Source organism: Micromonospora sp. NPDC049102, from assembly GCF_043197485.1.
GTDB lineage: Bacteria > Actinomycetota > Actinomycetes > Mycobacteriales > Micromonosporaceae > Micromonospora.
In genome coordinates this window covers 1-193,829 of record NZ_JBICTE010000008.1, presented here as the reverse complement: position 1 = coordinate 193,829, position 193,829 = coordinate 1, and the positions used below count along the sequence as shown (strand labels likewise).

The following is a 193,829-nucleotide window of genomic DNA, read 5'->3' as shown; positions in this document are numbered from 1 at the left end:
GCACTCGATCCATGCCTGTCCATCGAATGAGCCAGGCTCATCGATCGGACCCACTGTGCGACACGCCCGACCCACCCACAAAACAAACGCGCTCTCAGTGCGGTCGCCCGGTCCCGGGCGACCAGCGCGGCGCAGGCGATCGCCACCACCGACACCAGGGTGAGCGGTCCGGCCCACGACGCCGGCGTCGTCACGGCCAGCGCCACCCCGGCGACCGCCAGGTAGAGCAGGATCCGGGGCAGTGCCTCGGCCAGTGGGGCCCGCTCGTCGAGCGCCACCGCGGGGGCCCGGCCTCCGTCGGGGCGGCTTGCGAGTCCTGCGCGGATGCCATGTCGCCAGCCTCGCAACCGGCCGCCAGTTCGGGCGAGCGCCCGCCGCCGGTCGAGGTGCGACCGGCGGCGAGCGCGTCCGGGTGGATCAGGAGTACGGGAGGCGCAGCACCGACTGGTTGCCGATGCCCAGGGTGGTGGGGTTGTTGCCGATGGCCGACCAGACCTCCACCCGGACCGTGCCGTTGCTCAACGTGCCCAACGTGCCGGTGGCCGAGGCCAGGCCGGCGCTCTGGGTGTAGTGCTCGTAGCCGGCGACCGGGTCGGTGGCGAAGTAGCGCCAGGTCTCCGTCCGGTCCCAACTGCCGTTGCCGGTCAGGTCGTAGGAGACCCGTACCTGCGTGCCGTTGCCGACCGCCGTGCCGGCGTCCAGGAACAGGTCGAACGCGGTCTGCGCCCCGGAGTACGTGAGGTTCAGGCCGCTCGCGGTGAAGACCTGGGCGTTCGTCGGCGTACCGTCGTGGTTTCCGTTGGCGGCCGCGACCGTGGTCGTGGTCGCGCTGCCGGCGTTGCCCAACCCTCCACCGGCGAGCAGGTACCGGGTCGGCGAGCCCGAGCTGGGCGGCGGCGTGGTCGGCGGTGCCGTGGTCGGCGGTGCCGTCGTGGGCGGTGCGGTGGTCGGCGTGCTCGTCGGCGGTACGCCGCCGGAGGCGTTGCCGCCGCTCCAGGTGTACGCCCCGGTGGTGGCCGTCCGCCCGGCCCCCACGGTGAGCCGCGTGCCGTTGGAGAACGTGACGGTGATCGGGCTCGCGGTCGGGTTCGACGCCACGTAGGTGCGCGCGCCGTTGCGGGAGAAGACCGCGCTGAGCGGGTGGTTGGCGCTGACCGACGTGTCGACGGTGCCCAGCGCCGCGAGGTTACGGATCCAGTGGAAGGTGTGCGCCCTGCTCTCGCCCTCCTCCGGGGTGTAGCCGGGGTTGGCGCGCAGGTTGGCCAGGGCCGCGTCGGGGTCGCCGAGGGCCTGGAACTGCCACAGGATGTCCTGCCACACCGTCGGTGGTCCACCGTTGTTACGGACCAGCTCGGCGTAGTTGGTGCGCACGTACGCCGGGTTGGCGCCCAGGTAGAGGTGCCCGCCGGTGACCGGCAGCAGGTTGATGCCCTGGATCATTTCCGGCTCGCCGCTGAACCAGGTGGCGTACGCCCCACCGTCGCCCCAGACCATGCCGACCGTGGAGTGCCCGAAGGCGGCGGGGAAGTTCTGGTCGCTGACGTCGAACCAGTACTCCTGGATGGCTGCGGCCTGCGTGGTGTAGAGGAAGATGCCGGCGTCGCGGACGGCGCTGTCGCCGGTGACCTGCCCCCACTGGATCAGGGCGTTGGCGAAGTTCATCCCCTCGGAGGACGACTCCTGGTTGTTGCCGGAGCCGAACGACCCGTGCCCGGACGCCCAGTCGTGCCCGGCGTAGATGTCGAAGTCGCGCAGGTACGGGAAACGGGTGTCGTCGCGGCGGTAGTTGTTGGCGTCGCGGATCAGCAGGTCCACCATGCCGCCGTAGCGGCTGCTGGCGGCCCACGACGGGTCGAACTTGGCCAGCGTCGCCGCGGCGGCGATGTAGTAGCCGTAGTGGAAGTGGTGGTCGTTGAGTTCCTGGTCGGAGCCGTACGACGCCGGATAGCCGATCAGGGTGCCCCAGTTGGCGTCGTAGTAGAAGACCTTGCTGGTCTTGCCGCTGGAGGCGGTGAACCAGTCGGTGAGGGTGCTGCGGATCGCGTTCAGCGCGCTGTCGCGGGTGGTGGTGTCGTTGACCAGGTCGGCGATCTCGGCGATCCGGGCGGCCCGGCCGAGCCCCTTGCCGGTCCAGTACGTGTCGTTGCCGCGCTGGTCCATCGGGTTGCCCCGGGCGGCGGTCAGCTGACCGGTCAGCGTGGTCAGGTCCGCGCCACTGCCGTCACCGACGGCCGGCAGTTCCGGCAGGACGCCCTGGAACGTCATGGCGGTCCGGAACTGACTGATCCCGGTGAGGACCTTCATCCTGCCCCGCGCCGACGGGTAGGTCGGCGTGATCGGGGTCGAGCCGGACAGCGACTTCCACTGGTGCGGGTAGAGGCTGACCACGGTCTGCGTGGCGCTGCCCTCGCGGGCGGTGGTGGTGAAGGCGTACGTCGTGCTCAGGCCGTTGGTCGACGGGTCGTAGGCGTAGGAGACGCGGGTGCCGGTGACGTGGGCGTGCGCGTACCGGCCGTAGGTCGTGGCCAGGTCGACGCGCTCGCTGGCGCTCGCCGTCGGCGGCAGCAGTGCCACCGAGAAGTAGCCGCGACCGGCCACGGTGGAGGAGATGCGGCCACCGCTGACGGTCCAGCTCGCGCCGCTCGGGGCGTACGCCACGTAGTCGTGGCCGTTGACCCGGAAGCCGATGGTGGCGCCGCTGGTGGACCACACCTCGGGGGTGCCGGACGTGCCGATCACCGCGTCGCCGCCGCTGGCCTGGAAGTACGCGAACGGCAGGCCGTGGCCGATGGTGGCGCGCAGGGTGCGGGCGCCGTCGCTCCAGTACGGGCTGACCGTCCAGTCGGTCCAGCCGTCCACCTTGACCTGGGAGGCGGCGAGCCCGGCCACGCCGACGCGGATGTCCTGCACGTACGGGTAGTGGTACTCGCCGACGCCGGTCGCGGTGCCGCTGATGGCCGGCGTGGAGTTGGCGGAGAAGCCGAGACCGTCGGTGAACGTGTCGTAGGAGGTCGGGTGGGCGTGCAGCGGCTCACTGAAGGAGCAGTCCGTACGCTTCCACAGCAGCGAGGACCACCAGTCGTTGGTGGGCACCGCGCCGGCGGGCGCGTTGGCGGTGGCGAACTGCCGGGGGTTGCTGGACATCTGGCCGCAGCCGGTGGGAAGCCCGCCGACCGGGGTGGTGGTGTAGCTGCCGGCGCCGACGGGCGCGGCCTCGGCGGCGCGGGTGACGGGAATCGTGAGGCCGCCGACGACCAGGGCCAGGACGGTGGCGGCTGCCAGCGCCCATCGGCGGTGGGGGACGGGAGGTTTCATGGTGCCTCCATCGCGGGTCCGGGCGCGGATCGTGCCGCCCCGGCGCCGTGCGTCTGAATTGTGGAAAAGGTCGATCGAGAGAGCGCTCTCTCACGCGGCACGGTAATCGACTGTCCAGATCCCCGTCAATGTGTCCGTCCGGTTGCGTGCTGATGTCGCGAACTGATCGCGGTGACTAGCCCTCCGTCACGGCGACGCCGTCCAGGTCGGCGTGCAGCGCCTGCGGCGCGCGCATCCGCCAGGCGTCGGTCACGAGCTCGGCGAGCCGGTCGACGTCGACCGCCGCCAGACGCAGCAGCACCAGCGGCAGGCCGTCGTACCCGGGCGTGGTGAAGAAGACGTCGGGTTCGCCGAGAAGCAGGGCCTGCTTCTCGGCCTCGTCCCCGACGAACAGCACCGCGATGTCGCGGCGGATCACGCGGGGCCTGCCCGGCCTGCGCTCCGGATAGGACCAGACGAAACCCTTGTCGGCCACCCGGAAGTCGAAGCCCTCGCTGTCGATCTCGACCGTGTGGGGCAGGGCCAGAGCCAGGCGGCGGACGTCGTCGGCGTCAGCCACCGGGACCCCGCACCGCGCGTGCCATCCGCATGCGCCGAGACTACGCACCGGGACCGACAGGCGTCAGCCGGCCGCCGTTGCCAGGTCGACGCCCGTGGCCCCGACGATGGCCCGGTCGCCCTCGCGCTGCACGTAGCCGATCACCGTCGCCCGAGCGGAGTCGAGATCCGGCGGCGGTACCACCTCCACCCGCCCGCGTTCATGACCGCCCCCGCGCAGATCACGATCGACCCGGAGCGTGAGTTCGTGCTGGTGTCGACGAAGGCGGCGAACGTCATGTTCAGCTACGAGATCGGCCGCCACGGCGAACTCGCCCGCCACCCGGTCGTCAGCGACGCCGGTTCCGTGCCGTTCGGCTTCACCTTCGACACCGAGGACTCGGTGCTGGTCACCGAATCCGGCAGCAACGAGGTCAGCCGCTTCGACCTCGACGACGACGGCGCCCTCGACCAGGTCGGGCCGTCCGTGGGGAACGGACAGCAGACGCCCTGCTGGATCCAGCGGGTCGGTGACTACTAGTACGTCGCGAACGCCGGCAGCTCGACGATCAGCGCCTACCGGGTGGACGACGACGGCAAGCTGCAACTCGTCCACGCCGTCGCCGCCGACACCGGCGGCGGGTCGATCGACATGACCACCAGCGACGGCTTCCTGTACGTCCAGAACGCCGCCGCCGGCAACGTGCAGGGCTACGAGGTGAACGACGACGACTCCCTGCGCCTCGTCACCACCGTCGAGGGCCTGCCGAAGTTCACCGACGGTATCGGCATGGAGGGCATCGCCGCCTCCTGACGGGCCGTCCTGCCGCTGGTCCCGGTCGCCTGTGACCGGGACCAGCGTCTGTCCGCCGGTGGCCCGATCATGACAACTGCATGACAGATAGGCCGGGACGCCGACCGGTGGTTTCGGCGGTGCCCGGCTCGGGGCACGAGAACGTCGCTGACGACAACACCTTCGGAAGGGACGGCCCCCGTGGAAATCCAGGGCTTCTTCACCGCGATCATCATCGGCCTGGTCATTGGCGCTCTCGGCCGGCTCGTGGTGCCCGGCAAGCAGAACATCTCGATCGTGCTCACCCTCGCGATCGGCGTGCTCGCCGCGATCCTCGGCACGCTCGTCGCCGGTGGACTCGGCGTCGACGAGACCACCGGCATCGACTGGATCGAGCTGCTCCTGCAGGTCGTGTTCGCCGCGATCGGTGTGGCCGGCACCGCCGCCGTGTTGGGCCGTCGGCCCTCCTGACATCCCGCGCTCCCGGGGGCCCGCCGGCCCCCACGCGCCCGTGGCGACGACTGGTCGCCACGGGCGCTGTGCTTGGATGATCCGGTGCAGTTCACCGTGACAGACGCGCCGACGCGGGAGCGGTTCGAGGCGCGCGACGAGACGGGCGTGGTCGCCGGGATCGTGACCTACCAGCTGACCGGCGCCATCATCGCCTACACCCACACCGAGGTCGATCCGGCGTACGAGGGCCGGGGTGTCGGGTCGACCCTGGCCCGCGCGGTCATGGACGACGCGCGGGCCAAGAGGCGCACCGTGGTGCCGATCTGCCCCTTCCTCGCCGAGTGGCTGGTCAAGCACCCGGAGTACGAGGACATCGTGGTGCGGTCCACCCGGAAGGTGAAGTAGCGACGGCTCAGTGTCAGTCGCTGATCCGGACGTCGTCCGGCGCCGGCCTGCCGCGCCCGGTCTCCACCAGTTCCTTGAGACTCAGCAGGAACGTCGCCCACTTGGTGCCGCAGTGGTGCATGAACTCGACCGGCTCGCGCCAGCCCGCGTGGCTGAACAGGACGACGGTGTAGTCGCCCCGCTGGTGAAACCGCCAGTCGCCAGCTTCCCGCCGACCTCGCTCGTGCCGACCGTGTCGGTCGTCCACCACCCGGCGAGGCCCTGCGGGGTGGCCACCGCGTGGTAGACGTCGTCGAGCGGGGCCACGCCGCCGACCCGGTGCAGGATGTCGACCATCTCACTCTCCCTGGTTGTCGGTGCGGTGACGTCCGATCGTCTCGGCGATCCGCTTGATCCGGCGGAGTCGCGCGTCCCAGGTGGCACCGACGGCGGTCAGCTGGGCGACCGCGCGCGCGAGCTGCGCCTCGTCGACCTGGTAGTGGCGCTCGCGGCCAGCCGGCGCGGAGGTGATCAGGCCGACCCGGTCCAGGACTGCCAGGTGCTTCGACACGGCCTGGCGGGTGACGGGTAGTCGCTCGCTCAGCGACGTGGCGGTCCCGGGCCCGCCGGCGAGCAGCAGGTCGATCATGCTGCGCCGGATGGGGTCGCCGATCGCCGACCACAGGGCGTCGTCGACGGCAGTGGTCATGACGTGGCGACCAGCCGGGTGACGTACGCGCCGAGGTTCGGGACGTAGTGGTTCCATCCGCTGACGTGGTCCTGGTACTGCTTCTCCAGCAGGGCCACCCCCCAGCCCATCTCGCGGAACCCGGTCTCCGTCATGCGGACGCGGGTCCCCGTCGCGATCGGAACGAGGTCGAAGGTGACCAGCAGCGACTGTCCCGTGCGGTCGGGCTCGGTGAAGCACCACACCAGCTCGCCGGGCCGCGCCCGCCTCAGGCGTCGGCGCGGGCGGCCAGGGCGTCCACGAGGCGGCGGGCCGAGCCAGCCAGGTTCCACCGGCCGGCCAGGTCGAGCAGCCGCTCCGGGTCGGCGGGGGCCGTGGGTAGCGCGGTGGGCAGCTCCGGCAGCGCCACGTCCAGGGCGACCCGGACCACCGTCGGCGCGACGGCCAGGTAGTCACGGGCGGCGGCCAGCTTGGTGCGCAGGCCCGGCGCGAAGGACGAGTCGGAGTCGCCAAGCGCCGCCAGGATGCCGTCGATGCTGCCGTACCGCTCGATGAGCCGCGCGGCGGTCTTCTCGCCGACGCCCGGCACACCGGGCAGCCCGTCGCTGGGGTCGCCGCGCAGGGCGGCGAAGTCGGCGTACCGGTCGGCGGGCACCCCGTAGCGGGCGCGGACCGCCGCGTCGTCGCAGTCGTCGAGCTTGGCCACGCCGCGTCCGACGTAGAGCAGCCGTACGTCCCGGGAGTCGTCGATGAGCTGGAACAGGTCCCGGTCGCCGGAGACCACCTCGACCGGACCCGGCTGGGTCACCGACAGCGTGCCGAGCACGTCGTCGGCCTCGTAGCCGTTGGCGCCGACGGCGGTGATGCCGACCGCGTCGAGGACCTCCAGGATCATCGGCACCTGCGGGGAGAGCGTGTCGGGGACGACCTCGCCGCCCTGCGGGGCAACCCGGTGCGCCTTGTACGACGGCAGCAGCTCGACCCGCCACGCCGGCCGCCAGTCGTAGTCCAGAGCGCACACCATCCGGTCGGCGCCCCGGCCGCGGATGAGCGTGGCGAGCATGTCGAGGAAGCCGCGCACCGCGTTGACGGGCTGGCCGTCGTCGGTGCGCGCGGCGGACTCCGGGATGCCGAAGTAGGCCCGGAAGTAGAGGCTGGGTGCGTCGATCAGCAGGATGGGGGATCGGTGTGCCACGCCCGACAGCCTGGCACAGCCCTGCGACGGTCAGCGGTACGCCCGGCCGGCCGGCCGCGTCAGCGCCGCTCGTCGTGCCGGTAGACGGTGTCGCGGCGGGCGAGGTGCTGCACGACGTAGCTGGTCACCAGCAGCAGGATCGCGACGACCACCTCGACCCAGGCGGCGACGCCGTCGGCCACGGTCAGCCCGATCACCAGCAGGACCAGGCCGACGAGCGCGAGAACCCCGGCCCACAGTTGGCGGCGACGGCGGGTCGCCGCCCGGTTCGCGTCGTTCGATGTCACGTCGGCCCTCCCGGTCGGGCCACCCGTGCGGGCGTCCCGATCCCAGGCTATGGTCCCCGCCCCGACGCCACCGGGAAACCACCGAGTGGGCCGGCGACGCGACCCGGGTGCTCGCCGGGGACCCGACGGCCCGCGGTCAGGCCTCGACGGGACACCGGCTCTCGTCCCGGTCGTGGTCGAGGTCGCGGAGGTGCCGGATGGGCGAGAGCAGCAGCACCAGGGGCGCGCAGACCAGGGTCGCGGCGAAGACGACCAGGGTTGCGCGGGCACCGAACGGGCCGGCCAGCACGCCGGCGACCAGCCCGCCGACCGGGATGGCGCCCCAGGAGACGAACCGCACGGTCGCCATCACCCGGGAGAGCAGATCGGGTGGGCTGGCGATCTGCCGGTACGTCCGGCGCCAGCCAGCCGCTGCCTGAGGGGATCAGGAACGCGCCGGCGACAGTGGTGAACCCGGCGGCGACCAGCGCGCGGGCGCTGCCGAGCCGCGTGGTGATCCGGGTGGTGAGGGCCGCCCCGACGAGCGCGCCGACACCCTCGACGGCGAGCAGGACAGCGACCAGGCCGGCTGGCGCGTGCCGGTCGCGGACCAGGTAGAGCGGGTGCAGCGCGAACTGCGCGCCGCGGACGAAGTTCATGGCCGTCGCGGCCCACATGCTCGGGCCCATGACCGGGTGGTACGCGACGTAGCGCCAGCCTTCGCGGATCAGCTCACCGACCGGCGGCCAGTGCGCGGGCGGGATCGACGCGACGGCGACGGCGCGGGCCAGGTCCGCGCCCACCTGCGCGCCGCGCAGCGGCAGGCGCTGCACGATGACGCCGGCGGGCGGGCCGATCACGAGCCAGGCAACGTAGCTGGCGGCGGCGATCATTCCCATCTGGAACGCGGAGGCGTCCAGGACGGTGAGCGCGGTCAGCGGCAGAGCCACCGCGCCGACCGCCGACCCGACCATGCTGGTCGTGCCGGCGGTCCACCAGCGCCAGAACACCCCGGCCCGTTCGTCGACGTGCATGTCGTCGGCCCCCGTTCGTCGTGCCGGCGTGTCCGCGGCTCCGGCGCGTTCCCGGGGCCAGTCCGTTCCATTCTGGAACGGACTATAGTCGGGTCAGGACGGATGGAGGAAGCGGGTGCGACGAGAAGATCTCGCCGACGTGGACTGCGGCATCGCGCAGGCGCTCGGCGTGCTGGGCGACTGGTGGACGTTCCTGATCGTGCGCGACGTCGCCAGCGGCACGACCCGCTTCGACGCGCTCCAGCGCGGACTGGGCGTCAGTCGGCGGGCGCTGACCGAACGCCTCGCCGCCCTGGTCGAGCAGGGCGTGCTGGAACGCCGCCCGTACTCGGCGCACCCGCCCCGGCACGACTATCTGCTCACCGCGAGGGGTGAGGGCCTGCTGCCGGTCCTGATCGCCCTGCAGGACTGGGGAACGAGGCATCTGATGGGTGACGGAGAGCTGACCGCGACCGCCGATGACGCATCGGCCGAGACGCGGCGGGTGCACCACCTCGTCGGGCGGCGGCTGCCCGAGGTCGCCCTGCCCGGGCCGGACGGTGAGCCGGTCGCCCTGGCCACGCCGGACGCGTGGAGCGTGCTCTACCTCTTCCCGGGCGCGTACGCCCCGGGAGTCAACGCCTATCCGCCGGGGTGGTCCGACATTCCCGGCGCGCGGGGCTGCACCCTGGAGTCGACCACCTACGCCGACCGGTATGCGAGGTTCCGGGAGGCGGGGGCACGGGTGTACGGCATCAGCACCCAGCGGCCGGACCAGCTCGCCGACTTCAGCGCGTACGCCCGGCTGCCGTTCCCGCTGCTGTCCGACCAGGATGGTCGACTCGCCGCGGGGCTGCTGTTGCCCACCTTCCGGGCCGGCGGGGTGAACCGGTTCAAGAGACTGACGATGCTGGTCGACCCGACGTCGGTGGTGCGGGCGGTGCAGTTCCCCGTCACCGATCCCGCCGGATCGGTCGACGAGATGCTGGCTCTGGCCAGCGACCACGCGACGATCCCCGGCTGACGCGGGGGCGTCGACCGGGGATCGCGGCGTACGGGTCGGGTCAGGCCGGGAGGGTCCAGCGCTGGTTGGCGTTGGCGGAGCACTCCCAGATCTGCAGGCGGGTGCCGTCGGCCGAGGTGTTGTCGGTGACGTCGAGGCACTTGTTGGACTGCGGGTTGCGCAGCGTGCCGTTGGACTGCGCCTGCCACACCTGGGCGCCGCCACCGTTGCACGTCCAGAGCTGGATTCTGGCCCCGTTGGTCGTGGAGTGGTCGGTGACGTCGGCGCACTTGCCGAGGGAGCGCAGCGTGCCGTCGGTGGCCACGGTCCAGGTCTGCGCGGCGGTGCCGTTGCAGGCGTAGATCTGGACGGCGGCGCCGTTGGTGGCGCTCGCGCCCGCCACGTCGACGCACTTGCCGCCGAGGCCGGTGATCCGGCCGGTACGACCCGACGGCGGCGGGGTGGTGCCGCCCATGATGGTGTCGTACATGGCGCTCACCAGCGAGGTGGAGCCGGTGGTATCCTGCGACAGCTCCCAGTTCATCACGCCGCCGGCGTTGGCCAGGGCCCACTGCGTCTTGCGCTTGACGGTCGGGATGCCGTTGTAGCACTGCTGCGCGCCGCCGGCCGTGGTGCAGTCCCGGTTGGCGTTGGCCGGGTCCAGGGCGACGAGCGCCGAGTACGTGTAGTAGCCGGGGCGGCTGTAGAAGGGAATACCGAGGACGGCCTTGCTGGCCGGCAGTCCGCGGTTCTTCCACCCGATGACGCTGTTGATCGACCAGTCGTAGTTGGAGTGCGGGCTGCCGCCGTCGTACGCCATGATGTTGAGCCAGTCGACCTGGCTGAACACGGCCGTCGGCACGCCGTCGAGGTAGTAGCCCTCGGAGACGACGGCCGCGGTGAGCAGCTTGCCCCGGCTGTGCATGGCGCTGCCGAGCTGGGTCATGACCTGGGTGTAGTTGTTGGCCGAGGTGCCCGGGTCCGGGTACTCCCAGTCCATGTCGACACCGTCGAGGTTGTACTGGTTGACGAGGTTGACCAGGTTGTTGACGAACGCCGTCCGGCTGCTGGAGTTGGCCGCGAGGGCCTCGAACGCCGAGTCGTTGCCGTCGTTCCAGCCGCCGACGGCGATGGAGACCTTGACGTTGTTGGCGTGCGCCTGCGAGACCAGCGAGGAGAGCTTGCTCGGGTTGTCCAGGGCGCGCAGGCTGCCGTCGTTGTTGGGCAGCACGAAGGCGTAGTTGATGTGGGTGAGCTTGTTGTACTGGATCGTGTTGACGTTCCCAGCCCACGAGGGCATGTAGCCGACGCTCTTGAAGCCGTTCGGCAGCACCACGGCCTGCGCGGCGGTGGGGACCAGGGCGGCGGTGGTGGCGGCGGTGGCCAGGGCTAGCAGGCCGGCGCTGAGGACGCGGCGCAGTGGTGAGGACATGGGGGCCTTCCCGTGGGCGGGGGACTACGACCGCCCACGCAGGGTTTCGCGGGCGGGACATGGGGGGAGCAGGAACGGGTGGGCCTCGAGGCAGCCAAATCTTAAAGAGTGTTAACTGTCGGCGTCAATTAACACCGGTGGATTTTCGTCGCACGACCTACATGGCTTCTGGAGATGCCCAAACGACCGTTAAGCTGACGGGGTGGCACCCGACGAGCTGTACCCGCCGGACCGGCTGATCGCCGCGCAGCGCGCCACCGCCGATGCCGGCCTGGACGCGCTGCTGCTCACCCCCGGCTCCGACCTGCGCTACCTGACCGGCTACGACGCCCACGCGGGGGAGCGGCTCACCTGCCTGGTGCTGCCCGCCGAGGGCGCGCCGACTCTGATCGTGCCCCGGCTGGAGCGTCCGGCCGCCGAGGCGGCGACCACCACGGGTCTGCGCATCGTCGACCATCCCGACGGCGTCGACCCGTACCCCCTGGTCGTCGCCGCCCTCGACGGCCCGGCGGCGGCCGTCGGGCTCGCCGACCGGATGTGGGCCGAGCAGGTCCTCGCCCTGCGCGCGGCCCTGCCCGAGGCCGCGCAGCGGCTCGCCGGCGAGGTGCTGCGCGGGCTGCGAATCCGCAAGTCCCCGGCCGAGGTGGCGGCACTCGCCGAGGCCGGCGCGGCGATCGACGAGGTGCACCTGCGCATGGGTGAGTGGCTGCGTCCCGGCCGCACCGAGGTCGAGGTGGCCGCCGACATCGCGACCGCGATCCGGGCCGCCGGCCACGTCAGCGTCGATTTCGTCATCGTGGCCGCCGGCCCGAACGGGGCGAGCCCGCACCACGGCACCTCGGACCGGCCGATCGGCGTCGGCGAGCCGGTGGTGGTCGACATCGGCGGCGCCATGCCGTCGGGCTACCGCTCGGACTGCACCCGCACCTATGTCGCGGGCGGACCGGCGCCGGCCGAGTTCGTGGAGTACTACGCGGTGCTGCACGCCGCCCAGAGCGCGGCGGTGGCGGCGGTACGCCCCGGCATCAGCGCGGAGGCGGCCGACGCGGCGGCCCGGACGCCGATCGCCGCCGCCGGCTACGGCGACGCGTTCCTGCACCGCACCGGGCACGGCATCGGCCTGGACGGTCACGAGGAGCCCTACCTGGTGGCCGGCAACGGCCGACCGCTGGAGGCCGGGATGGCGTTCTCCATCGAGCCGGGCATCTACCTGGCGGGCCGGCACGGCGCCCGCATCGAGGACATCGTCGTCTGCACGACGGACGGCGTGCAGCGGCTCAACACCACCCCGACGGAGCTCATCGCGCTATGACTGTCGACCGGATCCTCCCCACCGACGAGGCCCACGACCTGCTGGACCTCGCCACCGAGCTTGCCGACCGTGAGCTCGCGCCCAAGGCCGCCGGCTTCGAGGAACGCGCCGAGTTCCCCCGCGAGGTGCTGCGCACGATCGGCCGGGCCGGCCTGCTCGGCCTGCCGTACGCCGAGGAGTACGGCGGCGCCGCGCAGCCGTACGAGGTGTACCTGCAGGTGCTGGAGATCCTGGCCAGCCGGTGGCTCGCGGTCGCCGAGGCCGTCAGCGTGCACACCCTGAGCTGCTACCCGGTGGCGGCGTTCGGCACCGACGAGCAGCGCAAGCTGCTGCCGGACATGCTCGGCGGCGACCTGCTCGGCGCGTACTGCCTCTCCGAGCCGCAGGGTGGCTCGGACGCGGCGGCGCTGAGCACCCGGGCGGTCCGCGACGGCGACGCGTACGTCGTCTCCGGCACGAAGGCGTGGATCACCCACGCGCACAGCGCCGACTTCTACGACATCTTCTGCCGCACCGGCGTTGCCGGCCCGAAGGGCATTTCCTGCCTGGTCGCCGACGCGGGCACCGCCGGCATCGCGCCGCAGTCCGCCGAGCGGACGATGGGGCTGCGCGCCTCACCGGTGGCGCAGATCGCCTTCGACGAGGCGCGGGTGCCGGCCGACCGGCTGGTCGGTGGCGAGGGCGCGGGCTTCACCATCGCGATGTCCGCGCTGGACTCGGGCCGGCTCGGCATCGCCGCCTGCGCGGTCGGGCTGGCCCAGGGGGCGCTGGACTACGCGGTCGGGTACGCCCGGGAGCGGCAGCAGTTCGGCCGGTCCATCATCGACTTCCAGGGGCTCGGCTTTCTGCTCGCCGACGCGGCCACCCAGATCTCCGCCGCCCGCGCGTTGACGCTGGCGGCGGCGCGGCTGCGCGACGCCGGGCGGGCGTACTCGATCGAGGCGGCGAAGGCGAAGCTGTTCGCCACCGACATGGCCATGCGGGTGACCACCGACGCGGTGCAGGTGCTCGGCGGTGCCGGTTACGTGGCCGACCACCCGGTCGAGCGGTACATGCGCGAGGCCAAGGTGCTGCAGATCGTGGAGGGCACCAACCAGATCCAGCGGCTGGTGATCTCCCGGGCGCTCGCCAAGGGCTGAGCAGGCGCGGGGCGGGTGCGGCGCGCCTGTCGCCGTACCCGCCGTCGCGCTTCCTCGTCGCCGTCGCGCCGATTTCCCGGTAGGTTGCTCGCCGTGGAGGAGATCGACCGCGCCATCGTCGCCGCGCTGACCGCTGACGGCCGTCTGTCGTACACCGACCTGGCCGAGAAGGTGGGGCTGTCGGTGTCCGCTGTGCACCAGCGGGTGCGCCGGCTGGAGCAGCGCGGGGTGCTCAAGGGGTACGCGGCCCGGGTGTCGTTCGAGGCGCTGGACCTGCCGCTGACCGCGTTCGTGGCGATCCGGCCGTTCGACCCGTCGCAGCCGGACGACGCGCCGGAGCGGCTGGCGCACCTACCGGAGATCGACTCGTGCTACTCGGTGGCGGGGGAGGACTTCTACCTGCTGCTGGTGCGGGTGGCCAGTCCGGCCGACCTGGAGCGGGTTCTTCAGGAGATCCGCACGTCGGCGAACGTGACGACGCGGACGACCGTGGTGTTGTCCACGCCGTACGAGAACCGCCCTCCGAAGGTCAGTGGCGGGGTGCCTGGTCGGTCGCGGTCCCGGGCGCCGGAGGAGCCGGCTGGTTCCACCGCAGGATGACCTGCCGACCGTGTTCGTGACCGAGCGCGCTGACCGTGGCGGTCTCCAGGCGCAGCCGTCCGCCGGCGGACGGGGGAAGACCGATCCAGCGGGCGCCGAGCACCCGCAGGCTGTGCGCGTGGCCGACCAGTGCCACGGTGCCGCGGTCGAGCATCGGGGTGACCCGGGCCAGCACCCGGTCGAGCCGTTCGCCCACCTGGGCGGGTGACTCCCCGCCGGGGCAGCCGTCGGTCCAGATGTTCCAGTGCGGGTCGTCCTCGTGGATGTCGACGGTGGTGCGGCCCTCGTACTCGCCGTAGTTCCACTCGCTGAGGTCCTCGTCGACCGCGTCGACGGTGAGCCCGGCCAGCTGCGCGGTGCGCAGCGCACGGGAGCGGGGGCTGGACAGCACGGTGGCGAACCGCCGGCCGGCGAGGAACGCTGCGAGGGTGCGGGCCTGTCGCTCCCCGTCGGGGGTCAGCTCCAGATCGGTGTACGAGGTGTGCCGCAGGCTGGCGCTCCAGGTGGTCTCGCCGTGCCGGATCAGCAGGAGCTCTCCCATGCGGCCAGTTAACCATCGTGCGGGCGCTGCCCGGGCCGCCCTCCCTCAACCTATCTTCCTAGGATGCCTTACAGGGTGTGCCAATCAGCACCGCCGGTTTCGGCACCCGAAGACCGGGCAACCGAAGGGCGACAACCGCCAGACCGAGGAGGCGCGATGAGCTTCACCGAGAAGGCAAAGAACAAGGTCGAGCAGATGGCCGGCGCCGCGCGGGAGCGCATCGGCGACATGACCGACAACGAGTCGATGCGTGGTGGGGGCGCGAGCCAGCAGGGTGACGCGCGCGCCAAGCAGGCCGGTCAGAACATGAAGGATGCCGGCAGCAAGATCAAGGACGCTTTCAACAAGTGACCTGAGCGGTCCACGGGTCCCCGGGCGACGACGCACCCGGGGACCCGTCGCGTACGGCGGCTATCGTCGCCCGGTGACCGTGCTTCGTTCCCTGGTGTTGTTCGCGCTGGCCGCCCTGGCCGAGATCGGGGGCGCCTGGCTGGTCTGGCAGGGGTGGCGTGAGCAGCGCGGCCTGTGGTGGATCGCCGCCGGGGTGGTCGCGTTGGGCTGTTACGGCTTCGTGGCCACGTTCCAGCCGGACGCGAACTTCGGCCGCATCCTGGCCGCGTACGGCGGGGTGTTCGTGGCCGGTTCGCTGGGCTGGGCGATGGTGGTCGACGGGTTCCGCCCGGACCGCTGGGACCTAACCGGCGCGACGCTGTGCCTGCTGGGCGTGGCGGTCATCATGTACGCCCCGCGCGGAGGTTCCGCCTGAGCCCCCCGCTCCCTGTGCCGTCGATCATCGAGCGGTGCGCCGATCTTGCACTTTCTGTTGTGGCATAAGGGGTATCTCGCTCATTCCGGCGACCGAAAGTGCAAGATCGGCGCGAGGTGGATGGGGCGGTGAGAGGTACTCGCTTCTGCGATGATGCGGCTCGTGATCGGATCCCGGCTTCGCCTCTTCTGGTGTGGCGTACTGGTTGTGGTGGCCTCGCCTGGCGTTGGCGGCTGTGCGGCGTCTCGGGTGCCGTCACCGGAGCGGCCGGTGTTCGTCGCTTCGCCGGCCACGCCCTCGGCCCCGCCTGTGGCCCCTTCCGCCGCACCGACAGATCTTCCGACGGCCGCGGCTCCCCGGTCCACGGTTCCGCCGGCGGCCGAGCCGGCACCGGGGACTCCGACACTGGGGGTTCCGAATGTCCCCGGGGCGTCGACTGTGGGGGTCCGCGCGCCGGTGGTGAACCACGGCCCGCGGACCGGTGACCGGGTCGCGTTGACGTTCGACGCGGACATGACCGACGGCATGCTGGCCAATCTGCGCAGTGGGAGGGTGCGGTCGTACGCCAACCTGCGCATTCTCGACCTGCTGGAGCGGGAGCAGGTGCCGGCGACGTTCTTCCTGACCGGCAAGTGGGTGCAGCGGTACCCGGAGATGACCCGGCGGATCGCCGGCAATCCGCGCTTCGAGTTGGCGAACCACACCTACGGGCACGCGGCGTTCACCGCGCACTGCTACGACCTGCCCCGGCTGCCGGTCGGCGAGCTGGCCGACGACGTGGCGAAGACGTTCGAGGTGATCGCGCCGTACGGGGGTCGGCAGACCCGGTACTTCCGCTTCCCGGGCCTGTGCCACGACGCGGCGGCGTTGGACGCCCTCGCGCCGTTGGGTGTGACGGTGGTGGACGGGGACGTGATCAGCGGTGATCCGTTCGCGAAGACGTGGAAGCCGCTGGTGCGGGCCGTGCTGGACCACGTCCGTCCCGGCTCGGTGGTGATCATGCATGTGACCGAGGCGAACGCGGCGATGACCGACGAGGCGTTGCCGCACATCCTCGCCGGGTTACGCGAGCGCGGATTGACGCCGGCGCCGTTGTCGGAGGTGCTGGCCGCCGGTTGAGTGGGCGGCCAACACCTTCGGTGCGTCAGTCGTCGCGGTGGTCGGTCCACCACTGCTGGCCGCCGGCGGGCAGGGTGTCGATCGGGTCGTAGTAGGCGTAGCGCTTGTTGAGGGCCTCAAGGTCGGCGGACTCGATGGAGGTGCGGTAGTTCTTGGTCCAGTAGGAGATGCCGCGCTCACGGTCGTAGTCGGTGAGCATGTGGACCCAGCGTTTGCCGACGAAGGGGACGTCGCAGACGATCCGCGGGGTGGCGTAGCCGGGCAGGTAGCCCATGATGTCGTGCTGGAGTTGCTGGGCGTGCCAGACGGGGACGCGCCAGTGTTCGGCGTTGGGGATCATGTCGCACATGTAGAAGTAGTACGGCAGGATCCCGGCCTCGCCTTGGAGGGCGAAGCAGAGGTCGAGCAGTTCCGGGGTGGTGGCGTTGACGCCGCGCATGAGCACGCCCTGGTTGCGGACGTCGCGGACGCCGACGTCGAGGGCGGTCTGGGTGGCCTTGGCGACCAGTGGGGTCAGTGACTGGGCGTGGTTGACGTGGGTGTGGATGGCGAGGTTGACGCCGCGGCGGGCGGCGGTGCGGGCGACGCGTTCCAGGCCTTCGACGACGTCGGGTTGCAGCCAGTGCTGGGGGAGGCCCATGAGGGCCTTGGTGGCGAGCCGGATGTCGCGGACCGTCTCCAGTTCCAGCAACCGCATGAGGTACGACTCGAGGTTGCGCCAGGGGACGTTGGCGACGTCGCCGCCGGAGACGACGACGTCGCGGACGCCGGGGTGGGCCTTGAGGTAGGCGATGTGGGCGTCGTAGCGGTCGACGGGCTTGAGGGTGAGTTTGAGCTTGTCGACGGCGGGGGTGGAGTTGCCGACGAGGTCCATGCGGGTGCAGTGCCCGCAGTACTGGGGGCAGGTGGAGAGCAGTTCGGCGAGGACCTTGGTGGGGTAGCGGTGGGTGAGGCCTTCGGCGACCCACATGTCGTGCTCGTGGAGGCTGTCGCGGCTGGCGTAGGGGTGTGAGGGCCAGTCGGTGCGTCGGTCGGAGGCGACCGGGATCATGTATCGGCGGATGGGGTCGGCGAGCAGCGCTTCGGTGGTCAGCGGCGCGAACGGCACCATCGTGTTGATCATTTGTGGCGGCACCAGCATGGACATGGTGGCCTGGGTCTTCTGGTCGGCTTCGAGGTCGGTGTGGAAGCTGTCGTCGATGAGGTCGCCGAAGACGGCGCGGAGCTGTTTGACGTTCTTGACGCAGTTGACGCGCTGCCACTGGGCGGATTCCCACTGGTCGCGGGTGACGGTGCGCCAGCCGGGGAAGCGGGTCCAGTCGGGTTCGACCAGGGGGCGGCGGTGGTATTCGTACGGCTGCCCGGCGGTCGGTGTGGCGACCGGGGCGTGACGGGGTTGCGGGATGGTCTGGGTCACGGCCCCTCCTCGGTGGTGCGGTGGATCATCGAAGCTCGAAGGCTAGTGGAAAATATCCGGCGAAGAAATTAGTCTGCCGTAAGTTTTCCCGTTACGCGAGCCCTGGCCGGGGCTTCGAGCGGCTGGGCAGGGGAGGTCGGCGTGACGTCACCGGTGGGTCTGCACCGCGTCGTGCAACCGGCGGGGGTGCTGCCGCAGGCGGCGTGGCGCCTGGACGCGTCGGCGGCGATCGCGCCGAACGAGGTGCGTATCCGGGTGCAGCGGTTGAACCTGGACGCGGCGAGTTTCCGGCAGTTGTCGGAGAAGCACGGCGGTGACGGTGACGCGGTCCGCGCCGAGGTGTTGGAGATCATCTCGACGCGGGGCAAGATGCAGAACCCGGTGACCGGCTCCGGGGGGATGCTGATCGGCACCGTCGAGGAGGCGGGTCGGCGTTCCCCGTTGGGGTTGAAGGCGGGGGAGCGGGTCGCCACGCTGGTGTCGTTGACGCTGACGCCGTTGGTGATCACCGACGGGTTGGCGCGCTGGGACGGGCGCAGCGAGCAGGTGCCGTGTGACGGTTGGGCGATCCTGTTCGCGCGGTCGATCGCCGCGGTGCTGCCCGAGGACGAGGATCCGCAGCTGTCTCTCGCGGTCCTGGACGTGTGTGGGGCGCCGGCGCTGACCGCGCGGGTGGTGTCGCGTTACGTCGAGGAGCGCCGGCGTGCGGGCGATCCGACGCCGGTGAGCGTGGCCGTGGTCGGTGGTGCGGGCAAGAGCGGGTCGCTGTCGCTCGCGGCGGCGCGGCGGGCGGGGGCGGCGCGTACCGTCGGGGTGGTTCCGGTGGCGGCGGAGCGCGACGCGCTGACGGCGGCCGGGCTGGCGTCGGTGGTGGCGTTGGCCGACGCGCGTGATCCGGTGGGGTTGTCCACGGCGGTGACCACGGCGTTGGGTACGCCGGCGGATGTGACGGTGGTCTGCGTGGACGTGCCGGGCTGTGAGCACGGGGCGGTCCTGGCGACGGCGGACGGCGGCACGGTGATCTTCTTCTCGATGGCGACGAGCTTCTCGGCGGCGGCGTTGGGTGCGGAGGGGCTGGCGGCGGACGTGACGATGCTGGTGGGCAACGGGTACGTGCCGGGGCACGCCGAGTTGGCGTTGGGGTTGCTGCGCGGCGAGCCGGGGGTGCGTCGGCTGTTCGCGGCGCGGGTGGCGGCAGACTGAGGTCATGACGAACCCCTCGACGTTGTATCGCGGCGGCGTGCTGCACTGTCCGGCCGACCCGAGCGCGACCGCGCTGCTGGTGTCCGGTGGGCGGATCACCTGGTTGGGCACCGACGGTGACGCGCCGTCGGCCGACCGGGTGGTGGACCTGGCCGGGGCGCTGGTGACGCCGGCGTTCGTGGACGCGCACGTGCACGCGACGGACACCGGGTTGGCGTTGTCCGGGCTGGAGTTGTCCGGGGTGCGTTCGGCGGGGGAGTTGCTGGACGCGGTGGCGGGGTTCGCGGCGGGTCTGCCGGCGGACGCGGTGGTGCTGGGGCACGGCTGGGACGAGTCGGGTTGGTCGGACAAGGCGTTGCCGGACGCGGCGGCGTTGGACCGGGCGGCCGGTGGCCGGCGGGTGTACCTGTCGCAGGCGTCCATCCATTCGGCGTTGGTGTCGTCGGCGTTGCTGGCGGCGTGCCCGCAGGTGGTGGACGCGGCCGGTTACGACCCTTCGGGTTGGCTGCGCCGCGATGCCCACCACGTGGTGCGGGCGGCGGCGCAGGGGTCGGTGACGCGGGCGCAGCGGGTGGCGGCGCAGCGGGTGGCGTTGGCGCACGCGGCGTCGCTGGGCATCGCGGCGGTGCACGAGTGTGGCGGTCCGGAGATCTCCGACGAGGAGGACTTCACCGGTCTGCTGGGCATCTCGGGGGCGGGGGTGCCCGAGGTGTACGGGTACTGGGGTGAGTTGGGTGGTGCGGCGCGGGCCCGGGAGTTGGGCGCGGTGGGCGCCGGCGGGGATCTGTTCGCCGACGGGGCGTTGGGTTCGCGCACGGCGCACGTGTCGCAGCCGTACGGCGACGGTGACGGCTGCGGGCACGGGTACCTGTCGGTCGAGCAGGTGCGTGATCACCTGGTGGACTGCGCGGCGCACGGGATGCAGGGCGGGTTCCACGCGATCGGTGACGCGGCGATCGGCACGGTCCTGGACGGTTTCGCGGCGGCGGCGGCGACGCTGGGTGTGGAGCGGCTGCGGGCGGCCCGGCACCGCATCGAGCATGCGGAGATCATGAACAAGCGGATGATCGCCCGGTTCGTGGAGTACGGGATCGTGGCGAGCATGCAGCCGGCGTTCGACAGGTTGTGGGGCGGCGCGGGTCGGATGTACGAGGCGCGGCTGGGTCTCGACCGGTCGTTGGAGTCGAATCCGATGGGCGCGATGCACGGTGTGGGGGTGGCGTTGGCGTTCGGGTCGGATTCGCCGGTGACGCCGCTGGACCCGTGGGGGTCGGTGCGGGCGGCGGCGGCGCATCACAACCCGGTGCAGCGGATGAGTGTGCGGGCGGCGTTCGCGGCGCACACCCGGGGTGGGTGGCGGGCGGTGCACCTGGACGTCGAGGGTGTCCTCGCGTTGGGTGCGCCGGCGACGTTCGCGGTGTGGTCGACGCCGGCGGGCGTGGAGCGGGGCCTGCCGGTGCTGCTGGCGGAGGATCCGGAGTTGCGGGGGCCGGACGATCCGACGCCGCTGCCGGTGTGTCGGCGGCTGGTGCTGCGCGGCGAGGTCATTTACGAGGAAGGGTCTTCGTGAGCGAGCAGATGAGCGGTGTGGCGTGACCGGCAAGCTTGATCTTGATCCGGTGTTGGTGGCGCGGGCGCGGGAGTTGGCGCGTCGGGCCGGTCAGCCGGTGGTCGACCTGGCGCGTAGTCACACGACGGTGTCGGTGGAGCGGGCGGTGTTGCGGCTGGCCGGGGTGACCGGCGCCGACCCGGAGGGTATCCCGTGGGTGAACCGGCTGGTCGACGCGGTCGTCGCGGACGTGGGCCTGGGTCACGGGGTGGCGGCGCCGGTGTTCGACGCGCTGGTCCGCGAGGGCAGCACCGACGTGACGTTGCTGGCGCAGAAGGCCGCTGCCGGGTCGGTGCGGTTCGGTGTGCCGTCGGGGCGGGCGGCGACGACGGCACGGTCGGCGGCGCGCAGGGCCGTCGGTGCGGGTATCCGCCGTATCGACCGGCGACGCGCCGAGCGCGACCGGCTCGTCAAGCGGCACGGTGATCCGAAGCAGCGGCCGTGGATCTACCTGATCGTGGCGACCGGGGACATCTACGAGGACATCCCGCAGGCGCAGGCGGCGGCGCGCGCGGGAGCGGACGTGATCGCGGTGATCCGCTCGACGGGGCAGTCGCTGCTGGACTACGTGCCCGAGGGCGCGACGCGCGAGGGGTTCGCCGGCACGTACGCCACGCAGGAGAACTTCCGCCTGATGCGGGCGGCGTTGGACGACTCGTCGAAGGAGTTGGGCCGGTACGTGCGGTTGACCAACTACGCGTCGGGGTTGTGCATGCCGGAGATGGCGACCCTGGCCGGGCTGGAACGGCTCGACATGATGCTCAACGACTCGATGTACGGGATCCTGTTCCGCGACATCAACCCGGTGCGCACGTTCGTGGACCAGCGGTTCTCCCGGCAGGTCCACGCCCGGGCGGGGATCATCATCAACACCGGTGAGGACAACTACCTGACCACCGCGGACGCCGTGGACGAGGCGCACACGGTGACGGTGTCGCAGTTGCTCAACGAGTTCTTCGCGCACGAGGCGGGCCTGGCGGACTGGCAGTTGGGTCTGGGGCACGCGTTCGAGATCAACCCGGAGGTGCCCGAGTCGTTCCGCCTGGAGTTGGCGCACGCCCTGCTGGCGCGGGAGTTGTTTCCGGACGCGCCGTTGAAGTGGATGCCGCCGACGAAGCACATGACCGGTGACGTGTTCCGGGGCAATCTGCTCGACGGGTTCTTCAACCTGGCGGGCACGCTGACCGGTCAGGGCATCCTGCTGGTGGGGATGATGACCGAGGCGGTGGTGACGCCGTGGCTGGCCGACCGGGACATCGCCCTGCAGAACGTGCGGTACGTGCTGGGCGCGGCCGGTGGGTTGCACGAGGACTTCGTGCCGGCGGCGGGCGGGTTCATCCGTCGCCGCGCCAACCAGGTGCTCGGTGAGGCCCTGGATCTGCTGGAGCGCATCGGGGAGCAGACGCTGCTGACGGCGATCGCCGAGGGCACGTTCGGGATCATGAAGCGGCCGGCGGACCGGGGCAAGGGCCGCGACGGGGTCGCCGCGCACGAGGCCGACTACTACAACCCGGCCACGGACATCCTGGAGGCGGCGGCGTGAGCGAGCGTAGCGAGCGAACCGGCCAGCACAGCAGCCCGACGCTCACACCACCGCTTCGCGGCGGCGTGAGCAAGCAGATCGTGCGTCCGTACGGGGACACCACCGGTGACGGGATGGTGCAGGTGTCGTTCACCCTGCCGGTGTCGCACGACAAGCGGGCCGAGGGCGCGGCGGTGCAGTTGGCGAACAAGATGGGCATCGACCCGGCGATGGTGGTGCACGCCAAACCGATGGGCGACGGGTTCACGTTCTTCGTCGTGTACGGGCGGGTCAACCACCTGGTCGACCTGGACGTGGTGCAGGTGGTGGAGCGGGACTTCGCGTTGCTGTCGGCCAAGGACGTCAACACGGTGATCAAGCAGCGGCTGCGGCGCAAGCTGTCCGTGGTAGGTGCGTGCATCGGCACGGACGCGCACACCGTGGGCATCGACGCGATCCTCAACGTCAAGGGCATCGCGGGGGAGAAGGGCCTGGAGTACTACCGGGAGCTGAAGGTGACCAACATGGGCGCGCAGGTCAGCGTGCCGGAGTTGGTGGAGGCGGCCCGGGCGGAGAAGGCCGACGCGGTGCTGGTGTCGCAGGTCGTCACGCAACGCGACGCGCACCTGCACAACACGCGGGAGATGTCGGCGGCGTTCCGGGAGGCCATGCCGGCGGGCAGGCGGCCGCTGCTGATCGTCGGCGGTCCCCGCTTCGACGAGACGATGACCGACGAGTTGGGCGTCGACCGGATCTTCGGTCGGGGCACCACCCCCGGCGAGGTGGCCAGCTACCTGGTGCACGCCCTGATCACGCGACGGAAGGCGAACGCATGACCGACGCACGGCTCGGGTTGACGGTGACGCACCGACGGTACGTGCCCTACGCGCACGCCCACTACGCGGGCAACCTCGTCGACGGCGCGTACGCCCTGGGACTGTTCGGTGACGTCGCCACGGAGGTGTGCATCCGCACCGACGGCGACGAGGGCCTGTTCGCCGGGTACTCCGACGTGCGGTTCACCGCGCCCATCCGCGCCGGTGACGTGGTCGAGGTGACGGCGCAGGTGTCGCGGGTGGGCGGTCGCAGCCGGACCCTGGAGTTGAGCTGCGCGGTGGTGTGCCGGGGCCGCCCGGACCGCTCCGAGTCCGCCGCCGAGGTCCTCGACCCGCCGATCGTGGCGGTCACCGCGACCGGCACCGTGGTCGTACCCGCCGGGTCAGTGAGTCGCGAGGAGTGAGCCGGGGTTGCGAGCCCCGCAGTCGCGAACAGGGCAGACACAGTGAGTCGCGAGGAGTGAGCCGGGGTTGCGAGCCCCGCAGCCGCGAACAGGGCAACCCATGACCCTCGCGGTCTGCGCGGACGTCGGCTCGACGTACACCAAGGCGGCCGTGGTGGACCTGGCCGCCGGCGTCCTGGTGGGTGCGGCGGCCGCGCCCACCACGGTGGGCAGCGACGTGCTGCGCGGCCTGGACGCCGCGGTCACGGCGGCCACCGCCGGGCTCGGGGCGCGTGACGTGCCGTGGTACGTCTGCTCGTCGGCCGGCGGTGGGTTGCGGCTCGCCGTGATCGGCTACGAGGCCCTCGTGACGGCGCAGGCGGGCCGGCGGGTCGGGTTGTCGGCCGGCGCGCACGTGGTGCACACGGCCGCCGGGCGGCTCGACGCGGCGGCCCTGACCGTACTGCGGGCGGCCCGCCCGGACGTGGTGCTGCTGGTGGGTGGGACCGACGGCGGCGACGCCGACACGATCTGTCACAACGCGGCCCGTCTGGCCCGCGCCCGCTGGCGCACACCCGTCGTCCTGGCCGGCAACGCCGACGTGCGTGCGGAGCTGATCGGGCTGTTGGAGGCCGCCGGGGTGCCGGTGAGCGGCGCGGACAACGTGCTGCCGCGTATCGGGGTCCTCGCGCCGGCGTCGGCGCGCGCGGCGATCCGCGCGGTGTTCCTGCGGCACGTCATCGGCGGCAAACGGCTGTCCCGGGGTACCCGTTTCACCCGCCTGGTCCGGGCGGCCACGCCCGACGCGGTCCTGACCGGGGTGGAGGTGCTCGCCGACACCATCGGCGGTGACCTGGCCGTCGTCGACGTGGGTGGGGCCACCACCGACGTGTACTCGGTCCTCACGCCCGACGAGCGGGTCACCGGGCCGGGCCGGGAGGTCGCCGGCAGCCTGTGGCGGGCCCGCACCGTCGAGGGCGATCTGGGCATGCGGTGGAGCGCCCCTGGTGTCGTCCGCGCCGCCGTCGAGGAGCGCCTGCTCACCGACGCCGACGACCTCGGTGAGGCCGTTGCCCGGCGTGCGGCCGACCCGGCCTTCCTGGCCGTCGACGACGTCGAACGGGCCGTGGACGCGCGGATCGCCACCCTGGCGGCGACGGTGGCGCTGCGCCGGCACGCCCGTGGTGTAGCCACCGGCGAGCGGGCCGGGCGGGACCTGCGCGACGTGCGTCTGCTGGTGGGCTCCGGTGGGGTGCTGCGGCACGCGCCCGTCGACGCGTCCGGGCAGGTGTTGGCGGCGGTGCTGGGCGACCACGCGGGCGGGTGGGCGTTGCCCCGTGCGGCAAGGGCGGCCGTGGACGTCGACTACGTGCTGGCCGCCGGCGGGTTGCTCGCCGAGGAGCACCGGGCGGCGGCGCAGGCGTTGCTGCGTCACCATCTGGGCACCCAGTGAGACACGCCGACCCGACACGCCGTGGCGCAACACACGACAGGCCGGGGGTGGGTTGACAGGAGGCGGGGTGCAGCACGTACCGTCTTTGAGTCCTACCACGGGAAGCGGCTGTTGTTCGCTTCGTCCCTTCGTCCGCTGGCCGAGCGACTTGTTTCAGCGTCATCGTCGCGGCGGCCAGGTCCAGCGGGCGGGGGTCGGCGGGGCGGCGCGAACCGGCCGCGGTTACCGGTGTACGGGCAGGGTGAGGTGCACGGCCAGTAGACAACGGCCCGGCGGGGGCAGCCAGTCAACCGCCTGGTCGGTCCGAAGGTCGGCGTGCCCCATTCTCGCCCCACCGGCCGGGAAGGGCCTGGGAGCATCGGGGCGCGGCGCAAGCCGCGCCCCGATTTCACCCCCACCCCCCTACTCCCACCCCCACACCCGACACCCCACCCCCTCGCCGATCTTGCAGTTTCGATTGGTGAGATGGGCGGGAATGCCCCTTGTGTCGGCGCAGAAAGTGCAAGATCGGCGAGGTGGGGTGGGGCCCCGATGGCGGCCGGGTAGCCTTCGGCGGGTGATCGAGGTGAAGCTGCGGTGACGACCCTGGACCGGGACGAGAGCCACGCCCCCACGGTGCTGCGCGAGCCGGTCGCCGCAGGTCGGCCGCTGCCGCTGCGCGTGGCCGCGTCCATGGCCGTCGTCGCCGGGCTGGCCCTGCTGCTGGCGTTCCGTCCCTACGGGGTGTGGCCGCTCGCGCCCGTCGGCGTCGCGTTGCTGGCCGCCGCCGCGCACCGGCGACGGATGCGCGCCGGCGCGGGCCTGGGTTTCCTCACCGGGGTGGCGCTGTTCGCGCCGATGCTCGCCTGGACGAACCTGCACACCGGCTACCTGCCATGGGTGCTGCTGTCCCTGCTGCAGGCCGGCTACGTGGCGCTGCTCGGCGCTGCCACCGCCTGGGTGTCCCCGCTGGCCGACCGTGGCCGCTGGGAGTGGCCGGCGCTGACCGGGCTGCTGTGGGTGGGGCAGGAGGCGCTGCGCGACCGCACCCCGTTCGGCGGGTTCCCGTGGGGGCGTCTCGCGTTCAGCCAGGACGACTCGCCGCTGCTGCGCCTGGCCGCCCTCGGCGGCGCGCCGCTGGTCACCTTCGCGGTGGCCGTCACCGGTGGTCTGCTCGTCGCCGCCGTCTGGCGGGGCTGGGCGGCCCGCCACGGGGCCCGGACCGACTGGTGGCTGCCGGCTGCCGTACCGGCCGCTGTCGTCGTGGCGGTGGGCACGGTGAGCCTGCTGGTGCCCGTCGCCGCGCAGGGCGGCGGCAACGCCGTCACCGTGGCGATCGTGCAGGGCAACGTGCCGCGCCTCGGCCTGGACTTCAACGCCCAACGGCAGGCTGTGCTGAACAATCACGTGGACGCCACCCTGGAGCTGGCCGCGCGGGTCGCCGCCGGCGCCGAACGGCAACCCGACCTGGTGGTGTGGCCGGAGAACTCCAGCGACATCGACCCGCTGCGTAACCCCACCGCCGGGGCCCGCATCTCCCAGGCCGCCGACGCGATCCGCGCGCCCATCCTGGTCGGCGCGGTGCTGCTCGGGCCCGGCCCCGGACAGGTCCGCAACGCGGGCATGCTGTGGCAGCCCGGCACCGGCGCCGACATGGCGCAGCTCTACGCGAAACGCCACCCGGTGCCGTTCGCCGAGTACGTGCCGCTGCGGGACATCGCGCGCCGGGTCAGCGACAAGGTCGACCTGATCCGCAGCGACTTCGTGGCCGGCAGCACCCCGGGCGTGGTACGCGCCGGCCCGGCGGTCCTCGGCGACGTGATCTGTTTCGAGGTCGCCTACGACGAGGTGGTCCGCGACACCGTCACCGGCGGCGCGCAGCTGCTGGTGGTGCAGACCAACAACGCCACCTTCAACGAGGCGGAGGCCCGCCAGCAGTTGGCCATGGTGCGACTGCGGGCCGTCGAGCACGGTCGGCCGGCGCTGATGGCCTCCACGGTCGGGGTGTCCGGGTTCGTCGCCCCCGACGGGCGGGTAAGCGATGCCACCGGGTTCAACACCCGGGAGGTCGTGGTGCGGCAGCTACGGCTCGACAGCGGGCGTACGCTCGCCACCCGCCTCGGCTGGTGGCCGGAGGTGGCCCTCGCCGGGCTGGCGGTGGCCGCCCTGGCCGGCGCGGGCGTGCTGCGCCGCCGCCAGCGGGTCGTGCCCGCATAGCAGCAGCCGGTACGCCGGCGGGAGCGGAGGAACCGTGATCCAGGCGACCGACACCATCCGGCGTCCGGACGAGGTGCCCGGCGTGGGCCGCGTCCTCGTGGTGATCCCCACCTACAACGAGGCCGACAACATCGCGGCGATCGTGGGTCGGGTCCGTCGGGCCGCCCCCGCCGTGCGGATCCTCATCGCCGACGACAACAGCCCCGACGGCACCGGCGCGATCGCCGACGCGCTCGCCGACGGCGACCCGCAGGTGCAGGTGCTGCACCGCCGGGGCAAGGAGGGCCTCGGCGCGGCGTACCTCGCGGGGTTCGGGTGGGCGCGTGATCGCGGCTACCACGCGGTGGTGGAGATGGACGCGGACGGCTCGCACGCCCCGGAGGACCTGCCGGCGTTGCTGGACGCCGCCCGCGACGCCGACGTGGTGATCGGGTCGCGGTGGACCAGCGGCGCGCAGGTGGTGAACTGGCCGCTGCGGCGGCTGCTGCTGTCGCGCTGCGGCAACCTGTACGCGCGTCTCGCGCTGGGCATGCCCGTCTCCGACGCCACCGGCGGCTACCGGGTGTACCGGACCAGCGCCCTGGACGCCATCGACCTGGGGTCGGTGACCTCGCAGGGCTACTCGTTCCAGGTGGAGCTGTCGCGGCTGGCGCACCAGGCGGGGGTGCGGATCGTGGAGGTGCCGATCACGTTCGCCGAGCGGGAACGCGGCGACAGCAAGATGAGCCCGCGCATCGTCGCCGAGGCGCTGTGGCGGATCACCACGTGGGGTGTGCGGGACCGGCGGCAGGCGGTACGTCGCAGCCTGAACGGCACCCCCACCGGTCAGGTGCGGTGGCCGTGAGCGCGGCCGTGTCATGCTGGTTGTGCGGTTCGTGTCGTGCCGCGGGATGGCGATGAGGTGAGATGCGCCGAGGACTGAGGTTCGTGCCGCTGGCCCTGCTGCTGACGGTGGTGCTGGAGCTTGCGGTGTTCGTCGTCGTGGGCCGGGCGGTGGGGTTCGGCGCCGCGGTGCTGCTGGTGTTCGCCGCGTCCCTGCTCGGGCTGGTGCTGCTGCGCCGCGAGGGAATGCGCGCCTGGCGCGGGTTCCGCGCGGCCGCGCAGGCGGGGCAGCCACCGGGACGGCAGGTGACCGACGGGCTCGTCGGGCTGGCGGGTGCGCTGCTGCTGGCGACACCCGGCCTGGTCAGCGGCCTGGTGGGGTTGTTGCTGATGGTGCCCCCGGTGCGCCGTCTGGCCCGCGCCGGGGTGCAACGCATCGCCGAGCGGCGGGTGTCGTCGATGGTCGCCGGTGACCTGTTCGGGCCGCGTACGGTCCGGGTGCGTCAGGGTGCCCCGCAGCCGACACCGCGTCCGCAACCGGAGCAGCCGGTCGTCGTCGACGGAGGCCGGGCGATCGAGGGTGAGATCGTCGAGCCCGGTCGCAACTGATCCACACACACGACGGCGCCCCCGGGGTTTCCCGGGGGCGCCGTGTCGTGCGGGTGCGGCTCAGGCGCGGCCGCGGCGGGTACGGACCTCCTGGAGCCGCTCGGCGAGGATGTCCTCGAGCTCGGCGATCGAGCGCCGCTCCAGCAGCATGTCCCAGTGGGTACGCGGCGGCTTGGCCTTCTTCTGCTCCGGCTCACTGCCGTCGACGAGTCGGGCGACGCTGCCGTCGAACTTGCACTCCCAGGTCGTCGGGACCTCGGCGTCGACGGCGAACGGCACCTCGAACTGGTGGCCCTTGGCGCACAGGTACTCGCGGGTCTGACGCGGCGCGAGCTCCGTGTTGCGGTCGGATTCGTAGCTGACCGCGCCCAGCCGGCTTCCGCGCAGCATACGCTCGCCCATGATCGACTCCCTCGTTCGTGGTGCTGGTCTTCTGGGTGTAACGGCGCGTTCCCGTCGCCCCATTCCCGCCCGAGGGCGTGAGGCGTCCACGGGCGGGCCGGAACCAAGGGTAGCCGGCCGGGACCGGGACGCCACGGCGGTGGCGTGTCGTGACTGCCACCGGGGATGTTAACGGCCCGGATGTGGTCAAGGTTGCGGCGGTGTCGCACCCGGGTCGGAAGCGCCCGCCCCGGCGGGGGCGGCGGCGCCGAGGCGGGCCAGCGCCAGCGCCAGATCGCTGACCTGATCACCGAGCTGCGCCACCCGCCGCTGGGCGACGTCCCGGTCGGCCTCGGCGGCGTCGAGTCGTACCGTCAGGGCGGCGAGCCGGCCCTCGGCGGTGGCCGCGGCCTGCCGGGCGGCGGTGAGGTCGGCGGCGAGAGCGTCGCGTTGCGTGGTCGCGGCGGTCAGCTCCGCGCGCAGCCGGGCGGCCAGCTCGGCGGCCTCCTGCCGGGCGTCGTCGGCCTCGGCGGCGGCGACCTGGGCCCGGTCCCGGGCGCGCTCGGCCTGCTCCCGGGCCCGGGCGGAGTCCGCCGCCTCGGCGCGGGTACGCGCGGCGTCGGCGCGGGCCTGGTCGATCTGACGCCGCACGTCCTGCGCCTCGGCCTGCCACCGCGCGGCCCGCTCGCCCGCCTCGGCGGCATCCCGGCTGGCCCGCTCGGCGTCGGCGCGCGCCGCGTCCCGCTCGACGGTCAGGTCGGCCGCGCGCTGGCGTTCGGTGTCGCGTTCCGCCCGCAGGTCACGCACCTCGGCGCGGGCCTGGTCACGGTCGTGTTCGGCCTGCGTGCGCAGCGCCTCGGCGGCGCTGACGTCGTGGCGGGCCTGGTCGCGGGCGGCCTCGGCCCGCTGGGCGCGTTCGCCGGCCGCGTCGGCGCGGTCCGCGGCAGCCCCGGCGTGCCGCGCGGCGTCGTCGGCCTCGGCGCGGGCGGCGCGGGCCTGCTCGCGGGCGCGTGCCGCGTCGGCCGACGCGGTCTCGGCGTCGTCGCGGGCCTCGTCGCGTTCGGTCTGCGCGGCCGCGATCTCGGTGGCGGCCTCCGCGCGGACCTGCGCGAGCTGCCGTTGCACACCCACCGGGGAAAGTTCGGCGTGCAACGCCTCGGTCAACGTCTCGACGACCTGGTCGAGTCGGTCCACCGCCTCCCACGTGCGGGCCACCTGCCCGGGCAGGCCGGGGGCGTTGCGGTGGCGCATCCGGCTGTTGCGCGAGGCGCGCTGGCAGGCGCCGTCGTTGTCGCGGCAGTAGCGAAAGGGCCGGCCCGCGCCGGCCCGCTGCGGCACCGGCCGTCCACAGTGGGCGCACGGGCGGGTCTCGGTGGGGGTGAGCGGGGCGTCCATCGAGGGCGAAGTCTAGTGCCGGCCGCTCAGGTCGCCGCCCGGGCCGTCTCGTCCAGGGTGTAGCGGCGCTGCAGCAGCAGCGCGGCGAGCATCGCCACCGCCGGCAGCAGCCCGAATCCGTAGCGGACCGCCGCGAGCGCCGCGTCCGGCTGCGTCGGTGACTCACCGGCGCTCGACGCCACGAAACCGCCCACGGCCAGGCAGAGGGCGTACGCGTAGGGGCCCAGAGCCGCGCCGGTGGCCTCGGTGGCCGTCCACACGCCGGTGTAGGTGCCCGCCCCGGTGGTGTCCCCGGCTGCGCGGATCACGTCGGGCAGCATCGAGAACGGCAGCAGTTGCATGCCGGCGAACGCGACCCCGAGCACCGCCACCGCGCCGACGAGCACCGGCAGGCCGGCGGGGCGGCCCACCGCCAGCACGAGCGACCCGACCGCGAACGCGCCCTGCGCGCCGAGCAGGGCCCGCTGCTTGCCGACGCGGCGGGCCAGCACCAGCCAGGCGGGCGTGACCAGCAGCGCCGGTGCGACGAACGCGGCCACCAGCACCGTGGTCATGCCGGGGGCGCGCAGCGCGTACTCCGCGTAGTAGGGCACCCCGGCCAGGACGAGGTGGGTGGTGGTGGACATGGCCAGGTAGGCGGCGACCAGCGGACGGAACTGCTTGTCGCGCAGGGCGGTGCGCAGGGCACGCCACCCGCCGTGTCCCGGCGCGGTGGTGCTCGGCGCGGCGCCGCGCAGCCGGGCGATGCCGGCCACGCCGACGAGCATGGCGGCCAGCATCCCGATGGCCAGGACCACGCCCATGCGCTGGTAGCCGCCTCGGGTCGCGGCGTCGCCGCCGGTCAGCAGCGGGGCCAGCAGCCCGGAGGCCAGGATGCCGAGGGTCAGCACGACCATTCGGAACGCCATCAGCCGGGTGCGTTCGTCGTAGCCGATGCGCAGGTCGGCAGGGGTGGCCAGGTAGGGCACCTGGTAGGCGGCGAAGAGCAGGTTGCCGGCGACGAAGGCCACCGCCACCCACGCCGCGGCGGGCCCGCCGGTCAGGCCGCCGGGCACCGCGAACAGCGCCGCGAACGCGACCGGCAGGGCGCAGCCGAGCAGCAGCAGCCGTCGCCGGTCGCCCCGGCGGGCCCGCTCGACGTCGGCGCGATGCCCGACCCACGGGTGCAGCAGCACGTCGGCGATCTTCGGCAGCAGGAGCGCCAGACCGGCCAACCACGGCCCGACGGCCAGCACGTCGGTGAGGAAGTAGAGCAGCAGCAGGCCGGGCACGGTCACCCAGACACCCATGCCGAGCGACCCGGCGGCGAACCCGGCCAGGGGACCACGGGGCAACGCCGCGTCGGTGGCGGCCGTGGGCCGCCGGTCGAGCCCGGTCATCGCCGCATCCTCTCGAAAATCCAACAGTTGCTGGATTCTAGGGGCACAATGGCGGCCATGACCATGCCCCGACGCGGCCCGGGCCGGCCCCGGCGCGACGAGACCCGGCCGACCCGCGAGGTGGTGCTCACCGCCGCGACCGCGCTGTTCGCCGAGCGTGGCTTCGACGCCGTCGGGCTGCGGGAGGTCGCCGCCGCCGCCGGGGTCGACGTCGCCACGGTCGCCCACCACACGGGTACGAAGGCAGCGCTCTACGAGGCGTGTTTCGCGCGCGTGTTCGCCGTCGAGCGGCAGGTCCTCACCGAGGCCGCCGAGCGGGCCCGCGCAGCTCTCGACGCGGGCCCGGACACGGCCCGACGGGCGTTGCACGACCTGGTCGACGTGTTCGTGGACTTCCTCCAGGACCACCCGGAGACCACCGCGCTGTGGCTGCGACGCTGGTTGGAGCCGCAGCGGCACGCCGAGTTGGACCAGCGCTACGCCGAGCCGCTCTACCGGCTGGTGGCGGAGCTGTTGACCGCCGCCGCGGCGGCCGGCGCGCTGGCCGAGCCGACCCCGCACATCACCGTGCGCAGCCTGGTCTGGGCCACCCACGGACACGTCGTGGCGTTGGCCGGGGGCGCGCCGGCCGCCCGGGAGCGCCGCGAGTTCCGGGCCTTCGTGCACCGCTTCCTGACCGCCCTGTACGGGCCGACCGGCTCTTGACGAGCCGCCGCCGCCCGACGATTATCCATCGGACGTTGGATTACGTGGGGGCGACGATGCGGGCAGGACCCAGGGTTGCGGTGATCGGCGCCGGCGCGGCTGGCCTCGCCGCCGTCAAGGCACTGCGCGACGCCGACGTCGCCGTGGTCTGCTTCGAGGCCACCGACCAGGTCGGCGGCCTCTGGGTGTACGGGGCTCCGGACTCGCCCGCGTACCGGACGCTGCACCTGAACACCAGCCGTGGCCGTACCGAGTTCGCCGACCATCCGATGCCCGCGGACTGGCCCGACTACCCGGACCACACGCGGGTCGCCGGCTACCTGGGCGACTACGCCGACCGGTTCGGGCTGCGCGACGCGATCCGCCTGCGGCACACCGTCGAGCGGGTCACCCGGCGATCCGACGGCGGGTGGACTGTCGTCGCCGCCGGGCCGGAGGGACCGGTCGAGGTCACCGTCGAGGCCGTCGTCGTCGCCAACGGTCACAACCGGGTGCCCCGGCTGCCCGACCCGCCGTACCCCGGCACCAGCACCGCCGAGCAGATCCACAGCCACGACTACCGTGGCCCCGAGCAGTTGGCCGGCCGACGCGTCCTGGTCGTCGGCGGCGGCAACTCGGCGATGGACATCGCGGTCGACGCCTCGTACGTCGCCGAGCGGACCCTGCTGTCGTTGCGCCGGGGCGTCTGGGTGGTGCCCAAGTACCTGCTGGGTCGCCCCTCGGACACCCTCAACGGCGCGCTGGCCTGCCGGCTTCCGTGGCGGCTGCGCCAACGCATCAGCCAGACGATGCTCGCCACCGCCGTCGGCAACCCCGCCCGCTACGGGCTGCCCGCGCCGACGCACGGCTTCCTGCAGGACCATCCGACGCTCTCGGACGGCCTGCTGTCCCGGCTGACCCACGGCGACGTCGAGGCCCGCCCCGGCGTCGCGGCCCTGGACGGCGACCGGGTCGAGTTCACCGACGGTCGCGCCGACCAGGTCGAAATCATCGTCTGGTGCACCGGCTACCGGGTGGAGATCGGGTTCCTGCCGCCCGAGCTGCTGGGCGGCGGGGCCGACACCCTCGCGCTGTACCGGCACGTGTTCCACCCCGAGGCCCCCGGGCTGACGTTCGTGGGGCTGATGCAGTCCACCGGCTCGGCGTTCCCGCTGGTCGAGGCACAGGCCAAGCTGATCGCCGCGCAGCTCGCCGGCCGGTACGCCCTGCCCGACCCGGCGCGGCAGCGGGCCGCCTGCCGGGCCGAGCTGCGGGCGGCGACGGCCCGCTGGGGTCACCGACGCCCGGCGATGCGGGTGGACTTCGACGCGTACCTGGCCGAGCTGACCCGGGAGCTGAACGCCGGAGCCCGGCGGTGACGAGCCTGACCGGTCGGCGGGTCCTCGTCACCGGGGCGAGCGGCACCTTCGGTCGGCACCTCGGTGTGGCGCTGCGCGCCGATGGCGCCCGGGTGGTGGGGCTCGACCTGCACGCCCGCGCCGACGACGATCCGCCGGTGCTCGGCTGTGACCTGACCGACCCGGCGGCAGTCGCCGCCGCCGTGCGAGAGGCCGTCGCACGGCTTGGAGGGCTCGACCTGCTGATCAACAACGCCGGGGTGGGTGGTCCCGCCCCGGCCGAACTGCCGCCCGACGAGGTGGTCCGCCAGCAGTTGGAGGTGAACCTGCTGGCCGCCTGGCGGACCACCGCCGCCGCGCTGCCGGCACTGGTCGCCGCACGGGGGCGGGTGATCTTCGTGGCGAGCCGGATGGCGGTGCTGCCACTGCCCCTCGCCGCCGCGTACGGGGTCAGCAAGCGGGCCCTCGTCGCGTACGCCGACGCGCTGCGCCACGAGGTGGGCACCCACGTCGGGGTGAGTGTCGTCTACCCCAGCATGGTCGCCTCACCGATCCACGACAGCACCGCCGAGGCGGGGCTGTCCCTGCGGGGAGTGTCCCGCCCCGAGCCCGTCGAGGGTGTCGTCGCGGCGATCCTGCGTGCAGCCACCGCCCGGCGGGCGCCCCGGGACGTGGCGACCACCCGACGCGGCCGGCTGGAGCTGGCCGTCGGCCGGCACGCGCCCGCGCTGGCCGACCGGTTGGTACGCCGTACCCTCGCCGCGCGCCTCGCCGCCGGTGACCTGGACGCCGCGCCGCTGGCCGCCGGGATGCTGCGCCGGCACCGTGACCTCGGCTGAGCGGGAATTGTCGACGGCCCGGCCGCGCTGATCCGTTACAGCACGCGTCGCCCGCCGGTGGCGGCGTTACCGTTGCCAGGGGAGGTGCCGCAGGGTGACCGAGGCGTGGGACGCAGCCGTGGAGGCGCAGATCCGGGGGGCCGTGCAACGCGGCGAGTTCGACAACCTGGCCGGCATGGGCAAGCCGATCCCCGGGCGCGGCATGCCGTACGACGAGTCGTGGTGGATCAAGAGTTTCCTGGAGCGCGAGAAGCTGCCCAGTCACCTGCTGCTGCCCACCCCCCTGCAACTGCGTCGCCACATCGAGCAGGTCCCCGACGAGGTCCGCGACCTGCCCACCGAACAGGCCGTGCGGGCCTTCGTGGCGCAGCTCAACGCGCGGATCGTCGCCTGGCTGCGCAACCCCGACGGTCCCCGGGTGGCGATCCGGCCGGTGAACGCCGACGAGGTGGTACATCGCTGGCGCGCCGAACGGACGCGTCCCGAGGCCAGCACCACCACCGAGCCGGGTGCCGCCGTCGCCCCGGCGCGTCGAGCCCGCCGGAGTTGGTGGCTGCGCTGGGGTCGCCGGCGCTGACCTCGGCCCCACCGAACAGATCCGTACGGTCCCGAACACCTCGTTCCGGTTCCGTGCCCGGCGTGCTGTTGACGCTGGCCGGGGCCGCGAGCGCCTTCGCCGTGCCGCTGAACGCCCTGTTCGGCCGGGCGGTGCCGGTGGTGTACCGGGGACGCGCGTTCGGGGTCGCCATCACCGGCCTCAGTGGCCTGCAGGGGACGGCGATGGTCCTCGCGGGTCTGGCCGCCGACCGTTGGCCGGCCACCACGGTGATCGGGTTCAGCGGAGTGTCCGGGGGCGGTGGCGGTCCTCGCTCTCGGTCCACTGTGGCGGCGTGCCGTCGCATCGGCGCCGTTCGGGCACACCGCCGAACAAGGCCGAACGACTCCGAACGTCGAAAGCCCTACCGCCGAGGTGGGCGGTCGTCGACGCTGAGGTCGTCGGGCGAGTACGGGGTCGCCCTGAGGGGAGAGGAGAAGCGCATGCGCAGCGTTCGCAAGCGTGGCATCAGCTGGACCTGACCGAGACGGTGCACGCCGTCGGCAATCCTTTCGGGCACCGACGGCGTTTCCCACGACAGGCGCGGGCGACGCGAAGGGCGACGGTCCCTCGGCCACCGCGTCGCCCGCCCGCCTTCGCGGTGGGTCAGTCCAGCGCGGCGCGCCAACTCCAGGACGTACGCCGTTCCCGCCCCGGCAGCTCGCCCCGACCCGTCATCCACAGCAGCACGTCGGGCGCGTCACCGGGCGGGGCGTCCGGGAAGAGCCGCCGCAGCACCAGCGTGCTCAGCCGTTGCGGCGGCTGCCACGGCACACCGAGGCCGGTGGTGATGTCGTAGGTGTGCAGGACCGTCTCGGCAACCCCCATGGCCGCGAAGCCAGCCGGGTCGCAGGGACCGAAGTGCCAGGCCCGCGCCGTCGGTGCGGCGGCGTCGACGGCGACCGCGAGCAGCCCCGCGCAGGCACGTACCACGTCGAGCACCCGCGCAGGGCTCGCCGTGGGACGGACCCGCAGGTCGTACGGAAGGTAGGCGTCCGTCGCGAGGCCGGTGACCTGGCCGGCGTACGCGAGCAGGTCGTGCGCGACGTGCGCCGTGGTGGTCCAGCAGCTCCACGTCAACGTGCCGGCGGGTACCGACCAGTCGCGGTCGCGGTGCGGGATGAGCACCCCGATCATCTCGTCGGCCGCGTCCCGCACGTCGGCGCTGGTCACCGGGGACAATCGCCGCTCCTTCGCTCAGCACCACGAAAAGTCGATGCGTGCAAGAATCCATCCTCGCGCACGGGGAGGCGAACGGGATGTTGCCAAACCTGGTGGTGGACACGACGGTACTGCCGCCGCCAGAACGGTTCGAGTACTGGTACGCCCTGGTCGCCCAGGAGACGGCGCCCGTGCACATCACCAGCGCACGGCTGGACGACTTCGTCGCGTACGCCCAGGCCATCGACCTCGGCCGGATCCGGTTGGCCTCGCTGCGGTACCCGTCGCTGCACGCCGCCCGGCCCGCCGGACTGGTCCGCCGAACCGAGACGGACATCTACCAGCTCACGCTGCCACTGACGGGTCGCAGCGTCCTGGTCCAGGACCGCACCGAGACCACGCTCGTCGCCGCCAGGCACTTCACCCTGCTGGACACCGCGCGTCCGCACATCGCCCAGCACCTGGCGGACAGCCCAAGCCTGGCCACCACGATCACCGTACAGATCCCCTACGCGGCGCTGCCGTTGCCGCCGGACCGACTCCATCGTCTGCTGGCCACGCCAATGCCGGCCCACCTCGGCGTCGGCGGACTGCTGGTCCAGCATCTACGCGGCATCGCGGCGCACCCCGAGCAGTACGAGCCCAACCAGGCCGAAATGCTGGGCGGCGTGGCGCTGGACCTGCTCACCGCCACGCTCGCCCAACGCCTCGACATCGAGGGCGTCCTGTCGCCGGAGGCACGGCACACCGCCCTACGTGCCCGCATCGTCGACTTCGTCGACCGTCACCTCGACAACGCCGAACTCAGCCCCCGTACCGTCGCCGCCGCCCACCACATCTCGCTGCGGTCGCTGCACCGCCTGTTCGAAGGCGAGGCGACGACGCCCGCCGAACTCATCCGGGCCAAGCGTCTGGAGCGGTGCCGACGGGATCTGTGCAACCCGCTGTACGCGCGGCAGCCGGTCCACCTCATCGCCGCCCGGTGGGGTTTCACGGACAAGGCGCACTTCAGCCGCCTCTTTCGTGCTCGCTACGGTCGTTCACCGCAGGCGTACCGGGCGGCCGTCGCAGCGGGGGAGTGACGACCCACCCGCCGCGCGCGGGAGCGGACCGCTACCGCCGCCGGTGGTCGGTCGGGTCGTCCGCGACGAACTCGCAGACGGCGGCGCGGATCATCTCTCCGTACGGGTCGTCCGGTAGCTGTGCCAGGTGCGCGCGGGCCCGTGCGAGGTACTCCCGGGCCGGATCGGGGTTGCCGAGTCGCCGGTGGCAGTCGGCGAGGTTGAGATACAGCGATGGCAGGAACACCCGTACCTCCAGCGAGGGCAGGTGCCGCTGGGTACGGTCGTCGGTCAGCTCGGACACGGCGGCCAGGGCGCGTTCGTCCCAGCGCAGTTCCGCGTCGAGGGTGTCCTGGAGGTCGGCGAGGTGGTGGGCCAGGGTGCAGCGGTGCAGGGCGTCATCGCCGGGGCCGATCTCGTCCCACAGTGCGGTGAGCAGCTGACGAGCCTCGGCGGCTGCCCCGGTCTGGCCGAGCTGCACCGCCTCGACGATCCGGGTCATGGTCGGGTCGGGTGCGGACGCGGTCGACGGCATCGATTTCGCACTTCAGCGGGGAGAGTCGTTCGGGCTTCTCGGTCCCAACGGCGCCGGCAAGTCCACCACCATGCGGATGATCGCCGCGACGTCGCCGATCAGCGGCGGCAGCCTGCGCGTCCTCGGCATGGACCCGATGACGCAGGGGCCACAGATCCGTGCCCGCCTGGGCGTCGTAACCCAGGATGACCACCTCGACAACGAGCTCACCGTCCGGGAGAACCTGCACATCTACGGGCGGTACTTCGGGCTCGCGCGGGCCGTCATCCGCGAGCGGGCGACCCGGCTGCTGGACTTCGCCCAGCTCCGGGAGAAGGGGGTCGAGGAAGATCGGTACGGGATTTGGCGTTAAGCCTTGTACGTGATCTTCAAGTAACGATCGTTTCTTGAAGATCGATAGCGGCGGGCCGCTGACGGGACTTCTCGTCGTCAAAAACCCCTTCAAAAGCCAGGGTGTTCAACAACGCCCTTCTCGCCGTTTCTTGAGAAGATCAGCCGCGTGACGGGCATCGTGGAACCCTCCGAGTTGTTGGCCGCGGAGCCGGCGACGCAGACCGGCATCCGCATCGGATACGCCCGGGTCTCGACCGGCGGGCAAAAGTTGGAGCGTCAGCTCGACGCGCTGAAGGCTGCTGGCTGCCGGCGGGTCTTCGCGGAGAAGCAGTCCGGCCGGGACACCGACCGACCCGAGTTGGCCGTCTGTCTGGAGTTCATGCAGCCCGGCGACACCCTGGTGGTGCTGGCTCTGGACCGGCTGTCCCGCTCGTTGCAGGATCTGATCACCACGGTCGGCGAGCTGCGCGGCCGCGGGGTCGGATTCACCTCGCTGCACGAGAACCTGGACACCACCACCCCGGGTGGGCGCCTCGTCTTTCACGTCTTCGCTGCCCTCGCGGAGTTCATTCGCGAGCTGATTGTCTCCGGTACCCGCGAGGGCTTGGCCGCCGCGCGGGCCCGGGGTCGGGTCGGCGGCCGGCCCACGGTGATGAACGCCGACCTGATCCGGGCGGCGCGGGACTTGCTGCCCAATCCCGATGCCAGCGTGACCTCGATCGCGAAGCTGCTCGGGGTCAGTCCGGGCACGCTGTACAACCACATCCCGGACCTACGGGAGCTGCGCGCCGCCGGCCGGGCACGCGCGGCGCTGCCCACGGCCCGGACCGGCCGGTGAGCGAGGGTGGCTTTCCAACGTGGGGCTGGATGTGAGTGAAGGTGGAGTCCGGCCGGGGATCTCGGTACGGTCCGGCTTCAGGCATTCGCGCAGGGGGTCGACCTGACCAGCGCTGGAGTTGTTTTCGCTGAGAACTACGGCGAGGCATAGGGGCCGACCCTCCTCAAGGTTGAACCTGCGAGCCCAATTGTCCGTTGATTAATTCAGGCGGTGGTCGACGCTCTGGCGAAGGCCACCGCTTCGGAAGTCCATCCAGCACTCTGGCGGGGAGGCAAGCGGGAAGGATCGCGGAGCGGCGTCCGCGTTGTTCCCGTCGGGGCACACCCCCTCGGATCAGGGTAAGAATCAAGAATGAGGAGAATCAGGTATGCGTCTGAAGTCAGTCGGCCGGCGGTCGCTGGTCGGTGGTCTAGCGGTGGCCGCTACGGCCACTGCGGCGCTCGCGATGACCGCAACGCCTGCGTCCGCTGCGATCGGCAATCACCGAGTCCAACTTTGCGCGCAGGGTAACTACACCGCTGACATCACCTGGTCTACCGGTCTGCACAGCTTCATCGTGCCCCAGGGGCAGTGTCAGACCTTCGACATCGTCGGCACCGGGGCCTACACCATCGGTGGCTTCTACAACGTCAGCGGCGCCCATTTCGGCATTACTACGGTCCTGCCGGGGCCCGAAGGCTTCAACTCGAGCACTCCGGGTAGCGCGTGGGGTGCCAGGGGCACGACTACGGCCCCATACACGGTGCGCTGGCAGTAAGGCTCTCAACGGAAACTTCCGGGCCAAGATCAACTGACGCCGCGTGAGTGCCTGGGTCGATGATGGTCGACCCAGGCACTGCCGTATGCGCAGCCGGCAGTCCTCACATGCCTCGCCGTAGTTCTCAGCGAGAAACAACTCCAGCGCTGGTCCTTCTTGCGGGCCTTGTTCTGGGTCATGGTCGGTATCCCTCCAGCAGGGTCCCCACGCGATCCCGCGGTGGCGTCGACCAAGAGCGGGCAGAAGATCCGAACACGCGAGTCGGTGACCCTTGTCCTCACGCCGGTCCTGGTGTTCGACGCCTGGGAGCATGCCTACTACCTCCAGTACCGCAACGTGCGCCCGGACTACGTCGACCGGGATGTGGAACCTGGTCAACTGGGCCGACGTCACCAGGCCGCCGGGGTGATCGCCGCCAAGCACCGCGGTGACCTCGCCGGCGCCGAGGCGCTGCTCGCGGCGTTTCCCGACGACGCGGCCCGGGTCCGCAGGTTCTGCCTGCTGGCCGAGCCGGCCCTGGCGCTGGTCCGGGCGCAGACGCAGCAGACCATGGACGACCTCGTCCGAGAGCTGAGCCTGCACATGGCCGCGGCAAGCCTTGAGTCGCCGCCGGGCGCGGCGGCCTGACTGCAGATGTGTGTCCGGCTCGACTACCCCGATGCGGGCCGCCAAGCCGGACAGCCCCGCTCAGGGTGAGGCCAGGTCGTCGGCGGACGGGTCGCGCAGTGCCCGCAGCACCGGCTGCGCAACCGGCCGGGGGAAGGCGTAGCGGCCGAGCAGGTTGATGTGCTCGTGGCCGAGAGGGGACAGTCGGGCGACGTCGTTGTCAGTGACCGGCTGCCCGGCGGCGCGCAGCGCCCGCACGGCGGCGTCGATGTAGCGGGTGTTCCACAGCACCACGGCGTTGAGGACCAGGCCGAGCGCGCCGAGTTGGTCTTCCTGGCCTTCCCGGTACGCCTGGCGCAGCTCGCCGCGCTGCCCGTGGAAGATCTTGCGGGCGAGCCGGTGTCGGGACTCCTGGACGTTGAGCTGGCGGGTGACCCGGCGCCGGTAGGTCTCGTCGACCGGGTCGACCATCGCCAGTAGGTGCAGGGTCTTGTCGACGCGGCCGTACTCGGTGAACGCCTGCCCGAGCGGGGTCGGGTTGCCGTCCCGGCTGATCATGCGGATCAGGTCGTAGGCGCGGACCTTGCTGGTCACGAGTGGGCCGGCCACCCGCAGCATGTCCGGCCAGTGGGTGCGGACCCGGTCGAGGTTGACCCGGCCGCGGGCGACCGCGCCCAGCGGCCCGTAGTCGGCGAGCAGCCCAGGCGAGGGGTCAGCCCGCCAGAACTGGGTGCCGCCCATGTCCGCGATGCGGGGCGAGAACCGGTAGCCGAGCAGCCGGAACAGGCCGCGGGTCCGACCAGCGCAGCGACGGATGGGCGAACACGTCCCGGCGGCGCAGCGCGGTACGCAACTGCTCCAGCAGGCACAGCACGTAAGCGTCCCGATCCACCGACCCGGCCGGCAGGCGCCGGTTGGCGAACACCGCCGGCCGCCACAACGCCGGCACCAGCGTCGCCTCCACCTCGCCCGGTAGCAACGGCTTGCGCGACACCCGCCGCCGCAGCAACTCCGGCAGCCGGCGCAACGCGTGCAGCAGCCCGGTCGCGGCCGGCGTCGCGTCCAACGGCAACACCTCGGCCAGCAACTCGACGAACGGGCGGACCACCCCGTAGCGGGCGGCGATGTTCGCCCGCAGCGCCGTCTCGTCACCGTCGTCGTCAGGCAGCATCTCCTCCACCACCGCCGCCGCGGCGGTGACCTGCTCGCGAGGGGCGACCCGCTCGACCGCCGCCCACGCCGCCGCGACCTCAACCTGCCCGTCTGGAGCGCTCGCGAGCAGGTCCAGCAGGGCGGTGTTGACCGCCAGCAGCAGCGCCGAAGCCCGCTCCAGCCTCGGCAGCGTCGCCAGGCGCTGCTCCCGGCTGGCCCGCCGCGCCGGGTTGATCACCCGCGTGGCCATCAACAGGTCGAACAAGCCCAGGGCGTCGTCGACGGCAGCGGCCTCCAGGTTCCGGGCGGTGGCCAGCAACGTGGCAGTCTTGCGCGGCTCGGCCAACTCGGCCAACTGCGGTGCCTTCCCGGCCAGGCCGTAGCGGGCCAGCGCCGCCAGCCGGTTCGTCGGAATCGCCTGCACCTGCGCGGCCCGGGCGCCGATCGCCAGGACGGTCGACGCCCGGTCCAGGGCCTTACTCATCGCGACACCGGACGTGCGGGTCGGGGCACGGCGCAGCAGTTCCAGCCCGGACAGCCGTTGCCCGTCCGGCACCGCGAGCAGGTCCCGCAGCCGGTACGGCAACTCCGCGTCCGCCGACGCCGCCGCCTCCGCCAGGGTGCGGTACATCCGCTCGGCGGCCTGGTCACGCACCTGCGACACCAGCCGGGCCAGGGTGCTCACCCCGGGCAGCAGCACCCGGTGCCGACGCAGCCACGCCGTGGCCTGGGTGAACAGCGCGAGCGCCCCCTCGGCGTGGGTCCACGCCCGGCCATCCATGAAGTCCCGCAATTGCTCCTGCGCCGCCGGGTCGGAGAAGTCCCGGTACCCGTACGCGTCACGGATCTCCCACGCATGCTCGTACGCCGTCTTCTCCCGCTCGGTGTACCGCTTGACCACCGACGGATCCAGCACCCCGAGCTGCACCGCGACGTAATCCACCACCGACCACGGCACATCGACCGGATCGGTCAGGAACGTACCCAGATGGCGCACCGTCCCAAGCTGCACCGCGAACCCGATCCGGTTGTGCTCACCCCGACGCTTCCCGACCAACCCCCGATCGGCGTCATCCAGGAAGAAGAACCGCTCCAGCTCCGCCCGCGACGGCTCACCCGCGAACCGCCCATACCCCGCACCTTGGTCATCAGTCAGGAACTCCACCGGCACGGCCGCACAACCTACTACGGCCCAGAACCGGGTTCCGCACCCCGCCGCTCCCGCTTACCGCCAGATTCCGTTCCGTTCTTCCTTCTGACGCGTATTGCATCCGATGCGAACTGGCGACACTTTGCATGTCGCATTCCCGGTGGGACGGCGGTGCTCTGAGCTGCGAATACGCGGTCAGCGGCGATCCTGGAGTGACTGTATCGGGCGCGCGTCTCGTCGATTTCCGCTGTCCCGCTCCCGATAACTTGACCAGCCCAAACGCGGTGTCGGCCGCATCTGATGCGAGATCCACGCGTTGGATGCGAGTGACGGAGGGTGGTCACGGTGGGGTCAAACGGATCGGCGCCGGGCGCAGCCCGGCTGCAGTTAGTCGATGGGGTGCCGCTGCTGCGCCCGGCCGAGCAGGTGTTCGACGCGATGCTCGACGGGTGGCGCAACCAGCAGTTGGCGCGCAACCTCGCGGCGAGCACGGTCGAGGGCCGGCGGGCCACGGTCCGCGCGTTCGCGACGGCGGCCAACGCGTTCCCGTGGCAGTGGGCGCCGCAGATGCTCGACGAGTGGCTCGGGGATCTGCGCTCGATCCGGCATGTCAAGCGGACCACGATCCGTTCCTATCAGGACGCGGTGCGCTCATTCTGCCAGTACGTCACCGATCCGGCCTATGACTGGGCGACGCAGTGTGAGGCCCGGTTCGGGTCGCATCCGATCCAGGTGGTCCACGAGTGGAACACCGCGGTGCACGTCCAGGAGAACGAGGCCGACGCCGCGAAGCGGGCGTTCACCCTCCGCGAACTGCACACCTTCTTCGCCTACTGCGATGAGCAGGTGGACCGCATCCGCAGCTTCGGCCGCAAGGGCTGGCTGCCGGCGTTCCGCGACGCGACCCTGTTCAAGACTGCGTACGCCTACGGGCTGCGCCGCAACGAGACCCGGATGCTGGATGCGACCGACTTCGGCCGCAACCCGCGCGGGACGGAGTTCGGCGAGTACGGCGTCTGCTACGTCCGGCACGGCAAGGCCAAGAAGGGCTCACCACCGAAACGGCGCAGCGTGCTGACGGTCTTCGGCTGGACGACCGACGTGCTCGACGAGTGGTTCACCGAGGGCAGACCGCTGTTCGGCGTTGACGGCAACCCGGCGGCCTGGCCGTCCGAACGCGGCCACCGGGTCGGCAACCAGCGCCTGAACTCCCGGTTCGTCGCCTACCGCGATGCCCTCGGCCTCGACGCCGGCCTGGACTTCCACTCGTTCCGCCGTTCCTACGTCACCCACCTCATTGAGGCTGGCCACGACGCCCGGTTCGTCCAGGAGCAAGTCGGCCACGAACACGCCTCCACTACCTCGATCTACACCAACTCTCGGCAATTGCATCAGACGGGCGAGTTTTCGCAGGTCGCCTGATCAGTGGCGTGCGGCAATAGGCTCGGCACTCCTGCGAAAATGCCCTGCTGACCTGCTCTGCTCGCGCGATGATCCCGTCTGATGCATGATCCTGCCGTCGAACGGTCGCCGTTTGTGGGCTTGGAGGACGGCTTGGGGCGCGGTGATTTGGCGGGTGCGGCACGCCTGCAGCTCGTCTCCGGGGTGGTGCAGTTGCGTCCCGAGGACGCGATGGTCGAGGCGATGTTCAAGGGCTGGCGGGCTCAGCAGACAGCTCGCGGGTTGCTTGAAGACACGATCGCGCCGCGGGAGCGGCTGGTACGCCGGTTTCTGGAGTTCACCAACGAGTACCCGTGGAACTGGGGGCCGGGCGATGTGGACGAGTGGACGCAGTCGCTGACCAGCGAGCGGCAGTTGGCGCCGTCGACGATCCGCGGCTACCAGACTGACCTGCGGTTGTTCAGCGAGTACCTGACCGACGGCCGGTACGGCTGGGCGGTGGAGTGCGAGAAGGCGTTCGGCACGTTCCCGGTGCCGATCTGCCACGAGTGGAACACGATCGCCCACCTCAACGACTACGAAGGCCGCCCGGAGGCCCGCCCGTTCACACGGCAGAAACTGCAGCGGTTCCTGGACTACGCCGACGAGCAGGTCGACCGGGCGGTCCGGGCGAAACGCAAGGGTGCGCTGGCAGCCTACCGGGACGCGACGTTGTTCAAGGTCGTCTACGCGTGGGGTTTGCGCCGCACTGAGACCTCGAAGCTGGATCTGGCCGACTGGGGCCGCAATCCAGCGGCGCCGGAGTTCGGCCGGTACGGCATGTTGCACGTTCGGTACGGCAAAGCGGTGCGCGGTCAGCCACCGCGGCGGCGCAACGTGCCCTCGGTGATGGGCTGGGCGGTCGACGCGGTCGCCGACTACGTGGACAACATCCGGCCGAGGTTCGGCTGCGCCGAGCATCCGGCGTTGTGGGTGACCGAACGCGGCGGGCGGGTGAACCCGGCGGAGATCAACGCGAGGTTCGTCGCCTACCGCGACGCGCTCGGCCTGCCGAAGATCCTCAGCCCGCACAGTCTGCGGCACTCGTGGGTGACCCATCTGACCGAGGACGGGGTGGACCGCCGGTTCATCCAGGAGGCGGTCGGGCATCGCTGCGACACTTCGACGGCGATCTACACCCACGTGTCCGGAGACTTCATGAACACGGCCCTGCGCAAGGCCCTCACACCGGCGTTCGACTCCCCGAGCGGGCAAGAGAAGGAGCGATAGATGGCGGCCAAGCTCGACTATCGGTGGAATCTGCGGCAGGTGATGGCCAGCCGGGAGATGTTCCAGACGACCGATCTGCTCGAACCGTTGGCCCAGCGCGAGATCCGGCTGTCGTCCAGCCAGGTCTACCGGCTGGTGGTCGATCGACCGGAACGGCTGAGCCTGAAGATCCTGATGGCGCTGTTGGACATCCTCGACTGCTCGATGGAGGACCTGATCGAGCCGGTCGCCGCAGCCCAGTCCGCCCGCCAGCGCAAGGTGGTCGGCGGCAGCGACGGCGGAGTCGGCGAGCTGCGACCGAAACGGGCCCGCATCACCGGCGCTGACCGGTAACCGCAGTGCCCGTCACGACGCCGACGGCGCAGGACCCGCCTGCGGTGCCGCCGGTCCTGGCCGACCCGATCGGCGTCACTGTGGCCCTGGTCGCCGCGACCGAGCCGGGCTTGAACCCGGCGATGATCGCGGACATCGTGGCCAGCGTCGCCGGTGGCCGGGTCAAGCAACGCCGCCTCGCTAAGGCCCTGACGGACCGGCCCGCCATGCTGCGCGATGGCCGCTCGCCCGCCCCGCGGGTCGTGGCGGACCTGCTGATCGCGCTGCGCCGCGCCGGCGCGGCCGCGATCTCGGACCCGGTCTGCGCGGGCTGCGGCAAGCCGCTGCGCAGCCTGCAACGCCGCGGCGAGGACTGGTACTGCGCGCCCTGCGACCGCCGACCGCAACCGTGTGGCGTGTGTGGCCAGTCCCGGCCGGTGGCCTTCCGCGACCGCCACGGCCGTCCGCAGTGTGTTCAGTGCCCGGTCGACGAACGCGATCCGGTCGACACCATCATCACCATCGTGACCGGTCTCGAACCGGGCCTGACCGCGGAATCGGTGGCCAGCGTGGTGCACGCGGCGGCAACCCGACGAGGCCAGCGCCACCAACTGGCCTGGGAGTTACAGGACCGGCCCGATCTCCTCACCGGGGCCGGCGCCGACGCAACCGCCCCCTGCGTGTTGCGGCTGATCGACCTACTCGTCGCCGCGGGCACCCAGACGATCACCGCACCGGCCTGCCCACACTGCCAGCGCCACATCCATCTACACCGACGGATCGACGGGCAGTGGCTCTGCCGCAACTGCGTGGCCAAGACCCGTGCCCGGCCTTGCGCCGAGTGCGGAGCGGTCCGCGAACCCGGCAGCCGCGACGAACACGGCCGGCCGCTGTGTCCGACCTGCCTGCTGCGGCAACCCGCGAACCAGGAAACCTGCACGACCTGCCGACGGCGCCGCCCGGTCAGCGTCCGCACCCCGGACGGACCGCTCTGCCAAGCCTGCCGTCCTTGGCCGACCGGGACCTGCGCGATCTGCGGCCAGACCGGCCCGTGTCTGATCTCCAAGACCACCGGGCAGCCGTGGTGTCGCGCGTGTAAGCAACGGTGGGCCCGCTGCAGCGGCTGCGGACAGGACCGGCCCATCCGGGGCGGCACCATTGACGCGCCGCTCTGCGCGACCTGCACCCGACCCGACCCCGGCTTCTGGCGGTCCTGCCCCGGCTGCGGCGAACCAGGCCGGATCCACGTCGGCGGCAACGCCCGCTGCTCACGATGCACCATCCACCGACGGCTACGTCAGGTACTCGGCGACGACAGCGACACGATCCGGCCCGATTTGCAAGCCCTGCACGACGCGCTCGCGACGACGAACCGGACGGCCACCGTCGAAGGCTGGCTCAACCGCAGCGCCGCCCCCGCCATCCTGCAAGCCCTCGCCGGTCAGCCACTGACCCACGACACGCTCGACGCTCTGCCGCCGGGCAAACCCGTCGAGCACCTGCGCAGCGTACTGGTCGCGATTGGCACCCTGCCCGCCCGCGACGAACTACTGACCCGACTGCACCGGTGGATCACCGACACCATCGCCGCACGGGCCAACCCCGACGAACAGCACCTGCTGCGCCGCTACGCGATCTGGCACGTGCTGCGCCGCCTCCGCGGCAGGCTCAACGGCGCCGACACCACCCATCACCAGTTACTCGCGGCCAAACGCAACATCAACGCCGCCGTCGCCCTGCTCGACCGGCTCGCCAGCTGCGGTCACACCCTCGCCACCGCCCGGCAGGCTGACCTCGACCAATGGCTCGCCGACGACAACGCCCGCCGGGAGGCCGGCAACTTCGTCCGCTGGGCCCGGCGCAACAAACTCACCACGCTCGAGCTCCCCGCCACCCGCTGGGCCGGACCCGCCGCGCCGATCGACACCGAAGCCCGCTGGGAACGCGCCCGCCGACTGCTGCACGACCGCACCATCGACACCGAAATACGCGTCGCCGGCCTACTCGTCCTGCTCTACGCCCAGCAACCCGCCACAATCAGCCGGCTCACCCTCGACCACCTCCAAACCAACCCGGACACCATCCACCTGCGCCTGGGTCGGGAACCGATCGTCCTGCCCGAACCGCTCGCCAGCCTCATCCGCGACCTGGCCAGCACCCGCCGCGGACACGCCGTCATCGGCGCCCCAGGCACCAGCCCATGGCTGTTCCCCGGCGGCCAGCCCGGCCGGCCCATCAGCGCCTTCCAACTCACCAAACGGCTGCGCGACCTCGGCCTCAACCCCGCACAGTCCCGCTCCACCGCACTGTTCGACCTCGCCACCGAACTGCCCGCCGCGATCCTCGCCCGGATGCTCGGCATCCACATCAGCGTCGCCGCCGCCTGGCAACGCGCCAGCGCCGGCGACTGGACCAACTACGCCGCCGACGTCAGCCGCCGGATCAACCAGAAAGGGAGTCCGATGCACAACGAGCAACCCGCGACCCGTCAACCGACCACCCTGACGCCTGAGCGTCTCGCCGAAGTCGACGAGATCATCGACCGCGTCACACGATGGGCCGCACACCGCTCGGACATCATCGGCCTGCTCCTGGCCGGCTCCTACGCACGAAACGCCGCCCGACCCGACTCGGACATCGACCTCGTCCTGCTCACCACCGACCAGGCCAGCTACGCCGACAACACCTGGATACACGACCTCACCATCGGCGGCCTGATCCGAATCCAGTCCTGGGGCGCAGTCACCGAACGACGCTTCCGCACCCCCTCCGGCCTCGAAGTGGAGATCAACATCGGCTCGCCCGACTGGGCCAGCACCGACCCGCTCGATTCCGGCACCCGCCGAGTCGTCACCGATGGCGCGCGCGCACTACACGACCCAACCGGCGCGCTCGGCAACCTGATCCACGCCTGCCAACCCTGACAGCACGGCAACCAGCAGCCATGGCGGGACACCCATTCAGACAGTTCGAATATCCGACGTCGCCAAAGTGCGTCTCCTCGGACTACCGCACCAGCGCCCTGCGCCGGCACCTCGACGCGACGACCGCGGCCGCGCTCGCCACCCAGACCGGGAGGAAGGCATGAAACGCAAGGTCAGCTACGAGTGGCGGCTGCGTGGGGTGATGGCTCAGCACAAGATCTTCACCGCGACCGACATGATGCCGCTGCTGCGCGACCGTGGCATCGACCTGTCCGCATCGCAGATCCACCGGCTCGTCTCCGGCACCCCCGAGCGGCTGTCACTGCAGGTCCTATCCGCGTTCTGCGACATCCTCGGCTGCACCCCCGCCGAGCTGATCACCACCAGCGCGCAGAACGCCGGTGTCCGCAAGACCGCCACCGGCGACCTGCCCGCCCCGCCCACCGGCGGAAGGTTCCGGCCTCGGCCAGCCCTGATCCTGCCCGACGAATGAGCCCCGCCTACACCACCAGAGAGCAGTACGAACGCTGGCACAAGCGCGATTGCGTCCGATGCGGCCGACACGGCAGCTTCGCCGCCCGTTGGCCGGACGGGCACGTCTGCCGGACCTGCCACGACCGGGCTCTGCAGCAGCACGGCCGCTGTCCCGGTTGCGGCGCCGACCGAGTTCGGCCCGGCCTGCGTCCGGACGACGGCGCCGCGATCTGCCCGGACTGCGCTGGGTTCACCATGTCCTACGCGTGCTCGCGCTGCGGTCACGAGGGAAAACTGCACGGCGGCCGCCGCTGCACCCGCTGCACCCTCGCCGACCGGCTCACCGAACTGCTCGACGACGGCACCGGCCGCGTCCATCCACGCCTGGTGCCGCTGGCCGAGCACCTGCTCAGCATGGACAACCCACTGTCCGGCCTGGCCTGGCTGTCCTACGGCCGTCACCCGTCCGCCGCTCTGCTGCGCGGCCTCGCCTCCGGCGAGATCCCGCTGACCCACGACGCGTTCCGCACTCTCCAGCCCTGGCGCGCGGCCGCCCACCTACGCGAGTTGCTCATGGCCTGCGGGCTGCTGCCCGTCGTCGACAAGCAGATCCTGTTGTTCGAGCGCTGGCTGCATGAGCATCTCGCTGGCCTCACCGATGCCGAGCACGCCCAGATCCTGCGCCGCTTCGCGACCTGGAACGTCCTGCCCCGGCTCCGATCCCGCGCCGAGGCCCGACCACTCACCCCGGCCGGGCGCCGTTACGTCGGCGAGCAGATCATCCAGGCCACCGCACTGCTCGACTGGTTCGCCGACCACGGCCGGACCATCGCCGACTGCACCCAAGCCGACATCGACGCCTGGCATGTCCGACACACCACCAGCGCCAACGCCAACCTCCGGCAGTTCCTGCTCTGGGCAGCCAAAACCCGGCTCATCCGCCGGTTCGACCTTCCGTCCACTGCCAGCCCCGGCGGCCCGCCCCTACCGGAACGCGACCGCACGGCGTTGCTCGGCCACGTGCTCACCGACCGCACCGGCTCGCTGCGCAGCCGGGCGGCCGCCGCGATCCTGCTGCTCTACGCCCAACCCGTCAGCCGGATCACCCGGCTCACCATCGACGACATCATTCGCGAAGGCGACCAGATCCTGCTGCGGCTCGGCGACCCGCCATCCCCGATGCCCGAACCGGTCGCCGCCCTGTTGCTCGAGTACCTCGGCCAGCGCACCAACATGCGCACCGCCACCAACCGCGACTCACGGTGGCTCTTCCCCGGCCGCCGCGCCGGCGAACCACTACAGCCCAGCACCCTCTCGACACAGGTCCAGGCCCTCGGCGTCCCGTCGATCGCCGCCCGCGCCGCCGCGATCCGCCAGCACGTCCTCGACCTGCCCGCCCCGATCGTCGCCACCGCACTCGGCTACCACCAGGTCACCACCGCGCGCCTCGCCGCCGAAGCGGGGACAACCTGGTCCACCTACGCGCCCGGCGACCACCGCGGGGAGGAAGGGTCGGTCAGTAACCGGCCGTCACCGGAATGAGCAGCCAACGCGCGAAGCGGCTCTTCTCGTCGAGTTCCGTGAACCAGCGGACCTTCAACCGGAACGCCGTCACACCATCCGTGCTGATCAGTAGCCCCGGATCGACGCCACGCGACGGCGGCCCATGCTCCGCTGGCACCAGACCCGGCCGCGCCTGCTCGAACGGATTCGCGAACTCACCGTCACCATCGGCCGCCGCAGTGAAGACCGCCAGTTCCCCACTGCGAACCTCGATCATCACGCCGTCAAGGTCCTGATCGTCCGGGTACTCCAACGCCGCCGCCAGCACACTCCGGTAGTCCAGTCCTCCAGCCTGCACCAACGCCAGGGCACCGGACCCGCCCCGGAAGACCTCGACCCAGCTGTCATCCCGGACGACGCCGTCCCCGCCGACGAGAGCCGCCATCCGCGAGCCGACTGCAAGCCCGGTCTCCTGCCACGTCAAGTGCACGGTCCGATCAAACTCGTCGTCGGTGTGCCCACGCCAATCACTGCGCCCGGCGCTGTCTATGGCGAGGAACTGCTCACCGTTGGTCCACAACCGCCCGACATGAATCCACTCGTCCCGCATCAAGCCAGTATCTCGACCGACCTGCAGGGCTCCGCTGTCGGGCCGAACCTTCCTTACCGGCCTTCTCAACCACGCAGCGTAGTTGGCTGCCTGGATACCGGCCGGATACGCGACAGTTGAATAGGCGGTCTCACCAGTATCGACCCCCGAGAAGGCCGGCGACCAGGTGGAGACGCTGTCGGGTGGCATGCGGCGGCGGTTGACGATCGCCCGCGCACTGATCAACGAACCCGACATCCTGCTGCTCGACGAACCGACCACCGGCCTCGACCCGCAGGCCCGACACATCCTGTGGGACCGCCTCTTCCAGCTCAAGCAGGAGGGCGTCACGCTCATCCTCACCACCCACTACATGGACGAGGCCGAGCAGCTCTGCGACCGCCTCATCGTCGTCGACCACGGTCGGATCGTCGCGCAGGGCTCCCCACGGGACCTGATCACCAGATACGCCACCCGGGAGGTCCTCGAACTCCGCTTCCGCCTCGACGAACGGGAAACCGCAGCGGAGAAACTCCGGGCATCGGTGTTGGCCACCGGCGGCACCGCCTCCGACGGGCGCGTCGAACTGCTCGCGGACCGGGCGCTCGTCTACTGCGCCGACGGCGAGGCCGCCCTCGCCACCGTGCACGCCCTGTCGCTCACCCCGCTCACCGCCCTGGTCCGCCGCGCGACGTTGGAGGACGTGTTCCTCACGCTCACCGGCCGATCGCTCATCGAGTAGCTGAAGGAACCACTGGTGCTGCACGCATTCGGATACTGGCTCATTCGCTACCGGCGCACCTGGCGCGGCACGATCGTGATCAACGTGCTGAACCCGATGCTGTTCCTCCGGCATCGGCGCCGGCCTGGGCGCCCTCGTCGACGACAACGCGCCAGCCCAGATCGCCGGCGTCTCCTACGCAGCGTTCTTCGCACCGGGCATGCTGGCCGCCGCGGCGATGCAGAACGCGTTCCTCGAGGCGTCCTGGGGAGTCACCCGCGCCGCCGGCTTCGGGGCCTACCGGGGCGCCACGCCGACACCGATCGAGCCGGAGCAGCTCGCCGCCGGGCACCTGCTCTTCATCGCCGTGCGGCTGCTCATCACCAACGGCGCCTTCATCGCGATGATGGCCGCGTTCGGGTTGGTCGAGGGCCGGTGGGCCCTCGGAGCCCTGCTCGGCGCGACGCTGACCGGGCTCGCGTTCGGGGCGCCGGCTGCGGCGTACGCACGCTGCGCCACATCGACACGGTGTTCCGGTTCGTCATCATGCCGCTCTACATGTTCTCCGGCACCTTCTTCGCCGTCTCGCAGCTGCCCGAGTGGATCCGGCCGGTGTCCTACCTGCTGCCGCTGTGGCCCGGGGTGGAGCTGTGCCGCACGGTGAGCCTCGGCACGGCCACGATCGCCGGCAGCTCTGTCCACATCGTCTATCTGCTGGCGCTCACGATCGGCGGCTTCCTGGCCGCCCACGTCACCTACCGCCGCCGGCTGCACCCGTGACGGCCGCCGTCCAGAGCTTCGTGGAGACACCATGACCAGCGTCGTCGTACCCGCCTGGACCCGCCGTCGCGCGCTCGCGCTGATCGAACGCAACTTCATGATCTACCGGCGGTCGAGCACCCCGCTGCTCAACGCGCTCGTCGAACCGCTCCTGTACCTGCTGTCGATCGGGGTCGGCGTCGGGCTGCTCGTCGGCACGGTCCCCGGGGTCGAGGTGCCGTACGCCGCCTACGTGGCTCCCGCGATCCTGGCCACCACCGCGATGAACACGGCGTTCAACCTGACCAGCATCGGGGTCTTCACTCGGGTGAGGGTCGAGAGGACCTACGAGGCGATCCTGCCGACGCCGCTCTCGGTCACCGACATCGCCGTCGGCGAGGTCACCAGCGCGATGATCAACGCGTTGCTGACGTCGATCGGCTTCCTGGCCGTCATGGCGATCGGAGGGCTGGTCACCTCGGCCTGGGTGCTGCTGGCCCTGCCGGCCTCGCTGCTGATCGCGTACGCGTTCGCGGCGGGTGGGTTGGCCGTCACGACGTACCTGCGGGATTTCCCCGACTTCCAGTACATCCAGCTGTTCATGCTGCCGATGTACCTGTTCGCGACGACGTTCTATCCCCTGTCGGTCTATCCGGAGGCGGTCCGGCCCCTCATCCAGGCCCTGCCGCTCACCACAGCATCGAGCTCGTCCGGGAGCCGGCGCTGGGCCACCTCAGCTGGCACCTGCTGATCGCGGCGCTCTACCTCATCGCGTTCGGCTCGATCGCGATGTGGGTGGCCACGCGCCGGATGACCCACGTCATGCTGCGGTGAACGGCATAAAGGCTGGACCTGCGGCCGCTGGGCTTGTACCTTGCAGTCGACCGAGACACCGCCCGAGGAGGTGAGACCCATGAACGCTGGTTCGTTGTGGGTGCTCCCCCTACCGTCACGGTCGGGCGACTGACGCAGGTGTCGCCGGGAGCGCCTTCTCACCACGGCACTCTCGAAAGGCCCATCCTGTGTCCTCCGCACACCTCGATCCTCCCCGGCATCCCGTCGACGTGATCATCGTCGGCTGCGGGCCGACCGGCGCGATGCTCGCCGCCGAACTCCGCCTGCACGACGTGCGGGTCCTCGTCGTCGAGAAGGAGACCGAGCCACCGTCCGCCGTCCGCATCGTCGGCCTGCACATCCGTAGCCTCGAGGTGCTGGCGATGCGCGGCCTGTTGGACCGCATGCTCGCGCACGGCAGGCGACGTCCGGCTGCCGGCTTCTTCGCCGCCATCGACAAACCCGCGCCCTCAGGGCTCGACTCCCCGTACGCCTACCTGCTGGGCATTCGGCAGCCGGTCATCGAACGTCTGCTCGCGGAACACGCGACCGATCTGGGCGCGCAGGTCCGGCGCGGCCGGGCGGTCACCGGTCTCGCGCAGGACGACGGGGGTGTGACCGTCGAACTGTCCGACGGGGAACAGTTGCGCGCCCGATACCTCGTCGGCTGCGACGGTGCCCGCAGCGCGGTGCGCAAGCTCCTCGGCGTCGGCTTCCCCGGCGAGCCGTCGCGGAGCGAGACGCTGATGGGCGAGATGGAGGCCGGCGTCTCACCGGAGGAAATCGCCGCCACTGTCGCCGCGGTCGGCGGAACGCAGCACCGATTCTGGGTCCGACCCGTCGGTGTCGGCCTCTACAGCATCGTCGTTCCCGCCGCGGGCCTCAGCGACCGCGCGGTACCACCCACCATCGAGGACTTCCGGCGACAGCTGCGAGCCGTCGTCGGAACCGACTTCGGCGTGCACTCCCCGCGCTGGGTGTCCCGCTTCGGCGACGCCACCCGGCTGGCCGAACGGTATCGGGTCGGGCGGGTCCTGCTGGCCGGCGACGCGGCACACATCCACCCACCCATCGGTGGGCAGGGCCTCAACCTGGGACTGCAGGACGCGGTCAACCTCGGCTGGAAACTTGCCGCACAGATCCGCGCGTGGGCACCGGACACCCTGCTGGACACCTACCAGGCCGAACGCCGTCCGGTCGCCGCCGACGTGCTGGACAACACCCGCGCCCAGACGCAGCTGCTGTCGGACGAACCGGGCGCGCGGGCCGTACGCCGGCTGCTCACCGAGCTGATGGACTTCGACGAGGTGAACCGCCATCTCCTGGAGAAGATCACCGGCACCGCCATCCGCTACGACGTGGGCGAGGGCCCCGATCTGCTCGGCCGCCGGTTGCCCGACGTCGACCTGCGACAGGGCAACCTCTACGGTCTGCTGCACCGCGGGCGTGGCCTGCTGCTGGACCGCACCGGTCGACTGACCGTCGACGGCTGGTCGCATCGGGTCGACCAGCTCGCGGACGCCAGCGCGGACCTGGACGTTCCGGGTGTGCTGGTGCGGCCCGACGGTCACGTCGCCTGGATCGGCGACGACCAGCGGGCCTTGGACGACCATCTGGCGCGGTGGTTCGGCAGGGCCACCCACTGATGTCGCCGCTCGGTGCCGGTGTTCAGTGGAGTACCGGCACCGAGCGGCCCTCGTCCACCGTGTACGCGCCCGTCGAGAGGTCACCGAGGGCGGGTCAGGGTCAGCGACACGACGCCGCCGGGCAGCACGCGCACGCTGTCCTCGGACGCCGCGAACGTGGCGGGCGTCGTACCGTCCGGGAACAGTCGCTTCCCGCTTCCGACGACGACCGGGTACTGCAGCAGCCGGTAGAGGTCGACGAGTCCGGCCTCGTGCAGCGTCTGCACGAGCTGCCAACTCCCGTGCACGACGCCGTCGAGGCTCACGAAGATGTTGACGCTGAGCAGCACGGTTTCCTCCGTTCTGGTGAATCGGGCTCGGCCGCCATCCGGTGCCCGGCCGACGGAGGTTAGCTGCCGGGATGCGGGTCGGGCTTGCACAGGAACGACATCGCCGGGTTGTTGCCCGTTCCCAGCCCTCGCGCTGTGTGTCCGACGAAGCGGCGCAACGCGTGCGCCAGGTGAGCCTGGTCGAAGTAGCCCAGCGTGTCGACGACCGCCCGCCAGTCGAGGCCGTCGCGCAGCATGGCGGCTGCGGCGTTAGCGCGGTCGATCTGGGTCACGGCGGTCTGCGACAGTCCGGTGATTGCACGGTGGTGCCGCTGGAGGGTGCGCGTGGACCGGTGACGGTCGACCTCCGCGCCCGCCGGGTGTGACGGCACCAACAGTCCCGCGTCGCGCAGGCGTCGGACGACCTGCTCGACGTTCTCGTACGTCGGCGTCTCCCAGTCCGCACCGCCGATGACCACCCGACCCGAGGGTGTCACCGGGAAGGACACGTGGCTGTCGACGATCGAGGTCGCGGGGTGCGGCCGGAGGACGGCGCCGAGCGTGAGCCGGAACGTGTCGCGCCCCCCATGGTGCCCCGTGCAGCGTCTCCTCCTGCTCGTTGACCGCGTTCGCGCCGGGGCCGCTCATGCCGGACATCCGCGACTTGCGGCGGATTAACGGATTGCCGATAACGATAATCCGTTAATCCATGCCCACAAACAGGGCATACCGGATACGCATCATAATGACAGTTAAGATGCGTAAGTGCTCAGGCTGTTGTTTCCCACCGTTGCGGCATGCGTGACCGGTCGCCGGTAGCCACCTGCGGTCAGGTCGCCGACGACCCGAACCGGCGCCGCGATCCTCATGTTCGAGCCCACCGGGACACCGACCGTGGGTGATCGCCACGACAAGATCCCCGGGCACGCCCTCACCGTCGAGGCGAAGCGGGAAGCTGGTCGACGGCAGCGTCCACGACGTGCGGGCAGATCCCTAGCTGTGCCCGTACGTCTGGCGGGCCTCGGCGACCTCGGCGGCCTGGCGCTGTCGCCACCGACGCTGCGCGTCCCGATTGCAGGCGCGGCAGACCCGGCGGTACGTGCCGGTACCGGGGTCGATCTCCCGGTCATGGCCGTTGCGGCAGCGCGGGTTGCGCTCGCGGGTTCGGCAGTTCTCGGCGTGCGTGACCTGGCGCAGGTGGGTCGGTTCGATGCAGTCGGGGACACCGCAGCTGTGGTCGACTTCGAGGTCGGGGTCGTAGTCGCCGACGAAGACGGCGTAGGCGGCGATGTGCGCCCAGGCGCGTCCGGCGACCTTCTGGTGGACACCGCGCTGGGAGCCGTAGCCGGTGATGATGAGGCAGCCCGTCTCGGCTCGTGTGGAGTGGGCGAGCAGGTGCTCCCGCAGGCTGTCGGGGGTGAAGTGGCGGGACAACCCATGAACGCCGGAGAGCATGTGGCGCAGCGTACGAGGTTCCGACGCCGCGGCTACCGGGGGAGGGCGGCGGCCGCGTCGGGCAGGTCCACGTCGGTGTCGTCGGCGACGTCGGCGCAGTCCACCAGTCGTACGGCTGCGGCGTGGGCGCGGAGGTAGTCGCGCGCGCCCCGGTCGCCGGTCGCCGCCTCGGCGACTCCGGGCCAGTGGTCGCGCCCGAGCAGCACCGGGTGTCCGCGCCGCCCGTCGCGGTAGGTGGCCATGGCGAGGGATTCGGCGCTGACGTCGCGGGCGACGCGGCGTACCGCCTCGGGGGTGAGGTCGGGCTGGTCGACGAGGGTGACCACGACGGCGGCGGCAGGGCTGGACGCCAACGCGGCCAGCCCTGCCCGCAGCGACGAGCCCATGCCCGTCGCCCAGTCGTCGTTGACCACCACGTCGGGCAGCCGCGTTCGGGCACGGATCTGGTCGGCCTGCGCGCCCAGCACCACGAGCACCGGCTGGCAACCGGCGGCGGTGAGGATCTCGGCGGCGTGGTCCACGAGGAGGCGGCCACGATACGGCAGAAGGGCCTTGGGTTGGCCGAGCCGACGGCCGGCGCCGGCCGCCAGGAGCAGACCCGCCGTGACCATGAACCGAGCGTAGTCCGGACGACCGGTGGGCGCCCCGCATCCCGGGACGCCCCAACCACGGGTCAGCGCGCCAGCCACTCCCGGTAGGAGGTGGGCGCGAGTACGCGACGCTGGGCAGCAGGAACAGCGCCGCGCCCGCCGCGAGCGCCCCTCGGCGCAGCCACGTCGAGCCGCGCGACGCCCAAGCGGCGGTCACCACCGCGCCACCGGCGGCGAGGACCAGCAGCAGGGGAGCGTCGTAGTAGCCCTTGCCGCCGGCCACCAGGACCACGCTGATGATGACGAACTGGAGGGTGAACGCGTCGAGGCGGCCGCTGTAGGAGCTGTCGCCGTCCGGGATCGACGCGGCCACGCCGAGCTGCGGGAAACCGTGCGCGGCCTGCCAGAGCAGGTTCGGCGCGGTCAGTACCAGGGCGATCCCGGCGGCGGCGAGCACCCATCTGTCCCGCGGCAGCCGACGCGGTCCCGCGATCACCACACCGGCGATCAGGCCCACGGCCAGCATCGCGGGCAGCAGGACCGCGCCCCCGGCCAGCAGCGCCGACGGCGTCCGCAGGACCACCAGGTTGCCCGGCGCGATCTCGTCGAGCAGTCGGGCCAGCGCCGGGACCAACGGCCCCTGGTCGACGTAACCCCAGTCGAGGTGCCGGCCGCAGAGCAGGAAGTACGGCTCGTCGCGGTGATAGCCGTACCGCCCGGCGAGCAGGAGCAGCGTCACGCTGGTCGCGGCTGCCACCAACCACGGCCCCCGCGTACGTGGACCGGGCTGCGGCAGCTCGACCGATGTGGACGACCGGGCCGGCGCGCGCGGTCGGTCGGTGTCGATGGCGGGCTCGCTCACCGAGCCGTCATCGCCCGCGACGCCGCCGCGTGGGGGCCCCGAACGCCTCCGGGTGCACACGCTCTGACCAGGTGCGAAGATCAGTTTTGCGACTCGACCGAGAGGACGACATGCGATACCGCACTCTGGGCGCCACCGGCACGGTGGTGTCGACCCTGTGTCTCGGCACGATGACCTTCGGGGCGGAGACCGACGAGGAGGGCAGCTTCGCCCAGCTCGACCGGTTCGTCGAGGCCGGCGGCACCTTCCTCGACACCGCGGACGTCTACTCCACAGGCGTCTCCGAGGAGATCGTCGGTCGCTGGTTGCGGGCACGGCCCGACATGCGCGACCGCCTCGTCATCGCCACCAAGGGCAGGTTCCCGATGGGCCCCGGGGCGAACGACGCCGGCCTGTCGCGGGTGCACCTCACCCGTGCCCTGGACGCGAGCCTGCGACGTCTCGGCGTCGAGGCCGTCGACCTGTACCAGGCGCACGCGTGGGACCCGCTGACCCCACTGCCCGAGACGCTGCGGTTCTTCGACGACGCCGTACGCGCCGGCAAGATCCGCTACGCGGGGGTCAGCAACTTCACCGGCTGGCAGTTGCAGAAGGCCGCCCTGCTCACCCAGCACCTCAACCTCACCCCGATCGTCTCGCTGCAACCGCAGTACAACCTGCTGGCCCGGGAGATCGAGTTCGAGCTGGTGCCGGTCTGCGAGAACGAGGGCATCGGGATCCTGCCGTGGTCGCCGCTGGGTGGAGGCTGGCTGAGCGGCAAGTACCGGCGCGACTCCACGCCCACCGGCGCCACCCGGCTCGGCGAGAACCCGCAGCGCGGGGTCGAGGCGTACGCGGGTCGCAACGCGCAGGAACGCACCTGGCGGGTGCTCGACGCGGTCGGCCAGATCGCGCGAGACCGGGACGTGTCCATGTCGGCGGTGTCGCTGGCCTGGCTGGCGGCCCGACCGGCGGTCACCTCGGTGATCCTCGGCGCGCGGACCACCGAACAGCTCGACGACAACCTGACCGCAGCCGACCTCGTCCTCGACGCGGAGCAGATGCGGCTGCTGGACGAGGCGAGCGCGCCGCCGATCGGTGACTACCCGTACGGCGGCGCGGGCGTGCGCCAGCGCGGTCGTGACCTGCCGAGCGGCTCATGACTGCCTTCCCCGAGCCGACCGCACCGGCTGGCAGCCGCACCGAGGTCTTCCTGCGCTACCTGGACTACTTCCGGGAGTCGACGGTGGCCAAGGTGTCGGCGCTGGACGAGTCGGAGCTGCGCAGCAGCCGGCTGCCGTCCGGGTGGACCCCTCTGGAGCTGCTCACACACCTGCGCCACGTCGAGTTGCGCTGGATCGAGTGGGGCTTCGAGGGCCGGAACGTCGCCGAGCCGTGGGGTGATCGTCGGGACGACCGCTGGTACGTCGCCCCGGACGAGACCCGCGACGATCTGGTCGCGGCGCTGCGGGCGCAGGGCGCGCACACCACTGCCGTCGTGACGGCGCACGACCTGACCGAGGTCGGTGCGCCGGGCCCGCGCTGGAACGGCGCGGACCCGGCGCAGCTGGAACGGGTGCTGTTCCACCTCGTGCAGGAGTACGCCCGCCACCTGGGCCACCTCGACGTGGTCGCCGAGCTGGCCGGCGGCCCGACCGGCGAGTGAGACCGACTGCTCGATAATGGGCCGATGCCGCTGCTCGTCACCCCAGCCCTGCCCGCTGGGCGTCTCGCCGCCCAGGAGCAACCCCACCTTCCGGTACGCCCCGGGCTGGCGCTGCGGCCGTGGCGTGACGACGACGCCCCGGTCGTACGCGCCGCCTTCGACTGTCCGGCGATCCGGCGGTGGCACGTGCTCCGGCTCGACGACGACGACGCCGAGGCCAGGGCGTGGACGGCACAGTGGACCGGCCGGTGGCTTGCCGAGACGGCCGTGAGCTGGGCGATCGTCGAGGACGACGACCGGCCGGTCGGCCAGACGGGGTTGCGGGACGTGCTGCTGACCGAGGGGTCGGCCTGGTCAGCGGGCCTGCGCCCAGCCGACGAAACGCGGGGTCAGGTCGGGTAGCGCCACGTCGGGGTTGAGCCTGGCGAGATCGGCCTCGGCCTCCTTCTGGACCGCCGCCAGGTGCGTCACCAGACCCGGGCGGTCCTCGCGGTACTCGCCGAGCAGGCGCAGCTTCGCGGTCGAGCACGGCCAGAGGATGCCGCAGGCCGGGCAGCGCCACGACGGGCGCAACGGTGAGTGTGTCGGCCTCCTGGCCGTTCCTTCGGTGTGGGCCACGCGTACCTCCTGGGTCGGCTGCTGGAGGCGGGGGCCGCTTCCGGTCGCGGCAGCGGCCCCCGCTGCGAACGCGTCCGCCGGGTTCGGGTCCCTGCCGGCCGCGCCGTCGATACCCCACTTTCCCGGGAGTCGCTGGACAAGCACACAGCGTTACGTGTTCTCTTTGGCGCAGCCCCTTTGCTCCGAGGAAGGAACGGTATGAATCACGCCTTTGTCGCAGCGCTCGCCGAGGCGGGCCACACGGCCGAGAGTCTCGCCGACCGGATCGGCGTGCACCCGAAGACCGTTGCCCGGTGGGCGAACCCGGGTCACGTCCCCCAGAGTCGACACCGCTCGACAGTCGCCGAGCTGCTGGCGCGCGACGCCGAGGCACTGTGGCCGGACGCTCTTCGTCGTCGCGAACCGGTGTGGTTCCGACCCTGGGTCGACATCGAACGCGAGGCGGTGACGCTGCGGTCGTTCGAGTTGGCGTGGGTGCCGGGGCTGCTCCAGACCGAGGCGTACGCGCGGGCCACCCTGGGCGGCGGGGTGCTGACCGCGGCTGCGATCGACGAGTTCACCGAGGCGCGGCTGAACCGGCAGTCGATTATCGACCGCGAGACCGAGGGACCACTGCTCATCGCCCTGCTCGACGAGGGCGTGCTGCGCCGCCGTGTCGGCGACGACCGGGCGCTGATGGCGGCGCAGCTCACGCGTCTGCTCGGCTACGTCGAGACGGACACCGTCCAGCTTCAGATCGTCCCGGCGGACGCGCCCAGCTACCCCGGGCTCGACGGGCCGTTCACCATCGCCGACCTGCCGGACGGCTCGCGCCTCGCGCACGTCGACAGTGCCGCGCAGGCGCAGATCCTCGACGCGCCATCGGAGCTTGTTAGCCTGGAACGGCGGTGGGAGCGGATTCGCGGCGAGGCGCTGCCCCGGGGACGTTCCCTGGACCTTCTCAGAGAAGCGGCGGGATCATGGACATGACCGGGGCGCGGTGGCGCACGAGCACGAGAAGCGGCGGCAACGGCGGCAACTGCGTCGAGGTCGCCGACAACCTGCCGGGCGTGGTGCTCGTGCGTGACTCGAAGGACCGCGACGGCGCGACGCTCACCTTCCGCCCGGACGCCTGGCGTAGCTTCGTCGCCATGGCCCGCGAGGCCGGCTGACCGTCCACAGCGGGCCGGCCGGCGCAGGCCTGCGGTCCCCTCCGACCTCGCCGCAGCCCTGGCTGTCGTCCCGGCGTCGATTCCCTGCCGCCGAGAAGTTCGTGCGCCGACGGTGACGTTCGGTCACCCCGAGGGGACCGCCGGCGCCCTTCGCCACCTCGCCGTGCAACCGGCGACGTGGTGGGGCGTACCCCGGAAGTTACCTCGTGGACGAGCGCCTGCTCACCCGTGAGGAGGGCGTCTACCGGCGGGCCGCCGCCGAAAATCCGTTGACCGGGCACTGACGATCGACGGGTGACCACGACCGTTCGACCCGCCTGGGTGACCGCCGCCGTCCGTCCCGACCATCCGGACGCGACACTCCTGCTCCGCGAGTACATGACCGAGATGGTGGTGCGGTATTACCGTCGACCGGCCCGACCGGGCGAGGTCGACGCCGCTCTGGCGGAGATGCCCAGCGACGACCTGGCGTACCCCGGTGGTGTGCTCCTGCTCGCCCACCGCGGCGCGGACCTGGCCGGCTGTGCCGGACTGCGGTGGCACGCCGACTGGGCCGAGCTGACCCGCGTCTTCGTCCGCCCCGCGCACCGGGGCACCGGTGGAGGTGCCGCGCTGCTGGCCGCCGTCGAGCGACGGGCGCGGGCGGCCGGCGTGGACCGCATCCGTCTGGACACCCGCTCCGACCTGGTCGAGGCCCGCGCGCTGTACGCCCGGCACGGGTACGCGGAGATCCCCGCCTACTCGCACGGCCCGTACGCCGAGCACTGGTTCGAGAAGAAGTTGACGCCCGGCTCGGAAGGCGCTGGATAAGAAGAGGAAGTTGAGTCAGTCGGGCTCAACTCATCACCTTCGGCCAGGAGATCCGAGGAGGCACAGCGATGTTGATGCGTACCGACCCGTTCCGCGAGGTGGACCGGCTCGCCGAGCAGTTCTTCGGTACGGCGGCCCGTCCCGCGATGATGCACCTGGACGCCTACCGCGACGGGGACAACCTCTACGCGGCGTTCGACCTGCCCGGCGTCGACCCCGACACCATCGACTGCACGGTCGAGCTCACCGTGCGGGCCGAGCGGGCCAAGCCCCGGCGGGTGACCATCAGCGCCAACGGCGACGCACGCCGGCAGATCAACGCCTGAGCCACCGCCCCGACGGCCGGCGCCCACACCGGGGTGCCGGCCGTCGGCGCGCCTGCGTGGCAATCCCATCCGCTGCTGAGAACCTTTTTCACATGGTGTTCTCCGACGCGCCCGTGCTCGCCCGCCCCACCGCCCGCCCGGCCCTGCCGAGCGCGCCGATGGACGTCACCGAGGCGTGGCTTCGCAACCGCCGGTTGTCCGAGCACACCCGCGACGCCTACCGGCGCGACGTCGCCGCCTTCCTCGGCTGGTGCGCCGGCCACGACCTGGACCCGCTGCGGGCCACGTTCCTGCACGTCAACGAGTACGCCCGCACGCTGGAGTCCACACTCGTCGCCCGCAGCGGCCGGCCGTTGACCCCGGCGACCGTCGCACGCCGGCTCTCCGCCCTGTCGAGCTGGTACGACTTCCTCGTCAAGCTCGGCGGCGTGCCGGCCAACCCGGTCTCCGGCGCGGACCGACCCCGCGTCGACCGGGACCACTCCGCCACCATCGGGCTGACCCCCGAGGAGGTGGACGCGCTGCTCACCGCGGCCGATGCCGAGACCGGCCCGACGGCGGCCCGCAACCGCGCGGCGATCGCGCTGCTGGCCGACCTGGGCCTGCGGGTCGGGGAGCTGGTCTCGTTGGACCTGACCGATCTCGGCACCGAACGCGGGCACCGCAGCGTGCGCTTCGTCGGCAAGGGCGGCAAGCAGCGTCGCCGCGCGCTGACCCCGGGCACCGCGTACGCCGTGGACGCGTACCTGGCCCAGCGGGCCGCCACCACCGGCGTACCGGTGACACACCTGACCGGGCCGCTGTTGGTCACCGCCAGCGGCGCCCGGCTCGACAGGCACTCGGTGTTCCGGATGGTCCGCCGACTCGCCCGGGCCGCCGGTATCCCGGCCTGGGCGCGACTGTCCCCGCACTCGTTGCGGCACGCGTTCGCCACCACCGCCCGCTCCGAGGGTGTTCCCCTCGAGGACGTGCAGGACGCCATGGGCCACGCCGACCCACGCACCACCCGCCGCTACGACCGCGACCGGCACAACCTCGACCGAGACCCGGCGTACGCGGTGTGGGCCGCGCGGTCGCGCCGACGCGGCTGAACCCGTGGTGTGGTCGGCCGATGACGGACGCCGACCTCGCGGGTTTCCAGGCGGCGAAGTCGACACCATCATCACGAACACCTGTAGAGCCACCCGCCAATGCGGTCGTGTGGTCGTTTCAAGCAGGGCCATCAAGAGGCTGTCACCTCTGGTCAAGGGGCGATTCGCGTCCTGGTGAGTCCTGACCGAAGCGGAGAATAAAGTATCTAGCAACTATCGCTATATTGGTGAGCCGTAACGTTCCTGACGTCGCTCGGCGGAATGCCACGGTAATCGCAAACGTAAAGCCGCAGCGCATCAATCACGCCCATGTCGCTCACCGGTTGCACGAAGCTGGCGAGCAATAAGGAGGGGTATCAGTGAGTAATCGAAGGTTCCGCAACGTCGCGGTCGGGGTCGTCTCCGCCGCAGTTGGAGCGTTGACGCTTGCGCCCGGCGTCGCGCACGCGGACCCGTACCCGTGCAAGGGCAACCAAGTGTGCATCTACGAGAACCCGAACTTCAGCGGGAGCGTCGCCAACCTCCCTGAGTTGCAGGCCGGCGGCTCGGGGCAGGTCGACTTCGGGAACCGCTTCTTCCAGAATGGCAATCCCCTGGACGACCGGGCGTCGTCGGTCAAGAATTTCAGTGGCCGCACGCTTGTCCTCTCTGTGGATCACTTCGGCAGCGGAGCGACGGACACCGTCGAGATTGCACCCGGCGCCAAGGTGAATCTGAGGGACCGGCAGCGGCCATTCGGCAACTTTGACAACGTGGCGTCGTCGGCCTGGCTGCAGTAGGCATCTCCCGGCCTGGCAGAAACCATTACTGTGGGGCAAGGGGACTCAATTCCCTCTGGTGGATTGCGGCGGAAGCTCGGGTCGATGACCCGGGCTTCCGCCGTTTTCCGACGTCAATGACCTCGCCGCCTCTCCTGCCTGTCATTCAGCAGAGCAGGTCCAGGTGGTGGTGGGCGTCCTCGGCGATGTCCTCGTGCCGCAGCCACCGTCGCGCCCACAGCCGGGCGGCCAGTTCCGCCTGCTCGTCGCCCCACGCGGCGTGCTCGACGAGCAGGGCGGCGGTCAGCGCGTACGCCAGGCGCAGCGCCAGGCCCCGTGCGCCCGCGAGCACGCCAGCCGCGCCCGGGTCGGCCGTCACCGCCGCGATGGTGTCGCCCAACTGCGCGGCGGCGGCGGCCAGGGTGTCGGCCAGCGCCGGCGACAGCGGCCGGGCCAGGTCGACGGCGGCGGCCAGTCGGCTCAGCAGTGGCGTCCCGGCGTCCTCCCGGCTCAGCGCCCGCAGCACGTCCAGGGCCAGCACGTTTGTGGTGCCCTCCCAGATCGGCAGCACCTGCGCGTCGCGCAGCAGCCGGGGCACGCCGGTGTCCTCCACGTAGCCGGCGCCGCCGAAGCTCTCCACGTACTCGCTCGCGGAGCTGACGGCGAGCCGCCCGGTGGCCAGCTTCGCCAGCGGCGCCACGATGCGCAGTTCCGCCACGGCCTGTGGGTCGGCGCCGACCTCGACTCGCCCGAGCAGCGCGAATGCGTGCCCCGCGAGTGCGAACGCGCCCGCCGCGTCGACCGCGAGGGTGCCCAGCGTGGCCCGGTGCAACGGCGAGGACGCCAACGCGCCACCGGCCACGTGCCGCGCGTCGGCGTACGCGCGGGCGTAGGCGAGTCCCCGCCGCATTCCGCCGGCCGCGGCGGCGGCGTTGTGCACCCGGGTCACCACGACCAGGGTCATCGCCCGGACCAGGCCGGGCACGGTCGGGTCGCCCAGCGGCACCGCGTACGCGTCGCGCAACCCGATCTCGGCGGTCGGCAGCGCGCGGGTGCCGAGCTTGTCCTTGAGCCGGTGCACGACGACGCCGGGGGCCGGCGCGTCCGGCGTCGCGCCGGTGGCCAGCGGCGAGTCTGCCGCGTAGCGGGGAACGAGGAACGGCGCGAGCAGCCGGCTGCCCCGTCCGGCGCCCTCGGGGCGGGCCAGAGCCACCGCCATCGCCGCGTCGGCGGCGGAGCAGAACCACTTCTCGCCGGTGAGCCGCCACGAACCGTCCGCCGCCGGTCGACCGATCGTGCTGGACCGGCTCAGGTCGGAGCCGCCCTGCGACTCGGTCATCCACTGCCCGCTGGTGATGGCCGTGTCCGGGTCCGTGGAGACCAGCCGGGGCAGCCACGCGTCGCGGACACCAGCGTCCACGTCGGGCAGGCTGAGCAGCGCCGCAGCCCCGTCGGTCATCGCCACCGGGCAGGAGAACGTCGCCGACTCCGGTCCGTACAGGTGCAGCAGCGCGTGCTGTACGACCCGCGCGGCCGCGCCCCAGGTGCCCCGCGCGTCGGGCAGGTAGGGCAGCGCCACCACGGCGTGTCGGGCGGCGGCGGCCCGCTGCGCCTGCCAGCCGGAGGACACCTCGATCCGGTCGACGCGAGCGCCCCACGGGTCGTAGCGCACCAGCGTCGGCGGGTGCGCTTCGGCGTCGGCGTGCGCCGCGCGCAGCGGCCCGGTCACGTCGGCGGCCAGTTCGGCCAGGCGCCCTTTCGCGGCGGCGTGTCCGTCCGCGCCGAGGTGACGCTCCAGCCAGGACCGCAGCAGGGTGTCCCCGGCGTACGGGTCGGCGGGGGGTGGTACCGGCTGTACGAAGCGGCTCATCGATCGGCTCCCTGGCACTACGGGGGTGTGCGCCGACCGTAGACGATGTGTCACCGCCTGGAACAGGGTGCCGGGCGCGCCCAGTTTCCGGCTTGTCCTGCCTCACCGCGACGGCGTTCTCTACGGTCGGTAGTCGTGGGTGCCGGCCAGTCGTGGAACCGACCGGCCCGGCGGGGCCGCCCGATGCGTGCCGGGCTGGCCTTCGCCGGGTTCGGTATGGCGCTGTGCTGCGTCGGGGTGGCCGGGCTGGGAGCGTGGAACCTGCAGACGGTACGGCAGGCGGCCGGTCCGATCCGGGAGACCGCCGACGGGTTCCTCAACGAGGTGGCCCTCGGTGACAGCGATCAGGCGTACGAGCGGCTGTGCGCCGACGCGCGTACGCGGTGGAGCGCGATCGGTTTCACCAGTTGGGTGCGTACCCCGCCGATGGTGACCGACTACGAGATCACCGACGTGTCGGTGTCCACCAAGGGTGGGCGTCCGCGCGGCACGGTGACCGTGAAGGTGACCCGCGCCGGCGGCATCAGCGAGGAACGCCGCCTGCCGGTGGTCCGCGAGGGCGGGGACTGGCGGGTGTGCGGTGACCCCTTCTGAGCCGCCGGCCGGCCACCGCGTTGAGGGCGGTTGACCTGCTCTTCAGCAACAGCGACCACGCACTGGACGACGCTCTGACGTACGTGCGCGACAACTCCGCCGGCCTACCCGCCGATACCAGAGGACGCTGGGTGGACTCCATCGCCCAACTCGCCCAGGAACCCACGCACTCCGACAAACGAGACGCCCTGGAACAACTAGCACACCAGGTCCTCAACTGCTGACCGATCGGGCCGGGGAACTACGGGCCGACCGGCTGTCGGATCGGCGGGCGTCTCAGTCGCGGGGGCCGAGGTCACCGCTGCGGTAGTGCCGCCGGCAGAGCACCTGGTAGCGCACGTCGGCGGTCTCGACGGTGTCGCCGATGACGACCTGCGCGCCCTCGCGGACCACCCGACCGTCGACGACCCGCGCGTTGAGCAGCCCTTCCCGGCCGCACCAGCACAGCACCTCGACCTGGATGCGGGCCACCTCGTCGGCCAGCTCGAACAGTCGTTGCGCGGCCGGGAACAGGCAGGACCGGAAGTCGGTGGCGAGGCCGAACGCGAACACGTCCACGTCGTAGGTGTCCACCAGCTCGGCCATCTGCTCGACGTGCTCCACCGTGTAGAAGCACGCCTCGTCGCAGATCAGGTAGTCGACGCGTACCCCGTCGGCCCAGCGGCCGCGCACGAGCGCCCGCAGGTCCAGGTCGTCGGTGACCTCGATGGCCTCGTGGGCCAGGCCGATGCGCGTGGTGACCTGCGGGCCCAGCGACCGGTCGATGCGGGTGGTGACCAGCCCTCGGCGGCCCTGGCGGGCGTGGTTGTAGTTCATCTGCAACGCCATCGTGGACTTGCCGCAGTCCATCGGCCCCCAGAAGAACTTGAGCGCCGCGGCGTGCACCGGCCGCCCGTCGAGCCCACGCGCGGCCGCGCAGCCGGCGGGAGCGTGCGGCTGGCCGGGAAACGGGTGGGCCAGACAGGTCGGGGTGGCAGCGGCGTCGTCGGTCACGGTCTGGCAGCCTAGCCGATCGACTGGCCCGGATCTGTCAGGTGCGTCGCACGTGCTCAGAGCACCCGTGGTGGCGTGTTGCCGGCCGCGATGATGGCCCGGCGCATCGGCACCGCCAACAGCAGCAGGAAACCGACCACGAAGAAGCCCACCAGGGAGACCAGGCCCACGCGGTAGGAGGCGGTGAGTTGGAACACGATGCCGAACGCGAGCGGGCCGAGCCAGCTCGTGCCCCTGTCGCTGATCTCGTAGAAGCCGTAGTACTCGCCCTCCTTGCCGGCGGGGATGAGCTGGCTGAACAGGGACCGGCTCAGCGCCTGGCTGCCACCCAGGACCAGGCCGATGCAGGCGCCGAGCGCCATGAACGGCAGCGGCGCCTCGGCGGGCAGCCAGAACACGCCGAGGATCACACCGGCCCAGAGCACCAGGCTGATCAGCACGGTCTTGCGCGCCCCGATGCGCCGGGCCAGCGCGCCGAGCAGCAACGCGCCTCCGAAGGCGAGGAACTGCACCAGCAGGATCGTGACGATCAGGGTGCTCTGCTCCAGCCGCAACTCCTCGGTGCCGTACTGGCTGGCCATCGTGATGACGGTCTGGATGCCGTCGTTGAAGACGAGGAACGCGAGCAGGAAGAACAACGTCAGCGGGTACGCCCTGATCCCGCGCACGGTGCGGCCGAGCTGCCGGAACCCGTCGGTGAGCACGTTGCCCCGCGCGGCCACGGCCTCCGCGCTGGGACGGTCGCGCAGCCAGCGCAGCGGCACCAGGGTGAACACCGCCCACCACACACCGGCGGACACGATCGACCAGCGGGCCAGGTCCAGGGTGCGCTGCGGGTTGCCGTCCTCGCTGAGCAGGGAGACCGTGGCCAGGTTCACCGCCAGCAGCAGGCCACCGCCGAGGTAGCCCAGCGCCCAGCCACGACTGGAGATGCCGTCCCGTTCGTCGGGGCCGCCGAGCTGCGGCAGGAACGAGTTGTAGACCACGATCGCGGCGCCGAAGGAGATGTTGGCGACCAGGAACAACGCGCCGCCGAGCAGGTACCGGTCGCCGGTGACGAAGGCCATCGCGATGGTCGCGCCCGCGCCGGTGAACGCGGCCCCGCCGAGCAGGCGCTTCTTGTTCGCGGACCGGTCGGCGATCGCCCCGATGACCGGCAACGCGAACACGGTCAGGAACACCGACAGCGAGATCAGGTACGGGTAGTAGGACCCGGCCGCGACCCGGATGCCCAGCGGGTGCACGTACCCGTCGCAGGTGTCCGCGCCCAGTTCGCAGCCGGCGGCCGTCTCCGCGACGGTGGTCAGGAACGGGCCGAGGAAAACGGTGATCACCGTGGACTGGAAGGCGGAGTTCGCCCAGTCGTAGATGTACCAGCCGCGGCGCTCGCGGCGGGTGCTCGCCGGAGGCGGAGGGGTGTCGTCCACCGTGGGGGTCACGGTCTCGGCCATCGGGGGTTCCTTCGGTGCTGGTCAGGCGGCCCAGTGGCCGCGGCTGCGGTAGACGTCGCGCAGCACGCCGACGTGATCGGTCATGATGCCATCCACACCACGATCCAGTAAGTCGTGCATCTGGCCCGGTTCGTCGATCGTCCAGACGTGCACCTGAAGGCCGAGCCGGTGGCAGTAGTCGACGAACCGGCGGTCCACCACCGGCACCCGCCCGTAACGCGGGGGGACCTGCGCGGCGACCACCGACGGGGGCAGCCGCAACGGCCGGCCGTGCAGGGAAGCCAGCCGCAGACGGGCGACGGCGCGCATGCCGAGGCTGGTGGCGACACGTCCCCCGGTGAGGGCCCGTAGTCGGGCCAGTCGGGCGTCGCTGAACGAGGCGAGCAGCACCCGGTCGGCCGCGCCGACCCGGGTCAGGGTGGCGACCGTCGGCGCGACGCCGCCGTCGGCCTTCACGTCGATGTTGAAGCGGACCTGCGGCCAGGCGTCCAGGACCTCGTCGAGCCGGGGTACGACGGCAGCGCCGCCGACGCGTACCGACGCGAGGTCGGCCCAGCTCAGGTCGGCGATGCGCCCCGCCGCACCGGTGACCCGCGCGAGCGTCGGGTCATGGAAGATCACCGGGACGCCGTCGGCGGTGGCGTGCACATCGGTCTCCACGTACCGGTAACCGAGCCCGATGGCCCGGGCGAACGCCGCGGTGGTGTTCTCGTCGCCCTCGGCGGCGCCGCCGCGGTGGGCGAACGCCAGCGGCGCGGGCGCGTCGAGGTAGGCGGATCGGTTGAGCACGCGACGCAGTATGCACGCGGCCGGTGGAGCGCAGGTGGCCTACGGGCGACATCCGTCGCCGCTGGCGTCGGTCAGGCCAGCCAGCCGCCGGTCAAGCGGGCCACCGCGGCACCGTCGAGGTCGGTGAGTTTGACGCCGACGAACTGCCGGGCCCCGTCGGAGGTCTGCACCCGCACCGGCGGTGTCGGGTCCAGCAGCGTGGCCACCACGACCGCCGCGGCGTCGGCCGAGGACTGCGCGGCGGCGAATGCCTGGCCGGTGCGGGCCAGGTACGCGCGCAGAGCCGGCCCGTACACCCCGGCGGCGGCGCTGGCGGCGTCGGAATCGATGCCGATGGTGGCGACGAACTCGCTGGCCACCGCGCCCGGCTCGACGAGGGTGACCCGCACCCCGGTGGTCGCGGCGAGCGGGGCGAGCGATTCCAGGTATCCCTCGACGGCGAACTTCGCCGCGCAGTACGCCTCGTTGAACGGCTGCCCGACGATTCCGCCGACGCTGGATACGGCGATCAGGCGGCCCCGGCTGGCCCGCAGGTGAGGCAGGGCGGCGCGGCTGACGTGCAGCACACCGAAGAAATTGACTTCCATGACGGCCCGGGCATCGTCGACGCTGTCGATTTCCAGGGTGCCGACATGCCCGGCGCCGGCGTTGTTGACGAGCGCGTCGAGCCGACCGTACGTGTCGACCACCTCATCCACGCAGGCGCTCACTGATTCGGGGTCGGTGACGTCGAGACGGCGTACGTCGATCAGGTCGGCGACCTTGGCGGCGTCGGCGGCGGCGCGCAGCCGCTCGGCGCGGCCGACGTCGCGCATGGTGGCGACCGTCCGCCAGCCGGCGCGGGCGCAGCCGAGCGCGGTCTCCAGACCGATGCCGGTGGACGTCCCGGTGATCAGCACCGTCTGCTCGCTCATGATCTCCTGCCTTCGTGAACCCGTCCCCGCCGGCCGCCCGGTCCGCACCAACCCCGCGGTGAACGTCTTCGAATGGTACGGCCGGTACTGGTGCTCGGCGTCGGAAGGCCCGCCGACCACCCGGCCGCCGAGGCGGTGCTCGTTCGCTAGCTGGACCGGCGGTGGGCGCGGCTGGTGTCGACGGGGCGGCCCGGGTCGACGTGGCGGGGGCGGTCGGGTTCGTCGGGGCGTAGGGGGGCGAGGGTGTCGGTGAGGGCGTCGACGACCCGGTTGGTGGCCCGGCGGGCCGCTCCGGGGGTGTTGGCGTTCGACTCGCCCAGGTCGACGGGCTCGCCGAAGTGCACCCGGATCACCGGGCGACGCCACAGCGCGCGGGCGATGCCGCGCAGCATTCCCTTCGGCGCCCGGTAGGGCAGCACCTCGTGCGCGCCCCACTGGGCGACCGGGACGACGGGAGCGCCGCAGGCCAGCGCGAGCCGGGCGACACCGGTCTTGCCGCGTTCGGGCCACATGCCGGGGTCCAGGCCGATGCGCCCCTCGGGGTAGATGAGGATCACCGAGCCCGCCGCGACGGCGTCGGCCGCGTCGTCGAGGGCCTGGTGTACGCCGCTGGTGCCCCGGTCGACCCGGATGTGCCCGACGTGTCGCATGGCGGCCCCGAGCACGGGAGCGCGGAACAGTCCGGCGGTCGCCATGATCCGCGGGACGATGCCACGGGTCCGGCAGGCGGCGATCATGACGACGGGGTCGAACGGGCTGATGTGGTTGGCGGCCAGTACGAGCGGGCCTCGGCGCAGGTGCGCGGGGACGTCGCCGCTGACCTCGAGGCGGGCGAGCAGGCCGACCAGGGCGCGGGCCACAGCGAGGGCGGCGCGCCAGAGCAGTGGTGGCTGCCAGGGGGAGTACGCGGTGTTCATCAGCGCGCCATCGTCGCACGGCGCAACGGACCGGCGGGGGCGGGTCGGCCGGATGCCCGGGGGTGATCAGGGTCATTGGTCCCGGGCCGGTTCGGGCCGCCCGGCCCTGCCCAATCTTTTACGACGAGCAGTAGTATTTACTACGTCTCGTAGTACGCATAGCTGGGGGGTAACAGGTGGACGCGTTGGACGTCGCCCGGTGGCAGTTCGGTGTCACGACCGTCTACCACTTTCTCTTCGTACCGCTCACCATCGGCCTGTCCGTGCTGGTGGCGATCCTGCAGACGATGTGGCACCGCACCGGCAACGAGCGCTACCTCAAGCTCACCAAGTTCTACGGCAAGCTGTTCCTGATCAACTTCGCCATGGGCGTGGTCACCGGCATCGTGCAGGAGTTCCAGTTCGGCATGAACTGGAGCGACTACTCACGCTTCGTCGGCGACATCTTCGGCGCGCCCCTGGCCATCGAGGCACTCGTCGCGTTCTTCCTCGAATCCACCTTCATCGGCCTGTGGATCTTCGGCTGGGACCGGCTGCCCAAGCGCGCACACCTGGCCAGCATCTGGGCCGCCGCGATCGGCACCAACCTGTCCGCGTACTTCATCCTCGCGGCGAACTCCTTCATGCAGAACCCCGTCGGCTACCGGATCAACCCGGACAGCGGACGCGCCGAACTGACCGACTTCCCGGCCGTGCTGACCAACAAGGTCGCCCTGATCACCTTCCCGCACACCCTGGCCGGCTCGTTCCTGGTCGCCGGCTCGCTGATCGTCGCGGTCGGTCTGTGGCACGTCATCCGCAACCGCGACTCGGCCGACACCGGCGCGTACCGCTTCGCCACGAAGTTCGGCTCCTGGGTCGTCCTGGTCGCCTCCGCAGCCGTGCTGTTCACCGGCGACATCCAGGGCAAGATCATGACGGACGTGCAGCCGATGAAGATGGCCGCCGCCGAGGGGCTCTACACCACCGAGAGCCCCGCCTCGTTCTCCGTACTCACCATCGGCAGCCTCGACGGCAGCCGCGAGGTGTTCGCCCTCAAGATCCCGTACCTGCTGTCGTACCTGGGCACCGGCGACCCGCACGGCACCGTGCACGGCATCAACGACCTGCAGGCCCAGTACGCCACCCAGTACGGCGCGGGCAGCTACACCCCGATCATCCCGGTCACCTACTGGAGCTTCCGCTTCATGGTCGGCTTCGGGTTGGCGGCGGGCGCGATCGCGCTGCTGGTGCTCTGGACCCAGCGCAGGGGCCGTACCCCGAGCAGCAGGTGGCTGCTGCGCGCCGGGCTGGCCATGCCGGTGCTGCCGCTGCTGGCGAACTCCTTCGGCTGGATCTTCACCGAGATGGGCCGCCAGCCGTGGATCGTCTTCGGCGAGATGCTCACCCGCAACGGGGTGTCCCGCAGTGTCTCGCTGACCGAGGTGCTCACCTCGTTCACCGCGTTCACGCTGATCTACGCCACCCTCGCCGTGATCGAGGTGAAGCTGCTGCTGCGCTACGCCAGGGCCGGCGTACCCGACGTCAGCGAACAACCCCCCGCCGACGACACCGACGACGCCGAGCGCCCGCTCGCCTTCGCCTACTGATCCCGGAGCCCATCGTGGACCTGACCACCATCTGGTTTCTCCTCGTCGCCGTGCTGTTCACCGGCTACTTCATCCTGGAGGGCTTCGACTTCGGCGTCGGCATGCTGCTGCCCGTGCTCGGCCGCGACGACCGGGAACGCCGCGTCCTGATCAACACGATCGGCCCGGTCTGGGACGGCAACGAGGTGTGGCTGATCACCGCTGGCGGCGCGATGTTCGCCGCGTTTCCCGAGTGGTACGCCACCCTGTTCTCCGGCTTCTACCTGCCGTTGCTGCTGATCCTGCTGGCCCTGATCGCCCGCGGGGTGGCCTTCGAGTACCGGCACAAGCGCCCCGAGGAGTCCTGGAAGCGCCGCTGGGACGCCGCCATCGTGGTCGGCTCGCTGCTGCCGGCGATCCTGTGGGGCGTCGCCTTCGCCAACATCCTGCGCGGTGTGCCGCTGGACGCCGACCACGAGTACGTCGGCGGCCTCGTCGACCTGCTCAACCCGTACGCCCTGCTCGGTGGCGCGACCACCCTGGCGCTGTTCCTCACCCACGGCGCGGTGTTCCTGGCCCTGAAGACCACCGGCGACATCCGCGAGCGCGCCGGTGCCCTGGCGGTGCGCCTGGGCGTCGGGGCCGCCGTCCTCACGGTGGGCTTCCTGACCTGGACGTTGAGCATCCGCTCCAGCGCGGCCGCCGTCGTGCTCGCCGTCGGCGCGGCCCTCGCGCTGCTCGGCGCGCTGGCCGCCGCCCGGGTACGACGAGAGGGCTGGGCGTTCGCCGGTACGGCCGCGGCGATCGGACTGGCCGTGGCGACCCTGTTCGCGGCGCTGTTCCCGAACGTGCTGCCGTCCACCCTCGACGCGGCGGGCACGCTCACGGCCACCAACGCCGCCTCCACCCCGTACACCCTGAAGATCATGACGTGGGTGGCGGTGATCTTCACTCCGGTGGTGCTGGCGTACCAGGGCTGGACGTACTGGGTGTTCCGCAAGCGCATCGGCGTGGCCAACATCCCGCAACACTGACCCCCACCGATTTTTGTCACCCACCACAACTCCGTGATCGGCGGGGTTCGTCCGGCGGATATATCTGCTGTCGGGTGTGGGGGCGCCCCGCTACGGTGTGCCGATGCGCGTTCGTGAACTCACCGTCGACGACCTCGACGCCTCCTGGGAGCTGGGCCGGCTCGCGTTCGGCTCCACCTCGGAGCGCCCCGCCAGCACGAGCGTCGAGGTGCCCGGCATGACGCGCTACGGCGCGTTCGACGACGGCGGCCGGCTCGTCGGCAAGGCCGTCGACCTGCACCACGACCAGTGGTGGTCCGGGCGGGCTGTCGCGGCGGCCGACGTCGCCGGGGTGGCGGTCGCCCCCGAGGCGCGGGGCCGGGGCGTGGCCCGAGCCCTGCTCACCGCCCTGCTGGCCGGCGCCCACGAGCGCGGCGCGGCGGTCAGCGCCCTGTATCCGACCGTCGCCGCCCCCTACCGCGCCTGCGGCTGGGAGACCGGCGGCGTGCTGCGCACCGTCAACCTCGCCACCGCCGCGCTTCCCCGGCACCGGCCCGCGTCGCACCTGACCGTCCGGGCCGGCACGCCCGCCGACCTGGACGCCGTCGCCGACCTGTACGAGCGGGTCGCCCGGCACCGCAACGGCATGCTCACGCGTCGGGGTGAGCTGTTCGACTTCTTCGCCGCCGACGCGAAGCTCCCCGGCGACGGGCTCACCCTCGTCGAGGCCGACGGCGATCTGGTCGGCTACGCCACCTGGCAGCGTGGTCGGGGTTACGGGGCCGACTCGGTCCTCACCGTCGACGAGGCCCTGGCCACCACCGCCGAGGCGGCCCGGGAACTCGCCGGGGTGCTCGGTAGTTGGGCCAGCGTCGCCCCGACGGTGCGGCTGTGCCCACTCGACGGTGACGCCGTCAGCACCGTCCTGCCGCTGGAGGCGGCCCGCGACCACGAGCGGGACCTGTGGATGCACCGGCCGGTGGACGTCGTCCGGGCGGTAAGCGCACGCGGATGGCCCGTGCACACCCGGGGCGTCGTCGACTTCCATCTCACCGACCCGCTCGCCGACTGGAACACCGGCACCTGGCGGTTGGCCGTGGCCGACGGGACCGCCGAGCTGACCCGCGTCGACGGCGAGGCCGACCTGCGGCTGGACGTCCGCGGCTTCGCTCTGCTCTATGCCGGGGCCGCGCCGGCCCACGCGGTCGCGCAGGCCGGGCTGCTGCACCACGCTCCGGCCGTCGACCCGGCCGTGCTCGACCTGCTGGCCGCTGGAAGACCGGCGCAGCTGCTCGACTACTTCTGACCGGCACTCTCCGGTGCCGGTCGGATTCGCGCCCCGCACGTGGGAACCCGCCGGCGGCAGCGGACAGATACAGGTGTGACAGCCGAAATGCGGGCCCGGATCCGGACCGGGGACTCCGAGGCGTTGGGTGAGCTCTTCGACGAGCACGCCGACGCGGTTCATCGACATGCGCTCTGGAGCGGAGGCGACCCGGCGCACGCCGAGGATGTGGTGTCGCTGACGTTCCTCGAGGCGTGGCGGGTCCGTGAGTCCCTGCGCCCGGACGGCGACAGCCTGCGCCCGTGGCTGCTCGGTATCGCGACAAATGTGCTGCGCAATCGCCGCCGGGCGGCGCGCCGGCACCGGGAGGCGTTACGGCGGCTGCCGGTACGTGACACCGTGCCGGACTTCGCCGACGAGGTGGTCGACCGGATGCACGACGCCGATCAGGTGACCGCGGCGATGGCCGCCCTTCGGGAGTTGCGCCGCGCGGAGCGGGAGGTGTTCCTGCTGTGCGTGTGGTCGCAGCTGGACTACGCGGCCGCGGCCGAGGCGCTGGGGCGTACCCGTCGGGACCGTGCGCTCCCGGTTGTCGCGGGCCCGGGGCCGGCTGCGGACGCTGGCGCAGCAGGAGTTGACCGGCACCCGGATGATCCCCGTCGAGCAGGGAGAGTATCGATGAGAGAGCCCCTCGCCCCGTCCGTACCGGCTCTGCCGTCGGCGCGCCGACAGGCACTGCGGCGCCATCTGCTGACCGAGGCGCGGCGACCGGCGCGGTCGCCCCGACGGGTGCTGGTGCTCGTGCCGGCCGCGGGTGTGCTGGCCGTCGCGGGGGTGATCGCGCAGCCGTGGACGCCGGATGCTGCGCCACTGGTCGTCCCCGTCGAGCAGGGGGAACGTGCCGGGGCGACGCTGCTGCTGAACCGGATGGCCGTGGCCGCCGCCGACAGGCCCGTGCCGCCGCCCGGCGAGGGCAGCTACGTCTACATCAGAAGCGAGGGCGCCTTCGCCGAGTTCGGTGACGGTCCGGCGCGGCTGCAACCGGTGCACGAGCGGGAGATCTGGATCCCCCGGGACGAGCGGGGGGACGGCCTGCTGCGGCAGCCGTTCTTCGACGCGCCGATCATCGGTGTGATCCCGCGACGCGAGACCCTCCCGGACGTGACGCCGAACGCGGTCCTCGTCGACCTGCCCGACGACCCGGACGCCCTGCTGGCGAAGCTGTATCGGGAGCGGGCGCAGCGGGGCCGGGGCAACAGCCGCGACGGCGCGGCGTTCACCGCGATCGGCGACATCCTGCGCGAGTCGTTGGTGTCACCGCGCACGAGCGCCGCGCTCTACCGGGCCGCGGCGAAGATCCCCGGTGTCGAGGTGGTGCACGGGGTCACCGACGCGGCCGGGCGGCGGGGGATAGCCGTCGCGCACACCGAGCGGAACCGCCGCGACGAGTGGATCTTCGATGAGCGGACGTTCGACTATCTGGGTGAGCGCAGTTACCTCGTGGCGGACACCGCCGACGGGCCGGCCGGGACGGTGCTGGGCACGACAGCGGTGCTGCAGCGGGCCGTGGTGGCGCAGCTCGGGCAGCGCCCGTAACGGCAGGCTGCCGGCACCCACAGAGGCGGAGCCGGCCGCCCGGTGACGGCGTCGTGCTCAGACCGGGATCGCCGCCAGTTGGGCGTTCGCGCGTTCGGTGACGAGGGTGAGGACCTGCGCCGCGGTGCGGGACTCCTCGGCGGGGATGTCCGCGTACAGCCGGGCCGTGATACCCCCGACGGCCTCGGTGACGTGGACCTGGGCGGCGTGGCCGGCGTCGGTGAGCCGCACCTGCGGCTCGGCGCTGTCGTCGAGCCGCGCCAGGTCGGCGTCGACGAGGCCGACGATCGCCTCGTGCACGACCGATTCGGCGATCCTGCGGGCGGCCGCGATGCGTCGCACGAGCTGCGTGCGCGCGACGGGGCCGGCGGCGAGGGCGTTGAGCGCGAGGACCTGGTCGAAGTCGACGCCCAGGGGCGCGACGGCACCCGCGAAGCCCACCGGATGGCCGACACCGTCGCCCGCGTGCAGGACGACCTGCTCGCACCCCTGACGAGCGCCGAACGCGACCAGTTGACCCGCCTGCTCACCCGCCTGGTGGAACACCACGCCGGCCGGTGAGCACCGTCAGCTCGCCTCGCGCAGCTCCGCCAACCGGGCCTCGATCTCGGCCAGCTCCGCGCGCAGCTTCTCCGCCTGCTGCTCGGCCTCGGCCCGCTCGGCGCCCAGGATCTGCTCCACCGCCTCCTGCACACCGGGCACGTCCACCAGCGCCACCATCTTCAACGCCTCGGCCGGCTTCACCACGTACGGCTTCGCCAGGGCCTTGCTGCCCTGCTGCGCGGCGACGGTCCACTCGCCGTCGGCGTACGCCAGCGTCACCGTGAGTCCCGCGGGGCTCTTGGGCTTCGCGGCCTTGACCGCCCGCCGCGCCGGCGGCTTCTCAATCGGCTCCACCTTCGGCTCCTCCTGTCGCGGCGCGGGCACCCGCGGCGTGTCCAACACGAACTCCGGCGCGGCCGGCACGGGCGTCGCCTCCGGCTCCGGCTCCGGTTTCGGCTCCGCCACCCGACGACCGGCGCCCTTGGGCGCCACCGCCAGATCGGCGGGGGAGAACGGCAACTCGTCGCGGCCGAACCGCACCACCACGAACTCGTCGGACACCTCCGGATCGGTCAACTCGACGACCTGACCGACCTGACCGGCGATCTGCCCCGCCGCCGCGGTGAACACCACCCTCGGCTTACGGCCAGCGGCCAACGCCTCCCGGATGCTCTGCACCTCGTCAGTGGACAAACCCTGGCCGGCATCCATCACAACCCTCTTCCGTACACCTGTTTGATTACTGTCTTGATACCAGCTCGCTGCGACACCCACCGCACGGGGCTCAGCCACCCAGCGCCCGCAACGCCCGATCCGCGTGGTCGTTCATGCTGACCTCGCTGTGGATCACCTCGATGACCCGCCGGTCGGTCCCGATGACGAACGTCATCCGCTTCGTGCTCAACGCCCCCAACGGCACCCGCCGCCGGACCCCGAACGCCTTCGCGACGGTGCCGTCCAGATCCGACAGCAGCGGATAGTCGAAGCCGTGCAGCTTCGAGAACTCCGCCTGCTTGGCCACGTCGTCGCGGCTGATACCCACCCGCGACGCGCCCAGCGCCGTGAACTCCGCCGCCAGGTCCCGGAAGTGGCAGCTCTCCGCCGTACACCCGCGGGTCATCGCCCCGGGATAGAAGAACAGCACCACCGGCCCCGACGCCAGGAACTCCGACAGCCGCCGCGGCGTGCCCGTCTCATCCGGCAGCTCGAAGTCGTCCACGACATCGCCCACACCCACACCCGCCACCGCGCACCTCCGTTGTCCGATCGAACGCGCGGTGAGCGTAAGCGATCACACCCGCAGCGCCGACACTCGTCGACCACCCCCGGCGGGCGCGCCGCCGGGGGTGACCCTCCACTCGACGACCACCCGCGTCGGTCGCGGTAGCGTCCTCCCAACCCACCCGACAGCACCGGAGACACCGTGGCACCCGTCACCGTCATCACCGGCGGCGGCCGCGGGATCGGCGCGGCCACCGCCCGCCGTCTCGCCGCCACCGGCCACCACATCGCCCTGTGCTACCGCCGCGACGACACCGCCGCAGCAGCGGTCCTGGCCGACCTGCACGCCACCGGCGTCCAGGCCATCGCCGTACGCGCCGACACCACCGACCCCGACCAGGTCACCGCCCTGTTCGACGCCGCCGCGCAGCTCGGCCCCCTCACCGGCCTGGTCAACAACGCCGGCGTCACCAGCCTCATCGGCCCGTTCACCGACCTGCGCGTCGAGGACCTGCGCCGCGTCGTCGACGTCAACCTCATCGGGTACGTCCTCTGCGCCCAACAGGCCGCCCGCCGTCTCACCGACGGCGGCGCCATCGTCAACGTCTCCTCGGCCGCCGCGACCCTCGGCAGCCCGGGGGAGTACGTCCACTACGCCGCCGTGAAGGCCGCCACCGACACCCTCACCGTGGGCCTGTCCAAGGAACTCGCCCCGCGCGGCATCCGCGTCAACGGCGTCGCCCCCGGCCTCGTACGCACCGACATCCACACCGACTCCGGCGTACCCGACCGCGCCGACCGCGCCGCCGGCCGTATCCCCATGGGCCGCGCCGGCGAACCCGACGAGATCGCCGCCGCCATCGCCTGGCTCCTCAGCCCGGACGCCTCCTACGCCACCGGCACCGTGCTGCGGGTCTCCGGCGGCCTGTGAGCCGAGGCGCGCGACACGCGCCCCGGCTCACCGCTCTCAGTGCGTGAACAGCTTCGCCGCCGTGATCACCGTCTGCACGACCCCGTAGCCGAGCAGCACCGCCACCACCAGCCAGGAAATCCACAACCGGGCCTGCTGCCCGTCACGGCTGTCGTCACTCATCGCGTCCCACTTCCCGCCGTCGCCTCGTTCTCGTCCACGTCCGGCTCCGCCGGCTCGTGGTAGCGCTGCGGCACGGGCCGCACCAGCAGGTTCGCCACGAAGCCCACCGCCAGGACACCCACCATCGTGAACAGCGCCGGCCGGTACGCCGCCGCCGTCAACGTGCCCGGCTTGCCCTGCGCGTCGAGGAACCCGTTCACGATCAGCGGCCCCGCGACACCCGCCGCCGACCAGGCCGTCAACAACCGGCCGTGGATCGCACCCACCTGGTACGTGCCGAACAGGTCCCGCAGGTACGCCGGCACCGTCGCGAACCCGCCACCGTAGAACGACAGGATCACGCAGGCGAACAGCACGAACAACGCCGTCGCCGTGTGCCCGAACAGGGCCAGCAGCGCGTACATCGCCATGCCCACGCCGAGATACACCAGGTAGATCGGCTTACGCCCGATGACGTCCGACGTCGACGACCACACGAACCGGCCCGCCATGTTGAACAACGACAGCAGACCGACGAACCCGCCGGCCGCCGCCACCGACACCGCCGACGTCCCGTTGTCCCGGAAGAAGTCCTGGATCATCGGGCTGGCCTGCTCCAGGATGCCGATGCCTGCCGTCACGTTGCAGAACAGCACCACCCACAACAGCCAGAACGACCGGGTCTTCACCGCGTTCGCCGCCGACACGTTCGCCGTGGTGACCAGCGGCTTCGCCGCCACCGACGCCGGATCGAAGCCCGCCGGACGCCAATCCTCGGCCGGCACCCGCACGTTCGCCACACCGAACATCATGATCACGAAGTAGCCCAAGCCCAGCGTCACGAACAACCACACCAGCGCGCTACCCGACGCCGTCGAACCCGCGTTCGACGGGTCGTAGCCCGGGTCGTAGAACGACAGCAACTGCCGCGACAGGGGAGAGGCCACCATCGCCCCACCGCCGAACCCCATGATCGCCAACCCCGTCGCCAGACCCGGCCGGTCCGGGAACCACTTGATCAGCGTGGAGACGGGGGAGATGTACCCGATACCCAGACCGATGCCGCCCAGCAGGCCGTAGCCCACGTACAGCAGCCACAACTGCTTCGTGGCGATGCCCAGCGACCCCACCAGGAAACCCGCCGCCCAGAAGCAGGCCGACACGAACATCGCCTTACGCGGCCCGTTCGCCTCCACCCACGTCCCGGCCACCGCGGCCGACAACCCCAGCATCACGATCGCGATGCTGAAGATCACCCCGATCGCGGTCTGACCCGTGTCGAAGTGGGCGATCAACGAATTCTTGTAGACGCTCGTGGCGTAGACCTGGCCGATACAGAGGTGGATGGCCAACGCCGCCGGGGGGATGAGCCACCGGCTGTAGCCGGGCGGCGCGACGGTGTGCCGACGATCGAGTGCGGAAAGCATGCGCTGCTTCCTCTCCGAGGCGGACGAAACGTGGTCACAACGTGCCCACCCCGCACCCAAGGAGCAAACCTCACCGTCGCCGGACGGTCCCTCCCATGAGCTGAGCGGTCACTCAGCCCATGCCGCGACTACCTCAGGTCCGGCGTGTGCCAGCCACCCGCCAAAGCATCCGCCTCCGCCGGACCCCAACTACCCCTGTCGTACGACCGCACCGGCGCCGCCAGATCCAGGATCGGCTCCACGATCCGCCACTCCTGCCGAATCGTCTCCGCACGCGCGAACCGCAGATGCTGACCGTCCATCGCATCGTCCAACAACCGCTCGTACGCCTCCTGCCGACGACCCAACGCCGCACCGAAATCCACCGACAGGTCCACCGGACGACTCGCCACCTGCGCGCCCGGGCTCTTCGCCTGGATCGACATCGTGATGCCGTCACCACGACCCAACCGGAACCGCAACAGGTTCGCCGGCGCCACCGCCCCACCCTCGGCAGGAATCAACGACCGCTGCGGCCGCTTGAACTCGACCACCACCTCCGTCGCCGTCCCCGGCAACGACTTACCCGTGCGCAGATAGAACGGCACACCCGCCCACCGGGCAGAATCCACCGTCAACCGCGTCGCCACGAACGTCTCCGTGTTCGAATCCGCCGCGACACCCGGCTCGTCCCGATAACCCGCGTACTGCCCGCGCACCGTGGACTCCGGCGACAACGGCACGACCTGCCGCAGCACCGCCGCCTCCGCCTCACGGAACGCGTCCACGTTGTCACCCGACGGCGCGTCCATCGCGATCAACGCCACGACCTGCAAGATGTGGTTCTGCAACACGTCCCGCGTCGCACCCACCGTGTCGTAGAAACCCGCCCGACCCTGCGTACCGAAACCCTCGGCGAGCGTCACCTGCACGTTGTCGACGTGCTCACGGTTCCACAACGGCTCGAACAGCCGGTTGGCGAACCGGAACACGTACAACCCCTCCACCGCCTCCTTGCCCAGGTAGTGGTCGATCCGGAACACCCGACTCGCCTCGAAGGCCGCCCCCAACGTCCGATCCAACTCCTGCGACGACGCCAGGTCACGCCCGAACGGCTTCTCCACGATCACCCGACCACGATCGGCCAACCCGACCGCCGCCAAACCCCGCACCACCGAACCGAACACCATCGGCGGAATCGCCAGATAGAAGATCGGCCGCTGCGCGTCGCGCAGACGCTCCGCCAGCCGCTCGTACGTGACCGGATCCGCGTAGTCCCCGGAGATCATCGACAGGTTGGCCGCCAACGCGTCGAACGCCTCGTCGTCCACCTCGTCGGAAGCCTCCGCCACCGACTTACGGGCGGTCGCCATCAACTGCTGGTCATCCCAGGGGGAGCGGGCCACCCCGATCACCGGAACGTCGAGACGCCCCCGCCGCGTCAACTCGTACAGCGCCGGAAACAGCTTCTTCGAGACGAGATCACCTGTCACGCCGAACAGCACTACCGCGTCTGAGCGCACGCGCATGACACTTCCATCCGATCATGTCGACCTGATCTTCCGAACGGACAACGGCGCACCCCGCCAGCGGAATTCCCAGCGAGCGGCCCACGTGAGGTCGGCGACAACGGAAGATGACCCCACAGCGCACCGCGAACCCACAACCAGCCCTGCTGCGCGCCCACACCCAGGCCTGGCTCCGCCGAACCCCACAACCCGAGGCCGGTACGCGACAATGACCGCCATGGCTGACCTGGACGACACCAAGGCCGCAATGCACCACTACCTGCGCAGGAACCGCGACGACCTCATCTGGAAACTCGACGGCATCAGCGAACGCGCGGCCAGAACGCCCCGCACCGCGACCGGCAACAACATGCTCGGCGTCGTCAAACACTGCCTCAACGTCGAGGCCGCCTACTTCGGACCCACCTTCGGCCGCGAGTTCCCCACACCGCAGGAACTGGTCCCGCTCACCGCGTTCGACGACGACCCGCAGGCGGACTGGTACGCGTACGAGAACGAGACCAAGGACGGCCTCATCGACCTGTACCGCCGCGTCGGCGCGTTCGCGGACGAGACGATCGACCAACTACCCCTCGACGCGCCGGGACAGGTGTCCTGGTGGCAACCCGGCCGCCAGGACGTGACACTGGCCCGGATCGTCATGCACGTCACCGGCGACGTCGCCCGGCACGCCGGTCACCTGGACATCATGCGCGAGCAGCACGACGGGGCCGTCGGGTGGCGACAGGACGGCATCAGCATCCCCGACGAGTACGACTGGCCGGCATACATCGACAAGCTTCGCAAACTGGCCGACCAGTTCGACTGACCGAGCCGGGGGAGAAGGCGGCGAAAACGACGTTGCCCTGCCGCCGCGTCTCCGCGCCGGCAGGGCAGCCACACCACCGGAATCAGTTCTCGGCGCCCAGGCCCTTCAACATCTCGGCGAAGTCAGTGGTCTGCGCGGGCGGAGGGGTCTCGATGGTGACCGCCTTGCCGTAGTCGGTGTAGTCGACCACGATGTCGCCCATCGCGCCCATGACCGTGGCCGCCCGACGCGGCCGGTACTGCTCGTCGACCCAGAGGTCGACCTTGATCTCCTTGACGCCCGCAGCCGTGAACTGCTTCTCGACACCGGCCCGCAGCTTGGCGTCGACCTGACCCAGCTGCGTCGCCACCGGAGTGGTGACGGTGTAGTGGACCGTACGAGCCCCGTTCACCGTCTCCTCATCGACGACCGTCACGCCCTCGGACGCGAGCAGGGTCTTGACCTGCCTGGTCGGGTCGATGTCGTCGAACTGCTTGCTGAAGTCCATCCCGGCCTGCTGGCCGACGCTGGCGATGTCCATCTTCAACCAGCGCTTACCGCCGATGCTCGAGCGGTCCTTCGCCGGCACCTCGACGTAGAACGCGGTCCCGATCAACCGGACGGTGGTCGGGCCGTCCGTCGGGTCCGCCATCGTCATCTCGGCCTTGACCGGGTCACCCAGGTCCAGGACGCCCTGCATGGAGATCTTCTGGCCGCCGGTCGTGCCCGTCATTGTCAGCGTCACCGAGTCGCTCTTGTCGGTCGCCTCAATGGTCTTCTGCAACGACCCCTTGAGGTCGCTGGCCAGCAGTTCGAGGACGCTGGTCCGCTTCGGCGCGTCGGACGAGCCCGACGATCCGGTCGCCACGCCGCAGGCGGATGCGGCGAGCGCCGTCAGCGCCGAGACCGCGACGACGGCCGTCTTCTTCCACAGAGACACGTGATTGCTTCTTTCCTGCAAAGGCTGCGGGGAATCTCCCCAGTAGATCGACGACACGCTAGCCCACCGGGGCGATCCCCGAGTGCCACTCAAACTTCGATAATGCACATTATGTAAAGTAGAGCGAGAGGATACCCCCGATCGGGGCCGTACCCGGAGGCCCGAGCAGGGACCAGCGCGAGATCTTGGACAGTTTCCGTCAGCTGCTGACGGAAACTGTCCAAGATCTCGCCGGTGCGGCACCTGACGGCGTCTGGGCGCGGCGTTGGTGGGCGACCCGGCGACCCGGCCGCCGCCGCAGACGCTTCGCGCGCCGCCGTCTCGCGCCCGCACCGGCACCGTCGCCTCGACGACCCGGCATCGTTGCACTGTGGGCATCCGGTCGCCGGCGTCGCGTCCGGCCGGTCGGCGACGCCCCGCTGTGGTGCGCCCTCCCCTCGCCGACCTCTTCCGGGCAACGCGAAAATGCTGCATAATATCCCTTATGCATGATAAACAGGACGAATCGCTCAAGGCGCTGATCGAGGAGTTCCTGAACGCTCGAGCCACCCGTAAGCCCTCCCCCCACACCCTGGCGGCCTACCGACGTGATCTGCACGCCGTGGCCGCCCTGGTTGCCGACGGTGACGCCACTCCCCTCCCCCTCGACGAGCTGACGATCACCGACCTGTCCCCCCGTGTGCTGCGGGCGGCGTTCGCGCGGTTCGCCGCTCCCCGGGCTCCCGCGTCGGTGCACCGCGCCTGGTCGACCTGGAACAGCTTCTTCACGTTCCTGGTCACCGACGGAGTGGTGGCGGGCAACCCGATGCCGGCGGTCGACCGGCCCCGGGCCGTCCTGCCCGAGCCGAAGCCGCTGCGCGGCGCGGACACTCCCGAGGTGCTGCTGGCGTCGGTGGCGCGTGACGACGGCCGGCAGCGGGACCCGTGGCCGGAGCGGGACGTGGCGGTGCTGGCGGTGGCGCTGTGCGCCGGGTTGCGCCTGTCGGAGCTGCTCGCGTTGCGGGTCGGGTCGCTGGGTGGGCGTCCGGGTGAGCGGCGTGTGGAGGTGTCCGGCAAGGGTGGGCGGCCTCGGGTGGTGCCGATCGAGGCGGATCTGGACCGGGTGTTGACGGACTATCTGGCCAGTCGGGCGCGGCGTTTCGGTTCGCGGTCGGTACGCCCCGACTCGGCGTTGCTGGTGGACCGGCGGGGCGAGCCGCTGCGCCGTGGTGGTCTGCAGTATCTGGTCGAGTCGTGTTACCGGCGGGCGGGCATCGGTGACCGGGTGCCGAAGGGGGCGCGGTTGCACGCGTTGCGGCACACGTTCGCGACGCGGTTGGCGGAGGACGGTGCGGGGGCCGCGGAGATCATGCGGTTGTTGGGGCACGCGTCGTTGGCGTCGTCGCAGACGTACATCGAGGTGACGGCCGGGCAGCAGCGTGCGGCGATCCGCGCGAGTCGTACCCATCGGGTGTTGGCGGCTCTGGTGCCGGCGGACGGTGACGCGGCGCGCTGATGCTGGCCTCAGCCGAGGTCGACGAGCAGGGGGCGGTGGTCGGAGATGGTGGAGGCCGGTGCGGTGACGGCGCGTACGGGTGGGAGCTGGTCGAGGTCGTGTCGGTCGGCGAGGATGTGGTCGAGCTGGACGCGGGGTTGCCCGGACGGGTAGGTGGGGCGTCGGCCCAGGGGTTGCCAGCGGGACACGAGGCGGGCTGGGCCGGCGGGGAGGTTGAGGTCGCCGAGCAGGATGCGGGGGGCGGGTAGCGCGCGGAGGGCGCGCACGGTCTGGCGGAGTTGGCGGGCGTTCCATCCGGGCACGAAGGACAGGTGGGTCGCGGCGACGGTGAGGGGGCCGTGGGGGGTGTCCAGGATGGCGGCGAGGACGACGCGGGGTTCGTCGTCGAGGAGGATGAGGCCGCCGCCGGGGCCGGGGACGTAGACGGGTGCGCGTACGGGTGCGGGTTTGAGTCGGGTGATGTGCCAGCTGCGGACGGGGTGGCGGCTGATGAGGCCGATGCCGTAGCAGGGTTCGCCGTGGCCGTCGTCGTCGTGTCGCAGGGGGCGGAACCGTTCGCCGGGGGTGCCGACGACGGCGGCGGCGAAGCGGTGGTGTGGGGCGTCGAGGGCGTGGGCGGCGATGGCGGTGAGGTCGAGGTTGCCGCTGCGGTTCTGGTCGCGGTCGACCTCTTGGAGGGCGAGGACGTCGGCGTCGAGGGCGCGTACGGCGGCGGCGATTCGGTCGGGGTCGACGAGGCCGTCGGTGAGGGATCGTCCGTGCAGCAGGTTGAAGGTGGCCAGGCGCACTCCTGCACCTTACGTGTCCGTGGCAGGGTTGCCGTGTGGTCAAGGTGTTGCTGTGTTCGATGGTCGTGTTCGTTGCGGTTGGCGCGTTGGGGGTGTGGTTGCGGCGTGCGCGGGGGCGGTGATCGGTGAGTCGTGCCACTTGGGGAGCCGGTCGGGTGGTTCGGGTGGGGAGAATTGCCGGCCGTGGACGCTGTGTCGTTGAGTACCCTGCTGGCCGCCGCGGCGATGGCCGGTTGGGTGGATGCCGTGGTCGGTGGTGGTGGGTTGTTGCTGTTGCCGGCGTTGTTGGTGGCCGCTCCGGGGCTGCCGGTGGCTACCGCGTTGGGGACGAACAAGGTGGCGGCGATCTTCGGTACGGCGACGGCGGCGGCGACGTACGCGCGGCGCACGACTGTGGACTGGCGGGTGGCGGGGCCGGCGGCGGGTGTCGCGGTGGTGAGCGCGGGGGTGGGCGCGGCGTTGGCCGGGGCGGTGCCGGCGTCGGCGTACCGGCCGGTGGTGTTGGTGGTCCTGGTGGCGGTGGCGGTGTTCGTGTTGGTGCGGCCGCGGTTGGGGGTGGTGGCCGTGCCGGCGCGGCGGACGCCGGTGCGGGTCGCGGCGGCGATCGGTGTGGCCGGTGTCGGTATCGCCCTGTACGACGGGTTGATCGGTCCGGGTACGGGGACGTTCCTGGTGGTGGCGTTCACGACGTTGGTGGGTGCGGATTTCGTGCACGGGTCGGCGATGGCGAAGGTGGTCAACGCGGGTACGAATCTGGGCGCGTTGGTGGTGTTCGGGGTGACCGGGCACGTGTGGTGGTTGCTGGGCGCGGGGATGGCGGTGTGCAACATCGCTGGCGCGGTGGTGGGTGCGCGGATGGCGTTGCGGCGGGGGTCGGGGTTCGTGCGGGTGGTGCTGTTGGTGGTGGTGCTGGCGTTGGTCGCGAAGCTGGGCCACGACCAGTGGGTGGCTCGGTAGGGGCGCGGGGTTCAGCTGCGGCGGCTGGGTGAGTCGAAGCGGCCGGCGCGGATCTCGCGCAGGGCTCGGCGGCGGGTGTCGCCGCGCAGGGTGTCGACGTAGAGGGTGCCGTGCAGGTGGTCGGTCTCGTGTTGCAGGGCGCGGGCGAGGAAGCCGGTGCCGGTGATGGTCAGCGGTTCGCCGTGTTGGTCGACGCCGTGGGCGGTGGCGTGCAGGGCCCGGACGGTCGGGAAGTAGAGCCCGGGGATGGACAGGCAGCCCTCTTCGTCGTCCTGGAGTTCGTCGGACAGTTCGAGGGTGGGGTTGATGAGGTGGCCGCGGTGCCCGTCGGCGTCGTAGACGAAGACCTGGGCGCTGACGCCGATCTGTGGTGCGGCGACGCCGGCGCGGCCGGGTGCGCCCAGCAGGGTGTCCATGAGGTCGGTGACCAGGGCGCGTAGCTCGGCGTCGAAGGTGGTGACCGGCTCGCATTCGGTGCGCAGGACGGGGTCGCCGATGATCCGGATGGGCCGCATGGTCATGGGGGTCAGCGTATCGCCGCCGGTGGTGGTGTCAGCGGCCGGTCAGGGTGGCGCGGACGGGGGTGGTCTTGGCGGCGGCTTCGGCGACCTCGGCGGTGGGGTCGCTGTCCCAGGTGATGCCGCCTCCGGCCCAGGTGTGCAGGGCGTCGCCGTCGGCGGCGGCGGTGCGGATGGTGAGGCCGAGGTCGACGTGGCCGGGGGTGACCCAGCCGAGGGCGCCCATGCTGGCGCCGCGGCCGACGGGTTCTGCGGCGGCGATGTGGGTGAGGGCGGCGAGTTTCGGTGCGCCGGTGACGGAGCCGCCGGGGCAGGTGGCGCGGAGCAGGTCGGCGAGGCCGAGGCCGTCGGCGGCGTGCGCGCGGATGGTGGATTCGGCCTGCCAGAGGTCGCACCAGCGGCGGACGGCGAACAGTTCGTCGACGGTGACGGTGCCGGTGCGGGCGATGCGGGCGAGGTCGTTGCGTTCCAGGTCGACGATCATGATGTGTTCGGCGCGTTCCTTGGCGCTGGCGAGGAGTTCGGCGTGGCCGGTGGCGGTGGCGGGGCGGGTGCCCTTGATGGGTCGGGTGGTCAGTTGCCCGTGGTGGGCCTCGATGAGGGTTTCCGGGGAGGCGCAGCCGATGGCCCAGCCCTCGCCGGTGAGGACGCCGCCGTAGCGGGCGCCGGGTAGGGCGCCGAGGCGGCGGAGGGCGGGTAGGGGGTCGCCGGTGTAGGGGGCGGCGGCGTGTCCGACGAGGTTGGTCTGGTAGATGTCGCCGCGGCCGATGGCGGCGCGGACGGCGTCGACGGCGGCGGCGTGCTGTTCGGGGGTCCAGCTTTCGGTCCACGGGCCGAGCCACCAGGGTGCGTCGTGGGGGGCGGCGGGTGCTCGGGTGGGTCCGTGGTCGTAGATGACGACGGCGAGGTCGGGCAGGGTGGGCGCGGGTTCGGGTGCGGTGGTGGGTACGCCGGCCAGGTGCGCGCCGGCGGCGGCGGACAGGTACAGGGCGGCGCCGCAGGCGCGTGGGGTGTGCGCTGCGGGTCGGTTCAGGTCGCGCAGGTCCAGGCCGTGGGCGGCGAGGAACTCTTCGGCGAGGAGGGCGGGGTCGCCGCCGTCGGCGCGGCGCCAGTGCAGGCGGGTGCGTTCGACGAGGGTGTCGCGGCATGCGGGCGGTGCCGCGGGCACATCAACCAGCACCTGTGGGAGCGTTTCCACGCCGTATGGTCCGATCTTCCTCATCCGTTCAGTGGATTTCCCGTACGACAGGCCGGCACCTGCTCGATGCTGGACACTTTCGCTTGGTACTGTGCGTCACTGGTCATGTGAAACATGACACAGTGCCCCCACAGTCCGGAGAACCCGATGTGCCAGCACCAACCGACCTGCCCCTTAGCTGAAGCCACCGACCGGGAAGCCGCCCGGGTCCTCGCCTGCTTCCCTGAGCAGGGCTGGAGCCTGCTCTGCAACGGCGTCATCGTCTTCGAGGACACCGGCGAGCTGTTGCCCGACGGCAGCAGCATCGCACCGCACCGCGGTCCCGCCCGCCACGCCCTCGTAGCCTGAACGATCACCCAGCGTCACCAACCAGCCGCCGTCGACCAGGCTAGTGCAGGTCGCAGCGGTGGCCGGGGCGGCCCGTACCGCCCGCCCCGGCACGCCCGTCGTCAGTCTTCGAACGCCTCCGGCGACGGGCACGAGCAGACCAGGTTCCGGTCGCCGTACGCGCCGTCGATACGCCGCACCGGCGGCCAGTACTTTCCGGCCCGGTCGGCTCCGGCCGGGTACGCGCCCACCGACCGCGGGTACGGGTGCGGCCACTCGTCGCCGCTGACCATCGCCGCGGTGTGTGGCGCGTTCGCCAGGGGGTTGTCCCCCGCCGGCCACTGCCCCGAGGCGACCTGCTCGATCTCCGCCCGGATGGCGATCATCGCGTCGCAGAACCGGTCCAGCTCGGCCAGGTCCTCGCTCTCGGTCGGCTCGACCATCAGCGTCCCGGCGACGGGGAACGACATCGTCGGCGCGTGGAAGCCGTAGTCGATGAGTCGCTTCGCGACGTCGTCGACGCTCACGCCGGTCGCCTTCGTCAACTGCCGCAGGTCGAGGATGCACTCGTGCGCCACCAGGCCCTTGTTGCCGGCGTACAGGACCGGGAAGTGTCCCCGCAGCCGGGCCGCCACGTAGTTCGCGGCGAGGACGGCCACGCCCGTGGCCCGGGTCAGGCCCTCGGCGCCCATCATCCGCAGGTACGCCCACGGGATCGGCAGGATGCCCGCCGACCCGTACTTGGCCGCCGAGATCGCCGGGGTGGCGTCGACGTGCGCGCCGAGCGGGTCGCCGGGCAGGAACGGCGCCAGGTGCGCGCGTACCGCCACCGGGCCGACGCCGGGGCCGCCGCCGCCGTGCGGGATGCAGAACGTCTTGTGCAGGTTCAGGTGCGACACGTCCGCGCCGAACCGGCCGGGCTTGGCGAACCCGACCAGGGCGTTGAGGTTCGCCCCGTCGACGTACACCTGGCCGCCGGCGTCGTGGACCTTCGCGCACAGCGACGCGATGCCCGTCTCGTACACGCCGTGCGTCGACGGGTACGTCACCATGATCGCGGCGAGCGCGTCGCGGTGCTTGTCGATCTTCGCGTCGAGGTCGACGAGGTCGACGTTGCCGTCGTCGTCGCAGGCCACCACGACGACCCGCATGCCGGCCATCACCGCGCTGGCCGCGTTCGTGCCGTGCGCGGACGACGGGATCAGGCACACGTCGCGGTGGGTCTCACCGCGCGACGCGTGGTATGAGCGGATGGCCAGCAACCCGGCCAGCTCACCCTGGGAACCGGCGTTGGGCTGCACGCTGACCGCGTCGTAGCCGGTCACCTCGGCCAGCCACGACTCCAACTGGCCGATCATCTCCCGGTAGCCGACGGTCTGGTCGTCCGGCGCGAACGGGTGGATGTTCGCGAAATCCGCCCAGCTCACCGGCTCCATCTCGGTGGTCGCGTTCAGCTTCATCGTGCACGAGCCGAGGGGGATCATGCCCCGGTCCAGGGCGTAGTCGAAGTCCGACAGGCGCCGCAGGTAGCGCAGCATCGCCGTCTCGGAGTGGTGGCTGCGGAACACCGGGTGGGTCAGGAAGTCGGTGCCGCGCGTCAGGTCGGCCGGCAGGGCCGCGTCGGCGTCGCCGTCGAACCTGGGCACCCCGAACGCCGCCCACACCTCGCGCAGGTGCGCGTCGGTGGTCGTCTCGTCGCAGGACATCCCCACCCGGTCGGCGTCGACCAGGCGCAGGTTCACCCCCCGCTCGGCCGCCGCCGCGACGACCCGCGCCGCGCCGCCGGGCACGCGCGCGGTGACGGTGTCGAAGAACGCGACGTCCGCGACGTCCACGCCGCCGGCGCGCAACCCGGCCGCGAGCCGCGCCGCCATGGCATGGGTACGCGTCGCGATGTCCCGCAGCCCGTCCGGGCCGTGGTAGACGGCGTACATGCCGGCCATCACCGCGAGGAGCACCTGGGCGGTGCAGATGTTGCTGGTGGCCTTCTCCCGCCGGATGTGCTGCTCACGGGTCTGCAACGCCAGCCGGTACGCCGGGTTGCCGTCCGCGTCGCGGGACACCCCGACGAGGCGTCCGGGCAGCATCCGCTCCAGGCCCGCGCGGACCGCCAGGTAGCCGGCGTGCGGTCCACCGAAGCCCATGGGTACGCCGAACCGCTGGGTGGTGCCGGCGGCGATGTCGGCGCCGATCTCCCCCGGCGCCCGCAGCAGCGTCAACGCCAGCAGGTCCGCCGCGACGGTGACCAGGGCGCCGACGGCGTGCGCCGCCTCCACCAGACCGGCGTGGTCACGGACCGCCCCGGACGCCCCCGGGTACTGCAGGTGCAGACCGAAGAACTCCGCCGGCAACTCGTCGCGCTCGACGTCCAGGACCCGCACGTCGATGCCGAGCGGCACCGCCCGACTGGTGATCACCGCGATGGTCTGCGGCAGGGCGTCGGCGTCGACGACGTACACGCCGCTCCTGCTCCTGGACGCCCGCCGGGCGAGGGTCATGGCCTCCGCCGCGGCGGTGCCCTCGTCGAGCATCGAGGCGTTCGCGGTCGCCAGGCCGGTCAGGTCGGTGACCATCGTCTGGAAGTTCAGCAGCGCCTCCAGGCGGCCCTGGCTGATCTCCGGCTGGTACGGCGTGTACGCCGTGTACCAGGCCGGGTCCTCCAGGACGTTGCGGCGGATCACCGCCGGGGTGTGCGTACCGTGGTAGCCCAGGCCGATCATGGACACCGCGACGGTGTTGCGGGCCGCCAGGGCGCGCAGCTCGGCGATGGCCTCGGCCTCGGTGGCCGCCTCCGGCAGGTCGAGGGTGCCGTGCCAGCGGATCACCTCGGGGATCGCGGCGTCCATCAGCTCGTCGATCGAGTCGTGCCCGACGACTTCCAGCATGCGGCGCTCGTCGTCCGGTCCGGGACCGATGTGACGGGTGGCGAACTGCTCTACGGACATCAGGGGCGCTCCCGGGCGAGGTCGACGTGTCGGCCTCCCCCTCTGTCACACCCCGCAGGGGCGCTCCACAGTGCCTGCCCACGAGGTCCTTTTGCCTGAGAGGTTCCGGGGAGGATTTGCCCCTTCGGCGCCGCCTGAACTGTCGGGCGGTCTCTCCCACGTGGGTGCTACCGGCATGGTCAACGCTACCAGCGCCGGTGTTTCCGGCAGATGCCCTACCCCGCGTCGGCTGTCACACCGGCACCGCCGAGGCGCCGGTGACCCGCTCGACGAGCGCCGGCAGCACCTGCCCCAGCGGCGCGTCGACGCGCACCGTGGCGTACCCGTCACCCCGGGTCGGGCCCTGGTTGACGATCGCTACCGGAATGCCCTGCTTCGCGGCCCGGATCACGAACCGCCGGCCCGACATGACCGTCAACGACGACCCGAGCACCACGACCGCCCGGGCCTGCTCCACCAGCGCGAAACACCGCGCCACCCGTTGCCGCGGCACCGTCTCGCCGAAGAACACCACGTCCGGTTTCAGCATCCCCGTCCCGCAGATCCCGCAGTCCACCGGCCGGAACCCCGCCGCCTGCTCGTCAGGGAGATCAACATCACCGTCCGGGTTGACGGCGGCGACCCGGGCCACGAAGTCCGGGTTGGCCTCACGCAGCCGCCGGTCCACCTCCTCGCGGGAGGTCAGGTTGCCGCAGTCCAGGCAGATCACCTCGTCGAGGCGCCCGTGCAACTCGACCACCCGGTCGCTGCCCGCCGCCCCGTGCAGCCCGTCGACGTTCTGCGTGATCACCGCCTCGACCAGGCCGGCGTCCTGCAACCGCGCCACCGCCCGGTGCCCGTCGTTCGGCGTCGCCCGCGCGATCAACCGCCACCCCAGGTGGCTACGCGCCCAGTACCGCCGCCGCGCCACCGCGTCCCGGGTGAACGCCTGGAAGGTCATCGGGGTGTGCCGACGGGCCACCCCGGAAGGCCCCCGATAGTCCGGGATACCCGACTCGGTGGACAGGCCCGCCCCGCTGAGCACCACCACCTGACCGCCGGACACCAGCGAGGCCAGCTCCTGCACACTCTTCGTCACTCCTCCATGCTGCCTCAACGCACCCCCCGACGCCCCCCGTGGTCACCTGACCGGCGGTGAGCTGACCGGGCGGGTGTGCAGCGCGGGGCGACGGCCGATGCGTCTTTCTGGTGAGAAGCACTGACGGGAGCGGGCGTGTCGTTCGAGGATTTCGTGGCGGGGTACGGCCGGTCGCTGGTGCGCCTGGCGTTCGTCCTGAGCGGCGACCGGCACATGGCGGAGGATCTTGCACAGACCGTGCTGGCCGACGCGTACCGGCACTGGAAGCGGGTGCGCGCGGCGGTCCGCCGGGTCCACCGCAGGCGCTGGACCCTGACGGCGGCCGCGACCACGACCGCGGTGATCGTCGCGGCGGGCCGGTGGACGCCGTACAGGCCCGCCGCGACGCCGCAGGCACAGCCGCCGGACACCACCTCGGTCGCACCGGCCGCCTCGGCGTCGACGGCCGACCTGCCGGCCGGGGTCAAGCCGGGTGATCCGCTCGCCTTCGGCGCGGCGCAGTGCGTCAAGGCGTACTCACCGCGGACGCTCGCCGAGCAGGCCTTCGCCTTCGACGGCACCGTGACCGGCATCGGGCCGGCCCGAACCGGGCGCAGCAACCATCCGCCCCTGGACCTGCGCTCGGTGACCTTCCAGGTGCACACCTGGTTCACAGGTGGCTCCGGGGGCACCGCCGCAGTGGACATGTCGCCGCCCACCGCGGGGGCCGGCACCGGCGATGCCACGTCCGAGCACGTGCCCGCCTATCAGATCGGCACCCGGTTGCTCGTGTCCGGCACGTCCCGCTGGGGTGGCGTGCCGCTCGCCGACCCGATGGCGTGGGGCTGCGGTTTCACCCGGTACCACAGCCCCACGACGGCGGCCGAATGGGCCACCGCGACGAAATGAACGCGACGACGACGGACGGCCGCCCGTTCGGTAGGGGTGAGCGCCCGGCGACCACGACGGGCCCGCCGGTAGGTTGACCACATGCGTGTTGTCATCGCCGGAGGCCACGGCAAGATCGCCCTGCTGCTCGAGCGGCACCTCAGCGAGCGCGGCGACATCGCCGTCGGCCTGATCCGCAACCCCGACCACGTCGACGACCTGCGCGCCGCCGGCGCCACCGCGGTCGTCTGCGACCTGGAACACGCCGACGTCGACGAGGTCGCCGCGCACCTGCACGACACCGACGCGGTCATCTTCGCCGCCGGCGCCGGACCCGGCAGCGGCGCCGCCCGCAAGGACACCGTCGACCGGGCCGCCGCCGCGCTGCTCGCCGACGCCGCCACCCGCGCCGGTGTCCACCGCTACCTGCTGGTCTCCTCGATGGGCGTGGACGCGCCCCCCTCGGCCGGCACCGACGACGTGTGGGCCGCGTACCTGCGCGCCAAACGCGCCGCCGAGGACGACCTGCGCGCCCGCGACCTGGCCTGGACGGTGCTACGCCCCGGCCGCCTCACCGACCACGAAGCCACCGGACACGTCACCCTCACCCGACACGCCGGTCGAGGCGCCATCAGCCGCGCCGACGTCGCCCTGGTCCTCGCCGCGCTCCTGCACGAACCCCGCACCGCCGGCGCGACCCTGGAACTCGTCGAGGGCCCCACACCCATCGCCGACGCGGTCCGCGCCCACACCACCTGAGCCGCCGGCCGGGTGGGGCCCCACCCGAACGCGGGGCCGCACCCGAGGCCGGTCACCGCTGGTGGTGACGCGGCAACGCCGACTGTCCCGCCACACCACCGACGAAAGGCGCCCCCGGCGTCTCCTTCGCGATCCGGTCCATGGTGCGCGCCAACTGCTCACTGCCGTCGTCGAGATGCCGCGCCGCCGCCTGCATGTGCGACACCATCATCTCGCCGAAGATCCGCAACGCCTCCCGGGTCGCCACCGTCTCGTCGAAGCTCGACCCGGCCGAACTGCGGTACTCCGCCACCGCCCGCTCGGCCTCCTGCTTCGCCTCCTCCGCCGCCGCCCGCATGTAACTCTCGTACTGCACCCGGGCGTACTCCGCGACCCGCCGCGCGTAGTCGTGCGCCTGCGCGATGATCTGCTCGGCCTCCCGCTGCGCCGCCGAGAGCAGATTCACCTCCTTGGCCGCCGGCACCTTCGCCGCCGCCGGAGTGCTCGGGATCACCCCGTGGCGGTGCAACTCCACCCGGTCGGTCAGCCGCTCGTTCTCCGCCCGCAGATGCGCGATCTGCGTCGCCAACAGATCCAACTCGTCGGCGATCTGCACCCGGAACCGATCCACGTCCGCGTGGTCGTAGCCGCGCCGCGTGAACGGCGCCGTACCGAACTCCCACCGCCGAACCCGGTCGGACGTCATCCGTACCTGCACACCGCCGGACACCTGAATCCCGTCGTACCGGCTGATCGGGGTCGCGCTCACCGCTCACGCCTCTCGTTCGCGACTGCGGGGCTCGCAAGCTCACTCCTCGCGCTCACCGGTCACCCCCCTCACTCGACTGCTGGACAGCAGTACGCCACGCCGGGCCGTACCACTGCTTGCCCAGACCCTCGTGATGCACCTGACCCTCGTGGTAACCCGCCCGCGCCAACGTCTGCGCCGCGTGCGACACCATCTCGTCCGACCCGCACACGTACACGTGCCGCGAACGCCAGTCAGCATCGGCCAACGCCCGGTCCACCGCGTGCACGAACTCACCCGGCCGGTTCACGTCCGCGCCCACCACGTACGTCACCGTCAACCACGGAAACGACGACGCCATCTTGTCGATCGCGTCGCTGTCGTAGAACTCGCTGCGCGAGCGCGCACCCACATACAGGTCCACCCGACGACGGGAACCCTCCGCGGCGACCTGCTCCACCAACGCCTTCATCGGCGCCCAGCCCGTACCCGACGTCAACAGCAACAGGTCACTGGAACCCGCCGACCACAACGCCAGCCGCTCCCCCACCGGCGCGGCCAGATTCACGCGGTCACCGACCGCCGAGCCGTACACCAGCCGCGACGACACCGCGCCACCCGGCGCGGCCCGCACATGCAACTCCAACGTGCCGTCCGCGCGCGGCGCGTTCGCCGGCGAGTAGTACCGCCACGACCGCACCGACGGATGCGACACTCCCACCGACTGCCCCGGAGTGAACGACAACAGGTACTGCGGACGCACCGTCAACACCGCCACGTCGAACGCCCGCCGCTCATGGGCCACGATCTCCGCCACCCACCACGGCGGGTTCACCGCCTCGGCGGCCTGCGCGGCCTCCGTCATCACCTGCGCGACCAACCCGTACGCGCCCGCCCAGTCCTGGGCCAGCTCGTCGGTCCACTGCTCGGCCAGGAAATGCTGCAACGTCGCCAACAGCGCCTCACCGACCGCCGGGTAATGCTCCGCGCGTACCGCGAACTTACGGTGATCCGCGCCGAGGTCCTGCAGGAACCCCACCAGCCGGTCGACCTGGTCCACATGCGACACGATGTGCCCCAACGCGGTGACGAGACGATCCCGCTGCCCCGCCATGTTCGTCGGGAACATCTGCCGCGTCTCGGGATGCCCCAGGAACAACGTCGAATAGAAGTAGAGCGGCACCTCGTCGCCGTGCGCGGCGACGAGGGACCAACTCTGCTTGAGTCGGGCCGCTTCCACGCTCAGACGCCCGGACGCTCTCCGGTGGACACCACCTGGTCCTGCACCTGCCCCAGCACTGTCCGCACGTCGTCCAGGACGTCGGCGGGCACACCCAACTCGGTCAGCGTCGCGACCAGGTGCGCACCCACCATCGCGTAGTGCTCCGCCGGGATGCCCAGCGGCTGGTGCGCCTCGGCCAATCCGCGACCCGCGTACTCGTTCGGGCCACCCAGCACCACCGTCAACATCAGCGCCAGGTGCCGCCGCTGGGTCGGCATGTCCACAGTGGCGAAATAGCCAGCCAACTCGGGATCGGCGAGAACCTTGTCGTAGAACAGCTCGACGGCCGCCTTCACCGAACTCGCACCGCCGATGCGGTCGTAGTGCGAGGCGGGAGCGGTCTCTTCCGTAACCGTCACGGTCGTTCCTTCCGGGGTGAAAGGTCGCGCGCGGTGACGCGCAGGGGCTACGGCCACCGACGCGACACCCTCATGCCACGGACACCACGGCGGGGACCGTGACGGACCATAGCGTGCCCGCGACCTCCGGTCAGGGCCCCCCTATCCGGTTCCCGACAACTGGTGGACACGCACCGTCATCACCGTCAACCCGAAAGATCCACCCACGGCAACCGGAGCGACACGCACCGTATCCACTGTGGATTCACCAGCCGGGGAACAGCCACCCGACGTCAAACACCCTGACCCACAGTCACCGAACGGCCGCGTCCAAAAAAATCACCCGCGCCAACGGACCGCGCACCGACAGACGCGCAGCGCTACTCAGCCCGCGCGCCGCCGCGCCCGCCGCGCCGCCAACTCGTCGCCCATCGGATCCAACGCGGACCCCACCACCGGCTCCGCCGGGACGCTCGCCGCCGGCTCCGCCGGCAGATGCGACAACGACCCCTGGATCTCCTTGAAAGCCCCACCGATAGCGATCCCGAACACGCCCTGCCCACCCTGCAACAGGTCGACCACCTCCTCCGGGGACCGGCACTCGTACACCGTCGTCCCGTCAGAGATCAGCGTGATCCCCGCCAGATCCTCCACACCACGCGACCGCAACGCCTCGATCGCCTTACGGATGTTCTGCAGGGACACCCCCGCATCCAACAACCGCTTCACGACCTTCAACACCACCAGATCGCGGAACGAGTACAACCGCTGCGTCCCCGAACCCGACGCGTCCCGGACGCTCGGCACGACCAACGTCGTCCGCGCCCAGTAATCCAACTGCCGATAGCTGATGCCCACCGCGTGGCACGCCGTCACACCTCGGTAGCCCACCGAGCCATCACCCTCAGGCGTCACACCCGGCTCGTTCACCTGCGTACCCGGATCGGGATCCTGCGGCTCGTGCATGCGGACAACCTCCCCGTCAGTGCGGCGCCGCATCGTTTCTCCGACGCGCACCCCTCGACACGGCAACCCTAACGCCACCTTCAGGGGTTACCGCGGAGGAACCGACGCGACACGCCGCGCAGCCACCGAGAAAGATCACCACCACGCGCCGGCGTCACCCACCGTGACGCCAACGGGCAACCGGAACGGCTCAGCCCGCGAAGTCCTCCGGACGGACCTGCTCCAGGAACTCGCGGAACTTCTCCACCTCGTCCTCCTGCTCGTCGGGGATAACGATCCCCGCCTCGCTGAGGACCTGCTCCGCACAACGAATGGGCGCACCAACACGCAACGCCAACGCGATCGAATCGCTCGGCCGCGCCGACACCCGCACCCCGTCACCGATCAACAAGTCGGCGTAGAACACGTTCTCCTTGAGCTCGGTGATCTCCACCGCCTGCAACGGCGCCTGCAACGCCGCCAACACATCCCGCAAAAGATCATGCGTCAACGGACGGGCCGGCTTGACCCCCTGCTGCTCATAAGCGATGGCCGTGGCCTCGACCGCACCGATCCAGATCGGCAGATAGCGGTCGCCCTCGACCTCCCTGAGCAGGACGATCGGCTGGTTGCTGGGCAGCTCCACCCGAACTCCGACCACGCTCAGCTCGCGCACCGCCGCCTCCGTGTCGTCGTCAACCTACGCACCGCGCCCTTCCCTGCACGGTACACGGACCGCAACACGGCCGTCCCATGCGCTACAGCACCACGCCCGCGCCAGAAAGGGGTTACCCCGGCAAGCCTACGGCACGCTTCCCCGAAGAGATCTTTCCGCTCCGCCGCCGCCTGCCGGGCACTCTCACCGACCCAACGTCGACCGCAGTCCCACCCGCACCAACGCCGCGTGCAACTGCTCCGACAACGCCACCAACTCCCGCGCCGTCTCCGCCGCCCGAGCCCGCGCCGCCGGATCACTCTGCCGCGCCAACGGCGCCACCAACTGCGCGAACAACCCGACCTCACGATCGGCCGCAGTCCGATAACCCCGCAGATGCCGCGGCTCCAACCCGTACGCCGCCAGACCCGCCACCGCAGACGCGATGATCAACGCATCCGCGTCATACCACCCCGGCGGATCCGACACCAGCACACCGAGCCGCTCCAACTCCACGAGCGTCGACTCGTCGATCCCACTACGGGCCACCAAATCAGTCCGGCCGAGCCGCACCTGCGACGACTCGGCCGGCTCCGCCGACTCCCGACCCGGCACCGCACCATCGGGCCCCACCGCCACCAACGCCGGCCGCGACCGCTCCGGCTGCTCACCGGACGAATCCCACTCGGCCAACTGCTCACGGATAACCCGCAACGGCAGGTACCTGTCCCGCTGCGCGGTCAACACAAACCGCAACCGCGCCACATCGTCCCAGCTGTACTTCCGGTAACCCGCCGCCGTCCGCTGCGGCTCAACCAGCCCCTCGGCCTCGAGGAACCGCAGCTTCGAAATCGTCGTGTCCGGGAAATCCACCCGCAACTGACCCAGCACCTCACCGATGCTCATCAGCGGCTGGGACCGCGCCGCCCCGGGTGGCATGGAGGCCGCAGGCTCGTTCACCCCCGGCCGGCCTCCTCCTCCGGGCGCGGACCGGCGATGAACACCACCCGGAACTTACCGATCTGAACCTCGTCACCATTGCTCAACGTGGCCGCCTCGACGCGCTCACGATTCACATACGTGCCATTCAGGCTGCCCACATCCCGCACCGTGAACGTCCCACCATCACGATGGAACTCCGCGTGCCGACGCGACACCGTCACGTCGTCAAGGAAGATGTCACTGTCCGGATGCCGGCCACTGGTCGTCACATCGTGGTCCAACAGGAACCGGGCACCCGCATTCGGACCGCGACGAACCACCAGCAGCGCCATACCCGGCGGCAACGAACCGGACATCCGGCTCGGCACCACATCGGTGTCCGGCCCCTCCAGCACTTCGTCGAGCGAACCGAGATTGAGCGTCGAAGTGACGTCGAGCGGGGGGAACTCGTCGTCTGGCCGCGTCATGGGACCACCTCACGGATCTGTTCGGTCGGCGTCGGGTAATGGCGGGTCTGGCCGCCGGGCACTCCAACACCCGGCGGCTGGCTCCCCGTGCCCGGGAAGGCAATTCCGCAACGCACAACTAATGGGTTCTTCTCGGTCGACTGGGCGAGCCTAGCCAGCGCCGAAATGCAGGGCAACCGGACGCGCGCAGACATCCCGCACGCCGGATCAAGCACACTCAGCCTTCGGTGATCTTCTGATACGCGCCGGCCGTGAGCAACCCGTCCGTCGCCGTCGGATCATTCGGCGTGATCTCCACCAACCAACCCGCACCATACGGATCCGTGTTGATCAGCTCGGGAGTGTCAACCAGCGCCTCGTTCCGCGCCGCCACCGTACCCGCGACCGGCGCGTAGATCTCCGACACACTCTTGGTCGACTCGATCTCACCCAACGAGTCACCGGCCGCCACGACCGCACCCGCCTCCGGCAACTGCACGTACACGATGTCACCCAACGCGTCCTGCGCGAAGTGCGTGATGCCGACCCGGATCGAACCGGTGCCGTCACCCGCCACCCACTCATGCTCGGCGGTGTATCGCAGATCCTCGGGAATCACCAGACGCGTCCTCATCCATCGTGCCCCGGACCACCCGGGCCCGGCGCGGCCGCGCCGGCCAGGAGACCGGACGGGCGTGTTTCCTACTTGGTCGGCGCGTGCAGCGCCGAAACCTCGGCAACCTCACGCTCCCCAAACGTCACGTTACCGCCGTCACCCCGGACCGACGCCACCACCCCACCAGGAATGTTCAACGCCGTACGCATCGTCGCCGGATCACCGATCACCGTGATCGTGTAGGGCCCCGTCAACCGACGCCCCTCCACTATCAACGCCCCGTTCTCCCCATCCAGGAAGTACGTCGACGCGATCACCCGCACCGTCGCCCGGTCCGCACCGGAGATCTGCATCGCCTCCGCGCCCGCGCCCCGCAACTCCTGCACCGCGTCCAACACCCGGTTCGCCGTGATCGGCTTGGCCCCACTGGAGAACTGCACCGTCAACCCCGGCCCCACCGCCGGCAACGTCCCCGCCAGAATCCCCAGCTCGTCGGCCCGACGCGTCGCCTCGTCCAACGCCGCCTGCCGACCCTGCTCACCCGAGGCCAACTGCCGCTGACTGTCCTCCAACGCCCGGATGTCCTGCTGAAGCCGACTCTCGCGCGCATCCAGATCCGACAGGATCCGCACCAGGTCCTCCTGACGCGTCGCACCCAACGTCGGATCCGTCGACGTCGTCTTCAACTGCACGACCAGCGTGAAACCCAGCAACGCCAACAACACCGCGATCATCAGCCCGGCCGCGCTCCACCGCGAACGACCCGCCGGCGCGGGCGACGTCACCGTCGCCTCGTCCGACGGCGCCACCGGCTCACCCACACGCGACACCGCCCGCAGGTCCACCGTCGCCCCGTCATCGACCGGCGGCACGTCCCGCTCCGCACCGTCCGGGTCCGGCTCCGCGCCCCCGGGCTCCGGCTCCCGCGCCGGACCGTGCGGCGCCAACGGACTCAACTCGTCCGGATCGGGCGCGTCCGGCCGCGGATCCGGCTCACCCGCCGGCCCACCAGGCCGCCCCGGTGTCCCCGGCCAACCCGTACCCGTCTCCGCCTGCTCGTCGCTCATCGCTGTCAAACCTACGCCCGGAACAGGTGCCGACGGATCGCCGCCACATTTCCGAAGATGCGCACACCCAGAACGACCACCACACCGGTGGACAACTGCCCACCCACACCCAACTGGTCACCCAGATACACGATCAGACCAGCCACCAGCACGTTCGAGATGAACGACACCACGAACTGCTTGTCGTCGAAGATGCGGTCCAACTTCGCCCGCACCCCACCGAACACCGCGTCCAACGCGGCGACCACCGCGATCGGCAGGTACGGCTGCAACGCCGCCGGCACCGTGGGATCGAGCCACACCCCGAGCACCACACCGGCGAGCAACGCCAGCACCGCGATCATCCGCCACCTCCGGAAGGACTAGCGGTCCCCGGCGAACCCGACGACCCAGGACTGCCAGACCGGCCAACCGCCCCCGAAGGGCTCGAACTGACCGACGGCTTGGCGTAGCGTAGCTGCGGCTCCGGAGCCGCCGGCAGGGTGAGGTCCTCCGCCTCCCGCACACCGAACGACAAACCGGTCTTCTGCGCGACCTCCCGCATCAGCGCCGCGTTCCGGCTGTCCTCGAACTTGCGCCGCATCGACCCCGGACCCGTCGCCGACACCTCGTACGGACCCGTCACCGGCCGGAAATCCACCAGGATCGCCTCGCCCGCCGAACGGATCGTCGACGTCGACGTCAACCGCTGACCGTTGATCGCGATCGCCTCCGCGCCAGCGCTCCACAACGCGTTCGCCACACCCTGCAGGTCGCTGTACAGCACCCGCGGCGGCCCCGCTCCCGCACCGGTCACCGCGTCCGCGTTCCCCGGAGCGTCCGCCAGGCGCACCACCACACCGTCGCCCCGCACCCGACCCAGCCCGGTGCTCGCCTCCAGGTCCCGAAGGCGCGCCGCGGCCGACCCACTCAGCGCGGCGTCCCGCTGCCGGCTGACGTCCTCGCGCAGCTGATCCGCCCGCGCCGACAACCGGTCCGTCTGGCTCTCCCGGTCCTTGATCTGCGCCACCAACCCCGAGCGGGCCTGAGCGCGCCCCGGCTCGTCCGCCATCGTCTGGCGATACGCCACCGCGAACAGGAAACCCAGCACCACCACCACGACCAGGCCGACGGACCGCGCCGCCCAGCCCCGGGGCGCGTCCGTCGACGTCGTCCGCTGCCGCGCGGCGGCCGCGTCCGCGTACACCGGGTCCAGGGGGTTGCGGAACAACTCGGTGAGAAAGTCCGGGGCGTACACCCGATCCGGGCGGGGCCGTCGCGGCGGGGTCGCGCTCACGCCGGCGCTCCCCGACCGCGCGCCGCGCGCACCAACCGCGACGCCTGCACCACGTACATCGCGCCGGCCACCCAGTAGAGCACCAACCCCCACCAGGCCAGCCCCCAGCCGATCGCGGCCGTCGCCGTCGCCGCCGCGCTCCACTCGGTAGCCAACAGCAGCACCGGGAACGCCGCGAGCAGCAGGAACGTGGCGGTCTTGCCCACGTAGTGCACCGGCGGCGGCCCATACCCGAAGCGGCGCAACACCGCCAGCGAACCGAGCAGCAGCGCCTCCCGGGCCAGCAGGGCCGCCGTGAACTGCCACGGCACGACCTCCCGGGCGGTGAAGGCGAGCAGTGTGGCGAGGATGTAGAGCCGGTCGGCCAGGGGGTCGAGCAGCTCACCGAGGCGGCTCACCTGACGCAGTCGGCGGGCGATCCAACCGTCGACCCAGTCGGTGGTGCCGCCGATGGCCAGCACCACCACCGCCGCCACGTCCGCGCGGGCCACCAGGAACAGATAGAGGAACAGGGGTACGCCCAGCAGCCGCCCGAAGCTGATCAGGTTGGGCAGGGTGAGCACCTGGTCACCGATGTCCCGCGGGTGCTCTGCCTGAGCCGGCCGAGGCGACACCGAACCTCCTCCACGGCACGCCCCGACGCCTGGCCGAGATCGGGCGCGGCGGAGGTCGTACGCACTGTCGGGCCGGCAACCACCGGCTCCCCTGCGGCCCCGGGACGGGACCTCTGCCCTGATACGGCCCGCGATCTCGAAGATCGCGGGCCGGGTAAGTGCGCTGCCACTATATCGGGCTCTCGTTCGTGTACCGGTCGCCGTGCGGCCTCGGCGCGGTCGTGCCGCTCTGTGGTGTGGATCACCACCGCTAGAGCGTCCTAGGATATTAGTGGACAGTCAGGCCGTCTGGACCGCTGGTTGGTCGGTCTGCTGCTCCGGCACCGTCTGCGTAGCCGCACGCCCGAACGCCAGCAACGCCGCCAGCAACTCGTGCTGTGCCCGGGGCGCCATCCTGTCCAGCACGGCCTGCACCGCACGCTCTCGCCGCTCCGCCAACTCCCGTAGCAGGGTCAGCGCCGCGGGGGTGGGCACCAGCCGCACCTCCCGCCGGTCGCGCGGATCGGCGACCCGGCGCAACAGACCTGTCGCTTCCAGCCGGTCGCACAGCCGGCTGGCCGAGGAGGGCACCACGTCGAGCAACTCCGCCAACCCGTTGACGTTGGTCTCCGGCCGACCACTGATCAGCATCAGCACCCGCAACTGGGTCGGTGGAACCTGATGCCGCTCCGCCGCCGAGTCGAGCACGGCGATCAGCGTCTCTGCGGCCACGTTGATCGCCGCGGCGAGATCCGCCGGTCGCTCCACCCGATGTCCCCTACCGTCGTCGCGCTGGTGCCCGCCCGGGACGGTGGCGGCGACCCTCATCCGCCATCCCGCCCACGCGGACCATGCCAGTCGAGGCACACGACGACGGCGTCGTCGCGCAAATCGGAATCCGCGTGGTAGGCGTGTAGTTCGCGCATCACCGTACCAACCGCCTCGGTCGCCGGCTGCAACCGCGTGGCCCGCATGGACCGGGCCATCATCCGCTGCCCGTACGGCTCCCGCCCCGCCGGCTCGGCCGCCCACACCCCGTCGCTGACCACGAAGACCCGATCCCCTGGCGCGAGCTGGAACTCCTGAAGCTCGTAGCGGGTCTCGGCGAACATGCCCAGCGGCAACTGCTGGTCCAACGTCATCGGCTCGACCGTCGCGCCGCGCATGCGCAGCAGATGCGGCGAACCGGCGTCGACCGCCCGTACCCGCCCGGTGGCGATGTCCAGCTCCAGCAGCAGCGTGGCCACGTACCGACGACCGCGATGCTGGTAGTAGACCGTGTCCGAGGCCAGTTCCGCCTGCTCCGTGAGCCCGCCGTCCGAGCGGCGTGCGTTGCGCATCGCGTTGACCGTGACCGCCGTCAGCAGCGACGCGGCCAGACCGTTGCCCTCGCCGTTGAGCACCGTCAGCGTGAGCCGGTCACCGTCCAACGACCAGTCGAAGTGGTCGCCGCCGACGGTGTACGCCGGCTCCAACTGCCCGGCCAGGTTGAAGGAACGGTGCGCGACGCTGCGCCCGGGCAGCAGGTCCCACTGCATCTCGGCGGCCATGCTGAGTCGCTCGCGGCGTCGGGCGCGCCGGTAGCGGTCGGTCTCCCGGTCCGCGGCGCGCATCGCCACCGCCAGGTCACCGGCGATGTCGGTGGCGCGGCCGGTGACCGCCGGGCCGGGCACGGTCGGCAACTCGATGAGCAGCACTCCGAGTCGCTCCCCCCACACCGTCAGGGGCAGGTAGAGCCGGCAGGCCCCGCCGTCGAGAGCGTCGCGCACCGGCTGCTGGCTGGAGAAGCAGCGCTGCGCCACGGTGTGCCGGTCCAGGGCCCCGGCCGCCGGCAGGTCCGGATCCCGCACGGGCCAGAGCCCGCTGATCCGGTAGTCGGCGACGAACACGTCGGTGCGCAACGCGCCCAACGCCGCCCGGATAGCCCGGTCCGCCGCCTCCGCCAACTGGTCGGGCGCGGCTTCGCGCAGCGCGCGCGACACCCCGTCCGGCGCGTCCACCATGCTTGGTCGTCCCTCCAAAAACTTGCTACAGGGCAAGCATCATACGGACGCGCCCGGACAACCTGTCGTCGCGGGTCAATCGGCGTCCCGGGTCGCAGGGTGCCGTGGAACGCGTCCGGCACGCCGGCGCTTCGTCCGGTTCGCCCATCGACGACGCTCCTTGCGCTCGGGTCGTCGCCAGCGTACCGACCGGGGCCCGCGAGTCGGTATCGCTCCGCCGCGCCGCCACGCCCGCGATACTGGCCCGGCGGGAGGTGCGGCGGTGAACTCGGCGGACAGCGCGGCGGTGGTGGTCGGCGTGGACGGCTCGGAGCCGTCCCTGCGCGCCGTGCGCCTGGCCGCCGTCGAGGCGGTTCGCCGGCACCGGCCGCTGCGGGTGGTACACGGTTTCATCTGGCCGCTGCTGCACGTGCCCGTCGCCCCAGGACCTGACGCACCGCCGGGCGCCGGCCTGCGCCAGCGGGCCACCGAGCTGGTCGCGCGAGCGGTGGCCGAGGCCGAGGCGACCACGCCCGGGTTGCCGACCTCCGGGGAGATCATCGACGGCGAGGCCGCAGCGGTGCTGGTGGGTGAGTCCCCCACCGCCGCGCTCGTCGTGCTCGGCGACCGTGGGCTGGGCGGCTTCTCGGCGCTCGTCGTCGGCTCGGTGGCGGTGCAGGTCAGCGCGTACGCCGATTGCCCGGTGCTGGTGGCCCGCGGCACGCAACGGCCCGACGGGCCGGTCGTGGTCGGGATCGACGGCTCGCCGGCGTCGCTGCTCGCCGCCGACTTCGCGGCCGAGACCGCGGTGACGCGCGGCGTGCCGCTGCGCGCGGTGCACGCCTACCGGCACCCCGGCAGCAGCGGTCCGGGCGACATGCAACCCCTGGTGTACGACGAGGCGCAGCTGCACGGGGAGCAGGAGAAGCTGCTCACCGGCTGGCTGGACGAGCTGCCCGCACGCCATCCGGGATTGCGCCTGACGTGCCGGGCGACGCGCGAGCGTGCCGGCGCGGCGCTGGCCGAGGCGTCCCGTGACGCCCAACTGCTGGTCGTCGGCGGGCAGGGGCGCGGCGAGGTGACCGGGTTGCTGCTGGGGTCGGTGAGCCAGTCGGTGCTGCACCACGCACGGTGCCCGGTCGCCGTGGTCCGCGGCCCCCGCTGACGGCCCCGGGGTTGGGCTGCCCCCCAACGGGTAGACGGCCGCGGTACGCCAACGGCGACGAAGGAGGCAGCAGATGCCAGGACCACGGCCGGGCAGCAACGCGTACGACAAGCAGCGGGCGCGGTTGCGCAACGCGATCGACGACTCCGGACGCCGGGTACCCGACGGCAAGGCCAACCAGGTCGCCAACCGGATCCTCCAGGAGGATCGCGGCCAACGGGGCGTCGTCCGCGGTGAGCGCACCTACGGGCCCAAGAGCGAACGCGAACCAGGCGACCCGAAGTGAGGAGCGTCGACCTGGCCGACGGTGCCATCGCGGGCGCTGTTGGCAGCACCGCGCTGAACGTGGTCGGCTACCTGGACATCGCCCTTCGGGCGCGACCGGCGAGCAGCACGCCGGAGGAGACCGTCGACCGGCTGGCCCACATCGCGCACGTGAATCTGGGGTCGGGGCCCCGGGCGGCCACCCGCCGCTCGGGGCTCGGGCCCCTGATCGGGTACGGGCTGGGCATCGCCGCCGGCATGGCGTTCGCGGCCTACGCGGGCGGGCGGCGGCAGCCGATTCCGCTGGCGACCGGCGTGCTCGGGGCCGGCGTCATGGCGATGACCGACGGGTCCATCACGGCGCTCGGCATCAGCGATCCCCGTACCTGGCGACGCTCGGACTGGATCTCCGACATCATCCCCCACCTGGCGTACGGACTCACGGCCGCCGCGACCTGGAACAGGTTGCGGCGGCCGTGAGCACGATCGTCAGGCGCGGGTGTCGCTGTCGTCCTCGGCGACCGGCTCACCCGCCGGGCCGTACGGCGACACCTGCCCCTTGGGCACCGGCCGACCGACGTCCCCGCGCGACGAGCCACTGTTGAGCGGGTGCCCGGTCGGTCCGGGCCCCTTGCTGTCCTGGCTGGTCGCTCCCTTGGCGTTACGCCGGAACTCCTCCTGCTGCGGGTTGACCACGAGCGTCTCCCTCCCGGTACGGCAGGCGGCATCGACCGCCTCCACCGGCCGCATACCCGCCGCGCCCGAGCGCATTCTCCGTCGCGGCAGGCGTCGGGAGGGCTAGCCGGACGCCGAGCGGGTACCCCTTGCGGTGTGGGTGACGATCGAGCCGTCGTGCGGGTCCTGCTGGACCGGCGCGGCCACACGTACGCCGAGGAGGCCGGCATCAGCCTGGCCGACCGCCCCGGTCCGCTGTACCAACTGCTGGTGCTGGCCACCCTGCTGAGCACCCGCATCCGCGCGTGCGTGGCGGTCGACGCCGCGCGCGAGCTGTTCACCGCCGGCTACCGCACACCGCAGGCGATGGAGGCGGCGAGCTGGCAGCAGCGCGTCGACGCGCTGGGCCGTGGTCACTACCGCCGCTACGACGAGCGCACCGCCACCATGCTCGGCACCGGCGCCCGGCTGTGTCTGGACCGCTGGCACGGCGACCTGCGGCGGCTGCACCGCGACGCCCAAGGCGACCCGGCCGGGCTACGCCGACGGCTCACCGAGTTTCCCGGCATCGGGCCCACCGGCGCGGACATCTACCTGCGCGAGGCACAGACCGTCTGGTCGGATCTGCGCCCGTACGCGGACCGACGGGCCCTCGCCGGCGCGAAGCGGCTGGGTCTGCCGGGCTCACCGGACCGGCTGGCCTCGCTGGTCGACGAGCCGGACTTCGGCCGGCTCGCCTCGGCGCTGGTCCGGGTGGCGCTCGGCGAGGAGTCAGCCGGTGAGGTCACCCGCGTCGCCGCCGGGTGAGCCCAGTCACTTGACGGTCTTGTCGCCCGGTCGGGTCAGGTGCCACACCAGCAGCGCGGCGAGCAACGCCAGGACGATGACCCCGCCGGAGATGCCACGGCCCTCCTCGGGGCTGCGGCCGGTGCTGCCGAAATAGATCACCGCGAGGCCGGCGAGGACGGTGACGAACGTACGCAACCCTCGGTCCTTCACGTACCGCACGGTAGGTGCGCGGCAGCCGCCCGGGGCCGTTTCGCGCGTTCTGTCCCTCGTTCAGGCGATACGCTCATCGCTCGGTGACGAAGCCGCGCAGCCGCACACGCCGCACGGCGCGGTCGGCGACCTGCACCACCTCCATGGTCAACCCGGGCAACCGCACCGTCTCGCCCGGCGCCCCCGGCAGGTGCCCCAACCGGGCCAGCACCAGCCCGGCCACCGTCGTGTACTCCCGGGACAGGGGGAAACTCAGCCGCACGCCCACATCGGGCAGGTCGTGCAGCGGGAAGTCGCCCGGCACCAGCAGCGACCCGTCCGGCTCCCGGACCACACCGCGCACGTCACGGTCGGTCTCGTCATACAACTCCCCCACCACCTCAGCCAACAGATCCTCCAACGTGACGATGCCGTCGATGCCGCCGTGCTCGTCGACGACGAGGGCCAACTGCTGGTGCTCCTGCCGCAACTGCCGCAACGCGTCGGCGACCGGCAGGGTGACCGGCAGCAGCAGCGGTGGCCGGGCCTGCTCCCCCACCGTGCCGCCCTCGGCCCGCACCAGGTCACGGATGTGCACCACGCCGATCACCTCGTCCAGCCCACCCGGGCCGACAACCGGCGCGCGCGACCGGCCGGCTACACCGAGCAGGCGTACGCCCTGGTCGGCAGGCAGACCGGTCGGCAGCGTCGTCACCTCCCGGCGGGCCACCAGGATCTCCCGCAGCGTCCGACCGGCGATGTCGAACGCGCCGGTCAGGATCTCCCGCTGCTGCGTCGACAGACCCCGCTGACTGGCCAGCATCTCCCGCAGCTCCTCCTTTGTCGTCTCCTCACGGCTGGCCCTCGGGTTCCCGCCGGCCAGGCGGACCACCACGTCGGTCGCCCAGCTGAGCAGCCACACCGCCGGGCGGGACACCCGGGCGAGCAGGTCCAGCGGCCCGGCGCTCAGCAGCGCCCACCGCTCGGCCCGCTGCATGGCCAGCCGCTTCGGCGCCAACTCGCCGATCACCAGCGTGACGAAGGTCAGTGCCACCGTCACCAGCAGCACCGAGGCCGGGCGGGCCGCCCCGCCGAGGAAACCCAGCGGACCGACCAGCGGCTGGGCGAGCGACACGGCCGCCGCCGCCGAGGCGAGGAACCCGGCCAGGGTGATGCCGAGCTGGATGGTGCCCAGATAGCGGTTCGGGTCCCGGGAGAGCCGGACCAGCCGCTCGCCGGCCCGGCCCCGCCGACCCAACCGCCGCAACTGCCCCTCGCGCAGTGTCACCAGCGCCATCTCGCTGCCCGAGAGCGCGGCGTTGACCAGCACCAGGACGGCCACCAGCGCCAACTGCCCCAGCTGACCACCCACCACACACCCCCGTCGACCACCTCAGGCCACTCAACCGCAGCGCGCCCCGCTCCCGGGTGCGTTTGGTCGACAGGCGTTCAGTCGACCTCCAGGTCGTCCAGCGAGATGGAGTGCGTCATCAACCACCGGGCCAACGCCGTCATGCCGAACAGCCACAGCGGCACCGACTCGGTGGGCCCGTTCGTCGCGTAGATGGCGAACCGCAGGTCCGGGGCGCGGTACGCCTCGATCCGCCACTGGTGCTGCCGGTCCCGCCAGACCGCCGAAGGGTCCATGGCGTCACCGTAGGTGACCGGGACCGGTCCGGGGGCCGAGACCGCGCCACTCCAGGCGACCGTTGCGCCCTGCTGGCCCTACCGCGGCTGCTCCAACACGGGATGCGCATCATGAACCTCACCCATGGTCATCTGCCACGTCGACCGTCGCTCGGCTACGCAGCGTCTGGCTAGGGCCCGGCCCGCAACACCCCTCACGGACCTTTGCTCATATGACCCTACGTAACTGTTTCCTCTGTTGAAGCAGAGCAAAGGAGGCGCAGGTCGTCGGGTTGGGACCCACCGCCAGCACGCAGGGTAACGGTGGCACGGGCCGTGCGGCGTCACGAACAGTGGCAGCGCAGGTGAGCCCGAAGCCCGATCGGCACCACGATGAGCGCGGCGACCAGGGCCGCACCCGCAGCACGCGCGCGTCCGGCCCGGCTCAGGTGACGACGACCCGGGCGTCGTCGGGCAGCCGGCGGGTGACACCGCGCCGGTCGAGCAACTCCAGCAGCGGCACCGCCACCCGACGCGTCGTGTCCAGCGCCTGCCGGGCCGCCGACAGGGTGAACGGCTGGGGAAGCCCGGCCAGCACGGTGACCGCCGCGTCGAGCGCGTCGGGCAGCAGCACCACGCTGTCGGCCAGCCGCAGCAGAGCGCCGGCGCGCACCGCCGCCCCGATCTCCCGGGGGCCCAGGCCCAGATCGACGAGGTGGTGCGCCTCCGGGGCCCGAAACGGGCTGTCGGCGTACTCGGCGCGGACCCGCTGCACGGCGCGCGCCACCGGCTCCGGCAGGGCGTCGACGGCGGCCGTGCCGATCCGGCCGGCATGCACCCGCAGCGGCGGACGTACCAGCGCCTCGACCAGCGCCCGGTCGGGCAGGGCGAGACGTTGGCGCAGCGCGTCCACCGGCATGCCCGCCTCCAACGGGTGCTCCCGCGCGTAGCGGGTGACCTCCTCGGTCACCTGGTCGCCGAGCCGCCGCCAGTGCCCCGGGTCGGCCAGCCAGTCGCCGGCCACCGGAGTGGCCTGCACCGGCACGCCCATGCGCCGCAGCGCGCCGACCCGGACCAGCCGACGGCGGCGCAGCTCACCGGCCAGGTCGGGACGACCGTCCAACTCGGCGAGAACCGCCGCGCGGGCGGCCGCCGCGCCTCGACGGGACAACGGCGGCGGCGCGACGTCGAGGACCCGTACGCCGCCGGCCACGTGGTGACGGCCGGGATCGCGCAGCAGCGCCCGGTCGCCGACCAGCAACGGCAGCGGGCGGGCCAGTCGGAGACGGACGGTGTCCACGCCGAGCGGCCGGACCCGCACCGGCACGGCCGCCGATCCGACGTGCAGGGTGAGGGTGGCCGGCAGGTCCGCCGCGGGGTCACCGGCGAGCCGTACGTCGACGAGGTCGGTGCGGTGGAACCGCCCCGGCGTGAGCAGCGCGTCACCACGGCCGAGCCGGTCCCGGGGCGTACCCCGGAGGTTGACCGCCACCCGGGCCACGGCCGACGCCTCCGGTCGGGCCTCGCCCAGACAGTGCAGGCCGCGGACCCGGACCGGCTCGTCGGCCCCGGCCAGCTCCAGGACGTCGCCGACACGCAACCGGCCGGCGCCCAGGGTTCCGGTGACGACGGTGCCGCTGCCGCGCACGGTGAAGCTGCGGTCCACCCAGAGGCGCACCGGGGCGTCCACGACGGGGTCGGGCAGCCGCGCGACGAGCCGGTCCAGCGCGGCCCGCAACTGGGGCAGCCCGGCGCCGGTCAACCCGCTGACCGCCACGGTCTCCACCGCGCCGAGGCTGCTCGCCGCGATCTCGGCCCGGGCACGCTCCGCCGCGGGCGTCGGGTCGGCCAGGTCCGCGCGGGTCACCACCAGCAGGCCGTACCCGACGCCGAGCGCGTCGAGCGCGGCCAGGTGCTCGGCGGACTGCGGCATCCATCCCTCGTCGGCGGCGACCACGATCAGCGCGGCCGGCACCGGGCCGACCCCCGCGAGCATGTTCGGCACGAACTTCTCGTGCCCGGGTACGTCGACGAACGCGATCGTCGCCCCGGACGGCAGCGTCGTCCAGGCGAACCCCAGGTCGATGGTCATGCCCCGGCGGCGTTCCTCGGCCCACCGGTCGGGTTCCATCCCGGTCAACGCCCGGACCAGCGTCGACTTGCCGTGGTCGACGTGCCCGGCGGTGGCGACGACGAACACCTCAGTCGTCCCCGGGTACGCGCAGCACGGCCGCCAGGACCGCGTCGTCGGCGTCGACGGGCACGCAGCGCAGGTCGAGCAGCAGCCGCCCCCGCACGACCCGGCCGAGCACCGGCTGCTCGCCCGTGCGCAGCGGCTCGGCGTACCGCTCGGGCAGGCTCAGCGCCCACGAGTCCAGCTCGACGCCGGGGGCGCCGCCGCCGCCGACCACGGCGACCGCCGGGACGACGTCCGCCTTGCGTCCGTCCGCGCCGAGCCGGTCACGCAGCAGCTCCACCCGGCGGCGCAGGACGGCCGGGTCGGCGTGCAGCGCGGCCCGCGTCGGTGTGTCCGGGCGGTGCAAGGTGGCGGCCAGCGCGGCGAGGGTGAGCTTGTCCACGCGCAGCGCCCGGGCCAGCGGGTGGCGGCGCAGCCGTTCGACGAGCGCGGCGTCGCCGAGCAGCAACCCGGCCTGGGGGCCCCCGAGCAGCTTGTCGCCGCTCGCGGTGACCAGGGCCGCGCCGGCGCGCAGGGTGCTGGCGGCGTCCGGCTCGTCGGGCAGCAACGGCTCTGACGCGAGCAGCCCGGAGCCGATGTCGGCGACCACCGGGACGGCGAGCGTGGCCAGGTGACGCACCGGTGTGCCCGAGGTGAAGCCGGTGATCTGGAAGTTCGACGGGTGCACCTTCAGCACGAAGCCGGTCTGCGGGCCGACGGCCGCGGCGTAGTCGTCGAGGGTGGTGCGGTTGGTGGTGCCGACCTCGCGCAGGCGTGCGCCGGTGCTCTCCAACAGATCGGGCAGGCGGAATCCGTCGCCGATCTCGACCAGTTCGCCCCGGCTGACCACGATCTCCCGGCCGGCGGCCAGCGCCGTGGCCGCGAGCACCAGCGCGGCGGCGCCGTTGTTGACCACGTGCACGGCGGCGGCGTCCGGCACGGCGGCGGCGAGCGCGTCGAGCGCGTCCCGGCCCCGGCGCGCGCGTCGCCCCGTGTGCAGGTCCAGCTCGACGTCGGTGTGCCCGGCGGCGGCGACGACCGCGTCCACGGCGGCGGGTGACAGCGCCGCCCGACCCAGATTGGTGTGCAGCACGACGCCGGTGGCGTTGAGCACCGTCCGGGGACCGGACGCGGGCAACCCGGCGACGGCGGCGTCGAGGACCTCGTCGGGCGCGATCTCACCGCGGCGGGCCCGCTCCTGCGCCCGCGCCACGGCGGCCTTGACCCGGTCCCGGCCGAGGGTGGCGATGGCCGCCGCCAGCCGCGGATCGGCGAGCAGCGCGTCGGTGCGGGGCACCCGACGCCTCGGGTCCTCGCCGCCGTCACGCATCACGTCACTCCTGCCGCCGTTGGCGGAGACGGACGGGAATCGAACCCGCCTGGCCCGGGTCCCGGACCACACCGGTTTTGAAGACCGGGAGGGGCACCAGCCGCCTGAACGCCTCCGTCGCACATTCGATCACAACGCCGGTGCGACCGCTCAGTCAGTGGCCGGATCCACCACGCTCCGCCGGCCGTTCACCCGCTCGCGCTGTGGCACGACCGTGTAGCGGGGATCGCGCGCCGATGCGACGCCCCCGTAGAAGATGCCGAACCGTGTGGCGACCGACGCGCCCAGCAGCGCAGCCCCGGACACCGCCCCGACCGCGCGACTGCGCCGGCCGAGCAGCGCACCGGCCACTCCGGCGACGGTCAGCAGCCGGCCGACACGCAGCAGCCGACCCGGCCGACCCGACCGGTAGGGCTCGCTGAGCAACCCGAGGCGGGTCTCCACCCGGTGCGCGCCGTACAACTCCAGGGCCGCACCGGCCACCGCCATCCGCCGGGCCGGGCCGGCCTGCGCCGGCGGCGCGGCGAGCAGACCCACGCCGGCGCCGCTGGCCAGCGCACTGCCCGCGAAGATGACCGGCAGTTCGGGGTACGCCTCGTGCCACGACGGCACCGCCGTGTCGGCGAGCAGGACCCCGGTGTACGTCGCCAGGGCCGGCGCGGTGGCGGCGGCGACCAGCCCGGCGGCGTGCCCGGCCGGCGGCAGTGCCCGGCCGACCACCCCGAGCAGCCCGTGCCGGGGCAGCCAGCCGGCGGTCTCGGCCATCGCTGCCAGGCCGGCGGCCGGTCCGAACGCGGTGAGGATCCAGGTGCCCACCGACATCGGTGAGGTCAGCTTGGCGACCCGGAACATGTGGTGGAACCGCTCCGGCCGGCCCAGGTCCCTGATCAGGAAGACCGCGCTGGCGCTGACGGCGCCCAACGCGGTGACCCGGCCGGCGCGGCGCAGCACCGGCCGACGGGTGAGCTGGCCTCCCGCGGCCAGCAACGACGAGCCGGCGGCCAGCCCACCGGTGAACAGGTACGCGGCGATGTCCCACTTCCACACGGGTGCCTTGAGGATGGGCCGGCCGTAGTACGAGGTGAACTCGGCCTCGGGGACCCGCAACTCCTCGCCGCCACCGCGACGGCCGCGGCGGGTGCGGCGAGCGGCGTTCTCCGGGGGCTGCGACGTCCGGTCCCCGTGGGCGCGGCGGTTCGGTGGCACGTCCACGTCGGCGCGCTCGTCCGCCTGCCGCTGGGTCGGCAGGTCCGGCCGTGGGGTGGCGAGGCGCTCGCGGAACCGACGGAAGCGGTCCCCCACCACAGGGCGCTCCGGATTCACGAGGATCTCCCGACGAAGGCGGCGACGGTGGCCGCCGCCATCGTCAGCGCGGCGATGCCGGCGCGTTTCCACATCTTCGGCAGGTCGCGGGTGGTCACGACCGGGTCCGGTGGCAGCCCGTACACCTCGGGTTCGTCCAGCAGCAGGAAGAACGCCCCGTCACCGCCCACGCCGTCGTTCGGGTCGTGGCCGTACAACCGCGCCTCGGGGACCCCCCGCTCGTGCAACGTCGCCACCCGTTCGGCGGCCCGCTCCCGCAGCTCCTCCACAGGCCCGTACTGGATCGACTCCGTCGGACACGCCTGCGCACACGCCGGCGTCATCCCCGCACCCAACCGGTCATAACAGAGCGTGCACTTCCACGCCCGACCATCACCTTTACGCTGATCGATCACCCCGTACGGACACGCCGAAATGCAGTACCCACACCCGTTACAGATGTCCTCCTGCACCACCACCGTCCCGAACTCCGTCCGGAACAACGAACCCGTCGGACACACATCCAGACAAGCCGCATGCGTGCAGTGCTTACACACATCCGACATCATCAACCACCGAAAATCCGTACGCTCCCCGACACCCGTACCCCGCCCCGGCGGCTGCGCCCCCGGCATCCCCAGGAACTGCGGCCCCGCGCCCGGCTCGGCCGGACTGTCACGGTCGGCGTCGACCGGCGCGCCGAGGACGTCCGCCGGCGCGGGGCCATGCCCGGCCGCGCGGGGCTGCTCGACGAACGCCACGTGCCGCCACGAGTTCGCGGTCAACGCGCCCGTGTTGTCGTACGACATGCCCAGCAGGTCCAGCCCGCTCTCCGGAACGTCGTTCCACTCCTTGCACGCCACCTCACACGCCTTGCACCCGATACACACGCTCGTGTCGGTGAAGAACCCCATCCGGGGTGGCGCGTTCTCATACCCGGCCTCGGGTGCCGGGTCCAACGGTCCGTAGAGGCTGTTCGGGTCAGGAATCACCGCTGCCCTCCCCGTCCTGCTCGGTGGTGACGGCCGGCGCGTGTCCACCCGGGACGATCCCGGCACGTCGTTGGTAGTCGGCCACCAGGTCGAGCAGCGCCGGCCCGGTGGGACGACGGCCGGGCCGCACGTCGCAGGTGCCGACCTTGCTCTCCTGGATCAGGACGTTGGGGTCCAGGGTGATGCCGAACAGGTCGTTGGCCGAGTCGCCGGTGACCAGACCCTCGAAACCGAAGTGGTACGGCAGCCACACCTGGTGGATGACCCGTCCCTCCACCCGCAGCGGCCGGAGCCGGTCGGTCACCAGCACCTTCGCCTCGATCACCGCCCGACCGCTGACCAGGTGCGCCCACCCGAGGTGCGCCAACCCGGCCTCGGCGGCCAACTCGGGTGACACCTCGACGAACATCTCCGGCTGCAACTCCGCCAGCGTGCGGACCGTCCGGCTCATCCCACCCGCGGTGTGGTGCTCGGTGAGCCGACTGACCGTGAACACGTACGGGAAGACCTGGCTGTGCTCCTGCGGCGGACTCGGGTTGACCGAGTTCACCGGGTGCGCGTACGACTTGCGCGTCGGGTTGGCCTGCTGGCGATAGAGCGGGTTGCGCACCGGCGACTCGACCGGTTCGTAGTGGGTGGGCAGCGGCCCGTCCAGGACGCCGCTGGGCGCGTACAGCCAGCCCTTGCCGTCACCCTGCATGACGAACGGGTCGTCACCGGCGATCCCCTCCGGACCGGACGCGCCGACGGGCGGCCGGTACGACGGCGGTTTGGTCTTCTCGAAGTCCGGCACGTCGTAGCCGGTCCACTCGGCCCTGTCCGGGTCCCACCAGACGTACCTCTTGCGTTCGCTCCACGGGTTGCCGTCCGGGTCGGCCGAGGCACGGTTGTAGAGGATGCGGCGGTTCGCCGGCCACGCCCAACCCCACTCGGCGGCCACCCAGTCCTGCTCGTGTCGGGACTTGCGCCGGGCCGCCTGGTTGACGCCGTCGGCGTACACCCCGGTGTAGATCCAGCAGCCGACGGCGGTGGAGCCGTCGTCGCGGGCCTCGGCGAAGCTGGCCAGCGGCCGGCCGGTCGTCACGTCGTACCCGTTGATCTCACGCAGCACCGACTCGGCGCTCGGCTCCGCGTTCGGACCGTGGGTGGGGTAGTCCCAGGTGAGGTCGAGCAGCGCCCGGTCGCGCGGCAACGGCGAACCGGCCAGCTTCTCGCGCAGCTTACGGCCGAGGTGGTAGAAGAACCACAGCTCGGAGCGGGCGTCGCCCGGCGGCTCGACGGCCTTCTCCCGCCACTGCAACAACCGCTGCGTCTGCGTGAACGTGCCCTCCTTCTCGACGTGCGACGCCGCCGGCAGGAAGAACACCTCGGTCCGGCACTCCTCGGGCACGATCTCGCCGGTGGCCACCTCGGGGCCGTTCTTCCAGAACGTCGCACTCTCAATCATGAACAGGTCCCGGACCACGAGCCAGTCGAGGTTCGCCATGCCGAGACGTTGGGCACGGCCGTGCGCCGAACCCACCGCAGGGTTCTGCCCGAGCAGGAAGTAGCCCTTCGTCTTCCCGTCGATCATGTTGAGGACCTGCTGGTAGGTGCCGTGGTCACCGGTCATCCGAGGCAGGTAGCCGTAGCCGAAGTCGTTCTCCGGCGTCGCGGCATCACCCCAGTACGCCTTGAGCAGGCTGGCCGCGAACGACCGCGCGTTGCCCCAGAAGCCCTTCTGCCCCGGGTGCCGGATGCTGTCCACCCACTCGTCGAAGGTGGCGTGGTCGGCGTGGTGGGGCATCGGCAGGTAGCCGGGCAGCAGGTTGAACAGGGTCGGGATGTCGGTCGACCCCTGAATGCTCGCGTGTCCGCGCAGCGCCATGACCCCGCCCCCGGGACGGCCCATGTTGCCCAGGAGCAGCTGGATGATGGCCCCGGCGCGGATGTACTGCACGCCGACGCTGTGCTGCGTCCAGCCCACCGAGTAGACCAGCATGCCGGTGCGTTCCCGGCCGGAGTTCGCGGTCCAGGCCCGGGCCAACTCCAGGAACTTGTCCTGCGGGATGCCGCAGACCCGCTCGACCATCTCGGGGGTGTAGCGGGCGTAGTGCCGCTTGAGGATCTGGTAGACGCAGCGCGGATGCCGCAACGTCTCATCGCGCTGCGTCTGCCCGCCCACACCCGCGCCGTGCGACTCGTGCTCCAGGCCGGCGGCGGTGTCCCGCTCCTTCGCGGTGTGTCCGCTGCCCGAGGAGTCCTCGTGCCCCTCGTACTGCCAGCTGTCCTGCACGTAGCTGCCGGTCTCGGGATCGAAGCCGGAGAAGAATCCGTCGCCGTCCTCGGTGTCCTCGAACTGGTCGCTGACGATGGTGGCGGCGTTGGTGTACGCGAGGACGTACTCCCGGAAGTCCAACTCGTTGTCGAGGATGTACCGGATCACCCCACCCAGCAGCGCGATGTCCGTCCCCGCCCGGATCGGCAGGTACACGTCGGCCACCGCACTGGTCCGCGTGAACCGCGGGTCCACATGGAACACCTTCGCCCCACGGCGCTTGGCCTCCATCACCCACTGGAACCCGACCGGATGCGCCTCGGCCATGTTCGAACCCTCGATCACGATGACGTCGGAGTTCGACAGGTCCTGCTGGAACTGGGTGGCGCCGCCGCGACCAAAGCTGGCCCCCAGACCGGGGACGGTGGCGGAGTGTCAAATACGCGCCTGGTTCTCGATCTGCAACGCCCCCATCGCGGTGAACAACTTCTTGATGAGGTAGTTCTCCTCGTTGTCCAGCGTCGCCCCACCAAGACTGGAGATACCCAGCGTGCGGTTCAGCGGCCGGCCCCGCTCGTCCACGTCCTCCCAGGTCTCCTCGCGTGCCGCGAGGATCCGGTCGGCGATCATGTCGAGTGCCGTGTCGAGGTCGAGGTCCTCCCAGTCGGTCCCGTACGGCCGGCGGTAGCGGACGGTGGTCTGCCGCAACGGACTCGTCACCAGGCTCTTACTCGCCGCACCCTTCGGACACAACCGACCCCGCGAAATCGGCGAGTCCGGATCACCCTCGATCTGCGTGACCCGCCCGTCCGCGACGAACACCCGCTGACCACAACCCACCGCACAGTACGGACACACCGACCGCGCCACAGAGTCAGCGGTCTCCGTACGAGCCGTCAGCGACAGGGATCGGGCCGACTTGGCCGCGGCGCCCCGCCCCAACGGGTCGGTGCCGGTGAGCTGGCGGTACACCGGCCAACCCTCGATGAACGTCCGCAGACCCATCCCCGACACCCCCTTCCACGCGAGCGACCCCACGAACATAGGTCAGATGAGGAGTCTTCGCTAATCGAGGGTCCGCCGCCCCTCGTGGGGTCGGTCTCGGCGGCCCAGGCGCCACGTCAGGGCCGGGACCACCACCGCCGCGGCGACGAGGTGCAGCACGACGAGAGCGGCGACGGTGGCGGCAGCGGCCCCGCAGAGCAGGGGCGGGACCAGCGAGATCGCGGTCAACGCCACCGCCGTCCACAGGAACCGCTCGGCGGGACGCGCGCTGAACCGACCAAGGGCGACGGCGAGGACGACGCCCACGAGCGAGAAGACGCCCGTCACCACGGCGAACCCGGCCAACGGGATCACCTCGCCGCCGTCGGGAACCGCGAAGTCGACACCGACGGCCCCGGCGAACGCGGCGACGAGGGTCGTCGCGGCCACCGCCGCCAGGGTGGCAGCCAGACCGACACCCGCCAGATTGTGGAGCAGGTGGCTACGGTTGGTCGGGGCCGAGACGGTCACTGTGCACCACCCGCCGGCAGGCGCTGCGGCAGCCCCAGCCGCGCCTCGCGCAGCATGGTGGCGAGCCGGCCGATATCCGTGGCGACGCTCGCCTCGGTGAAGTGCCGCACCAGCTCGCGCGTCCCGGCGTCCTGGTCGCCACCGGTCCAGTCCTGCCGCTCGGCGGGCAGATGCTCCCGCATACCCGCACGAGCCCGCTGCAGGGCGCTGTTCAGCGAGTTGACCGAGTCGCCGAGCAGGTCGGCGACGTCCTTCGCGGGCCAGCCGAGCACGTCCCGCAGGACCAACACGGCCCGTGGACGCGGCGCGAGGTGCTGCACCGCCACCACGTACGCCAGCTCGATCGTCTCCCGCGCGACCGCCGCCTTCTCCGGATCGTCCGCGTCGCCCGCCGGCAGCTCGTCGAGCAGCCGGTCCGGGTACGGCTGCAACCACCGCACCTCGCCGCCCCTGGCCGGCTCCGGACGGCACCGGGCCAGCAGGTCCAGGCAGGCGTTCGTGGCGATCCGGTACAGCCAGGCCCGCACCGTCGACCGCCCGGCGAACGTCTCCCGCCGCCGCCAGGCCCGCAGGAACGTCTCCTGCACCGTGTCCTCGGCATCCTCGAACGACCCGAGCATCCGGTAGCAGTGCACGTGCAACTCCCGCCGGTGCCGCTGCGCCAACCCCGCGAACGCCGACTCGTCGACGTCGGCCAGAGCGGGGTGTTCCTCCCGCCGCGTGTCCATGTCCATCACGTCATGCTCCCGTCCCGTCGTGTTCCGTCACAGCTATGACGGGCGCGGGCACGAGAACTCATCACCCGGCGTCGGACGCTCCTGAGCGACACCCGGACCGGCTGGCGTTACCCTGACACCATGCAGGCCGTCTCGCCCCCCGCGACCGGCGTGGTCTTCCTGGCCCGCCCGGGTCGTCCGGCTGTCGTGGCGCGAACGCTCACCGAACTGGCCGGCCCCACTCGCGGCGTGGTGGAGTTGCCGGTGCGGTTGATGTGGAACGCCGAACGCACCTTCGACCTCGGCGACCCCGACCAACTGCTCTGGATGTACGAGAACGTGCTGCGCGAGACGGCCAGCGCCGACGACCTGCGGGCCCTGATCAACGGGCGGACCCTGCGGCGGGTGTGGCGCCTGCTCAACCTTCCCCGAGGCGTCCGCCTCGCGTGGGAGAGCCGGCACTGCGGCCTGCGCGCGGCGTGATCGCACCACACCTGCACGACTTCTACCGGGAGGTGGCCCGGGTGGCGTTGACCGCCGCCGGGCCGTACCGGTTCGTGCTCGGAGGCGGCGTGGCCTGGGCGGCGCACGGCCTGGTCGCCCGGCCGACCGAGGACGTGGACCTCTTCGCCGACGTGGAGGGTGCCGCCGCCGCAGCCTCGGCCGGAGTGCGCGTGGCGCTGGAGCACGCCGGGTTCACCGTCTCCGACGCGGACCCGGACAGCGAACTCGCCGACCTGTTCGACGGGTACGGCCAGGACATGAAGGATTTCGTGGTCGGCCGCGACGGACGCCAGATCCGGCTCAGCCTGGCCCGACTCGACCGGCAGCAGAGCCCGGTGGTGATGGACCTCGGCCCGGTGATGGACGTACGGGACCTGGTCGCCAACAAGATCGCCGCGCTGGTCAACCGGCGGGAGGTCCGCGACTTCATCGACGTCGCGGCGGCGCTGGAGCACTACGACGTGACGCAGCTACTGGTGCTGGCCCGGCAGGTCGACCCCGCCCTCGACCCGGACGACGTCCGCGCCGCCGGTCGCTACCTCGACCGGCTGTCCGACACACGGTTCGGCCGCTACGGCCTGAACGCGGACGACGTCGCACGGGTACGCCGACGCTTCGCCGCCTGGCCCCGCTGAGCGCGGACGACCGCCGGGGCAGCCACCCGGATCACTTGGTCTTGTCGGGTCCTGCTGGGTGTGCTGGTCCTGGCTCACCGGATCTCCTCGCGCTGGTACGTCCGGTAACGGCTACCCGGCGTCGTCCTGCGGAAACCGGGGCTGACGTGGCGGGAGTGACAGGCGCTGGTTATGGTGCGCGAGGCGCTCACGAGGCGCGTCAACCCCCATGGAAAGGCACGTCATGACCTCTTCCTCCGGTCCGTCGCGTCGCCGGCTGCTCGCCGTCGCCGCCGCCGCGGCGACCGCCCCACTGATCGCCGCCGCCCCCGCCCAGGCGGCAGGCCCGGCCCGGTCGCGCACCTGGGACCTCACGCTGCTCGGCACGTCGGACACGCACGGCAACGTCTACAACTGGGACTACTACCGCGACGCCGAGTACGACGACAGCAAGCACAACGACGTCGGCGTCGCGAAGCTGGCGACCCTGATCAACCAGATCCGTCGCGAGCGGCGGGGCAAGGCGACGCTGGTACTCGACGCCGGCGACACCATCCAGGGCACCCCCCTGGCCACGTACTACGCCAAGCAGGAGCCGATCACCGCCACCGGCGAGAAACACCCGATGGCGCGGGCGATGAACGTCATCGACTACGACGCCGTGACGCTGGGCAACCACGAGTTCAACTACGGCCTGCCGCTGCTGGATCTGTGGGTCCGCCAGCTCGGCTTCCCGGCCCTCGCCGCGAACGCGGTAAACGCGAAGACGGGCAAGCCGGCCTTTTTGCCGTACGTCATCAAGAAGGTCTCCCTCGGCTTCGCCGCGCCGACCCTGAGGGTCGGCATCCTCGGCCTGACCAACCCCGGGGTGGCCATCTGGGACCGGGGCAACGTCGAGGGCAAGCTGCGCTTCGACGACATGATCGCCACCGCCGCGAAGTGGGTGCCGATCATGCGGGCCCGAGGCGCGGACATCGTGCTGATCTCCGCACACGGCGGCGACAGCGGCACCTCCAGCTACGGCCCGGAGCTGCCCAACGAGAACCCGGTGGCGCTGATCGCCCAGCAGGTGCCGGGGATCGACGCGATCCTCTTCGGGCACGCCCACAACGAGGTGGTCGAGCGGTTCGTCACCAACGAGCGGACCGGCGCGCAGGTGCTGCTCTCCGAGCCCTCGAAGTGGGGCCAGCGGCTCACCCGGATGGACTTCACCCTCACCCGTGAGCATGGCCGGTGGACGATCACCAAGAAGGCCGCCACCATGCTGAACACCAACACGGTCGTCGAGGACCCGAAGGTGGTCGCGGCCGTGCGGGCCCAGCACGCCAAGACCGTGGCGTACGTCAACCAGGTGGTCGCCACCTCCACCGTGGAGCTGTCCGCGGCGGAGTCCCGGTACAAGGACACCCCGATCCTCGACTTCATCAACCACGTGCAGACCGAGGTGGTCGACGCGGCGTTGGCCGGCACCGCGTACGCGGACCTGCCGGTGCTGTCGATCGCGGCGCCGTTCAGCCGTACCGCCGTCTTCCCGGCCGGCGACGTCAAGATCCGCGACGTGGCCGGCCTGTACGTGTACGACAACACCCTCGAAGCCGTCGTGCTCAGCGGCGCCGAGGTACGCGCGTACCTGGAATACTCGGCGAAGTACTTCCGCACCCTCGCCCCGGGCGCGACCGTCGACCCGGAGCAGATCAGCGACCCGGCGGTGCCGGACTACAACTACGACGTGATCTCCGGCCTGGACTACGACATCGACATCGCCAAGCCGGTCGGACAGCGCATCACCCGGCTGGTGCTGCCCGGCAGCGACACCCCGGTCGCGGACGACGCGCAGTTCGTGGTGGCGGTGAACAACTACCGGCGCAGCGGCGGCGGCAACTTCCCCGGCATCGTGAAGACCCAGGTCTACAACGCGCAGCAGGAGATCCGACAGCTGCTCATCGACTGGGCGCAGACCAAGGGGACCATCAACCCGGACGACTTCTTCCAGCCCAACTGGCGTCTCGTCCGCGAAGGCGTGCCGGTCTTCTGACCGCGGTGTGGAGACGGGCCGTGGGTGACGACACCCGCGGCCCGTCCGCGCATTCTCAGCCCTGCACGTTCCAGCGGACCGGGTCCTCGGCCTTCTCCGGTCGGTCCCGCCCGGGATCGGTCTCGGTCAGCGCGACCTGATCCTCCGGGCGGACGGCGGGCGGCAGCTCCCCGAACCGGATGTGGCGCAGGAACGCGTACTCGTCGTCGGTGAACGGCTTCTCGGTCATCGGCGCCCCCTCACTCCCCTGCATTGTCCAACAGCGGGTCTTCCACACAACGATCCGTTGACCGACAGCGTCGTGAGGTGCGCACCGCACACCCCCTAGAACATCCTAGGATCCTGGGCGTAAGAGGGCGGGCCCGGGAAAAGCGCGTCGATCTTGCACTAAGGGTTGCCGAAGTGTTCAGGTTCGGGTGGATTGTCGCCGCAGAAACCCCAAGATCGGCGCGAACGGGGCGGGGCGGGGGGTGGGTAGGCGGGCCAGCACTGCTAGCGCCGCACGGATGGGTCGGCGGCGCAGCATGTCGTCGAAGCTGGCCTGCCCCTGACAGAAGCGTACGAACATCCGCCAGCCCGGCGGGGTCGCCAACAATCCGTGGAACACCTCGGGGCTGCGGGTGAACAGGTCGAGCAGCCGGAACCCCGCCCGCATCTCCGGCGTCAGACGCCCGGCGACCGCCCGCTCGTAGCCGGCCAGGTCCCCCGCGGCGACCGCCGCCCCGGCCATCTCCCCGGAACGCAGGGCGAAGCTGATGCCCTCACGGCTCCACGGCTCCAGCAGCCCAGCCGCGTCCCCCACCACCAGCACCCGACCGTTGCGCAACGGCGAGTCCTCCTCGCGGCACCGGGTCAGGTGCCCCGAATCGTGCTCCGCCGGGAGCCCCGTCAGACCCAACCGGTCGACGAACTGCCGCAGGTAGGCACGGGTCCCCTCCCCCGCGCCCCGACCCGCGATCACGCCCACCGTCAACCGGTCACCCTTCGGGAACACCCAGGCGTACGACCCCGGCATCGCCCCCCAGTCCAGCAGGAGGCGGCCGCGCCAGCGTTCCTGCTCGACGGGCGGCACCGGGATCTCCAGTTCCAGCCCCAGATCGACCTGGCGGTAGCGCACACCCACGTGCCGGGCGGTCACCCCCGAGGAGCCGTCCGCGCCGATCACCGTGCGGGCGGTCAGGGTCGTACCGTCGGCCAGTCTGAGGCGTACCCCCTCGGGATCCTGCTCGATCGCGCGGACCGCGACCTGCTCCCGCAGCTGCGCGCCGGCGGCGACGGCCGCCGCGCGCAGCCGGTCGTCGAACTCCTCCCGACGGACCATGGTCACCACCGGGCTGTCGTGACGGCGGGTGAACTCCCGCCGGCCGTCGCGGGTGAACGTCACCCGGTCGACCCGGTCGTGCGCCGGCACCTCGATCCGACCCCGCACGGCGGCCAGGGACGTGCCGATGAGGCCACCTCCGCAGGTCTTGTAGCGGGGGTGCGTGGCGCGCTCGACGACCAGGGTACGGACGCCCGCGCGGGCTGCGGCGTGTGCCGCGGAGAGCCCGGCGGGGCCGGCGCCGACGACGACCAGATCCCAGACGATCACGGTTGCAGCCTAGGGCGTGTTCGTTCCCCACCGCCCGAACGGGTGGGCATCTTCGGCCAGGCACGGGGTATCCGACGCGGCGCAACCGTCCGCGTCCAGCGGGTGGGCGAAGGAGGAGATCATGCAGCGGATGGAGCTGTCGGAGGTCGAACAGCGGGTGTACGAGGCGGTCACCGCCCTCGAGGCACGCGGCCAGGTGCCCTATCCGGATCTGATCGCCGAAGGGTCCGGGCTGACCGAGGAACAGGTGCACGCCCCGCTGCACCAGCTCACCGAGAAGGGCCTGCTGCACCGCGAGGACTCGCCGATGGCCGGCCTCGACTTCGGCCCCCGGTTCTGCGCCCGTCAGATGGCGTGACCCTGGACGGTTGGCCCCCGGTGGTCGGGGTAGCGGTCAGGAATGCATGATCGACCGTCAACGGGGGGCACGATGAACGCGGCGCACGAGCCGCAGCCGGTCGACGCGGCCGCGAACCGTCGACGCTGGCAGGCGGTCGGCGTCGGGCTGGTCGCCGCGTTCATGACCCTGCTCGACGTGAGCATCGTCAACGTCGCGGTGCCGTCCATCGACCGCGCGCTGCAGGCCTCCCCGAGCGATCTGCAGTGGGTCCTCTCGGGCTACGCGCTCACCTTCGGCCTGGTGCTAGTACCGGCCGGTCGTTTCGGTGACTTCCGGGGTCGACGCAACGCGTTCGTCTTCGGCATCGCGCTGTTCACCCTGACCAGCGCGCTCGCCGGCCTGGCGACCTCCCCCACCTGGCTGGTCGCCGCCCGACTGCTCCAGGGCGCCGCCGCCGGCATCATCAACCCGCAGGTGATCGGGCTGATCCAACAGTTGTTCCGAGGGCCGGAGCGGGCCCGCCCCTTCGGGTTGCTCGGGGCGACCATCGGCATCTCCACCGCCGTCGGGCCCCTGCTCGGCGGACTGCTCATCGCCGTCGGCGGTGAGGACCACGGATGGCGGTGGGTCTTCTTCGTCAACGTGCCGGTCGGCATCGTCGCGGTGATCCTGGGGTGGCGGCTGCTGCCCGGTCGACCCGAGGGTCAGGCCGGTCGTCGTCGACTCGACCCGGTGGGTGTGCTGCTGCTCGGCGTCGGCGTGGTGCTGATCCTGCTGCCCCTCGTGCAGGACCAGCAGTGGCGTACGCCGTGGAAGTGGGCGCTCATCCCGGCCGGCCTGGCGGTGTTGGTCGCCTTCGGACTGTGGGAACGGTGGTACGCGCGACACCGCGAACCGCTGTTCCACCTGCGCCTGTTCACCTTCCAGTCGTACACCCTCGGGTCGCTCATCGCGCTCGTCTACTTCGGCGGCTTCACCGCGATCTTCTTCATCTTCACCCTGTTCCTACAGAACGGCCTCGGCTACAGCGCTCTCGTCGCCGGTCTCGCCATCACCCCGTTCGCCCTGGGGTCCGCCGCGGCGTCCGCCCTGGGGGGACGCATCGTCAACCGCTTCGGCCGGCCCCTGGTCGCCATCGGCCTGCTCGGCGTGGTGATCGGACTGGCCGCCACGGTCGTCGCGCTGCACCTCGCGCCCGACGCCCCGGCGCCCTGGGTCACCGCCGGGCCGCTGCTCGTCGCCGGCCTCGGTAGCGGCCTGGTCATCGCCCCCAACCAGACGCTCACCCTCGCCCAGGTGCCCGTAACGCAGGCGGGCAGCGGGGCCGGAATGCTCCAGACCGGCCAACGGATCGGCGCGGCGGCGGGCATCGCCGCAGTCGGCTCGATGTTCTTCTCCTCGCTGACCGACAGTCACGGCGACTGGACGGCCGCCTTCGAGAAGTCATTGCTGCTCGCCACGGGGATCATCGCGCTCGCGCTGGTCGCCGCACTTGTCGACATCGTGCGCAATCACCACCACTGACACCGCTCCTGCCTTCAAATCTTGGACAGTTTCCGTCAGCTGGTGACGGAAACTGTCTGCCGGTACGTCGATGGCCGGCACCCCGGGTGGGGGTGCCGGCCATCGGTTTGTCTTAGCTGTTCCAGTGCTGGGCAACCAGGTCGGTGGCCTGCTGCTCCCACTGGGCGTACGCGTCGGGGTAGGCCGAGACCTGTACGGTCTGGGCGGCGTCGGTCAGGGGCATGTCCTGCCAGCCGTCAACCTGGCGCAGGCCCTTGAGGAACGCGGTGGTGGAGTACTCCGGGTTGGTGATCTGCTCCGGGGTGCCCCAACCACTGGTGGGGCGCTGCTGGAACAGGCCGAGGGAGTCGTGGTCGTTGGCGTCACCGAGGTGGCCCAGGTTCTCCAGCTTGGACTCCTGCAGGCTCGTCGCGATCGAGATGACCGCGGCCCGCTCGGGCAGGCCGGCCTTCTTCGTGGCCGCGATGATCGCCTTGACGTTGGTCCTCTGCTCGTCGTTCAGGGTGATGTGCGACTGGTCGCCCTGCGGCTTCGGTGCCGCAGTCTGCACCGCCACGGCGGCGGGCTTGGCCTCGACCGGAGTGGCGGCGTGGGCGGCGATCGGGCCGGCGAACACACCACCGGCGAACGCCAGACCAGCAACGGACAGCATGCTCTTGCGGAAGATCGTGTTCATGGGGGTAGCTCCTTCGGGGGTAGGAAACACCCACACACCTGCTCGGGGGGATCGGGTGACGTGGGGGTCAGCACCTCGTCCGGGCGCTTGAGAAGTCTCGGGTCGGCGGCCTGCGAGCGGGGGGCTCGTGGCGCCGGGACCGTGTGTAACGACCGGCTGACCGGGGTCATTTCCCGGGCTGCGCACCGGGCGGAACCGGATCAAGCCGGGCGGGCGGCGAGGCCCGCGGTCGTTCGAAGGACTGCACAACGACCCGGCCCGGTCCGCCATTCCCACCCGCGCGAACGGGCTGGCCGGCCGTGGTCCTGCGATCGTCAGGGTATGTAACGACCCCGGGCCCGCCCACGAACGCATCCGCTCACCCACCCGCAAGCCCCACAACCGGACATAGCCCCCAGCGAGATGATCGACCCGAGACCGCCGACGTGGGGCCATCCCACGCGGCCCATACCCCCGCATCGGCGATCTGGAGTCGATGACGCCAACGGGCGGCATGGACGCCCCACCCGCGACGTAGGGCTGGCGCCCGTCGAAGGATCCGACGGGCGCCAGCCCCAGGGTGCGATCCGGGCACTGCCCGATTGGTGGTGCCGGTTAGTGCGCGGCTCCGCCGAAGCGCTGGCGGCGACGCCAGGCCAGGGTCAGCAGCACCATGATCGCGCCGGCGCCGACGAGGCCGCCGCCGAGCTTCATGGGCGTGCCGATGCTGTCACCGGTGACGGGCAGCGGCTGCTTGCGGTGCAGCACCCGCAGCTCGGTGGTCGCGGTCCGGCCGGACTCGCGGCCCGTGGCGGTGAAGGTCAGCAGACCGGTCACCGACGGCTTGTAGCTCTTGGTGAAGCGCCCCTGGGCGTTGGTGTACGCCGTGAAGGTGAGCGGCGCGCTCGCCTGGTAGGCCACCGGCGCCATGGCCACGGTGGTGCCGTCGCTGCGGCGGGCCGGCGCCTTGCCGGCGGCCGGGGCTGCCAGCGGCGTGACCGTCACGGAGATGTCGACGGTCTCGTTGGGACCGAAGCCCGTACCGGTCAGGACGACCGTCTCGCCGAGGAAGATCGTCGGCCGGTTGACGGTCAGGGACGCGGCGGCCGGCGGGTATGGCGGCGGCTGGGGCGGATCGGTGGTCGCGCTGGGCGTCGGCTGCGGCTGTGCCGCCCCCGCTGCCGTCGGCACGGCCACCACGGCCAGGCCGACCGTGAGCGCCATGATGATGCGGGATAGCCGCATGATTGGTTCCCTCCTACTGGTCACAGCTTGGTGCGGAATGAACTTGGGTGGTCCATGGGCTGGCGGTGGGGGTCAGCCACAGCTCGGCCTGCCCGACGCCGGTCTTGGCCGTCAGGACGGTGAGCTCCAGCGCCTTCTCGACGCCGGGGCCGATGTCGACGTTCGCCGTCGCCACCTGGCGGCGGCGTTCGGTGCCGCTGCCCAGTGCCGTCTCAGCCCCGTCCAGCCGGGCGTCGAGCACGGCGCCGCCAGCCGGGCTGTAGATCGACACCAACGTGCGCACGGTGTACGGATCGCCAGCCAGGCCGAGGCCAAGGATCGACTTGCTGAGCCCTGACTTCGGTGCCGTCGAGCGCAGGGTCACCCGCAGCCGGAGTTCGCGGCGGCCGTCGGGCCGGCAATCGCCGACCGTGAGGCTCGCCGTCGGCCGCAGGTAGTAGCCGAGCTTCGCGCCGCTGCCGTCGTTGAGGAACACGCCGACCGTCGGCACGGTGTCCTGTTCCGGGAGCGTCCCGGCCATCCGGCTGTCGCCGAACGTCCGCTGTTCCTCCGGGTGAGCACTCCAGAACAATATCCGGCGTTCCGTGATAGCACGGTCAAATGCGGACAACAACACCCTTGGGTTGACATTCTTCTTGAAGAAGGCGTCAAACACCGCTGCGGCCGAGGACGCGAAGTAGGCGTCCTGCTGGGCGGTGTCCAGCCGCTGGTAGGTCTCGTTGAGGACGGTCTGCACGACCTTCTCGCTGGCCAGCGGCACCCCACCGGGCACCAGCACCGGACCGGTCGCCTTGAGCAGGTAGGACAGCACCACCGGGTCGACGGCGAGCACGCCGTCGACGGCGGTTCCGGTCTTGCGCCGGAACATCTCCCGGTACAGGGCGGCGGCGGTCGGGAAGTGCGGGGTGAGGTTCACATCCGCGGGGTAGATGCCCGGCAGGTCGGTCCAGATCGCCCGGGTCTCGGCGGGCAGCTTGAGCGCTGGCGTGAACTGGCCGAGGGACGCGCTGCTGCCCTGGCGGCCCATCCGAACCCGTCCGCCCTCGGCCTCGATCATCGCGTACGCGCCGAACATGCCACCGGTGGCCCGCAACTCGGCCAGGTTCTGCGAGACGAGCAGGTAGCGCCGCGGGCCACCGCCGCCGAGCAACGGCGGCAGCAGCCGCGCGCCCTGGTCGGCGGCGGCGGTGAGGCTGGCCAGCCGGTCGATCTCGCCACGGAGGTCGGTCAGCGCCTGCCGGACCTGGCTGAGCAGCCGGTCGCCCGGCACGCTGGCCAGGTCACGACGGGTGCCCTGCACCGCGTCGTTCACCCGCGTCAGTTCCGCCGAGACCGACGCGAGCCGGGCCAGGTCCAACCGGCCGCCGGCCGGCACGAGGCTGGTCAGGTCCGTGCGCAGCAGGCTGGGGAACGCCCGCCGGGCCAGGTCGTCGATGGCGATGGCGATCAGACGGACCGCGTCGAGGTCGTCGCCGGCGACCGGGGTACGCCGACCGATCTTCCAACTCGGGTCGGATGTGGCGGCCCGGGCCGCGCCGGACTGCTCCTGGAGGGCGGAGAGGGTCCGCAGGGCGCGATCGGTGTCCCCGCCCACGACCTGGGCGCTCAACTCCCGGGCCAGGCCGGCGGCGTTGATCAGGTGTGCGCGCGCCTGCCAACCACGAAAGCCGACCCATCCGCCAGCGGCCAGCACCAGCGATCCCACCACCAGGGCACCGAGCAGGGCACGTCGCAGTCGCGCTCGCCGACGACGCCGGGACCGGCTTCGCCGTCGACGCGGCCGTTCGCTCTCCGTCACACCACACTCCCGTTTGCCGGAATCGGACAGCCCGTCAGATTCCTAGACGTTCTTAGCACGTTACGAGGACTCTCGTACCGATATGGCGATTAACGTCCTTTACGCGAGGTTTCCTCGCGACGTCCCGCCGCCTGCGGAACGCGGCCCGCGGCCTCGTGCAGCAGCCGTTCGATCCGGTCCACGCCATCCGGCAGGGACATCTCCCGCAGGTACGTCTGTCGTCCCCGGCGCCCCATCTCGGTGCGTGCGGGCGGCGGGATGGTCGCGGCAAGCCAGAACCGGTCGGCCAGCGCGGCCCAGTCCTCGGGAGGGCAGGACAGCCCGGCCCGGGCGCGCTCGACCAGTTCGGCGGTGTCCCCGCCGGCCGACGCGACGACGGGCGCGGCACACGAGAGTGCGGCCTGTAGCTTGCCCGGCACCATGCCGCGAAGCTCGGGCAGGTCGCGCAGCATGATCAGCTGGTAGTCGGCGGCGGCGTACAGCTCGGGCATGTCGACAGGTGAGCGCCGATCGAGGAAGCGGACGTTCTCCGCCTTGAGGTCGGCGGCGAGCCCCCGCACCCGCCGCTCGTCCGCGCCCGATCCGACCAGGACCAGGTCCATCGTGCGGTCCAGCGCCGCCGCCGCCCGTACCGCCGTCTCCAGCCCCTGGCGGGGCCCGATGGTCCCGGCATGCATGACCACGCACCGGCGATCCCGGCGGACCATCTGCCGGGCCGCCGCACCGGGGGTCGCCGGATAGAAGATGCGCTCGTCGGTCCAGTTGAGGACCAGGTGGACCCGGCCCGGGTCGGCACCGGCGGCGACCACCAGGTCGCGCATCGACGGCGCCGCCACGGCGACCCGCGCCGCAGACCGGTAGATGCGGGTCATCGCGGCACCCATTCGCGCGGACCAGCGTCCGTCGCCTGCCGCGTCGACGCCGTCGCGCGCCCAGACATCCTGTACGTGCAGCACCGCCGGCACCCTCGTGAGCAGGCGAAGCACGGCGGCGGTGGCGAACGTGGTGGCCGGCAACTGGAAGACGTAGAGGGCGTCCACGTCAGCCAGGAACCGGCGTGCCGCCAGCGAGGCGCTCCCGGCGAACGACAGGTAACTGGCCATCCGCGCTCCCGGGGAGGCGGCCCCACCGGAGATGCGTGGCACTCGCCGGACCGTCAGCCGTCGGCTGTGCGTCTCGTGGTGCCACCGCTGCCGCCACCCTGGATAGACGTGGCCGCCCGGGTAGTCGGGAAATCCGGTGAGGACCCGGACCTCGTGCCCGCGCGCCGCCAACTCCTCGGCGAGGCTGCCCGGGATGAACGCCGGCTCGGGTGGGAAGTGGTACGACAGGATGCCGATCTTCACCGGAGCACCGCCGGTGGGCACGGATCGACCTCGGCCGGCGCGGCACCGCGTCCGACGGACGGCCGGCCCGCGTACGATGCCGACAACCCCTCCCCGCGCGTCCCCCGGCGCCGACGCACCACCCTCGCGGTGCGGCGGCCCGTGTCCGCACCCACGAGAGGGCTTCCGATGGCCGACCGCGTGCTGTTCGTCTGCCACGCCAACCTGTGCCGCTCGCCGATGGCCGAGTTCCTGGCCCGCCGACTGCTGGCCGACCGGCCGGTGCTGGTGTCCAGCGCCGGCACCGATGCGATGGACGGGATGGCCATGCACCCGTACGCGGCGCAGATCGCGACCGAGGAGGGCGGCGATCCGGCGGCGTTCGCCAGTCGAACGCTGCGGGCCGAACACCTGACCGAAGCGACCCTCGTGCTGACCGCGACGCGCCGGCAGCGGTCGGTGTGCACCGCACTGGCGCCGGGAGCGCTGCACCGGACGTTCACCCTGCGCCAGTTCGGCCGGCTGGCGGCGGCGGCCGAGCCGCCGACCGAATCGGCCGACGATCCGCTGCGGGCCGCGATCGCCGCCGCCGCCCACGCCCGGGGGCGGCTGCAACCCGCCGCCCCGGACGCGGACGACCTGCGGGACCCGATCGGCGGCACCGCCGCCGACTTCCGACGCTGCGCCGAGGAGATCGAACGCTCGCTACGACCCCTCGCCGCGCTCATCGGGGCAACCGGGTGAGTTCCTGGGTACGGTCACTGACGCCGTTGTTGACCCCCGCGCCCTCGCTGTGCCGGGCCGCGGGGGCCCGATCGGTCGGGACCGACTGCGCGGCGTTCGAGGCGACCACCCGGTAGGCCTCGTACTGGTACGCCTCGGCCTTGGCCACCTTCGCCATGTTCAGCACACAGCCGAGCAGCCGCACCGAGACCGAGTGCAACGACCGGGCCGCCGCGGCAACCTGGGCCCGCGACGTACGGCCCTGCTGGCTCACCAGCAGTGCCCCGTCGGCCTGGACGGCCACCACGACACCGTCGGTCACCGCGAGCAGCGGCGCGGTGTCGATGATCACGATGTCCGCGGACTCACGCAGCGCGAGCAGCAGGTCCGCCATCGCCTTCGAGCCGAGCAGTTCGCTCGGGTTGGGCGGCGCGGAACCGCTGGGCAGCACCAGCAGGGACTTGTCGCCCCAGCGCTGCACCACGTCACCGACCTGGACGTCACCGACGAGCACGTCGGTGAGACCGACGCCGGCGTCCAGGCCCAGGTAGTCGTCGACCTTCGGGCGGCGCAGGTCGGCGTCGACCAGCAGCACCCGCCAGCCCGCCTCGGCCAGCGCGATTGCCAGGTTGCAGGACATCGTCGTCTTGCCCTCGCCCTGCAGGGCACTGGTCACGGCGATGACCCGGGCGGGTTCGTGCACGTCCACGAATCGCAGGTTGGTCCGCAGCTTGCGGACGGCCTCCGCGCGGGCCGAGGTCGCGGCCTCGCCGACGATCAGCGGGGCCGTGCGGGCGGCACTTTCGAACGGGATCTCACCGAGCAGCGGGCTTCCGGTCGCGCGTTGCAGGCCAGCGGCGTCCCGCAGGCGGATGTCGGCGACGCCGCGCAGGATCGCCAGGCCGACGCCGAGCACCAGACCGAGCAGGCCGCCGAGCATGAGGTTGCGCAGCGGCTTCGGCGAGACCGGGCTCGCGGTGACCCGTGGGCCGCTGACCACCTCGATCTTGATGGGCGCCTTGCCCTCGGGCGGCGTCTCGACCTTCTGCACGAGTTCGACGAACTTGGCGGCGAGAGTCTCGCTCACCCGCAGGGCCCGAGTCTGGTCGGTGTCCGTGACAGAGGCCCGCAGCAGGACGGTGCCCGTCTCGGTGGAGGTGGTCACGCGGCGCTGCACCTCGTCCGCGGTGAGCCCGACCGGGGTCTCGGCGGCCACGCTCTGCGCCAGGCGGTCGCTGCTGAGCAGGTCGGCGTACGACTTGACACGCTGCTGGAGGAAGAGACCGCCCTGGTAGGCGTCGGTGACGCCCTGGTTGGGGGTGGTGACGAAGAAGGTCACCGAGGCGACGTACCGGGGCTTGGCCCGTACGGTCACGAACGCCGAGACGCCCAGGGCCACCATGACCGTGACCAGTACGACCCACCAGTGCCGACGCACGTGGCGCAGTTGGCGGAGCAGGTCCATCAGGATTGCCTCCGGGCGCGTCCGGTTACGCCAAAGAACTTCACGAAAACCCCCAAGGTCGTCTGTCAACTCGTGAAACCATTAAAGCCCCTCATAGGGCTTATGTCCGGAGTTACGTATTTTCGACGCGACCAACTGCGCCCGCATGACCAACCCGACAAAGGGCCATTCGGCAGCGGCGATGGCCGGAAAAGTCGGCGACCGATTTCCCGCGGCCCGCCCGGCCGCCGCGTTTCACCCATGCCGATCAGCGCCCTCCGGCCGCCCGGATAGGGTGGACAGTGGTGTGCCGGGAAGTCTGGTCGGCGATTGGATCCCTGCCGTCCCGACACCCGAGGTGAGCCCCTCCATGACCGGCCGCACCCCCTCCACCGATCGGCCGCGCGTCCGGCTCCTCTCCCGGTCGTCCTGGCCCGAGGCCCGGCACCTGGCCGAGGTGCTGCGCACCGAGACAGTCGGCGGCGCCCTGCTGCTGCTCGGCGCCGTCGTCGCACTGATCTGGGCGAACTCGCCGTGGAGCGGGGCGTACGTCCGCCTCGGCGCCTGGGTGCCCTGGGCCGGCGGCGAGCGCTGGCACCTCGACCTGAGCCTCGCGACCTGGGCAGCCGACGGCCTGCTGGCCATCTTCTTCTTCGTGGTCGGCCTGGAGCTCAAGCGCGAGTTCGTCGCCGGCGACCTGCGCGATCCCCGACGCGCGGCGCTTCCGGTGGTCGCCGCCCTGGGTGGGATGGCGCTGCCGGCACTGATCTACGTGGCGGTGCTCCTCGGCACCGGCGGCGAGGGACTGCGGGGCTGGGCCATCCCGACCGCCACCGACATCGCCTTCGCGCTGGCCGTGCTCGCGGTGGTCAGCTCACACCTGCCCCAGGGCCTGCGCGCCTTCCTGCTCACCCTCGCCGTGGTCGACGACCTGTTCGCGATCACCATCATCGCGGTCTTCTACACCGCCGACTTCCACCCACTACCCCTGCTCGCCGCGCTCGCCCCGATCGGGCTCTTCGCCTGGCTGGTGCAGCGTGGCCGGACCTGGTGGTGGGCTCTCATCCCGCTGGCGGTCGCCACCTGGGCCCTGGTGCACGCCTCCGGTGTGCACGCCACAGTCGCCGGCGTGCTGCTCGGCTTCACCGTGCCCGTACTGACCCGAGCCCGGGGCGGCGCCCCTGCCACACCCGACCGGTCGGAGCCCGGCGACGCGGACGCGGGCGGGCTCGCCGCACACCTGGAACACCGGTGGCGACCCGTCTCGGCGGGCATCGCCGTACCGGTCTTCGCCCTCTTCGCGGCCGGCGTGACACTTCGTGGCACCGATCTGGGTGCCCTACTGACCGATCCGGTGGTGATCGCCGTGGTGGCCGGCCTGGTGGTCGGCAAGAGCATCGGGATCTTCGGCTCGACCTACCTGCTGGCCCGGTTCACCGGCGCCGAGCTGGACGAGGACATCACCTGGTCCGACCTGGGCGGGATCGCCCTGCTGGCCGGGGTCGGGTTCACCGTCTCCCTGCTCATCGGCGACCTGGCGTTCGGCGCGGGCAGCACCGCCGACCAACGGGTCAAGGCGGCGGTGCTCACCGGGTCGGTGATCTCCGCGATCCTCGCCGGCGTTGTGCTGGCCCGCCGCAACGCCGCGTACCGGCGGGTGGCCGAGAATGAGCGACTCGACGCCGACGGCGACGGCGTACCCGATGTCTATCAGCGGCCCGGTCGCGACTGACCGGGCCGGCCGGCGGCCGGGTCAGCGACGGCGGTCGTCGCTGGGCCGCCGGTCCTCGGTCTCGTCCGCGAGGGCGTCGGCCGTGGGCGCGGTGAGGTCGTCGCCGGGCACCGCCACCTCCTCCGCGAGGTCCTGCTCGTCGGGCTTGCCGCCGGCCTGCGGCTCGGGAGCGGTGGCGCCGCCGGCGTACCCGTACTCGTTCGGTTCGTCGTGCCGGCTCATGTGGTTATCCTCCCGCTTTCGACTGTTTCGCTGGTACCGCCCACGGTAGGCCGTGCTCGTCGTCCCCGCAGCGTGGCGGAAATTGTCGCCGTGACCAGGGTGGCGGGTGACTCAGCGCCGCCGCGAGCAGTTGACGCAGCGCGACGATCGCCGCGACGGCGGCCAGGCGACCCCAGGCCGGCTCGCCCGCGAGCCGGAGCAGGCCGGCCGCCGTCAGCAGGTCCAACAGCACCCGTACGGCAACCCGCACGTCGCCGGTGCACAACGCCGTGACGACCCCGGCGACCAACGCCACCGCGGTCACGGCCTCGACCAACGCGTCGATCACGGCCGCTGCTGCCCATCGGCGACCTGCCGCTGCTCCTGTTGGATCTCCCGGTTCAAGAAGTAGTTCAGCGCCGTCCGGATCGTGGCGATCGCCGCGAGCTGGCCGATCTGCGTGAACGACGGGGACACCGCGGTCCGCAGGACGTCCGCCGCCAGTTGGAACTCCAGGCCGAGCGTCAGGAACCGGCCCAGCGACAGACGGATCGGGGTGAAGACAGCGGCGGTGCGGTGCCGCAGCCCCTCGACCAGGAACCGCACCGCCGCCCAGAGAGCACCCACGACGATCACCAGGGCGCCGGCCGCCTCCACCACGGCGACCAGCACCTCGTCGCCGTGGCGCAGCAGCTCGGCCGGCTCCACCCGCACGCGTTACCCGCCACCGGGGCAGCTAGTCGGCGCTCAGGTCAGCTCGTTGACGGCCTCCAGGATCAGCCAGAGGCCACTGATGGCGAAGAGCACCGCGGCGCCGTACCTGATGGTCTTCTCCGGCAGGCGGCGGCCGAGCATCCGACCGACCAGGATGGCCAGCGCGTCCGCGGCCACCATGCCGATCGTGGAGCCGAGCCAGGTGCCGAACCAGCCGTACTTGGTGGCCAGGGTGATCGTCGCGAGCATCGTCTTGTCGCCCAGCTCGGCCAGGAAGAACGCCACCGAGACCGCCACGATCGCCCTCTTGCTGGTCTTCTCGGCCTTGCGCTTCTCCTCCTCGGTGAGCGTGTCACCGCGCAGCGTCCACGCGCCGAAGCCGAGGAACGCGACGCCGGCCACCAGGGAGATCCACTCGGTGGGCAGCACGGCGCCGAGACCCGAACCGATGGCGACCGACGCCAGGTGCACCAGCGCCGTCGCGACGGTGATACCGAGCAGCACCGGGAGCGGCTTGAACCGCGTGGCGAACGTCAGCGCCATCAACTGGGACTTGTCTCCCAGCTCGGCGACGAATATGACACCGAAGCTGATGACCAGCGCGGCGAGGAATCCCTCCATGACAACCTTCCCGTTTCCGCCGGGAGGAGGTACGGGGGCGCCCTCGACCCGGCTGCGACAGCCTGAGTCGAAGGTCTCGCCCGCCCCGGAGACCAGGGCCGCGTGGCCGGATGCGGAACGCACCAGTATGTCGACCACGACATTGGGGGCTACTCCCCTTCGCGCGACCAGCCTAACCGATCACCCGGCGCACCGGACGTCACGGGTGAACAGCCTCACCGCGCCCGGGCCAACGTCACCCCGAAGAGCCCGCCCGGGTCGGTCCAGAAGTGCGCCGCCGTGAAATCCGCCGCGTCCAGCTCGGCGGCCACCCCCTCCGGACGGAACTTCGCCGACACCTCCGTCCGCAACTCCTCCCCGGCGTCGAACGCCACCGAAAGGTCCAGCACACGCACCCGCATCGGCCGTGTCGCCCGCAGCCGCATCTCGATCCACTCCTGCTCCGGGTCCCAGCGGGCGACGTGCGCGTACGCCTCCGGGTCGAAGTCCGCACCCAACTCCCGGTTGATCACGTACAGCACGTTGCGGTTGAACTCGGCCGTGATCCCGGCCGCGTCGTCGTACGCCGGCACGATCACCGACGGGTCCTTCACCAGGTCGGTGCCGAGCAGCAGCCAGTCGCCGACCTCCAGCGCGGCGCGCATCGCGGCCAGGAACCCGGCCCGCTCGGCCGGCAGCAGGTTGCCGATCGTGCCGCCCAGGAACACCACCAACCGTCGACCACCGGTCGGCAGCCGGTCGAGCTGGCGGGTGAAGTCGCCCACGATCCCCCGCACGCGCAGCCCCGGATAGTCGGCGGCGATCTGCGCTGTCGACCCGAGCAGGGCGCTGACCGACACGTCGAGTGGGACGAACGTACCGAGTCCTCCCCGGCGGGTGAACGCGTCCAACAGCAGTCGGGTCTTCTCCGACGAGCCCGAGCCCAGCTCGATCAGGGTCTTCGCGCCGGTCAGGGCCGCCACGTCGTCGGCGTGCGCGGCCAGCACCGCCCGCTCGGCCCGGGTCGGGTAGTACTCCGGCAGCCGGGTGATCTCCTCGAACAGCTCACTGCCCCGCGAGTCGTAGAACCACTTCGGCGGCAGCCACTTGGCCTCGGCGGTCAACCCGGCCCGGACGTCCGCACGCAGACCACGCTCCAGGTCCTGCGGTTCGAGGTAGATCTCCAACGGTTCCGCGCTCATAACCCCGCCTCCCTGCTGTCGTCAGACACCTCGCCCAGCCCGACCGGCACGGCTCACCGGATCGGCAGTTCGCACACCCGCACCTCGTCCGTCGTGGCGTCGACCAGACGCCGCTGCGGCACCGGCCGCCACCCGGGGTCGTCGTCGTGCGGCTCGGACGCCAGCACCACCGAGTCCGTCGCCGCGCGCACCGACAGCGCGTGGCCGAACGTGGTGGCCACCACCCGCCGCCCGTCGGTGAGCAGCACATTCAGTCGCGACCCCGGTGCAGCCGCGGCGACCTCGACCACCGTCCGGGCGACCGCCTCGCCCGGGTCGTCGCCGGCGCGCAGCCGATGCCGCACCAGCGCCCACAGCAGCGCCGAGTCGGTGGCCGCGTCCAGGGTCAGCAGGTCACGCACCGGCAGGCCGGCGGCGAGCGGCACCATCGAGTCGGGCCAGCCCCGGATCACCCCGTTGTGGCTGAACAGCCACCGGTCCTCGGCGAACGGGGCGGCGGCGCCGTCGAGCACCGCCATCCCCACCGTGGCGGAACGGACCGCCGCCAGCACCGCGCCGGCCCGGGTCACCGCCGCCAGCTCGGCGATCGTCGGGTCGCTCCAGATCGGCTGGGCACGCCGGTACCGCACCGGAGCGCCGCCGTCGGGATACCAGCCGACGCCGAACCCGTCGGCGTTGATCGTGCCGCCGCCGCGCATGTCACGCGGCGCCCAGGACTGACGGACCAGCGCGTACGCCGGCTCGAACAGCAACTCGGCCAGCGTGACCGGTGGTCCCAGGTAGGCGAGGTGACGGCACATCAGCGCACCCCGCGTGGCACCGGGCGCCTCACCGCGGCGACTCCTCCGCAGCGGCGTCGCGGGCACAGCGGAAGCCGCTGAAGATCTGCCGTCGGATCGGATAGTCCCAGTTACGGAACGTGCCCCGGCACGCCGACCGGTCCGTGCCGAACGAGCCGCCGCGCAGCACCCGGTAGTCGTCGCCGAAGAACACCTCGGAGTACTCGCGGTACGGGAACGCGGTGAAGCCGGGATGGCCGGTGAACGTGGTCGACGTCCACTCCCACACGTCCCCGATGAGCTGGTGCACACCCAGCGGCGACGCGCCGGCCGGGTACGCGCCGACCGGTGCCGGCCGCAGGTGACGTTGGTCGAGGTTGGCGTGCGCCCCGGTCGGCTCGCCGTCGCCCCACGGGTAGCGGCGGGACCGACCGGTCGTCGGGTCCCACCGCGCGGCCTTCTCCCACTCCGCCTCGGTCGGCAGACGCTTGCCGGCCCACGCCGCGTACGCCCGCGCCTCGTGGAAGCACACGTGCACCACCGGCTCGTCGGGACGTACCGGGTCCCATCGACCGAAGCGCCGGTACGTCCAGCGGTCTCCGTCACGACGCCAGTGCAGGGGCGCAACGAGCTGCTCACGAACCCGGTGCTCCCAGCCCGCCGCGCTCCACCACCGCCGGTCGGAGTAACCGCCGTCGGCGATGAACGCCTCGTACGCGCCGTTGGTGACCGGTACGGCGTCGATGACGTACGCGGGCAGGTGGACCTGGTGTGCGGGGCGTTCGTTGTCCAGGGCCCACGGTTCGGTGTCGGTGCCCATCGTGAACTCACCGGCCGGCACCAGCACCTCCCCGTCGACGCGGACGGTCGGCTCGGGCGGCGGCGGGGCGTGCAGGACGGCCGCGCCCGCGCGCAGTTGGTGTGTCGCGAGCATCGTCTCGTCGTGCTGCTGCTCGTGCTGCACGATCATGCCGAAGGCGAACCCGGCGGCGACCAGGGACCGATCGGTGAAGCGCACCGCGTCGAGCAGGTCGTACACCTTGTCGCGGACCGTACCCAGGTAGGCGCGCGCCTCCGCGGGTGGCAACAGGGGCAGCGCCGGACGGTCCCGGCGGGGCTGCTTGAACGCGTCGTACAGGTCGTCGATGTCGCAGCGGACCGGCTCGCGGCCACCCACGTCGCGCACCAGCCAGAGTTCCTCCTGGTTGCCGACGTGCGCCAGATCCCAGACCAACGGCGACATCAGCGGAGAGTGCTGGCGCATCAGGTCGGCGTCGTCGACCGCCTCGGTCAGCAGGGCCGTTCGGGAGCGGGCACGCGCCAACTCGCCCGCGATCCGCCCCCGCAACCGTTCCCCGTCCGCATGGTCCGTCGCACTCGCGCTCACGGTTGCATCCTCCGTCTCGCCGCTCACCGCTCGGCCCTCCGGATGGCGGCCAGTCGCCGCCGTACGCCCTCGTGGATCTCGTCGTGGGTGCCCGCCGGCAGACCCAGCCGGGGCAGGGCGTCCAGGGCCAGGTCGAGCAGCGCGGCCGCCGCGGCGGCCAGCGCGGGGTCGGACACACCGCGCCGGGCGGCGGCCGACCAGCGGTGGGCCACCGGTGCGCTGATCGAGTACGCCGCGCACACGGTGCCCGCGTCATGGAACAACGCGCTCAGCACCGCCAGCGGGAGTCGCCAGCCCCGGTCGGGCTGGGCGTCCAGGTACCGCAGCTCCAGGTAACCGCGCGGCCGCACCGGCGGGAAGAGGGTGCTGACGTGGTAGTCGAGGTCGTCGGTGGTGGGTGGGCGGGGCAGCGCGCCGTCGAGCCAGTCGGCGAAGGTGACACCCGGCGGCGGGGTCCAGTCCTGGCCAGGCCGGCGCAGACAGAGCAGCGGCGCGCCGAACACGTAACGGGTCCAGGTGGCCGTCGGATCCTCGGCGGCCGTGCCGGGCGTCCACACCGGGCGGGTACGAGCCGGGTCGATGGCCAGCCAGGCGGCCATCCGCGCGGACGCCCAACCGGTGCGCTGCCCGGCGTGTCGGCTGGCCGAGGCGAACGCGGCGAGCAACGGCGGACCGATGGCGTGGGCCGCCGCCCAGCGCGCCGTGACCTGGTCCGGCTCACCGACGTCGAGGCAGACCTGGAGGCCGGCGGTGCTGTACATCATCGTCCGGCCGGCCGGGCCGCGCTCGTCGAACACGCGGCGCATGGCCCGGTAGCGGGGGGTTTCCAGCAGCGGGCGGGGCCGACGGTGCGGGTCGATGCCGCTGCGGCCCAGGGTCAGGCCGACGGCAGCCAGCAGGCCGTTCACCTGGGCGATGTCGGCCTCGGTGGCCTGGATCAACGCGCCGGTCGAGGTGCGCGGCGGGGTGGAGATCTCCAGCTGGCCGCCTGGTTCGAGGGTCACCGCGCCGCCGTGTCGCAGCGGCTCGGCGGGGCTGGCCGGATCCAGCGTGACGGGGCTGTGCCGCCCCAGTGCCGCCCGCAACCGGGCCGGGTCGACCGGGCGGGCGGGATCGGCGACATCGTGCACGGTCCATTCCAGTTCGACACCGGTGTACGTCGGAGGGCCGGTCTTGAAGCAGATGCGCGCGAGATGTCGGACCGCGGCGGCGGAGTCGCGCAGGATCACGCTCTGGTCCAGCTCCGGCGACGTCACCATCGGTGCAGCCTCCTTCGTCGTGCGACGACCGCGGGCGCCGTGCCTCGACTGCGGAACGCGCACGCCACCGTGGGCCCGGCCGTCGACGCTTTCTCGACAGCGTCGGCGGGGCCACCAATTCTTGTCTAACAGACGCGCTTCCCGGTGCAGGGCAGAACGAAACGCGCCGGTCGTACGCTCAGTTCGCGGCCGGTCCCGCCGGGTGCGAGGGTTTGACCTTCTTCGGGCCGGGTGGCGTCGCCGCCGGGGACGGTTCGGCGGCCGGCGTCGGTCCCGCCGGAGCGGACGGCGCCGGCGACGGGGACGACGGCGACGGCTTCGTCTCGGGCACCAGCCGCTGGCAGTACTCCTCGACGGCGGCGACCCCGCCGGCGGCCGCCACCAGCCGCTGGAAGGCGGGCGTCCGTAGCGCCTTCTCCCGTTGCTCGGGCTTCTTGGCCCGCCAGGCACGGCACAGTCCGTGGACCTGCCCGTCGGGCGTCGTGCCGACCGACGGCGAGGCGGGCGGAAGGGAGTGCCCGGACGGCGTCGGTCCGCTGGGCGCGGTGGAGGCCGCCGCCGCCGGGCCGCTGGTGCTCGGTGGCGCGCTGGTCGTCGCAGCCGGCGGCGGCGGATCGGGCGCGTTGTCCAGGCCGGCCGCGGCGAACGCGACACCAGCGGTGGCCGTGGCGGCGAGCGCGCCGAGCCACGCGACCGCGCTGGTGGTGAGCTGGAGACGGCGTGGACGTCGGGCCGCGGCGGGTGCGGGAGCGGCACGGGCGGCACGGAACGCGGCCATCGCGGCCTCCTCGCCCGCCAGTTCCCCCGGCCGGACCGGGCCCGCGGCAGCGGCGAGCAGCCCGGCCAGTGGATCGACGGACGCGTCCGGGTCGCTGACGGCGTCGCCGCGGGTGGCGTCGAACATCCGTTCGGTCTCGGCGCGGCCGGCACGCCGGTCCGGCCGGTACGGGTTCATGCGGAATCCCTTCACGTCAGCCGTCCGCCTGCTCGGCGTGGGACGTCTGCCGGGATCGGCCGATCCGTCGACGGGCCGGCGGAACCACCTCGGCGCCGACCGGCGGTGTGCTCGGCGCTCCGGGCACCGTGCGCCGCAGACCGGCGGCCTGGGTCGTGGCGTCGCCATCGGCCGCTGGCGTCGGTACGGTCTGCCCGTCCAGCAGGGCGGCGAGTCGCCGCAGCCCACGGTGGGCGGCGGTCCGTACGGCGCCGGCCCGACGGCCGAGCACCCGACCGGCGGACTCCGCGTCCAGCCCGATCACGGCCCGTAACAACACCGCCTCGGCCTCGCGGGGTGGCAGCGTGGCGATCAGCGCCAACGCCGCCTCGGTGCTGATCGTCTCGCCGGCCCGCTCGGCGGTGTCACCGTCGCCGGCCAGGTCGGTGAGCGCCTGCACCGGTACCGGCAGCGACGGTCGTCGCCGCATCCGCCGCAGGTGGTCCATCGCCCGGTTGCGGGCGATGGTGACCGTCCAGGCGCGGAACTCGCCGCCGGTGAAGGTGGGCAGGTCGCGGGAGATCTGCAACCAGGCCTCGGAGGCGACGTCCTCGGCGTCCGCTCCGACCAGGGCCGTCAGGTAGCGCAGCAGGCCCGGCTGGAGGCTGCGGTACAGAAAGCGGAACGCGTCCTCGTCCCCGGCCTGTGCGGCGGTGACCGCGTCGGACAGTTCGCCCGTCATCGGCGGCTCACGGACCGGCCTGGGCGGTTCGGCACCACACACGCCGGCGGCGTGGGCGATTCGCGAACCGTCGACACCGCACCCGCCTCCCCCACCGAATCCGATTCGGGCCCGCGTCCGGGCCGGCCGGGGCGTCCACACCCGGCGCGATGGCGCTCGACGCGCCGCCCGTCGGGCAGCCCGAGCCGGGCTAACGGTAGGAGGGGACCATCGACGCGACAAGTTGGGACCGCATCACGGAAGAGTGACAATTATCAAGCCGTCCCGCCGGCGCGGCGCGGTAACGGCCAACGACCGTCCGACGCTCCCGGGCCCAGACGGCCCACTAGGGTGACGACCGGGCGAGCGTACGCCGGAATGTGTCACTTTTTGTGACCTGGCGTCATCGCGCCGTCACAGAAAGAGCCGGCCCTCGCCGGTCGTCCCGGTGGACCGACGGGTACGACCACACGGCCGATCCACCACGGCGCGCCGTTGTCCGCCACTCTGGGTACGGTAATGCTGTGTTGTCATCGGAGGTCGTGCTCAGCGGTCGGTACCGCCTGGACGAACGTGTCGCCACGGGCGGCATGGGCGACGTCTGGCGTGCCTCCGACCTGGTCCTCGGCCGACAGGTCGCGGTCAAGGTCCTGCTGCCGGCGCTGGTCTCCGACCCGGACTTCATCGCCCGCTTCCGGGCCGAGGCGCGGATCATGGCGGCGCTGCGGCACCCCGGCATCGTCCAGGTGTACGACTGCGGCGAGGACGATCTGCCCGACGGCGGCCGGGCCGACTACCTGGTCATGGAGTTCGTCGAGGGTGAGCCGCTGTCCAAGCGGATCGAGTCGGCCGGTCGCCTCGACGTGGCCGAGACGATGTCGATCGTGGCCCAGGCGGCGCACGCGCTGGGCGCGGCGCACCGAGGTGGCATCGTGCACCGCGACGTCAAGCCCAGCAACCTCCTGGTGCAGGAGGACGGCACGGTCGTGCTGGTCGACTTCGGCGTCGCCCGCTCCACCAACGTCACGAGCATCACCAGCACCAACGCGGTGCCCGGCACCGCTCTCTACATGGCGCCCGAGCAGGCCGCCGGTCGACCGGTCAGCGGCGCCACCGACATCTACGCGCTCGGCGCCGTCGCGTACTGCTGCCTCACCGGCGGTCCGCCGTTCACCGGTGACAACCCTCTCCAGGTCGCCGTCCGGCACCTCGACGACGAGCCGCCGGAGCTGCCGCACGAGATCCCCGAGGCGGTCCGGGCCCTGGTGTCGCGGGCCCTGGCGAAGGACCCGCTGGAGCGCTTCACCAGCGGCTCGGCGATGGCCGAGGCGGCCCGCACCGCGGTCACCGGCGGCGAGCCGCCGACGGCGTTGGCGTCGGCGACGCCGCTGCGCGAGGCCGGTCCGGGCACCCGCACCGACGTGCCGGTCGGCGCGGCGGTGGCGGGCACGGCCGACACCGGACGTCAGCGGCGGCGTGGGCCGCTGGTCGGCGCGGCGGTGGCGATGCTGGTCGCGCTGATCGGCCTCGGCGCGGCGCTGGGCGCGGCGCGCAACACCGGCAACGATCCGGCTGTCAAGCTACCGACGAACGCGCCGTCGCAGAGGCCGACCCAGCAGGCGGAGTTGCCGGCGGCGAACGAGCAGACCAGCGACGATCCGAGCCGGCCGAACCGGCCGAACGTCCCGGACGCCACCACGTCCGCGTCGGCCAGCGCCAGCCCGAGCGCGCAGCCCAGTCAGTCGTCCACCCCGCCGTCGCCGACGCCGAGCGCGACCACCGCGCCGCCACCCAGCGACCCGCCGAAGACCCCGTCGTCGCCGAGCAACTCGCCGGCGACCGACCCGAGCCCCTCGACCGACCCACCGACCGGCCCCGAGGACCCGGCAGGCAACTGACCAGCCACCCCACCAGCACCGATATCCCCAAAACGGACTTACGTCGCCGAAAACCACTCTAGGCTCTCCGCAGGTCATTTCCACCGACTGCCGCGGGAGCCCGGGTGAGCGCTGAGAAGCTGGTCGTGATCGGCCAGGGGTACGTCGGACTGCCGCTGGCGATGTGCGCCGTCGAGGCGGGCCTGGACGTCGTCGGCCTCGACGTCGACGCCGACCGGGTGAAGCGGCTCGCGTCGGGTGAGTCGTTCATCGAGGACATCCCCACCGACCGGCTGGGCCGCGCGCTGGGCAGCGGCCGGTACCGCCCGAGCACCGAGTACACCGACGCCGAGGGTTTCGACATCTGCGTCATCACGGTGCCCACCCCGCTGCGCGACGGCACTCCGGACCTGAGCTTCGTCGAGCAGGCCGGTATCGGCATCGGCCCGTACGTGCGGCCGGGCTGCACGGTCATCCTGGAGTCGACCACCTACCCCGGCACCACCGAGGAGTTGCTCCGGCCGCTGCTGGAGTCGGCCAGCGGGCTGACCAGCCCCGGTGACTTCCACCTCGGCTACAGCCCGGAGCGGATCGACCCCGGCAACCCGACCTGGCGACTGGAGAACACCCCGAAGGTGGTCTCCGGCATCGACGCGGTGTCCCTCGCCCAGGTGCAGGGGTTCTACCAGCGCATCGTGGAGCGGACCGTAGCCGTCGACTCCACCCGCGTCGCCGAGTTGACCAAGCTGATCGAGAACACGTTCCGCCAGGTCAACATCGCGCTGATCAACGAGCTGACGATGCTCTCGCACCACCTGGACATCGACGTCTGGCAGGCGATCGACGCCGCCGAGACGAAGCCGTTCGGATTCCTGCCGTTCCGGCCCGGTCCGGGCGTCGGCGGGCACTGCCTGCCGATCGACCCGTGCTACCTGTCCTGGCAGGTCAAACGGCGTCTCGGCCGGCAGTTCCGGTTCATCGAGCTGGCCAACGACATCAACCACGAGATGCCCGAGCACGTCGCGCAGCGGATCATGGCAGGGCTGAACCGGGCCGGCCGCGCGGTGAGCGGGGCTCGCCTGCTGCTGCTCGGACTCGCGTACAAGAAGAACACCGGCGACATGCGCGACTCCCCCGCCGTCGACGTGGCCCGCCGGTTGCAGGCGCTCGGCGCCGAGGTGCACGCGGTCGAACCGTATGCGGAGGCCCACCAGATTCCCGCCGGGGTCACCGTCGTCGGGCTCACCGAGCGGGAGGTACGGTCCGCGGACGCGGTGGTGGTGGTCACCGACCACGACTGCTTCGACTACGACCTGGTCGTTCGGCACGCCCGCTACGTCTTCGACACCCGCAACCGGTGCGTCGGCGAGATGGTCGAACGCCTCTAGGGCCCGGCACCGCTGGCCGGTCCCGCCGCCGGGGAAGGCGACGGGACCGGCCGGCGGATGTCGCCCCCGACAGGCTGGACGACCCGGTCCCGGACGACGACGCCGCAGGGGACGGTCACTGGTCGCCGAGGGCCTCGACGACAGGCCGCGACAGTGCCCGGCGGGCCGGAAGCACCGAGGCGAGCAGAGCGGCCAGCACGGCCACGCCGAGGATCGACCCGAGCTGGCCCAGTGGCAGCACCACGTGGAAGTCCCCACCGAGGCGGGCCAGCAGCGCCATCCCCGCCGCGCTGACGCCGGTGCCCAGCCCGATGCCGAGGACCGCGCCGACCACCGCCATCAGGATCGCCTCGACCGCGAGCATGGCCCGCATCCGGTTCCGGGTCAGCCCGACCGCCCGCAGCACGCCGTTCTCCCGGGTGCGTTCGACCACCGACAGGCTCAACGTGTTCGCCACGCCGACCAGTGCGATCACCACGGCCAGGCCGAGCAGCGCGGTGACGAAGGCCAACAGCATGTCCACCGTGCCGGTGAGCATCTTCTTGTACGCGCCCTGATCCATCAGGTTCACCGTCGGATAGCGGGCCAGCACCGCCCCGATCGCGTCGCGGGCCGCTTCGGCGCTGACGCCGCCGGCGGGGTCGATCTCGGCCAGGAAACCTCTCTCGCGGGGAAAGAGCGCGGCGAAGTCCGCGTCGTCCATCTCGACGACGTGCCCCTCGGGCACCGCGCCGGCGACCATGGCCGACGCGTCGACGGCGACGAGCGCCGCCACCCGGAACGGTCGCCCCGCGATGGTGACGGTGGAGCCGACCTGCCAACCGCGCGCCTGCGCCAACTCCCGGTGCACCAGGACCTGCCCCGGCCCGAGTCGCCCGACGTCGCCGGCCAGCACTCCGGTCAGCGTCCGACCGACAAGCGCCGGATGGGCCGCACGGACCTCGATGTCGCCGATGACGGTGCTGCGCTGCTCGTGCACCACACCCAACTCGGGGCGCGCGGCCAGCTCACCGGCGAGCGCGGCGGGCAGGTTCTGACCGATGCCGCTGACCACGAAGTCCGTGCCGATCTGGGCGTCGACGCTGCGCTCGATGCCGTCCTTGGTGCTGCGCGCGCCGACCACGAACGCCGACACCAGCCCGATCCCGATCACCAGGGCGGTCGCCGTGGCGGCGACCCGGCGCGGATTGCGCACGGCGTTGGCCACCGCGAGGCCCACGGTCATTCCGAACAGCCGCCGGGCCGGCCAACCGATCGCCCGGACCAGCGCCGGGACGAGCACCGGCCCGAACAGGACGATCCCGAAGAACGCCAACACGCCGCCGACGGCGACGAGCAGCACCTGACCGGCGCTGGCGGCACCGGCCAGCGCCGCGACGCCGGCACCGAGCACCACCGCGCCGAAGATCAGGCGCAGGCGGCCGGCGCCCCGACCGGGCTGCACCGCGGCGTCGGTGAGCGCGGCCACCGGGGCGACCCTGGTCCCCCGCCAGGCGGGCACGAGGGCGGACGCCACAGTGAGCGCGGTGCCGAGCAGCAGGCTGGTCAGCACGGTCGAGCCGGCCACGGTCAACCCACCGGAGAACGGCACCTCCAGTGCGGACATCAGCAGCCGCATACCGGCGGCGAGAGCCACCCCGAGCAGCACCCCGAGCACGGACGCGACGAGACCGACCAGCGCCGACTCCAGCACGGCGGCCCGGAGGACCTGCCCCCGGGTCGCGCCCACCAGGCGCAGCAGCGCGGTCCGCCGGGTGCGCTGCGCCAGCACGATCGCGAAGGTGTTGGCGATCACGAAGCCGGCCACCACCACCGCCACCCCGACGAAGATGAGCAGCAGCATCGTGAACTGGTTCAGGTCACGGACCGCGTCGTCGACCGCCTCGTCGAGGATCTGCTGACGGCCCTTGACGCTGGCGTCGGCGTCCCCGACGACCGCGCGGAGCCGCTCGGCCAGCACCGTCTCGGACGTGCCCGGCCGCGCCGCGACCATGATCCGGTCGTAGCCGCGCTCACCGCTGACCACGAGCGCGTCCGGGCCGACCAGACCGATGTACGGGCCGCCGATGTCACGGACGGTGCCGGCCACGTCGACGGTACCGACCAGGGTGTACGGACGGGCAGCGCCGCCGGTGCCGCCGATCTGGACCGGGGCACCGAGTGTGAAGCCCTGCTCGGCCACTGTGGACGCGTCGAGCACCACCTCGCCCGCGCGGTCGGGTAGGCGACCGGACACCACGTCGTACGACCGCAGGGCGGCCTCGGTCGGGATCGCGGCGAGCACGGCGTAGCCCAGCACCGGCCGACCGTCCGTGCCGAGAAGCCCCCCGGCGCCGGTCAGCTCCCCGGCCGCGGCGGCCACCCCGTCGACGGCGCGGAACCTGTCGACAAGGCTCGCCGGCAGCTTCTTGTCGCCGCTCGGATAGACGCCGACGTCGGTGTGTCGGTCGAAGGTTCCGGCACGCTCGTACGCGCCGGCCCGCATCCCGTCGACGAAGATCAGCGTGCCGGCGATGAACGCCACGCCGAGCACGACGGCCAGCGCGGAGAGCAGCATGCGCAGCGCCTCGGCGCGCAGCGAGCGCAGGGTCAAGCGGATCATGTGCGGGCTCCCGGTGCCGGCGCGGATCGGACCCCTCCGACGCTATGACCGGTCCGACCGGATCGATCTCCACCTGCACGCTCGACCCGCGTACGCCCGAGGTAGCGCTCGGACGCCCGCCCGTACGACCCGGGTCGTACGGGGGTTTCACCGGCCGGGCGTGACCAGGCCGCTCTCGTACGCCAGCACGACCGCCTGGACCCGGTCGCGCAGGTGCAGCTTCGCCAGGATGCGCCCGACGTGGGTCTTGACCGTTGCCTCGGCCACGTGCACCTTCGCGGCGATCTCGGCGTTGGACAGGCCCTGCGCGACCAGCAGCAGCACCTCCCGCTCCCGCTCGGTGAGCTGGGCCACCCGGGGGTCGACGGTCGGGCCCGCGCCGAGCTGACCGGCGAAACGGTCCAGCAGCCGCCGCGTGATCGACGGGGCGACCACCGAGTCGCCCCGCGCCACCACCCGGATAGCGTCCAGCAGTTCCTCCGGCGGGACGTTCTTGAGCAGGAAGCCGCTCGCACCGGCCTGCAGCGCGGCGAACGCGTCCGCCTCGGTGTCGAAGGTGGTCAGCACCAGCACCCGGGGCGGGCCCGACGGCCGGTCGGCGCAGAGCCGGCGGGTGGCCTCCACCCCGTCCATGGTGGGCATGCGGATGTCCATCACCACCACGTCGGCCTCGGTACGGGCCAGCACCCGCAGCGCGTCCGCGCCGTCGATGGCCTCCCCCACCACCTCCAGGTCGGGTTGGGAGCTGAGCACCATCCGGAACCCGGCACGCACCAGCGCCTGGTCGTCCACGATCACCACCCGGACCGTCATGCCGCGATCACCTCCGCTGGGGCTCCGACGGTAGCGGGAGCCGTACCTCCACCTGCCAGCCCCCGGTCGGCTGGGCCCCGGCGATGAGGCTGCCGTCGTACACCGCCACCCGCTCGCGCATGCCGAGCAGACCGTGACCGCCGGACGGTGCCGGGCTGACCACCGGGCGGCCCCGGCCGTCGTCGACGACCCGGACCACGACGGCCTCGGCGGTGTACGCCAGGGTGACATCCACGGCGGCCCCGACACCGGCGTGTTTGAGCGCGTTGGTCAGCGCCTCCTGCACCACGCGGTAGACGGTCAGTTCCAGGCCCGGGGGCAGGGCCGGCGGCTGACCGGTGGCGGTGTCGCGGATGCGCAGCCCGGCGTCGCGGAAGCGGGCCAGCAGGTCGGGCAGCTCGGCCAGCGCCAGCCTGCGGTGCTCCGGGTCGGCGGCCACCACGCCTGCCCCGGTCGGGCCCGCGTCGCGCAGGACCCCGACCAGCCGGCGCATCTCCTCCAGCGCGGAGCGGCCGGTGTCGGCGACCACCTTCACGGCGGTTCGGGCCTGCTCGGGGTCACGGTCGAGCATGAACCGCGCCCCGTCCGCCTGGACGATCATCACCGCCATGCTGTGTGCCACCACGTCGTGCAACTCGCGGGCGATCCGGGTGCGCTCCTCGGCGACCGCCGCGCGGGACTCGGCCTCCCGCTCGCGTTCCAGGGTGGCCGCCCGTTCCTCGAGGCTGAGCACGTAGAGGCGGCGGGTCCGCACGTTCAGCGCGACGAGCCAGACCGCGCCGGTGACCAGCGCGTACCACAGCGCGGTCACCCACCACATGATGACGCCGGGGGTCTGCGCGGCGGCGAGCAGCACGCCCACGGCGGCGACCGCGCCGGCCAGCACGCCGTCGCGCAGACGCCTGCCGTACTTCACGACGCTGTAGAGCGCGATGAGGACGGCGACGTCGAAGGCGAGCGGACCCCAGCCGGCGATCACCTGGACCAGGGCGAGCGCCGCCACGACGACGGTCACCGCACTCGGGTGGGTGCGGCGGAACAGCAGCGCCACCGCCATGCCGACGCCGACGCCGGCGGCCCAACCGCCGGGCTGTGCCACCGCCGAGGCCAGACCGACGAACGCCACCACGCCGGAGACCGCCACGTCGAAGGCGACGCCGCGCAGGGGGCGGCCGAACAGCGTGCGTCTCACGGTCACCCAGCGTACGGGTCGTCGACGGTCAGGGCGGGGTCAGCTCGCGCAGGCGGGTGATCTCGATGGCCTGTTCGGTGGCGAGGGAGGTGGCCAGCTCGTTGAGGGTCGCGTCGACCCCGACCGACAGGAGGTCGGTGGCCATCGTGACGGCCCCCTGGTGGTGCTCGCTCATCATCGCGATGAAGAGTCTGTCGAACTCGACGCCCTGGGCGGCGGCGAGCCGCCGCATCGCCTCGGGGGACTGCATGCCGCGCATGCCGGCGTGGTCGTGGCCGGGCGCCGTCTCGGGCAGCCCACGGGTGGAGAGCCAGCCGCGCAGGACGCTGATCTCGGGGCCCTGGCCGGCGCGGATCCGGTCGGCGTAGGCGCGGATGCGGGGGTCGGCCGCGTGGTCCTTCGCGAGCGTGCTCATCTCCAGTGCCTGCTGGTGGTGCGGGATCATCATCTGGACGTAGACGGTGTCCAGGGCGTTGTAGCGGGGTGGGCTGTCGTCGCGCAGCTCGTGCGCGGACCGGGCGACGGCCGGCTCCCCCGGGCGGCCGGGCACGAGCACCGGCGGGGGTGGTGGACCGGTCGGGGCGGTCGTCGGCGTGGGGGACGCCGAGACGCGCGCGGCAGCTGGCCGGCCGGGGTCACCACCGGCGCGGACCGCAAGCACCACCAGCACCACAACGATGGCCGCCGCTATGACGACGGCCAGTAACCGACCACGTCGGACGCTCATGCCGCACCCCCTCAGGTCGAGGTCGCAGCGATCTTATCCATTGACGAGTATGCACAGATGTGACCCGGGTCACATCGATGATCTCCGTTGCTCGGTAAGGTACCGACACCGTCATCCCCCCTTTCGAAGGGCGCTGCCAATGATCAAGTTGGCCACCGCACGGCTCCGACAACTCCGCATCGTCAGCCTGGCCGCGACCGGCCTGCTGCTGACGAGCGTCGCCCTGGCGACGCCGAGCAACGCGCAGGAGGCCGCCCCAGTCGCGGCACCAGCGGCCGCCGCCGCCAACGACATTCCGGGCGTCGACGAGATCCGCAGCAGCCCCAACCTGCGGCAGATCGCCAACCTCCCCAAGCAGGCGCCGTTCGACACGACGGCCGCGCTCAACAGCGACATGGCCTTCCAGGGCAGGTACGCCTTCGCCGGCAACTACGACGGGTTCGTCGTCTACGACATCTCCCGGCCCAGCGCGCCCAGGATCACCGCGCAGGTCAATTGCCCGGGCTCGCAGAACGACATCTCCGTCTACGGCGACCTGCTCTTCGTCTCCACCGACTCGTCGCGTAGCGACGACTCGTGCGCGAGCGTGGCGCAGCCGGCGTCGGTGAAGGAGTCGTGGGAGGGCATCAAGGTCTTCGACATCAGCGACAAGGCCAACCCGCGCTACATCAAGTCCGTCGAGACCGCCTGCGGCTCGCACACCCACACGCTGGTGCCGGGCAAGGACCGTAAGAACGTCTACCTGTACGTCTCGTCGTACAGCCCGCGGGCCGAGTTCCCCGACTGCCAGCCGCCGCACGACTCCATCTCCATCGTCAAGGTCCCGGTGAAGAAGCCGACCGACGCGTCCGTGATCTCGACGCCGAACCTCTTCCCGGACGGCGGTTTCCCGGGCAGCGAGACCGGCTCGGCGACCACCGGCTGCCACGACATCACCGCGTACCCGGCGAAGGACATCGCCGCCGGCGCCTGCATGGGTGACGGCGTCCTGCTCGACATCAAGAACCGCGAAGCGCCCAAGGTGATCACCCAGGTCCGCGACACGGTCAACTTCGCCTTCTGGCACTCGGCCACCTTCAACAACGCCGGCACCAAGGTTGTCTTCACCGACGAGCTGGGTGGCGGCGGCGCGGCCACCTGCAACGAGACCGTCGGTCCCGACCGGGGCGCGGACGCCGTCTACGACATCACCGGCCGCGGTAACGCGCGCAAGCTGGAGTTCCGCAGCTACTACAAGATCCCCCGGACCAACGCCGAGACCGAGAACTGCGTGGCCCACAACGGCTCGCTGATCCCGGTGCTCGGGCGGGACATCATGGTGCAGGCGTGGTACCAGGGCGGCATCTCCGTCTGGGACTTCACCGACTCGCGCCACCCCAAGGAGATCGCCTACTGGGAGCGGGGCCCGCTGTCCGACACCCAGGCCGTCACGGGTGGCGCCTGGTCGACGTACTACTACAACGGCAACATCTACTCCAACGACATCCAGAAGGGCCTGGACGTTCTGGAGCTGAACGACTGGCGGACCTGGTCGGCGAACCTGACCCGGTTCCACGAGCTGAACGTGCAGACCCAGCCCGGCTACCTGAGCTGGTAGCACCGACGCGCGATCCGGGCCCGGCCTCTCGTCGAGGGGCCGGGCCCGGCCGCGTCGGCCCCGCCCGGCCGGTGGGCCTGGTCACCCGGGCGGGGGTTGACGAGCGCCTGACCGGCCGTTGTGTCAACGTGGTCACCCGTGAAGTCTGCCGCCGGCGCGCCGCCGGCCCCGCCCGAGCCGACCGCGCGCTGGCGTCCGCACCCGCTCGACGTGGTGGCCGTCGTCCTCGCGGTGGCCGGCGCGGTCTGCGCGCTGACCGGGCTGCTGCCCCGCGCCGAGACCACGGCCACCCTGCACCGCATCCTGCCGCTGCTGCTCTTCCTCGGCACCGTGATCGTGCTTGCCGAGCTGACCGCCGTCGCGGGCGTCTTCGACGTGCTGGCCAGCCGGCTCGCCATCGCGTCGCGGGGCCGCTGGGCGGCGCTTTTCCTGCTCTGCGGCGGCCTCGCCACGGTGACCACCCTCGTGCTCAACCTCGACACCACCGCCGTTCTGCTCACCCCGGTGCTGCTCGCCCTGGCCCGCGGCCTGCGCGTGCCGGCGGCGCCGCTCGCGGTCACCACGGTCTGGCTGGCGAACACCGCCAGCCTGCTGCTGCCGGTGTCGAACCTGACGAACCTGCTGGCCGCCGACCGGGTCGGCCTCACCCCCCTGGCCTACGCCGAGCGCATGGCGCTGCCGCAGCTCGCGGCCGTGGCGGTCACGATGCTGCTCCTCTGGTACGGCTGGTGGCGGCGGGAACGGCCGGAGGGTGGACGCTTCGTCCCGCCGGTCCCGCACGTGCCGACCGACCCGGTGCTGCACCGCACCGCCCTCGCCGGCTGTCTGCTCTTCGTCGCCGGCATCCTCGCCGGGGTGGAGATCGGGCTCGCCTCCACCGTCGCGCTCGCGCTGGTGCTGGTCGGCTTCGTGGTCCGCTCCCCCGCGACGCTGCGCGCCGGGTTGGTGCCGGTACGGCTGTTGCTCTTCGTCGTCGGACTGTTCCTGGTGGTGCAGACCCTCGGCCGACACGGGCTCGACGACCTGGTCGCCGACCTCGTCGGCGCCGACGGTGGGGCGGCCGGCGCGCTACGAGCCGGCGGTACGGGAGCGCTGCTGGCCAACGCGGTCAACAACCTGCCGGCGTACCTGGCCGGCGAGGCGGTGCTGCCGACCGCCGACCACACCCGTCTGCTGGCCCTGCTGATCGGCACGAACGTCGGCCCGTTGGCCGCACCCTGGGCCTCGCTGGCCACCCTGCTGTGGTTCGAGCGGTGCCGAGCGGCTGGCGTGGCGGTGCCGGTGCGCCGGTTCGTGCTGACCAGCAGCCTGCTCGCCGTCGCCGGCACCCTCGCGGCGGTCGGCGCGCTGCTGCTGGTCAGCTGAGGGCCGTCACCCGGCGGCCCGCTCCACCACGAACATGAAGCAGCCGTAGACCACGTTGCGGCTGTGCAGTTGGTGCACCTGCGGGTCGGCGAACAGCTCCGCGATCACCGCCTCCGGGTCCGTGCCGTCGTGCAGCCGGCCGCCGCAGATCCGCCCCTGCCGGTCGTACGCCCGCAGGACCTGGGGACGTCCCCGCCAGTCCGGCGGGTGGCCGCCGCCGTGGTCCGGGCACCAACCGCCGGAGCGACCGTCAGGCGCGGTCGACGGCGAGCTGAAGCTCGGTGACGCCCTGCTCCGGGGAGTCCTGGGAATCCGGCGTGCACCACCACGGCCTCGCCCGCACCGTCGGCCGATTCGTACCAGGCGAGGGCCGGGCCGGACGGGGTGATCCCGGCGGCGTCGAGCCGGCGGAACAGCTCCGGATAGAGCGGCTGGATCACCGGACCGATGACCTGACTCGTCGGCGGCCAACCGCGCCGTCAGCTGGCTGCGCCGCAACCGCGGCATGCCGCGCAGCTCGACTACGTCGACGACGTCGTCCAGGATCGCCCGCACCTGCTCCAGGGTGAGCCCCAGATCCTTGAGGGCGAGCACCCGGTTGAGCCGACGCAACTGCTCGGCCCGGTAGGAGCGGTAACCGGTGTGCGGGTCGACGTTGGCCGGGCGGAGCAGGCCAATGCTGTCGTAGTGGCGCAGCATCCGCACCGACACGCGGCCCAGTCGGGCGAAGTCTCCGATGGTGAACATGATCCCCTCACGCTCGTCCCTGACACGGTGTCAGAGTCAAGCGTCGGGTGGCTGCTCAGCCAACGGGTGAGCGACTGGGCGGGCGTGGCCCGACCAGTCGGCGGACCATCGGCGCGGCGTTCCACTTCGCCGCCCCGACCAGGTCGCGGGCGTGTTCCAGGACCGTGTAGTCGGGCCGGTTCATCCCGTCGGCGATGGCCCGGTCCAGGTCGTTGCCGCACCGGCTGAGCACGGTGTCGAAGTCGCGGCGGACCGGCTCCAGCAGGTCGTACCCGAACGACCGGTGCATCCGGGCGAAGAGTGGCTTGTAGAGCCGCACCCGCTCGTGCAGACCGGAGGAGTACGACATCGGGTGCTTCGGCCGTCGCAGGACGTAGTCCGGCAGCACGTCGGCGAACGCCCGCCGCACGATCCACTTCTCCTGGCCGTCGCGCACCTTCAGGTCCAGGGGCAGACGCATCGCCAGCTCCACCACGCTGAGGTCGAGGAACGGCACCCGCGCCTCCACCCCGTGCCCCATGGCGGCCCGGTCGACGCGCTGCAACTCGGTACGGCACAGGTTGCGGATGCGGTGCAGGAACAGCCGGCGGGACGCGATGGGGTCGACCTGGCGGTACATCGGGTACCCGCCGAACAGCTCGTCGGAGCCGTCACCGGTGAGCACCACCTTGACGCCCAGGTCGCGCAGACGCCGGAAGATCGGCACCGAGACGACGGCGTTGATGATGTCGCCGTACTCGGTCAGCTCGGAGATCCGGATCGCCTCGCGGACGTCGGCCAGGCGGATGTCGCGCGGACGCAGCTCGACCACCACGTGCGGCACGTCGAGGTCGGCGGCGAGCCGCCGGGCGTACGCGACGTCGGGGCTGTCCGGCACGCCCACCGTCACCGCCACGCAGTCCGGGTGGATGTCGCGTACCTGCCGCAGCGTCAACGAGCTGTCCAGCCCGCCGGAGAGGACCACGCCGACGGTCAGGTCGGTCTCCACCCGCATCCGGATGGCGTCGGTCAGCGCGGCCCGGACGAGCAGGGTGGCCTCGTCCGGGTCGTCGATGACCGGCAGGCCCTCTCCGATGGTGAGCAGGTCGACGTACGGGCGCAGCCGCACCGGCCCGTCGGGCTCGGCCCAGCCGTGGTGACCGGGCGGCACCTCGGTTACTGGCGCCTGGTGCCCGACGAGCGCCTTGACCTCCGAGGCGAGGTACAGGCAGCCGGGCCGACGGGACCAGTACAGCGGCTTCACCCCGAGCGGGTCGCGGGCCAGGTACGCCCGGCCGGTGGCGCGTTCGACGACCGCGAAGGCGTACTCGCCGCGCAGCCGCGTCACCGCTGCCTCGCCCCACTGCTGGAAGGCCGTCAACAGCACCTCGGTGTCGCTTTCGGTGCGGAAGACCTGTCCGAGCCGGGTGAGCTGCGCGCGCAGCTCCCGGTGGTTGAAGATCTCGCCGTTGAAGCAGAGCAGCCAGCGCTCGTCGGTCGAGGTCCAGGGCTGCACCGCCCGGTCCCGGTCGACGACGCGCAGCCGACGGGTGCCGGCGAGCAGGCCACGCTCGGAGCGTGTCTCGGTGACCTCGCCGCGCGGGGCGAGGACGGCGAGCATCCGCCGGAAGGTCGCCGGGTCGGCCTCGGGGCCGAGGCTCAACGCGATGCCGCACACGGGCTCAGACCCCCATCTCGGCCTCGTACGCCCGGCGCAGACGCCGCCGGGCGGTGGGTGCGAGACACAGGTGCCAGGCCTGCCCCTCGTCGATCACGTTCAGCTCGCCGGCGTCCTGGCGGGCCAGCAGCAGCTCCGCGAGGGTGTCGCGCGCGCCGAACCGCTCGAACCAGGTCAGCTCGACGTCGGCCGAGTAGCCGAGGCAGTGTCCGCTGGGCAGCATCGCGGCGTAGCCCAGGCGGCGCAGCCGGTACTGGTGCTCGGTGCTGCGTACGAGGCTTGTCACCCACAGCGGCGGCGTGGCCGGCGGTACGGCGGCGGCGAACTCGCGGCCGAGTTCGTTGAGCAGGGCCACCACCTCCCGGCGGGCCCGACGGAACAGCAGCCCGGCGGTGTGCGGGCTCGCGTCGGGGCGCAGTCGCCGACGCAGGCCGCGTGCGGCGCGGCCCAGGACGGTGGCGGGCTGCTCCTGGTACCGGAAGCGCAGCAGGTCCCGGCGGCGCAGCCACTCCAGATCGACGAGGTCGGCGCTGCCGTTGACCTGGTCGTCGGTGACGAAGATCGGGGCATCCTGCCACCACAGCACGTCGATGCGGGAGAGCAGGTAGATCCGGACCAGCGCGGCAAGGTCCCGCGCCGAGGTGCGCTCGTTCGGCTGATAGCGGGCCATCTCCAGCAGCAACGTCTCGCGCGCGCCGAGCAGACCCTGCGGGGTGGCGTCGAGCACGGCTGCCAGGGCCGGCTCGCGCAGGCGTTCATCGATGAGCACCTGCCGGGCCCGGGTGCTGGTGGCGTCGGCCAGCGCGCCCACCTCGACCAGCAGGTCGGTCACGGCCGCCCGGTAGGCGGCGAGGTCGGGCGCGGCGGCGGGCAGCCGGCGGGCGGCGGCGCTGGGCGGCCGGCGGCGGGCGGGGGCGATGGGCGACGCGGGCGGTCCGGGCTGCTGGCCCGGACTACGGCTAGGCACTCGCATGACGGGGTCCCTTCTCCGGTCACGGCGCTGGGTGGATCGCCCTGAACACACCGTAATCACCGGGACCGGGCACAGACCGAACATTCCTCCGATCTACCCCCGGAGGGGCACGCCCGGTCGGGGACGCCCTGGACGGGAGCCGGAGGCGGGGTGCGGCCCTGTGGAGCTGATGCCGTCAACGAATCAGCGCCGCCGCAGCAGCTCACCGGCGAGCTGAGCCCCGCCCGCCTCGGTGACCAGCTCGCCGTGATGTCGCTGCGGCTGGACCGCCCGGTCGACGGCCGACCCGGACTGACGGCCAGCGGCGGCACGGCCGAGTTCGACAACGTCAGCGTGGCGCGGCTGTACCAACCGGCCAGTTCGACTACCTGCGCTTCTACCGCTGACGTGGTGGATTTCGGACGGCCCGGGGGCACGAACTCCGGGCCGTTCGGACAGCGCGATTCGCCGGGCGCGTAACCGGGCCTCGACGGGAGACGACCTAGACGAACGCCAGAACAAGACCCACCACCGTGGCGACGACCGTGAGCCCGCCGACCAGATAGACCCAGCCGGCGTTGAGTCCGACACCCTTGCCCTCGAGCTTGTCCAGCCGACTGGCCAGATCGGCAATTTGCCTGGCGTGGCTGTCCCGCACCACCTCGAACTCGACCCTCGCGATGAACGTCTTGGTCTGGTCGGAGAGAGTCTGCCGGAACTCGTTGACGCTTTCGAAGCGTTTCTCGGTGGCGGCCTCCGCCTTGGTGACCGCCTTGTCGGCCGACGAGAGAGCCAGCCCGACCTGCGCCGCCTGCGCGTCGATCTTGGTGGTGATGTTCGCCAGCTTGGCGTCGATCAGCCGTTCGAGAGCGTCGATACGCTGTTCCATCCGCCATTCCACTGTGTGATACAGGTCTTCGGTCGGGTGGACATTCCGCGGGGTTGACTGTTCGCTGTTCACTGTCACAGCTCCTCCCCCTCCGACCGCACGGTCCAACCCGTCTATCCAGTGACGACGGGCGGAAGCAGCAGTCCCATCAATGCCTCGACGACCCGCAAGAATGCACGTGCGCTCAGGTCAGGGTGAGACGAGACAGCATCCACACCGCGACGCTGAGGCACGCCCACCATATGCAGAACAGCGGGCAAAAGACCAGGTCAGCGCTGGTTTGCGACAGCACCGACAGGCGCCGCGTGACTGCGCGGCGCAGCTGCGGCCGCGTTCGGCAGAGCGCGTGGTTACCCCCTCACCACTTTTCGGCGATCCGCCCTGGCTGTTGCCGGGTCAGCAGGGTCACCGTCCGGTCCGTGCCGTCGTAGCTGCGCGCCGCGTCGAACGAACCCGTCGGGCGCTGACCACCGGTCACGGCGCGGGCCAGCCGCAGGTCCGCGTCGCGGAACCGCAGCGCCAGGCTGAGGTGCGGCACCCACGCTCCCGGGGCGTGCCAGGGCCGCTGCCCGGCGGCCTCGGCGAGGACGTCCCAGACCGCGGCGTGCAGCGCGGTCAGCGCCGGTGTGGGTCGTACGAGCCAGACCAGCGGGGCGCTGCCGTCGAGGACGACGACCCGGTCGAGCGTGACAGGCACCGGCAGCGCGGCGTCGAACAGCTCGGCCAGGCGGTGTTCGACGCCGACCGGGAAGTCGCCGACGGCGACGAGGGTCAGATGAGGCCGGTTGGTCGGATGAATGTTGCGGGCGAGGCTGGGCAACCTGGCGGCCGCCAACCGACTCCAGACCGTCCGGATCGCGGCATCCAACCCCGCTGAGCAGACCAGTTCCACCGTACGCACCCCGACACGCTAGCGGGATCGGCCCTGGCGGTAGGGGTGACTGGCACCGCCGCCGACCGCGGGATTGACCCCGCCCGCGACCCGTTCCCGGATCGTCAGGTCGAATGCGGCGACGGTGGTGATGGTGGCCGCGCCCAACAGGCCCACCGCCAGCGGCGGAAGTCGCGCCGCCACCGGGCTCAGGACCAGGCAGCCCGCCACCGCCGCGAGGCAGTACTTGGTCAACCGGCCGAACACCCACGCCTCGAAGATCAGCCGCCCGACGAGGAAGAGCAGCGGCCCGACCAGGACCGCGACCACGTTACCGGCCGACGTCCTCCCGTCGGGTGCCTTCAGCATGAGCTCACCGCCGATGCCGGTGAGCAGGATGCCTCCCACCATCAGCAGGTGGGTGTAGCCGGCCCGCAGGTTGACCCGGTACGGGTCGACGGCAACGTTGAGCTTCACGGCGAGGCTGCTCGTCGTCCGATAGAAGTAGGTCCACCAGAGGAAGACGACAGTCCAGAAGGTGATCAGGAAGGCAGCGGTGTCCTCCAGGTCCCGCGACGACTCCCGGTAGAAGTTGGCGGTGGTCAGGATCGTCTCGCCGAGGGCCAGGATGATGAACTGCCGGTACCGCTCGGCCAGATGTTCGCCCGAGAGACGCCACTCCGCAGCCGTGGCCCGGCCGAGCCCCGGCACCTGCCAGCGCAACGCCGGCGCCGCGTAGTCGATCGCGAGCGCGCAGATCCAGAGCACTGCCCGCGCAGTGCCGGCGGATGCGGCCCCGGCGAACCACAGCGTCCCGGAGAGCAAATACCAGACCACGCCGCGGATCGGCCGACGCCAGGCAGGCGTGCCCCGCAGATGGAAGGCCATGACCAGGGTACGGCCCAGGTGGATCCCGAGGTACGCGCCCGCGAAGACGAAGCCCTGGCTGCCGAACGCGTCCGGCACGTTTATCGACATCAGCAGGCTGCCGAGCATCACGCAGATGATCAGAACCTGCACGATGGGACGTTCACAGTCGAGGCTGTCGGTGACCAGGTTGGTGTTGTACCAGATCCACCAGAAGGCGAGCAGGAAGATCACGGCGTGCGCGGCGGCGACCCAGCTCGGTTCCTCGGCCAGGGTCGACGACAGACGGCCGAGGGTGAAGATGAAGACGAGGTCGAAGAACAGTTCGACGGCACTTGACCGCACCGGATTGACCGGGCCCACCACGACCTTCCTGGGCATCAACCCATCATTGCATCCAATTCGGACATGAAGGCGCGACTGGTCTTATCGACCGACGCACGATCCTGCTCCCGGCGCTGAACGACGCAGACGCGCTTTCGGGAGCCGGCAGGACCGTGGGGTCGGCGCCGCTCGTCGAGGCGGTTGCGCAGGGACCTACCAGCTGACCGTGCTCGGCGGGGCAGCCAGATCGCGCCGATCGCCAGCAGGACGATCACCAGGATGAGCAGCCAGCGCATCACGACCTCCGCGTCCGACGCGCACAGATCGAACGGGCCGCCCGCGCAGCCGCCGGCCCTACAGCTTTTGGAGCGCGGTCGGAGGGCCGCTGACCGTCGCCCTCATCGGCCGACGCCGCCCAGACCGAAGGCGGCACATCCAGTCGAGGTGCGATACGTGACCTAGACGAGTATGTCCGGACTCAAGACGTGTCTGGGCTGCGGCGAAGGGCGCTGGCCATCCGCTGTGGCTGCCCGCCGTGTCGATGTGCTGGTGAGCGGTATACCTCAGAGGTATGAATATGACTCTGAGGTATACCGCTCACGACCACATCCGCCCCCACTGAGGTGACCGACGGTCACCGGCGGCGGGCGGCGGGCTGCCGGCTGCGCCCATCGCCCAGCCAGGGTTAGGAATTACTCGTCTAGGGCCTGTGTCGAAGTCGGCTGCGGGTGCCCGAGGGTGAGGAAGTTTCGGCGTGGCGGTGATCGATAAGTAGCGAGGTCTCCGGTAGATGGTTCATCGACGAAGAAGACCATCAGCACGGAGACCTCGTGGCCACTGTAGCGGTGACGAGGCGGCATGACCTGACCGACGTGCAGTGGGCGGCGCTGGAGCCGTTGCTGCCTGTGGGACGTAGACCGGGTCGGCCGCCGACATGGACGAAACGGCAGCTCATTGATGGGATCAGGTGGCGGACCCGGGTGGGTGCGCCGTGGCGGGACATACCGGAGTGCTACGGGTCCTGGTCGGCGGCGTACGCGGTGTTCCGCCGTTGCCAGCGTGACGGGACCTGGGCGAAGATCCTGACCGCGTTGCAGGCGGTGGCCGACACGGCCGGGCGGGTGACGTGGGACGTGTCGGTGGACTCGTCGGTCGCCCGGGCGCATCAGCACGCCGCCGGGGCGCGTAAAAGGGGGATCTGCAGGTCGAACCGCCGGGCGGCGTCGCGGTTGAGCCGGCCGATCATGCGCTCGGGCGGTCGCGGGGCGGACTGACCACGAAGGTGCACCTGGCATGTGAACAGGGGCAAAAGCCGTTGTCGATCGTGCTGACCGCCGGGCAGCGCGGGGACAGTCCCCAGTTCATCGCGGTCCTCGACGGCATCCGGGTGCCCCGCCAGGGCGGCGGTCGACCACGGACACGCCCCGATCGAGTCTTGGCCGACAAGGCGTACACATCGAAGGCCAACCGCCGCTACCTGCGCCGCCGCGGGATCGCCGCGACGATCCCGTCAAAGGCAGACCAGGACGCCAACCGGCGCAAGAAGGGGTCCAAGGGTGGGCGACCACCGGCCTTCGACCCCGAGCGGTACAAGCAACGCCATGCCGTGGAGTGCGGCATCAACCGCCTCAAACGCAACCGCGCCGTGGCCACCCGATTCGACAAACTCGCCGTGCGCTACGAAGCCACCGTGCACATCGCCGCGATCAACGAGTGGCTATGACCGACTTCGACACAGACTCTAGGCCGTGTGTCAAGGTCCTCGGTCGAGCAGAGGGACGGACGGCGGACACCACGATGAGGGTGATGCCTGTGAGTCATCTTGATGACCCACAGGCATCACGCTCAATGGAGCGGGCGGCTCCGATCCGGCCGGACCACGGGCCCGCGAGCGACGGTTCACCAGCGGCCGAAACGGCCGGTCCTCTCGGCCTCCGCAGGCCGGCCAGGGGCTTTGACACACGGCCTAGTGCTGGGCTCGCGCGAAGCCGACGAAGTCTCGCCACGCCTGCGGCGCGAAGGTCAGCGTCCCGCCGTCACGGTCCTTCGTGTCCCGAACGAGGACGACACCGGGAAGGTTGTCGGCGACCTCCACGCATGCCCCGCCGTTGTTGCCGCTCTTGGTGCTCTTGCGCCACTGCGCGCCGGTCAGGTCCATGATGATGCCGCTTCCCTGAGCAGGTCTAGGGACTGTCCGCGAGAGAGAGCTTCCCCGCGAATGCGTTCCCATCGTCGGTCAAGGGTAGCAATTTCGGCCTGCTGCTCGGTGATCTGCGCCTGCGCCTGGCCGTCGATGTGGGCCACACGTCCGCCACCCTCCAACTCGGCCACGATGAACGGCCCGCCCAGGCCCGGGTACATGCCAACCGCCGCCGGGACCAGGTAGACCTGCACCGACGGCAGTTGCGCGCACGTGACGAGGTGCTCGCACTGCTCGCGCATCAGGTCCCGATCGCCGTAGGCCGACCGCCGCACCACGGATTCGTCCATTACTGCGATCAAGAGCGGTGGCTGGTCGCGATGGAGGACGACCTGCCGCCCGACTCGTGCCTGCACAAGATGATCCAAATCCTCACTGGACAGCAACTCTCCAGCCAGAGTCGCCCGCGCATACGCCTCCGTCTGCAAGAGACCAGGCACCCAGGCCAGCTCGTACCAGCGCAGCGCGACTGCCTCACGTTCGATGTCGGCCCACGGCCGGAACCACGCCGGTTCGCGACGCTTCAGGACGTCCGGCCACAGGTCGACCACTTCTCGACCGAGGATCGCGGCGACCTGGGCACGATGTCGGGTCTGCGGGATCCGTCCCGGGTTTGCCCACCGCGCTGCCGTCTTCGGATCGACCCCGGTCTGAGCTGCGAGAGAGTCGGCGGTCTCACCGCACTGGGTCATGGCCTCCACGACCGCATGATTCATCCTCTGTCCTCCCCGGATATCCCGAACGTCCAAACGCCATAGTGCAACGCAGTGTAGTTGCATGGCAACAGTCGGCAGGGTGGTCGTAGACGGCGCGGCCGGCAGGGACCCGAGACCCGGCGGACGCGTTCGTGCCGGGGCCGCCTCGCGGGCGAGCACTCAGGGGCGGCCCCTCCCAACGAGCGACAGGGAGACAGCCGTGCCGGGATGCCCCGCGGCGAGCGCCCGCCCGATCAGGGCCGTTGACGTTCTGTGCGTGAGCAGCGCGGACGAGCGCACGGTTCGTCCGCCGAACGGAGGTGTCGCGTGAGGGGTCGACGCCTTCCCCACCTCCCGACCCGTCCTACCTGGCGTTGCCAGTCGTGCGGGATCGCCTGGCCGTGCTCGGCGGCGAAGCTGAGTCTCCTCGGTGCGTACCGCGAGAACCGGCCGGACCTGGTGGCCTACCTGATGACCCTGCGGGACGAGGCCGCCGAGCAGCACCACGGCACGACGGCGGCCGACCTCGACGACCGGTTCGTCGCCTGGGCGCGACCCCGGTAGCCGGTCGGGTCGCGACGCCAGGTGGTGCGCGGGTTGAAGCAGAGCAGAGGACAGCCGAAGGGTCAGAGCCAGCCGTTGGCGCGGGCGGTACGCACCGCTTCGGCCCAGTCGGTCGCACCGAGCTTCTGCACGGCCGCGGACAGGTGGTTGCGGACGGTGCCGGTGGACAGGTGCACCCGGCGGGCGATCACCGCGACCGGCGCGCCGAACTCGGCCAGCCGCAGCGTCTCCAGTTCCCGGGGGGGTCAGCGGACACGGCGGCAGGGTCAACGCGTCGGCGGCCAGCGACGGATCCACGTACCGGCCGCCGGCGTGCACCCGCCGGATCACGTCGTGGGCCAGACACCGGCCGCGACCGGGGCGACAAGCGGCACGGTCAGCGCCGCCACGGCGATCAGACCGAGTTGGGCGCGGCGTCGCCACCGAGACGCGCTGTCACGGTCCGACCGTGCGCCCCGCACAGCTCTTCCCGTGACGGACGCGCCTGCCCCTCGCGCCGAAACGCTGGCAGGGTCAACGGCATGGAGAAGACACGGATGTACGCGGACACCGCAATCCCCGTACGGCAGCCCGGGCCGCTGCCCACCGCGCAGTCGGCACCCTCCGACGCGGCGCCCTCCCACGGCACCCGGCGGCTGCTGTGGCATCTCGCCGAGATGGCGCTGGCGATGGTCGCCGGGATGGTGCTGCTCGGGCCGCTCTGGGAGGTGGCCGGCACGGCCCTGGGTGTTGCCGGCGCACTGGCCCGGCCGGAGGTGGCCGCCCTGGTGATGGCCACGAACATGACCGTCGGGATGACTGTGTGGATGCGCTACCGCGCGCACCACTGGCGTGGGGTCGCCGAGATGGCCGCCGCGATGTACGTCCCGTTCCTGCTGCTGCTCGTACCGTTTGGGGCCGGTCTGCTCGACGGCGACGCCGTGCTGCTCGGCGGTCATCTGCTGATGGTGCCGGCCATGGTGCTGGTGGTGCTGCGCCACCGGCACGAACCACCGGCGGTGATACACCGTCACCCGGCAGTGGTGGCGCTCGCCCGCCGCTAGCCGGCCGGACTCGCGCTGCTGCTGACCGCGGACCTGTGGGTCGACCCGATGGTGCTCAGCCCGTGGACGATGCTGTGCTGCCCGGCGGGTACCTGCTGATCGGCGTGGCCCGGCGGACGCTGCGCGGGCCGGGCGTGCTCGCCATCCAGCTCGCCGGCCTGGTCGCCTGGGTGACCGTGACGCTCGTCGCGGTCGCGGCCGGCGGGCGGACTGGCGCGTGGCTGGTGGCGTTCGGGTGGCTGGTGCACGCCGGGTGGGATCTGGTCAACCACCGCACCGGCCGGGTGGCGCCGCGCGGGTACGCCGAGTTCTGCGGAGTGCTCGACGCCGCCCTCGGCGGGATGATGATCTTGGCGATCATGACCACCACCTGACCCGCCAAGCCGCCCGCGGCCAAGATCCCGGGGCGGCCGGGGGCGCTCTTGTGCCGGTCGGCGCAGCGGCCCCGACGGGGTAATGAAAGGCTTGGCACATGAGTTCCGCACCTGCACAGCACGACGCACCGATCGACTCCGCCCCCGCCGACGCCGAAGAGGTGTACGCCTTCACCGAGCTCGGGCTGCGTCCCGAGCTGCTGGGCGCGCTGTCCGCCCTCGGCTACGAGGAGCCGACCCCGATCCAGCGGGAGGCCATCCCGCCGCTGCTGGAGGGTCGGGATCTGCTGGGTCAGGCGGCCACCGGCACCGGCAAGACGGCGGCGTTCGCGCTGCCGCTGCTGAACCGGATGTCGGCGCACCGCGACGGTGGGGACCCGGTGGCGTTGGTGCTGGTGCCGACCCGGGAGTTGGCGGTGCAGGTGTCCGAGGCGTTCCACCGCTACGGCAAGGACCTGGGCGCCCGGGTGCTGCCGATCTACGGTGGGCAGCCGATCGGACGGCAGTTGCGGGCACTGGACAGCGGGGTCGACGTGGTGGTCGCCACCCCGGGGCGGGCCCTCGACCACATCGCCCGGGGCACGCTGCGCCTCGGCGGCCTGTCGACGGTGGTGCTCGACGAGGCCGACGAGATGCTCGACATGGGTTTCGCCGAGGACATCGAGGCGATCCTGGAGCACGCTCCGGCGCAGCGTCAGACGGTGCTCTTCTCGGCCACCATGCCGTCGAGGATCGACGGGATGGCCCGCCAGCACCTGACCGACCCGGTGCGGATCGAGATCGGTCGGGAGCAGCCGGTCGCGGGCGAGGCGCCCCGGGTCCGGCAGAGCGCCTACATCGTGACGCGCGCGCACAAACCCGCCGCGCTGGGTCGGGTCCTGGACGTGGAGTCGCCCACGGCGGCGATCGTGTTCTGCCGCAGCCGCGAGGAGGTGGACCGGCTGACCGAGACGATGAACGGCCGGGGCTACCGCTCCGAGGCGCTGCACGGCGGGATGAGCCAGGAACAGCGGGACCGGGTGATGTCCCGGCTGCGGGCGGGCACGGCGGACCTGCTGGTGGCCACCGATGTGGCGGCCCGTGGGCTGGACGTCGAGCAACTCACCCACGTGGTCAACTACGACGTGCCGTCGGCCCCCGAGTCGTACGTGCACCGGATCGGTCGGGTCGGCCGGGCCGGGCGCGAGGGCGTGGCGATCACCCTCGCCGAGCCGCGCGAGCACCGGATGCTCAAGACCATCGAGCGGGTGACCGGACAGCGGATCGCCATTGACAAGATCCCGACCGTGGCGGACATGCGTACCCGGCGGTTGGAGCTGACCCAGGCGGCGCTGCGCGAGAGCCTGCTGGAGGACGACCTCGACCCGTACCGGGTGATCGTCGAGACGCTGACCGACGAGTTCGACCTGATGGAGGTCGCCCTCGCCGCCGTGAAGCTGGCTCACGAGGTGACGTCGCCGGGCTCCGACGACGAGGAGGAGATCCCGCAGGCTCCGGTCCGCGCTCCGCGCGAGGGTCGCGGTGAGGTGGGCGGCCGAGGCGGTGACCGGCGCGGCGGCAGCCGACCGCGCATCGGCGGGGGCAACACCGTCCAGGTGTTCGTCGGCCTGGGCCGACGCGCGGGCGTACGCCCCCAGGACCTGGTGGGCGCCATCACCGGCGAGACCGGTATCCGCGGCCGGGACATCGGCTCGATCGAGATCGCCGACCGGTTCTCCCTGGTGGAGGTGCCGCAGGGCGTGGCCGACGAGGTGATCTCCGGGTTGCGCCAGAGCACGATCAAGGGCCGCAAGGCCACCGTGCGCCGCGACCGCGGACGCGACGAGCGCTGAGCGCGCCCGCCGGCGACCACCGGGTACGGCGGTCGCCGGCGACGGCCTCAGAAGGAGTACGGGCCGAAGCGTCCCCAGGCCACCACGGCGGCGAGGACGAGCAGCACCGCGCAGGTGATCGCGCCCTGGATCTCCAGCCGACGCTCGGCCGCCGTGTCGCGCCTCTTCCTGTCGCGCAGGTGCACCAGGAAGCCGCCGATCATGACGATGACCAACCCGACGGCTGCCAACGGGGTGAGCACGGTGGCGATGCCGGTGAGCGGGGGCAGCACCAGCCCGACGGCGGCCAGCACCTCCACCGCGCCGAGGGCCTTGACCTGCGACGGCGGTACGGGGTCCACCCACCGCATCATGTCGCGCAGCTTGTCCTTGGGTTGGGTCAGCTTGGCCAGGCCGGCGCCGATGAAGATGACGGCGAGCAGGATCTGGATGATCCAGAGCACCAGGTTCACGGGGGTTACCTCCGGGGGCACCGCCTCGCGGCGGAGAGGTGGTTGACGCTTCGAGCGAGACAGTAGCCCTCGATGCACGTACGCCGATGACCCCCGCCGTCGATGGACGGCGGGGGTCATCGTGGTGGAGCGTCAGACCGTGAAGAGCGCCGGTCCGTCCAGTGCCTGGACGTCGGCCGGGCGCAGCGCCAGGGCGAGCACGTCGGCCACGTCGGCCAGGGTGTGCACGGTCAGCGCCTCGCGCACCTCGGTCGGCAGGTCGTCCAGGTCCGGCTCGTTACGCGCCGGGATGATCACCTCGGTGAGGCCGGCCCGGTGCGCGGCGAGCAGCTTCTGCTTCACCCCACCGATCGGCAGCACCCGACCGGAGAGCGTCACCTCGCCGGTCATCCCGAACTCGGGGCGGACCGGACGACCGGTGACCAGCGACGCCAGGGCCGTGACCATGGTGATGCCGGCACTGGGGCCGTCCTTGGGCACCGCGCCCGCCGGGACGTGCAGGTGGATCCGCCGTCCCGCCAGGGCGTTCGGGTCGATGCCGAGCCGACGCCCGTTGGAGCGCAGGTACGACAGCGCGATGTGCGCCGACTCCTTCATCACGTCGCCGAGCTGGCCGGTCAGGGTCAACCCCGGCTCGCCCTCCATGCTCGTCGCCTCGATGAAGAGGACGTCGCCGCCGGCGCCGGTCACCGCGAGCCCGGTGGCGACACCGGGAACCGCCGTGCGCTCGGCCGACTCCGGGGTGAACTTCGGTCGTCCCAGGTAGCCGGTGAGGTTGTCGGTGTCGACGCGTACCGGGGTCGGGTCGGTCGCCAGCGTCACCGTCACCTTGCGCAGGATCTTGGCCAGGGACCGTTCGAGCTGCCGGACACCCGCCTCACGGGTGTACTCCCCCGCGATCAGCGCGAGCGCCTCGTCGGCCACTGTCACCTCGTCGGCGGTCAGGCCGGCCCGCTCCCGCTGCCGGGGCAGCAGGTGGTCACGGGCGATGGAGACCTTCTCGTCCTCGGTGTACCCGTCCAGCATGACCAGCTCCATCCGGTCCAGCAGCGGGCCGGGGATGGACTCCACCACGTTGGCGGTGGCCAGGAACAGCACGTCGGACAGGTCCAGGTCGACCTCCAGGTAGTGGTCCCGGAAGGTGTGGTTCTGGGCCGGGTCGAGCACCTCCAGCAGGGCGGCGGCCGGGTCGCCGGCGTAACCGGCGGAGACCTTGTCCACCTCGTCGAGGAGCACGACGGGGTTCATCGAGCCGGCCTCGCGCAGCGCGCGGACGATACGGCCGGGCAGCGCGCCGACGTAGGTGCGCCGGTGACCGCGGATCTCCGCCTCGTCGCGGACGCCGCCGAGCGACACCCGGACGAAGTTGCGCCCGAGCGCCCGCGCCACGGACTCGCCGAGGCTGGTCTTGCCGACCCCGGGAGGGCCGGCGAGGGCGAGCACCGCGCCGGAGCCGCGTCCGCCGACCACGCCGAGGTTGCGCTCGGCGCGGCGGTTGCGCACGGCCAGGTACTCCAGGATGCGGTCCTTCACGTCGGACAGGCCGGCGTGGTCGGCGTCGAGCACCGCCCGGGCCGCGGCCAGGTCGGTGTTGTCCTGGGTACGCGTACTCCACGGCATCTCGAGGACGGTGTCCAGCCAGGTGCGGATCCAGCCGGCCTCCGGGGAGGCGTCACTGGCCCGCTCCAGCTTGCCGACCTCGCGCATGGCCGCCTCGCGGACCTTGTCCGGCAGGTCGGCGCTCTCCACCCGGGAGCGGTAGTCGGCCGAGCCGTCCGGCTCGTCCTCGCCCAGCTCCTTGCGGATCGCGGCGAGCTGCTGGCGCAGCAGGAACTCCCGCTGCGACTTCTCCAGGCCCTCGCGGACGTCACTGTTGATCTGCTCGGTGACCTCCTGCTCGGCCAGGTAGTCCTTCACCCAGCCGACCAGCAGCTCCAGTCGGGCGGTCACGTCCGGCGCGGCGAGCAGCTCGGTCTTCTGCTCCAGGGTGAGCCAGGGTGCGTAGCCGGCCGAGTCGGCCAGCTCGGACAGGTCGGTCATCCGCTCCACGGCGTCGATGACCTGCCAGGCGCCCCGCTGCTGCAGCACGGAGGTCACCAGGGCGCGGTACTCGCGGGCGAGCTCGCGGGCACGGCCGGCGGGAGCGGATTCGTCGAGTTCGGTCGCCTCGACCCAGAGAGCGGCGCCGGGACCGGGCACGCCGGAGCCGATCCGCGCGCGGGACAGGCCACGGACGACAGCGGCGGGCTCACCGTCGGGGAGGCGGCCGACCTTCTCGATGGTGGCGACCACGCCGACCGGGCCGTACTCGCCGTCGATACGCGGGACGGCCAGCAGCTTGCGGTCGCTGGTCGTCCGCGCCGCGTCGATGGCGGCCTGGGTGGTCGGGTCGAGGGTCACCGGGATGACCATGCCGGGCAGCAGCACGGCGTCGGTCAGAGGAAGTACCGGAAGAGTTGCCATCGAACACCTGCTATCGCGTTGAGTTGAGCGTGTCTCACTCAAGTAACAAAGCGTTCCCCTTGTTCCGGTGTGTGACCCGGGCCACTTCGCGGGGCGAGTCGACGGGTCGGCAGCAGCAGCTCCCGAACCGCCCACCCGGGTACGCGACAGCGGGGCGGGGCGTTCGCGCGCGGACTGTCGTCGTAGCGGAACTCGCCCTTGCCGTCCGGCACGGGCCCGGACGCCCAGCGCCCCTGGGCGGCGTCGGTTCCGGAGGAGAAGCCCAGGTAGGTATAGCCGAACTCGTCGGTGAACCCCCCGCTGCCCGGGAAGGCGTCCGGCACCGGCATCTCCGAGGAACTGCACGTCTCGGAACGGACGGTGAAACGAATGACCGCCTCCCTGCCGCGCTAGCTGCGGGTCTCCAACCGGTCGGAGGCGGCGGCAGTGGCCGGGCACGCGGGCCTGCTCACCGATTGACGCAGCGCCAACGCCCGCGATTCCGGCCCGTTCGCTGTTTTGTGCCGCACTCAATCGCGACGCGCCGAAATGAATGGGACGCATATTGTTGCGCATTCCCCGGGTGGTAGGTCAGACTTTGGACACATCCCGCCACACACAGGGAGTAATCGGCAATGGCGAGAAAAGTAATCACGGTGCTGACCGACGACCTCGACGGCGGGAAGGCCGATCGGACGGTCGAGTTCAGTCTCGACGGCGTGGCCTACACCATCGACGTCTCGGACGAGAATGCGGGTGTCCTGCGTAAGGCGCTGGACCCATACATCAATGCGGGTCGCCGGATCGGTCGGGGCCCGGCGGAGAACACGCGGACAGTTCGGCGGCCGGGACGACCCACCGGCGCGGGAATGGACCGCGAACAAAACCGGGCGATCCGGGAATGGGCCGTCAAGAACGGCTACAAGATTTCGGAGCGGGGCCGGATCCCGGTCGAGGTCGTGGAAGCGTACAAGAGCCGCTGACACGCGGCACAGCGAAGGGGTCCCGCCGAAACGGCGGGACCCCTTCGCTGTGTGCGGGGTCGGCCACCCGGGCGTGCTGTCCGCCCGGGTGACCGACCGTTGATCAGTTGACGTTGATGCGGATCGAGTCGAACGCGGGGGTCTGGTTCGCCCGCTCCATCATGGGCAGACGGTGCGAGCCGTCACCGGCCCAGACCGAGCACTGCGCGGTACCCGACTCCGGCAGACCCGGGATCTGGATGGTCACGTCGTCCGGCTGGGCGCCACCGCGACCGTCCTCGGTGGCGACGAAGAACGCCGGCACCTCCTGCGGCTCGGGCGGCGCGGTCAGGCTGTCCAGCATCCGGCAGGCGGTGTGGAAGTGACCCCGGACCAGGCCCTGGGCGTTGAGCAGCGAGCTCTCCACGTAGTAGCCGCCCTGACCGGCCGCGAGGAACCGGTCCCGGATCAGGTTCTTGGTGCTGACCCGCAGGGTGAAGGGCTGGTTGCGGCCGACCTGCTGCGGGAACTGGGTGATCAGCAGCGAGGGGTTGTTGGCGGCGGCGCCGACCTCACCGAACTCGGTGCTCACACAGCGGTTGCCGTTCTGGAAACCGTCGTGCGGCTGCAACTTGCTCTCGTCGCAGTTGTTGGCCAGGACGCCGAGGCCCGCGCCGGGGGCGTTGCCGTTCCCGCCGTTGTTGTTGCCACCGTTGTTGTTACCGCCGCCGCTGTTACCGCCACCGTTGTTGCCGGTCGGCTGCACCTGACACTGGGCGAGTTGCGCCAGACCCTGCGGGCGGGGTCCAACGCGGTCGATGGCGGTCGTGATCCGGTCCAGCACCGCCTTACGCTTGTCGGCCAGCGGCCGCAGGATCGCGTTGTTGATGAACGCCTGACCCTTGTTGCCCTCGGCGGCGAGTCGGCGGTCGGCCTCGGCGATCTGGCTCTGCAACTGCGCGAGGTTACGGTCGACCTCGGCGCGCGCCCGCTCCGGCACCTGCGGTAGCTTGGAGGCGACATCCGGGCAGGCGACGGCCGAGCCGGTGCCCACGGTGCCGTCCTTGCCGTCCTCGCACTCCGCCACCGACTCCTGACCGTCACCCCAGTGGTTGCGCACCCAGCGACCGTTCTGCCACGTACGGCTGGTCGAGGTGCCACTCGGCGCGGTCGAGCCAGGGCTCGGTTCCACGCACTGCCCGGCGGCGGGTCGAGGCTTGTTCGTCCGCCGGTCCTGGGCCGACGAAATCTGGGTGACGGCGACTACTCCGCCGAAGACCACGAGCGTGCCGACAACAGCCAGCAGACGCTTGCTCCGCGCGATGCCGGGTGACCGGCGCGCCCGAGTGGACCTGCGCATCGAATTGCTCTCCTTCTCGATCCGGTAGTGGATTCCTGCCCTCGGCGGACCGACGGATGTGAGATGGCACGCCACGGCGGCGGCCACCGCGACCTACCCGGTAATGTGTCGATGGTCGACGATGCCCTTTCCGCACCGCCGCCCGCGCCCGGTCGACGCGGTTGGGGAGATCCTCTTCATTCGCGCAGGAGTACGGGACGGCGGCGGGGAAGGTTCAACAGCCCCACAAGAAATTGCTCCGCGCCCGAGCGGATCGGGAGCGGAGCGGGGTTCAGCAGGGAGAGTGCGGGTCAGTCCGCGCAGAGGTGGTCGAAGGCGAAACCGCCCACCAACTCGTCGCGGCGGCGACTCAGCGCGGCGATCTCCGCGGTGAGGTCCACGCGCGCGAGCAGATCCGGGCTGTCCGGCCCAGTGGCGCGCAGCCGTTCGCCGACCGCGACGGTCGCCAGGTCCTCGGCCAGGCGGGCCGCGTCGACGCCGCAGGAGAAGCGCTGGGCGGTGATCGACACCCGCTCGACGAGGCAACTGTCCAGCCGCGGCTGGACCCAACTCCACCCCTGCGCCGGGCCCTCGGTCCAGCTCACGTGCAGGCCCCGCACGATCGGGTCGGCCAGCCGCCCGGCCACGTACGCCTCGACCGCCGCCGTGCGCGCCAACGCGCCGAGGTCGTTCACCGGGCCGGTCCGCCCGTCCGGCAGTCGACCGAGGATGTCGCGGAAGCCCACCGGGGCGGGCTCGTCCCCGACGCCGCCCGTCGCGTAGGCGCGTGCGTCGAGCACGTACTCGATCACGCGGCGGCCGTGGTCGGCGGCCCGCAACGTGGGCGACCCGATGCGCAGCACGGGCAGGCCGACGGCGGCGCTCACGGCGTCCGTGAGCCGCTCGGCGCGTTGCTCGGCGGACCCGGGGAGCGGAACCGGTCCGATCGTCACGGCGACGACGGGTCGTTGCGTGTCGGGCGCGCAGACCACGAGGTCGAATGCCGCCCGGCTCGCCGAGCCCCACTGGCTGCCGGTGACACCCGGTGGACGCCCCTGCACCAGTTCGCTGAGCCGACGCGTCCCGTACACCCGGTGGCCGGCACGGCTGAACAGCGCGTCGCGTCCATCATCGGCGGGCATCGCCCGCAGCCAGCCGCGGTCGCCGCTGCTCGTCATCTGCCTGATCCATCCGCCGGTCGGTCGAACCGCGCCGAGTCTAGGCGGTCGATCACCCGTCCCGGTGGAGCGGCCCGCCCGGCCGTCGGAGCGCCGCTAGCGGCAGGGCGTCGTGACGACGATTGGCTACACAGCTGTGACCTATGTCACCCTGCCGCCGGGTTCCAGCAGACCCGCTGGGGTGTATCCAGCGAGGTCGCCCCGAAGGCGGATCGGCTGGGAGGTCGGAGCATGTCGCGACACCTGCGGTTCGGCGCCCTCGCCGCGAGCGGGCCGCGTCCCCGCCGACGCGAGGGAGAGCACCCGCGCCGGCCCCGGCACCCGCGACCGGCCGGCGAGCCGACCATCCGCCGTCGACCGACCACGGATCGCGCGGGACGACACCACCGGCTTCCCCTGCGGCCCACTCCCACCCGTGCCACGCCGGTCGCCGGCGCGCCGCCGGGCACCGAACCGCCCCACCGGGACACGGGCGGCGCGGCAGCGGAGGTCGGACGGAGCGCCGTCGTCGCCGCCCGCCGGGTGCCGGGCATCTGCGAGGTCCGCCCGGTCACCGTCCGCGTGGACGACCGGACCGTGGGACTCGACCTCGACCTCATCACCGAGTACGGACACAGCGTGCCCGCCGTCGCCGACGCGGTCCGGCGCGCGGTCGCCGACCGGGTGTACGCCGACACCGGTCACACCGTCGTCGCGGTGACGGTCACGGTGCGGGATCTCGTGGTGCCCGACTCGGTCGAACCCGCTGCCCGCCCCCCGATCATGCGGGGGGAGCTGACCACGGCGACCGTCAACCGGGTGGCCTCACTCCTGCTGGGCCTCGCCCTGCTGGCCGGCGGCGCCCTGCTGGCCGCGCAGGCGCTGCTGGTGACGCTCGACGTCCCGACGCCGCTGCTCGTCCGCCCCGGCTGGTACGAGGCGCTGACCAGCACCCGCTGGGCAGATCCCGGCGTCCGGGTAGGGGCCGGCGCGGCCGTCCTGCTGGGCCTCGTCGTCCTGACCGCGCAACTGCGCCGGTGGACGCCGGTCCGGCTGCGGGTCGACGAACGCGACGGCTGGCACCTGCGCCGACGGTGCGTGGAACGTCGACTGACCGAGGCGGTGGACACCGTGCCGGGCGTACGCCGGACGAGGGTGCGGATCCGACGCCACGGTGACCTGTGGCGACCCCGGCTGCACGCCACCGGCGATCCCGCGGCCCGCGCCGAGGTCGAGTTCGCCGTGCGCCAGGAGCTGCGCCGGCTCGCCCGGCCGCGCGTCGACCGTGTCGAGATCCGACTGCTGCCCTCCCGGGGGCCGGCATGACCGACGCCGCACACCGCCTGTTGTGGACGATCGTCGCGCTGCTGCTGGTGGCCGGTGGGGCGGTCGCGCTGGCGATCGGCGGCGGCGCGCTGTCAGCTGGCACCCCCGACCCGGTCCTGCTCGGCGGAGGCCTGGTCGACGCGTGGCGGCTGGCGACGCCCTGGAGCACCCTGGCCGCCGGGGTCGCCGGGCTGCTGACCGCCGTCGCCGGCCAGCGCCTACTGCACCGGACGGTACGCCGACCCGACCGGCCCCTGCGGGGCATGCTGAGCCACGCCGGGAGCCGCCCCGGTCGCACCCGGCTGGCCACCGAGGTGCTCGTACGCGCGCTGGAACGCGACCTGGTCGGGGCGGCCGGGGTACATCGCGCCCGGGTCGTGCTCACCGGCACACCACCGCGGCCCGACGTGTGGGTCCAGGTGGACCTGACCAGCGAGGCCCCCGCCGCGCGGGTCCGCGAGCACGTCCACGCCGCCGTCCGCCGGTTCGCCACGACGGCCGGCTGCGAACCCGCGCACCTCGACGTGACGGCCCGGATCGATCCGACGCGGCCCTGAACGGGTCGAACACGCGCGATGATCGGCACCAGTTCGGCGACACGGGGGCATCCCGGGCGCCGGATACCACCACATCGCCGAACTGGTGTCGATCACTCACGGTCGGTTTGCGGGTGTGACGTCCATCGGCCGTCGGCGATCCGGCAGGATCGACGGTGACCGGACACATCACCGCAACACGGCAGGAGATCCCGCATGAACCAGGCAGCAGGCGCCCGATCCGGCAAGCCCGAGGTGGGTCCGATCGAGGGTGCGCCGCCGGCCGACCTCGTGACCGAGGACATCACCGTGGGCGACGGCCCGCAGGCCGAGCCCGGCCAGCTGGTGAGCGTCCACTACGTCGGCGTGTCCCACTCCACCGGTGGCGAGTTCGACTCGTCCTGGAACCGGGGCGAGGCGTTCGAGTTCCCGCTCGGCGGCGGTCAGGTCATCGCCGGCTGGGACCGGGGCGTGGTCGGGATGCGCGTCGGCGGCCGTCGGCGTCTGACCATCCCGCCGCACCTGGGGTACGGCGACCGCGGCGCCGGCGGCGTCATCAAGCCGGGTGAGACGCTGATCTTCGTCGTCGACCTGCTGGACGTCCGCTGATCGAAACGTCGTGGGGGTCGTCCGGCTCACTGCCGGGCGACCCCCACGGCGCGACCCGCCGTGAGCGCAGTCGAATCAGGCGGCCAGCACCAGATCACCTGTCGCGGCCGGCGGGCGGCGAACGGGTGCGACCAGGTCGACGGGCGCCCCACGACGGGCCTCGACCACGCGGGCGGGCTCGAGGATCGGCATCACCCGGTGCAGGCCGGTGGCACGCAGCACCCGGGCCACCACCGGGGTCGGATCGACGACGACCAGCTCGCCGCCGCGGGCCCGCACCCGCAGGTGCGCGGCGAGCAGGGTGCGCACCCCGGCGGCGGAGAGCAGCCGCAGCCCGGACAGCTCCAACTGGACCACCGGCCGCGCCGGCGCGGACCACAGCGCGGACCGGAACGCGGCGACGGTGGCGATGTCGACCTCGCCGGCCACCCGCACCTGGACCACCTGGTCACCAACGCTGACCTGCACGTCGATCCGGTCGCTGCGCTCTTCCATGCCGTGGAATCTAGCCCCCACCACCGACAGTTTCGCCCGTCCAGGGAGTGATTCCGGGTACGTCCAGGGTCATCCCCAGGGTTCCCCCTCATCCGTCCGAAGGTGGAGGTCAGGGGCGTCGGGCTCGGCTCGACGGCCAGGTGGCGCGCCATCCGCCCGACGATTCGGGCGCGGCGGACATCCGCGATGGAGAATGACGCGATGGCGCTTCCCCGACCTCGCCCGCCACGGTTGATCCGGCCCGTCCGCGAACCGGCCACCGTCCCGCCTCCACTTCGCGGCGTGTGGGCGGCCACGGATCGCCGCCTCGACCAGGTCGACCTCCTCCCCCTCCCCGAGGGCGCCGTCGGGCCCGAGGACGTGCTCGTCGACCCGAGCGGCCGGGTCGTCAGCGGCGACGAGAACGGCAACCTCTGGTGGTGGCCGGTCGACGCGCCGGCCGGCACCAGAGGACGGCTGCTGGCCGAGACCGGCGGCCGACCGCTGGGCATCGAGGCGGATCCGTCCGGGGACGCGCTGGTCGTCTGCGACGCGTACCGAGGACTGCTGCGGGTCACACCGGACGGCGCGGTCCGCGAGCTGACCGGAACCGCGCCACCGGTACACCTGGCCAACAACGCGACGGTGGCACGCGACGGCACCATCTACTTCACCGACTCGTCGGACCGGTTCCCGGTCTCGCACTGGAAGCGGGACCTGCTGGAACACCGCCCCAACGGGCGGGTGCTGGCCCACCACCCGGGCACCGGTCGGACCGAGGTGGTGGCCGACGGGCTGTACTTCCCCAACGGCATCGCGCTCACCCCCGACGAGTCGGCGCTGATGCTGGTGGAGACCACCACCCACCGGCTGCTCCGCGTGGAGCTGCGCGGTGGCGTGCGGGTGCTCGCCGACCTGCCCGCGTACCCGGACAATCTCTCGGCGGTGGGCGACGGGACGTACTGGATCGCCCTGCCCAGCCCCCGCGTGCCCAGCGCCGAACGGCTGCTGCCGCACCCGCGGCTGCGTCAGCTCGCCGCGCTGCTGCCCGACGCCATGCAGCCGCAGCCACGCCGCTACGGGCTGGTCGCGCTGGTCGATGGCGAGGGCACGGTCCGTCGTACGCTGCACGGCCCGGCCGGGCACTACTGGATGATCACCGGGGTACGACAGCACGGCGACCAACTCTGGCTGGGCAGCCTGGTCGGGGCCGGCGTGGCCCGCGTACCCCTGGGCTGAACGTTTCTCGCGCGCGACGGCCCGGGGCCGACCCACCGCCGTGGTGGGTCGGCCCGAGGCGGTGTCTCAGCGCCCGCTGACCGAGGGCGCCGGAGCGGGTGACCCGCCGGCGACCGCGCCCGGGTGCGGCGGGGGAACCGGCGCGGGCTTGAGCCCGGACGGCACCGGCAGGGCGCTGCCCTTGACAAACTCGTCCCAGCTCACGTTCCACGCCGTCCAGCCGTTGCCCGGTTGCAGCTCGACCTCGGTGCCCTTGACGGTGACCAGGTCACCGACCTGGGTCACCCCCATCAGCCAGTCCGCGGCCGTGGCCGAGACGTTCGCGCAGCCGTGCGAGGTGTTGGTGAAGCCCTGCTCGCCCTCCGACCAGGGGGCCGAGTGGATGAACTCGCCGCCCCAGGTGAGCCGCTGGGCGTCGTCGACGTCGACCACGTAGCCGCCGTTCGGCTCACCCCGGGTGTCGAAGGTGGTCCGCTCGTGCTTCTCCATGATCACCATCTTGCCGCTGGAGCTGGGCGTGCTCGGCTTGCCCAGGCTGACCGGGATGCGACGCACCTGCTTGCCGTCGCGCAGCACCGTCATCTGCTTCGTGGCGTTGTCGATCTCCAGCGAGACCTGTTTCCCGATCTTCGAGGTCGCGCTCCGCTCGGCATCCCCCACCAGGTTCTTGCCGATCGGCAGGCCCTCCAGGCCCGCCCGGACACTGATCGTCGTCCCCGGCCGCCAGAAATCAGGCGCGCGGTAATAGACCTGACTGCCGTCGTCCAGCCACGACCAGGTGCCCGGCTGCGGCGGATTCGTCTTCACGAACAACCGACGCTGCACATCCGCCCTGGCCTCCTTGGGAATTGCCGGGTCGAATGCCACCGTCACCGGCATGGCCGTACCGTACGTCCGGTTGCCCACGAAATAGAGCGTGCTGGTGATCTGCGGTTTCGTGGACTTGGCCATCGTGGTGAACGTGGTGGTACGTGTGGTCGTCGCACCCGAGTCGCCGGTCGCGGTCACCTCAGCGGTGTACGTACGCCGAGGTTGCAGCGGCGCGCTCGGCACCCAACCCGACCCGTCCTCGCGCGGCTCGGCCTTGACCTGCGCGCCCTTGTCGTCGGTGAGCCGGACCGCGGTGACCCGTCCACCCTTGACCGCCGTGCCGACCTCAGCGCTGACCGGGACGTCACGGGTCCTGTCCCCCGGTGTCACGGTCAGGTCCGGCGGCGCGGAGTGTCCCTTGGCCGGCCCGGCCGCCGAGTCCTGGCCGACGGTGCACCCACCCAGCACGAGCGGTGCGGCTGCGATAGTTACCGCCAACAGCGTCAATCGCCGCCTAGACGTCATGTTCAGTCCCCCCGTTTCGGCTTCCCTCCGCCACATTCTGGCCGCCTCGACAGGAGTATCCAGGGCATTCGGAAATAATCGCGGGCGCATTTATTGGCGCATTTTCCTACGATGAGTGTCGTGCCGAGAAATCGCATCACTGCCGCCTGTGGCCCCGCCGGGTCCCGCAAGACGCCGCCCGACCCGCAACGTCCGGTCCCGTCCCCACGCCACCGCGCCCGCACCTATCGGCACAGGTGCACGACTTACGCGCGGCCTGCGGAAGGTCGCGCGTCGCGCTGCTCTGCCCAGGGCTGGCCGCGGACACGCCCGGGCGCTGCCGTGGCGCTGCTTGCGCGGTCGCCGTTGGAGGCGGTCTGACGTGGTCGTGGGGTTGCTTGCGCGGCGGCGGGCGGCGGGCGGCGGGCGGCGGGCGGCGGGCGGCGGGCGGAAGGTCCTCACAACTTCCCCGATGTTGCTGCTTTCGACGCGCGGGAGGCAGCAACTTCCCCGATCTTGCGCGGATCTTGGCCCGCGCCGCGACGGCGGCATGATCGCGCCCCGTGCGCGGCGGATGGTGGGCTGTCGCGCACCTGCTGGGCGGACTTTTGTCAGGTGTAGCGAAACTTCTGCTGATCGTGAGGGAGCTTTGCCTTTGTCCGGGGTCAAGGGTAGGGTCCGTTTCAGATAGAAGGTTGCCCATTCGTCGATCAGCCTGCCTGCCGCCCTTACCGGGGTCAGCCGCGGTCCACCCTCAGGGTCGCCGACCGCATATACGCGTCGTCCCTACCGTCCAGCCGGTGCACGCCTCCGGCCAGTTCGGCGCGCCCGGTGAAGGCAGCAGGTCGACCGCTGCCGACGGCACGCCAGCCGTCAGGAAGGAACCACCACCATGGATCACCAGGCCAACCGCTCGGAGCCGACCGGGGCGTCCGAGTCGGTCAGTCGGCGCGGGTTGCTCCGCGCCGCGACCGTCTCCGCCGCCGCTGTCGGCGCTGCCGGGCTCTTCGCCGGCCCGGCCAACGCGGCACCCGCCGGTGACACTGCCGCCGCGGGTCGGTCCCACGGTCGACGTCGGGTGCCGGTGGACCGCATCAGCATCCAGCTCTACACCCTGCGTGACCAGCTCGCCGCCGACCTGCCCGGCACCCTCACCGCCCTGCGCCGCATCGGCTATCGGCGGGTCGAGCACGCCGGCTTCGTGGGGCGTACGGCGGCGGAGTTCCGCGCCGCGCTCGACGCGGCCGGACTGCGTGCCACCTCGGGGCACACCGGTATCCCGCAGCCGTTCGACGCCGCCACCTGGAAACGCGCTCTCGCCGACGCGAACACGCTGGGCTGCAAGAAGATCGTCCACCCGTACTTCGGTCGGGACGCCGAGGGGCGCCCTTACCGGGACCCGGCGATCTACCGCGCCCTGGCCCGGGACCTCAACCAGGCCGGTCGGCTCGCCGAGCGTGCCGGTCTCGACTTCGGCTACCACAACCACCAGCTGGAGTTCGTGCCGTTGACCGACGGCTCGACCGGCTTCGACATCCTCACCAAGCAGACCGATCCCCGGTTGGTCCACTTCGAACTCGACCTCTACTGGACCTGGCGTGGGGCGCACGACCCGGTCGACGTGATCCGGGAGAACCGTGGGCGGATCCGCCAGGTGCACGTCAAGGACCTGGACGTCGAGGGTGGCTTCGCCGACCTCGGCGACGGTGTCATCGACTTCGGCCGCATCTTCGCGTACGAGCGGGAGGCGGGCATCGAGGAGTACATCGTGGAACGCGACGACGCGGGCACCTCGCCGCGGGTGCCCGCCGATGCCATCGAGACCGCCCGGGTCGGCTTCGACTATCTCGCCTCACTCCGGTACTGACCACCTCGAAGGGCTACCTGATGAACAGGACCGCATTCGCGTCCGCCCTGCTCCTGGTGACTGCCGGCCTGGCCGTGCCGTCGGCGGCGACCGCCGCACCGGCCCCGCCACCGGACAGCAGTTTCCAGAAGGTGACGCTGAACGATTTCCCCGGCGAGCCGATGAGCCTCGCCGTCCTGCCCGACCTGCGGGTGCTGCACACCTCCCGGACCGGCGAGGTACGCATCCACGACCCGCGCACCGGACTCAACACCCTCGCCGCCGACATCGACGTGTACCAGCACGACGAGGAGGGGTTGCAGGGCATCGCGATCGACCCGAACTTCGCCCAGAACAAGTGGGTGTACCTGTACTACTCACCGCCCATGGACACCCCGGTGGACGACCCGGCCACGCCGGACGTCAACGAGGGGGACGCGCCGGAGGTCGGCACCGCGGCCGACTGGCAGCGGTTCAAGGGCGCGCTGCGGCTGTCCCGGTTCAAGCTGGAGGGGATGAAGCTCAACCTCGCCAGCGAGCAGCAGATCATCGACGTGCCGACCGACCGGGGGATCTGCTGCCACGTCGGCGGCCAGATCGACTTCGACAGCAAGGGCAACCTGTACCTGTCGACGGGTGACGACACCAACCCGTTCGCCTCCGACGGCTACGTCCCGATCGACGAGCGGGCCGACCGGAACCCGGCGTACGACGCCCAGCGCACCGCGGCCAACACCAACGACCTGCGCGGCAAGCTCCTGCGCATCACGGTGAAGGCCGGTGGCGGGTACACGGTGCCGGCCGGCAACCTGTTCAAGGCGGGCACGGCGCAGACCCGACCGGAGATCTACGCGATGGGGCTGCGCAACGCGTTCCGCTTCGCGGTCGACAGGCGCACCGACGACGTGTACGTGGGCGACTACTCCCCCGACGCCTCCAACGCGGACCCGGAGCGCGGGCCCGCCGGCCACGGCCGGTGGATGGTGGTCGACAAGCCGGCGAACTACGGCTGGCCGTACTGCGTGACGCCGACCATCGCCTACCGCGACTACGACTTCGCCACCGGCGAGTCCGGTCCGAAGTTCAACTGCAAGCGCCCGGTCAACGACTCACCGCACAACACGGGCAAGCGCGTGCTGCCGCCGGTCGAGGCCCCGCAGGTCTGGTACTCGGCGGCCGCATCGGCCGAGTTCCCGCAGCTGGGCACCGGCGGCATCGCCCCGATGGGTGGCCCGGCGTACGACTACGACGGGACCAGCACGTCGCGTACCCGGTGGCCGGCCTACTACGACGGGGTGCCGCTGTTCTACGAGTGGACCCGCGACTACATCAAGGAGTTCCGCCTCGACTCCGACGGCGACGTGCAGGACATCCGTCCGGTGGCGCCGTCGCTGGTGGTGGACAACCCGATGGACATGGAGTTCGGTCCGGACGGCGCGCTCTACGTCCTGGAGTACGGCGACGGCTACTTCGCCGAGAACCCGGACGCCCAGCTGTCCCGGATCGACTTCGTCCGGGGCAACCGGACGCCGATCCCGAAGATCAGCGGTACTCCGACCGTCGGGCAGGCACCGCTGACCGTCGCGTTCTCCAGCGCCGGCACCACCGACCCGGACGGCGACAAGCTGAGCTACGCGTGGGACTTCAACGCGGACGGCTCGGTGGACAGCACCGACCCCAATCCGTCGTGGACGTTCCAGGAGAACGGGTCGTACACGCCGACTCTGAAGGTGACCGACCGCACCGGACGCTCGGCCTCGGCGACCCTGCCGCTGGTGGTCGGCCCGACCGCGCCGGTCATCGAGTTCGTCGCCCCGGTGGCCGGGCAGCCCTTCCAGTTCGGGCAGACGGTCGCGTACCAGGTCAAGGTCACCGACGACCTTCCGGTGGACTGCTCGCGGGTAAAGGTCACCTACGTGCTCGGCCACGACGAGCACGGGCACCCGCTCTCCACAGCGACCGGATGCTCCGGCACCATCCCCACCTTCCTCGACGGTGGGCACAGCGGCGCGGACAACCTGACCGCGGTGTTCGTCGCGGAGTACACGGACGCGCCGACGGAGCCGGGCGTACCGCCGCAGAGCGCCACGGCTACCGTGGTGCTCGATCCGACGCCGGTGGCCGGCCTGGCCGGCTGACCTGTCGACAGTGACGGCGGCGGCGACCGGGAAGTTCTCCGGTCGCCGCCGCCTCGCGTTGCGGCCCGGCGCCCGCCAGCCGGAGGACACCTCGATCCGGGCGACGCGAGTGCCGGTCAGCTCCAGTCGTTGTCGACGTGGTTGTCGCGCCAGCGTCCGCCCACCGGCGGGGTGTCCAGGCGCATGCCGTCCTCGGCGTTGCCGGCGAGGTCGTTGTCCTCGACGCGGCAGTCCACGCAGCTTCCCCGCTCGGTGATCCACAGTCCGTGGGTCTGGGTGCTGGTCTCGTGGTTGTCCCAGATCCGGTTGCCCCGGATGGTGGCCGAGTCGAACGCCGCGTCGATGGTGATGCCGGCCCGCCGCCGGGGTGCGGCGTCCAGCTCGTACCCGCAGCCCGGGGGCGGTACGTCCCCACTCCAGGCGCTGATGCCGTCGGGCCGCACCGGCGCCAGGAGGAGTTCGTCGCCGGTGTTCGCGGCGACCATGGCCACGGCCCGTCCCACCCGCAGGACCTTGCCCCGGTGCCCGTCGTGCGGCCAGTCCGCCGACCGGTCCACCACCGACCGTTCGGCGTAGCGGACGGTCTCGCCGCTACCGCTGGCAGCCTGCGCGTACTGTCGGCCGTTGTTGCGGATCCGGTTGTTGAGCAGGACCGCGTCGGTCATCTGGTGGTCGACCCGGATGGCGTCCAGCCCGTTGCCCCAGAACTCGTTGCTCTCGATCACCACGTCGCGTACCGGACCCTGGTAGCCCCGCCCGAGGTCGTGGCCGTGGTAGCCGTGCCGACCGTTACCGCTGATCCGGTTGCCCCGGATGGTGTACGGACCCGGGGTGTTGCCGACGCGGACGCCGTCACCGATGTTGCCGTCGATGACGCAGTCGGTGAGCAGCCCACCCCGTCCGGCCACCGCCGCCGTGCCCTGGGCCGAGATGTCGAAGCCGGCCTCCAGGTTGCCGGTCATCGTGCAGGCGGACACGATGAGACCGTCGGCGCCCCAGTCGGAGATGCCGAACCGGTTGCCCTGGCTGTGGCAGCCGATGATGCGGTAGCCGCGCGGCGGCGGCCAGTAGTCCTTCTGCAGTTCGAGGAAGATGCCGTTGGTGCCGTTGGCGAGGGTGGTGCAGTTCGCGATGGTCAAACGCTCCACCGTGCCCCAACCGCCGATGCCCACGCCGATGCCGGCGCCGCCGATCTGCTCGCCGTTGTCCAGCCGACCGCAGCCGACGACCACCACGCCGTCGATCAGGGAGTCCTGGAGGAAGTCGCAGCCCAGCCCGGTGGCGGCGGTGTGGTGGATGTAGAGGTTGCGGAACACGCCGCGCACGACGTACTGCAGGCCGAGGCCCTTGGCGAGGTAGCTGTACTCGGCCATCGCGACACCGGAGCCGTCGATCTGGAAGTCGGCGAAGGTGCAGTCGGCGATGTGGCGTTCCCGGTCGGCGCCGTGCTGCACGGTGGTCCAGAAGGCCAGCGGGGTCGGGTCGGCCCGGTTGCCCTCGTTGCTGAGCATGAATCGGGTCGCCGCCGGGCCGGCGCCGACCAGCGAGACGCCGCTGCGCCACACCGTGCCGGCGTCACGGATCGAGTAGATGCCCGGCGGGCAGTAGATGACGCGGGCTCGGCCGTCGGAGGCGTACCCGGCACCGAGTCGGTCCACGAGGGCGGCCAGCGCCGGCTGGTCGTTGGTCGTGCCGTCACCGGTCAGGCCGTACTCCAGCGCGTCGCAGTAGAGCGGCGCGCCGGCCGCCGCGGGCCGCCGCACGCGGATCGAGTTGAGTAGCAGCTCGTTCGCCACGGCCACGGGTCGGCTCCCTTCGACGCGTCCGGCGCGTACCGGCGGGGCCGACTTCCCGGTGAGGCGGCCGGGAAACCCCGGGACGCCCACGGTCCCGGCACCGCGCGGGCGGTGCCGGGACCGAGGGGGTACGCGTCAGACGGCGGCGATCAGCAGCGCCGGGCGCTCCACGCAGTCGGCGACGTGCCGCAGGAAACCGCCGGCCACCCCGCCGTCGCAGACCCGGTGGTCGAACGTGAGGCTGAGCTGGGTCACCTTGCGGACGGCCAACTGCCCGTCGACCACCCACGGCTTGTCCACGATGCGCCCCACTCCGAGCAGCGCCGCCTCGGGGTGGTTGATGATCGGCGTGGAGCCGTCCACGCCGAACACGCCGTAGTTGTTCAGTGTGAAGGTGCCGCCGGTGAGGTGGGCCGGAGCGAGCGTCCCGGCCCGCGCCGCGGCGGTGGTCTCCGCCAGAGCGGCGGCCAACTCGGCGGTGGTCAGCCGCTGGGCGTCGCGCAGCACCGGCACCAGCAGGCCCCGGTCGGTCTGCGCGGCGATCCCCAGGTGCACGGCGGCGGACTGGACGATGCGCTGCCCCTCGGTGTCGACCCGGGAGTTGAGCTGCGGGTACCGGCGCAGACCGCTGAGGCAGATCCGGGCCAGCAGGGCCAGGATGCTCACCGGCTCGTCGGGCGTCGCCGCGTTGATCGCCGCACGGGTCTCCAGCAGTCCGGTGGCGTCCACGTCGACCCAGATGGTCACCTCGGGGATCTCCCGCCGGCTGCGGGAGAGTTTGTCGGCGATCACCTTGCGCACTCCGGTGAGCGGGACGACGACATCCCCGTTACCGGCCGGGGTCGGGGTCTGGGGCGGGGTCGGGGCATCGTGCGGGTCCGGCACGGCGGCGATGCGGGCCGCGGGGGCGGCCGAGGCGGCCTCCACGTCGACGCGGCGGATCACCCCGCCGGGTCCGGTACCCCGCACCGCGCCCAGGTCGACGCCGCGCTCCCGGGCCAGCCGACGGACGATCGGCGAGATGACCAGGACGCTCGACGGCGGGCCGGCGTGGGGAGCCAGGTCGGTCGCGGTGCCCGCGTCGGCCCGGACCGCGTCAGCAGGGTCGGCGCTGGCGTGGGCCGCGTCGGGCTGGGCAGCGGCGGGCTCGGCTGCGCTGGCCGGGTCGGGCGCGAGGGCCAGACGCGACCGACGGCGACGACGTGTCGCGCCGCCGTGGCCGGTGCCGTACCCGATCAGGACGTTGCCGGAGCCGGCCCGCTCCTCCTCGCGGTAGGTGGCGTGCCCGGCGGGCTCGTCCCCGCCGTCCAGCGGCGCGATGGTGATCAACGGCTGGCCGACGGGGCGGACCTCACCGGCCGCGCCATGCAGGGTCACGACCCGTCCGGCGTACGGGCAGGGCACGTCCACGACCGCCTTGGCGGTCTCCACCTCGACGACGCTCTGGTCCACCGTGACGACGTCGCCCACGGCGACCCGCCACTCGACGATCTCGGCCTCGCTCAGCCCTTCGCCCAGGTCGGGCAGGAGGAAGACCTGTGTCCGCTCGACGGTGGTCATGCCGCCGCCCAGCGCGCGTCGGGCTGGTCGTCCCACTGCAGGCGGGCCACCGCGTCGAGGACGCGGTCGACGCCGGGCAGGTGGGTGTGCTCCAGCATCGGCGCCGGGTACGGAATGTCCAGCCCGGCCACCCGCAGCACCGGCGCGTGCAGGGCGTGGAAGCAGCGCTCCTGCACCCGGGCGGCGATCTCCGCGCCGACGCCCGCGAAGCCGGGCGCCTCCTGGATCACCACGCACCGACCGGTACGCCGGACCGACGCGGTGATCGTGGCGTCGTCGAACGGCACGATGGTGCGCACGTCGACGACCTCCAGGTCCCAGCCCTCCTCGCGGGCGGCCTCGGCGGCCTCCAGGGCCACCGGCACCGCCGGCCCGTACGCCACCAGCGTCGCGTCGCGGCCGGGCCGGCGCACGACGGCCCGGCCGAACGGCTCGGTGTGGGTCGGCAACTGCGCCTCGGCGCTGCCGAAGTAGAGCTTCTTGGGCTCCATGAAGACCACCGGGTCGGGGTCGTCGATCGCCTCCCGCAGCAGCGAGTACGCGTCCTCGACCGTCGCCGGGGTGACGACCTTCAGGCCGGGGGTGTGCGCGTAGTACGCCTCGGAGGAGTCGCAGTGGTGCTCCACCCCGCCGATGCCGCCGGCGTACGGCACCCGGATGACGATGGGCACGCTGAGCTTGCCCCGGGTGCGGTTACGCAGCTTCGCCACGTGCGAGGCGATCTGCTCGAACGCCGGGTACGCGAACGCGTCGAACTGCATCTCGACGACCGGCCGCAGTCCGGACATGGCCAGGCCGACGGCGAAGCCGACGATGCCGGCCTCGGCGAGCGGCGTGTCGAAGCAGCGCTTCTCGCCGAAGCGGGCCTGCAGGCCGTCGGTGATCCGGAAGACGCCGCCGAGCGCGCCGACGTCCTCGCCGAAGACGACGACCCGGTCGTCGGCGGCGAGCGCGTCGGCGAGTGCGGTGTTGAGGGCCTTCGCCATGGTGGTGGCCATCAGGCGCCACCCTCCTCGTCGTACGCGGCGGCCAGCTCGGCGCGGACCTGCTCGCGCTGCTCGACGAGTTGGGGGGTGGGCTCGGCGTAGACGTGGTCGAACAGGCTCAGCGGGTCGACGGTGGGCTGCTCGTTCATGCGGGCGCGCAGGTCCGCCGCGTACGCCTCGGCCTGCTCGGCCATCTCGGCGACCGCCGCGTCGTCGAGCACCCCGCGGGCGCGCAGGTACGTTTCCAGGCGGGCCAGGGGGTCCCGGTCGCGCCAGGCGTCGACCTCGGCGCCGTCGCGGTAGCGGCTGGCGTCGTCGGCGTTGGTGTGCGGCTCCATCCGATAGGTGTGCGCCTCGACCAGGAACGGCCCGTTGCCGGCGCGGGCGTGCGCGACCGCGCGGGTCAGCACGGCGAGCACCGCGACGGGGTCGTTGCCGTCGACCTGCTCACTGGGCACCCCGTAACCGACACCCTTGTACGCCAGCGACGGCGCCGCGGTCTGCCGGGACAGCGGGACGCTGATGGCGTACCTGTTGTTCTGCACGAAGTAGACGACCGGGGCCTTGAACACGGCGGCGAAGTTGATGCCCTCGTGGAAGTCGCCCTCGCTGGTCGCCCCGTCGCCGATGAAGGCCAGCGCCACGGTGTCGCGCCCCTGGTACGCCTCGCCGTGCGCCAGCCCGGCCGCGTGCACGCACTGGGTGGCGAGAGGGGTGCACTGCGGCGCGGTGTGCACCCGGGTCGGGTCGTAGCCGCAGTGCCAGTCGCCGCGCAGCAGGGTGAGCACCTCGACGGGATCGATGCCCCGGGCAACCAGCGCCATCGATTCGCGGTAGGTGGGGAACAGCCAGTCGGTGTCACGGACCGCGAGCGTGGCGGCCACCTGGCACGCCTCCTGTCCCCGCGACGACGGGTAGACGGCGAGGCGGCCCTGCTTGGTGAGCGCGGTCGCCTGGGTGTCGAAACGGCGGCCGAGCACCATCCGGCGGTACAGCTCCCGCAGCGCCTCGACGGGCGGTTCGGGATAGTCGGTGCGGGCCGGCAGCGGCGTGCCGGTCGGGTCGAGTAGGCGGACCGGTTCGGCGTCCGGCAGCAGCGAGCGCGCCGGGTCGGGCGGGGTGACCGTCCGACGGGCGCGCGGGGATGCCCTGCGGACCGCCTGGGGTGTGGTCGTCACGGCGGGACCTCCTGGGACGTGTGGTGAGCCTATGCTTCCGCCTGACGGATGATTGACTCAAGATCCACGCAGAAGGCGGGACGACTGGCATGCGGGAGGCGCGTCGGTGAGCCAGGAGAACGGAGACGGAGCGAGCCGGGTAACCGGATCAGGACGATCGGCCCGAACCATGGACGAGGTCGACCGGCGGATCCTGGACGAGCTGGTCCGCGACGGTCGCACGTCGGTACGCACCCTGGCCGAGCGCATCCACATCTCGCGCACCAACGCGTACACCCGGGTGGAGCGTCTGGTGCGCGAAGGCGTCATCACGGGCTTCCGGGCACAGGTCGCGCCCGAGGCCGCCGGGTTGGGCACGTCGGCGTACATGGCGTTGACGATCGAGCAGAACACCTGGCGGGAGGTGTCGGCCGAGCTGGCCCAGGTGCGGTACGTCGAGCACGTCGCGCTGCTCAGTGGCGAGCACGACGTACTGGCCCTGGTCCGGGCACCGGACAACGCCGCCCTGCGGGACGTGGTGCTCGACCGGGTGCAGCGCATCGCCGGGGTGCTGTCGACACGGTCGTGGCTGGTCTTCGAGGAGTTCGAAGGAACGCAGAGCCCGTGGCAGTAGGCCACCCGTCGGGTCACCGCTCGGGCGGCGCCTCCAGGCCCTCGCGGTCGGCCAGCTCCAGCAGCGGCTCCAACGAGTGCCGGTCGCCGTCCAGGCCGGCGTGCGGGTCGCCGCGCTCGGCGAACCGGGCCGGCACGGTGAGCACGTCGAAGTCCTCCGGAAGCGCGTCGTCCAGCTCCGCCCAGTCCAACGGCGTCGACACCAACGCCCGGGGCGTCGGCCGGATCGAGTAGGCCGACGCCATCGTGTGGTCGCGGGACATCTGGTTGTAGTCCACGAAGACCGGCCGGTCCCGCTGGTCCCGCCACCAGGTGGTGGTGACCAGCTCCGGCAGACGGCGCTGCATCTCGCGCCCCAACGCGAGCACCGCCCGGCGGCACTCGCCGAAACTCCACCTCGGCTCGATCGACAGGTACACGTGCAGCCCCCGGCCACCGGTGGTCTTCGGGTAGCCGGTCATGCCCAGCTCGGCGAGGAACGCCCGCACCTCGTGCGCCACCGGCACCACCTGTTCGAAGCCGACGCCGGGCATCGGGTCGAGATCGATGCGCAACTGGTCGGGGCGCTCCACGTCGGCGGTGGACACCGGCCACGGGTGAAAGCGCAGGGTGCCCAGGTTGGCCGCCCAGATCACCACCGCCAGTTCGCTCGGCGCGACCTCGTCGGCGGTCCGGCCGCTGGGGAACGTGATGTGCGCGGTGCGAACCCACTCGGGCGCGCCCGCCGGCAGCCGCTTCTGGTAGAACGCGTCGCCGCGGTTGGTCTGCCGGGTGGCGATCGTCGCGCCCTCGAAGACGCCGCGCGGCCAGCGTTCCAGCATGGTCGGCCGGTCGCGCAGCGCCCGCAGGATGCCGTCGCCGACCGCCAGGAAGTAGCGGACCACGTCCAGCTTGGTCAGCCCGCGTTCCGGGAAGTACGGCTTGTCGGGGCTGGAGACGCGGACCAGCCGCTCCCCCACCTGGATCTCCTCCGCCGCCGTGGCCACGCCCCGAGGGTACGACGTGCGGGCGGACCCGGTGGGCTACCGGCCCGGGACCAGCGTGGCGTGCTGCTGCCCGGACGGGCCGCCGACCGACTGCGTCGCGGACAGCTCGGTGCCGGAGTGCTCCCACAACTGCTTCATTTTGGTGTGCAGATCGTCGCTCGGCGACCGGCCGAGCACCTCGGCGGCGAGCCCGAGGTCCAGCCGCTGCCAGGTCGACTCGGCTGGGCCGGTCTGCGCGGCCTCGACCAGGTCGGTCGGCACCCCACTGACGTCGATGAGGAGCTGGACAATGTCACGGACGCTGGCGGCGCCCCCCGCGACCGATGTTGATCACGTGGTCAGCCGCCGCGGACAGGATCGTGGCCAGCAGCACGGCGGCGACCACGTCGCTCAAGCCCACGAAGTCCCGCCGCGAGCCCGGCGGGGCCAACTCCAGCCGGTCCCCCTCACCGGCGCGCTGGGCCTCGCGCAGTCGACCCGCGACCACCCTGAGCAGGCTGTGCCCGGGCTAGACGAGTAGTTCCGAACCCGTCAGTGGTCGTAGGCAATGAGTGATCGGGTGACGGGTGCTCCGGTCTTGTTGTTGTGCCAGATCGCGGCGGCCATGGCGAGTAGGCGTTGGGCGACGCGGACGGCGACGCCGGTGAAGGTTCGTCCGCCGTGCTCTTCCAGGTCGAGTTGGCCCTTGAGGGTGTCGTTGACTGACTCGATGAGCTGGCGGACCTTCTTGAGCATCGGCTCGCCGTAGCGGGCCTTCTCCTTCTTGCGTGACGGGCGTAGCAGTTCGATGCCCTGCTCTGCCAACTGCCGCTC

Annotated in this window: 198 protein-coding genes, 1 tRNA gene, 11 pseudogenes and 1 riboswitch; of the genes and pseudogenes, 92 read left to right on the top strand and 118 right to left on the bottom strand. The window is 71.8% G+C overall.

The genetic code is table 11. The features are described from left to right. The 4 genes and pseudogenes from ACGFH9_RS11900 to ACGFH9_RS11885 form a co-directional block, all read right to left on the bottom strand. Positions 1–278: pseudogene (locus tag ACGFH9_RS11900) on the bottom strand (hypothetical protein); the annotation flags it as partial. 139 nt (positions 279–417) lie between these two features. Further along, on the bottom strand, positions 418–3,315 hold the full coding sequence (locus ACGFH9_RS11895; protein ID WP_393217618.1) for a glycosyl hydrolase: 2,898 nt from the start codon (positions 3,313–3,315) through the stop codon (positions 418–420). Between the two features lie 175 nt (positions 3,316–3,490). Beyond that, a complete protein-coding gene (locus ACGFH9_RS11890) occupies positions 3,491–3,874 on the bottom strand; it encodes an MmcQ/YjbR family DNA-binding protein (RefSeq protein WP_393217617.1) in 384 nt (127 codons plus the stop codon). Positions 3,875–3,937: 63 nt separating this feature from the next. Further along, a complete protein-coding gene (locus ACGFH9_RS11885; RefSeq protein WP_393217615.1) occupies positions 3,938–4,063 on the bottom strand; it encodes a hypothetical protein in 126 nt (41 codons plus the stop codon). 12 nt (positions 4,064–4,075) lie between these two features. Here ACGFH9_RS11885 and ACGFH9_RS11880 point away from each other — a divergent pair, with 12 nt between their 5' ends. From ACGFH9_RS11880 to ACGFH9_RS11865, 4 genes and pseudogenes are all read left to right on the top strand, one after another. Next, the gene (locus tag ACGFH9_RS11880; protein WP_393217614.1) at positions 4,076–4,393 is read left to right on the top strand and encodes a beta-propeller fold lactonase family protein; all 318 of its coding nucleotides are present in this window, start codon (positions 4,076–4,078) and stop codon (positions 4,391–4,393) included. 12 nt (positions 4,394–4,405) lie between these two features. Next, positions 4,406–4,666 (top strand): annotated as a pseudogene (locus ACGFH9_RS11875) (hypothetical protein); the annotation flags it as partial. A 180-nt stretch (positions 4,667–4,846) separates the two neighbouring features. Next, positions 4,847–5,116 carry a GlsB/YeaQ/YmgE family stress response membrane protein gene (locus ACGFH9_RS11870; RefSeq protein ID WP_393217612.1) on the top strand — a complete coding sequence of 90 codons (270 nt, stop codon included), beginning with the start codon at positions 4,847–4,849 and terminating at the stop codon, positions 5,114–5,116. An 84-nt stretch (positions 5,117–5,200) separates the two neighbouring features. Continuing rightward, the gene (locus ACGFH9_RS11865; protein ID WP_393217610.1) at positions 5,201–5,503 is read left to right on the top strand and encodes a GNAT family N-acetyltransferase; all 303 of its coding nucleotides are present in this window, start codon (positions 5,201–5,203) and stop codon (positions 5,501–5,503) included. A gap of 13 nt (positions 5,504–5,516) precedes the next feature. On the opposite strand, the gene ACGFH9_RS11860 is transcribed toward ACGFH9_RS11865, so the two are convergent. The 6 genes and pseudogenes from ACGFH9_RS11860 to ACGFH9_RS11835 all read right to left on the bottom strand — a co-directional run bounded on the left by ACGFH9_RS11860 (position 5,517) and on the right by ACGFH9_RS11835 (position 8,665). After that, positions 5,517–5,753: a hypothetical protein gene (locus ACGFH9_RS11860; protein ID WP_393217609.1), complete on the bottom strand. Its 237-nt coding sequence runs from the start codon at positions 5,751–5,753 to the stop codon at positions 5,517–5,519. Between the two features lie 87 nt (positions 5,754–5,840). Beyond that, a complete protein-coding gene (locus ACGFH9_RS11855) occupies positions 5,841–6,191 on the bottom strand; it encodes an ArsR/SmtB family transcription factor (protein ID WP_393217607.1) in 351 nt (116 codons plus the stop codon). Next, positions 6,188–6,325: a hypothetical protein gene (locus tag ACGFH9_RS11850; protein ID WP_393217606.1), complete on the bottom strand. Its 138-nt coding sequence runs from the start codon at positions 6,323–6,325 to the stop codon at positions 6,188–6,190. The genes ACGFH9_RS11855 and ACGFH9_RS11850 overlap by 4 nt, the downstream gene beginning before the upstream one ends. 113 nt (positions 6,326–6,438) lie before the next feature. Next, complete coding sequence (locus tag ACGFH9_RS11845) at positions 6,439–7,365, bottom strand: 5'-3' exonuclease H3TH domain-containing protein (RefSeq protein WP_393217604.1); 927 nt, start codon at positions 7,363–7,365, stop codon at positions 6,439–6,441. Between the two features lie 59 nt (positions 7,366–7,424). Continuing rightward, complete coding sequence (locus ACGFH9_RS11840) at positions 7,425–7,652, bottom strand: hypothetical protein (protein ID WP_393217603.1); 228 nt, start codon at positions 7,650–7,652, stop codon at positions 7,425–7,427. Between the two features lie 136 nt (positions 7,653–7,788). Beyond that, positions 7,789–8,665, bottom strand: a pseudogene (locus tag ACGFH9_RS11835) (MFS transporter). 115 nt (positions 8,666–8,780) lie between these two features. On the opposite strand from ACGFH9_RS11835, the gene ACGFH9_RS11830 reads away from it, so the two are divergent. After that, entirely contained in the window at positions 8,781–9,668 is an 888-nt protein-coding gene (locus ACGFH9_RS11830) for a winged helix-turn-helix transcriptional regulator (RefSeq protein WP_393217602.1), read from the top strand. Between the two features lie 40 nt (positions 9,669–9,708). On the opposite strand, the gene ACGFH9_RS11825 is transcribed toward ACGFH9_RS11830, so the two are convergent. After that, a complete protein-coding gene (locus ACGFH9_RS11825) occupies positions 9,709–11,079 on the bottom strand; it encodes a glycosyl hydrolase family 18 protein (RefSeq protein WP_393217601.1) in 1,371 nt (456 codons plus the stop codon). 202 nt (positions 11,080–11,281) lie between these two features. Between ACGFH9_RS11825 and ACGFH9_RS11820 the strand changes: the two genes are divergently transcribed. The 3 genes from ACGFH9_RS11820 to ACGFH9_RS11810 all read left to right on the top strand — a co-directional run bounded on the left by ACGFH9_RS11820 (position 11,282) and on the right by ACGFH9_RS11810 (position 14,130). Next, positions 11,282–12,391 (top strand): M24 family metallopeptidase, encoded by a 1,110-nt coding sequence (locus ACGFH9_RS11820; protein ID WP_393217599.1) that lies wholly within the window; start codon positions 11,282–11,284, stop codon positions 12,389–12,391. Beyond that, positions 12,388–13,530 (top strand): acyl-CoA dehydrogenase family protein, encoded by a 1,143-nt coding sequence (locus ACGFH9_RS11815; RefSeq protein WP_393217597.1) that lies wholly within the window; start codon positions 12,388–12,390, stop codon positions 13,528–13,530. Before ACGFH9_RS11820 ends, ACGFH9_RS11815 begins: the two co-directional genes overlap by 4 nt. A 93-nt stretch (positions 13,531–13,623) precedes the next feature. After that, positions 13,624–14,130, top strand: a complete 507-nt coding sequence (locus tag ACGFH9_RS11810) for an Lrp/AsnC family transcriptional regulator (RefSeq protein WP_393217595.1) — start codon at positions 13,624–13,626, stop codon at positions 14,128–14,130. Here the strand turns inward: ACGFH9_RS11810 and ACGFH9_RS11805 are convergent. After that, entirely contained in the window at positions 14,060–14,671 is a 612-nt protein-coding gene (locus ACGFH9_RS11805; protein WP_355233650.1) for a histidine phosphatase family protein, read from the bottom strand. The two genes, ACGFH9_RS11810 and ACGFH9_RS11805, sit on opposite strands and share 71 nt — an antisense overlap. A gap of 156 nt (positions 14,672–14,827) precedes the next feature. Here ACGFH9_RS11805 and ACGFH9_RS11800 point away from each other — a divergent pair, with 156 nt between their 5' ends. The 3 genes from ACGFH9_RS11800 to ACGFH9_RS11790 all read left to right on the top strand — a co-directional run bounded on the left by ACGFH9_RS11800 (position 14,828) and on the right by ACGFH9_RS11790 (position 16,556). After that, positions 14,828–15,022, top strand: coding sequence for a CsbD family protein (locus tag ACGFH9_RS11800; RefSeq protein WP_393217594.1), 195 nt, complete (start codon positions 14,828–14,830; stop codon positions 15,020–15,022). A 73-nt stretch (positions 15,023–15,095) separates the two neighbouring features. Further along, positions 15,096–15,437, top strand: coding sequence for a YnfA family protein (locus ACGFH9_RS11795; RefSeq protein ID WP_393217592.1), 342 nt, complete (start codon positions 15,096–15,098; stop codon positions 15,435–15,437). Between the two features lie 438 nt (positions 15,438–15,875). Beyond that, positions 15,876–16,556 carry a polysaccharide deacetylase family protein gene (locus ACGFH9_RS11790; RefSeq protein ID WP_393217591.1) on the top strand — a complete coding sequence of 227 codons (681 nt, stop codon included), beginning with the start codon at positions 15,876–15,878 and terminating at the stop codon, positions 16,554–16,556. 25 nt (positions 16,557–16,581) lie between these two features. Here ACGFH9_RS11790 and ACGFH9_RS11785 read toward each other — a convergent pair whose 3' ends face one another. Beyond that, entirely contained in the window at positions 16,582–17,973 is a 1,392-nt protein-coding gene (locus tag ACGFH9_RS11785; protein WP_393217589.1) for a KamA family radical SAM protein, read from the bottom strand. A gap of 153 nt (positions 17,974–18,126) precedes the next feature. On the opposite strand from ACGFH9_RS11785, the gene ACGFH9_RS11780 reads away from it, so the two are divergent. The 9 genes from ACGFH9_RS11780 (at position 18,127) to ACGFH9_RS11740 (ending at position 28,606) form a co-directional block, all read left to right on the top strand. Next, positions 18,127–19,176 (top strand): zinc-binding alcohol dehydrogenase, encoded by a 1,050-nt coding sequence (locus ACGFH9_RS11780; protein ID WP_393217642.1) that lies wholly within the window; start codon positions 18,127–18,129, stop codon positions 19,174–19,176. Positions 19,177–19,180: 4 nt separating this feature from the next. After that, complete coding sequence (locus ACGFH9_RS11775) at positions 19,181–20,746, top strand: amidohydrolase (protein ID WP_393217587.1); 1,566 nt, start codon at positions 19,181–19,183, stop codon at positions 20,744–20,746. 22 nt (positions 20,747–20,768) lie between these two features. Continuing rightward, on the top strand, positions 20,769–22,328 hold the full coding sequence (locus ACGFH9_RS11770; protein ID WP_393217586.1) for a lysine 5,6-aminomutase subunit alpha: 1,560 nt from the start codon (positions 20,769–20,771) through the stop codon (positions 22,326–22,328). A gap of 65 nt (positions 22,329–22,393) precedes the next feature. Next, entirely contained in the window at positions 22,394–23,143 is a 750-nt protein-coding gene (locus ACGFH9_RS11765) for an OAM dimerization domain-containing protein (RefSeq protein ID WP_393217640.1), read from the top strand. After that, a complete protein-coding gene (locus ACGFH9_RS11760; protein WP_393217585.1) occupies positions 23,140–23,547 on the top strand; it encodes a hotdog domain-containing protein in 408 nt (135 codons plus the stop codon). Before ACGFH9_RS11765 ends, ACGFH9_RS11760 begins: the two co-directional genes overlap by 4 nt. 100 nt (positions 23,548–23,647) lie before the next feature. Continuing rightward, positions 23,648–24,979, top strand: a complete 1,332-nt coding sequence (locus ACGFH9_RS11755) for a glutamate mutase L (RefSeq protein ID WP_393217584.1) — start codon at positions 23,648–23,650, stop codon at positions 24,977–24,979. 585 nt (positions 24,980–25,564) lie between these two features. Beyond that, positions 25,565–27,175 carry an apolipoprotein N-acyltransferase gene (lnt, locus tag ACGFH9_RS11750; protein ID WP_393217638.1) on the top strand — a complete coding sequence of 537 codons (1,611 nt, stop codon included), beginning with the start codon at positions 25,565–25,567 and terminating at the stop codon, positions 27,173–27,175. Between the two features lie 34 nt (positions 27,176–27,209). Continuing rightward, positions 27,210–28,019, top strand: a complete 810-nt coding sequence (locus ACGFH9_RS11745; protein ID WP_393217582.1) for a polyprenol monophosphomannose synthase — start codon at positions 27,210–27,212, stop codon at positions 28,017–28,019. 62 nt (positions 28,020–28,081) lie between these two features. Continuing rightward, the gene (locus tag ACGFH9_RS11740) at positions 28,082–28,606 is read left to right on the top strand and encodes an FxsA family protein (protein WP_393217580.1); all 525 of its coding nucleotides are present in this window, start codon (positions 28,082–28,084) and stop codon (positions 28,604–28,606) included. Positions 28,607–28,666: 60 nt separating this feature from the next. On the opposite strand, the gene ACGFH9_RS11735 is transcribed toward ACGFH9_RS11740, so the two are convergent. The 3 genes from ACGFH9_RS11735 to ACGFH9_RS11725 all read right to left on the bottom strand — a co-directional run bounded on the left by ACGFH9_RS11735 (position 28,667) and on the right by ACGFH9_RS11725 (position 31,761). Next, complete coding sequence (locus tag ACGFH9_RS11735; RefSeq protein ID WP_046564157.1) at positions 28,667–29,008, bottom strand: RNA polymerase-binding protein RbpA; 342 nt, start codon at positions 29,006–29,008, stop codon at positions 28,667–28,669. A gap of 186 nt (positions 29,009–29,194) precedes the next feature. Continuing rightward, the gene (locus ACGFH9_RS11730; RefSeq protein WP_393217579.1) at positions 29,195–30,382 is read right to left on the bottom strand and encodes a hypothetical protein; all 1,188 of its coding nucleotides are present in this window, start codon (positions 30,380–30,382) and stop codon (positions 29,195–29,197) included. A 26-nt stretch (positions 30,383–30,408) separates the two neighbouring features. Next, positions 30,409–31,761, bottom strand: a complete 1,353-nt coding sequence (locus ACGFH9_RS11725) for an MFS transporter (RefSeq protein WP_393217577.1) — start codon at positions 31,759–31,761, stop codon at positions 30,409–30,411. 57 nt (positions 31,762–31,818) lie between these two features. Here ACGFH9_RS11725 and ACGFH9_RS11720 point away from each other — a divergent pair, with 57 nt between their 5' ends. The 5 genes from ACGFH9_RS11720 to ACGFH9_RS11700 all read left to right on the top strand — a co-directional run bounded on the left by ACGFH9_RS11720 (position 31,819) and on the right by ACGFH9_RS11700 (position 35,719). Beyond that, positions 31,819–32,466, top strand: a complete 648-nt coding sequence (locus ACGFH9_RS11720) for a TetR/AcrR family transcriptional regulator (RefSeq protein ID WP_393217576.1) — start codon at positions 31,819–31,821, stop codon at positions 32,464–32,466. Between the two features lie 56 nt (positions 32,467–32,522). Then, complete coding sequence (locus tag ACGFH9_RS11715; RefSeq protein ID WP_393217574.1) at positions 32,523–33,824, top strand: flavin-containing monooxygenase; 1,302 nt, start codon at positions 32,523–32,525, stop codon at positions 33,822–33,824. Then, positions 33,821–34,642 carry an SDR family NAD(P)-dependent oxidoreductase gene (locus tag ACGFH9_RS11710; protein ID WP_393217572.1) on the top strand — a complete coding sequence of 274 codons (822 nt, stop codon included), beginning with the start codon at positions 33,821–33,823 and terminating at the stop codon, positions 34,640–34,642. The genes ACGFH9_RS11715 and ACGFH9_RS11710 overlap by 4 nt, the downstream gene beginning before the upstream one ends. Positions 34,643–34,736: 94 nt before the next feature. Beyond that, positions 34,737–35,219: a DUF1992 domain-containing protein gene (locus tag ACGFH9_RS11705; protein ID WP_393217571.1), complete on the top strand. Its 483-nt coding sequence runs from the start codon at positions 34,737–34,739 to the stop codon at positions 35,217–35,219. A 62-nt stretch (positions 35,220–35,281) separates the two neighbouring features. Further along, positions 35,282–35,719, top strand: a complete 438-nt coding sequence (locus ACGFH9_RS11700) for a hypothetical protein (protein ID WP_393217569.1) — start codon at positions 35,282–35,284, stop codon at positions 35,717–35,719. Positions 35,720–35,843: 124 nt separating this feature from the next. On the opposite strand, the gene ACGFH9_RS11695 is transcribed toward ACGFH9_RS11700, so the two are convergent. Next, positions 35,844–36,410, bottom strand: a complete 567-nt coding sequence (locus ACGFH9_RS11695) for a maleylpyruvate isomerase N-terminal domain-containing protein (protein WP_393217636.1) — start codon at positions 36,408–36,410, stop codon at positions 35,844–35,846. 86 nt (positions 36,411–36,496) lie between these two features. Here ACGFH9_RS11695 and ACGFH9_RS11690 point away from each other — a divergent pair, with 86 nt between their 5' ends. Then, positions 36,497–37,480 (top strand): helix-turn-helix domain-containing protein, encoded by a 984-nt coding sequence (locus ACGFH9_RS11690; RefSeq protein ID WP_393217567.1) that lies wholly within the window; start codon positions 36,497–36,499, stop codon positions 37,478–37,480. A gap of 31 nt (positions 37,481–37,511) precedes the next feature. Here ACGFH9_RS11690 and ACGFH9_RS11685 read toward each other — a convergent pair whose 3' ends face one another. Next, complete coding sequence (locus ACGFH9_RS11685; protein ID WP_393217566.1) at positions 37,512–37,994, bottom strand: hypothetical protein; 483 nt, start codon at positions 37,992–37,994, stop codon at positions 37,512–37,514. Between ACGFH9_RS11685 and ACGFH9_RS11680 the strand changes: the two are divergent. The 5 genes and pseudogenes from ACGFH9_RS11680 to ACGFH9_RS11660 form a co-directional block, all read left to right on the top strand. Beyond that, a pseudogene (locus tag ACGFH9_RS11680) lies at positions 37,960–38,310 on the top strand (ATP-binding cassette domain-containing protein); the annotation flags it as partial. The gene ACGFH9_RS11685 and the pseudogene ACGFH9_RS11680 sit on opposite strands and share 35 nt — an antisense overlap. A 192-nt stretch (positions 38,311–38,502) precedes the next feature. Next, complete coding sequence (locus tag ACGFH9_RS11675; protein ID WP_393217635.1) at positions 38,503–39,165, top strand: recombinase family protein; 663 nt, start codon at positions 38,503–38,505, stop codon at positions 39,163–39,165. A 367-nt stretch (positions 39,166–39,532) separates the two neighbouring features. After that, a complete protein-coding gene (locus ACGFH9_RS11670; RefSeq protein ID WP_393217564.1) occupies positions 39,533–39,922 on the top strand; it encodes a hypothetical protein in 390 nt (129 codons plus the stop codon). Between the two features lie 279 nt (positions 39,923–40,201). Next, a pseudogene (locus ACGFH9_RS11665) lies at positions 40,202–40,331 on the top strand (Fe-Mn family superoxide dismutase); the annotation flags it as partial. Beyond that, on the top strand, positions 40,328–40,549 hold the full coding sequence (locus ACGFH9_RS11660) for a superoxide dismutase (protein WP_393217563.1): 222 nt from the start codon (positions 40,328–40,330) through the stop codon (positions 40,547–40,549). The pseudogene ACGFH9_RS11665 and the gene ACGFH9_RS11660, both read left to right, overlap by 4 nt. A 60-nt stretch (positions 40,550–40,609) precedes the next feature. On the opposite strand, the gene ACGFH9_RS11655 is transcribed toward ACGFH9_RS11660, so the two are convergent. Next, positions 40,610–41,269 carry a Tn3 family transposase gene (locus ACGFH9_RS11655; RefSeq protein WP_393217561.1) on the bottom strand — a complete coding sequence of 220 codons (660 nt, stop codon included), beginning with the start codon at positions 41,267–41,269 and terminating at the stop codon, positions 40,610–40,612. Then, the gene (locus tag ACGFH9_RS11650; protein WP_393217560.1) at positions 41,241–42,851 is read right to left on the bottom strand and encodes a DUF4158 domain-containing protein; all 1,611 of its coding nucleotides are present in this window, start codon (positions 42,849–42,851) and stop codon (positions 41,241–41,243) included. The genes ACGFH9_RS11655 and ACGFH9_RS11650 overlap by 29 nt, the downstream gene beginning before the upstream one ends. Positions 42,852–43,175: 324 nt before the next feature. On the opposite strand from ACGFH9_RS11650, the gene ACGFH9_RS11645 reads away from it, so the two are divergent. The 6 genes from ACGFH9_RS11645 to ACGFH9_RS11620 all read left to right on the top strand — a co-directional run bounded on the left by ACGFH9_RS11645 (position 43,176) and on the right by ACGFH9_RS11620 (position 50,752). Further along, on the top strand, positions 43,176–44,252 hold the full coding sequence (locus ACGFH9_RS11645) for a tyrosine-type recombinase/integrase (protein ID WP_393217558.1): 1,077 nt from the start codon (positions 43,176–43,178) through the stop codon (positions 44,250–44,252). Between the two features lie 132 nt (positions 44,253–44,384). Next, the gene (locus ACGFH9_RS11640) at positions 44,385–45,500 is read left to right on the top strand and encodes a tyrosine-type recombinase/integrase (RefSeq protein WP_393217556.1); all 1,116 of its coding nucleotides are present in this window, start codon (positions 44,385–44,387) and stop codon (positions 45,498–45,500) included. Beyond that, positions 45,501–45,833, top strand: a complete 333-nt coding sequence (locus ACGFH9_RS11635) for a helix-turn-helix domain-containing protein (RefSeq protein WP_393217554.1) — start codon at positions 45,501–45,503, stop codon at positions 45,831–45,833. A 5-nt stretch (positions 45,834–45,838) separates the two neighbouring features. Next, a complete protein-coding gene (locus ACGFH9_RS11630) occupies positions 45,839–48,736 on the top strand; it encodes a nucleotidyltransferase domain-containing protein (RefSeq protein WP_393217552.1) in 2,898 nt (965 codons plus the stop codon). 160 nt (positions 48,737–48,896) lie between these two features. Then, positions 48,897–49,229 (top strand): helix-turn-helix domain-containing protein, encoded by a 333-nt coding sequence (locus ACGFH9_RS11625; protein ID WP_393217551.1) that lies wholly within the window; start codon positions 48,897–48,899, stop codon positions 49,227–49,229. Between the two features lie 236 nt (positions 49,230–49,465). Further along, a complete protein-coding gene (locus tag ACGFH9_RS11620; RefSeq protein ID WP_393217549.1) occupies positions 49,466–50,752 on the top strand; it encodes a hypothetical protein in 1,287 nt (428 codons plus the stop codon). Here the strand turns inward: ACGFH9_RS11620 and ACGFH9_RS11615 are convergent. Further along, complete coding sequence (locus ACGFH9_RS11615) at positions 50,727–51,548, bottom strand: hypothetical protein (RefSeq protein WP_393217547.1); 822 nt, start codon at positions 51,546–51,548, stop codon at positions 50,727–50,729. The two genes, ACGFH9_RS11620 and ACGFH9_RS11615, sit on opposite strands and share 26 nt — an antisense overlap. Here ACGFH9_RS11615 and ACGFH9_RS11610 point away from each other — a divergent pair. Beyond that, positions 51,460–52,044 (top strand): annotated as a pseudogene (locus ACGFH9_RS11610) (ATP-binding cassette domain-containing protein); the annotation flags it as partial. The gene ACGFH9_RS11615 and the pseudogene ACGFH9_RS11610 sit on opposite strands and share 89 nt — an antisense overlap. A gap of 276 nt (positions 52,045–52,320) precedes the next feature. Here ACGFH9_RS11610 and ACGFH9_RS11605 read toward each other — a convergent pair. Further along, complete coding sequence (locus tag ACGFH9_RS11605; RefSeq protein ID WP_393217545.1) at positions 52,321–52,542, bottom strand: hypothetical protein; 222 nt, start codon at positions 52,540–52,542, stop codon at positions 52,321–52,323. Positions 52,543–52,551: 9 nt separating this feature from the next. Between ACGFH9_RS11605 and ACGFH9_RS11600 the strand changes: the two genes are divergently transcribed. The 3 genes from ACGFH9_RS11600 (at position 52,552) to ACGFH9_RS11590 (ending at position 55,262) form a co-directional block, all read left to right on the top strand. Then, entirely contained in the window at positions 52,552–52,803 is a 252-nt protein-coding gene (locus ACGFH9_RS11600; RefSeq protein WP_393217543.1) for an ABC transporter permease, read from the top strand. A 31-nt stretch (positions 52,804–52,834) separates the two neighbouring features. Then, positions 52,835–53,533, top strand: coding sequence for an ABC transporter permease (locus ACGFH9_RS11595; RefSeq protein ID WP_393217541.1), 699 nt, complete (start codon positions 52,835–52,837; stop codon positions 53,531–53,533). A 346-nt stretch (positions 53,534–53,879) separates the two neighbouring features. After that, positions 53,880–55,262 carry an FAD-dependent monooxygenase gene (locus tag ACGFH9_RS11590; RefSeq protein ID WP_393217633.1) on the top strand — a complete coding sequence of 461 codons (1,383 nt, stop codon included), beginning with the start codon at positions 53,880–53,882 and terminating at the stop codon, positions 55,260–55,262. An 80-nt stretch (positions 55,263–55,342) separates the two neighbouring features. Here the strand turns inward: ACGFH9_RS11590 and ACGFH9_RS11585 are convergent, their stop codons facing one another. The 4 genes from ACGFH9_RS11585 to ACGFH9_RS11570 form a co-directional block, all read right to left on the bottom strand. Beyond that, a complete protein-coding gene (locus ACGFH9_RS11585) occupies positions 55,343–55,591 on the bottom strand; it encodes a dihydrofolate reductase family protein (RefSeq protein ID WP_393217539.1) in 249 nt (82 codons plus the stop codon). Positions 55,592–55,650: 59 nt separating this feature from the next. Further along, positions 55,651–56,079: a hypothetical protein gene (locus ACGFH9_RS11580; RefSeq protein ID WP_393217537.1), complete on the bottom strand. Its 429-nt coding sequence runs from the start codon at positions 56,077–56,079 to the stop codon at positions 55,651–55,653. 484 nt (positions 56,080–56,563) lie between these two features. Then, entirely contained in the window at positions 56,564–57,025 is a 462-nt protein-coding gene (locus ACGFH9_RS11575; RefSeq protein WP_393217535.1) for an HNH endonuclease, read from the bottom strand. Positions 57,026–57,057: 32 nt separating this feature from the next. Beyond that, a complete protein-coding gene (locus tag ACGFH9_RS11570; protein WP_393217533.1) occupies positions 57,058–57,636 on the bottom strand; it encodes an NTP transferase domain-containing protein in 579 nt (192 codons plus the stop codon). Positions 57,637–58,587: 951 nt separating this feature from the next. On the opposite strand from ACGFH9_RS11570, the gene ACGFH9_RS11565 reads away from it, so the two are divergent. The 3 genes from ACGFH9_RS11565 to ACGFH9_RS11555 are packed head-to-tail and all read left to right on the top strand — an operon-like array spanning position 58,588 to position 60,524. After that, a complete protein-coding gene (locus ACGFH9_RS11565) occupies positions 58,588–59,619 on the top strand; it encodes an aldo/keto reductase (RefSeq protein ID WP_393217531.1) in 1,032 nt (343 codons plus the stop codon). Continuing rightward, the gene (locus tag ACGFH9_RS11560) at positions 59,616–60,122 is read left to right on the top strand and encodes a DUF664 domain-containing protein (protein WP_393217529.1); all 507 of its coding nucleotides are present in this window, start codon (positions 59,616–59,618) and stop codon (positions 60,120–60,122) included. The genes ACGFH9_RS11565 and ACGFH9_RS11560 overlap by 4 nt, the downstream gene beginning before the upstream one ends. Before the next feature lie 24 nt (positions 60,123–60,146). Then, positions 60,147–60,524, top strand: a complete 378-nt coding sequence (locus ACGFH9_RS11555) for a GNAT family N-acetyltransferase (protein ID WP_393217528.1) — start codon at positions 60,147–60,149, stop codon at positions 60,522–60,524. Here ACGFH9_RS11555 and ACGFH9_RS11550 read toward each other — a convergent pair. Continuing rightward, positions 60,477–60,740, bottom strand: a complete 264-nt coding sequence (locus ACGFH9_RS11550) for a flavin reductase (protein WP_393217526.1) — start codon at positions 60,738–60,740, stop codon at positions 60,477–60,479. The genes ACGFH9_RS11555 and ACGFH9_RS11550 overlap by 48 nt on opposite strands. A 198-nt stretch (positions 60,741–60,938) precedes the next feature. Here ACGFH9_RS11550 and ACGFH9_RS11545 point away from each other — a divergent pair, with 198 nt between their 5' ends. The 6 genes and pseudogenes from ACGFH9_RS11545 to ACGFH9_RS11520 all read left to right on the top strand — a co-directional run bounded on the left by ACGFH9_RS11545 (position 60,939) and on the right by ACGFH9_RS11520 (position 64,897). Next, positions 60,939–61,709 (top strand): Scr1 family TA system antitoxin-like transcriptional regulator, encoded by a 771-nt coding sequence (locus tag ACGFH9_RS11545; protein WP_393217524.1) that lies wholly within the window; start codon positions 60,939–60,941, stop codon positions 61,707–61,709. After that, entirely contained in the window at positions 61,700–61,891 is a 192-nt protein-coding gene (locus ACGFH9_RS11540) for a DUF397 domain-containing protein (protein WP_393217522.1), read from the top strand. Before ACGFH9_RS11545 ends, ACGFH9_RS11540 begins: the two co-directional genes overlap by 10 nt. Positions 61,892–62,185: 294 nt before the next feature. Then, positions 62,186–62,701 carry a GNAT family N-acetyltransferase gene (locus ACGFH9_RS11535; RefSeq protein WP_393217521.1) on the top strand — a complete coding sequence of 172 codons (516 nt, stop codon included), beginning with the start codon at positions 62,186–62,188 and terminating at the stop codon, positions 62,699–62,701. Between the two features lie 68 nt (positions 62,702–62,769). Beyond that, positions 62,770–62,973 (top strand): annotated as a pseudogene (locus ACGFH9_RS11530) (hypothetical protein); the annotation flags it as partial. 146 nt (positions 62,974–63,119) lie between these two features. After that, positions 63,120–64,118 carry a tyrosine-type recombinase/integrase gene (locus tag ACGFH9_RS11525; protein WP_393217519.1) on the top strand — a complete coding sequence of 333 codons (999 nt, stop codon included), beginning with the start codon at positions 63,120–63,122 and terminating at the stop codon, positions 64,116–64,118. Positions 64,119–64,477: 359 nt separating this feature from the next. After that, positions 64,478–64,897, top strand: a complete 420-nt coding sequence (locus tag ACGFH9_RS11520) for a peptidase inhibitor family I36 protein (protein WP_393217517.1) — start codon at positions 64,478–64,480, stop codon at positions 64,895–64,897. A gap of 145 nt (positions 64,898–65,042) precedes the next feature. Here the strand turns inward: ACGFH9_RS11520 and ACGFH9_RS11515 are convergent, their stop codons facing one another. Beyond that, positions 65,043–66,746 carry an acyl-CoA dehydrogenase family protein gene (locus ACGFH9_RS11515; RefSeq protein WP_393217515.1) on the bottom strand — a complete coding sequence of 568 codons (1,704 nt, stop codon included), beginning with the start codon at positions 66,744–66,746 and terminating at the stop codon, positions 65,043–65,045. Positions 66,747–66,881: 135 nt separating this feature from the next. Between ACGFH9_RS11515 and ACGFH9_RS11510 the strand changes: the two genes are divergently transcribed. Together ACGFH9_RS11510 and ACGFH9_RS11505 are read left to right on the top strand one after the other, a co-directional pair. Next, entirely contained in the window at positions 66,882–67,340 is a 459-nt protein-coding gene (locus tag ACGFH9_RS11510) for a hypothetical protein (protein WP_393217514.1), read from the top strand. Between the two features lie 20 nt (positions 67,341–67,360). Beyond that, positions 67,361–67,564, top strand: a complete 204-nt coding sequence (locus ACGFH9_RS11505) for a hypothetical protein (RefSeq protein WP_393217512.1) — start codon at positions 67,361–67,363, stop codon at positions 67,562–67,564. Positions 67,565–67,616: 52 nt separating this feature from the next. On the opposite strand, the gene ACGFH9_RS11500 is transcribed toward ACGFH9_RS11505, so the two are convergent. From ACGFH9_RS11500 to ACGFH9_RS11480, 5 genes are all read right to left on the bottom strand, one after another. Further along, complete coding sequence (locus tag ACGFH9_RS11500; protein ID WP_393217510.1) at positions 67,617–68,333, bottom strand: thymidine kinase; 717 nt, start codon at positions 68,331–68,333, stop codon at positions 67,617–67,619. A gap of 56 nt (positions 68,334–68,389) precedes the next feature. Continuing rightward, positions 68,390–69,784: an MFS transporter gene (locus tag ACGFH9_RS11495; protein WP_393217509.1), complete on the bottom strand. Its 1,395-nt coding sequence runs from the start codon at positions 69,782–69,784 to the stop codon at positions 68,390–68,392. A 21-nt stretch (positions 69,785–69,805) separates the two neighbouring features. Then, on the bottom strand, positions 69,806–70,573 hold the full coding sequence (locus ACGFH9_RS11490; RefSeq protein WP_393217508.1) for a glycerophosphodiester phosphodiesterase: 768 nt from the start codon (positions 70,571–70,573) through the stop codon (positions 69,806–69,808). Between the two features lie 71 nt (positions 70,574–70,644). Then, positions 70,645–71,487, bottom strand: coding sequence for an SDR family NAD(P)-dependent oxidoreductase (locus tag ACGFH9_RS11485; RefSeq protein ID WP_393217506.1), 843 nt, complete (start codon positions 71,485–71,487; stop codon positions 70,645–70,647). A 146-nt stretch (positions 71,488–71,633) separates the two neighbouring features. Beyond that, positions 71,634–72,404 carry a lysophospholipid acyltransferase family protein gene (locus ACGFH9_RS11480; RefSeq protein ID WP_393217504.1) on the bottom strand — a complete coding sequence of 257 codons (771 nt, stop codon included), beginning with the start codon at positions 72,402–72,404 and terminating at the stop codon, positions 71,634–71,636. Positions 72,405–72,580: 176 nt separating this feature from the next. Here ACGFH9_RS11480 and ACGFH9_RS11475 point away from each other — a divergent pair, with 176 nt between their 5' ends. From ACGFH9_RS11475 to ACGFH9_RS11460, 4 genes are all read left to right on the top strand, one after another. After that, on the top strand, positions 72,581–73,993 hold the full coding sequence (locus ACGFH9_RS11475) for a cytochrome ubiquinol oxidase subunit I (RefSeq protein ID WP_393217502.1): 1,413 nt from the start codon (positions 72,581–72,583) through the stop codon (positions 73,991–73,993). Between the two features lie 14 nt (positions 73,994–74,007). Continuing rightward, positions 74,008–75,006 carry a cytochrome d ubiquinol oxidase subunit II gene (cydB, locus tag ACGFH9_RS11470; protein WP_355244746.1) on the top strand — a complete coding sequence of 333 codons (999 nt, stop codon included), beginning with the start codon at positions 74,008–74,010 and terminating at the stop codon, positions 75,004–75,006. Positions 75,007–75,109: 103 nt separating this feature from the next. After that, positions 75,110–76,291, top strand: a complete 1,182-nt coding sequence (eis, locus tag ACGFH9_RS11465) for an enhanced intracellular survival protein Eis (protein ID WP_393217501.1) — start codon at positions 75,110–75,112, stop codon at positions 76,289–76,291. A gap of 87 nt (positions 76,292–76,378) precedes the next feature. Continuing rightward, complete coding sequence (locus ACGFH9_RS11460; protein ID WP_393217500.1) at positions 76,379–77,866, top strand: CU044_5270 family protein; 1,488 nt, start codon at positions 76,379–76,381, stop codon at positions 77,864–77,866. A 57-nt stretch (positions 77,867–77,923) separates the two neighbouring features. Here ACGFH9_RS11460 and ACGFH9_RS11455 read toward each other — a convergent pair whose 3' ends face one another. From ACGFH9_RS11455 to ACGFH9_RS11445, 3 genes are all read right to left on the bottom strand, one after another. Then, positions 77,924–78,307, bottom strand: coding sequence for a hypothetical protein (locus ACGFH9_RS11455; RefSeq protein ID WP_393217499.1), 384 nt, complete (start codon positions 78,305–78,307; stop codon positions 77,924–77,926). A 126-nt stretch (positions 78,308–78,433) separates the two neighbouring features. Then, positions 78,434–79,120, bottom strand: a complete 687-nt coding sequence (locus tag ACGFH9_RS11450) for a hypothetical protein (protein ID WP_393217497.1) — start codon at positions 79,118–79,120, stop codon at positions 78,434–78,436. Between the two features lie 73 nt (positions 79,121–79,193). Beyond that, complete coding sequence (locus tag ACGFH9_RS11445; protein WP_393217496.1) at positions 79,194–79,655, bottom strand: peroxiredoxin; 462 nt, start codon at positions 79,653–79,655, stop codon at positions 79,194–79,196. A 177-nt stretch (positions 79,656–79,832) separates the two neighbouring features. On the opposite strand from ACGFH9_RS11445, the gene ACGFH9_RS11440 reads away from it, so the two are divergent. After that, positions 79,833–80,561, top strand: a complete 729-nt coding sequence (locus tag ACGFH9_RS11440) for an SDR family oxidoreductase (RefSeq protein ID WP_393217494.1) — start codon at positions 79,833–79,835, stop codon at positions 80,559–80,561. Between the two features lie 36 nt (positions 80,562–80,597). Here ACGFH9_RS11440 and ACGFH9_RS11435 read toward each other — a convergent pair whose 3' ends face one another. The 3 genes from ACGFH9_RS11435 to zwf form a co-directional block, all read right to left on the bottom strand. Further along, positions 80,598–80,723 (bottom strand): hypothetical protein, encoded by a 126-nt coding sequence (locus ACGFH9_RS11435; protein ID WP_393217493.1) that lies wholly within the window; start codon positions 80,721–80,723, stop codon positions 80,598–80,600. Then, positions 80,720–82,129, bottom strand: coding sequence for an OFA family MFS transporter (locus ACGFH9_RS11430; protein ID WP_393217491.1), 1,410 nt, complete (start codon positions 82,127–82,129; stop codon positions 80,720–80,722). Before ACGFH9_RS11430 ends, ACGFH9_RS11435 begins: the two co-directional genes overlap by 4 nt. 128 nt (positions 82,130–82,257) lie before the next feature. After that, the gene (gene zwf / locus ACGFH9_RS11425) at positions 82,258–83,637 is read right to left on the bottom strand and encodes a glucose-6-phosphate dehydrogenase (protein WP_393217490.1); all 1,380 of its coding nucleotides are present in this window, start codon (positions 83,635–83,637) and stop codon (positions 82,258–82,260) included. 217 nt (positions 83,638–83,854) lie between these two features. Here zwf and ACGFH9_RS11420 point away from each other — a divergent pair, with 217 nt between their 5' ends. Next, a complete protein-coding gene (locus ACGFH9_RS11420) occupies positions 83,855–84,445 on the top strand; it encodes a DinB family protein (protein ID WP_393217489.1) in 591 nt (196 codons plus the stop codon). An 82-nt stretch (positions 84,446–84,527) separates the two neighbouring features. Here ACGFH9_RS11420 and ACGFH9_RS11415 read toward each other — a convergent pair whose 3' ends face one another. After that, complete coding sequence (locus ACGFH9_RS11415) at positions 84,528–85,364, bottom strand: hypothetical protein (protein WP_393217487.1); 837 nt, start codon at positions 85,362–85,364, stop codon at positions 84,528–84,530. Positions 85,365–85,848: 484 nt separating this feature from the next. Here ACGFH9_RS11415 and ACGFH9_RS11410 point away from each other — a divergent pair, with 484 nt between their 5' ends. Further along, positions 85,849–86,859: a tyrosine-type recombinase/integrase gene (locus ACGFH9_RS11410; RefSeq protein ID WP_393217485.1), complete on the top strand. Its 1,011-nt coding sequence runs from the start codon at positions 85,849–85,851 to the stop codon at positions 86,857–86,859. An 8-nt stretch (positions 86,860–86,867) separates the two neighbouring features. Here ACGFH9_RS11410 and ACGFH9_RS11405 read toward each other — a convergent pair whose 3' ends face one another. Then, positions 86,868–87,647, bottom strand: coding sequence for an endonuclease/exonuclease/phosphatase family protein (locus tag ACGFH9_RS11405; RefSeq protein ID WP_355622959.1), 780 nt, complete (start codon positions 87,645–87,647; stop codon positions 86,868–86,870). 198 nt (positions 87,648–87,845) lie between these two features. Between ACGFH9_RS11405 and ACGFH9_RS11400 the strand changes: the two genes are divergently transcribed. Then, positions 87,846–88,604 carry a sulfite exporter TauE/SafE family protein gene (locus tag ACGFH9_RS11400; RefSeq protein ID WP_393217484.1) on the top strand — a complete coding sequence of 253 codons (759 nt, stop codon included), beginning with the start codon at positions 87,846–87,848 and terminating at the stop codon, positions 88,602–88,604. Between the two features lie 11 nt (positions 88,605–88,615). Here ACGFH9_RS11400 and def read toward each other — a convergent pair whose 3' ends face one another. After that, positions 88,616–89,125 (bottom strand): peptide deformylase, encoded by a 510-nt coding sequence (def, locus tag ACGFH9_RS11395; RefSeq protein ID WP_393217482.1) that lies wholly within the window; start codon positions 89,123–89,125, stop codon positions 88,616–88,618. 31 nt (positions 89,126–89,156) lie between these two features. After that, positions 89,157–90,371: a chorismate-binding protein gene (locus tag ACGFH9_RS11390; RefSeq protein WP_393217631.1), complete on the bottom strand. Its 1,215-nt coding sequence runs from the start codon at positions 90,369–90,371 to the stop codon at positions 89,157–89,159. Between the two features lie 96 nt (positions 90,372–90,467). Between ACGFH9_RS11390 and ACGFH9_RS11385 the strand changes: the two genes are divergently transcribed. Continuing rightward, positions 90,468–90,668 carry a DUF5999 family protein gene (locus tag ACGFH9_RS11385; RefSeq protein ID WP_234586185.1) on the top strand — a complete coding sequence of 67 codons (201 nt, stop codon included), beginning with the start codon at positions 90,468–90,470 and terminating at the stop codon, positions 90,666–90,668. A gap of 101 nt (positions 90,669–90,769) precedes the next feature. On the opposite strand, the gene gcvP is transcribed toward ACGFH9_RS11385, so the two are convergent. Further along, positions 90,770–93,592: an aminomethyl-transferring glycine dehydrogenase gene (gcvP, locus tag ACGFH9_RS11380; protein ID WP_393217480.1), complete on the bottom strand. Its 2,823-nt coding sequence runs from the start codon at positions 93,590–93,592 to the stop codon at positions 90,770–90,772. Positions 93,593–93,665: 73 nt separating this feature from the next. Then, positions 93,666–93,761, bottom strand: a riboswitch (glycine riboswitch). 63 nt (positions 93,762–93,824) lie between these two features. Further along, entirely contained in the window at positions 93,825–94,670 is an 846-nt protein-coding gene (locus tag ACGFH9_RS11375; RefSeq protein ID WP_393217479.1) for an NAD-dependent protein deacetylase, read from the bottom strand. A 135-nt stretch (positions 94,671–94,805) separates the two neighbouring features. On the opposite strand from ACGFH9_RS11375, the gene ACGFH9_RS11370 reads away from it, so the two are divergent. Next, positions 94,806–95,558 (top strand): hypothetical protein, encoded by a 753-nt coding sequence (locus tag ACGFH9_RS11370; protein WP_393217477.1) that lies wholly within the window; start codon positions 94,806–94,808, stop codon positions 95,556–95,558. An 81-nt stretch (positions 95,559–95,639) separates the two neighbouring features. Further along, entirely contained in the window at positions 95,640–96,296 is a 657-nt protein-coding gene (locus tag ACGFH9_RS11365; RefSeq protein ID WP_393217476.1) for an NAD(P)-binding oxidoreductase, read from the top strand. A 52-nt stretch (positions 96,297–96,348) separates the two neighbouring features. On the opposite strand, the gene ACGFH9_RS11360 is transcribed toward ACGFH9_RS11365, so the two are convergent. The 14 genes and pseudogenes from ACGFH9_RS11360 to ACGFH9_RS11295 form a co-directional block, all read right to left on the bottom strand. Then, entirely contained in the window at positions 96,349–97,044 is a 696-nt protein-coding gene (locus ACGFH9_RS11360) for a DivIVA domain-containing protein (protein ID WP_393217474.1), read from the bottom strand. A 52-nt stretch (positions 97,045–97,096) separates the two neighbouring features. Continuing rightward, positions 97,097–98,263 (bottom strand): globin domain-containing protein, encoded by a 1,167-nt coding sequence (locus ACGFH9_RS11355; protein WP_393217472.1) that lies wholly within the window; start codon positions 98,261–98,263, stop codon positions 97,097–97,099. A gap of 2 nt (positions 98,264–98,265) precedes the next feature. Continuing rightward, a complete protein-coding gene (locus ACGFH9_RS11350) occupies positions 98,266–98,664 on the bottom strand; it encodes a group 1 truncated hemoglobin (protein ID WP_393217470.1) in 399 nt (132 codons plus the stop codon). A gap of 363 nt (positions 98,665–99,027) precedes the next feature. Beyond that, positions 99,028–99,609: a MerR family transcriptional regulator gene (locus tag ACGFH9_RS11345; RefSeq protein WP_393217468.1), complete on the bottom strand. Its 582-nt coding sequence runs from the start codon at positions 99,607–99,609 to the stop codon at positions 99,028–99,030. A 190-nt stretch (positions 99,610–99,799) separates the two neighbouring features. Next, a complete protein-coding gene (locus ACGFH9_RS11340; protein ID WP_007460347.1) occupies positions 99,800–100,264 on the bottom strand; it encodes a bifunctional nuclease family protein in 465 nt (154 codons plus the stop codon). 183 nt (positions 100,265–100,447) lie between these two features. After that, positions 100,448–101,149: a MerR family transcriptional regulator gene (locus ACGFH9_RS11335; protein WP_393217629.1), complete on the bottom strand. Its 702-nt coding sequence runs from the start codon at positions 101,147–101,149 to the stop codon at positions 100,448–100,450. Between the two features lie 50 nt (positions 101,150–101,199). Next, on the bottom strand, positions 101,200–101,652 hold the full coding sequence (locus ACGFH9_RS11330) for an FHA domain-containing protein (RefSeq protein WP_007071101.1): 453 nt from the start codon (positions 101,650–101,652) through the stop codon (positions 101,200–101,202). 217 nt (positions 101,653–101,869) lie between these two features. Beyond that, positions 101,870–102,250, bottom strand: a complete 381-nt coding sequence (gene gcvH, locus ACGFH9_RS11325; protein WP_393217466.1) for a glycine cleavage system protein GcvH — start codon at positions 102,248–102,250, stop codon at positions 101,870–101,872. Between the two features lie 61 nt (positions 102,251–102,311). After that, positions 102,312–103,314: pseudogene (locus ACGFH9_RS11320) on the bottom strand (DUF881 domain-containing protein); the annotation flags it as partial. 11 nt (positions 103,315–103,325) lie between these two features. Further along, on the bottom strand, positions 103,326–103,658 hold the full coding sequence (locus ACGFH9_RS11315; RefSeq protein WP_007460356.1) for a small basic family protein: 333 nt from the start codon (positions 103,656–103,658) through the stop codon (positions 103,326–103,328). Next, complete coding sequence (locus ACGFH9_RS11310; RefSeq protein ID WP_393217464.1) at positions 103,655–104,590, bottom strand: DUF881 domain-containing protein; 936 nt, start codon at positions 104,588–104,590, stop codon at positions 103,655–103,657. Before ACGFH9_RS11310 ends, ACGFH9_RS11315 begins: the two co-directional genes overlap by 4 nt. After that, entirely contained in the window at positions 104,587–105,204 is a 618-nt protein-coding gene (locus ACGFH9_RS11305) for a CDP-alcohol phosphatidyltransferase family protein (RefSeq protein WP_393217462.1), read from the bottom strand. The genes ACGFH9_RS11310 and ACGFH9_RS11305 overlap by 4 nt, the downstream gene beginning before the upstream one ends. Before the next feature lie 279 nt (positions 105,205–105,483). Next, entirely contained in the window at positions 105,484–105,951 is a 468-nt protein-coding gene (locus ACGFH9_RS11300) for a MarR family winged helix-turn-helix transcriptional regulator (RefSeq protein WP_393217627.1), read from the bottom strand. Positions 105,952–106,007: 56 nt separating this feature from the next. Further along, complete coding sequence (locus ACGFH9_RS11295) at positions 106,008–107,186, bottom strand: PP2C family protein-serine/threonine phosphatase (protein ID WP_393217460.1); 1,179 nt, start codon at positions 107,184–107,186, stop codon at positions 106,008–106,010. A gap of 262 nt (positions 107,187–107,448) precedes the next feature. Here ACGFH9_RS11295 and ACGFH9_RS11290 point away from each other — a divergent pair, with 262 nt between their 5' ends. The 3 genes from ACGFH9_RS11290 to ACGFH9_RS11280 all read left to right on the top strand — a co-directional run bounded on the left by ACGFH9_RS11290 (position 107,449) and on the right by ACGFH9_RS11280 (position 109,074). Next, complete coding sequence (locus ACGFH9_RS11290; protein WP_393217459.1) at positions 107,449–108,330, top strand: universal stress protein; 882 nt, start codon at positions 107,449–107,451, stop codon at positions 108,328–108,330. A gap of 73 nt (positions 108,331–108,403) precedes the next feature. After that, positions 108,404–108,616 carry a phosphatidylethanolamine-binding protein gene (locus ACGFH9_RS11285; RefSeq protein ID WP_088948250.1) on the top strand — a complete coding sequence of 71 codons (213 nt, stop codon included), beginning with the start codon at positions 108,404–108,406 and terminating at the stop codon, positions 108,614–108,616. After that, positions 108,613–109,074: a hypothetical protein gene (locus ACGFH9_RS11280; protein WP_393217457.1), complete on the top strand. Its 462-nt coding sequence runs from the start codon at positions 108,613–108,615 to the stop codon at positions 109,072–109,074. The genes ACGFH9_RS11285 and ACGFH9_RS11280 overlap by 4 nt, the downstream gene beginning before the upstream one ends. Before the next feature lie 9 nt (positions 109,075–109,083). Here the strand turns inward: ACGFH9_RS11280 and ACGFH9_RS11275 are convergent, their stop codons facing one another. Further along, positions 109,084–109,335: a hypothetical protein gene (locus ACGFH9_RS11275; RefSeq protein WP_393217455.1), complete on the bottom strand. Its 252-nt coding sequence runs from the start codon at positions 109,333–109,335 to the stop codon at positions 109,084–109,086. Positions 109,336–109,425: 90 nt separating this feature from the next. Here ACGFH9_RS11275 and ACGFH9_RS11270 point away from each other — a divergent pair, with 90 nt between their 5' ends. Further along, positions 109,426–110,076, top strand: coding sequence for a hypothetical protein (locus ACGFH9_RS11270; protein WP_355244639.1), 651 nt, complete (start codon positions 109,426–109,428; stop codon positions 110,074–110,076). 6 nt (positions 110,077–110,082) lie between these two features. Here the strand turns inward: ACGFH9_RS11270 and ACGFH9_RS11265 are convergent, their stop codons facing one another. From ACGFH9_RS11265 to ACGFH9_RS11215, 11 genes are all read right to left on the bottom strand, one after another. Beyond that, a complete protein-coding gene (locus ACGFH9_RS11265; protein ID WP_355244916.1) occupies positions 110,083–110,268 on the bottom strand; it encodes a hypothetical protein in 186 nt (61 codons plus the stop codon). Positions 110,269–110,341: 73 nt separating this feature from the next. Next, entirely contained in the window at positions 110,342–111,619 is a 1,278-nt protein-coding gene (locus ACGFH9_RS11260; protein WP_393217453.1) for a hemolysin family protein, read from the bottom strand. 77 nt (positions 111,620–111,696) lie between these two features. Continuing rightward, positions 111,697–111,894: a hypothetical protein gene (locus ACGFH9_RS11255; protein WP_145781709.1), complete on the bottom strand. Its 198-nt coding sequence runs from the start codon at positions 111,892–111,894 to the stop codon at positions 111,697–111,699. Between the two features lie 424 nt (positions 111,895–112,318). Beyond that, positions 112,319–114,073, bottom strand: coding sequence for a selenocysteine-specific translation elongation factor (gene selB / locus ACGFH9_RS11250; RefSeq protein ID WP_393217451.1), 1,755 nt, complete (start codon positions 114,071–114,073; stop codon positions 112,319–112,321). Position 114,074: 1 nt separating this feature from the next. Continuing rightward, positions 114,075–115,379 carry an L-seryl-tRNA(Sec) selenium transferase gene (gene selA / locus ACGFH9_RS11245; RefSeq protein WP_393217450.1) on the bottom strand — a complete coding sequence of 435 codons (1,305 nt, stop codon included), beginning with the start codon at positions 115,377–115,379 and terminating at the stop codon, positions 114,075–114,077. Positions 115,380–115,399: 20 nt separating this feature from the next. Beyond that, positions 115,400–115,495: transfer RNA gene (locus ACGFH9_RS11240), tRNA-Sec, on the bottom strand. Between the two features lie 34 nt (positions 115,496–115,529). Further along, positions 115,530–116,486, bottom strand: a complete 957-nt coding sequence (gene nrfD, locus ACGFH9_RS11235; RefSeq protein WP_393217625.1) for an NrfD/PsrC family molybdoenzyme membrane anchor subunit — start codon at positions 116,484–116,486, stop codon at positions 115,530–115,532. 212 nt (positions 116,487–116,698) lie between these two features. Further along, entirely contained in the window at positions 116,699–117,670 is a 972-nt protein-coding gene (locus tag ACGFH9_RS11230) for a 4Fe-4S dicluster domain-containing protein (RefSeq protein WP_393217623.1), read from the bottom strand. Continuing rightward, on the bottom strand, positions 117,663–120,935 hold the full coding sequence (gene fdh, locus ACGFH9_RS11225) for a formate dehydrogenase (protein WP_393217448.1): 3,273 nt from the start codon (positions 120,933–120,935) through the stop codon (positions 117,663–117,665). Before fdh ends, ACGFH9_RS11230 begins: the two co-directional genes overlap by 8 nt. 60 nt (positions 120,936–120,995) lie before the next feature. Beyond that, a complete protein-coding gene (locus ACGFH9_RS11220; RefSeq protein WP_393217447.1) occupies positions 120,996–121,445 on the bottom strand; it encodes a DUF6069 family protein in 450 nt (149 codons plus the stop codon). Continuing rightward, a complete protein-coding gene (locus ACGFH9_RS11215) occupies positions 121,442–122,179 on the bottom strand; it encodes an RNA polymerase subunit sigma-70 (RefSeq protein ID WP_393217445.1) in 738 nt (245 codons plus the stop codon). The genes ACGFH9_RS11220 and ACGFH9_RS11215 overlap by 4 nt, the downstream gene beginning before the upstream one ends. Positions 122,180–122,302: 123 nt before the next feature. Here ACGFH9_RS11215 and ACGFH9_RS11210 point away from each other — a divergent pair, with 123 nt between their 5' ends. The 3 genes from ACGFH9_RS11210 (at position 122,303) to ACGFH9_RS11200 (ending at position 125,314) form a co-directional block, all read left to right on the top strand. Continuing rightward, positions 122,303–122,644 carry a hypothetical protein gene (locus ACGFH9_RS11210; protein ID WP_393217443.1) on the top strand — a complete coding sequence of 114 codons (342 nt, stop codon included), beginning with the start codon at positions 122,303–122,305 and terminating at the stop codon, positions 122,642–122,644. Continuing rightward, positions 122,641–123,300, top strand: coding sequence for a nucleotidyl transferase AbiEii/AbiGii toxin family protein (locus ACGFH9_RS11205; protein WP_393217441.1), 660 nt, complete (start codon positions 122,641–122,643; stop codon positions 123,298–123,300). Before ACGFH9_RS11210 ends, ACGFH9_RS11205 begins: the two co-directional genes overlap by 4 nt. A 223-nt stretch (positions 123,301–123,523) precedes the next feature. Then, positions 123,524–125,314: a bifunctional metallophosphatase/5'-nucleotidase gene (locus tag ACGFH9_RS11200; RefSeq protein ID WP_393217439.1), complete on the top strand. Its 1,791-nt coding sequence runs from the start codon at positions 123,524–123,526 to the stop codon at positions 125,312–125,314. 55 nt (positions 125,315–125,369) lie between these two features. On the opposite strand, the gene ACGFH9_RS11195 is transcribed toward ACGFH9_RS11200, so the two are convergent. Together ACGFH9_RS11195 and ACGFH9_RS11190 are read right to left on the bottom strand one after the other, a co-directional pair. Further along, positions 125,370–125,543 (bottom strand): hypothetical protein, encoded by a 174-nt coding sequence (locus tag ACGFH9_RS11195; RefSeq protein WP_355249086.1) that lies wholly within the window; start codon positions 125,541–125,543, stop codon positions 125,370–125,372. Positions 125,544–125,720: 177 nt separating this feature from the next. Further along, on the bottom strand, positions 125,721–126,905 hold the full coding sequence (locus ACGFH9_RS11190; RefSeq protein WP_393217437.1) for a geranylgeranyl reductase family protein: 1,185 nt from the start codon (positions 126,903–126,905) through the stop codon (positions 125,721–125,723). A gap of 121 nt (positions 126,906–127,026) precedes the next feature. Between ACGFH9_RS11190 and ACGFH9_RS11185 the strand changes: the two genes are divergently transcribed. Next, positions 127,027–127,263, top strand: a complete 237-nt coding sequence (locus tag ACGFH9_RS11185; RefSeq protein ID WP_355249091.1) for a hypothetical protein — start codon at positions 127,027–127,029, stop codon at positions 127,261–127,263. A gap of 42 nt (positions 127,264–127,305) precedes the next feature. Next, entirely contained in the window at positions 127,306–128,769 is a 1,464-nt protein-coding gene (locus ACGFH9_RS11180) for an MFS transporter (protein WP_393217435.1), read from the top strand. 112 nt (positions 128,770–128,881) lie between these two features. Here ACGFH9_RS11180 and ACGFH9_RS11175 read toward each other — a convergent pair whose 3' ends face one another. From ACGFH9_RS11175 to ACGFH9_RS11160, 4 genes are all read right to left on the bottom strand, one after another. Next, positions 128,882–129,445, bottom strand: coding sequence for a hypothetical protein (locus ACGFH9_RS11175; protein WP_393217434.1), 564 nt, complete (start codon positions 129,443–129,445; stop codon positions 128,882–128,884). 594 nt (positions 129,446–130,039) lie between these two features. Next, the gene (locus ACGFH9_RS11170) at positions 130,040–130,669 is read right to left on the bottom strand and encodes a hypothetical protein (RefSeq protein WP_393217432.1); all 630 of its coding nucleotides are present in this window, start codon (positions 130,667–130,669) and stop codon (positions 130,040–130,042) included. A gap of 13 nt (positions 130,670–130,682) precedes the next feature. Beyond that, entirely contained in the window at positions 130,683–132,377 is a 1,695-nt protein-coding gene (locus ACGFH9_RS11165) for a DUF4012 domain-containing protein (RefSeq protein ID WP_393217431.1), read from the bottom strand. Positions 132,378–132,556: 179 nt separating this feature from the next. Continuing rightward, the gene (locus tag ACGFH9_RS11160) at positions 132,557–133,813 is read right to left on the bottom strand and encodes a glycosyltransferase family 4 protein (protein ID WP_393217622.1); all 1,257 of its coding nucleotides are present in this window, start codon (positions 133,811–133,813) and stop codon (positions 132,557–132,559) included. Between the two features lie 168 nt (positions 133,814–133,981). Here ACGFH9_RS11160 and ACGFH9_RS11155 point away from each other — a divergent pair, with 168 nt between their 5' ends. Next, on the top strand, positions 133,982–134,536 hold the full coding sequence (locus ACGFH9_RS11155; RefSeq protein ID WP_355624913.1) for a low molecular weight phosphatase family protein: 555 nt from the start codon (positions 133,982–133,984) through the stop codon (positions 134,534–134,536). On the opposite strand, the gene ACGFH9_RS11150 is transcribed toward ACGFH9_RS11155, so the two are convergent. Beyond that, entirely contained in the window at positions 134,517–135,980 is a 1,464-nt protein-coding gene (locus ACGFH9_RS11150) for a polysaccharide biosynthesis tyrosine autokinase (protein ID WP_393217429.1), read from the bottom strand. The genes ACGFH9_RS11155 and ACGFH9_RS11150 overlap by 20 nt on opposite strands. 349 nt (positions 135,981–136,329) lie before the next feature. Here ACGFH9_RS11150 and nhaA point away from each other — a divergent pair, with 349 nt between their 5' ends. Beyond that, positions 136,330–137,691, top strand: a complete 1,362-nt coding sequence (gene nhaA, locus ACGFH9_RS11145; RefSeq protein ID WP_393217427.1) for a Na+/H+ antiporter NhaA — start codon at positions 136,330–136,332, stop codon at positions 137,689–137,691. A gap of 21 nt (positions 137,692–137,712) precedes the next feature. Here the strand turns inward: nhaA and ACGFH9_RS11140 are convergent, their stop codons facing one another. The 10 genes from ACGFH9_RS11140 to ACGFH9_RS11095 form a co-directional block, all read right to left on the bottom strand. Then, positions 137,713–137,913, bottom strand: a complete 201-nt coding sequence (locus tag ACGFH9_RS11140; RefSeq protein WP_355247500.1) for a hypothetical protein — start codon at positions 137,911–137,913, stop codon at positions 137,713–137,715. Positions 137,914–137,917: 4 nt separating this feature from the next. Next, the gene (locus ACGFH9_RS11135; RefSeq protein WP_393217425.1) at positions 137,918–138,241 is read right to left on the bottom strand and encodes a hypothetical protein; all 324 of its coding nucleotides are present in this window, start codon (positions 138,239–138,241) and stop codon (positions 137,918–137,920) included. Continuing rightward, positions 138,238–138,600: a DUF1622 domain-containing protein gene (locus ACGFH9_RS11130; RefSeq protein WP_393217423.1), complete on the bottom strand. Its 363-nt coding sequence runs from the start codon at positions 138,598–138,600 to the stop codon at positions 138,238–138,240. Before ACGFH9_RS11130 ends, ACGFH9_RS11135 begins: the two co-directional genes overlap by 4 nt. Positions 138,601–138,639: 39 nt before the next feature. Next, positions 138,640–139,227 (bottom strand): TMEM165/GDT1 family protein, encoded by a 588-nt coding sequence (locus ACGFH9_RS11125; RefSeq protein ID WP_393217421.1) that lies wholly within the window; start codon positions 139,225–139,227, stop codon positions 138,640–138,642. A gap of 215 nt (positions 139,228–139,442) precedes the next feature. Continuing rightward, complete coding sequence (gene egtD / locus ACGFH9_RS11120; RefSeq protein ID WP_393217420.1) at positions 139,443–140,408, bottom strand: L-histidine N(alpha)-methyltransferase; 966 nt, start codon at positions 140,406–140,408, stop codon at positions 139,443–139,445. Between the two features lie 53 nt (positions 140,409–140,461). Beyond that, positions 140,462–141,208, bottom strand: a complete 747-nt coding sequence (egtC, locus tag ACGFH9_RS11115; RefSeq protein WP_393217419.1) for an ergothioneine biosynthesis protein EgtC — start codon at positions 141,206–141,208, stop codon at positions 140,462–140,464. 28 nt (positions 141,209–141,236) lie between these two features. Next, positions 141,237–142,574, bottom strand: a complete 1,338-nt coding sequence (gene egtB, locus ACGFH9_RS11110; protein ID WP_393217417.1) for an ergothioneine biosynthesis protein EgtB — start codon at positions 142,572–142,574, stop codon at positions 141,237–141,239. 23 nt (positions 142,575–142,597) lie between these two features. Then, positions 142,598–143,833, bottom strand: coding sequence for an ergothioneine biosynthesis glutamate--cysteine ligase EgtA (gene egtA, locus ACGFH9_RS11105; RefSeq protein ID WP_393217416.1), 1,236 nt, complete (start codon positions 143,831–143,833; stop codon positions 142,598–142,600). A gap of 178 nt (positions 143,834–144,011) precedes the next feature. Next, positions 144,012–144,788, bottom strand: a complete 777-nt coding sequence (locus tag ACGFH9_RS11100) for a hypothetical protein (protein ID WP_393217414.1) — start codon at positions 144,786–144,788, stop codon at positions 144,012–144,014. Positions 144,789–144,804: 16 nt separating this feature from the next. Continuing rightward, complete coding sequence (locus tag ACGFH9_RS11095; RefSeq protein WP_393217412.1) at positions 144,805–145,509, bottom strand: RNA polymerase sigma factor; 705 nt, start codon at positions 145,507–145,509, stop codon at positions 144,805–144,807. 503 nt (positions 145,510–146,012) lie between these two features. Between ACGFH9_RS11095 and ACGFH9_RS11090 the strand changes: the two genes are divergently transcribed. Both ACGFH9_RS11090 and ACGFH9_RS11085 read left to right on the top strand, forming a co-directional pair. Next, a complete protein-coding gene (locus ACGFH9_RS11090) occupies positions 146,013–147,386 on the top strand; it encodes a serine/threonine-protein kinase (protein ID WP_393217411.1) in 1,374 nt (457 codons plus the stop codon). Positions 147,387–147,490: 104 nt separating this feature from the next. After that, on the top strand, positions 147,491–148,753 hold the full coding sequence (locus ACGFH9_RS11085) for a nucleotide sugar dehydrogenase (protein ID WP_393217409.1): 1,263 nt from the start codon (positions 147,491–147,493) through the stop codon (positions 148,751–148,753). A gap of 115 nt (positions 148,754–148,868) precedes the next feature. Here ACGFH9_RS11085 and ACGFH9_RS11080 read toward each other — a convergent pair whose 3' ends face one another. From ACGFH9_RS11080 to ACGFH9_RS11065, 4 genes are all read right to left on the bottom strand, one after another. Next, on the bottom strand, positions 148,869–151,355 hold the full coding sequence (locus ACGFH9_RS11080) for an ABC transporter permease (protein WP_393217407.1): 2,487 nt from the start codon (positions 151,353–151,355) through the stop codon (positions 148,869–148,871). A gap of 147 nt (positions 151,356–151,502) precedes the next feature. After that, on the bottom strand, positions 151,503–152,168 hold the full coding sequence (locus ACGFH9_RS11075; protein ID WP_355247536.1) for a response regulator transcription factor: 666 nt from the start codon (positions 152,166–152,168) through the stop codon (positions 151,503–151,505). Positions 152,169–152,175: 7 nt separating this feature from the next. After that, a complete protein-coding gene (locus ACGFH9_RS11070) occupies positions 152,176–153,360 on the bottom strand; it encodes a sensor histidine kinase (protein WP_393217405.1) in 1,185 nt (394 codons plus the stop codon). Positions 153,361–153,388: 28 nt separating this feature from the next. Next, positions 153,389–154,087 (bottom strand): DUF305 domain-containing protein, encoded by a 699-nt coding sequence (locus ACGFH9_RS11065; protein WP_393217403.1) that lies wholly within the window; start codon positions 154,085–154,087, stop codon positions 153,389–153,391. A 139-nt stretch (positions 154,088–154,226) separates the two neighbouring features. On the opposite strand from ACGFH9_RS11065, the gene ACGFH9_RS11060 reads away from it, so the two are divergent. Beyond that, positions 154,227–155,684 (top strand): LVIVD repeat-containing protein, encoded by a 1,458-nt coding sequence (locus ACGFH9_RS11060; protein ID WP_393217402.1) that lies wholly within the window; start codon positions 154,227–154,229, stop codon positions 155,682–155,684. A gap of 138 nt (positions 155,685–155,822) precedes the next feature. Then, the gene (locus ACGFH9_RS11055) at positions 155,823–157,049 is read left to right on the top strand and encodes an SLC13 family permease (RefSeq protein ID WP_393217400.1); all 1,227 of its coding nucleotides are present in this window, start codon (positions 155,823–155,825) and stop codon (positions 157,047–157,049) included. 6 nt (positions 157,050–157,055) lie between these two features. Here the strand turns inward: ACGFH9_RS11055 and ACGFH9_RS11050 are convergent. The 4 genes and pseudogenes from ACGFH9_RS11050 to ACGFH9_RS11035 all read right to left on the bottom strand — a co-directional run. Continuing rightward, positions 157,056–157,214 (bottom strand): annotated as a pseudogene (locus ACGFH9_RS11050) (DUF1203 domain-containing protein); the annotation flags it as partial. A 149-nt stretch (positions 157,215–157,363) separates the two neighbouring features. Then, positions 157,364–157,796, bottom strand: a pseudogene (locus ACGFH9_RS11045) (helix-turn-helix domain-containing protein); the annotation flags it as partial. 55 nt (positions 157,797–157,851) lie between these two features. Continuing rightward, positions 157,852–159,453 (bottom strand): asparagine synthetase B family protein, encoded by a 1,602-nt coding sequence (locus ACGFH9_RS11040; RefSeq protein ID WP_393217399.1) that lies wholly within the window; start codon positions 159,451–159,453, stop codon positions 157,852–157,854. Positions 159,454–159,457: 4 nt separating this feature from the next. Next, entirely contained in the window at positions 159,458–160,426 is a 969-nt protein-coding gene (locus ACGFH9_RS11035) for a DUF5715 family protein (RefSeq protein ID WP_393217397.1), read from the bottom strand. A 150-nt stretch (positions 160,427–160,576) separates the two neighbouring features. On the opposite strand from ACGFH9_RS11035, the gene ACGFH9_RS11030 reads away from it, so the two are divergent. Next, positions 160,577–160,885: a hypothetical protein gene (locus ACGFH9_RS11030; RefSeq protein WP_393217396.1), complete on the top strand. Its 309-nt coding sequence runs from the start codon at positions 160,577–160,579 to the stop codon at positions 160,883–160,885. Positions 160,886–160,907: 22 nt separating this feature from the next. Here ACGFH9_RS11030 and ACGFH9_RS11025 read toward each other — a convergent pair whose 3' ends face one another. From ACGFH9_RS11025 to ACGFH9_RS11010, 4 genes are all read right to left on the bottom strand, one after another. Next, entirely contained in the window at positions 160,908–161,366 is a 459-nt protein-coding gene (locus tag ACGFH9_RS11025; RefSeq protein WP_393217395.1) for a hypothetical protein, read from the bottom strand. Positions 161,367–161,652: 286 nt separating this feature from the next. Then, a complete protein-coding gene (locus ACGFH9_RS11020; RefSeq protein ID WP_393217394.1) occupies positions 161,653–162,195 on the bottom strand; it encodes a 2'-5' RNA ligase family protein in 543 nt (180 codons plus the stop codon). Positions 162,196–162,204: 9 nt separating this feature from the next. Beyond that, complete coding sequence (locus ACGFH9_RS11015) at positions 162,205–163,413, bottom strand: low temperature requirement protein A (RefSeq protein ID WP_393217393.1); 1,209 nt, start codon at positions 163,411–163,413, stop codon at positions 162,205–162,207. Further along, positions 163,413–163,652, bottom strand: coding sequence for a twin-arginine translocase TatA/TatE family subunit (locus ACGFH9_RS11010; protein ID WP_393217391.1), 240 nt, complete (start codon positions 163,650–163,652; stop codon positions 163,413–163,415). The genes ACGFH9_RS11015 and ACGFH9_RS11010 overlap by 1 nt, the downstream gene beginning before the upstream one ends. A 534-nt stretch (positions 163,653–164,186) precedes the next feature. Between ACGFH9_RS11010 and ACGFH9_RS11005 the strand changes: the two genes are divergently transcribed. Continuing rightward, a protein-coding gene (locus ACGFH9_RS11005) for an IS5 family transposase (RefSeq protein WP_393217390.1) occupies positions 164,187–165,079 on the top strand; the annotation gives its coding sequence in 2 pieces (ribosomal slippage) (positions 164,187–164,567 and positions 164,570–165,079; 891 coding nt in all). 243 nt (positions 165,080–165,322) lie between these two features. On the opposite strand, the gene ACGFH9_RS11000 is transcribed toward ACGFH9_RS11005, so the two are convergent. Further along, on the bottom strand, positions 165,323–165,514 hold the full coding sequence (locus ACGFH9_RS11000; RefSeq protein WP_393217389.1) for a DUF397 domain-containing protein: 192 nt from the start codon (positions 165,512–165,514) through the stop codon (positions 165,323–165,325). After that, positions 165,505–166,272, bottom strand: a complete 768-nt coding sequence (locus ACGFH9_RS10995; RefSeq protein WP_393217387.1) for a DUF5753 domain-containing protein — start codon at positions 166,270–166,272, stop codon at positions 165,505–165,507. The genes ACGFH9_RS11000 and ACGFH9_RS10995 overlap by 10 nt, the downstream gene beginning before the upstream one ends. A 306-nt stretch (positions 166,273–166,578) precedes the next feature. Here ACGFH9_RS10995 and ACGFH9_RS10990 point away from each other — a divergent pair, with 306 nt between their 5' ends. Beyond that, entirely contained in the window at positions 166,579–166,815 is a 237-nt protein-coding gene (locus ACGFH9_RS10990) for a flavin reductase (RefSeq protein WP_393217386.1), read from the top strand. 62 nt (positions 166,816–166,877) lie between these two features. Here the strand turns inward: ACGFH9_RS10990 and ACGFH9_RS10985 are convergent, their stop codons facing one another. Then, positions 166,878–167,006 (bottom strand): LuxR C-terminal-related transcriptional regulator, encoded by a 129-nt coding sequence (locus tag ACGFH9_RS10985; RefSeq protein WP_393217384.1) that lies wholly within the window; start codon positions 167,004–167,006, stop codon positions 166,878–166,880. 330 nt (positions 167,007–167,336) lie between these two features. Here ACGFH9_RS10985 and ACGFH9_RS10980 point away from each other — a divergent pair, with 330 nt between their 5' ends. From ACGFH9_RS10980 to ACGFH9_RS10970, 3 genes are all read left to right on the top strand, one after another. Then, positions 167,337–167,858 (top strand): hypothetical protein, encoded by a 522-nt coding sequence (locus ACGFH9_RS10980; protein ID WP_393217383.1) that lies wholly within the window; start codon positions 167,337–167,339, stop codon positions 167,856–167,858. Positions 167,859–167,920: 62 nt separating this feature from the next. Next, on the top strand, positions 167,921–168,232 hold the full coding sequence (locus ACGFH9_RS10975; protein WP_393217381.1) for a hypothetical protein: 312 nt from the start codon (positions 167,921–167,923) through the stop codon (positions 168,230–168,232). Positions 168,233–168,330: 98 nt separating this feature from the next. Beyond that, positions 168,331–170,064 (top strand): DEAD/DEAH box helicase, encoded by a 1,734-nt coding sequence (locus ACGFH9_RS10970; protein WP_393217379.1) that lies wholly within the window; start codon positions 168,331–168,333, stop codon positions 170,062–170,064. Positions 170,065–170,111: 47 nt separating this feature from the next. On the opposite strand, the gene ACGFH9_RS10965 is transcribed toward ACGFH9_RS10970, so the two are convergent. The 3 genes from ACGFH9_RS10965 to ACGFH9_RS10955 form a co-directional block, all read right to left on the bottom strand. After that, positions 170,112–170,516: a DoxX family protein gene (locus ACGFH9_RS10965; protein ID WP_393217377.1), complete on the bottom strand. Its 405-nt coding sequence runs from the start codon at positions 170,514–170,516 to the stop codon at positions 170,112–170,114. A gap of 132 nt (positions 170,517–170,648) precedes the next feature. Further along, on the bottom strand, positions 170,649–172,979 hold the full coding sequence (lon, locus tag ACGFH9_RS10960; RefSeq protein ID WP_393217376.1) for an endopeptidase La: 2,331 nt from the start codon (positions 172,977–172,979) through the stop codon (positions 170,649–170,651). A 38-nt stretch (positions 172,980–173,017) separates the two neighbouring features. Further along, positions 173,018–173,302, bottom strand: a complete 285-nt coding sequence (locus ACGFH9_RS10955) for a hypothetical protein (RefSeq protein ID WP_393217375.1) — start codon at positions 173,300–173,302, stop codon at positions 173,018–173,020. Positions 173,303–173,593: 291 nt separating this feature from the next. Between ACGFH9_RS10955 and ACGFH9_RS10950 the strand changes: the two genes are divergently transcribed. Beyond that, positions 173,594–173,941 carry an Lsr2 family protein gene (locus ACGFH9_RS10950; RefSeq protein ID WP_355247584.1) on the top strand — a complete coding sequence of 116 codons (348 nt, stop codon included), beginning with the start codon at positions 173,594–173,596 and terminating at the stop codon, positions 173,939–173,941. A gap of 103 nt (positions 173,942–174,044) precedes the next feature. Here ACGFH9_RS10950 and ACGFH9_RS10945 read toward each other — a convergent pair whose 3' ends face one another. Further along, on the bottom strand, positions 174,045–175,280 hold the full coding sequence (locus ACGFH9_RS10945; RefSeq protein WP_393217374.1) for a hypothetical protein: 1,236 nt from the start codon (positions 175,278–175,280) through the stop codon (positions 174,045–174,047). Between the two features lie 290 nt (positions 175,281–175,570). Beyond that, the gene (locus tag ACGFH9_RS10940) at positions 175,571–176,437 is read right to left on the bottom strand and encodes a hypothetical protein (protein WP_393217373.1); all 867 of its coding nucleotides are present in this window, start codon (positions 176,435–176,437) and stop codon (positions 175,571–175,573) included. Positions 176,438–176,668: 231 nt separating this feature from the next. Here ACGFH9_RS10940 and ACGFH9_RS10935 point away from each other — a divergent pair, with 231 nt between their 5' ends. The 3 genes from ACGFH9_RS10935 to ACGFH9_RS10925 all read left to right on the top strand — a co-directional run bounded on the left by ACGFH9_RS10935 (position 176,669) and on the right by ACGFH9_RS10925 (position 178,887). Continuing rightward, positions 176,669–177,742, top strand: coding sequence for an Asp23/Gls24 family envelope stress response protein (locus tag ACGFH9_RS10935; protein ID WP_393217372.1), 1,074 nt, complete (start codon positions 176,669–176,671; stop codon positions 177,740–177,742). After that, positions 177,739–178,299, top strand: coding sequence for a hypothetical protein (locus ACGFH9_RS10930; RefSeq protein WP_393217371.1), 561 nt, complete (start codon positions 177,739–177,741; stop codon positions 178,297–178,299). Before ACGFH9_RS10935 ends, ACGFH9_RS10930 begins: the two co-directional genes overlap by 4 nt. Positions 178,300–178,494: 195 nt before the next feature. Next, positions 178,495–178,887, top strand: a complete 393-nt coding sequence (locus ACGFH9_RS10925) for an FKBP-type peptidyl-prolyl cis-trans isomerase (protein WP_355247599.1) — start codon at positions 178,495–178,497, stop codon at positions 178,885–178,887. 75 nt (positions 178,888–178,962) lie between these two features. Here the strand turns inward: ACGFH9_RS10925 and ACGFH9_RS10920 are convergent, their stop codons facing one another. After that, on the bottom strand, positions 178,963–179,382 hold the full coding sequence (locus tag ACGFH9_RS10920; RefSeq protein ID WP_393217370.1) for an STAS domain-containing protein: 420 nt from the start codon (positions 179,380–179,382) through the stop codon (positions 178,963–178,965). A gap of 201 nt (positions 179,383–179,583) precedes the next feature. Here ACGFH9_RS10920 and ACGFH9_RS10915 point away from each other — a divergent pair, with 201 nt between their 5' ends. After that, the gene (locus ACGFH9_RS10915) at positions 179,584–180,600 is read left to right on the top strand and encodes an SMP-30/gluconolactonase/LRE family protein (RefSeq protein ID WP_393217369.1); all 1,017 of its coding nucleotides are present in this window, start codon (positions 179,584–179,586) and stop codon (positions 180,598–180,600) included. 66 nt (positions 180,601–180,666) lie between these two features. Here the strand turns inward: ACGFH9_RS10915 and ACGFH9_RS10910 are convergent, their stop codons facing one another. After that, positions 180,667–181,935 carry an Ig-like domain-containing protein gene (locus tag ACGFH9_RS10910; protein ID WP_393217368.1) on the bottom strand — a complete coding sequence of 423 codons (1,269 nt, stop codon included), beginning with the start codon at positions 181,933–181,935 and terminating at the stop codon, positions 180,667–180,669. Positions 181,936–182,806: 871 nt separating this feature from the next. On the opposite strand from ACGFH9_RS10910, the gene ACGFH9_RS10905 reads away from it, so the two are divergent. Together ACGFH9_RS10905 and ACGFH9_RS10900 are read left to right on the top strand one after the other, a co-directional pair. Continuing rightward, positions 182,807–183,781 (top strand): sugar phosphate isomerase/epimerase family protein, encoded by a 975-nt coding sequence (locus ACGFH9_RS10905; RefSeq protein ID WP_393217367.1) that lies wholly within the window; start codon positions 182,807–182,809, stop codon positions 183,779–183,781. Positions 183,782–183,801: 20 nt separating this feature from the next. Beyond that, on the top strand, positions 183,802–185,898 hold the full coding sequence (locus tag ACGFH9_RS10900; protein ID WP_393217366.1) for a PQQ-dependent sugar dehydrogenase: 2,097 nt from the start codon (positions 183,802–183,804) through the stop codon (positions 185,896–185,898). A gap of 116 nt (positions 185,899–186,014) precedes the next feature. Here the strand turns inward: ACGFH9_RS10900 and ACGFH9_RS10895 are convergent, their stop codons facing one another. From ACGFH9_RS10895 to pdhA, 4 genes are all read right to left on the bottom strand, one after another. Beyond that, positions 186,015–187,694, bottom strand: coding sequence for a right-handed parallel beta-helix repeat-containing protein (locus tag ACGFH9_RS10895; protein ID WP_393217621.1), 1,680 nt, complete (start codon positions 187,692–187,694; stop codon positions 186,015–186,017). A 135-nt stretch (positions 187,695–187,829) separates the two neighbouring features. Then, a complete protein-coding gene (locus ACGFH9_RS10890) occupies positions 187,830–189,254 on the bottom strand; it encodes a dihydrolipoamide acetyltransferase family protein (protein ID WP_393217365.1) in 1,425 nt (474 codons plus the stop codon). Next, positions 189,251–190,255 (bottom strand): alpha-ketoacid dehydrogenase subunit beta, encoded by a 1,005-nt coding sequence (locus tag ACGFH9_RS10885; protein WP_393217620.1) that lies wholly within the window; start codon positions 190,253–190,255, stop codon positions 189,251–189,253. Before ACGFH9_RS10885 ends, ACGFH9_RS10890 begins: the two co-directional genes overlap by 4 nt. Beyond that, positions 190,252–191,418 carry a pyruvate dehydrogenase (acetyl-transferring) E1 component subunit alpha gene (pdhA, locus tag ACGFH9_RS10880; protein WP_393217364.1) on the bottom strand — a complete coding sequence of 389 codons (1,167 nt, stop codon included), beginning with the start codon at positions 191,416–191,418 and terminating at the stop codon, positions 190,252–190,254. The genes ACGFH9_RS10885 and pdhA overlap by 4 nt, the downstream gene beginning before the upstream one ends. A gap of 169 nt (positions 191,419–191,587) precedes the next feature. Between pdhA and ACGFH9_RS10875 the strand changes: the two genes are divergently transcribed. After that, positions 191,588–192,031 carry an Lrp/AsnC family transcriptional regulator gene (locus tag ACGFH9_RS10875; RefSeq protein ID WP_393217363.1) on the top strand — a complete coding sequence of 148 codons (444 nt, stop codon included), beginning with the start codon at positions 191,588–191,590 and terminating at the stop codon, positions 192,029–192,031. 13 nt (positions 192,032–192,044) lie between these two features. Here ACGFH9_RS10875 and ACGFH9_RS10870 read toward each other — a convergent pair whose 3' ends face one another. From ACGFH9_RS10870 to ACGFH9_RS10855, 4 genes and pseudogenes are all read right to left on the bottom strand, one after another. Further along, a complete protein-coding gene (locus tag ACGFH9_RS10870; protein ID WP_393217362.1) occupies positions 192,045–193,016 on the bottom strand; it encodes a DNA polymerase domain-containing protein in 972 nt (323 codons plus the stop codon). Positions 193,017–193,052: 36 nt separating this feature from the next. Continuing rightward, positions 193,053–193,277 carry a hypothetical protein gene (locus ACGFH9_RS10865; protein ID WP_393217361.1) on the bottom strand — a complete coding sequence of 75 codons (225 nt, stop codon included), beginning with the start codon at positions 193,275–193,277 and terminating at the stop codon, positions 193,053–193,055. Between the two features lie 31 nt (positions 193,278–193,308). Next, complete coding sequence (locus tag ACGFH9_RS10860) at positions 193,309–193,503, bottom strand: hypothetical protein (RefSeq protein ID WP_393217360.1); 195 nt, start codon at positions 193,501–193,503, stop codon at positions 193,309–193,311. 44 nt (positions 193,504–193,547) lie between these two features. Next, positions 193,548–193,829, bottom strand: a pseudogene (locus tag ACGFH9_RS10855) (IS982 family transposase); the annotation flags it as partial.

Bases quoted from the DNA above. Each gene is read 5' to 3' on its own strand.
- ACGFH9_RS10910 (WP_393217368.1), bottom strand. From the start codon at position 181,935: ATGACGTCTAGGCGGCGATTGACGCTGTTGGCGGTAACTATCGCAGCC.
- ACGFH9_RS11075 (WP_355247536.1), bottom strand. From the start codon at position 152,168: ATGACGGTCCGGGTGGTGATCGTGGACGACCAGGCGCTGGTGCGTGCC.
- ACGFH9_RS11670 (WP_393217564.1), top strand. From the start codon at position 39,533: ATGCGTCTGAAGTCAGTCGGCCGGCGGTCGCTGGTCGGTGGTCTAGCG.
- ACGFH9_RS11175 (WP_393217434.1), bottom strand. From the start codon at position 129,445: ATGAACACGATCTTCCGCAAGAGCATGCTGTCCGTTGCTGGTCTGGCG.
- ACGFH9_RS11000 (WP_393217389.1), bottom strand. From the start codon at position 165,514: ATGGACCTGACCGGCGCGCAGTGGCGCAAGAGCACCAAGAGCGGCAAC.
- selA (WP_393217450.1), bottom strand. From the start codon at position 115,379: ATGCGTGACGGCGGCGAGGACCCGAGGCGTCGGGTGCCCCGCACCGAC.
- ACGFH9_RS11555 (WP_393217528.1), top strand. From the start codon at position 60,147: ATGCCGCTGCTCGTCACCCCAGCCCTGCCCGCTGGGCGTCTCGCCGCC.
- ACGFH9_RS11720 (WP_393217576.1), top strand. From the start codon at position 31,819: ATGACCATGCCCCGACGCGGCCCGGGCCGGCCCCGGCGCGACGAGACC.
- ACGFH9_RS11450 (WP_393217497.1), bottom strand. From the start codon at position 79,120: ATGGATGCCGGCCAGGGTTTGTCCACTGACGAGGTGCAGAGCATCCGG.
- ACGFH9_RS11655 (WP_393217561.1), bottom strand. From the start codon at position 41,269: ATGGGCGGCACCCAGTTCTGGCGGGCTGACCCCTCGCCTGGGCTGCTC.
- ACGFH9_RS11525 (WP_393217519.1), top strand. From the start codon at position 63,120: ATGGTGTTCTCCGACGCGCCCGTGCTCGCCCGCCCCACCGCCCGCCCG.
- ACGFH9_RS11735 (WP_046564157.1), bottom strand. From the start codon at position 29,008: ATGGGCGAGCGTATGCTGCGCGGAAGCCGGCTGGGCGCGGTCAGCTAC.
- ACGFH9_RS11625 (WP_393217551.1), top strand. From the start codon at position 48,897: ATGAAACGCAAGGTCAGCTACGAGTGGCGGCTGCGTGGGGTGATGGCT.
- ACGFH9_RS10995 (WP_393217387.1), bottom strand. From the start codon at position 166,272: ATGAATCATGCGGTCGTGGAGGCCATGACCCAGTGCGGTGAGACCGCC.
- ACGFH9_RS11335 (WP_393217629.1), bottom strand. From the start codon at position 101,149: ATGAGCATCGGTGAGGTGCTGGGTCAGTTGCGGGTGGATTTCCCGGAC.
- ACGFH9_RS11725 (WP_393217577.1), bottom strand. From the start codon at position 31,761: ATGACCGGGCTCGACCGGCGGCCCACGGCCGCCACCGACGCGGCGTTG.
- ACGFH9_RS11800 (WP_393217594.1), top strand. From the start codon at position 14,828: ATGAGCTTCACCGAGAAGGCAAAGAACAAGGTCGAGCAGATGGCCGGC.
- zwf (WP_393217490.1), bottom strand. From the start codon at position 83,637: ATGCGCGTGCGCTCAGACGCGGTAGTGCTGTTCGGCGTGACAGGTGAT.
- nhaA (WP_393217427.1), top strand. From the start codon at position 136,330: ATGACCGGCCGCACCCCCTCCACCGATCGGCCGCGCGTCCGGCTCCTC.
- ACGFH9_RS11210 (WP_393217443.1), top strand. From the start codon at position 122,303: ATGCAGGCCGTCTCGCCCCCCGCGACCGGCGTGGTCTTCCTGGCCCGC.
- ACGFH9_RS11150 (WP_393217429.1), bottom strand. From the start codon at position 135,980: ATGGACCTGCTCCGCCAACTGCGCCACGTGCGTCGGCACTGGTGGGTC.
- ACGFH9_RS10970 (WP_393217379.1), top strand. From the start codon at position 168,331: ATGAGTTCCGCACCTGCACAGCACGACGCACCGATCGACTCCGCCCCC.
- ACGFH9_RS10875 (WP_393217363.1), top strand. From the start codon at position 191,588: ATGGACGAGGTCGACCGGCGGATCCTGGACGAGCTGGTCCGCGACGGT.
- ACGFH9_RS11410 (WP_393217485.1), top strand. From the start codon at position 85,849: ATGCATGATAAACAGGACGAATCGCTCAAGGCGCTGATCGAGGAGTTC.
- ACGFH9_RS11080 (WP_393217407.1), bottom strand. From the start codon at position 151,355: ATGATCCGCTTGACCCTGCGCTCGCTGCGCGCCGAGGCGCTGCGCATG.
- ACGFH9_RS11595 (WP_393217541.1), top strand. From the start codon at position 52,835: ATGACCAGCGTCGTCGTACCCGCCTGGACCCGCCGTCGCGCGCTCGCG.
- ACGFH9_RS11685 (WP_393217566.1), bottom strand. From the start codon at position 37,994: ATGCCGTCGACCGCGTCCGCACCCGACCCGACCATGACCCGGATCGTC.
- ACGFH9_RS11570 (WP_393217533.1), bottom strand. From the start codon at position 57,636: ATGGTCACGGCGGGTCTGCTCCTGGCGGCCGGCGCCGGCCGTCGGCTC.
- ACGFH9_RS11850 (WP_393217606.1), bottom strand. From the start codon at position 6,325: ATGACGGAGACCGGGTTCCGCGAGATGGGCTGGGGGGTGGCCCTGCTG.
- ACGFH9_RS11540 (WP_393217522.1), top strand. From the start codon at position 61,700: ATGGACATGACCGGGGCGCGGTGGCGCACGAGCACGAGAAGCGGCGGC.
- ACGFH9_RS11545 (WP_393217524.1), top strand. From the start codon at position 60,939: ATGAATCACGCCTTTGTCGCAGCGCTCGCCGAGGCGGGCCACACGGCC.
- ACGFH9_RS10890 (WP_393217365.1), bottom strand. From the start codon at position 189,254: ATGACCACCGTCGAGCGGACACAGGTCTTCCTCCTGCCCGACCTGGGC.
- ACGFH9_RS11170 (WP_393217432.1), bottom strand. From the start codon at position 130,669: ATGCGGCTATCCCGCATCATCATGGCGCTCACGGTCGGCCTGGCCGTG.
- ACGFH9_RS10905 (WP_393217367.1), top strand. From the start codon at position 182,807: ATGGATCACCAGGCCAACCGCTCGGAGCCGACCGGGGCGTCCGAGTCG.
- ACGFH9_RS10950 (WP_355247584.1), top strand. From the start codon at position 173,594: ATGGCGAGAAAAGTAATCACGGTGCTGACCGACGACCTCGACGGCGGG.
- gcvP (WP_393217480.1), bottom strand. From the start codon at position 93,592: ATGTCCGTAGAGCAGTTCGCCACCCGTCACATCGGTCCCGGACCGGAC.
- ACGFH9_RS11200 (WP_393217439.1), top strand. From the start codon at position 123,524: ATGACCTCTTCCTCCGGTCCGTCGCGTCGCCGGCTGCTCGCCGTCGCC.
- ACGFH9_RS11435 (WP_393217493.1), bottom strand. From the start codon at position 80,723: ATGAGTGACGACAGCCGTGACGGGCAGCAGGCCCGGTTGTGGATTTCC.
- ACGFH9_RS11065 (WP_393217403.1), bottom strand. From the start codon at position 154,087: ATGAGCGTCCGACGTGGTCGGTTACTGGCCGTCGTCATAGCGGCGGCC.
- ACGFH9_RS10935 (WP_393217372.1), top strand. From the start codon at position 176,669: ATGTCGCGACACCTGCGGTTCGGCGCCCTCGCCGCGAGCGGGCCGCGT.
- ACGFH9_RS11515 (WP_393217515.1), bottom strand. From the start codon at position 66,746: ATGAGCCGCTTCGTACAGCCGGTACCACCCCCCGCCGACCCGTACGCC.
- ACGFH9_RS11805 (WP_355233650.1), bottom strand. From the start codon at position 14,671: ATGGGAGAGCTCCTGCTGATCCGGCACGGCGAGACCACCTGGAGCGCC.
- ACGFH9_RS11420 (WP_393217489.1), top strand. From the start codon at position 83,855: ATGGCTGACCTGGACGACACCAAGGCCGCAATGCACCACTACCTGCGC.
- ACGFH9_RS11730 (WP_393217579.1), bottom strand. From the start codon at position 30,382: ATGGACGCCCCGCTCACCCCCACCGAGACCCGCCCGTGCGCCCACTGT.
- ACGFH9_RS11010 (WP_393217391.1), bottom strand. From the start codon at position 163,652: ATGCGCTGGCTGCTCATCCTGGTGATCGTCCTGCTGGCGATCGGCGCG.
- ACGFH9_RS11590 (WP_393217633.1), top strand. From the start codon at position 53,880: ATGCTCGCCGCCGAACTCCGCCTGCACGACGTGCGGGTCCTCGTCGTC.
- ACGFH9_RS11460 (WP_393217500.1), top strand. From the start codon at position 76,379: ATGCGGGCCCGGATCCGGACCGGGGACTCCGAGGCGTTGGGTGAGCTC.
- ACGFH9_RS11385 (WP_234586185.1), top strand. From the start codon at position 90,468: ATGTGCCAGCACCAACCGACCTGCCCCTTAGCTGAAGCCACCGACCGG.
- ACGFH9_RS11095 (WP_393217412.1), bottom strand. From the start codon at position 145,509: ATGACGGGCGAACTGTCCGACGCGGTCACCGCCGCACAGGCCGGGGAC.
- egtC (WP_393217419.1), bottom strand. From the start codon at position 141,208: ATGTGCCGTCACCTCGCCTACCTGGGACCACCGGTCACGCTGGCCGAG.
- ACGFH9_RS11895 (WP_393217618.1), bottom strand. From the start codon at position 3,315: ATGAAACCTCCCGTCCCCCACCGCCGATGGGCGCTGGCAGCCGCCACC.
- ACGFH9_RS10925 (WP_355247599.1), top strand. From the start codon at position 178,495: ATGAACCAGGCAGCAGGCGCCCGATCCGGCAAGCCCGAGGTGGGTCCG.
- ACGFH9_RS11690 (WP_393217567.1), top strand. From the start codon at position 36,497: ATGTTGCCAAACCTGGTGGTGGACACGACGGTACTGCCGCCGCCAGAA.
- ACGFH9_RS10920 (WP_393217370.1), bottom strand. From the start codon at position 179,382: ATGGAAGAGCGCAGCGACCGGATCGACGTGCAGGTCAGCGTTGGTGAC.
- ACGFH9_RS11315 (WP_007460356.1), bottom strand. From the start codon at position 103,658: ATGATCGCGGTGCTGGCGTTGCTCGCCGGTGTGGTGCTCGGGGTGTGG.
- ACGFH9_RS11480 (WP_393217504.1), bottom strand. From the start codon at position 72,404: ATGAACACCGCGTACTCCCCCTGGCAGCCACCACTGCTCTGGCGCGCC.
- ACGFH9_RS11015 (WP_393217393.1), bottom strand. From the start codon at position 163,413: ATGCCCAGGAAGGTCGTGGTGGGCCCGGTCAATCCGGTGCGGTCAAGT.
- ACGFH9_RS11430 (WP_393217491.1), bottom strand. From the start codon at position 82,129: ATGCTTTCCGCACTCGATCGTCGGCACACCGTCGCGCCGCCCGGCTAC.
- ACGFH9_RS11565 (WP_393217531.1), top strand. From the start codon at position 58,588: ATGCGATACCGCACTCTGGGCGCCACCGGCACGGTGGTGTCGACCCTG.
- ACGFH9_RS11575 (WP_393217535.1), bottom strand. From the start codon at position 57,025: ATGCTCTCCGGCGTTCATGGGTTGTCCCGCCACTTCACCCCCGACAGC.
- ACGFH9_RS11620 (WP_393217549.1), top strand. From the start codon at position 49,466: ATGTCCTACGCGTGCTCGCGCTGCGGTCACGAGGGAAAACTGCACGGC.
- ACGFH9_RS11185 (WP_355249091.1), top strand. From the start codon at position 127,027: ATGCAGCGGATGGAGCTGTCGGAGGTCGAACAGCGGGTGTACGAGGCG.
- ACGFH9_RS11285 (WP_088948250.1), top strand. From the start codon at position 108,404: ATGCCAGGACCACGGCCGGGCAGCAACGCGTACGACAAGCAGCGGGCG.
- ACGFH9_RS11855 (WP_393217607.1), bottom strand. From the start codon at position 6,191: ATGACCACTGCCGTCGACGACGCCCTGTGGTCGGCGATCGGCGACCCC.
- ACGFH9_RS11815 (WP_393217597.1), top strand. From the start codon at position 12,388: ATGACTGTCGACCGGATCCTCCCCACCGACGAGGCCCACGACCTGCTG.
- ACGFH9_RS11035 (WP_393217397.1), bottom strand. From the start codon at position 160,426: ATGCGAGTGCCTAGCCGTAGTCCGGGCCAGCAGCCCGGACCGCCCGCG.
- def (WP_393217482.1), bottom strand. From the start codon at position 89,125: ATGACCATGCGGCCCATCCGGATCATCGGCGACCCCGTCCTGCGCACC.
- ACGFH9_RS11060 (WP_393217402.1), top strand. From the start codon at position 154,227: ATGATCAAGTTGGCCACCGCACGGCTCCGACAACTCCGCATCGTCAGC.
- ACGFH9_RS10915 (WP_393217369.1), top strand. From the start codon at position 179,584: ATGGCGCTTCCCCGACCTCGCCCGCCACGGTTGATCCGGCCCGTCCGC.
- ACGFH9_RS11485 (WP_393217506.1), bottom strand. From the start codon at position 71,487: ATGAGCGAGCAGACGGTGCTGATCACCGGGACGTCCACCGGCATCGGT.
- ACGFH9_RS11255 (WP_145781709.1), bottom strand. From the start codon at position 111,894: ATGGACCCTTCGGCGGTCTGGCGGGACCGGCAGCACCAGTGGCGGATC.
- ACGFH9_RS10945 (WP_393217374.1), bottom strand. From the start codon at position 175,280: ATGCGCAGGTCCACTCGGGCGCGCCGGTCACCCGGCATCGCGCGGAGC.
- ACGFH9_RS10930 (WP_393217371.1), top strand. From the start codon at position 177,739: ATGACCGACGCCGCACACCGCCTGTTGTGGACGATCGTCGCGCTGCTG.
- ACGFH9_RS10940 (WP_393217373.1), bottom strand. From the start codon at position 176,437: ATGACGAGCAGCGGCGACCGCGGCTGGCTGCGGGCGATGCCCGCCGAT.
- lon (WP_393217376.1), bottom strand. From the start codon at position 172,979: ATGGCAACTCTTCCGGTACTTCCTCTGACCGACGCCGTGCTGCTGCCC.
- ACGFH9_RS11365 (WP_393217476.1), top strand. From the start codon at position 95,640: ATGCGTGTTGTCATCGCCGGAGGCCACGGCAAGATCGCCCTGCTGCTC.
- ACGFH9_RS11740 (WP_393217580.1), top strand. From the start codon at position 28,082: ATGCGCCGAGGACTGAGGTTCGTGCCGCTGGCCCTGCTGCTGACGGTG.
- egtD (WP_393217420.1), bottom strand. From the start codon at position 140,408: ATGAGCGCGGAACCGTTGGAGATCTACCTCGAACCGCAGGACCTGGAG.
- eis (WP_393217501.1), top strand. From the start codon at position 75,110: ATGCGCGTTCGTGAACTCACCGTCGACGACCTCGACGCCTCCTGGGAG.
- ACGFH9_RS11180 (WP_393217435.1), top strand. From the start codon at position 127,306: ATGCATGATCGACCGTCAACGGGGGGCACGATGAACGCGGCGCACGAG.
- ACGFH9_RS11560 (WP_393217529.1), top strand. From the start codon at position 59,616: ATGACTGCCTTCCCCGAGCCGACCGCACCGGCTGGCAGCCGCACCGAG.
- ACGFH9_RS11330 (WP_007071101.1), bottom strand. From the start codon at position 101,652: ATGACGCGGCCAGACGACGAGTTCCCCCCGCTCGACGTCACTTCGACG.
- ACGFH9_RS11760 (WP_393217585.1), top strand. From the start codon at position 23,140: ATGACCGACGCACGGCTCGGGTTGACGGTGACGCACCGACGGTACGTG.
- ACGFH9_RS11825 (WP_393217601.1), bottom strand. From the start codon at position 11,079: ATGTCCTCACCACTGCGCCGCGTCCTCAGCGCCGGCCTGCTAGCCCTG.
- ACGFH9_RS11755 (WP_393217584.1), top strand. From the start codon at position 23,648: ATGACCCTCGCGGTCTGCGCGGACGTCGGCTCGACGTACACCAAGGCG.
- ACGFH9_RS10980 (WP_393217383.1), top strand. From the start codon at position 167,337: ATGGAGAAGACACGGATGTACGCGGACACCGCAATCCCCGTACGGCAG.
- ACGFH9_RS11880 (WP_393217614.1), top strand. From the start codon at position 4,076: ATGACCGCCCCCGCGCAGATCACGATCGACCCGGAGCGTGAGTTCGTG.
- ACGFH9_RS11495 (WP_393217509.1), bottom strand. From the start codon at position 69,784: ATGGCCGAGACCGTGACCCCCACGGTGGACGACACCCCTCCGCCTCCG.
- ACGFH9_RS11140 (WP_355247500.1), bottom strand. From the start codon at position 137,913: ATGAGCCGGCACGACGAACCGAACGAGTACGGGTACGCCGGCGGCGCC.
- ACGFH9_RS10900 (WP_393217366.1), top strand. From the start codon at position 183,802: ATGAACAGGACCGCATTCGCGTCCGCCCTGCTCCTGGTGACTGCCGGC.
- ACGFH9_RS11635 (WP_393217554.1), top strand. From the start codon at position 45,501: ATGGCGGCCAAGCTCGACTATCGGTGGAATCTGCGGCAGGTGATGGCC.
- ACGFH9_RS11155 (WP_355624913.1), top strand. From the start codon at position 133,982: ATGGCCGACCGCGTGCTGTTCGTCTGCCACGCCAACCTGTGCCGCTCG.
- ACGFH9_RS11715 (WP_393217574.1), top strand. From the start codon at position 32,523: ATGCGGGCAGGACCCAGGGTTGCGGTGATCGGCGCCGGCGCGGCTGGC.
- ACGFH9_RS11775 (WP_393217587.1), top strand. From the start codon at position 19,181: ATGACGAACCCCTCGACGTTGTATCGCGGCGGCGTGCTGCACTGTCCG.
- ACGFH9_RS11295 (WP_393217460.1), bottom strand. From the start codon at position 107,186: ATGGTGGACGCGCCGGACGGGGTGTCGCGCGCGCTGCGCGAAGCCGCG.
- ACGFH9_RS11215 (WP_393217445.1), bottom strand. From the start codon at position 122,179: ATGGACATGGACACGCGGCGGGAGGAACACCCCGCTCTGGCCGACGTC.
- ACGFH9_RS11125 (WP_393217421.1), bottom strand. From the start codon at position 139,227: ATGGAGGGATTCCTCGCCGCGCTGGTCATCAGCTTCGGTGTCATATTC.
- ACGFH9_RS11345 (WP_393217468.1), bottom strand. From the start codon at position 99,609: ATGCACGAGCCGCAGGATCCCGATCCGGGTACGCAGGTGAACGAGCCG.
- ACGFH9_RS11195 (WP_355249086.1), bottom strand. From the start codon at position 125,543: ATGACCGAGAAGCCGTTCACCGACGACGAGTACGCGTTCCTGCGCCAC.
- ACGFH9_RS11100 (WP_393217414.1), bottom strand. From the start codon at position 144,788: ATGAACCCGTACCGGCCGGACCGGCGTGCCGGCCGCGCCGAGACCGAA.
- egtA (WP_393217416.1), bottom strand. From the start codon at position 143,833: ATGGTGACGTCGCCGGAGCTGGACCAGAGCGTGATCCTGCGCGACTCC.